A 230686-nucleotide genomic window follows, 5' to 3' on the forward strand; every position below is an offset into this window, starting at 1 on the left:
ATATTAAATTGGTATCTAAACGTGGCATTGAAGAAAACCCAGCCAGTTTTATAGAGTTTTTTAGAACAAGACCTAAGTCTAAATTAAGTTTAAGCTAAGCGTCATGAAAAAGAAGAAATATAAAATAGTAGTGCTTGCGGATTTAAAAAAATCTGTAGATCCTGCTTTAAAAAGCGCTGTAAGTCTTGCAAAAATGATTGATGGCGAAATAAGCTTTTTTTATGTTAAAAACGCTGCCAAGGTGGTAGAAAGAGATAATCAACTATCTGCAATGCGTAGTATAAACCACGATTATACGGCAACGAATAAGAAAATAAAAAAGATGGTTGAATCTGTTTCTAGTGAGTTTCAGGTTCCTGTAAACTATTCCTTTGTTTTTGGTAATGTAAAGCATGAAATAGATGATTATATTAAAGAAGTAAACCCCGATATTATTGTTTTAGGAAAGAAAAAGTCAAATGCTTTGAATTTTGTTGGCGATAATATTACCAAATTTGTTTTAAAGAAATATAATGGCCTTATTTTTATAGCAGATGCAAACAACACCTTAACACCTAACAGTAAAATATCTTTAGGGGTACTAAATAAGATGGAAACATTTCTTAATGATAGCTTAACTGAAAATTTATTGGCATATACTCAAAAGCCAATAAAATCATTTAAAATCGTAGAGAAATCTGATGTATTGGATGGAACTAATAGTTCTTCAGAAATCAACACTATAAATTATGTGTTTGAACAAAACGATAATTCTATTAATAACCTATCAAACTACATAACAAAAAACAATATTAATTTGTTATGTTTAGATAGAATGAAGAATGGCAAATACCAATCAAGCTCAGAAAAAAAAGACATTCAAACCATTATAAATAAACTGAATGTTTCCCTTTTACTATCAGGCAACAACAATTATTCATTACAACAATAACGATTTATATAAATTATAAAAGTAAAATATTATGAAAGCACACACAAGAGAAACGCAGGCAACCATGACGCCACAAAAGTCGTTACAATATTTAAAAGAAGGAAACCTAAGATTTCAAAATAATTTAAAAGCAAACCGTAACTTATTAGAGCAAGTTAACGATACTAGCGAAGGCCAATTTCCATTCGCAACTATTTTAAGTTGTATTGATTCTAGAGTTTCGGCTGAATTGGTTTTCGACCAAGGTTTAGGCGATATTTTCAGTGTTCGTATAGCTGGAAACTTTATAAATGAAGACATTCTAGGAAGTATGGAATTTGCCAGTAAACTAGCGGGCACTAAGCTAATAGTTGTTTTAGGACATACCAGCTGTGGCGCTATTAAAGGTGCTTGTGACGATGCGAAACTTGGTAATTTAACTACCATGTTAGGCAAAATAAAACCTGCTGTAGAAGCTGTTGCAGAACCAGCAGACAAAAGCCAAAGAAATTCTAAAAACCTAGAATTTGTAGACAACGTTGCAGAAAAAAATGTACGCATTGCTATTGAAAACATTAGAAAACAAAGCCCTATTTTAAAAGAAATGGAAGACAACAATGAAATTGATATTGTTGGAGCTATGTATGACATCAATACAGGTGCTGTAACATTTTTTGAATAAACGACGATATAAAAATATTATGAAGAAGAAGATAAGTATGGTGGCACTAACATTAGCGTTGGTGCTGCCTAACTTTATTAGCGCACAAGACAGTAATTTTGGCAATTGGCTTATATACATTGGAAATAAACAAGTAAATTCCAAATGGAATATTCATAATGAAATTCAATACCGAAATTACAATGCTATTGGCGATTTAGAACAATTACTTTTAAGAACCGGTTTGGGTTATACCTTCAATGAAGGCAAAAATAATGTTTTATTGGGCTACGGTTTTATACTGTCCGAAAATTATATAGGAGATACCGATGATAAAATAAGTGTAAATGAGCATCGAATTTTTCAGCAATTCACATCTAAACAAGCTATAGGAAGCGTTACATTAAACCATCGTTACCGTTTTGAACAACGTTTTGTTGAAGAAGATTTTAAAATGCGTTTTCGTTACTTTTTAGGATTAAATATTCCTTTTACAGAAACCGGTAAATGTTATTTTTCAGCATATAATGAACTATTTATAAATACCGAAAGCGCTATTTTCGATAGAAATAGGGTTTTTGGTGGTGTTGGTTATCATTTGAATAAAAATATTAAACTAGAAGCTGGTTACATGAATCAGTTTTTTGAAACCTCAGGCAGAGATCAATTCAATTTAATTGCGTTTGTAAACTTCTAAAAACAAGCAATTTTAAAAGACTCCAATACTTTTTTATATAATAGTTTCTTTCTTGATTTTAAATAATTAACTTAGAAATCTTAATACTAAACTATATATGAAAAACCTGTTTTCAAACTTAAAAGGAGATGCCTTTGGAGGTATTACCGCTGGTATTGTTGCATTACCATTAGCTCTAGCATTCGGGGTTTCATCTGGTCTGGGTCCAAGCGCAGGACTGTATGGGGCCATTTTTCTAAGTTTCTTTGCTGCACTTTTTGGTGGTACAAACACACAAATTTCGGGTCCAACAGCACCTATGACGGCTGTTAGTATGGTCGTTATTGCAGGTATTATTGCCATAAACGATGGCGATGTTGAAAAAGCATTTCCCGCCATACTTACCGTATTCTTATTGTCTGGCTTAATGCAAATTGGATTAGGGCTTTTGGGGTTTGGTAAATACATAAAATACATTCCTTACCCAGTAGTTTCTGGTTTTATGACGGCCATTGGGGTTATTATACTAATCACACAAATTTTACCTTCCATTGGTTACTATCCAAAAGAAGACATGGAATATGTAAACACGTTTAAACCACAAGCCGAAGAATTAATTCTTGAAAACATTTTAAAAGAGGAAGCTGGCGAAGGCATTTTAGTGTTAGAAAACTTTAAAGAAACGGTAACAAGAGCAGAAAACATTACTGAAGACGTTATTTTAAAAGAATCTAAAACCCTTGCAAAAAATGATGCTTCCGGTGTTTTAGGCACCCTAAAAGTTTTTCCAAGAGCCATTCAAAGTATTAATTGGTTAGAATTAATTTTAGCGCTTTCAACCATTTTTATCATCTACGGATTTAAACGTATTACAACAAAAATACCAAGTACCTTGGTTGCTTTGGTGGTGGTATCGGGTGTTGCCATCGCTTTTGGATTAAATTATAGACCCATTGAAGAAATTCCTAGTGGCATTCCCATTCCACATTTAGAAGTTTTTACAAATTTTAGTATTGCTAGTATCACTCCTTATATTTTTACCGCATTAACATTGGCTTTATTAGGTGCTATCGATTCATTATTAACAAGTGTTGTTGCCGATAATATGACCAAAACGAAACACAAACCCAACAAAGAACTGGTTGGCCAAGGTATTGGGAACAGTATTGGCGCGCTTTTTGGCGGTATCCCCGGTGCAGGTGCAACTATTAGAACGGTTGTAAATATCAACTCTGGAGGAAAAACAAAACTTTCTGGTATGATAGCAGGTATCATGCTACTTATTATCTTATTAGGTCTAGGACCCATTGCATCAAGAATTCCAGCAGCTGTTTTAGCTGGTATATTAATTACCGTTGGGATAGGAGTTATGGACTATAAAGGACTTAAAGCCATACCAAGTTTACCAAAAGATTCTAAAATTGGCCCTTTAAAAATAAGTTCAGAAGTTATTATCATGCTTGTTGTTTTACTGCTTTCTACCTTCTGGAACTTAGTGTACGCCGTAGGAATCGGGCTTATAATTGCTTCTTTGATGTTTATGAAAAAAATTGGCGATTTAACTGCCGAACGTTCAGATGTGAAATCTTTAAAAGAAGAAGCTTGGGCTGATGAATTTGGTTTTCCCGAACAATTAAAAGAAAAAGTATTTATCAAGCATATTAAAGGCCCTTTGTTTTTTGGCTCAACTAACGAGTTTCAAAGTTTGGCGGCCCAAATTCCAAACTCTGCCTCTATGGTTATTATTCGATTGGACCGTATGCAGTATATGGACCAATCTGGGCTATATGCCATGGAAGATGTACTACAAGAGCTAAACAAAAACAAAATCACCGCTTTATTTGTTGATTTACTAGATCAACCAAAATACATGATGGAACGTATTGACATTATTCCAGATTTAATGCCACGAGAACATATTTTTGAAACCTTTAATGAGTGTATTAACTGGATAAAAACTCAAAAAAATTAAAAGCAATAAAAAATGCGAACCGTTCTGTTCGCATTTTTTTTAATGTTTATAATTAAGTCTTTTGTCTCAACTCTAAAATCTCTTGTCTTTTTTATTGTGCATCACGTATAAATTCTTCACACTTTTCAACCATGTTTTTACTACCGCAAATAAAAGGCACACGTTGGTGCAACTCGGTAGGTTTAATGTCTAAAATCCTTGTAGAACCATCACTGGCTTTTCCGTTAGCTTGTTCTGCTAAAAACGCCATAGGGTTGCATTCGTACAATAGGCGTAGCTTACCATTTGAAGTTAATGAATTTTTAGGATACAGGTAAATACCGCCTTTTATCATATTTCTATGAAAATCGGACACCAAAGACCCAATATATCTAGATGTGTACGGTCTATCACCTTCTTCCTTTTGGCAATATTTGATATAATTTTTAACACCTTGCGGAAAATGAATATAATTCCCTTCGTTAACAGAGTAAATATGTCCGTCTTCTGGAAACTGCATATTGGGATGCGATAAATAAAACGAACCGATGGCAGGATTCAAAGTAAATCCATTAACACCAGCTCCAGTAGTATAAACGAGCATGGTAGACGTACCGTAAACCACATAGCCCGCTGCCACTTGCTGACTCCCTTTTTGTAGAAAATCGTCAATAGTAACAGGTGTTCCTACAGGCGTAATACGTCTGTAAATTGAAAAAATTGTTCCAACAGACACATTAACATCAATATTGGAAGAACCATCTAACGGATCTATTAATACAATATATTTGTTTTGATGATTTTCATCTTGACTGTTAATGGCAATAAAATCGTCTTCTTCTTCACTGGCAATACCACAAACTATATTTCTATTGGTAAGGGTTTGAATAAACTTTTCATTAGCATATACATCAAGTTTTTGTTGGTCTTCACCCTGTATATTGGTGTCGCCTGCAGCTCCAATAATATCTACCAAGCCTGCTTTGTTAACTTCATGATTTACTACTTTAGCGGCTAGCCTAATGGAGTTAATAAGGCTAGATAATTCCCCTGAAGAATATTTAAAAGACGCTTGATTTTCAATGATAAACTCTCCTAAGGTTTGCATTTTTTGAGCCATAAATTTGCTTTTTAGTACTACAAATATCTGCTATTTTTTAATGAACTACAACGTTTTCGCCAAAGATTAATCTTTGAAATAGTCAACTTTAAGTTATCTTTGAAATAATTAAAAAATATTATGAGTTTCACAATTAGAAAAGCTAAAAAAGAGGATATGTCACAAGTTTTGGCGCTTATAAATCAATTGGCTGTGTTTGAAAAAGAGCCAGAAGCAGTAATAATAACTGTTGAAGATTTACAAAAAGATGGTTTTGGCGATCACCCCGCTTTTATATGTTTTGTTGCCGAAGTGAACAAAAAAGTAGAAGGCACTGCCATCGTTTTTCATAGGTTTTCTACATGGAAAGGCAAAATTTTACACCTAGAAGATTTGATTGTTAACGAAACCATGCGCGGTATGGGCTTGGGTACTGCCCTTTTAGATGAAGTTGTAAAATACGGGCACAGTTTGGGTGTTAAGCGTATTAACTGGGAAGTATTAAATTGGAACAAACCCGCCATTACCTTATACGAGAAAAAAGGAGCCCATATTTTACACGATTGGAATGTAGTTCATTTAAACGAACAAGGTATTAAAAACTATATAGCAAATCTATAAAATGCAAATATTTAAATTTGGTGGCGCATCGGTTAAAGATGCCAACGGTGTTAAAAATGTTGCGGCATTACTTCAAAAAGTAGGTTATAAAAATACCTTAATTGTAGTTTCTGCAATGGGAAAAACAACCAATGCTTTAGAACTTGTAATTAAAAATTATTTTGAGAATAAAACCGAATTACAAAGCTCGCTTCAAGAAGTAAAAAAATACCATAATGAAATTCTCTTAGATTTATTTGATCCCGATAGCTATCAGGACGAAAAGCATCAAGTTTTTAAAAAAGTAACGTCGTTTTTTAATGAACTTAACCAGTTTTTAGAAACCAATAAATCGCCCGATTATAATTTTGTTTATGATCAAATTATAGGTTATGGCGAATTAATTTCAACCCTTATTGTTAGCGAATATTTAAATTTTATTGGTCTAAGGAACAATTGGATAGACGTTCGAGAGCATATTAAAACCGATACTTATTACCGAAGTGCCAATATCAATTGGGAGGAAACCCAACAACGCATTTCATCAAATTTCAACAAAACCGTATTAAATATTACCCAAGGGTTTTTAGGAAGCGACCCTAATAATTTCACCACCACATTGGGCAGAGAAGGAAGCGATTATACCGCAGCTATTTATGCCTATTGCCTAAATGCTGATAGCGTAACTATTTGGAAAGATGTGCCAGGAGTGTTGAATGCTGACCCTCGCTATTTTGAAAACGCTCAATTGCTAAACAAAATAAGCTACCGCGAAGCTATTGAGTTGGCTTTTTATGGCGCTTCGGTTATACATCCAAAAACGTTGCAACCTCTTCAAGGCAAAGAAATTCCGCTGTATGTAAAGTCATTTTTAAACCCTGAAGCACCAGGAACACGCATAGGGAAAAACATTACGTTAGAACCCATGGTGCCTTGTTTCATCGTTAAGAAAAATCAAGTTTTAATCTCATTATCCTCTTTGGATTTTTCATATATAGTAGAAGAAAACATTAGCGAAATATTTAATTTACTACATTTATATAAAATGAAGGTAGATGTTATTCAAAATTCGGCCATTAGTTTTTCGGTTTGTGTAGATAATATTTATGATAATCTTGACAAGTTATTGCACCATTTAAAAGCAAAATTTAAAGTAACTTGCCACGAAAACGTGTCTCTTTACACCATTAGGCATTACAACCAAAACGCAATTAACCAAATTGAAGAAGGTAAAACCGTGTTATTAAAACAATTAACGCAAGAAACTGTTCAAGTAGTAAGTAAATAAACAATTTAGTACATTTACAGTCATGACCAAACAACAAGATTCAGGATTAGTCTCAGCTAAAGAAGTGGCTAAAGTAATAAACGTGGACAACTATGGCTTTATAGGAACGTTTATTGGCTGGCTACTTATGAAAGTGTTAAAAATATCTACCTTAAATAAATTTTACAACCGCAACAAACACCTAGAGGGCGTTGAATTTTTAGATAAAATTTTAGACGAATTTCAAATTAAATTCGAAATTCCGGAAGAAGATTTAAAACGACTTCCTAAAGATGGAGCCTATATTACCGTGTCCAACCATCCGCTAGGAGGTATTGATGGTATCTTGCTTTTGAAATTAATGTTGGAACAACGAAACGATTTTAAGATAATTGCCAATTTTTTATTGCACCGCATCGAGCCTATGGCACCTTACATTATGCCGGTAAATCCGTTTGAAGATAGAAAAGATGTAAAATCTAGCCTTGTTGGATTTAAAAATTCCATTCTTCATTTACGGGAAGGTCGCCCATTAGGTATTTTTCCGGCAGGTGAAGTTTCAACTTACAGAGATGGAAAATTAGTAGTTGATAGGCCTTGGGAAGCATCGGCAATGAAGCTGGTGAAAAAGGCCGAAGTACCCGTTGTACCCATTTATTTTCATGCCAAAAACAGCAGACTGTTTTACAAATTGTCAAAAATTAGCGATACGCTTAGAACCGCTAAATTGCCTTCAGAGGTTTTAACACAAAAACGACGCACCATAAAGGTTAGAATAGGGAAACCCATTTCGGTTGAAGACCAAAAAGAACACACATCGCTTGAAGATTTTTCAGAATTTTTAAGACGAAAAACCTATATGCTTTCCAATGCATTTGAAGAAAAATCGAAAATACTAGACAACATTCAGGCTACTTTAAAAACACCCAAAGCTCCAAAGCTTATTGTTACACCTGTTGATACAGCACTAATGATTAGCGAGGTAGAAGCTTTGCGTAAAGACGATTCTAGGCTGTTGCAAAGTAAAAATTACGAAGTATTTTTAGCAGAGGCGTCTAAAGTGCCTAACATTTTAAGGGAAATTGGACGTTTGCGAGAAATCACTTTTAGGGAAGTTGGTGAAGGCACCAATGAAGCTATTGATTTGGATGCTTTTGACAATTACTACCACCATATGTTTTTATGGGATAACGAGCAAAACTTGCTAGCAGGAGCTTATAGAATGGGCTTGGGGTCTAAAATTTTTGCCGAATATGGCATCAATGGTTTTTATTTACAAGACCTTTTTAGGTTTGAACCAGAATTACATAAAATGATGAGCCAGTCTATAGAAATGGGTCGCGCATTCATCATTAAAGAATACCAACAAAAACCAATGCCTTTATTTTTACTTTGGAAAGGTATTGTGCATACCACATTACGTTACCCAGAACATAAGTTTTTAATTGGTGGTGTAAGCATCAGTAACCAGTTTTCAAACTTCTCAAAATCGTTGATGATTGAGTTTATGAAATCGCATTATTATGACCCTTATTTAGCGCAGTATGTACATCCTAAAAAGGAATTTAAAGTAAAACTGAAAGACGCCGATAAAGATTTTGTTTTTGATGAAACCGAGGCCGACTTAAATAAGTTTGATAGAATCATTGATGAAATAGAACCAGGAGCATTACGCTTGCCTGTACTTCTAAAAAAATACATCAAACAAAATGCACGCCTTATGGCTTTTAATGTAGACCCATTGTTCAACAATTCGGTTGATGGCTTGATGTACATTAAAATTGCAGACTTACCAGAAAGCACTGTTCGCCCAGTAATGGAAGAATTTCAGGCAGAATTGGAGCGCAAGTTGATGGAGAATAATGGAGATTAACGTCATTACGAGGGAAGTATGACCGAAGTAATCTCTCCAATTAAATTTCAATATACTTTAGATAACCAATAAACAGAGTGTTTTGTCATTTTCTACAGCAATGACGCAAAAAAAACCTATTTCAATAAAAGTAATGTTTTACCGTACATTAGTTACGGGAAATCCATAAAACGAAAATTCTTAAAAAGAATGTAAGAATAACTTGTGTAATATGTTTTTTTTTTTTTCATATTTGTATTGTCCAAAAGCTTATTCTTTGTTTAGTCTATGCAAAAAAGATGTTGAGGGCATTAAAGAGTACTTTTTAACTAGCGCTAGTTTTTTTATTTACTCCCTAAGTAATATTTAGCAGCGTAATAATACAGTTTTTAGACGGCTGTATTGTATTAATAGACTAACCATAGACCCAACCATATAGACCATTTTATAGACTGCATAGACAAAAAACGTGTATGTTAATTGTGTGCAGTAAACATTATTAAACTTAATGCTAATAAGCATTAAACCAAATAATTATTGCAAATTTTTAACCTATTTAATATTAACAACAAATGAAAACATTAACATTATTTTTCTTAATTGTATTTACAACCGTATTGACTGTTAACGCCCAAATAACCGAAGGTAATTGGATGGTTGGGGGTGATGCTAGTTTCTATAATTCTAAAATAAAAGGAGAAAATGAAGAATCCTTAGGTTCTTCAAATGGAATAAGGCTTTACCCTAATATTGGTTATTTTTTTATAGATCAATTTGCAGGAGGTTTAAACGCTAATTTTAATTACGGTAAACCCAGCGGCGGTCTCTCAAATGTAGGTTTTGGGTTAGGACCTTTTGTTAGATATTACTTCTTAAATCCTGAAAAAAGAATAAATGTTTTTGCAGATGCAAACTACAATTATTATTATTCAAAAACCAAAGGTTTTCCCGTTAGTAATGGAAGTAATTATAGGTTTAAAGCGGGTCCTGTTATTTATTTCAATAGTAGTGTAGGATTAGAACTTACTTTAGACTATAGTTCCACAAAATTTGATACTTATACTTCAAATGATTTTAGATTTGCTTTAGGTCTACAAATACATTTAGAAAAATGATGATTTTAATGCTTTTATAAAAACTAAAATTTATAAAATGAAAATTAAATTTATTCTAGTATTTACACTTATTTTTATGTGTAAATCTTATTCTCAAGTTGTAACCACTATAACAAATATATTGGTTAATAACCAAACTACCGTTTCTAATTGTAATTTAATAGATTTCGGCACGAATTCAAACAATAGTCTAACAATTTATTTTAAATTAACAAAACCTTCAAACCAAGCCGTTGGTAATTGTGATTTGGATATTCTATTAAAATATAATACTGGTTCTTACGGCAACTCAAGAGCAAATATTATTCTTCAATCGGGTGGTTGGATTAACAATAATACTGAATTTATTGGGCAAATTACAGCAAATATATCCGCAAGTGAAATTCAACTTACAGGTAGTAGTATTTATATTGAATGTAAAACTTCTTCGGGCGTAAAATCACAAAGTTGCGAATATCCTCTAACAAAAACGCCAACACCAGAGTTTAAGATACTTCCTGGAAGCTCAAATATTAGCTGTGGAAATACAAGCATAATTACTTTTTCGGTTTATAATGTTAATAACTCTCAAGGTACAAAAACATATAGTTGGTATGTAGGTAATGGCTGGAGTTTACCAGATGGTACACCTGTAAGTGGTACATTAACAGATACAAGTAGTACTATCCTATTGAAACCTGCTTCGCAAACTATTTTGCCCTCTACCGTGTTCCTTACAGTTACATTAAATGGAGTTGAATATTATGATTCTTCTCCTGTTATACGCTCTCCTGTTTCACAAACCATTACAGCCATATCTGGTGCATCTACATTATGTAGTGGTAGTACAAATTACAATTTTGGTACTGAAAATGTATTAACGGGGCAAACGGTTACTTGGAGTTTATCTAACAGTACAGTTGCTACTCTAAGCAATGCTTCAAATACGGGGGTTACACTAAACTTAATTGGCAATGGTGGGGTTACACTAACAGCTACCATAGCTGACGCCTGTGGGCAATCTTATAGTAAAACCAAAAACTTGTTTGGAGGCGCTCCACCAGCTATTGCTGTAACTAGAGGTACTGCACAATCTGAGTATTGCGATATTAAATACCATTATGTACCATTTATTATAAATAAACCAATAGGAGCATCTTTAAGCTTTCCTTTTTTATATCCAAATGCAACTTATAGTTCGGTATCTAACGGTAATGATGAATACACCTATACTTTTGCATTTTTAAAAGGATTTAGCGGTTATTTTAATATGTATGCAGAGCTTACAAATAGCTGCGGTTCTTCAACTTATGAAAGTGAAGGCGATTTTTATATACAAAGTTGTAGTGAGATTCAATCTATGGCGAGTTCTAATAAATCAACTCTTGACACCATTTTTAAAATTTATCCAAACCCTTCTAACGATGTGGTGTATTTAGATTTGGTTGACGCTAACAATGTTCCAGAAAAAAATGCTGAAATAAGTGCTTCTTTATATGATATGCTAGGTTTTGAAAAAGAAAAGGTTAAAATTAAAGACAATAAAGCGGTTATTGATGTGAGTGCATTACCTTCTGGATTATATGTTTTAAGACTAAATATTAATGGTGAAACGGAAACACATTTAATTTCGATAAAATAAAAAAGCATCACAAAAAAAGCAGTTTTAGAAAATCTATCTAAAACTACTTTTTTTTATTTTTATAATTTAGTTTGCTTAAAAACTACGCTTCAATCAACACATTAAACAGCTTTTAAACACTACCTAAACAACATAATGATGCCTCCTAAGGCAGTAACAATAAACACAAACCTTCGGTAATTAACATTCGAAATAAGTTTTACAATATAAGCTCCTAAGAAAAAACCAAGAATGACTGCTGGAATTAATACCGAATTTAAAACCAAGGTTTCTGCACTTACGGTATTCCAAACGAATATATGAAAGGGCAGTTTGAATACGTTGATGATAAAAAACAACCAAGCGGCAGTACCAATAAATTCGTTTTTAGGCATACGCATGGCAAGAAAATAAATATCGGAAATAGGGCCTGCTAAATTACCAACCATAGTGGTAAAACCAGCCATAAAACCTGCTGAATTTGAAAACCATTTATTGGTTGGTACCGTAGTAGATTTTCTGTTCTCCATATAAAACATAATGAATACAGACCCAATGATGATGACTGCCATAATGCGTTTAAAAACAGCTTCAGAAATGTCATTTCCAATCCAAACCCCAACTAAAACCCCTATTACCATTGAGGGGAGTAGTTTTTTAATATACTGCCACTGCGCATGTTTGTTATAATAAACAACTGCAAAAATATCGGCAAAAATTAACATGGGCAGTAATATACCCGTTGATGCTTTTTCGCCAAAAACAAAAGCCAGTATTACAACAATAATAATGCCTATGCCTTTTATACCCGATTTTGATAAGCCCAATAAAAAAACCGCAAAACAAATAGCAGCCCATTGTAAAACAGTAAGATGAAAAGATTGAAGAATGTCTAAATATGTCAAAGCTTGGTGTATGGTTTTTTGGTTTTTGGAATTTCAGTGTTGATACTTTTTACAAAAAAGCAGTATCTATAGGTTCCCAAAGTTCTATTTTATTGCCGTCGTTATCTAAAATCCAGCCAAATTTACCATAATCGTAGGTTTCCATATCACCAACTATTGTTACGCCTTCATCTTTTAAAACTTTTAGTAATGCTTCTAAATTTTCAACCCTATAATTGAACATAAAGTCCTTTTTTGAAGGCTCAAAGTATTTGGTGTCTTCAGCAAATGGACTCCATTGAGTAGAGCAGTCTTTACCATCTTTATCTTTCCACCAAAAAGTAGAACCGTAATCATCGGTATTAAAACCCAAATGTTTTTGGTACCAGTCTTTAGTCGCTTTTGGGTCTTTTGTTTTGAAAAACAATCCGCCAATACCTGTTACTCTTTTTTTCATTTTAGTAATGTGTCTATTGAAAAATTAAACGTGTTGATCTACAAGAATGGCATTCCCATCAGGATCTAAAACCACAAAACTTGCCGGTCCAGAAGTGGTTTCGTCTGCTTCACTTTCTAGTTTTACTCCTTTTTGTTTGAGTTGTTTTTGAATATCCCGAACATCATCAAAAGTAGCGAGTTTGGTAGCATTTTCATCCCAACCAGGATTAAAAGTTAGTATGTTGTTTTCAAACATTCCTTGAAACAGTCCTACCAAGGCATTGCCATTTTTCATTATAAGGTAGTTCTTGTCTAAATCGCCAGCAAACTGTGAAAACCCTAAGTTTTCATAAAATTGTTTAGATGCCTTAATGTCTTTAACGCTAAGGCTTATTGAAAAGGCTCCTAATTTCATATCGTAGTTTTTTATAAATTACTTTTTAATATTCTTTTCATAAATGTTTATCCATGCTTCGGTGGTCATTTTTGACGCCAACTCTCCAATAAGTTCATACGGAATATCGTCTATATATTTAAACCTAATACAGCTTTTTCCCATATCGAGTTTACGCTTGCAATGCTTGGGGTATTCGGTAACAAACCAATCGTACAACTCTTTGATGGCATACACACCCATATGGTAAACGTTTATAGAGTTTTTTTGCGAAGCAAAACTCATAAAGGGCAAGGGCAATTCTGGTGTGCAATGATATCCAGCGGGATAGACGGCATGTGGTACTACATAACCAATCATACCATAGCTCATGGTTTCTTCGAATCCTTTTGGTAGATTTTTATTGATGATATTACGTAGCTTTTTTATAGGCTCTTTTCGGTCTTCAGGAAGTTGACTAATATAATCTTCAGGAGAAATTGCTTGGTATTGCATGAGCTTAACTTTAGAATTCTAAAGTTAAGAAAATTTTGCTTTAATCTTATCGACAATGGTTTGCGCCAATTTTTCTTTGCTTTCAACCGTCCAACCAGCTACGTGTGGGGTCAGTAATACGTTTTCTGAAGCTATTAAATATTGAAAAGGCTCTGGCATAATTGAAGTGAACATATCTTCAAACGATGCTTTTTCGTATTCCAAAACATCCAATCCCGCGCCAAGGATTTTACCCGATTTTAATGCTGAAACCAAATCTTGAGTCACTACACTTTTACCACGTGCCGTATTGATGAACCAAAACGGTTTTTTTAATTGATTAATAAAATTGGCATTAATCATGTTCAACGTTAAGGGGGTTTGTGGCGTGTGTAAACTTACAACGTCCACCTTTTCCTGAAATTCATTTAACGCTACTTGTTTTGCGTTGGCATCGCCTACGCCATCTTTAATATCATAACACAACACCTCTACATCAAAACCTCTTAATTTTTTTGCAAAGGCTTTTCCCATATGGCCATAACCTATAATGCCTACGGTACGTCCATCGAGTTCGACTCCTCGGTTGGCTTCGCGCTGCCATTTGCCATTTCTAACTTCTTGGTCAGCTTTATTTAGTTTATTGAATAGAGAAAGCAGCATACCTAAAGCATGTTCGCCTACTGCATTGCGGTTGCCTTCGGGTGCTGCAATAAGTTCGATACCTTTTGAAATGGCATAATCACAATCTATATTTTCTAATCCTGCGCCTACACGCCCGATGAATTTTAAATGGGTTGCGGCATCTAAAAATTGCCTATCGATGGAAAAACGGCTTCTTAAAACGATCCCATCATAATTTTTAATTTTGGCTTCGATTTCTTGTTTTGAAGATGTGTAATCTTCATGATTGGTGAAACCTAAATTGTTTAATTGATTGATTAGAAGTTCGTGATTGGTATCTAGGTGGAGGATTTTCATGGTTTTTACCTTAAAAACAGAAGTTTGGTTGTTTAATAAATCAAATGTAATTATTATGGGATGCTGAAACAAGTTCAGCATGACGTTTTTTAGCTGATAACCGCGTTAGGGATTGCAGTGAAAAGCCCACAGCGAGGTACGAGCGAGGACTTGCAACCTTTCGACTGCGCTCAAGATAAACTTCAGCACGACCCGATAGGGTAACGCCCAAATTATTTAAAAACCGAGTATTAATTTGGCTATTAAAAAGTACATTAAAATACCAAAGACATCGTTGCTGGTGGTGATGAAAGGTCCTGTGGCTACGGCGGCATCGATACCGCGTTTGTCTAAAAATATGGGGATGAACGTGCCTATTAATGCTGCCATAATGATAACGGAAATTAGGGCGACACAAATGGTTAGCGACTCTAAATAGGTTGTTTTAAATATAAAATGGCTGATGATTAATACGATGCATGCTATGGCGAGACCGTTTACCAAACCTAACAAAAATTCTTTAAGAAGGCGGTTTAAAATGCTGCCATCTATGGAATCGTTGGCTAAACCTTGTACCACGATAGCCGATGATTGTACCCCTACGTTTCCTGCGGTTGCTTGTATGAGTGGAATGAACATTAACAGTGCTGGGAATTTTAACATGGCATCGCTAAACCCGTTGATGATGCTTGCTGCCCCAATACCGCCAAACATACCTATTAAAAGCCATGGTAAACGGGCCTTGGTGAGTTCCCAAATGTTATCATCGGCCTCTACATCGGCGGTAATACCTGCGGCTAATTGATAATCTTTTTCCGCTTCTTCTTTCATCACATCAACGATATCGTCGATGGTGATTCTTCCTAAAAGTATATGGTTATCGTCAACTACTGGAATGGCTTCCAAATCGTATTTTTGCATGACTTTGGCAACGTCTTCGGCATCATCGTGCACGTTTACATAATCGACACTCGAATTGGATATTTCTGCAATTTTTTGGTCGCTTTTAGCAACAATAAGGTCTTTTAATGAAAGACGACCTACGAGTTTATTTTTCTTATCGACTACGTAAATGGAATGTACGCGGGTTACTTCTTTGGCTTGCCCACGTATACGACGTAAACAACCGGCAACGGTCCAGGTTTCGTAAACTTTAACCAACTCTTTTGCCATAAGTCCGCCCGCCGTATCTTCATCATAAGCCAATAATTCTTCAATTTCGGCTTTGTGCTCTTCATCCTCAATATGTGATATAACTTCACGTTTACGGGATTCGGGAAGTTCTGAAATGATATCAGCAGCATCATCGGTATCCAATTCACCAATTTCGTCGGCAATTTCTTTTGAAGACAGATTTCTTAATACTTTTTCTCGATTGTCCTCATCGAGCTCCATTAAAATGTCGGCAGTGGTTTCCGAGTCTAGAAGTTTGATGATATAGATGGCTTCATCTAAATCTAATTCATCTAAAATTTCGGCAATATCGGCGTAGTGAAAGTCTTTTAAAAGCTTTTGAAGTGCTTTATCATTGTTTTGTTCAATGAGACTTTCTACCTGATTGATTAAATCATCGGTTAATTCAAATTGTATGTTTTCTATTTCTTCAGACAAAATGCGATGTTTACAGGTCTTTTTCAATTAACTGCGTAAGTTCTATAAACTGCTGCACACTTAATTGTTCCGGACGTTTGTCAAATATACTATCTTCTCTTAAATTATCGCTTAAATTGAATGTTTTTAAACTGTTACGAATTGTTTTTCTGCGTTGCTGAAAGGCTGTTTTTACTACTTTGAAGAATAAAGCATCATCGCATGGTAACGAATAATCTGCTTTTCGGGTAAGGCGCAACACGCCCGATTCTACTTTTGGTGGCGGATTGAATACCGATGGCGGCACCGTAAATAAATATTCGGCATCATAATAAGCCTGTGCCAATACCGATAGAATACCATAAACTTTACTACCTTCTTTAGAGCAAATGCGTTCGGCAACTTCTTTTTGAAACATACCTGAAAACTCGGGAATCTGGTCGCGCATGTCCAAGGTTTTAAAAACGATTTGTGTTGAAATATTATATGGAAAATTGCCAATAATAGCAAAGGGTTCGCCTTTAAACACTTGGTTTAAATCGTACTTTAAAAAGTCTTTTTCAATTATTCTGGATGCCAGATTTAAGTAATTGGCTTTTAAATAGTCTACCGATTCCGTATCAATTTCAATAACGTGTGTGGTGATGTCTTTTTTAAGTAAATATTTGGTAAGCACCCCCATACCCGGACCAATTTCCAAAACGGTTTTATAGTTTTTTAAAGTAAGGGTATCGGCAATTTTTTGAGCAATCATCTCATCATTTAAAAAATGTTGCCCTAAATGCTTTTTTGCTTTTACTTGATGTTGGTTTGGGGTATTTGCCACGAAATCACGTATGTTTTATTAATTGAAAGCTAGAAATACGAAGATATGAAAGTTTTGCTCGCAAAGGCGCAAAGACTTGAGTTATATTCTTTTGAAGAATGCTGAATTGAGAATGGTTATTTAAAATTTACCGTGTACTCGTCTAGTATTTGAAGTTCGGTTCTAAAGGATAGTACTTTATCAGCAAATTTTTTGAGTCCTTCGCTTCGTAGTTTTTCGGCATCTTCTCTATAATAAGCATCCAATGCTTCTCTAGAATAGGTACGGTATTGTACAGAATAGGTAACGCCTCCCATATCTTCCTCTACCAAAACTCTGGTAAGGGTTGCTTTTTCAAATTTTCCGGTGGCCAATACTTGCGGAATGTGTTCTTTTATCCATGCTAACCATTCGTCGTGTATAGATTCGTCTATGTTTGATGTTACGTTGTATATTATCATGTTTTGTTGTTTAATCGTTTGTTGTTTAGCTGTTGGGGCTGAATTTTCTAAAAATCTAACTTATCTAACAATCTAATCTGTCTAAAATCTAATTAATAGCATCACCACGTAAAGCTCGATATCGTTTTCTGGCTTCTACAAAATAAATACTATCGGCATGATTAAAAATGATTTTTTCGTATAAACTTTTAGCCTTTTCGGGTTGATTGGATTGGTAGTCATAAAGTTCAGCAAGATGAAAATAAGCATCGTCTACTAAAATACCATCGGCATAATTTTCAATAATAGTTTCATAGTTTGCTTCGGCCTTTTCAAATTGTGCCTTTTCTTCAAATAATTGTGCTTGTTTAAATAAGGCTTGTGGTATGATGGGTTCGGTTTTATGTTCGTTTAAAATTTTATCCAGCAAGGTTATAGATTCGTCAGTTCTATTTTGAAAAGACAACAAATCGGCTTTTGCGTAAAGTTTTAAAGCCGTTTGAGTGGAATCTTCATATTTATTATCGGAAATAAGCAATTTTAAATCTAAAGCATCATTAGCTATAAGTTGCGATGTTGATGCTTTTAAGACCTTAAGCTGCGATTCTGCCCATTTAAAATCGCCTTTGTAGTAGCTGGCTTTGGCTACCTTATAACGTGCTTCTTGGGAAATAGTACTGTTTTTTGAATTGCGTTGAATTTGTGTGTAGTAGATTAAAGCATCATTAAATTTTTCTTGCAATACTAAAATATCTCCCAATTCTAATTTTACTTCGGCTTGTTGCAAATCATTTAGTGGCAATTCCAAAGTTTTTTCTAAAAAAGAAGCTGCTTTTCTTGGCTCATTTTTGTTGAATGCCAGAAAATGTGCGTAGGCTATTTGAAGTTTTAAGGTTTGGGAAAACGTACCGAACTTATTAAACAACTCTTGGTATTTGGCATCAATCGTACTATAATTTTCTTTGGTACTTTGCTTTGTTTCTAACTGAATTAAATGGTGGTGCGCCTCTATCAAAATATCCAAATCTTGGGCTGTGGTTGTAATAAATGTGTAAATTTCTTTGGCAGTTTCCAGTTCATTTTTACTAAATGCAATATCGGCAAGTTCTTCTATTCTAAGCAAACTTTCGGGTTGCCTGCTAAAAATTGCTTTCTCTTGGGCAAATGCTTTTTTAAAATCGTTTTGCTGAATAAATAACCAACTTAACAACTCATTCCAAAAAACATGGGGCTCTTGCTGAACTTTTTTAAGTAGAATTTTTCGGAATATTATATTGTTTTCATTCTGGCTGTCTTCACTTATAAAATCACTTATAGCACGTTTTATATTGCCTAAACTAATTGGATTGGACTGCGCAAAATCAACATAGCTTGTAAACATTTTTTCAATATTTCCTTGCTCGCCATACAACTGTGCTAACTGCAAATCAAAATTATATTTTGGCTCTGCTGCCTTGGCTTTTTCATAAGCTACAATCGCTTCATTTACTAACGAATGGCTTTGAAAACTTCTTGTAATAGAAAACACATTGGTAGGGTTCTCATCAATACTTGTTATTGCTTTTTGGTATTGAACGTTAGCGTTTTCTAAATCGTTTTTTAATTGATAATTATAGCCTAATTCTACCACAAATGATGGGTAATTATAACGTTCCATAACTTTTAGCAAAAACGATTCTGCTTCGTTATATTGTTCTAATTCTTGATATGAACTTATTATTTGAAAAACGTAATTTATGTTTGGCGATACAACATATAGCTTTTTATATTCAAATAATGCCTTTTCAAAGTCGCCATTTTTATAGTACTCTCTAGCAATTCCATCGTCTTGCGAGAACAATTGGGCAGTAAATAGAAAGCATAAAACAAATAGAATTCTCATGTTGTAAATATAACAAATACGCGGAGTAGCTACTGCTAATATAATTATAAAAAATGCCCGAATAAAAATTCGGGCACTAACCAACCAAAATAAAAGTTCCATTAACTACCGTTAATATAAAAAACGATGTAATACTGATTGGGGACAGTCTTTATATAAAGAATTAAATCCCTATTTGCTTACAATAGCAGTAACTTTGCTTTCGGATTTTGAGATTTCAAAATCTGAAAACAATACTTTGCCTGCGAAAAAAATTAATGTAATTAAGATTACTAAGCGTTTAATATTTTTCATGGTTAGAAGGTTTAATAGATTTGGTGCCTCTAACTTCTAAAATATTTTTAGATATGCAAAAGAATTACAAATAAAATCGTTAAAAAACGTTAATATATTGCATTTTGTCGATTATTTAAAATAAAAAATACAAAATTGTAGGTTTTTATCTCTTTTTGTCTGAATGATATTTTTGTTTAATCTATAATTTTAAAACCCGTATAGGCTTGTAAAACTTCAGGAATTACAATACCATCTTTGGTTTGGTAGTTTTCTAAAATACCTGCCAAAACACGAGGTAATGCTAACGAACTTCCGTTTAAGGTGTGTGCCAATTCGTTTTTACCTTCGCTGTTTTTAAAACGCAATTTTAAACGGTTTGCTTGAAAGGTTTCAAAGTTTGAAACTGAAGATATTTCCAACCATCTATCTTGTGCTGTAGAGAATACTTCAAAATCGTAGGTTAACGCCGAAGTAAAGCCCAAATCGCCACCACAAAGTCTTAATATTCTATAAGGTAATTTTAATTCTTGTAAAATGGTTTTTACATGCTCCACCATGCCATCTAACGCTTCGTATGATTTACTAGGGTGTTCTACACGCAAAATCTCTACTTTATCGAATTGGTGCAATCTATTTAATCCGCGTACATGTGCACCGTAACTTCCAGCTTCACGACGGAAACATGGTGTATAACCAGTAATGCCAATTGGCAGCTCGCTTTCATTCAAAACCACATCTCTAAAAATGTTGGTTCCTGGTACCTCAGCGGTTGGAATTAAATATAAATTATCTTCGGTTACATGGTACATTTGCCCTTCTTTATCTGGCAATTGCCCCGTACCAAAACCAGACGCTTCGTTCACCAAATGTGGTAATTGGTATTCTGTATAACCTGCTGCAGTGTTTTTATCTAGAAAATATGCGATTAATGCACGCTGTAATCTGGCGCCTTTGCCTTTATACACAGGAAAACCGGCACCAGTGATTTTATTTCCTAATTCAAAATCGATAATATCGTACTTTTTTGCCAATTCCCAATGCGGAAATGCGCCTTCGTGCAATACAGGAATATCGCCTTCTTTATAAACTTCTAAATTATCGGTATCCGAATTTCCGTTAGGGACCACCTCATTAGGAACATTAGGAATTTTATACAGTAATTGATTTAGCTCCTCTGTTTTATTATTAAGCGCGTCGTTTAATTCTTTTGAAACTTCTTTTAACTGACTTGTTTTCTCTTTTAAAAGATTCGCTTTTTCAGCTTCGCCCGATTTGTACAAATTTCCTATTTCTTTTGAAAGCGCGTTCGATTCTGCCAAAGTATTATCCAACTCGGTTTGAATGCGGCGTCTTTCTTCATCAAACGAAATAACATCATTGATCATTTGAGTAGCATCGATGTTTCGTTTTGCTAATCGGGTTATTACTAAATCTTTGTTTTCTCTAATAAAAGGGACTTGTAACATGTCTTAAAAATTTAAGCGACAAATTTAATGAATTGCGAACATATTTGCTGTTCTTTTGAATGTAAAATCAACGTTAATTAAAATGTGATTTTATATAGCTAAGCGATACTTCTTTGTCTTTTAATAATTGCTCTTTTAAAGCCTCAACCGATTCGAATTTTTGTTCGTCGCGAAGCCTGTGCAATAAATCTATTTGAATGGTTTTATTATAAATATTTCTGTTGAAATTGAAAAAGTGCACTTCAATAGTTTCCACTTGCCCTTCAACGGTAGGGTTGAAACCTATATTCATCATACCAAATACAACCTCGTTATTTATAACAGAACGCACTATATAAGCACCGTGTTTTGGAATTAATTTATAATCTTCATCTATTTGGATGTTGGCTGTTGGGTAATCTATTTGTCTGCCCAACGCTTTACCTTTTACCACGTTGCCAGTTAGCATAAACGGATAACCTAAAAACGCATTGGCTTTATCAATATCGCCGTCTTCCAATGCTTTTCTAATTTTTGTAGAACTTACAGATACATCGTTAATATCTTGGGCCGAAATTTCTTCAACTTCAAAACCGTATAAATCACCAAACTTTTTTAAATCGTTAATATCGGCGTTTCTATTTCTACCAAACCTGTGGTCGTAACCAATAATTACTTTTTTAGCATTAAGTTTATCAACTAAAATTTTCCTTACAAAATCTTCTGCCGAAAGTCTGGAAAACGCTTTTGTAAACTTTTTAATAAGTAAATAATCTAAACCCAAGGCTTCTAAAATAGCGCCACGTTCGTTAATGGTATTAATTAATTTTATGTTTGAATCTTTTTGCAACACCATACGTGGGTGCGGAAAAAAAGTAAGGATAACAGATTTTAAATTGGTTTGCTTGCCAATATTAATTAAACGCTTCACTATTTTTTGATGCCCCACGTGAACACCATCAAAAGTACCTATGGTAACAATGGTCGGCTCCATAGATTTATATGCGTTGATATTTTTAATTTTGCTCATAACAAGCGTTTAATTGCTACTTTAATGAAAATAAGTTAGATTTGTTAATCGTTTTTAGTAAAAACAACTCCAAATAAATTTTTTATGAAATCGCCATTAACAAACGTTTTAAAAAAAACACCAGTAAACAAAAGGCGATATCATATACCTTTGAAAAACCGTAATTTCTACTTATGAAGGCAAAACTACATTATGTTTTATCAATAGCAATGTTTTTGTTTATCTTTTCGGTGTCTTCCCAAAATTCTTCATGGGAAAAAGTTGAAAGTATTCAAAATTCTAAAATAATTTCAAAATTAAATTTAAATAAAAATAATATTCATGTTTTTAAACTTAATGTTCCATCTCTAAAAGAATCATTATCGGGTACACTTTCTAGAAATTCTAAAGTAAAACAAAAGGCAACTATAATTTCCGTTCCTGGTGAGGAAGACAAACTAGAAACCTTTAAAATATATGAAGCGTCTGTTTTTTCCGCAGATTTAGCGGTTAAATACCCAGACATAAAATCGTATGTTGGTGTAAGTTTGGATAATTCTGGGACACGTTTGCGTATGAGTATATCGCCACAAGGAGCGCAAACCATGATTACTTATTTAGATAAACCTAGTGTTTTTATGCAGCCTACTTCAAAAGGTTCAAACGAATATGTTCAGTATTCTAAAAAAGACAAAAACAAAACAGCTTTTATATGTAGTACCATTGATGAACTGAATGAAAACTTTAACAAAAGTACTAGTTTAACTTCAAAAATTGCCATTAACGAAGGAGGCGCCAACAACAAAACCCTTCAAAAATTTAGAATCGCTATTTCAACCACTGCGGAATATACTGCGTATCACAACGATGGTATTCCTGGAAATGGTGATGCCGTTGCCGATGCCTTAGCAGCTATTAACGCCACTTTGAGCAGAGTAAACGAAATATTTGAGACCGATATGGCCGTTACTTTTGAACTTGTAAATGCTACCCAATTAATTTACACAAATGCAGCAACAGACCCCTATTCCAACGCCAATATTGGTGCTGACGAAGATAATTTTGATAACGCAAATGGTTGGAGCCTTCAACTACAAAACAATTTAACCAACACTATTGGAAATGCTGCCTATGATATTGGGCATTTATTTGGTGCAACAGGAGGTGGCGGTAATGCCGGTTGTATTGGTTGTGTATGTGTTAATGACACACCAAGTACTACAGACCATAAAAAAGGAAGTGCATTCACATCGCCTTCAAATGGAATTCCTGAAGGAGATACGTTTGACTTGGACTTTGTAATTCATGAAATTGGACATCAAATGGGTGCCAACCATACTTGGGCGTATGAAAGTGAAGGTACTGGTGTTAATTCCGAACCTGGAAGTGGAAGTACAATTATGGCATATGCTGGAATTACTGGTGAAGATAATGTACAAACCAATAGCGACGCTTATTTTCATTATCACAGCATCAAACAAATATTGAATAATTTAAGTGGTAAAACCTGCCAAACCACCGAAGCAATTACCAACAACCCACCCATAGCAAATGCTGGTAATGATTATAACATTCCTGCTGGAACTGCATATATTTTAAAAGGTAGTGCTACCGATGCTGACGGAGGCGATAATCTCACTTACTGTTGGGAACAAATAGATAGTGGTACCGTAAATTATTTGAATTTTGGACCCGAATTAGCCTCTGGATCGATGAATAGATCGTTGCCGCCATCAAGTGCTTCTGATAGATATATTCCTAAATTCAGTAGTGTTTTAGCTGGAAATACCACACAAACAAACCCAACTTTGGGTAGTGACTGGGAAACGGTTTCAACCGTTGGAAGAACTTTAAATTGGGCTTTAACGGTTAGAGATAGAAACCCCGCAAGTGCCAGTGGAGGACAAAGTAGTTACGATACCATGAAAATAACGGTAGAGAATGTAACACCATTTACAGTTTCAAACCCTGTTTCATGGGCACAAGGAAGCACTGTTTCTATCAATTGGGTTGTTGGGCAAACGGGAAATGCCACTATTAATTGCCAAAATGTAAATATCAAATTATCAACCAATGGTGGTTTAACCTTTCCCATAACCATAGCATCAAACACACCTAACGATGGTTCACATACTTACACAGTACCATCTATTCCTAATACAAGTACTGCACGGTTGTTAGTTGAAGCGGCCGATAACATTTTCTATGACGTTTCTAATTTTGATTTTTCAATTTCTCCAGAACAAGATTTCTTTATGGTTGAAGAAACTCTAGACCCTATTGGATGTGCTGAAACTACTGCTACATTTCATTTTAATTATGTAACCGCAAATGGTTTTTCTGAAACCACCGTTTTTAATGCCTCAGGAAACCCTAGTGGTTCTTCTGTAACTTTTTCCCCTACCAGCTTAAATACCTCGGGAATGGTTACCATGACCATTAGCGATTTAGGAGGCGTTCCGATTGACGATTACAGTATTACCATTATAGGAACTGCATCAACAAAAACCAAAAACAAAGTAGTTCATTTTCCTTTTAATAATGGGCATTGTGCATCGGTTGCCAACACCCAATACGAAACAAGTATAACCAGAATACAATTTAACAGCATAAATAATACATCTGCAAAACCATCGGGTTATAGTAATTACAAAAGTATTTCCACCGATGTTAATAGAAATAGCTCTTATAATTTAACAGTTAATGTGAATACCGATGGTGATTATACCGTTGCAACTAAAGTTTGGATAGATTGGAACCAAAACTGTAGTTTTAATGATGCGGGTGAAGAATACATTTTAGGTGATGCCACTAATGTTACAAATGGAACAACAGGTAATTCGCCACGATCTATAACTGTGCCATTGGCGGCTCTTTTAGGAAATACCATCATGCGGATTTCTACCAAATTTAAAGATGATGGACAACCAACTGCTTGCGAAAACGGTTTTGATGGTGAAGTTGAAGACTATACCTTAAATATTACACCTACATTGACTATTGAAGAGTTTGGTTTCGAGAATTTTATAGTGTTTCCAAACCCAAATAAAGGTGCGTTTAGTATTCAATTAAATGGCTCGTTGGAACGCAGTATTCATGTGGCTGTTTTTGATATGAGAGGGCGACATATTTATGAAAAGGAATTCCCGAATGTTGGTGGCGACTTCCGTCAGGAATTACAATTAAATAAGGTGCAATCTGGTATGTATTTATTGATTGTGAGTGATGGCGTTAGGAAATCTACTAGGAAAATTGTTATTGAATAAAAATTAGGTTTCGACTGCGCTCAACCTGACAACTAATTATTTTCCATTAAAAGTGTTCATGGTTATATTGATGCCCGCCAACCCAAAGGATTTTATAAGCTCTACGGATTTATCTAAGCGTTCTTTTAGTTTATCGTTTTCTTCATCAGTCCATTCTCCCAAAACATAATCTACTTGTTGCCCTTTATTGAACGTGTCGCTTATACCAAATCTAAATCGGTTATAGGCTACGGTGTTTAGTTTTAGTTGGGTATCTTTTAGACCATTGTGCCCGCCATCGCTTCCCTTGGTTTTTACGCGAATGCTTCCAAAAGGGAGGTTTAAATCGTCTGTAATTACTAATAAATTTTCTAAGGGAATGTTTTCTTTTGATAACCAATATACTATGGCTTTTCCACTTAAGTTCATGTAGGTACTTGGTTTTAGGAAAATGAAGGTGCGCCCTTTTAGTTTATAGGTGGCAACATCGCCCAATTTTTGAGTTTCGAAGGTTAAATTTTCTTGGGTCGCAAAATGGTCCAATATTTTGAAGCCTATGTTGTGGCGGGTGTTGGCATATTCTGCGCCTATGTTTCCTAATCCTACTATTAAGTACTTTTTCATGGTATCTTGTTCGTCTTGTGGGCTTTTCTTTTTAATTAGGTTTAATAGAAATTGCCACATGATGTTTTTTGATTTTTAAAATTTTTAGCAAAAATACATTTTTGTTTTCTAAAACTTTGGATTTGCTTTGTTATTGGCTGATGCGTGCGTTAGGGATTGAGCAATTGTTGGAGCGCCTCGCAGAGCGCGACTTGCGAAAGCCCGACCCTCGTGGTAACGCCCAAATGATTATTGGTGTAAAAATAAAAAAGCATCCTGAATTAATCAGAATGCTTTTAATATTTAATCTAGAATATTATTTATTCTTGAGTAGCTTCGGCAGCTGGTGCAGCTTCTGCTCCTTCTGCTGTTGCTCCTTCTACTTCTTCGTCGTCGTCATCTTCAACAATTGCAGCTCTAGAACGTCTAACAAGACATACTACTGTATTGTCTGGGTGCAAGAATTTGTATGCGTCGTTTTCTAAAGTTGTAATATAAAGTTTGCTTCCAATTTTAAGTGGTGTGATGTCTGCCTCGATAAAATCTGGCAAGTTTGCTGGTAACGCTTTAACACGTAAGCTACGACGGTTTTTACGTAAAACACCACCGTTTTTAACTCCACGAGAGTTTCCAACAAATACTACTGGAATATCCATAGCAATTTCTTTGTCTTCGAATAACTGATAGAAATCGATATGTAAAATTCTATCGGTTACTGGGTGAAATTGAATGTCTTGTAGAATGGCGTTGAATTTGTCGCCATTTTCTAAAGCAATCACAACTGTGTGCGCATTAGGAGTGTATACAAGATTTGAGAACGCTAATTCTTCTGCACTAAAATGAACTGGCTTATCTCCTCCGTATAATACGCAAGGAACCTGACCAGCATTACGTAAGGCTTTTGTTGCTTTTTTGCCCACGCTTTCTCTTTGAGATCCGTTGATTGTAATTGATTTCATTTTTAATATATATAGTTAATAATTATTCTTTTTTATTGTAAGCTTTTCTGGGCTTACATCACAAATTTTGAGCTTATAGATTTGTTGTTGTGTACTTTTTCCATAACCTGTGCAAATAAATCGGCACAACTTAACACTTTAATTTTATCGCTTAAAGGTTTAACTGGTATAGAATCGGTTACTATAAGTTCTTCTAATTTTGAATTGTTTAGGTTATCGTATGCTTTTCCAGACAATATTGGGTGTGTACAAATGGCTCTTACACTTAGAGCACCGCGTTCCATCATTAAATCGGCTGCTTTGGTTAATGTGCCAGCGGTATCAACCATATCGTCAACCAAAACCACATTTTTTCCGGTAACATCGCCAATTAATTCCATATGAGAAATAATGTTGGCTTTAGCACGCTGCTTATAACATATTACCACATCACTTCCTAATGCTTTTGAATAAGCGTAGGCTCTTTTAGAACCTCCCATGTCGGGTGATGCAATGGTTAAATTGTCTAAATTCAAGCTTTGTAAATAAGGCAAAAAGATGGTTGATGCAAACAGGTGGTCTACAGGTTTTTCAAAAAAGCCTTGTATTTGGTCTGCATGCAAATCCATAGTGATAATACGTGTAGCACCAGCTGCTTCCAACATTTTTGCTACTAATTTAGCTGCAATGGGTACTCTTGGTTTATCTTTTCTATCTTGTCTTGCCCATCCAAAATAAGGTAATACAGCTGTAATGTGTCTAGCCGAAGCACGTTTTGCAGCATCAATCATTAACAACATTTCCATTAAATTCTCTGGTCCAGGATTGGTAGATCCGATGATGAAAATACGCGTGCCTCTAATTGATTCTTCGTAGGATGGTTGGAATTCACCATCGCTATAAGTAGAGGTAATTACATTACCTAATTCTACTCCAAATGACTTTGCAATTTTCTCTCCAAGTACTTTACTTTGGGTACATGCAAAAATTTTGGCTTCGGTAATCACTATTGGCATAGTTAACTTGTTGTTTTATAGCGCAAAAGCACGCCCTTATTTTAAACGAGGTGCAAATTTATACATTTATTTTAACCTAAAAAGTATATTGGCCAGTATTTTTATGAATAATTTGGAAAAATTATATATTTTTGCTGCGCTATTGAAGCTCAAGTGGCGGAATTGGTAGACGCGCCGGATTCAAAATCCGGTTCTTCGGAGTGCGGGTTCGATTCCCGCCTTGAGTACTTGTAAAAACCGTAAATACGTGATAATAAACGTTTTACGGTTTTTTTGTTTAGTTTTATGCCGAAATTTTGCCGAATAAATCTTTAATTTTTTATAAAAATGGAATCACAAAAAGAACTACACAAAAGACTTGAAGCAATACTTAAAAAAGTAGAAGAAGAACTAAAGACAACAAAAAAACAGCTGAAGGAAGAAAAAAAAAGATTATTTCTGGCAAAAGAGAGACTTTTACAATTTAGAAAAAGCACACATTGATGAAACTTTCGGTTTGATTTTGATAAAACAGCGAGCGATTTATTAAATTTGGTTTACATTATAATAAAAACTCAAATTTGGTTATTGCCTACGCTCTTTACCCATTCTGAAAAGCCAAAAGAGCTACAATCTTTCCACGCTCCGAGGGCGATAATAATTAGAACAGTTTATATATTGAAAAACGAGATAGTTGGAAATTAAATATTATCTTGGCTGGATAATTTTAGACGGACATGAACCGAATAAAGGAAGTACTCGAGGAGAAAGGAATTAAGCAGACTTGGTTGGCTGAAAAACTTGGTAAGAGTTACAATATGGTGAACGGATATGTCCAGAATAGACAGCAACCAAGACTGGAAGTGCTTTATGAAATCGCAAAAATATTGGACGTTAATCCAAAGGATTTATTGAAAGAAGATTTGAATGACTAAGGAATATCAAATAGAAGAAAATCTAATTGAATGGCTGAAAGAGCTGAAATATACCTATCGACCTGATATTGTTGACAGGAAATCTCTTGAGCAGAACTTCAAAACCAAATTTGAAGCACTCAACCGAGTGAGATTATCGGATAGCGAATTTTTACGCTTACGAGAAGAAATCATTGAACCAGATGTTTTTACAGCTTCTAAAAAACTTAGAGAAAGACAGTATTTTCAAAGAGAAGATGGTACCCCGTTGCATTATACTTTGGTAAACATCAAAGAGTGGTGTAAAAATGATTTTGAAGTCATAAATCAATTACGCATTAATACAGAGAGTAGTCATCATAGGTACGACATCATTCTTCTTATAAATGGTTTGCCAATTGTTCAAATTGAACTGAAGAAGCTTGATGTTTCACATCGTAAAGCCATGCAACAAATTGTGGATTACAAAAATGATCCTGGTAATGGCTATACCAATACCTTAATGTGTTATATGCAATTGTTCATTGTAAGCAATGGCTCAAGAACCATATACTTCTCAAACAATAAAAACCAGCATTTTCAATTCAATGCAGACGAACAATTCTTGCCTGTTTATGAATTAGCAGATGTTGAAAACAAAAAAATTAATAATCTCAATCATTTTACTGAAAAGTTCCTTACAAAGTGCACACTTGGAGAAATGATTAGCAAGTACATGGTTTTGGTAGAAAGCGAACAGAAATTGCTCGTGATGAGACCTTACCAAGTGTATGCGGTGAAAGCGATTGTTGATTGTATTAAAGATAATCGAGGAAACGGTTATATCTGGCACACCACAGGCAGCGGTAAAACCCTTACTTCATTTAAAGCTTCTACACTATTAAAAGACAATCCAGATATTGAAAAATGTTTGTTTGTTGTTGACAGAAAAGACCTGGACCGACAAACCCGTGAGGAGTTCAATAAATTTCAAGAAGGTAGTGTTGAAGAAAACACCAATACAGAAACTTTGGTAAGACGATTACTTTCTACCGACTATGCGGACAAAGTAATTGTTACCACTATTCAAAAGTTAGGTTTGGCTTTAGATGGTACTTACAAGAAAAACTACAAAGAGCGATTGGAACCATTGAGCGACAAGCGCATGGTTTTCATTTTTGATGAGTGTCACCGTTCTCAGTTTGGTGAAAACCATAAAGCCATAAAAGAGTTCTTTCCTAATGCACAATTGTTTGGGTTTACGGGCACGCCCATTTTTGAAGAAAACTCGACACAGAAAATTAGGGAAGACCAATACGAAACTTATAAAACCACCGAAAGCATTTTTGAAAAGCAGTTACACGCTTATACCATTACGCATGCCATAGACGATAGAAACGTGTTGAAATTTCATATTGACTATTTTAAAGGTGAAGGAACGGTAAATGCTAAACCCGGAGAAGCCATAGCGCAACAAGCCGTTGCAGCAGCTATTATTGACAAGCATAATGCAGCTACCAATCAACGCAAATTCAATGCGGTTTTGGCAACTGCCTCTATCAATAATGCCATTGAATACTTCCGTTTGTTCAAAGCCATTCAAGAGCGAAAGAAAGCTGAAGATGAAGATTATGTTCCGCTTAATATTGCTTGCGTATTTTCTCCACCCGCTCAGTTAATTGCACAAAATGGCGACCAACAAAGCCAAAAAAATGCAGCTGACATCAAGCAACTTCAGGAAGATTTAGCACAGGAGAAAGAAGATAACAAGCAAAATCCTGAAGAGAAAAAACAAGCCTTGATGGAAATTATTGGGCATTACAATAAACAATTTGGCACCAATCACGACATCAACAATTTTGATATCTATTATCAAGATATTCAAAGACGGATCAAAGACCAGAAATTCACCAATAAGGACTATCCGCACAAAAACAAGATTGATATTACCATAGTGGTAGATATGTTGCTCACTGGTTTTGATTCCAAATACTTAAATACGCTGTATGTGGACAAAAACCTGAAATATCACGGATTAATTCAGGCATTTTCACGAACCAATCGGGTATTGAACGATACTAAACCTTATGGCAATGTGCTCGATTTCCGTTCACAACAAGAAGCTGTAAACCAAGCTATAACTCTCTTCTCAGGTGAAGATGGAAGTAAAGCCAAAGAAATTTGGATGGTAGATCCTGCTCCAGTGGTGATTGACCAATACCAAAAGGCAGTGCAGGCTTTAGGCGATTTTATGAAAGAACACAACTTAGCTAACGAACCACAAGAAGTTTACAACCTGCGTGGTGACGCTGCAAAGATTGCTTTCGTAAAAAACTTTAAGGAAGTGCAACGCTTAAAAACCCAACTCGACCAATACACCGATTTGGATGAGCTGCAGAAAGAATCCATTGAAGCTATTCTACCAAAAGACAACTTGCAAGAGTTTAGAAGCTCGTACTTAGAAACCGCCAAGCAACTGCGGGAAATACAGCAAAAAGAAGGAGAAGATGCACCCGAAGACATTCAGCAGCTAGATTTTGAGTTTGTACTATTTGCTTCTGCTGTGATTGATTACGATTACATCATGAGCTTGATTGCCGATAGTACACAGCAAAAACCTTCTAAGCAAAAAATGTCTAAATCTCAGGTAATTAGTTTGCTTAAATCCAACTCCAACCTGATGGAAGAAGAGGAAGACTTGACAGACTATATCAACAGTTTGGACTGGGAAAGCGGAAAAGATGTAGAAGCCCTGCGCCAAGGCTATGAAACCTTTAGAGTGGAGAAATACGACAAAGAGCTGGCGAAGATTGCCAACGATCATAGCTTGCAAACCGCAGCCTTAAAAACCTTTGTGGAGCAGATTATGAACCGAATGATTTTCGATGGAGAAAAACTCACCGACCTTATGGAACCTTTGGAATTGGGTTGGAAACAACGCAGTAAAGCAGAAATAGCCTTGATGAAGGATTTGGCACCCCAATTAAAAAAACTGGCCCAAGGGCGCGAAATTTCAGGATTAGCAGCTTATGAGTAATGAGAAAAAACTAATACCCGAATTGCGTTTTCCTGAGTTTAACGGTAAGCCAACATGGGAAGAAAAAAAATTATCTAAGGTCCTTTTTGAGCATGGTCAGAAAAGTGAGGGAAATGAAGAAATCTTCTCTGTATCCGTTCACAAAGGTGTAATTAATCAAATTGAACACTTAGGAAGGCGTTTTGCTGCTTCAAATACTGATAACTACAAAAGGGTCCTGCCAGGTGATGTAATATATACTAAAAGCCCTACAGGGGAATTTCCGTACGGTATTATTAAACAAAGTCAGATTTCAAATCCTGTAATTGTATCTCCACTATATGCGGTTTTTACTCCAGAAACTATTTGGTTAGGTTTAATTCTTGATGCTTATTTCGAATATCCTCAAAGAACAATTAATTACTTGTCTTCTATAATTCAGAAAGGAGCAAAGAATACTATAAATATTAGAAATGATGTTTTTCTTTCGAAATCTTTAATTCTCCCTAGTGACAGGAAAGAGCAAAAAAAAATAGCCAATTGCCTTTCTAGTTTAGATCAGCTGATAGCCGCCCATAATGATAAATTGGGCGCCCTCAAAGACCACAAAAAAGGCTTGATGCAAAACCTTTTCCCTCAAGAAGGTGAAACCGTTCCTAAATTTCGTTTTAAGGAGTTTGAGAAAGATGGGGAGTGGGAACCTAAACCTATTGAGGAAGTATTTTCAATATTTCAGGGATATGCCTTTTCAAGCAAAGACAGCGTTTCTAGTGGAACTAGATGGTTAAAAATAGCAGATGTGGGTATTCAAGAAATGAAGCATGATACTCCATCGTATTTGCCAGAGACTTATAAAGATGAATATCAAAGATTCTTACTAAAAAAAGGAGATTACGTTTTAGCCCTTACTCGTCCAATTCTAAGTATGAAATTAAAAATTGCTCGCGTGGACGAAACCTACCATAATTCATTACTAAACCAGCGTGTTGGTAAATTGGTAACTTCAAACGTTAACAGTTTTGTTTATTACCTAATACAAACTTCAAGTATTGTTGAAAGTATAAGCAGAAACATTGCTGGAAATGAGCCTCCAAATCTATCCTTTCAGCAAATTTCAGATATCGTAGTTTTCATTCCAAAAGAAAAAACTGAACAGCAAAAAATCGCTTCTTGTTTTTCTACTTTAGATGAATTAATCAGCGCCCAAACAGAGAAAATCGAACAATTGCAACAGCACAAAAAAGGCTTGATGCAGGGCTTGTTTCCAAAAATTGAGAGTTAAGAAATGAGTACAGTTACAGAAATAGCACAAGAATTAAAAGATACGAAGGAGAATATCATTCTTATTTACGCCTTCAATGCAACAGGAAAAACAAGGCTTTCGGTTGAGTATAAAAACTTGACAAAAAATCCAAAGGATGGACAACACATTGGTGTTTATTACAATGCTTTTAGTGAAGATTTATTTGTTTGGGATAATGACAATGATAACGGAGAACAAAATATAAAACTCGACATTAAACCCAGTACATTAAACCGCCTACATGGTTCAATTACGGAAGAAGATGTAGAAAAGAAACTCTTGCCATACAGAAGGAAATATAATTTCTTTTTTAACCCGAATAAAGACTTTGAAAAAGGTTATGACTCAATAACTTTTTACAGAAATGATGATACAGCGACACCTATAAAAATATCGAGAGGTGAAGAGCGAATTTTTGTGTGGTGTTTCTTTTTGGCTTTATTGGAAGTCGAAGGTTGGGCAGATACGCAAAGTGCCCATTGTTTTATTGACGACCCTGTTTCAAGTTTAGACGACCACAACATTTATGTGACGGCATACACTGTGTTTGATTTAATTGAAAGAGAGTTTGAGAAACGAAAAATCATTATCACCTCACACCATTTTGGTTTTCTTACGATTTTATCGGACATGCTTGGTAAGGGTGAAAAAGCAAGCAAATTTAGAAACCGTAATAATTCAAAAAAGTACAAGGAATTTATTCTAGAAGGCAACAGTGATAATTTATCCTTGATTAAGACCAAGAATGGTGTTTTTCTATACCATCTGAGATTAATCCAAATCTTAAATCAAGCTGCCGAATCTAAAGAGGTTTACACATATCATTTCTCTTTATTAAGACAAGTGTTGGAGAATATTGCATCATTCCTTGGAGTTGGTCAATTCAGTTATGTATTGGAACAAATAGGCATAACTGATAAAGAGCGGGTTGCCTTTATTGTAAATGCACTTTCGCATTTAAATGTGTATTACCAACAAGTAGATATACCTGTGCCAGACAACTTAGAATTATTTAATGAGGTACTAAGTCGGCTTATGGACAAATATGGATTTCTAATCCCTAAAGACTAAAAGAATTATGACACAAAAAGAACAACATAAAAAACTGGGCGATACCCTTTGGGGCATTGCAAACGATTTGAGAGGAGCAATGAATGCGGATGATTTCCGAGATTACATGTTATCGTTTTTGTTTTTACGCTACCTCTCGCACAACTACGAAGAATCGGCCAAAAAGGAACTTGGGAAAGACTATCCAGAAGATACACCACCTGATGTAATGTCTAAAATTAAAGCAAATGCACCCTTGCAAATTTGGTATTCCGAAAATGAAGAAGATGTACCCGAATTTGAAAAACAAATGCGTAGAAAGGTACATTACGTTATCAAACCAGACCATCTATGGAGCAATATTTCAGAATTGGCTCGTACCCAAAACGGTGAGTTATTAGTCACGTTAGAAGAAGGGTTCCGATATATAGAAAATGAATCGTTTGACAACTCCTTTCAAGGGCTATTTTCAGAAATCAACCTGAACTCTGAAAAGCTCGGAAAAACACCTGCCGAAAGAAACAAGAAGCTTTGCAACATCATCCAGAAGATTGCAGAAGGCATTGCCGATTTCTCAACCGATACCGATACGCTTGGAGATGCCTATGAGTATTTAATTGGTCAGTTTGCGGCAGGTTCAGGAAAAAAAGCAGGTGAGTTTTATACTCCTCAAGAGATTTCGACCATTCTTTCGAAAATCGTAACTCTTGATAGCCAAGACCCGTCAACCGGACCGAAAATAAAATTGGATAAAGTATTAGATTTTACCTGTGGTTCCGGCTCACTTTTACTTAATGTGAAAACCCAACTAAAAGAGCAAACTGAAGGCAAAGGCACCATTGGCAAAATTTACGGACAAGAGAACAACATCACCACCTACAACTTGGCAAGAATGAACATGCTTTTACACGGCATGAAGGACACGGAATTTGAAATATATCATGGTGATACCTTAAAAAATCAGTGGGATATTTTGAATGAAATGAACCCCTCCAAGAAAACTGAATTTGATGCGATAGTTGCCAATCCACCCTTCAGTTTACGCTGGGAACCGAATGATACCATGGCAGAAGATTTTCGTTTCAAAAGTTATGGTTTAGCTCCTAAATCAGCAGCTGATTTTGCTTTCTTGTTACATGGCTTTCATTTTTTAGGTAAAGAAGGAACAATGGCTATTATTTTGCCGCATGGGGTTTTATTCCGTGGTGGTGCAGAAGAACGAATTCGTGAAAAGCTATTGAAAGATAACAATATTGATACAGTAATTGGCTTGCCTTCCAACCTATTCTATTCAACAGGTATTCCTGTTTGTATTTTGGTCCTAAAAAAATGTAAAAAAGATGATGACGTTCTATTTATTAATGCAGCTGAGCACTTTGCAAAAGGAAAACGACAAAACACGCTGGCGAAAAAAAACATTGCAAGCATTGTAGAAACTTACAAGTATAGAAAGGAGACAGAACGCTATTCTCGTAAAGTCTCAATGGAAGAGATTAAAAAGAATGGCTACAACCTGAACATTTCAAGGTATGTAAGTACGGCAGAAGATGAAGTACAAATTGACTTAGATGCTGTAAATGAAAAGCTGACTTCTATAAACGAACAAATTGAAATTAAGACTAAGGAGCATAACGAATATTTGAAACAATTGAAGTTGAAAACAATATAAACGGAAAGAAATGCCAACGCTTCAAAGCCACAGACATTGCCAAGCAGCTCTTGGCAGCCACACAATCCAAAGCTTATCAAATGACCCGTCCTAAAATAAGGCTACATAATTTTAAACATTATGTGTAAAAATGACAAAGCAATCAGACGGTATTAAGAATCTTTCAAACTGAAAATTTTAAACGAAATCACAACGGGTAATCTAAACACAAGAACCTATTAGGAAAACTTTATGGTATTGCACCCACACCAAATAAATTTGTGGGTTTGGGTGTGGGTAATAATTCAGGTGGATTAAATTGCCGAAAACCCGTGGGTGCTGGTTGGGTGGTGTGTTGGTGTTTTTTGGTGTGCTTGTATGGTGTTTTTAGGTGGGTTTTGGTAAAAATGTGTGGTACATTTGGATTGAATTGCACATAACCTGGTAAAACCCGTTGGTGTAATTATGTGGTGTTTTTATGTGCATTGTGGAGTAATGTGTGGAAAAAAACCGTTGGTGTAACTGCTGGTTGGTATGTTGTTGATGCGGTTTTGGTGTTTTTTTTGTACAGCTTACCCTAGATTAAGCACAAATTCATATCATATCACAAAACACCCAAAATACCACCCAAACAAAATTTGTGGTTTTAGTATGGTTTATACTTTGTTTTTCACCAAGTAAGTGAAAAGCCTTTAGAAAGATATTTAGATGAATATAGTGCACGTTTTAATACACGTAATTTGACAAGTCAACAAAGATTTGAAAAGTTTTTAGTAGATAGTGAAAGTGTTTTAACTTATAAGAGGCTTACGAGAATATAATTTTAACCAAGAGCCTCTAAATTGAAATACATGAGTCTAGTATCGGATTTTTTATCTTTATTTGAAAGAAACTTAAACCCATTTTTCTTGTAAAAATTTACAGAATCTTTGTATGCATCAACCGTAATAAATTTACATCCTGTTTTGTTTTTATCTGTAAAACTATTTTTTGTGTAATCTAAAATTATTTTACCAAGCCCTTTATTTTGATTTTCTTTATGAATAGCCAATCTGCCAATCTTAACAGCTGGATAACTTTTATGTTTTGATTTATCAATTGGCATATAAACACCTATTCTGCTACAAAACTTTTCTAAATTATTATCTAAATCTCTATGAGAAATTTTATCATTTATATAATTAAAATATCCAATAGTTTTTACACCATCGTGAATGAGATAAGTAACTGCAAGTAATTGATTTGTGTAGTTTATAGCATCATCAAAAAGAAAGCCGTTCAAGTCTGTATCATTACAGTCAAACGGCAAAATAATAGTATCAGACTTTAGTCTGATAAATTTATAATCACTAAGCTCCAACTTCAAATATACTTTTTAAAGCTTCGTAGTTTTCTTTTAATTCTCTCTTTTCTTCAATAGATATTTTCTCAACTTTATTGTTTTCTTCAATAAATTTTGCAGCATCATTACCATAAAGAAAAGGGGTTTCCTTAATTGGTTTTGCCATAATATAAGATTTTTAAAGGTTTTTAATGTATTTTTTGATTACGATTGTGTATTGCCACCTAGATAATTCTTACACAATGCAATAGTACAATAAGCGCACCGAATAATTGCAATAAAGTAAGAATAAACCTATGCAAATATATTAATTTAGACGTAATAAAAATAAGGTTTTTAATAGATTATATTTATAATGACATCTAGATTAATCATAAGTTCTTTCTATTATATATACGTACAGATGGTTATTTAGTTACTGATAATTAAAACTTTAACATAAAGTTTAACTAAATTTGTTATTATGAACAAACAAAAAGACAAAACCTAAAGAAAAGGCTTTAAAGATAAACACGTCGTTAGATGATGTATTAAAGGTATCGATACCCGAACCTAAAAAGAAAGAGAAGTAGATATACTTTGCTCTTTGATAAGTTAAGACCTATCTAGCAAGATGCTTGTATTTGGGTTAGTGCTGAATTAGTTGTGGTCGATGAATTGTATTAGGTACTTATATTCCAAAAAAAACGCTGTTCTGCGTTTCTGAATTTCTTATTCTTTCCTTGTGGCTAATTGTATATAGATGCCAATATTTATATATAAACAAAAACTATTTGTACTAATAACTATCTTCTGTTTCTTTAGGTAAAAAGTCTTCATTGATTTTAAATCTAAGAATATCGAATGGGATGCTTCTAGTATAATTAGGTGTAACGATAACTTCATCTTCATCACGCTCTATAAACGCAATTGTCTCAGATTTTTTCATTATAGCACTGCCTAAATGTCCAGTTGGTTTATCAGTCCCATGATTTTTGTGTAAAATTGTACATAAATGTGCATTGCTAACGGAAGTCCACTTCATCATACTTTGAACAATTTTATTAGACACATCTAAATCATTGACTGTTTCCAATATATCAGCTGCACCGTCTATTGTTATTAATCCAATATTATTTTTGTATTCACTTTCCATCATAATCCATTCAATAAACTGAAATCTATTTTTAGCTTCTTCCTCTCGCAAACCAAAAGGAATAAATAAATTATAATTACTACCAACCATTTCGCAAACTCTTTTAGCTACTTTTTGAGTATGAAATGTTGACTGCTCTGTATCTACATCTATAACAAATTTGTCTTTTGTATCATGCCCTTTTAAAGAAGGAAAATAGTTGTTAGATTTTCCTCCTATATAGCTTGCTATTATTGCTGATTTTAAAAAAGTTTTATATGACTTTGAAGGGCCGACCAAACAACTGAAATTTCCATAAGTGCCAAATGGTATGGGATAATAGTTATTCTTATATCTATATTCACCAAGGCTTAATGCAATTGGTTCAGGTTTTAATTTGGCATTAATATCTATGCGATATTTGTCATGCATTTTTTTAAAATCAATAGGACTAAGTTCATTAGCCAAATCTGGAGTTTTTTCAATCGGTTTTAACATCGTAATATATATTTAAGAAATTATTTATTTGAGCAAATAGAATCTCTCTAACAAGATCTTCTTCCCAAGTTTTAAGAAAAAGTTTCTTTTCATTTTCTTTATCTTTTAAAGCTTCAGATAATGCTTCTGTTTCTTTAACCTTAATTTCTTGTGGGATAGTTGCAGGATGATCTTTTCTAAACTTTAAACTATCAAACAAATTTTCTTGTTCAATGTCATTTAATTTATCTGTAAATTTTTGAATATGTACAATTAAAGGTTGCTCTAAAAGCTTGTGAAGTTCCTTTGTAGGTATATCGTCGTAAACATTGGATTTATATTTTTCTATAAATTGACTGTAAGTATGGATATAAAGTTTAGCAAATAATTCCTGTCTATTAATCTGTTCCTTTTCCTTTTGGATAACATAATTAATAATTCTATTGAGGGCATCAATATCGATCTGATTTGCTTTCCATCCATTACCTAAAATTCTCCATTTAATTCTATTAACCGCTTTTTCAATATTCATATCCCTCCAATTTTAACGTTTTTTTTAACCGAATCTAACTTGTTGTTTTTTTCTTGAGAATTTAACCAATTAACAAAATGTTTTATAAAATCATCATAGGTATTGTGTGGCTCTTTTGAATATGTTTTTAATGACAAAACAAAATCTTCTACAAGCTTTTTTAATGATCCTTTTTGTAATTTGTATTTACTATATATTGAATTTCTCCACTGTTCATTTTCTTCTATCATTTTTGAATAACTGGCATAAACATCATCATCAACTCTTTTGATGTTGTTTAGTTTATTTTTTGTTTTACTTATCTCTTCCTTAACCCCTGCATAAGCCTTGTCATTATCCTCTTCCCAAACCTCTGGAAATTTAGAAAAGCTTTTTATTTCATAATTTACATTTGGAGACCCGTTTTTTGTTTTAAAATCTATTAACCCTGCATTTTTTAAGTTTTTACGAGCCATAACTAGAGTCTTAAATGAAACATCTAAAAAAGCTTCAATTTTTTTATTGTTATGACTAAATGATTTTTTCCAATTACAGGAATTGTTAACATGAAGTAGATAAAAATAAAGTGCAATCTCTTTAGATTTGAAACTATCAGTTAGAGCGTGTTTCCAAAAAGAATTTATTTGTTCAATGTAGTTTAATCTAGGTTTCATATTTAAGTATTAGTTATAATGAAACCCACTTCTAAAAAGAATTTTATATATTCTTTAAAGAATGTTAAACGATTATATTTCTTATCTTGCATTGTATTTTGTTTTTACGTGGTGTTTTAAACAATATAAAACCCAATTACACTACCAATGTAATTGGGTTTATTTATGTTAGAATTTGTTCATCTGTTTTAAAGCAAGTAGAATTTCGCTTTTTTTATACCTTACTTTTGTGCCAATGCGGTAGGCAGGAATTATATCGTCTTTAGTGTATTTCCAAAGGGTAACCAGACTAATAGATAGCATTTCTGCTACATCTTCCCTGGTTAATAAAACTTCATCATCTTTTGAAGTATTATTTTGTTTATTTAATATATCTTGGAAGCCTTTTAGAATTTCAGGAATGAATTTCGAAGATTCTGTGTTTTCTATTTGAAGAATTTGTTTTACCATTATTTCCTTATTTTTTGTTTCTATAAGGCAAACTTAATGGTGATTAATGGCTTTTAAATAATTGGGTATACCCAAAACACAACCCAAGTCTAAAAAAAAGCTTCAATTTTATCAAAGGCTTTTCTTATTTTTTTCTGGTCATTATCATACTTTTTATTATGGATAATATCTTTCTCTGATTTTATGTTTTCAGATTTAATAGGAGTTGTGCGATAAAAGGATCCGATTGCTTTACGTAAATTTGACATATCGTTTTCACATATTTCATTAAGTTTTCTGGCATATTCAGAAATATTCTCTAATAAATCATCATGTTTGAAGTTATCTAATTCAATTAACCATTCTAACGTTTTTAATTGTAACTCTCTATTGGGGTTCTTTTCTCCAGTCATATTGTTTAAATGGTTTAATTTTTCTTGAATATCAAGAGAACAAAACACTTGTGGGTTATCCCTTAATTTATTTATGTAACACACGTGTTCAAGAGGTGTAAGCCTTGTTTTTTGAAACTGTTCACATTTTAACAACTCATCTTTTAAAAACTCTATATGACAATAATAATCTTTAATTACCATGAAATCAACTGCGGACAGATAAGAATTGATATAGATTTTACCACCAGGAGAACACAAATGAGTTATAACATCCATTTTCAAAATAAAGTCACTATTTGGTTGTTTTAAAGTATTCTGAGTATTATAATAATCATAAATATATTTAAAGAATTCTTGTTTGTTAAATCCCTTGGTGAAAACAAGTCCTAAAGATGTATCAGAGATACAGAATTTTGAAAATAATTTAACCGTCTCTTTTAAGTAACCCTTAATAACTTCTATTTTAGATTTATTGTCAGTTACTGCCATTAATCCGAATTGATAGTCATCAATTAATTCAATACCTATGTATGTTTGGGGATATGGGTCGTCAATGATCCCTTTTAAAACAACACTATGAATTTCATTTAAAACGTCAGGATTAATATAAAGGCCAGGTAATTTAGCAATTTCATTATCGTGTTTATTAATTAAATAATCATCCTCAAAATCCTCTTTAAAATAATCATCTATATAAAAACCAACCAAATGGGTTTTAAAAGCACCACTTTTTAATAATAAATCAACCTTCTCATAAATTGATTTATTGTAATAATTTCCAAGTCCAATTTTGTTATAGAATTCCATTCTAATTTCCTTTTTTATTTTGTTTCTCCCAATATTCACTTAACTTTTTAATATGCTCCTCATTAGAGGCCTTAACGTATTGAATAAATTGTTTTGTTGATTTGTGGCCCGTAGCGGCCATTATAGTTGCGTTATCAAATCCTGCTAAAAATAAATTTGTTGCAAAGCTTCTACGGCAACAATGGCTAGTAATTAACTCATGCTTAGGGTAAACATCTAATGTTTTCTTTTTTTCTCCTTCCTTAATACCAGAACCATAAGTAGGAGTGTTAATTTTGGCTTCTTTACATACTTCTTTGATGTATTTATTGAATTTTTGGTCTGAAATACTTTGAGGAAATCCGCCTTGGCGCTTATCTAGAATTTTTTGAAACTGTGGGTGTATTGGTATGGTAAGGTTTTGTTCTGTTTTTAGAGTTGTTATATTTATGACGTTACCCAAAATATTTTCCTTTTTAATTCTTAAAAAATCTGAAACTCTTAAACCTGTTCTTAACCCGATAATAAATAAATCTCGAACATTATCAAGCCGTTCAGATTTACTAAAATCATGATTAAAAATTTTATTTATTTCTTCTTCGTTAAGATAAGTGTCGAATGTTTCGTTTTTAGGTGCGCTAAAATTGCTGCTTTTATATTGTGGGTTTATAGCGTAACCATCAAATTCAATTTCCCTGCAAAATGTCTTAATGCGTGAAATAATATTGCCTATTGAATTATTGTTGAGATTATCAATGTTTCGACAATAGTGAATGAATTCTTGATGAAAATCAAGGTCTATATCTTCAAACCGATACTTCCTTTTTTGATGTTTTTCAAACGATTTTAACTTATTTAAAGTAGTTGTGTAATTTTTAACTGATCTGGCTTTAATCTGCTTGCCTTTATGTAGTCTTTCTGGAGCTTCTTTAACAAATTTTTCAACCCAAGGCACTAAATATGCTTTATACTCTTCATCTCCTTCAACTCTTCCAAAAAAATCGGAAACACAGTCTTTTAACCAGGTGCCAGAAATGTGTTTTTTATTACTGTAATCTTTATTGTATTTATCTATAACAAATAATTCTAAGTTGTTTAATTTATCATTTATATAATCAACATTAGTGGTTGTTGCCTTTATTTTTAATCGCTGCTTACTTTCTGACCAGTCATTACATAAAACACTTATGCCTGTACGGGTTTTTTGATCGATTCGCTTACTATCCCAAAAACGCACATAAATACTTAAATATTTTTTTTTACCTTTAACTATAAAGTATTTTAAATTCACCTTAAAATATTTTGCCGATTTATTGCCGAAAAATACTTAATTTTATTTAATTTACCTTAATCTTGTTTAATAAATATTTACTTGTTTTTATTAACAAGTGCTTAAAAACAAAGGGGTTAAAGCGGTTTTAAAGACTTAGTAAAAAAAGCTAATTAACGGTGGTGATTTCCGCCTTGAGTACAAAAGCCTTATCAAAATTTTGATAAGGCTTTTTTTATTTTGTGTCATCTATTCCATCATCTCTATTAAAAAGGGACTTAAAACAATTACAACTTCCTGTTTTCCCAAAAATATGATAAAGACCTAACTAATGCCCCGTTTCATGTGTAACAACTCCATAAAATATATGGCTTTCTACCTAAAGTATAACTCATAAGCCTAATGGCTTTTATCTTGTATTATTTTTTGCCAACCTAAATAAGCACCAAAAGCTATATCATCATTAAGATTAGGTGTGTATCGTTTAATCATTTCTGGAGGTAATTTTGGAAGCGCTTCTAAGTTATCCCAAAGTTTCACCCCTAATCCTGATATTAAAGCAGCTCCCCAAGCCGAAACATCGGTTATTCCCATGTTTGTAATGGGGGTTTTTAATAAATCGGACATAAATTGCATTAAAAATCCATTGGCAGTTATACCTCCATTTACTTTCAATTCTTTTAAGGAAGTATTAGTTTCAACTTCAATGGAATGTATAACATCTTTAACTTGAAAAGCTATGGATTCTAAAGCAGCACGAACAAAATGCGCTTTGGTTGTTCCAAAAGTAAGCCCGTGTATAGACGCTTTCCAATCTTTTTGCCAATAAGGGGCTCCCATACCACTAAAAGCAGGGATTAAATAAACTCCTTCATTTGTTTCTAAAGATGTTGCTAATGGTTCAATGTCATTGTGAGATGAAAACGTGTTCAGTTGATTTTTTAACCATTCCAATGTAGATCCACAGCTTACAATCACACCTTCTAGCGCATAGTTAACCTGTCCATCTATACTCCAGCCAATAGTGGTTAACATGCCATTTTCAACATGTTTTGATAGGTTTTCTGTATTCCAAAGAATAGAAGAGCCTGTTCCTAAGGTTGCTTTCGCCATACCATTTGAAAAGCATTCTTCACCAAAAAATGCCGCTTGCGAGTCACCAATAATTCCAGTAATAGGAAGCGGTTTATTGAAAGCGCCTTCAAATATTGAATCGCCAAAATAGTCAGACGAAAAGGTAACTTCAGGTAGGTTTATATTTTCAATTTTGAATGCTTTTAAAAGATTAGCGTCCCAAACTAAATTGTAGATGTTGAAAAACAAGGTTCGTGAAGCATTTGTATATTCTGTTTTATAACTTTTACCTCCCGTTAATTTGAAAAGTAACCAAGTATCCACAGTTCCAAAAAAAGCATTTCCAGAATCAATAGCCTCTTTTACTTTAGTATTATTCTCATATAACCAAGTCACTTTGGTGGCCGAAAAGTAGGGATCAATAGTTAATCCAGTACTTTTATTTATATCAGATTCTAAGTTTTTTTCTTTTAAACGTTCGCAAACTTCAACAGAACGTTTGCATTGCCAAACTACCGCATTGTGTAAAGGATTTCCATTTTTATCCCAAAGCACAAAGGTTTCTCTTTGGTTTGAAATACCACAAGACACAATATTTTGTTCTTCACCAGGAAATTGCTCATTAAACTTTGAAACACAATTGTTAACGGCATTTATAACCGATTGGTAAATTTCATTGGGGTCTTGTTCAACAAAACTAGGGGTTGGATAATATGATTTTAATGGTTCGGTAGTTTTAATAACCACTTTACCAAATTCATCAAAAATTATGGCTTTGGTTCCACTTGTTCCTTGGTCTATTGATAAAATATATGACTTTGACATTGTATTTTTTACTTTGAAACTTTTAATAATTAATCTTCATTTGGATGATTTAATCTATCCATAATTACGGCAACTAAAATAACCAAACCTTTTATGATTTGTTGCCAAAAAGGAGATACGTTTAGTAATACCAAACCACTATTTAATACACCAATAATAAGCGCTCCTTGAACAGTTCCCATAATGGAACCGCGACCGCCAGATAGTGAAGTACCACCAATTACTACAGCAGCGATAGAATCCAATTCGTAACTCATACCTGCATTAGGTTGGGCAGAATCTAAACGAGAGGTTAATATAATACCACCAACAGCAGCTAAAATACCCGCAATGGCGTATACCCAAATTTTCACTTTATTGATGTTGATACCCGATAATCTGGCAGCACTTTCGTTACCACCAATAGCATAAATATGCCTACCGAATTTTGTCTTGTTTGTTAAAATAACGGCTATAATTACAACAATAACAGTAATCCAAACAGGCATAGGGATACCTAAAAACCATCCCGTACCTATAAATGCAAAATTATCGCCTAAACCTGTTATAGGAAATCCGCCAGTCCAAAGCATGGTTGCGCCTCTTGCAATGGTAAGCATGGCTAAAGTGGCTACAAAAGGAGGGACCTTAAACCGCGTTATCATCCAACCATTGAACACTCCCAGAATACCACCAATGGTGAAGCCTGCAAGTATAGCACCAAATACCGTAAAGCCAACATATATGTTCATAGAAGGTATTTCTAGACCATGTTTTAAAAGACCCGCAGTTACAGCACCACTAAAGGCTAGTATGGAACCTACTGATAGATCGATGCCTTTTGTTAAGATCACTAAGGTCATACCAACAGAAATACATACGTTGATGGAAATTTGTCTGGCAATATTCCACCCGTTTTCTAAAGTGAAAAATTTATCTGACAAAACAGTTAGCACAATACATAACACTAAAAGCGCTATGATGGATTGAAACTTTACTAAAGTAGATTTAACATCTGTCATTGTCGTGGTAGTCTTTATTTAGTTGGTTTTATTGCGTTTCTATAATGTGGCAGCTTGCATAATAGCCTCTTCGTTAGCGGTTTTTTGATTGAACTCTCCAGATATTTTTGAATTACTTAAAACTAAAATTCGGTCTGAAATAGCCATAATTTCTGGTAATTCAGATGAAACAACAACAATACCCAATCCATCTTTTGCCAAATTATTAATGAGATGATAAATTTCGTTTTTAGCATTCACATCAATACCTCTTGTAGGTTCATCTAAAAACAACACTTTTGGATTGGTTGCTAACCATTTGGATAAGACAACTTTTTGTTGATTACCGCCGCTTAAATTTTTGGATAGTTGGTTTTCTGAAGGTGTTTTAATTTTAAGGGATTCGATATATTTTTTAGAAAGTAAAGTTTCTAGTTTTTTGTTTAAGAAACCATGTTTTACAACATTGTCTACAATTGCCATACTAATGTTTTTACTTATTTCCATTTGTAGCACTAAACCGTCTTCTTTACGGTCTTCAGGAACCAAACCCATACCGTGTTTAATGGCATCCATAACCGATTTTATTTTGACTTCTTCGTTTTCAATAAAAACAGTTCCAGTCATAAGTTTTGGATGTAAACCAAAAAGTGTTTCCAATAGTTCTGTTCTACCGGCGCCCATTAACCCGAACAAACCTAAAACTTCACCTTTTTTTACACTAAAATTGATGTCTTTTATAAGGTATCTCGATTTGTTGTCAACTTTTGGAAGGCAAATGTTTTCTATTCTAAGAACTTCGTCTCCAAATTCCACAGTATCTTTTTGATACATGTTTTTGATATCTCTACCAACCATTAAGCGGATGAGGTCTTCTTTTTTAGCTCCAGTTACATTTTCGATGGTGCCAACAGTTTTTCCATCACGTAGTCCTATAAAACGGTCTGCTATTACAAACAGTTCATCTAACTTGTGCGAAATGTATAAAATGGAAACATTGTCTTTTTTAAGCGATGCAATAATTTTAAACAACACTTCAACCTCACTATCAGAAATGGCAGATGTTGGTTCGTCCATGATAACTACTTTGGCTTCTTCTAAAAGTGCTTTGGCAATTTCAATAAGTTGTTGTTCTCCTACTCTCAGCTCAGAAACTAATGTTTTAGGGTTTAAGTTGCAATCTAATCTGGTTAATAGTTCTTTGGTTTTTTTTATCATTTGTTTGGAGTCTAAAATTCCAAACGAATTATGAATTTCTCTTCCCAAAAAAATATTTTCAGCAATGCTTAAATAGGGTATTAAGTTTAATTCTTGATGAATAATAGCAATCCCTTTTTGCATGGCTTCTTTAGGGTTGTTAAAATTCACCACTTCATTATTCAAAAGTAGTTTACCCTCGTATTCAGGATACACACCCGAAAGAATTTTCATTAAGGTAGATTTTCCTGCGCCATTTTCGCCAACTATAACATTTACTTTTCCTGTATGCACGTCGAGATTCACATGATCCAATGCGGTAACGCCTCCAAATCTTTTGGTGATATTTTGGGCTTGCAGTAAGATGTTTGGTTGGTTTTCCAAAATTTTAATTATTAAGTTTTAAAATAAGTGGAATGACTCTTAATTCTTTTAAATTGGGGCTTTTGATATTTACTTTCACTGCACCTTTAAAGTATAAGGCGTACCCCTCTTTTACTGTTTCTAGAAATGATGGAATGATGGTTTCTCTAACAATATTGTTTAGTTCAACTGAAATATTGTTGTAATCCATGGTGTTTTGGTAATCGCCAATGTTTGCTATTTTAGCACCTTCGCGGATAGCATTTCCAAAAATAAAATCGGTTGCTATTCTTATGTGTTGTTCGTTGTTTTCGGTAAGTGAAACAACCACATCTTCTTCTTCAATACTTAAAACGGTAGCATTTCCTTCAGTTATAAAATAATAATCGTTGCTTATTCCCAATTTGTTTCCGTTTGCTTCAGAATATTTTTTTACATCTTTTGAAATGTCATTTAGAAAATCAGAAGTGTTTAAGGCAGGAAGTGTTTCTGTTTTAGAGCTTATAAATTGACTTGCAAAGGATTTGGCATTAAAAACGGCATCGCTTTTACCTTGTTTTACTTCGTCTAAAGCTTTTATGTAGAAAGAATTGTAAAGTGAAATACCTATAATTGCTGCAAAAATGATGTATTTAATTGCTTTCTTCATTAGTATGACTGTTTAATTTTCTGAATCAATTACACCAAAATCATTAACGTTTTCTTGGGTAACAACTTCCACTTGAAGCGGTGTTTTTACACTAAAATCTCTTTTGCCCTTTATGTATTCATCGGCTAATTCAGCAGCAGTTTGTGCCATCCTTTTTGGCGATTGCATCACAGTTGCCTTAATTTTTTTGTTTTTAATGGCACTCATAACGTCGTCAGATCCATCAAAACCAAAAACCATTACTTTATCAGCTTTACCTGAGGCTACCAAAGCTTGGTAAGCACCCATAGCCATAGCATCGTTACCACAAAAAACAGCATCAATATCGGGGTTGGATTGCATAACAGATTCTAAAACTTCCATAGCTTTACTTCTATCGAAATCGGCACTTTGTTGTGCTACCATTTTTAAATCGGGAAAATGGTCTACCACACTATGGAATCCTTTCGAACGGTTCCAGGTGTTGTTATCACCAACCAAACCTAATAACTCCACATACTTTCCTTTTTTGTTTAATTGACGAACAAAATATTCTCCTAATTCAACACAGCCTGAAAAACTGTCTGAAATTATTTGAGAAGTTGCAGCATCTAAAGAATTTACTTCTCGGTCCATGCAAAAAGTGGGTACACCAGCTTGTTTAGCTCTTTTAACGTTTGAAACAGAGCCTTCAGAATCTGTTGGGTTGAATAATACAGCACTGTAACCAGCAGCAATTAAATTTTCGAAATGTTCAGCTTCTTTAGATGTGTTATTTTGAGAATCGAATATAGTAGCTTCATAGCCTAATTCTCTAGCGCGTTGAGCAGCAGATTCACCCAAAACAATAAACCATGGGTTGTTTAATGTTGAAATAACAACGGCTATTTTTTTTGGAGCGTCATCATTCTTGTTAGCACAATTATAAAAAGTTACTGCTATAAAAACCAACATGATTTTTTTTATTGCAAATGAATTTACGAATTTAAACATGTGTGGCTTAGTTTAGTTGGTAGCAGTTTATTTGTTAATTAGTTCAATACAGGTTTTACATATACCATCTTTGGAAATGCCATAATGATTGAAAATTTCAACTTGTGAACCTGTAACAGTATATTCATCTGGAATACCCATAATTTTAAATGGATTTCTCATGCCTTTTTGGAATAAATATGAAGCGCAAGCTTCACCCAATCCACCATTAACCATGTGTTCTTCAACCGTAACAATCGGCCTGCCATTTGCAGCTAACTCTTCTAACAATTTAACATCTAAAGGTTTTATGGTATGCATGCTTACCACGGTGGCTTTTACCCCATGTTCATCTTCTAGTTTTTTAGCAGCTAACCAAGCAGGATAAACGGTTTCGCCAGTTGCAATAATTGCTAAATCGTTACCTTCTCTTACTACGCGACCTTTTCCAAATTCAAAAGACGTATTACTTTCATCTAAAAAAGGCATGGCTTTTTTGCCATAGCGCATATAAATTGGTTTTTTGGTTTTAGCAGCTAAACGTACCGCTTGCTCGGTTTCAAAATTGTCTGCTGGTGCTACAATGATGATGTTGTTTATAGCACGAAGTACAGCAAAGTCGTGTAAACTATGATGAGTGGTTCCAAGCGCACCATAACTAATACCGGCACTAATACCAACCAAAGTTACAGGGTTGTCTGAATAACAAACATCATTTTTTATTTGCTCTAAAGCACGCGCACTTAAAAAACATGCAGGAGATACTGCAAATATTTTTTTACCTGCTGAAGCTAAACCTGCGGCTACGCCAACTAAATTTTGTTCTGCAATACCTACTTCAACTATTTGGTTAGGATATTTTTGACCAAATGGCACCAGTTTTCCTGAGCCACGAGAATCACTTGTTACCGCTATAATATTTCTATCGGTTTCAGCTAAGGCTTGCATGGTTTCAGAAAAAACATCCTGATTAGCTTTCCCCATTTTTAAATCTTTTTCCTCTATTTTATCTAATTCCATAATGCTTTAGATTAATGCTTCCGCTTCGTTTAACTCTGATACCGCTAGTTCGTATTGCTCTGGAGCTGGGACACCATGGTGCCATTTTATTACGCCTTCCATATAGCTAATACCTTTTCCTTTTATGGTGTGAGCGATGATGAAATTTGGTTTTCCTGCTTCTATTGGACCACTATTTAATGCTTCTTCAAGAGCTTCAAGATCATGTCCGTCTACTTCCTTAACTGCCCAACCAAAAGCTTCCAATTTTTCCCGAACAGAATCCGTATTCATAACTTCACTGTTGCTGCCCGTAATTTGTTGTTTGTTATTATCAAGAATAGCATATAAATTATCTAATTTGTAATGGGCTGCTGATAAGAATGCTTCCCAGTTTGAGCCTTCAGGTAATTCGCCATCGCCTAAAAGTGTATATACACGATGTGGTTTATTGTCTAATTTTGCAGCGATGGCTTCACCTACGCAAATAGGCAATCCATGACCTAAAGCCCCCGTATTTTGTTCAACACCATGCACTTTTTTTGTGGGGTGACCAATATAATGTGATTGATATTGGCAAAGGGTTTCTAAATCTGATTCTGGAAAAAACCCTCGATCTGCTAAGGTTACAAAAAGTGCTTCTACACAATGTCCTTTACTTTGAATGTACCTATCGCGATTTGGATTTTTAAAATCGTTAGGGTCAACATTTAAAACGCGATTGTATAGTACGTTTAAAGTGTCTACACACGATAAACTGCCTCCAGTATGACCAGCTTTTGCCTTATATATGTACTTGAGAAGATTTTTTCTCAGTTGTACAGATTTTAATTTTAATTCTTTGTTTGTCATTTCTTCTTAATTTGCATAAAGAATAATCGATTAACCTTTATGATTATAAATATCCCAGCCCATGTAGTTTCCTAAGGCTTCTTCAAGAATAGCACCTGTTTTAGAAGCATTCATAACCACGTGATGCTCAAAACCATTTCTACATACATGGTTCATTAAACCTTGAAGGTTTCCGATTTTAGCAACGGCTCTGTTTCCAAAAGTTTTTAAAGGGTCGTCTGTTAATTCGCCTTCACCTATATAAGCTTTAATAATGCCTTTTGGGTCATCGGTACTTATTCTTCCGTATGTTAATGGCATGGCGGGAGTTCTTCCATCTAAAGCTCCATATGTGTTTTCAACACCTACAGAAGTTCCTAAAATAGGTGCGTTGCTTATTTCGATATCTGGCAAGAATGATTTTGCCCAGTTTCCGCAGTGGAATAATACACATTTCTCCGGGTCATCAGCATAATTATTGTTCCAATCTACCAATGCGCTTGGTGAGCCTGATGCCAATTGCATAGCGTACATACTTAATGTTCCTGTAACATCAACTTCACAGGCCGATGGTAACATGTTTTCAGACATGATACTCATACTTGTACAGACGTTGCATCCAAAATTTTGTTGTAACGAGGTCCAACATTGAATGGCGGTGGCGTCTAATTCGTATTCATCAACATATTCTTTTAATACAACATCAAGTTTTGCCATTTGAATCATAGCATCATTAGGTGTTTTTCCTTTAGGTGCGTATGCGTTTATTTTTTCTATATGTTGTTTAACAGAAGCGTCATCTTTGGTAAGCTTATTTGCTTTTCCTAAAATTTCAGATAAATCGGCAGTAACAACGGTGATGCCATTTCTTTGTAATATTTTTTCAGAATAACGCACGGTGTTAAAAGCGCCCGGTCTGGCACCAATAGCTCCAATTCTAATGTTTCTTAATCCTTTAACCACGCGACAAACTGCTAAGAAATCTTTTAAGTCCTTTTGAAAAACAGCATCTGTTGGATGCGAAACGTGTTGAGTTGTTAAAGAATATTTTATACCGTATTGATATAAGTTATTACATACCGATATTTTACCACACCAAGAATCGCGACGATTTACCACATTCATTTTTGATAATTCATCTGGATAGGCCTGTATTAAAACAGGTATGTTTAGGTTTGCTAATTTTAACGTATCTGCAACACCTCTTTCATCTCCAAAATTTGGTAAAAGCACAAGGATTCCTGCTAGTTCTTCACGATGTTTTTTGAAAAGCTCTGCGCATTTTTGAGAATCTTTATAAGTTTCCACGCCACCAAGTTTCGTGTCTGTTGTTTCTAATAAAATAGGTTTCAAATTTAGTTTTGAAAACACTTCAATAATTTCAGTTCTAGCTTTTTCAACTAAACTATCAGGAAAAAAATCACGATTTCCTATTATTATTCCTATACTTAATGCTGATTTTGACATATTATTTATTGTAAGATTGAAGCTAATATTGTTATATTGTTAATTAAAATGTGTTATTTTCAAGCGATGGTCAATTTTATAAAGTGTTTTACGCTATGATTACTTCTATTTCATGTTCTTTAAAAACTTCTTTGTCTTTTTCTTGCATACCAGAATCTGTTATAATGTAATCAATTAACGACAAAGCCCCTAAGCTAGCTAGTGCACTTTTACCAAACTTTGTACTATCTGCTACCAGATAGGTGATGTCTGCAGCGTTTATCATAGCTTTTTTTACAACTAAATCGCTAATACTAGGATAGGTTAAGCCCGATTTTAAAGAGATACCTGCTGTTGCTAAAAATAATTTCTGAACATTAAGTCCTTTAAAAAAGTCGGCAGCTTTTTCACCTGTTAATGATAATGTTGGAGGTTTAAATTCACCTCCAGTCATTATAACTTCAATGCCAGATTCGGTACCTAACATTAAAGCAATGTTCAAAGCGTTTGTTATTACTGTTAAATTTTTATAGCCAATGAGCTTTTTTGCAATTTCGGTTGTAGTACTTCCGGAATCAAGTATGATGGTATCTCCGCTTTCAATAAACTCAAGGCATTTTAAGGCAATAGTTTCCTTTAATTGTAAATTTTCTTGATGCACTAAAGAAAAGTTTTTTACATGGTCTTCCATGTTTTTAAGAAATGCACCACCATGCTCCCTAACGATAAGCCCCTGTTTTTCTAACTTCTCTAAATCCTGCCTTACCGTTACCTCTGTAACTTTAAAAATTCTAGCTAGATCAATTACTTTAGCTGAACCGTCTTCTTGCAGAAGTTCTACTATTTTTTCTCGTCGTTTGTTTGGTAATATAGACATATGTTGCGTTGTTATACTAAAAGCAAATAAACGAAAATAATCGCAAATAAGAGAAAATTTTATGTTAAAATAATTAAAGCTTTATTCAATTTTTTGTACCTTACATTTGCTGTAAGCTGATACTTAATCTGGACTTGCAACAAAAAATCAGACAATTTTTTAAGACTTATTGCCATGTTTTTAGATTGATAAATCTATTTCACAAGGTGTTTTCATAGCCCATGAATAGTGATATTATGTTCTTTTGTAGCATAAAAAACAAAAAATATTAATATTGGATGTCGCAACACTCTTCTCTGTTTTTCCTTTGATAGTTTCATCAGGATAAAACGCTTGACCGATAGGAGAATTTACTACCGAAACGACATATGCCTTTTCATGTGTGTAAAAAAATTGATGGTTTTATCCTAAACCAATGTTATTTGCTTTGTTTGCTAGCTTCTGATTTTCCTTCAGAAATCCTCGTCTTGATGGTTAAGTATGAAATTTTTCTTATATTCTAACTAGATAAATAATGGCTTGAACTGGACTTGGAAGCCCATAAAAAACTATTTCTTTTCCAGCATATCGGGAGTTGCTACCGTTCTAAACCCAATGTGTTCTGCAGAAGAATCCATACTTGTTCCCATTCTAGAAGATACTCTATAACTGGCACAATAGGAATCGCTACATAAAAACGATCCGCCTTTTATTATTTTTTCCTGTAAATACGGATTGTTAGGGTTGTATGCTTTATCAGCACCTTTTGGGTTGATGGTTGTTTTTTTAGTTGAAGCTACCTCGTCATAATAATTTAAATTGTACCAATCGGAAGTGAACTCCCAAACATTGCCTGCCATATCGTACAAACCAAAGTTGTTGGGTGGGTACGATTTTACAGGTGCCGTTCTTTCAAAACCATCTTCCAGTGTATTGTAAACAGGAAATTCGCCTTCCCAACTATTTGCTTTTTTTGATAGTTTATCACGTTCATCACCCCAGAAAAATATGGTGTTGTTTTTGTTGCCTCTGGCGGCAAATTCCCATTCGGCTTCGGTGGGCAAACGCCTTCCTGCCCACTTGCAATAGGCTTGCGCATCTTCGTAGGCAATATGTACTACAGGGTGGTTTTCTTTGCCTTTTATGTCGGTGTCTGGCCCGCTTGGATGTTTCCAGTTTACTCCAATTACCCAGCGCCACCATTGTGAAAAATCGTATAAATTAGGCACAGACTCTTTGGTTTTTTTAAACATTAATGACCCGGGTTGCATGATGGAATCGTGAGGTTTTGGTGTACCTTCAGGCAATTGCTTTTTCATTTCTTCCCAATCTATTTCGCGTTCTGCTATGGTAACATACCCTGTTTCTTTTACAAATTTTGAAAACTGTGCGTTGGTTACTTCGGTTATATCCATAAAAAACCCATCAACGGTTACCGAGTGTTGTGGTTTTTCGTATTTCATAGCCATTTTATCTTGTGGTACAGCGCCTTGTAGAAAAGTGCCACCGGGTATCCAAACCATACCTGCGGGTGGATTCTTGATTAGGCTATCGCTTACTTCTGTTTTATGGGTTGTTTGAGACAAAACTTCAGGCTCTGTATTTTTGTTTTTGCATGCCAATACCACAAAAAAACTAATAGCTGTTATAATTATTTGGGTTCTGTGTTTCATTAATCTGCTTTAAAAAGGTAATGTATAGTTACAAAAGTATTTATTAATTGCGTTAAAAACTACTTTATAGATTTAAACTGCATTTTTTAACATAAAACCAAGTATGCTGATGGGTGCGTTAGGGATTACTCATCCATTCTATTTTTAGATCAAGGAAATCGTGAATGCTCTGCATTTGAAGCGGCATCCTTTTTTGAGGCACGAAAAAAAGATATAGCATAAAACCCGACCCTTGTGGTAACGCCCAAATTTTTGTTGTAATTTGCCTAACGGAAAATAGGTATTTTCTATCCCTTTGGTTTTAATTACCTTTGCATACTTTAATACATACGTTTATGATATATTCAATGACAGGTTATGGAAAATCTGTTTTGCAATTACCCACCAAAAAAGTGACCATTGAGCTGAAATCGCTTAATAGCAAAAGTTTAGATTTGAATGCTAGAATGCCTTCTATTTATAGAGAAAAGGAGCTTGCTATTAGAAAATTGCTTGCCGATGCCCTAGAGCGTGGTAAGATTGATTTTTCTATTTATGTGGAAGCTACGGCTGAAGATACCTCAACACAAATTAACACACCGGTTGTAAAACAATATATTGAGCAATTACGAGGTGTGGTTGATGGCGATGAAATTGAATTGCTTAAAATGGCGGTTCGTTTTCCGGATGCTTTGAACACCGTGCGTGAAGAAATTGACGAAAACGAGTGGGAATTGATAGCTGTTGAAATTAACAATGCCATTGAAGATTTAAATAATCACCGTTTAAATGAAGGTAAAGTTTTGGAACAGGATTTTAATAAACGTGTGGCTATTATTGATGATTTGCTGGAGCAAGTTGTTGCCATGGACCCCGACCGCATTGTTGGCGTGCGTGAGCGCTTGCTGAAAGGTGTTGAAGAACTTAAAGACAAATACGACGAAAACCGTTTTGAACAGGAATTGGTATATTACATTGAAAAATTTGATATTACCGAAGAAAAGGTACGTTTAAAAAACCATTTGAATTATTTTATTGAATCTATAAACTCCAAAGATTCCAACGGAAAGAAACTTGGGTTTATAAGTCAGGAAATGGGACGCGAAATAAACACCATTGGTTCTAAAAGTAATTATGCACCTATGCAACAACTGGTGGTTCAAATGAAAGATGAACTGGAAAAAATTAAAGAACAATTATTGAACGTGCTTTAAAAGCTTTATGCTATACGCCATATGCTTCAGGCCCGCATTTAGCTTACAACCTATAGCTTAAGGCATAAAGCCAAAATAAAATATTAGTGACAGAACAAAACACCACAAAAAAAGGAAAGCTTATTGTGTTTTCGGCACCATCGGGATCGGGAAAAACAACTATTGTTAGGCATTTATTAGGCTTAAAAGATTTAAACTTAGAATTCTCCATTTCGGCAACTTCTAGGGAAAAACGCGGTACTGAAGTAGATGGGAAAGACTACTACTTTTTATCGTTGGAAGCTTTTAAAAAAAATATAAAAAACGATGCTTTTTTAGAATGGGAAGAAGTGTACCGCGATAATTTTTACGGCACTTTAAAAACCGAAGTGGAGCGCATTTGGGCCATGGGCAAAAACGTTATTTTTGATATTGATGTATCGGGTGGGCTGCGTATTAAACGTAAATTCCCTAAAGAAACCTTGGCTATTTTTGTAAAACCACCAAGTATAGACGAGTTGAAAATCCGACTTAAAAATCGTAAAACGGAAACGGAAGATAAAATAAATATGCGTGTATCAAAAGCATCAGCAGAATTAGCAACAGCACCTTTATTCGACGTTATAGTAGTAAACGATGATTTAGAAAAAGCTTTTGCTGAAGCCGAAAAATTGGTAAGTGATTTTGTAAATTCTTAAATTTTTCCTCAATGAAAATCGGTTTGTATTTTGGCTCTTTCAACCCCATACATATTGGGCATTTAGTTATTGCCAACCATATTGCCGAGTACAGCGATTTAAATGAAGTTTGGTTTGTGGTAACACCACACAACCCGTTTAAAAAGAAAAGCAGTTTGCTGGATAATTTCCAGCGTTTGGAAATGGTGTATCGCGCCACTAAAGACTACTCCAAACTAAAACCTTGCGATATTGAATTCAATTTACCGCAACCCAATTACACCATAAACACCCTTGTTTATTTACAGGAAAAATACCCCGATTACGAGTTTTCTTTAATTATGGGTGAAGACAACTTAAAGAGTTTCCACAAGTGGAAAAACTACGAGGTTATTTTAGAAAACCACCATATTTATGTGTATCCACGTGCCTTGGATGAAAAAATTGAAACCCAGTTTGATGGGCACGCAAAAATTCACCATATCGATGCGCCAATTATGGAACTTTCTTCAACCCATATTCGCAACGCCATAAAAGCAAATAAAAACATTAAACCCATGCTACCTGAACATGTTTGGGAGTATTTGGATGAGATGAATTTTTATAGGTAAAAACTGCTTATTCTTTCGAAAAATTTCTAAATTAGTTTAATGAAAATTCGAATAATAATATTCTCTTTTATCTATCTTTCTATATTAGAAGTCACTGCCCAAAATACAGCCAAAAATGAAATTGATTTGATTGGTCAATGGCAATTTGTTAAAATGGTTGATGGTAACAATAAAAAATTAAATCCATTTGCTAAGTCTGCTAATTATAATCCAAAATTTAAAAGGTTATTTCCCGATATGGTTTTCAATAGAAATGGAATAATGATAATTGATCCTGAACACAGAAAACCCCTCAAAGCTAATTGGAATTGGATTTCTGATTCTAAAATTGAAATTATTGAAATATTAGCTAAAGATTCTGATAGGTTTAAATTCCCTAATAGGTTTGTGAATAACAAAAAAGAGATAGAGTCAGATGAAAAAGGAAATTATATATTACGAGATACACTTCAAATCGAATGGATTAAAAAAAACAAAATTAAAGTTTATAAAGGAAAAACTTTTTTTGAAATTTATAAAAAAAATAAAGACTATTTATAACATAGTTTAAAATAATTACCTAACCACAAAAACATAATACTAAACTTTTTTAAAAAACGAAACCGCCCAAAAAACAAATCTTTGAACGGTTTCCAAACTAAATAACTAATCTTATAATTAGCTTATGGTATCTATGTTATTACCAAGGTTGCGGTAATTTATTTTTTCGTTCGGGTTTGTGCCATTTAGGTATTCTTCAACATTGGTATATCCATCACCATCAGTATCAAGAGCGCCATCTGCTGCGTTTTTAGGGTTAAGTTTATGTTTAGTTTCCCATTCATCGGGCATACCATCGCCATCTGTATCAACAGGCACTGAAGTAGGCACGTAAGTTAATTCAGGATAACCCCCAACTTCCGAAATATCTTTAATAATACCTGTCTCGGTCATTGGTTTTCCTGTGCGCACCATTTCGGTAACTCGCTTATCTACAGCATCTCGTTTTGGTAATGTAGCACCAGCTTTTGCTAGTACCGATTCAAAAGCAACCTCAGCAGTATCATGAGGCGCCACTGGCCATCCTACAAATGGTGTATTTACGCGTGCAATTTCCTCTGGACCACGCATACCTGCCCAATTGTTATTAATAAGTTCTTCATTTCCATCCATTATATTTCCTGCAACATACCATTTGCCCGGTCTGCTTTTAGCCTTTGGGTACCACTCGCCTTCAGCCCATGCGCTTCCTGGCGAATACATACTACGTTGTTCTATTCGTGCAAAAACAGCACGCATGTTTTCATTGGTCGCTGGTCCCGGTTTATAATAATTGTTGATGACGTTTATTTGAGAACTTTCGTCGCCACCATCCATAGTGCGATGGCGCCAATTGTAAATTACATTGTTACGGAAATCAAAATCGCCAGACATACCTATTGATGGATTTCTAGCTGTATTGCAAGCAAAAAGGTTGTGATGAAATGTAGATGGATTGCCACCCCAAGTACCACCAAAAGCATGACCTTTGGCATCGAGTGCTTCACTAGAAATTGTCCATTGAATAGTAATATTTTGTGCTGGGTCTTTAATTTCAGTACTACCGTCAAGCGAAGGTCTCATGTGGCGATATAGCGAAATGTTTTCGTCCATTCCCCAACTTGTAGAACAATGGTCGATGATGATGTGATGATCTGGATTTCCACCAATATTATCATCTCCTTGTCCACCTATTGGCACACCACGGCGTACACGAATATGACGTACAATAACATTGTGTGTGTTAATATTGAATGTCCCTGCTATACAAATACCATCACCAGGTGCCGACTGACCAGCAATGGTGATATCTGGATGATTGATATTTAGGTCGCTTTCTGTTTTAATTGTACCCGCTACGCGGAACACAACAATACGAGGACCTTTTGCTTCAAGGGCTGCTCGTAAACTACCCTCGCCACTATCGTTAAGATTTGTTACTGCCATAACCTTACCGCCTCGTCCACCTGTTGTAAACATACCGCCTCCCCATGCTCCAGGAAATGCAGGAATTACACCTTCTGGTAATCTGGGTGGATGTGGAGGAATCTGACCAGGCTCAGGTTGTTCTGTAGAAACACTCGTGTTTTGTGCATTTAAGTTCAAGACTGTGCTAAGAAGCACAAAAATAAACAGACTTGTACGCACTATTTTATGGATTTTTATCATACTTGTAATTATTTAATTATTTGTAAAGTTCAAGATTACCTTAAAAGGAGGTTGCTAATATTGTTATTATAATCATAACTAACTGCTTTTTTTGAACGGCGACCGATTATATTAAACCTTTTAAACAGGTTAACTCGCCATTTCCAAAAAAAGAAACCGCCCAAAGAATAAATCTTTAAACGGTTTCTAAACTAAATAACCAACCAAACTTTTATTAAACCCTTGTGTTTTCTCTTGGGTTTTCTACTTTATCTTTTCTGTACTTACGCATTTTTTCCGTAGTTACAGTTTTTCCTTTTGTATCTGTTGTTTTCATAAATTGTATATAACCTTTACCAACAAACTCATACGCTGTTCCCGATGCTGGGTGATACAATTCTATCTTTCCATCATTTATAACGCTCAATTCGAAATATTCATTGTCGAAATAATCATAATCTAATGTTAAAGTTTTAAGCTTGTTATTTCCGGTTACATTTCCAACACCGTATAACCCTGTATAATCCCAATAAAGATTATTCACGCTTGTACCGTTTGCATCTTGCGAACTTCTAAACTCCGAATCGTTTCCACCAGATAAAAACTGTAAATAATTTTCATTATCAAATTCATTTATAGCACCGTAATTACTGGTATATACTTTTTCCCAAGCATTGTATTCTTGCAAGAAATAATGGATGTTATCGTAAAACACAAAATCATAATCGAAATTGCTACGTTGGTAGCCATCTAAAAAATATGAGGTATCGTTATTTGGGTTGTAAAGCTCGATGGTGTTATTATCAATTTGGTAAATATCAAAAGTTTCATAACCATCAATAACATGGTAAACATCTAAAATCATATCATAAGCATCATACGTTCCTACTTGTATTCCAAAACCGTTACCTGTATCACCAAGACCAACAATATTGTTGTTTGCGTAAACACTACCATTTCTAAACGACATGGTAAAGGCTTTTTGTAAAAACGGGGTATCACCGTAGCCTTTGGTAGCATTAATGTCTACATACCACAATTCGTAAGATCCTAATAATTGGTTTAAAGATATTTGTGGGGTATTATCGTAATCGTCTACAATTACCTCGTGGTAACACGAAGTAAACAAGGTTGCTGTTAAGGCAAATGCTAAAAGTAATTTTATAGTCTTCATAATCAAACATTTTTGGGTTTATACTTTAAAGGTTTTCAAAACGCGTGCCAAAAATTTTTTAGTCACAGTTTACAGTAGCAGCCTCAGTGTTCTATTTCTGTCCTTAAACATCCGTCTCCCATCTATATTCTATCTTCTCTATTCTTGTTTCTTTTATATCCGTCTCTTTCACGACACAGATAAATATTTTATGTATTTTTGAAGTATTAAACAACAAAACTATATATGAACAAACCTTTAAAATATGCGGTTTTTGGCGCAGGGAGTTGGGCAACGGCCATTGTAAAAATGCTTTGCGAAAATTTAGATGAAGTTGGCTGGTACATGCGCAGTGTTTATACCAAAGAACATTTGTTAAGAGAGTACCACAACCCCAATTATTTAAGTTCGGTTGAGTTTCATATAGAACAATTAAAGCTTAGTAATGATATCAATGAAATTGCCGACTATGCCGATGTGCTCATTTTCGTAATTCCTTCTGCTTTTATTTATAGTGAATTACAAAAAATGAATGTGGATATTTCCAATAAAATTATAGTTTCGGCAGTAAAAGGGATTATACCTGAAACCGGTTTGTTGGTTGGCGAACATTTTCATGAACATTACAAAACACTTTATGAAGACATTGCTGTAATTGCGGGCCCTTGCCATTCGGAAGAAGTTGCTTTAGAGCGTTTATCGTACTTAACCATTTCATGTTCCGATGCAAAAAAAGCACAAAAAATAGCCGATGCTTTATCTAGCGATTATATAAAAACTAAAATTAGCGACGATATTATTGGTGTAGAATATGCCGTAATGCTTAAAAACATATACGCCATTGCTGCTGGAATTGCACATGGTTTGGGCTATGGTGATAATTTCCAAAGTGTGCTAATGAGTAACTCCATTCGTGAAATGAAACGTTTTATTAAGAAAATGCACAAAATGAAACGTAACATTAATAATTCGGCGTATTTGGGCGATTTATTGGTAACAGGCTATTCGGTATTTTCAAGAAACCGTATGTTTGGAAACATGATTGGTAAAGGTTATACTGTAAAATCGGCACAAATGGAAATGAGCATGGTAGCCGAAGGATATTACGCTACCAAAAGCGCCCATTTACTTAATGAAAAGAACAAAAGCAAAACCAAATTGCCTATTATAAACGCAGTTTATGATATTTTATACGAAGGTAAAGACCCTAAAAAAACCTTTAAAAAGTTGACTGAGAAGTTGGATTAATGATAAACAATTCCTTCCCTTGTTGAGGGATGGTGGATTTGATTTCACTTAAAGAAATCAATGATGGAAGGGGTAAACCATGAAACAAAGCATTCACAATTTAAAATATCTTGAAGAACGCAGAAAAGAACTTCGAAAGCGTTTAACATCAGCCGAAGCAACACTTTGGAAACAACTTCAAAAAAGTCAATTAAATGGCAGGAAGTTTAGAAGGCAACATAGTATCAAAAACTATATTGTTGATTTTTATTGCCCAAGTGAAAAACTCATCATTGAGTTAGATGGTGCGTATCATTTCGATTTTGCACAACAACAATACGACTTGGAGCGAACTACTCAACTAGAAACTTTAGGTTTTAAAGTCATTCGTTTTGAAAATAAGTTAATATTTGAAAATCTACCCGAAGTTTTGAATGAGATTGTTAACAATTTCAAACCTTTTGAATAACCACCTCGTCTTCTATTTCGAAGTGTCGAAATAGAAGCCACTCCTCCTTTTGAAGGAGGAGAATTCCCTTTTCATTTAACTAAAAAGCTTATCTGTAATTAATTCCTTCCCTTAATAAGGGAAGGTGGATTTGATTTCCCTTAAAGAAATCAAAGACGGAAGGGTTTATTTTACCAAAACACCCTTAGCTTCCATTAAAGGAATAGCTTGTAACGCTTTTAAGTTGATGGTATTCTTTCTAAATAAAAAAGTTTTATCAAACATTTTGTTTCCTTCAAAAAACGATACTTTAAAGGTGTTATTCAATGCAAATAATTCTTCTTGCATCAACTCTATTTTAGCATAACTTTTTTTTGGAAGTACATCCAATTTTTTTCTAAAAGTAGAGGTTATTTTCTCATCGGAATAACCAGAAGCAACAATCAAAACCATTTCTAAATCAATGGCTTTATCGTTTATTATGTAAGCGTTCCAATCTTGGGTTTTATAAATATCATTATACTCGTTTACAATGGCAACGTAAACGCCTTCAACTTTTGGGATTTCGATATCTTTTTTCATTAGAAAACATGTCTTTTAAAAAACAAAATTAATAGTATTTATAATACAAAATTAATCTCGTTTAGTTTGCAAGTTAAGAATAATAGATTAAGTTAGTTGTATTAAAAAAACATACTATGCAAAAAATTACTTTAACAATTTTATCATTTATTATGGCTATTAGCTTAAATGCACAAATTACGTTAACAAGTGCAACTAGTTCTCCTCAAATTGGGGACACATTTGATTATATATCCATACCTAATTATACTTTTGATGTGAGTCAAAGTGGAGCAAACCAAACTTGGGATTTTTCTTCTGCCACTGGTTCAACGGCAGTAACTAATTATGTTGACTTAACAAGTGCTTTGGAACCATCTACATTTCCTCAGGCAAATACTGTGGCTCTTACTGCAAACCCTAATGCAGAAACTTATTTCTCCAACTCAACCTCTGGGCAAACGATAGAAGGTTTTTATTCACCTGGATTACTCCGAGAAATTTACACAGATAAAAGAGAGTTTATTAAATACCCTATTACTTACAATGATATCTTTAATGAAACATTCTCAGGAACAAGTGAAAATATTGCTGCGGGACAAACTTATATTAGAACTGGAACTACTGAAATTTCAGCTGATGGATATGGCACACTAATATTACCTTATACAACCGTTAATAATGTTCTTAGGATTAAGATAACTAATACATACTCTGATACATTTATGGGATTTCCAATTGGCCCATATAACGATGTTATTTTAGTTTGGTATAATGCCACAACCAAAACGGCTATAGCCAGTACTTCGAATTCATTTTACAATGGGTCTCTCTTATCATCCTATGCCACATATTTAGACCAATCAGATTTAGTACTTACTACAAATAATTCTGAATGGGACAAAAATCAAGTTTCCGTTTTTCCTAACCCAGCAAATGACTACGTTTATATAAAAAATAAAACAGACAAAGCTTTACCAATTGAAATTTATGATGCTCAATGCCGAATAATTAAAACCTTAGATATTAAAAAAGGTGAAAACGAGATAAATATTTCAAGCTTAAACTCTGGTATATATATTATCAAATTTTTTTACAACTCATATTTTCATACACAAAAAATGGTAGTTAAATAAAAATAACCCTAGTGAAATGCTCAGCTAGATTAAACATTTCACTAGGAGTTATAAAAGTTACTTCCAACCACCACCAAGTGCTTCGTATAAATTAACAACTGTTAGCAATTGCTGTAATTTGCTATCAATAACGTTCAATTCGGCAGTTAAAGCACTTTGTCTGGCGGTCAACAAATCTAAATAATTGGCATACCCGTTATTTAAAAGGGTTTCCGAATTGCTTTCCGCTTGCCTTAAAGCTTCTACTTCTTTTTGTCTGTAAGTAAACTTTCTGGTTTCAGCATTGTAAGCAAACAGGGCATTTGATACTTCATTACCTGCTACCAAAAGCGACTTTTTAAATTTTAAAAGCGCTTGTTCTTGTTGTGCTTTTGCGACTTCGTACTGCGTTTTAATTTTTCGTTGATTGAATATAGGTTGTGCCAACCCACCAACTAAATTGGCAAATAAGGAATTGGCGTTAAAAAACGTATCAAAATCCAAACTTTGTAAACCAGCAGAAGCGGTTAATGTTAACGATGGATAAAAGTTACTACGCGCTACATTGCTTAATTCAAACGATTGGATAAGCCCAAATTCCGCAGCCATTACATCGGGCCGGTTACTTAACAAGGTTGCTGGCACACCAAGTTTCATGTTGGTTTCAATGGCTTGTACATCTAAACTGTTACGTTCAAAATTTCGAGGCGATACCCCTAACAAAATACTTAAGGCGTTTTCAGTTTTAAAAATAGCCGTTTCCAAATCTACTTCCAATGCTTTGGCATTGTTGTATTGTGCAATGTTTTGATCGACCGCCACTTGGGTTACCTGTCCTGCCTCTTTTAAAGCTTGAATGGTTTCTACACCTTTTTCGCGCGTTGCTATCGTTTCTTTTGTGATTGCCAATTGTGCATCCAACGCCAATAATTGATAGTATGTAGAAGCTATACCAGAAACCAATTGCGTTTTCACGGCTTGGTGTGCTGCCACTGTTTGCAAATAGCTGGCTTGATATGCTCGCTTGTTGCTTCTAATTTTTCCCCAAATATCGGCTTCCCAAGATAAGTTGGCAGCTAGTTCGTAGGAGTCAATCCGTGGAAAAGCGCTACCAAACTGGCTGTTTTCAGAATTTTCTTGATGTGTATATTTGGCACTTCCGTTTAACGTTGGAAAATAACCCGCTTTTCCTTGTTTTAAATAAGATTCGGTAGCTACTATTTGTTGAATAGCAATGCGAACATCCATGTTATTTTGAAGCCCTTCTTCAATATATTGGTTCAAATAAGGGTCTGTAAACAAGGTTTTCCACGATACATCTGCCATCGATACACTATCGGTTGGCAAATTATCGGTTCTGTATAAATTTTGGGTTTCTACCAACTCGGGTTGTTTATATTCTTTCGCAACAAAACAGCTTTGTAATGTTACCGAAACCACCACCAAAAGTATGGTTTTATTAAACAAGGTATGTTTTATAATAGATATCATAAGCTTTAATCTTCAATAGTTTGTATTGCTGGTTTACTTGAAACTTTTTCTTGTAACCACTGAAATAATATAAAAAGGATAGGAATTACAAACACCCCTAAAATAGTACCAATAAGCATCCCACCGGCAGCACCAGTACCAATCGAGTTGTTTCCTTCTGCTCCTACACCTTTGGCCAACACAAGAGGCATCAACCCTAAAATGAAGGCGAACGAGGTCATTAAAATAGGGCGTAAACGTGCTTTGGCTCCATGGATAGCGGCATTCACGATACTTTCTCCGCTTTTTCGTCTTTGAAGTGCAAACTCTACAATTAATATGGCATTTTTAGCGAGCAAGCCAATAAGCATGATTAAGGCAATTTGGAAATATATATTGTTTTCCAAACCGAAAATCTTTGTGCTTATGTAAGCTCCAAATACACCAAATGGAATGGAGAATACCACGGCTAAAGGCAATAAATAACTTTCGTATTGGGCACTTAACAAAAAGTACACAAACAGAATACTTAATATAAAAATGAAGGTGGTTTGGTTTCCGGCATTTACTTCTTCACGGGTTAAACCAGAATAAGCCACGGTATAATTACTTGGGAGTTTTGCAACCTCTTCTTCAATAACCCTAATAGCATCACCGGTACTAAACCCATCGTTGGTAGCACCTGTGATTGTGGTAGAGTTGAACAAATTGAAACGGGTTACCGATTGCGGACCATACACACGTTTTAAATTAACAAACTGAGTAATGGGTGTCATTTCCCCAGTATCCGTTCTTACATACATGCTATTCAAATCACTTTCATTGGCTCTATCTTCTGGCAACGATTGGATGTAAACCCTAAACTGTTTTCCAAAACGCGAGAAATCCGAAGCATAAACACCTCCAATATACCCTTGTAGCGTGGAGAATATACTATTAATTGGTACGCCTTTTTCTTTTGCTAAAGGCACATTAATTTCCATTTCGTATTGTGGATAATTCGTATTGAAAGAAGACGTGGCATATTTAATCTCTGGATGTGCCATAAGCGCCATAGAGAATTCCTTATTCACTTTGTCCAAATCGGTAAATTCACCGCCAAATTTATCCAACAAATTCACTTCAAACCCAGCAGAGTTACCAAAACCACGGATACTTGGAGGTGAAAAGAAAATAATATTAGCTTCGGGAATAGAAGCGGCCATACCAAATAATTTACCTGTAATAGCTTGTACTGAAAGTGATTCGTCTCCACGTTCACTCCAATCTTCAAGTTTTATAATTCCAAAACCATAATTACTACCAGAACCACTAATTAAACTTCTACCTTTAATAAAGTTTACCGCAGCTATACCTTCAATACCGTTAATCTTGTCGTACAGGCTTTTGGCTACAGCATTTGTTCTGTCTAATGATGCACCTGCAGGTAATTCTATATTGGCAAAAATGATGCCTCTATCTTCGTTAGGCACAAATCCTGTTGGTGTTGTTTTTGAAGCGTAGAAAATACCCGCCACTGCTAAAACCAATAATAATACAGGCACCCATTTTCTTTTGTATAAAAACTGAAGTGATTTTCCGTATTTATCTACCGTGGCATTAAACCCACGATTGAATAGTGTGTAAAAACGCTGTATCGGATTTTTACCTTTAAGGTCTTCATCATCTTTATGGGTTTTTAACAATAAAGCACATAAGGCAGGACTTAAAGTTAAAGCGTTTACTGCCGAAATAAGAATGGCAATAATAAGCGTAACACCAAACTGTTCATAAAATACACCTGTAGGCCCTGTTACAAAGGTTACAGGAATAAATACTGCCGCCATTACCAATGTAATAGACACAATGGCTCCCGATATTTCGGTCATTGCTGTTAACGTTGCCGTTTTGGGGTTCTTTTCACCTTGGTCCATCTTGGAGTGAACCGCCTCTACCACCACAATAGCATCATCTACCACAATACCAATGGCAAGTACTAATGCAAATAGCGTTAAAAGGTTGATGGAATACCCAAAAATATTAAGGAAAAAGAATGTACCTATAATGGAAACCGGAACTGCTATTGCCGGAATTAATGTAGAACGGAAATCTTGCAAAAAGATAAACACCACTAAAAACACCAGTAAAAAAGCTTCTAACAACGTGCTAATTACCTTATCGATAGATGCGTTTAGGAATAAGCTGGTATCATAAGGCACGAAAATATTCAACCCATTTGGAAGGTCTTTCTTTACCGTTTCTAAAGTGACCTTAATGTTTTCTATAATTTCCTGTGCATTCGATCCTTTCGTTTGAAAAATTCCCATAAATACCGCTGGACGCCCTAAACTCATGGCATTTGCCGAATAGGACTGTGCATCCAATTCAATAGTTGCCACATCCTTTAAACGTAAAAATTCACCATTACCTAATGCTTTTATAACAATATCCCCATACTGTTTTTCCTCTTTAAAACGTCCACTATACGTTAAAGTATATGAGAAAGCTTCTCCATTATTTTCACCCAAAGAACCAGCGGCGGCTTCCAAATTTTGCTCTGCCAAAGCTGCTGTAATATCTGAAGGTATTAAATTATAAGCTGCTAATTTTTCCGGTTGCAACCAAATACGCATCGCATAATCTTGTTGCGAGAATACACTAACATCGCCCACACCACTAATACGTTGTATGGCTGGAATCACGTTTATTTTTAAGTAATTCTGAATAAATGTAGCATCATAATCTTCACTTTCCGAATACATGGAAATAAACATCAACGCACTTGTTTCCTGTTTTTTAGTGGTAACTCCTGTTCGAATTACCTCTTGAGGCAGCAACGGATTTGCTCTTGCCACACGATTTTGAACGTTAACGGCAGCAATATCTGCATCCATTTCCTGATTAAAATAAACCGTTATAGAGGCGGTACCATTATTTGAAGCTGTTGAAGTTATATACGTCATACCTTCTACACCATTTATTTGCTCTTCAATAGGAATGATAACACTCTCTAACACCGTTTCAGCATTAGCACCAGGATAAGATGCTGACACCTGAATTGTTGGTGGTGCAATATCAGGGTATTCCTCTATAGGTAAACTTGATATACTGATGATACCGAGTACAACTATGATAATAGATATTACTGTTGAAAGTACGGGTCTTTCAATAAATGTTTTTAACATAACGAATACGTTTTGGGATTGTTAGTTTTTGAATAAAATAGCTACGGGTTTCATGGCTTCATCTAAAGAAGTGTTCTGTGGCGCTATGACCATACCATCTCTCAACTTACCTACACCAGATACCACAATTTTATCGTTCGTATCTATGCCCGATTCTACAACATATACATTATCTACAGTAGCTTTCACTTTAATAATAGACGTTTCAACTTTATTGCCTTCGCCTAATTTAAACAGCATGATATTTCCTTGTTGCTCAAAGGTTGCTTGTTTTGGAACCACTATAGCATGCTCGTAAACAATAGGAATTTGGATTTTTCCACTGTTACCATTGGTAATTAACTGGTTTGGGTTATCAAAAATAGCCCTGATGCTTACCGTTCCTGTATTTGGGTTAATTTGTCCCGAACTGGTTTGTATTTTCCCCTTTTCTGTATACATATTTCCGTTAGCCAGTATCAGGTTAACGGTTGGAAAATTAGCTAGCTTTTCTTCTAAGTTATTGCCTGCGGTATGTTGCAAGAAGTCTAAATACTGAGTTTCATTCAAACTAAAAAAAGCATATACTTGTTTTATGTCGCTAACAGTTGTAAGTGGTATATCATCACCTGAACTTACTAATGAGCCTTCTCTAAATTTAATTGCGCCCACATAACCATCAACCGGACTTTTTACCGTGGCATAATCTATACTGGCGGCAATGCTGCTGTAGTTTGCCTTTGCTTGGGCTAAATTTGCTTTTGCGGTTTCTAACTGTACGGGACTAATAATGTTTTTTTCTACTAAAGGGATTAACTTATCCACCTCAACTTGAGCCACATTAATACGTGCTTTTGCTGCACCTGCATCTTGACTTAACGATTGGGTTTCTAACTTAAATAATACCTGCCCTTTACGTACTTTTTCACCTTCATCTACCAATACTTTTTGAATGTAGCCTGAAATTTTTGCTCTTACTTCACTATTTACAACACCTTCAATGGTTGTTGGATATTCTTGGTATCCTGTTACTGTTTTATGCTGAATTTGAGCTACCGGAAAAGATGCTGGTGGTGCTTGTGCAGCTTGCTGTTCTTTATTACCGCAACTTGATAACACGAAAGTTAAACATATAGTTGCAATGGAATATAGATTGATTCTTTTCATGTTACTTAGTTATATTATGATTCTTTTCTATTATTTTCTTTCTTAATTTCAATATTGATTTTGTGGCTTCATCTAAAAATTGAATGTAATCGTCGTGAAATTCTAAATCGAATTTCGATTCTGCATCAGGATTTACCGAATTCTTTTTTTCTTTATATTCTTTAATTTCCACATGAAGCTCTTTTTGGCTGCACCAAGTTTCAACCATATCATCAATACCTTGTATAATAACATCTTGATTCATTATGAAATACTTTTTACGGTCGCCTAACTTTGTGAAATAGACAATTTTTTTTAAATCTTGTAAATGATTCAAGTGTGTTGAAATGGTACTTTTACTTGCACAAAGCTTTGAGACTAAATCCTCAAATGTAGTTCCTGCTTTTCCTGTTAATATAATATACGACATAATACGAGCTGCCACAGGAGCCAATTGATCTTTACTCTCAATAAGAACACCTAGTTTTTCAACCAGAGCTTTCTTTTTACTACATATATTCTCTTCCATCATTAAAAATTTTATGCAAATATAATTTAGGTTCGGTTTTTTCCGAACTAAACGAAGTTAAATAATTGTTAAATAAAAAAGAGGCTGTCTTAAAAGTGTATTAAGTTATATTTGTCAGGTTGAGCTTGTCGAAACCGATATTGATTATCAGTATGTTGAAATATTTCGACAAGCTCAATATGACATAGAACTACACTTTTAAGACAACCTCAAAAATCGTTTAAAATGAGTGGGTTATAGGGCAGATTTAAACTGCTCTAAAAACCTAACATCATTCTCACTTAATAAGCGGATATCACTAACTTGGTGAAGCAACATGGCAATACGGTCTATACCAACACCAAAAGCAAAACCAGAATATTCTTTGGAGTCTATTTTGCAGTTTTCTAAAACATTAGGATCTACCATACCGCAGCCACCAATTTCCAACCAACCGGTTCCTTTGGTAATACGGTAATCCGATTCGGTTTCCAAGCCCCAATACACATCAATCTCTGCACTTGGTTCTGTAAATGGGAAGTATGATGGACGCAAACGTATTTTAGATTTCCCAAACATTTGGGTGGTAAAATATTGAAGCGTTTGTTTTAAATCGGCAAAACTTACATCTTTATCAATATACAAACCTTCCAATTGGTGGAAAAAACAATGCGACCGTGCCGAAATAGCTTCGTTACGATACACACGACCCGGTGAAATGGTACGGATAGGCGGTTGGTTATTTTCCATATAACGCACTTGTACCGAACTGGTATGGGTACGCAATAAAATATCAGGATTTGTTTGAATGAAAAAAGTATCCTGCATATCGCGTGCCGGATGGTATTCTGGCAAGTTTAATGCGGTAAAATTATGCCAATCGTCTTCAATTTCAGGGCCTTCACTTACATTAAAACCAATGTTTGAAAAGATATCTATAATTTGATTTTTCACGATAGAAATTGGGTGGCGCGCTCCTATTTGGATGGCATCCCCTGGGCGTGATAAATCGCCATAAACACCTTTTACCTCTTCTTTACTTTCAAGTTCTTCTTTTAAGGCGTTTACTTTATCTTCGGCAGTTTTTTTAAGGGTATTTATTACTTGCCCAAATTCCCTTTTTTGGTCGTTGGCTACGTTTTTAAACTCAGAAAAAAAATCGTTAAGCAATCCTTTTTTTCCTAAGTATTTAATTCTGAAAGCTTCTACTTCCTCTTTGGTTTGTGCTTTAAAAGCATCGGCTTCGGCAATAAGTTCTTTTATCTTGTCTATCATGATTCGTTCAAAATGATGGCAAATTTAATCAAAATATCGTCATTACGAGGCGAAAACCACCAAGTAATCTTTTAAAATATAAACAGATTACTATGGCAAATACAAACCCATGGGCGGTTTTTAGCAATTGGAATGGCTTAAAAGTTTTGGAAACGTAAATAGAGCGTAGTATTAATAATTAAAATTTTAGCGTATTTTTTTTACATAAATTAATTTTATATTTACAGGATAACTGAAGCAATAAACTTTTCATATTCTGACTTATTTGTGGGATATGAGTGATGGAGCTTATTATATAACGAGTTAGCTGTAATTTGAACCAACTTTATGGTAGATAAAAAGGATATCGAAAAATTAATTGTTCAGAACAAAAAAAGTACTCTGAAAAATCATTGGAACGATGCGTTTTTTTACAACACGACAAAATATAGTGGAGAAATTAAACCAAATGAACTTCTCATTTGGCGTTCATCACACTTTTTAAGAGGGGCTTATCCGATTTTTCGTTTGACTTTTGACCAAAATGGCAAACTGAACGGTATAAAAACAGAAAAAAATCCCTATTACAAACTTCAGAAGAAAATATCAATCGTGTTGCTTATTGTGTTTGATTTAATTTTAATATTTACCACTGAATTTAAGCCTGCCTTTTTTGGAATAATCGGAATTTCTTTATTGGGATTTTTTTTCTATTTACTATTCTTTAATGTAACAAAGTACGAGACAAAAATTTTGACTGAAGAACTTAAAGAAGCCATAGAAAAAATAGAAAAGGAAAATAAGCCTGAATTCGAAAACATTCCGAAAATGGAATTAAAAAAAGAAAATATTAAAGAATGGACTTTTACAAAAATTTTGACAAGGCTTCTACTCTATCCTTTTTGCTTCTTTATTTTATGGATTTGTATAGATGGATTTTTGGATGATGGAATGACATTGCACCGAATAATTGGAATAATTATAGCCTTAACTTATATAGTTGTTGACATACTAATGGTTATTGGAAAAAATAAAAAACTACAGCTAAGGCGTATATAACAAATAAAAAGTTAAAATGTTTCTGAAAACCAATAATATACAGCCTTCAAAATAAAAACAGAATCTCTATATCTTTTCCATTAACAAAACGGATAGAACTTGATAATGGTTAACAGATTGCCACGTCCTGCGTCCACGCCATGACGTAAAAAACTACTGGATATACTCGGTTTCTAAAAAGTAATTTACAATGGCTTCTTTCATTAAAACACTTTGCTCGCCTGCTTTTAGATGCGGCAAGGTTTCAATGGTTTTGTAATGTGGCCAACCTTCGGCATCCACAAAATCGAGCTCGTAATAGCCATAGGGCGCCAAAAGTTTGCAAATGGCAATGTGCATTAAATCGAGTTTGTGGTCTTTTTTAAACTCACGGTCAAACTGCCCAAGCTCTTGCACGCCTATTAAATAAATAATGGCATCGAGGTCCAGTTTATCGCCATCGGCAAATTGATTGGATAGTTTCCTTACTACCAATTCCCAACGTTCTTTTAATTGTTCGTCTCTAGACATTTATTGAGTTGAAAAGTTTAAAGTTTTAAAAGTTCAAAGTTAGCAAACTTCTAGGTTCTTGCGGATAGTTATGCTTAAAATTGAAAAAAATTGTAGGTTTGTTAAAACGGATTACATATGGTGGCTTTGGATGTTGTTTTATTGGCCTTTTTGGTACTTGGATTTGTAAGAGGCTTTTGGCGTGGTTTTTTTGTTGAAATTGCATCGTTATTGGCTTTGGTAGCGGGTGTTTATGGCGCATTTCATTTTAGTGCCTATGCCTCGGAATTTTTAAGGGAAAAAGTAGATTGGAATGAAAACACCATTAACATTGTAGCTTTTTTTGGTACGCTGATACTTATTGTTTTGGCCATTGCCTTGGCTGGAAAAGCACTAACAAAAATTGCCGATTTTGCCGCTTTGGGATTGTTTAACAAACTTTTGGGAGCCCTTTTTGGTGGGCTGAAAATAGCCGTTATTTTAAGCGCGGTGCTTATCGTTTTTGAAAAGATGAACCGCCCTGTTCCTTTTACAGAAGAAGCAGATAAGGAAGTTTCGGTTTTATATACGCCCGTAAAATCTATCATTCCTTTGATTTTCCCCAACATAATAGTGAATGGAAAACCTATTGGTGATGATTTGGAAGAAGAGGAAGCTGAAATAAATCTGCAAAGTGCATTGCTTTATTCGAAGGAATAAGAAATTAATCTAAATGATAAATCTCTCGGATACTTTCAAGGATATTTTCAAAATCTATTTTTAAATCTATCAATTCCCCTGTATGAACATCGAACACCCAACCGTGTACTTTTAATCCGCGTTCTCTGGCTGCTTTTTGTACCGCTGCTGTTTTAATGAGGTTTACACATTGCTCTTGAACGTTAAGTTCCACAAGACGTTCGTACTTTTTTTCTTCATCGGAAATAGCATTCAACTCGGTTTTATGGATACGGTACACATCACGTATGTTGCGCAACCATGGGTTTAGAATACCTAAATCGGCCGATTGCATTGCCGCTTTTACGCCGCCGCAAGCATAGTGCCCACAAACCACCACATGTTTTACTTTTAGGTGTACCACCGCATATTCTACAACAGACATAGCGTTTAAATCGGTTCCTGAAACCATATTGGCTATGTTACGGTGTACAAAAACGTCACCAGGGCCTAAACCCATCAATTCTTCGGCAGTGACGCGACTATCGGAACAACCAATAAATAACAATTCTGGACTTTGTCCTTCACCTAAATTTTCAAAGTATTTAGCATCAGTTGCCAATTTATCTTTAATCCATTGCTTATTGTTCGTAAAGACTCTATCTAGGTTCATATTATATGGTTATTTGTTAAAGATACATCAATAATCAAAGTGCTTTGATGTCTTCCGCAGAAATCCAACCCGTTTTACCATCTTGAAGCTTTATTTTTTTCCAATTATTTACCGTATCCAAAACCTGTACTTTGGTACCTTCGTGCAGTCTGAATGATTCTTCGCTTCTATTGTTTGGGGCATTTTTCACCAAACTTTCTTTTGCAAATACAATGGCTGGCTTGTCCTTTTTATCTAAGTTGTATTTATGGAAAGCAAACAACAAAGCAACACACATGATGGCCAAAGCCGTTAAACTGCCTAAAAAAGCAAGCCGTTTTCTTAATGAAGAATAGGCAAAATAGTAGACCAAAAACAAAATAACGAAACAAAACACAAAAGCTATGGCGGTTTTAGCCCACCCATCAAAAGTCATGCTATTGGTAACATTGTTCAAAATTTTTGATAAGCCTGCTTCTGGAACCACATCTATAGCATCAATGGTCATGTTTTGTGCAAAAGCTAGGTTGTTTTTTATATCCTCGTCGTTAGGCGACAACTGCAAAGCCTTTTCGTAATAATAAATACTTGGTGCTATATTGTTTAACTTGTAATGTGCATTTGCTAAATTGAAATACAGTTCTGCCGAATGGTTTTTAGCATCTAGAATGCTTTTGTACTTATCTATAGCTTCGCCATATTTCCCTTCGTTATACAAGGCGTTTGCCTGTTCAAAAACAGCTTGGTTTTGGGCAAATACTACAAAACTGAACAAAAACGATAGTATGTAGAGTAACTTTTTCATCTTAACGTGCTTGTTTATCTATTAATGAAATAGTTTTAGCTGCTTTTTCATAATCTTCTTGCATGGTTACAATATCTATGGGGGTGTAACGTGCTAACTCGCAGCTTTCCAAAATACTAAAGAAATCTTTAACCACACCTGCGTCTACTTGCTTTTCAATAAGTAAGGTATCTATACGCTCTTTACTTAATTCGTAGGTTTCAATATGTAATTTCGCCTTTAAATAATTATGCAGTGCTTTTTCCAAAGCAATGTAAAAGGCTTCTTTTTTACCAAGTGATTTTTTGGCACTGCTCAAGTATTTTCTAGCTAGTTTATCGGCTTTTCTTATTTTATTTCCATACACATCGGCATCTCTTGTTGCCTTTTTGTTTCTTATAACAATCGCTAACGGAATGGCTAAAAAAGGCAATAGCAACAAACTCCAAAAGGTGGTTGTTTTAAAAAAAGTGGTACTGTGTACACTTTCAAAATTGGTGCTTGTTTTAATATATGCAAACTGGTCTTTGTTTAAAACCACAGGTTGTTTTCCATTATTAGCTACCGCTCCATTATTAGCGTTCGCATTGTTAATAGGACCGTCCAACACATCTAAAACAATTTCCTCAGAAGATAATCGTTTATAGGTTTCGGTTTTTAAATCGAAATACGAAAAGGAAATACTTGGTATGGGATACTTGCCTTTAAATTGGGGTACAATGGTATAACTATCGGAAATACCGCCTTGCATGCCCGCTAAGGTTGTATTAACTTCTTCTTTATGTTCGGGTTCATAAACTTCCAATGAACTTGGTAGCGTTACTTTAGGGAGTTTAAAAAGTTTTAAGTTCCCGCTTCCTTTAACAGCTACTTTTAATTGCAACGATTCGGATGCGCTTAATTCCTTTTTTGAAGGTATTACATCAAAAGTAAAATTACCTACGGCTCCAGAAAAATCTAAAGGTTTCCCTTGTTCTGGCAATGGTTTTACGGTAATGGTATTATTGCCCGCCGAAACCACTTTGTTGGTACGCGTCATTAAAACGCTTCCAAAAATATCGCGTCTATTGGTTGGCACGCGTAAAGCAATGTCTAAACTCAAAGGCTCTATTTCAAGCTTTCCGGTTTTTTGAGGATACAAAACCACTTTCTTTAAAACCAAAAAGCGGTAATCTTCCCCTTTAAAAGTTCCGTTTTGTACTTTTTGACCTTGCGTATCTATATTTTGGCTCCAAAAATCGTTATAGCGTGGGCTATCCATTTCATTCCAGTTATCTACCGCTATGTTTGGAGATACGTACAATTTGTAAACTACCGTAATGGCTTCATTTAAGTAGGGATTGGTTTTTGAAATTTCAGCAATTAAATGAATACCTTCTGAAGCTATATAATCTGGATTATTGGGGTCTTTAGGCACTTCTACAGCTGCCGTAACTTCAATGTTAATAGGCACTGTTTTATACGTTTCGCCCCCAATATTAATAGTTGCTTGTGCAATGGTGAAATTTCCGCGGCTTTTAGGAGCTAAAAAATAGCTATAGGTTTTTTTGAAACTTCTAACCCCATTGATCCATGAATTGCTAACCGATTGATTGGGGCCACCAACGACGTTGAAATTGGAAAAATCGGGCGGATTGAAATTATCGCCATCTTGATTCATTTCAAAATCGATACGTAAACGCTCATTTACCCCAAGTTTTTGTTTGCTTACTTTGGCATCAAACTTAACTTGCGCTGAAGCTATACTTGTAACAAGTAAAATTAGTAGTAGGTATGTGTGTTTTATAAGTTTCATAATGATTTACGATTTTGGAAGTACGATTTACGATTTTGAAGATGTATAAATCAAAATTCGTAATTCATAATTCGTAATTCGTTTTACCAATCTTTTTCTGTTTTTACTTTTATTCCTTTTTGCTTTTCGGCATTTACTTTTTCTTGAACTTTTTGTTCTTGATTGTTCATGGCTTCTAGCAGACTTTTAACCTGTTGAGGCGACATTTGCCCTGGACGTGGTTGCTGGGGCTGTTGTTTCTCATCTCCTTTTCCTTTATCATCCTTTTCATCTTTAGGCTTTCCTTTATCATCTTTTTTATCATCACCCTCTTTTTGGTCTTGATCGCCTTGATCTTTTTGGTCTTGCTCTTTTTTATCGTCGCCTTCCTTCTTGTCCTGATCCTTTTTATCTTTATTGTCCTTGTCGTCTTTCTTATCGTCTTGATTGTCTTTTTGTTGTTCAGCACATATTTTAGCTAAACCCAAATTGTAACGCGTTTCTTCATCGGTTGGATCGTTTCTCAAAGCATTTTTGTAAGCTTCAACCGCTTCTTGGCATTTTTTGTTTTCCATAAGCACATTGCCTATGTTGTGGTAAGCTTTATGTTTTTCTTCTTTTGAAGTTGCTATTTTAGCCGCTTGATCCAATCGGTACAATGCTTCTTCTAAATTTCCTTTTTTTATGTAAGAACTCCCCAAATTATAAATACCCGCAACGCTTGTAGCTTGCTCTGAAATGGCCTTTCTATATTCCTTTTCAGCTGAAACAAAATCCTTTTCATTAATTAAATTATTGGCCTCATACACATAATTATTTGCTTTTTTAGCCGCCAATAAAGCTTCCTTGTCTTTCTCTTGCGAAAAGGAAAAGGTTGCGGTTAATGTTATTAAAATTAAAATTATATGCTTCATTTTATCATTCTTTAATCAACTTATAAATATATAAAACCTAACAACTGCTTCTAGTTAAAGGTTTTATAAAATACGTTTGAATTATTTACGCTTTTTGATTTACGAAACACTCCTATGTAAAAATCGTAATTCATAATTCGTAATTCTTCATTATGTTTACAGGTTTTCGTTAAATAAATTCAATTTTTTCAACCAAGCAGTTTTACGGTCCAATAAGAAAATATCGAGCAACAAAAAGAGAACAGCAAAAGCTAAAAACCACTGAAATTGGTCTTTAAAATCGGCATATTCCTTCGTTTCAAATTCTTTCTTATCCATTCCGTTTAAAATATCACCTATTTTTTTAACTACATCGTTTGTATTTCTTCCATTCAAATATACGCCATTGGCTTCGGCTGCAATAGTTTTAAGGGTTTCTTCATCCAAACGGGTAATAACCGTTTCGCCTTGGCTATCTTTTTTGTAATTCAATACGATCCCATTTTGTTTTTCTGGGATGGGACCTCCCTTTACATCGCCAACACCAATTGTAAAAATTCTAATACCTGCTTCCTTGGCTTCTTCGGCTACTGCCGCCGCTTCCTCGCTATGATCTTCACCATCTGAAATGATTATGAGAATACGATTGGTTTGCTCTTCATCATCAAAATAAGTGGTGGCTAATTTAATAGCTTCGTTTATGGCGGTTCCTTGTGATGATAACATATCGGTATTCATGCTTTGAAGGAACATTTTTGCCGAACCATAATCGGTTGTAATGGGCAACTGCGGAAATGCTTTAGCAGCATAAGCGATGATCCCTACACGGTCGCTAGCCAAATTGTTGAGAATTTGAGTTACCAATTGTTTTGCTTTGTCTAACCTGTTTGGGGCAATATCTTCGGCCAACATACTTTTTGATACATCGACAGCAAACACAATATCAACACCTTCACGCTTTATGGTTTCCAATTTCGTGCCAATTTTTGGGTTTACCAAGGCTATTGCTAAACAGGCAAATGCCAAACTAAGCACCACTAACTTTAAAACCGATTTGAACAACGACGTATTGGGGCTTAATTTTTTAAGCAATGTTTTGTCGGCAAATTTGCGTTGGGCACGGTGTTTCCAAAATTGAAGCACCAAAAAGAATAGGATGATTACTGGAATAACTCCTAATGCCCAAAACCATATTTTTTCGTCTAATTGATACATAAATTTCTAAATTCCAATATTTTAAACTCCAAATTCCAAGAGTTCAAATTGTTTATTTGTTTTTTGTGGATTTGTTTATTTTATAAATACAAATTCACAAAATTTTTAATAAAAGTAGGTCTCGACTGCGCTCGACCTGACATTTCAGTTTCTATACAAAACTTCTAAAAAGCGTGTTTCTAAGTAAAAACTCAATTAATAAAAATAAGCCCGCTAACAATACCAAAGGACGGTATTTTTCTTCGTAATTGTAATATTTAAACTCTTCAACATCTGTTTTTTCAAGTTTATTTATTTCGTTATATATTTCCTCAAGCTTTTTGTTGTTGGTGGCTCTAAAATATAAACCACCTGTAACTTTTGCTATATCTTTAAGTAAGGCTTCATCAATTTCAACGGGGACGCGTGCGTATTGAAATTGCCCATTTCTTGGATCTAAAGCTACGGGCGATAAGGCCATTCCGTTTGTTCCTAAACCAATGGTGTAGGTTTTAATGCCATATTCAACAGCCAATTCACTAGCAATTTTTGGGTCTATAAAACCTGTGTTGTTTACCCCATCAGTCAATAAAATTATAACTTTACTTTTCGCTTTACTGTCTTTTAAACGGTTTACTGCTGTTGCCAACCCCATACCAATAGCCGTTCCGCCTTCTATAATAGTGTTGTATTTGATGTCTTTTAAGGAACGCAATACAATCGATTTATCGCTGGTAACAGGTGTTCTTGTATAGCTTTCACCTGCGTATTCCACCAAACCTATTCTGTCGTTTGGTCTGCCTTTAATAAATTCTGCCGCAACGTTTTTTAAGGCTTCCAATCGGTTTGGAGATAAATCTTTAGCCAACATACTCGCCGAAACATCAATAGCCATTACGATATCAATACCTCTTGTTGTTTTGGTTCTTGAAGACACATCTACCGTTTGTGGTCGTGCCAATGCTGTAATTAGTAATGCCAAAGCCAATAAACGCAGTATAAACAAACCGTGTTTTAATTTTGGCAATACCGAATTGGTAAGTTTAAACCCTTTTATGCTAGATATTCTAAGTTCGGCCGTTTGTTTTTTGTGCTTAAAAATATACCACACAATAGCCAAAGGCAAAATTAGAAGTGCCCAAAACCATTGTTTATTTAAAAAATCGATGCCTTCAAACATTATTCTTCTGCTTTTTTAAGTTCAACTGAATTTAAAATACGCGCTATCATTTGGTCTGCATACTCATCATCCAAAGGATAGGATAAAATAATTTGCTGCAACACATTTTCTGATGTAAACTGCAACAACACATAATTTCCTTCTTGAACTTTCTGGGTTATTGGGTTTTTAACTTTTAATGTACCATAGGTTTTCAACCCTTCTGCGCCATTTGGTGTTATAAACTTATCTCTTAAAACCACAATATCTTGCGCACCTTGAGCTTCAATGCCTTTCAGACTTTGCTCTGATACTTTTTCTAAATCAATTTTATTTTCACCTAAATTTTTATAGGAGGTTGTAGTAACCATAACACTGAACATATCTAACAAGGTTCCGTACATAAAGGCCGTTTGTGTTACTTGGGCTTTCATTTCATCGGGCAACGGAAGCTCTACACGTGTTAGCACTTTAGGTGTTGAAATGGTAACTGGTGGAAAACCGTATTCGCTGGTTACCCATTCGCCTTCTAAAAGTTCTACGCTATCGTGCCCAATAATGGTATCTTTTACATAGTTGAAACCATATTTTAAACCAAAACCAACAAATGTTGCCATTAATAGAAACACACCAATTACAACGGTAACAATAACTTTTTTACGTTTCTTTTTGCGCTCTAACTCCTCGCGATATTTTTCATCCAAAAGTTTTTCTTCCTCGGTGGGTTCTGGAAGTGCTTCTTTTACATGGTCTATTTCAATATCAATGGTTTTTCTATCTATTTTGGCAAGTTCTACATCAACCGCAGATTTTGCGAATTTTACCAAATCGGCACGTTTTAAGATGCTTTCTAAGTTTCTAATATCTTCTTTACTTAGCTCTATTTGGTTGCTTTCTTTAAGGATGTTAAGTCGGGTAATCAACTCATCCGTGGTACTTTCCAAAGCCTTATCATAGACTTTTTCATCTAGATATTTTCTAATAATGAAGGTAAGCTCCGAATAATATTCTTTTATAGATTCGGTTTCCAAATAATGACTTTCATCAAGCTTTCTTAAGGCTAATTTTGCTCTGTCGTAAGGAGGTAATAAGGCTATTTGTTCTGCTTCGGTTAATGGTTTTTTTCGCCAAATTAACCAATACATTAAAAACCCGATAACGCCAACTATTAAAAGCGTCAACAATAAATATTTCCACCAATCGCTGCCCTTTTTATCAACCTCAATGATGGGTTTTATATCGTAAAGTCCTTGTTTTGTAGTATCAACAACCACATTATTAACCTCAACTTTTAAAGAATCGGTAAAAAATGTTTTATCGCCAACAATTATTTTTTGCCTTGGAATGGTGTATTTACCTGAATCGAATTGGGTTAATCCATACTTTTTTATCAGGTTGTAAGTATCGTTCTTTTTGATGGTATCAATGGCGTACGATTCAAGCATTTCTAAAGGCGAAAATGTTTGCCCTTCGGGGAAAACTACCAAGCTATTTGGTTTGCTTTCCACTTCAATTTTATAGGTAATTTGTTGTCCTATTTTGATTTTTGTGGAATCGATTGACGATTTTACCTGTGCGTTTAAGACACCAGACGATAGAATCAAGAAGAAAGAAAAAAAGACCAATGAGAGATGCCTGTTGACCATGGCTTTCATATTCGTAATTCGTAATTCGTAATTCATAATTTGTTTATCCTCTTCTTTTAAAATACCCCAACATTTTTTTTACATAACTCTCGTCCACACGGCAATCGATGGTCCCTGCTCCCGATTTTGTAAAACTCTCTCTGTAATAATCTACTTTTTCTTGGTAGAATTTAGCGTAATTTAAACGCACTTTTTTTGATGATGTGTTAACCAACATATACTCCCCCGATTCTTCATCTTGCATTTGAACCACACCCAAATTTGGTATGTCTTCTTCACGTTTATCGTATACTCGAATACCTGTTACATCGTGTTTTCCAGAAACAATTTTCATGGTTTGTTTGTAATCATCCGCAATAAAATCAGATAGTACAAACACGATGGCTTTCTTTTTCATAACGTTTTGCATGAATTTTAAAGCTTCGGCTAAATTGGTTTGTTTGCTTTCTGGTTCAAACTCAATCAATTCTCTAATGATGCGCAATACGTGGGAGCGTCCTTTTTTTGGCGGGATGTAAAGCTCCACTTTATCTGAAAATAATATCAACCCTATTTTATCATTATTCTGGGTTGCCGAAAACGCCAAAGTAGCGGCAATTTCAGTAACCACTTCATTTTTAAATTGGGTATCGGTACCAAACATTTCAGAGCCCGAAACATCTACCATAAGCATCATGGTAAGTTCGCGTTCCTCTTCAAAAACTTTTACAAAAGGTTCATTGTAACGTGCTGTAACGTTCCAATCGATATTTCTAACATCATCACCAAATTGGTACTGGCGAACTTCGCTAAAAGTCATACCACGTCCTTTAAAGGTGGAATGGTATTCCCCTCCAAAAATATGATCGGACAAACGGCGTGTCTTAATCTCTATTTTCCGTACTTTTTTTAGTAATTCTTTAGTATCCATTTTTCAATTGTCTATTGAATATTTTTTATTGATTAATTTTCACTTAATAATCAATTGTCAATTATCAATTGTCAATTTTAAGGTACTTCTATTTCGTTTACTATTTTGTTGATGATGTCTACCGACGTTACATTCTCAGCTTCAGCTTCGTATGTAATGCCAATTCTGTGTCTTAACACATCATAAACTACGGCACGTACATCTTCAGGAATTACATAACCACGACGTTTAATAAAAGCATAACATTTTGCTGCAGTAGCTAAATTGATACTTCCACGAGGTGATGCTCCAAACGAAATAAGTGGTTTTAAATCGGCAAGTTTATATTTTTCTGGGTAACGCGTAGCGAAAATAATATCAAGAATGTATTTTTCAATTTTCTCGTCCATGTACACATCACGAACTGCTACCTGCGCTTTTAAAATTTGTTCTACGGAAACTACGGGGTTTACTTTATCCCAAGTACCTTTCATGTTAGCGCGCATAATCAGTTGCTCTTCAGCAATTTTTGGGTAGTCTATCACTGTTTTAAGCATGAAACGGTCTACTTGCGCTTCTGGTAATGGATAAGTTCCTTCTTGCTCCACAGGATTTTGGGTTGCCATTACTAGAAATGGTTTATCTAACTTAAAGGTTTCATCTCCAATGGTTACTTGTTTTTCCTGCATCGCCTCAAGTAATGCCGATTGCACTTTTGCAGGTGCACGGTTAATCTCATCTGCCAATACGAAGTTAGCAAAAATAGGTCCCTTCTTGATGGAGAAGTCGTTAACCTTCATGTTATAAATTAAAGTACCTGTTACATCGGCAGGTAATAAATCGGGGGTAAACTGTATTCTGCTAAAACTACCATGAACCGCCTGTGCCAAGGTATTAATGGCCAAGGTTTTTGCCAATCCGGGAACACCTTCAAGCAAAATATGTCCTTGCCCTAGCAAACCAATAAGCAAACGTTCAACCATATGCTTTTGCCCTACTATGACTTTGTTCATCTCTAGCATCAGTAAATCAACAAAAGCACTTTCCTTTTCAATTTTTTCGTTAATTGTCTTAATATCAATAGTACCTGTTTCTTCCATCATTTATATTTTTTTTAACGCCCGAATATACTAAGCTTATTTGAGCAGTGCAAATTGTTAAAATTTTTCTTTGAACGCTGTTAAATATTGGTTAAAATAATTGGGACACAGCGTTAATACTAGGTTAAAATAAAAAGAGCATCACTTTTGGTGATGCTCTTTTACAAAAAAAAATTAAAATTTTATTCTGCTACCAGCGTAACTGCGGTTAATGCTGTTTCTGAATCTGCCACTACAACCGCCTCAATATTTTGTGAAACAAATCCAGCAGCAGCAATAGTTACCGTATAGGTTCCTACTGGTACGTTCTCAAATAGGAATTCCCCACTTGCATTAGAATCCATTGTTGCTACAACATCTTCGGTGCCACTTACTTTAATGGTTACGGTTACTACAATATCATTTGTTACATCACCACTAATAGAACCTGGCTTTAATTGTAATTCTATAGGATTTGCAATAGTTGTTATCTCACCATTTGTAACCACTACACCTGTAGCACTTCCTCCTGCATAATCAGAAGCCTCATCTAAAGGCGTAACCATAACTTCATAAGTTCCTGCAGGAACTCCCCATAATGCAAAAGCACCATTCTCATCTGTATTTGCTGAAATAATAAAATCATCATCAGTTTCAGGCGTCCCTTTATCATCTACTAAAACAGAGGCCATAGATGGCACATCTGTTGGGCTTACCGTGCCTTGAATAATACCCGAACTAACTTCTGCACTGGCGTAAAGTACTGGTTTTAATATAATATTACTAGAATTTCCAGCCATAACGATCGATTTTTGCACATCAAAATCTAAAACAAAATCATAAGTAAATCCTTCTTCTAAAACCGTGTTTATTTTCACCTTCAAACCAGATTGTTGCGCACTTGGTGTTTTAAGCTCGTATTCAGCATCACCTGTTTCACCTTCTATAACAATGGTATTTCCATCGCCCAATACCAAACGCATTTGGCTTAATGTACCAGCAGGTATTGGAAAACGATCTACCAAAACTTTACTAAATCCTCCTGTAAAATCTAATAAATTAACCGTTCCACCTTCTGCATTTAGAGATATCCATCCACTATCAGAGTCTGAATCGTCATCCATTTTTACCATTACATCAACAATCTCAACATTAACGGCTTTATAATCGCCAGGTGCATCCACAAGTCTTACTGATATGGTTGGATTCGATTTGTCAATACTATTAGAATCTGAATCTGTACAAGAGAACACTAACGCTAATACTAATAAAGAAAATAAGAGTTTTAATTTTTTTAAAGTTTTCATAATTATGATGTTTTTTTGAATTTATATTACAAGTTATATACGTCCGTTTATACAGTTTTGGTTTAAATTTTCTAAAATTTTAATTTAAAAACCCATAAAGCATTGATAATCAATTATAAAATACAATTAAAATGTAAAAATAAAATATTAAGTATGTTTTAAGTATTTTTATATACGAATTACAAAAAAACATATACAACCTGTAATGGCTAGTAATAAATAAAATAACGTATGGCAAAAACAGCCTTAATAACGGGTGCTACAAGTGGCATAGGACATGCCACAGCTTACGAATTTGCAAAACAAGGCATAAATTTAGTTTTATGTGGAAGACGGTTAGAGCGACTACACACGATACAAGAAGCACTCAGTAAGCTCACTAATGTTCACATCTTAAATTTTGATGTTAGAGATAAAACCGAAACTTTTAAAGCCATTGAATCGTTACCCGAAAACTTTAAACAGATAGATATTTTAATAAACAATGCTGGAAACGCCCATGGTTTAGACCCGATAAACGAGGGTAGTATTGATGATTGGGATGCCATGATGGATATAAACGTAAAAGGTTTGCTATATGTAAGCAAAGCCATTATACCGCAAATGACCAAACGTAAATCGGGACATATTATTAATATTGGTTCATCGGCAGGAAAAGAAGTGTATCCAAAAGGCAATGTATATTGTGGAAGCAAACATGCAGTGTTAGCTATTACAGAAGGAATGCGTATGGATTTGAATCCTTATGGTATAAAAGTAGGTGCTATAAGTCCAGGATTGGTTGAAACCGAATTTTCGCAAGTGCGTTTTAAGGGTGATAAAATTGCCGATACCGTTTACAAAGGTTTTAAAGCACTGCAAGCTGAAGATGTTGCTGAAGTTATCTATTTCGTTGTATCACGTCCTGCCCATGTAAACATTGCCGATACACTAATTTTTCCAACGGCTCAGGCAAATAGTGTTACAATAAATAAAGAATTTTAAACTAAAAAATTCCCGCCTATGCGGGAATGACAAGAGATGATCAACAAACGCCTACTTATAAAAAACCTATTATCGCATAACGATGAAAATAGCTTTTACGACAAAAAGCGTAAAATTGATATTAGTTTTAAAGAAGGAAAAGGAAAGTTTTTAAAACATATTTGTGCACTTTCAAACAGTAATCCTAAAAACAACTCGTACATAGTTATTGGTGTTGAAGATAGTGACAATGATATTGTTGGCGTCGATTTTTTTGATGATAGCAAAATACAAAACCTCATCAATGCTTATTTAACAAATCCTCCTATTGTTCAATACGAAAACATTCCGTTCCCGCACTTACCAGACCATAAAGTAGTGGGTTTAGTAACCATTCGACCTACTGGAAAACTAACTTCTTTAAGAAAGAACATTTGGAAATATTACGGTGGCTCGGTGTTTTTTAGAGATGGCAGCATGAGCATGCCTAAAGTATTTGATATTGAAATTAAAGATGTTAATTCCAAAATTGTAGAGTCTATTGAAAACAACTCACAAAATAACATAGAACACACCTTAAATGGGGTTTTCGATTTTTTAAAAAAAAGGAAAGACTACAACCCGCAATACAAAGTTTTTAAAGAATATTTTGTGGTTTGTTGGGCTGGACAAAAAAAAACAATTAAAAATGAAACTTTCTTTTCAAGAGTTGATATTGAATTGATAAACGAACAAGTACGCTTATTTTTTTCGGCTTTAGATGAAGTCGCCATTTTTATTGATGAAGATTCGTTTAAAATTATTGAATATGTGAATTTGGGTTTTCAAAATTCTAACAAATATTATCAGTTAGAAGAAACGGTTATCAGTTTTGAAAACAATGCGAATTATAATATTGAAACCAAGCTTTTGTTTGAACCACCACAATACGATAAAAAAGTATTGCATCACATTTATAATACCACAAATGCCCTATTAGAAAAGCTAAAAAAAGGACTTCCTTTTACGAAAAATGAAGAAACAGATTTAAAAAACTTACCTGTTACCTACTTAATTTGTTACTTAAATTTATTTCATGAAGCTATTGATAAACTTAATGAAGCAAAACCCTATTTAAGAGCTTATAGTGATGAGTTATACCACCTTTACAAGGAGTCTATGCGTGTTTTAAGAAAGGTAAAATACAGTTAATCGGATTTTACAATAACTTAACCGTAAATTAACTTTGGTGCTTTTTTTCTCACGAAATAAAACTTATATTTGTTATGCTATTAATCTTTTCAAAGATATAAACCTTGTTTCTCCCGATATAGTTTCGGCATTGAGGCAAGGTTTTTTATTAGATAAAATTCATCTGGTTAAACGACCTTTTTAGAATTTTGTTATCATCTACTTCCAACCATTTGTTTAATACCGTAGCATAAATAGTTCTAAAATCTATTTCAAATTTTAAATCGCCGTTATCGTCTAAATCACTTAAACTCGCCATGTTGTTATAAACGCCTTGCTTTTTCAAATCATCGCCAATTACAAACACATTGTTTGCTGTTCCATGGTCGGTTCCAACACTCGCATTTTGATTTACACGACGTCCAAATTCCGAAAACGTTAGCAACAAGGTATCTTTAAACGTGTTGTTTGCTTTTAAATCTTCAACAAAAGCCTCAACAGATTTGGCATAAATGTTTAAAAGTCTTTTTTGGGTATTTAACTGATTTACATGCGTATCAAATCCGCTTAACGATGTGTAAAACACTTTGGTTTCCAGACCAGAGTTGATAAACTGCGCCGTTGTTTTAAGTTGGTTTCCAAATTTGTTATTTGGATACTCTTTTTTTGAAGTAACCGTTTTACTGGTTTCGTAAATATATTTTGCAGATGACTGTGCTTCAATCATGGTTTTATACAAGTATCCCAAATTATGTTCGCTTAAATGGGCATCGTTTTGGTGTTTCCCTAGGTTTTTAAAATAAGGATCTCGCGAAAGATTAAACAAACTTTCAGCATCTTGTGTGGCAATGCCATTTATGTTTTCGCCTTTTAAAGCTAATGATAATGTGTCGTCTACCTCAACAACATTATATGGCTGTTTGCCATAATTATCTAAATAACGTCCTAACCAACCTGTTTGCGAAAATTTGTTGGAATCGGTTGCTGTTTGCCAAATATCCATCGACCTGAAATGTGAACGCACCGGATTTGGATATCCTACGTTGTTGATGATGGATAAATAGCCATTATCGTATAATCTTTTTAAAGGCGTTAAACTACTATGCAACCCCAATTCATCATTTAGATTTATAACCTCGTTTTTTGGAATCCCTAAAGTGGGGCGTTCTTTATAATACAAATCGTTTCTAAAAGGAATGACCGTATTTAACCCATCGTTTCCGCCAGATAATTGAATAATGACCAAACGTTTATACCCCAAACTGCTGCTTGCAACTTGCTCAAAAGCTTTTACAAAACTAGGCACGAAAAATAAGCTACTAGCTAAAGACGACTGTTTTAAAAATTTTCTTCTGTCCATAATTAACACATTTGGTATTCTGGCAACGACATAAGTTGTATACCATACTCTTTTTTAGACACCTTCTTTAATGAGTTTAAATAACTACTTGCTTCAGGGTTTAATTCGCTTAACAAAATATAATCTTGCAAGTCTTTTACATCTACCGCTTTGAAATTTTTATTGAAGGTTTCCCAATCATGCTGTATTTTGAATTTTCTTCCGTAGGTATTCTTGAATGCTGATTTTTTTATCGACATCATATCGTCAGATTCGCCCAATTCAGTTTTAGAAATATAGGCATCGTTTAAAAGAATGGATGGTAATTTTAAACGCAGCACAATGGTGTTGCTATCTATCCAGCTTTTTCCGCCTTTCCAACCTGCTACATTAGGCGGGTCCAATAAGGTTTGACCTAATTGCTTTTGAATGTATAAAAGTTGTCTTGGATTGTTGAATTGCACAGGAACCAATACATTCAACCCCACTAAAAACTCTATGGGCGATTTTATTTTTGTTCCAATATTTTCAGGGTTGTAAAACCAATTGGAACTAAACACAAAACGCATCAACGTTTCAATATTATAATCTTTATAAAATACATCAGCCATTTGTTTTATATATGCTTCGTTTAAAACATCATTTACAAAATAGCGGTATATTTTTTCGCAAATAAATTTAGCACATTGCTTTTGTTCTAAAATAATGTTGATGATATCCTCTCCATTAAAATTGCCTGTTCTTCCAAAAAATATTTTGTTGGAAGCATCATGGGTATAGCGCCTAAAAACAAAATCTCCATTAAAGTTATGGCTATAACCCGTAAAAGCTTTAGCGCTTTCTTTAATATCATTTTCGGTATAATGGCCTTCACCTAAAGTGAACAATTCCATAAGTTCGCGCGCAAAATTTTCGTTGGGTTTTTGCTTTTTGTTTTGCTTCGTATTTAAATACTTTGTCATGGCAGCTTCTTTTGAAACGGCGTTTACAAAATCTTTAAAATTGCCCAAAGCATGTTGGCGTAACATATTGTTAAACTGCTGAATGTACACCACGTTATTATCTTCGCAAACAAAAACATTTGCCCAAAACAATGTCATTTTTTCTCGTAAAAGTTCTGAGGGATTGATGAGTCGGTTTACCCAAGCTACATTTAGATCTATCGTTTTTTCGCGACTTAATTGTTGAAGCGTTTTTTGATTTTCTGAAGATATTTTGGTTTCTCCACTTAAGATACTATCTATTTCAGCAGTATCTATTTTTAAAGGTGTTACTTTTTTCGAGTTTTCGAAAAGATTATCAAGAACTTCTTCCTTTTTCTTTTTAGCTAAAGCTTGCAATTGATTTGGTAAAATACCAAAACCCGCGCGCCAATATAGATGTTGTATATGATTGACTTTCATAAGAAAACAAATAAATTTATATAACCCTTTAGACTTGAATAGTTTATAAAGGTTTAATTACTAAGAATATTATATAAAATCGGATTTATTCTCCTCTGTATTGCTGTTTCAACTACAAATCAAACTTAATACCTTGTGCCAAAGGTAATTCTGTTGTGTAGTTAATAGTATTTGTTTGACGACGCATATATACTTTCCAAGCATCACTACCAGATTCACGACCGCCACCTGTTTCCTTTTCACCTCCAAAAGCACCACCAATTTCAGCCCCTGAAGTTCCTATATTCACGTTGGCAATACCACAATCGGAGCCAGAAACCGATAGAAAACGCTCTGCTTCACGTAAATTGTTGGTCATAATAGCCGAAGACAATCCTTGAGCAACATTGTTCTGAATTTCAATGGCATTTTCAACGTCACCCGTATATTTTAACAAATATAGAACTGGCGCAAAGGTTTCTTGCTGCACAATTTTAAATTCGGGTTTCGCTTCGGCAATGGCTGGTTTTACGTAACAGCCACTTTCGTAACCTGTTCCACTCAATACGCCCCCTTCAACAATAACAGTTCCGCCTTCTTCAACCACTTTTGTTAAGGCATTTTGATACATATTTACAGCATCTGTATCAATCAATGGTCCCACATGGTTTTTTTCATCCAGAGGATTACCTATTCGAAGTTGTTTGTACGCATCGGTAACTGCCGTTTTCACCTTATCATAAATAGACTCATGAATAATTAACCTGCGAGTTGAAGTACAACGTTGTCCGCACGTACCAACAGCACCAAAAACAGCACCTATAACCGTCATTTTTATATCGGCATCGGGCGTTACAATTATGGCATTGTTTCCGCCTAATTCTAATAGACTTTTACCTAAACGACCTGCAACAGCTTGCGCCACCATTTTACCCATTCTGGTAGAACCTGTTGCTGAAATTAATGGAATTCGGGTGTCTTTCGTCATAAATTCACCTACTTGATAATCGCCATTTATTAAGCACGAAATACCTTCGGGCAAGTTATTTGCTTTAAAAACCTCGGCAGCTATGTTTTGGCAAGCGATCCCACAAAGTGGTGTTTTTTCGCTGGGTTTCCAAACGGTAACATCGCCACAAACCCAAGCCAATGCGGTATTCCACGCCCAAACAGCTACTGGAAAATTAAATGCTGAAATAATACCAACAACACCCAATGGATGGTATTGCTCGTACATGCGGTGTCCTGGACGCTCTGAATGCATAGTCAACCCATGAAGCTGGCGCGATAAACCAACGGAAAAATCGCAAATATCTATCATTTCTTGAACCTCTCCCAATCCTTCTTGGTACGATTTCCCCATTTCATAAGAAACCAGTTTTCCTAAAGCTTCCTTTTTTTCTCGGAGTTTATCACCAAACTGACGCACAATTTCTCCACGTTGAGGAGCAGGCATCAACCTCCAAGCTTTAAAAGCCTTGGTAGCTGCATCCATTACTTTTTCATAATCTTCTTTTGTAGTGGTGGCTACTTTTCCAATTAATTGACCATCAACCGGTGAATAGGATTCTAAAAAATCGCCTGATGAAAAATTATTGGAACCCGTTGAAGTTCCTTCATTTATATCTTTAACACCTAATAGGTTTAATGCTTTTTCAATTCCGAAATTTGCAGAAATTGCACTCATATATATTGAATATTTACGAATTATTTAGTAAAAAGTAAAGGTACTAATATATAATCACTTTTTTTTTAAATTGACTAACCTCATAAAAAAGTAACTTTAAGAACAATTTAACGTTCAAATAAAATCTTATTTCATAAAATCTCCTGTACTTTAATTAACAAGAAACAACCTACGCTTTCTTTTCGTAAATTTCATCGTTCAAAAAAATCATCATCCTATGTTGTTCAAAAAACTTTTCACTTTCGCAATCTTAATCGCCTTAGTGGTATCCTGTAAAAAGAAAGAAGTTGAAACCGATAATTTATTCAAGTTTAGAGAGTATATAAGTTATACAACATCTGGGTTGGTATCGGTTGCAGATCCTATCGAAATTAATTTGGCGAAGGAAGTTGATGGCTGGGAAATGGGCAAAGAATTAACCGAAAACCTTGTTACCATTACGCCCCATGTTCAAGGGAAATTAACTGTTGTAAATAACCACACATTACTTTTTGTTCCCGATGAACATTTAGAACCCTCTACCGAACATACTGTAAGTGTAAAACTAATCGACATTTACAAAGACATTAAAAAAGATTATGAAACCTATACTTTTCAATTTAAAACCATTACGCCAAATTTCAATATTGTTACCTATAATTTGCAATCTTACAGTAAAAATTGGCAGTATTTAGAAGCTGTCTTGCGTTCGGCAGATATTATTTCTATTGAAGATGCGAAAAATATAGTAGAAGCTTTTCAAGGCGAAAAAAAGTTATCTATTGCATTTAACGAAGCCAACAATCAAGCTAGGGTATTTGAATTTAAAATTGATAGTATTAACCGTAAAATTGATGATAGTGAAGTTTTAGTAAAATGGAACGGAAAAGCTATAAAAGCAGATAATAAAGGCGAAAATAAAGTGCTTATTCCTGGAATTAACAACTTTACGATTGTGAATGTGGATGTTATTCAAGTTCCGGAACAGTATCTTTCCATCAATTTTTCCGACCCCTTAAAAACACAACAAAATTTTGATGGATTGGTAACACTTCAAACCGCAAAAAATCCGAAATATGTGGTGGATGGGAATGTGCTAAAAGTATATCCAGAATCTAAATTAGTTGGAAATATTCAAGTGGACGTTTTTCAAGGCATTTCAAATACCGATGGATTCAAACTTAAAAAACCTTTTTCTGAAACTATTGCTTTTGAAGAACTAAAACCACAAGTACGGTTAATAGGTAATGGTACTATTTTACCAAACTCACAAGAACTAAAATTTAATTTTGAAGCGGTAAATTTAAAAGCGGTTGATGTTCGAATTATTAAAATTTTTAAAGATAATGTGCTTCAATTTTTGCAGGATAATGAGTTAAGTAATGGTGAATCCTATAATATTAGACAAGTCGGTCGACGTATTGCAAAACAAACCATTCAACTTCAAACACCAGCAGAAAACACTGGGAAATGGAAAGCTTATAGTATTGATTTATCTAAATTTTTTAATGCTGATGCTGGTGCCATTTATCGAATTGAATTAAGTTTTAACAAAAGTTACTCACTGTATAATTGTGATGCAAACGCACCAACACCAAATACGGAAGATGATGAATATGAAGAATATTATGAAGATGAGCATTACGAAAACAATCTTACAGAAAGCACACCTGAGGAAGATGAATTACGTGAAGAAGCCTATTGGGACAACCTGACTTACAGATACAAAAATTACAGCTATAATTGGCGAGAAGAAAACAACCCTTGTCATAATGCTTACTACAACGAATCTAAAATTGTCTCGCAAAATCTATTGGCATCCAATTTAGGTGTTATTGCAAAACAAGGCTCCAATAACTCTTATTATTTTGCTGTTACCAACATTTTAACTACGGAACCAGAAGCAAATGTCTCGGTAAAACTATATAACTTTCAACAGCAAGAAATAGCTAGTACGTTAACAGATAATGAAGGTTTAACCCTTGTTGATTTAGACAAAAATGCTGCTTTCTCCATTGTTTCAAAAGGAAAGAATACGACTTATATAAAACTTGCCGATGGCAACTCACTATCGCTAAGTAAATTTGATGTGTCTGGTAATAAATTACAACGCGGACTTAAAGGCTACATTTATGGTGAGCGTGGGGTTTGGCGACCTGGTGACACACTGCATTTAACCTTTATGTTAAACGATTTTACCAATCCACTACCAAAAGGGCATCCTGTTAAAATGGAAATTACAGATTCCAACGGCAAATTGGTTTATAAAAATGTAACATCATACAACGTAAATAATTTCTACAAATTTACGGTTCCAACAACTTCGGAAGATAAAACAGGAAATTACAATGCTAAGGTTTCAGTTGGTGGCGCAACGTTTTATAAAGGTTTAAAAATTGAAACGGTTAAACCTAACCGCTTAAAAATTAAAGTAGATTTTGAAAACGACATCCTTACAAATAAAGAGCCTTTGAAAGGAACTTTAGGTGTGAAATGGCTTCATGGCGCACCTGGAAAAAACTTAAAAGCAGAAATTAAAGCAAAATTCAGTAGTTCTAGTACCGCGTTCAAAAATTATAAAGATTATATTTTTAATGATCCAACACGACAATTTAACACGGAAGAAATCAATGTTTTTGAAGGTGTTGTAGATGCCGAAGGTTTGGCAAAAATAAATAATAAGCTAGAAATTGGAAAAAATGCTCCAGGCATGTTAAACGTACAGTTTTTGGTACGTGCTTTTGAAAACGGTGGCGATTTTTCAATGGATGCGTTTACCAAACAATATGCTCCTTACGAGTCGTTTGTAGGTTTACGCGCCCCAAAAGGAAATGCTTATGGTTCATTTTTTACAGACGAAAATCAAACCTTTGATGTGGCTGTGGTAGATGCCAACGGTAAACCCATAAAACGCAATAACCTTGAAGTTAAAGTATATAAAGTGGAATGGCGCTGGTGGTGGAATTCATCATACGACAACCTGTCTACTTACGTATCTAGCTCGTATCATAAACCTTTTTTAAACACAAAAATTAACACCGATGCTAATGGAAAATCACAATTAAATATCAAAATTCCAGACAACCAACGCGGTAGGTATCTCATTAGAATTGTAGACCCCGTAAGCGGTCATGCTACAGGGCAAACTGCCTATTTTTATAAAAATTGGTATACCCCAGCTGGTGATAAAGAAGCTGCTAAAATGTTAGTCTTTTCTGCAGACAAAGAAAATTATAACGTAGGTGAAACGGCTAAAATTAAATTCAAATCGGGTAGTGAAGGTCGTGCTTTGGTTAGTATTGAAAATGGTACTGAAGTGTTAGATTATAAATGGGTGAAAACAAAACAAGGAGAAACTACCGTTGAAATCCCTATCACTTCTGAAATGACACCCAATGTATTTATCAATATTTCATTATTGCAGCCACATGCTATAACAGCCAACGATTTACCAATTCGTTTATATGGCGTAATTCCTATTATGGTTGAAGACCCAAGTACTAAACTGGAACCTCAACTAAAAATGCCTAATACGCTACAACCTGAACAAGAATTTCAAGTACAAGTTTCAGAAAAAAACAAAAAAGCCATGACCTACACACTAGCCGTTGTGGAAGAAGGTTTGCTTGATTTAACACGTTTTAAAACACCAAATGCTTGGGATGAATTTTATGCACGTGAAGCTTTGGGTGTAAAAACTTGGGATGTTTTTGATGATGTTATTGGCGCTTATAGCGGAAGTGTCGATCAGGTTTTTGCCATTGGTGGTGATGGAAGTGCCGCAGCAGGAAAAAACAAAAAGGCAAACAGATTTAAACCTGTTGTTACCTATTTAGGGCCTTTTTCATTAAAAGCAGGCGAAACAAAATCACATAAAATTAAGCTTCCAAATTATATTGGCGCAGTTAGAACGATGGTGGTTGCAGGAAACCATAAAACCAAAGCGTATGGAAACACAGAAAAATCGGTGGAAGTTAAAAAACCTTTAATGGTATTGGCTACGCTTCCTCGGAAATTAAGTCCTGGAGAAAAAGTAACGCTTCCAGTAACCGTTTTTGCTATGGAATCTAAAGTGAAATACGTCAACATCAGTCTCAAATTAAGTCATGGTATTTCTATAGTCGGAGAAAAAACCAAGAATCTATCATTTGCTAGACCTGATGAACAAATGACATATTTTGAATTAGACGTTAGTAAAGCAAAAGGGATCAATACCATTGAAGTAATCGCAACAGGGAACGGAGAAAAATCCACTTACAAAGTGGAGTTGGATGTTATAAATCCAAACCCGATAACTTCTATTCCTATTGATAAAACGTTGGAAGCAAATGAATCGCAGTCTTTAGATTTTTCAACCTTTGGAGTAACAGGTACAAATAGGGCAACCGTTGAGTTTTCAACCATGCCACCTATGGATTTTTCGCGGCGTTTACAATACCTCATTCAATATCCTCATGGGTGTGTAGAACAAACCACATCCAGTGTGTTTCCACAATTATTCTTAAGTGATATTTTCGATTTAACGTACGATAAAAAGAAACAGATTGAAAGTAATATAAAAAATGGCATCATCCAATTAGGGCATTTTCAACAAACAAATGGCGGTTTAAGTTATTGGGTTGGAGAAAATACTGGCGACGATTGGGGCACCAGTTATGCAGGTCATTTTATGATTGAGGCAGAGAAAAAAGGCTATGTACTACCATTAACCTTTAAAAATAATTGGCTAAAATACCAAAAACAAGCCGCTAGAGATTGGCGACCAAGTTATAGAACCTATAATTCCGATTTAGCCCAAGCTTACAGATTATACACTTTGGCACTCGCAGGAAATGCAGATTTAGCAGCTATGAATCGTTTACGAGAGTTTACTGAAATTTCCAACGAAGCTAAATGGCGTTTAGCAGCGGCTTATGCATTGGCTGGTCAAAAAGAAGCGAGTACCAGTATTTCAAAAACAGCTAATATTAATTTCTTGCCGCCAAAATATAATTATTATACCTATGGTTCTGTCGATAGAAATCGAGCTATGGCTTTAGAAACCATGGTTCTCACCAAAAATTCTAAAACAAGAGAATTGGCACAATACATCGCTAAAGATTTATCAAGTAACCGATGGATGAGCACACAAACCACGGCTTATAGTTTACTAGCCATGGCAAAAATGGTGAACGCTAATGGCGGAAAGGCATTACATATAAGCTATACCATTAACGGGAAAACCGAAACCATAAACTCTAAAAGTGCCATTGCCCAGCGCGATTTAAAAGTATTAGATGGAGCAAACACCATGTCTATAAAAAATAATAAAGACAATATAGTGTATGTGCGTATTTTAAACTCTGGAAAATTACCTTTAGGTGAAGAAATTACAGAACAACGTGGTTTAAGCATTTCTGTAGCTTACAAAGATTTAAAAGGCAATAAAATGGATGTGTCGAAACTGCAACAAGGACAAGATTTTGTAGCAACCGTTAGCATTAGTAACATGAAAAATGAAAGTGTACAAAATGTGGCACTAACCGAAATTTTTCCTTCTGGATGGGATATTGTAAACACCCGTTTTACAGACTTTGGAGAAGCTACTACAAGTCAAGCGCGCTATACCGATATTAAGGATGACCGTGTAAATTTCTATTTCGATTTGCCCGAAAAAGGAAAACACAGCACCAAAACTTTTAATGTGATGTTGAATGCATCGTATTTAGGAACGTATTATTTACCAGGAATTCAAGCCGAAGCCATGTATGATAATGAGTATTTAGTAAGAACAAAAGGGCAGTGGGTTACTGTTGAAAAATAAATTATGACAAAAGATTTCAAACCTTATTACGCCGTTATTTTTACTTCAACCCAAAATAAAAGCATAGAGTGTTATTCTGAAATGGCAACAAAAATGGAAGATTTAGCTAAAAAACAAAACGGTTATTTAGGAATGGATAGTGCCAGAAACGAGGTTGGTATTACCGTGAGTTATTGGGAAAGTCTTGAAGCTATAAAAAATTGGAAACAACAAACAGAGCATCTTGAGGCACAACAAAAAGGGCGACAAGATTGGTATAGCTGGTACAACGTGCGAATTTGTAAAGTAGAACGGGAATATGAGTTTAATAAATAACCGTCATTACGAAGAAAGGATGACTGAAGTAATCTTTTAAATTGAACAGATTGCTTCGCTTCACTCGCAACGACGTTTCACATCAAAGCTTGAAACTAATAAGCCATATAAAACGTCACAAAATAAAATCGATACTTATCGGTTCGCTTTTAATTGCATATTATTTCAGTTTACCCAAACAACTTTTTAAAGACCCAACTGCTACGGTAATTACAAGTAACAACAATGAACTTTTAGGGGCTCAAATTGCTAAAGATGGCCAATGGCGATTTCCTCAAAACGATCGTGTTCCAGAAAAATTTAAAACCTGTATCATTCAGTTTGAAGATGAATATTTTTATAAACACCCAGGTTTTAATCCTATTTCCATTTTTAAAGCATTACGCGATAACCTTAAATCGAATACTATAAAACGAGGCGGGAGCACCATAACGCAACAGGTAATTCGTCTGTCAAGAAAAGGACAAGAACGTACCTATTTTGAAAAAGGCATCGAAATTATTCTTGCTACAAGATTAGAATTTAGAGCATCAAAAAACCAAATTCTTTCTTACTACAGTAGCAATGCCCCATTTGGTAGTAATGTGGTTGGTTTGGATGCCGCTTCGTGGCGGTATTTTAATAGAAATCCCTCCGAGTTATCTTGGGCAGAAAGTGCTACACTTGCCGTTTTACCAAATGCACCAAGCCTCATTTATCCAGGAAAAAACCAAGAACGCTTAATAAAAAAAAGAAATTTACTGCTTAAAAAACTTTTAGAAAATGAAGTCATCGATTCATTGACTTACAATTTATCAATTGCTGAAAATTTACCTCAAAAGCCCTATCCATTACCACAAACAGCACCTCATTTATTGCAAAAAGTGGCACAATTACATTCGGGTAAACGCGTACAAACCAGTATTGATAATCGTTTGCAAGACCGTGTTAACTATATTGTAAAAACCCATTACAACCAATTAAGTCAAAATGGAATTTACAATGCCGCTGTATTGGTTTTAGATGTAAAAACCAGAAAGGTAATGGCTTATGTTGGTAATACGCCAACAGACAAAGCTCATCAAAAAGATGTTGATGTTATCGATAAACCAAGAAGTACAGGAAGCATCTTAAAACCATTTTTGTATACAGCCATGTTGGATGCTGGTGATATTTTACCTCATACCTTAGTCGCCGATGTGCCCACACAATTTGGAAGTTACAACCCAGAAAATTATAACAAAACGTATGACGGTGCCGTACCCGCAAGTCGTGCATTATCACGCTCGTTAAATGTACCTTCAGTACGTATGCTTCAAGAATTTGGGTTAGACCATTTTTATCATTACCTAAAAGCTCTTCAGCTTAAAAATTTAAAATATAATGCGAATCACTATGGCTTGTCACTAATACTTGGTGGGGCCGAAAGCAACCTTTGGGATTTATGTAAAAGCTATGCAGCATTATCTTCAACCTTAAATCATTTTTCTGAAACCTCCAGTGAATATTATAGTAATGAGTTTTGTGACCCAACCTTTTTAGCTTCGGAAACTGTTAACTTCGGAAAGAAAACTTCCGATAAAACGCTGTTTGATGCCGCTTCCATTTATTTAACTTATGAAAGTTTAAAAGAAGTGAATAGACCAGAAGGCGATGAAAGTTGGGAATTTTTTGATGGATCTAAACAAATTGCTTGGAAAACTGGTACCAGTTTTGGCTTTCGAGATGCTTGGGCAATAGGAACTACAAAAGATTATGTAGTAGGTGTTTGGGTAGGTAATGCCGATGGCGAAGGCAGACCCGGATTGGTGGGTGTACAAGCAGCAGCTCCTATTTTATTTGATGTATTTGATTTATTACCAAAAAGCAACTGGTTTTCTAAACCTTTTGATGAAATGCAGGAGGTATCCATCTGCAAAAAAAGCGGTTTTAGAGCCTCTCAAAATTGTGATGAGATTGAAGAAAAATTTATTCAGCTAAGCGGGTTAAAAACCAAACCTTGTCCGTTTCATGTTTTGGTTCATATAGATGCTTCTGAAACTTATCAAGTTAACTCCTCTTGTGAAGACCTTAGTAACATTAAAAATAAGTCGTGGTTTGTGTTACCTCCTTTAATGGCTTATTATTATAAAGCTAAAAACCCATTTTACAAACCATTACCAAAATTTAGAAGTGATTGTTTGGGTGATAACACTATTACCATGGAATTTATCTATCCTGAGGAAAACAACACTATTTTTTTACCGAAAGATTTTGATGAAAAACCAAACGATTTAATACTCAAGATAGCCCATTCAAAACCAGATGCAACCCTATTTTGGTACTTAAATGAAACATTTATTGGAAGCACTAAAGATATTCATGAATTGGCTATTATACCTAAAGAAGGCAAACACCTTATTACCGTTGTAGATGAATTTGGAAATGAAGCAAAAAGAAGTATTACTATTACAAAATAATTTATAACTTTATGTAAATCAAACAACTGGAATCCCGTTGTTTTCACTAAATGCTTCTTCAAAACCGTTATCGCGTGATACATTCCAAAAAACGACTTCTAAATCTGTACTTTCTATAGCTTCTGGAAAATGAATTTTAAAACTTCGACCTAACCAAATAATTGATAAAATGGCTGCTAGTATTAAATTGAACTTTCTTTTAGTAAGAAAGATTGATCGCAGTAAAACAATGGCAATAATTATTGGTAAAGTGAAGGTGTAATACCTTAAAAAATCGAGAAAACTGCGTTCTTTTAGCACAAAATAAAGACCAAAAGACCTGTAATTATTACAACATTTACAATCCAATAAAGAATTTTTAAGATTTTAAGCACTACCTAAGCGCAAAACCTTTTGCTGCCCACCACGGATGCACTTCTATAACCAAACGCCCTGCCTTTACCATAGGGTCGGCATTGGCTAAACTATCGGCCATTTTAAGCGTGGGCACATTGTAAATGGTAATACCTCTAATATCACCATTATCTCCAAAAGGGCCAGAAATATCGGCATACCCTAACTCGTACATTTTACTTAAATGTGCCAAATGCTCTTCTTGAAGTAACTTAGCTTCTTCTTCGTTTTGTGTACGAATGGATCCGTTTTTTAAAAAAGCCATAAAATATTGCTGCATTAAAATGGTGTCTTTTGTTTTTTCATCTACATACTCAAAGGTTTTAAAGCCTTTTGCCTCAAGTGCCTTTTTGATTTCTTTTACCGATTTTTTAGCAGATTTTTCAACAGCTTCTAATTCTATGGTATCATTAATTGTTTCTTCAATTACGCTATTATCTGTTTTCTTTTCTGAGTTTTTACACGATGCCATTGTCAATATTGACAAACAGAATATTAAAAAATTTTTCATCTTTTCTCTTTTTATAATTTACGTTACCATGTTTTAAATGGTTTTTTACTTAACTGCGAATTGTAATATTTAATATCTCCAGTAACTTCTTTACCTAACCAATCTGGTTTAAAAAAAGCTTCATCTTCTGTGTTTAGTTCAACTTCAGCTATAACCAATCCATCATTTTCACCATAAAATTCATCAACTTCAAAAACATGGTTTCCTACTTTTATTTCATAACGGGTTTTATCAATAACTACTGGTTCACAAAGTTTTAAAAGGGCTTCAGCTTCATATTTAGTAATTTCTTTTTCCCATTCAAAACGAGATAAACCATCTTTAGTAGATGCACCTTTTACAGTTATAAAACCAACGTTGTTTTTTAATCTAATTCGTACCGTTCGTTCTTTATGTGTATTTAAAAACCCTTGTGTAATTCTACTGCTTTTAAAAGCTTCCGTTTTATAGCTATTCGAAATTACTAAAAATTTGCGTTCAATTTCTATCATTAAAGATCTTAACTGTTTTTAATTGATTTATGCGTTAAATGTGCCAATAAAAAATGGCATTTAATGCCTAAATTTACATTATGTTGAGCGATTTACCAATTCGAAAAATTATTCATGTTGATATGGATGCATTTTATGCTTCTGTAGAACAAATGGATAATCCTGAACTTAAAGGAAAGCCTATTGCTGTTGGTGGTAGTGAGAAACGTGGAGTCATTAGCGCAGCAAGTTACGAAGCTAGAAAGTTTGGAGTAAAAAGCGCCATGGCTGGAAATTTGGCTGTAAAACTATGTCCGGAACTTATTTTTGTTCGACCACATTTTGAACGTTACGCTGAAATTTCAAAAAAAATAAGGAAAATATTTTATGATTATACCGATTTGGTGGAACCGCTGTCTTTAGATGAAGCTTATTTAGATGTTACCAACAATAAAAAAGGCAACCCAAGCGCTTCCTTAATTGCGAAAGAAATTAGAGAACGTATTTTTAATGAAGTGGGCTTAACCGCTTCGGCAGGTATTTCCATTAATAAATTTGTGGCAAAAGTAGCCAGCGATTACAACAAACCCAACGGACAAAAAACCGTAAACCCTGAAGAAGTTATTGAATTTTTAGAGCAACTTGATATTCGTAAATTTTATGGTGTTGGTAAAGTAACTGCTGAAAAAATGTATCAATTAGGCATTTTTACCGGAAAAGATTTGAAGCTAAAATCGATTGATTTTTTAGATAACCATTTTGGAAAATCTGGCAAATACTACTATTATGTGGTGCGAGGTATTCATACTAGTGAAGTTAAACCAAACCGAATTAGAAAAAGCTTAGCTGCCGAACGTACCTTTAGCGAAAATTTATCAAGCGAAGTATTTATGCTTGAAAAATTGAAACACATTGCCGAGGAGGTGTCAAAACGACTTATTAAAAGCAAGGTTTCAGGAAAAACGGTCACTTTAAAAATAAAGTATAGCGATTTCACCTTGCAAACTCGAAGCAAAACATTGCACTACTTTATTAGTGATAAGTCGTTAATTTTAGAAACCGCCAAAGACTTATTATACCAAGAAAAATTGAGCAATTCTGTACGGTTACTCGGTATTTCCATGTCTAACCTAAATACCGAAACAAAAAAAGCCCCTGAACAAAAAAGTGTGAGTGTTCAATTGAAGTTTGAGTTTTAGTTTCAAAAAAAGGCACAAAAAAAGCGTTATACATATAAAATGAATAACGCTTAAATATTTTATCAATATAAGATTTTAGTTTGAAATCTCTCTTACTCTCAAGGTGTTAACCATCCCTTTTTCTGCAATTGGCATGGAGGCTAAACTAATTACCATATCACCTTTTTTAACGAAACCGTGTGCTTTAGCCATTCTATTAATATCTACAACAGTATCGTCGGTTGATACAAATCGGTCATAAAAGAATGCGTGAACACCCCAAAGTAAGCTTAACTGTGTTAAAATACGTTTGTTTGGTGTAAATACTAAAATATAACATGATGGTCTCCAAGCAGAAATTTGGAATGCTGTATACCCGCTATTAGTTAATGTTGAAATAGCTTTGGCATCAATTTCATTTGCCATAATAGCAGCATGGTAACAAATAGATTTAGTTATATAACGATTGGTACGAATATGAGGAGGTAGCTGCGGTACTTTAATTAATGGTGAATCTTCAACATTTTTTAAAATACTTGCCATTTGTCTGATAACCTCTACGGGATAACTGCCAACCGAGGTTTCACCTGAAAGCATAACCGCATCGGCACCATCCATAACAGAATTGGCAACATCATTTACTTCAGCACGCGTTGGTGTTAAGCTGGTAATCATAGTTTCCATCATTTGGGTTGCTATAATTACAGGTATTCTCGCTTTTTTAGCTCTTAACACTAATTGCTTTTGAATAAGTGGTACTTCTTCAGCAGGAACTTCTACTCCTAAATCGCCACGAGCAACCATTAAACCATCACAATGTGCTACAATGGCATCAATATTTTTTACAGCTTCTGGTTTTTCAATTTTAGCTATAATTGGAATTTTATGTTCACTGTGCTTTTCTATTAAATCGCGTAATTGCATTAAATCTTCAGCATGACGCACAAAGGATAATGCCATCCAATCCACGTCTTGACTTATTGCAAATATGGCATCTTCAATATCCTTTTCGGTTAATGCTGGTTGTGAAATATTTGTATTGGGTAAGTTTACCCCTTTTTTAGATTTTAATGGGCCTCCTTGAATAACTTTTGCTTTTACTTCAGTTTCTCCGTTGGTTGAAACCACTTCAAAAATTAATTTTCCATCATCTAAAAGGATACGTTCACCTGGTTTAGCATCTTGTGGAAATCTATCGTAAGTCATGTAAACACGCTCTTTCGTGCCTTCAAATCGTTTTCCTGTTGCAAATATTATTTCATCACCTGGGCTCACTTCTACTTCTTCTTTCATAACGCCTACACGAAGTTTAGGCCCTTGTAAATCGGCTAATATTGAAGCATTAAAGCCAAATTCTTCATTTAGTTCACGTATCATTTTAATACGCTCTGCTACATCTTTATAATCGGCATGTGAAAAGTTAATTCTGAATACATTAGCACCTTCTTCAAGCATTCCTTTTAACACTTCTTTGGTACTTGTAGCTGGACCTAATGTGGCTACTATTTTGGTTTTTTTTGTTAATGACATTAGCTAAAAATTAAATTGTCTTTGGATTTTAATTGATTAATATCAACACTAAAGGCTGTTACAATCTGATCTATTTTTAAAATAGCATTTAAAATATTTTTTTCTTTGTTCAAATTAAACTCATTATCTATTTTTAAAAAATAGTTAACTGCCCTATGTTCTGGTATTAAATATATGGTTTGGGTTATTTTTTCTTCTGTATTAAATAATGAATTGAAATTATCTTGTTTATAAGTTTCTGTTTTACAAATGTTTGAAACCAAACTCCATGTTGTAAGTTGTTTTTCATCCTCCCATTCGAAAATTGAATATGTGGCTTTGTTGGCACTATAATCTAAATCGGATACTTTTCGAGTAAGGTTTGTACCTAAATGTTTATTTAGAAGATATGCTAAACGGTAATCTTCAATGGTGCAATGAATTGCTATTAAAGTACAATCCACTTCATCAAAAACGTCATCCAGAATAAGTTTGTGTACAGCCATAACTATATTAAACATTGTAAATATAGTATTTAAAACTATTCTATTGTAAAAGTTATGTGAATCTTAACAAGTAAAACAACTAAAACGTTATAGTTAATTGCTCTAGTTAAAACGCCTTAAATCATTTTAGACATTTTATTTTGAAAGACGAAAAAAGCACGTTTTGAAGCTTTTTCTTCTGCCTTTTTCTTGGAAGTAGCTCTTGCTTTAGCAACAACTTTATTGTCTATAGATAGTTTTACCGAAAAATGCCTAACCTCATCATTTCCAGTATCTTCATAAACGTTATAGCCAAATGTTCGTTTTTCTTTTTGGCACCACTCAATAAGTAAACTTTTATAGCTTATCACTTTACCCTCTAAAGTTTCAATATCTACATACGGTGTTATAACACGCTTGTAAATAAATTTTTCGCAATACTTATAGCCTTTATCTAAAAATATGGCGCCTACCAAAGCTTCAAACAAATTACCATGAATATTGTCTCCAAACTGTCCGGGAGGTATTTTGCTTTCTACTAAACTTATTAGGTTTAATTCTTTTCCAAGCTCGTTTAAATGCTCTCTGCTTACTACTTTAGAACGCATTTTGGTTAAATAACCTTCATCACCAGCAGGTACTTCAAGATATAAATGTGAAGCAATAACGGCACTTAACATGGCATCTCCTAAAAATTCCAACCGCTCATAATTAATAGCATGACCTTTGCTATCTCTTATGTTCATGGAACGGTGCGTGAATGCCTTTTTGTAGAATTTAATATCTTTTGGCTTAAAATCGAGAATTTTAGTTAATTCCATAAAAAAATTCCCGTTGCGTTTAAAACGGGAATTTAATATGTTACGAATGTTTCTCATTCGGGATTTAGTCTAATTTTTTGAATAATACACAAGCGTTATGTCCGCCAAATCCAAATGTATTACTCATTGCTACTTTAATATTGCGCTTTTGAGCCTTGTTTAAAGTTAAATTTAATTCCGGATCAATGTTTTCGTCTACCGTAGTGTGGTTAATAGTTGGTGGAATAATTCCATGTTCCATAGCCAATATAGCCGAAATAGCTTCAATAGCTCCAGCAGCACCTAATAGATGCCCGGTCATTGATTTTGTTGAATTAATATTTATATGCTTTGCATGACTACCGAAAATTTCTGAAATTGCTTTTAATTCTGCAACATCTCCTAATGGTGTAGAAGTTCCATGTGTATTAATATGGTCTACATCTTCTGGTTTTAGGCCTGCATTTTCTAGGCAATTTCTCATTACGGCAACAACGCCTCTTCCTTCCGGATGTGGTGCTGTCATATGGTAAGCATCAGAAGATAATCCTCCGCCAACAAACTCAGCATAAATTTTTGCTCCTCTTGCTTTTGCATACTCATATTCTTCTAAAATAAGTGCACCTGCACCTTCGCCAAGTACAAAACCATCTCTGGTAGCATCAAAAGGTCTTGATGCTGTTTCTGGGCTTTCATTTCTAGTTGAAAGTGCATGCATTGCGTTAAAACCACCCATACCAGCAATAGTAACTGCAGCTTCACTTCCTCCTGTTACAACTACATCGCAATGTCCTAAACGAATAGAGTTTAATGCATCGAACATAGCGTTTGCAGAAGAAGCACAAGCAGAAACCGTTGTGTAGTTTGGACCCATAAATCCATATTTAATGGAAATATTTCCTGGCGCAATGTCGGCAATCATTTTAGGAATAAAAAACGGATTAAATCTTGGTGTGCCGTCACCTTTCGCAAAGTTTAAAACTTCTTCTTGAAACGTTTCTAAACCTCCAATACCTGCTCCCCATATAACTCCAACTCGCAATTTGTTAATGGTATCTAAATCTAGCTTAGCATCGGCAATTGCTTCATCAGCGGCTACCATAGCGTATTGCGTAAACTTATCCATTCTGCTTGCCAGTTTTCTATCTATAAAATCGGTAGCATTAAAGTTTTTTAATTCGCAAGCGAATTTTGTTTTAAACTTTTCGGTATCGTAATAGGTTATAGGCGCAGCGCCGCTTTTACCACTTATCAAGCCTTCCCAATATTCTTCTTTGGTATTGCCAATAGGTGTTAAAGCCCCTAATCCTGTGACTACAACTCGTTTTAATTCCATAAATGTTTTTTGCTTATTTTGCAGCTTCTATATAAGAGATAGCTTGACCAACTGTTGCTATATTTTCAGCTTGATCATCTGGAATTTGAATATCGAATTCTTTTTCGAATTCCATAATTAATTCTACAGTGTCTAAAGAGTCTGCTCCTAAATCGTTTGTGAAGCTCGCTTCAGTTACAACTTCGTTCTCATCAACTCCTAATTTGTCTACGATAATCGCTTTTACTCTTGATGCAATGTCTGACATAATCTTTTAATTTTAAGTTTTAATTAAGTCGCAAAAATAAAAAACTTTATTTTTAAAACACATCTTTACTACAAAAATGTGATTGTAATTTAGTAAATAAGTTTCAAGTATTTTATTTTAACTCCTAAATTGTTAATATTTATTCTTTTTTTTGTTCGAACAAGTTAACATTATCATTTGTAAAATGAAATAAAATTTGAAAATTTTGCCAAGGATTCTAAGTTAAATTTGCTTGTTGCAACTAAAATATCTAAAAAAATAAAAGTAATAGATGAAACGTATTGTAATTTTTGCGTCCGGAAGTGGTACTAATGCTGAAAATTTAATCAAGTTTTTTCAAAACAGCAATTATGCGTCTGTTGTTCAGGTTCTTACTAACAATCCTCATGCCAAAGTTTTAGACCGCTGCAAAACACTTGGTGTTAGCGCATTGTCTTTCAACAAAATAGCACTTACAAAAACCAACGATGTTCTTAATATTTTAAAGGCCTCAAAACCCGATTTAATTGTTTTGGCAGGATTTTTATGGAAATTCCCTGAATTTATTTTAAATGAATTCCCAAATAAAGTAATAAACGTACACCCTGCACTCTTACCAAATTATGGCGGAAAAGGCATGTACGGTATGCACGTTCATGAAGCTATTGTGGCAAATAAGGAAACCGAAACCGGCATTACCATACATTATGTAAATGAAAATTATGATGAAGGTGCTATTATTTTTCAGGCAAAATGTATGGTGAGTGATACCGATACCGCAGAAGATGTTGCTGCTAAAATTCATGAATTGGAAATGGCCCATTTTCCAAAGGTTGTTGATGAATTGTTATTAAAGAGTTAGATATCAAAATGAAAAAAATATTTCACTGTACTTTAATCATAATTCTTATAATAAGTTGTGAAAAACAAGTAAGTATAAACCAAAAATATTCTGATTTCCAAATTGATTTAACTGATTTAGAGAAAAGAAATTTATACGGTAAAGTACAAGAATATACTTTATATATAACTCATTTTAATGAAAGCGGAAAACCCCAAGCTGAAAACCCCAAACTAATTAATAAAGAAATTTTTACGGAATTTGGTTCAATACAGTTTTTGGAAGATTATGATATAAACGGTGAAATAAAAAGATCAGAAGCCTATTTCTATGACAAAAATAATAAATTAACAAAAACCATTACCAAGATAGGACCAACCACATCTGTTGATCTATTTAAAAGAGATTCAATAAATAAAACCGAAACCAGAAGACTATTTGTAAATGACATAGAGATGGTAAAGGATATTAGAATATATGGTAAAAACGATAAAATTATTAAGGAAATAGAAATAAGAGCAGTAAATGGAGATACTGTAGTTAGAAATTATAATTATAAATTTGATTCAAATAATAATATTATTCGTTATGACTTTGATACAAATAATATTGATAAAAAAAACACACGTGAATACAAATATGATGAAAACGGGAACATGATTCAAAAGATATACTATGATGCCAAGAATATAAGAAAAATAAATAGTGAATATAAAAACAATATACTAACTAAAATCAAGGAATATAAAGTTTCCTCAGACTCTACAGAAACATTGGCATATATTAAAGAATATGACAAAGATTATAATGTAACAAGCATAAACGTATTTAAAGATTCAAAATTATATAGAGAAACGAAAATAGAATATGTCTTTGATAAATTTGGAAATTGGATTGAAAAAAAGACTTATACGAAGAGAAATTATAGAGGTTCAAATAGTTTTCATTTGGCAACTCTTGCTACCCGTAAAATAAAATATTGGGAATAAATACGAGACATGAAGTCTTAAAAGAGTTTTCACATTTTGAAATAATTTTTGAAATTCATGAGTAAAAAAAAGAAAAAATATTATACCGTTTGGAAAGGCCACAAAACAGGGGTTTTTGAAACTTGGAATGATTGTAAAGCACAAATAACTAATTTTGAAGGTGCTCAATACAAATCGTTTGAAAGTTTTGATGCTGCTAAAGAAGCTCTAAAAGGTAATTATTTTAACTATGTTGGAAAAAAAGCCGGTTTTAAAAGTGAATTATCTGTAGAACAACTAAAAAAAATAGGGTTACCAAATTACAATTCCATTTCAGTTGATGCAGCTTCCAGCGGAAACCCGGGTATTATGGAATACCGTGGTGTAGAAACCAAAAGCAAAAAACAACTTTTTATTCAAGGGCCTTTTGAAGAGGGTACCAATAACATAGGGGAGTTCTTAGCCATTGTGCATGGTTTGGCATTGCTTAAAAAAAACAATAGCGATCGTATTTTATATACCGATAGTAAAACTGCTATAAGTTGGGTAAAAAAGAAACGCTGCAATACCAAGTTAGAACGAAACGAAAAAAATAAAGCCCTTTTTGAATTGGTTGACAGAGCTGAAAATTGGCTGAAAACAAATACCTATACCACCGTTATCGTAAAATGGGAAACCAAAGCTTGGGGTGAAATTCCTGCTGATTTTGGGCGAAAATAACAGATTTTCTTGCAGCTGTTTAAAACGATACTATTCACAAAAATATTCTTGCCTTAGTATTTAAAAGGCTTATATTTGCACAAAATTATCACACGGCTTTTATGAGCAAATTAGTAATTGTTGGCACCGTAGCTTTTGATGCTATAGAAACGCCTTTCGGTAAAACCGATAAAATTCTTGGTGGTGCTGCAACATTTATTGGTTTAGCCGCTTCACATTTTAACATTGATGCTGTTGCAGTCTCTATTGTGGGTGGCGATTTTCCTCAAAAATATTTAGACCTTTTATCTAATAAAAATATAGATATTTCGGGTATTGAAATTGTTAAAGAAGGAAAAACATTCTTTTGGAGTGGTCGTTACCATAATGACATGAATTCTAGGGACACACTGGTTACCGAGCTAAACACCCTTGCCGATTTTAACCCCGTAGTTCCTGAAAATTATCGTGATGCAGAAATTGTGATGTTAGGAAATCTACATCCTATCGTCCAATCCAGTGTCTTGGACCAAATGGTTAATAAACCAAAATTGGTTATTTTAGATACAATGAATTTTTGGATGGATAGTGCGCTTGAAGATTTACACAACGTTATGAAGCGTGTTGATGTTATTACTATAAACGATGAAGAAGCTAGACAACTTACTGGAGAATACTCTTTGTTAGTGGCTGCTAGAAAAATTCATAATATGGGGCCTAAATATGTGGTGATTAAAAAAGGTGAACATGGTGCGTTATTGTTTCATAATGATGAAGTGTTTTACGCTCCAGCCCTACCTTTAGAAGAAGTATTTGACCCAACAGGAGCAGGTGATACCTTTGCCGGAGGATTTGCAGGCTATATTGCCAAAACAGGTGATACATCCTTTGAGAACATGAAGAATGCCGTGATTTTTGGGTCGACACTAGCATCGTTTTGTGTTGAAAAATTTGGAACCGAACGTATGGAAAATTTAAAAAGTGAAGAAATACATAAACGATTGTTACAATTTAAGCAATTAACACAATTCAATATAAAATTAGCATAAACCAACGCGCTCAAAATAGAGCGCGTTTTTAATTTAAGTAATAATTTATCATTTCCGCAACAGCGAAAATCTTTAAAAAATGAGTGATTCAATAAAACACGAATGTGGTATAGCCGTTTTAAGACTTTTAAAACCGCTTGAATTTTATAAAGAAAAATATGGCACTGCTTTTTATGGGGTAAACAAAATGTACCTTATGATGGAAAAGCAACACAACCGCGGGCAAGACGGTGCTGGTTTTGCAAGTATTAAATTAGACACAAAACCAGGTGAACGCTACATTAGCCGTGTGCGTTCTATTGCACAACAGCCCATTCAAGATATATTTGCTCAAATAAACGACCGTGTTAATAAAGAGTTTATAGCACATCCAGAATATGCCGATGATGTAGCACTACAAAAAAAGCACATTCCATATATTGGCGAAGTGTTTTTAGGACACGTGCGTTACGGAACTTTTGGGAAAAACAGTGTGGAAAGTGTACACCCGTTTTTAAGACAAAACAATTGGATGCACCGAAATTTAATTATGGCTGGAAACTTTAACATGACCAATGTTAAAGAGCTATTTGCAAACCTTATTAGGTTAGGGCAACACCCAAAAGAGTATACTGATACCATTACCATTATGGAAAAAATTGGTCACTTTCTAGATGATGCCGTTAGCAAAATTTACAAAGACGTAAAAAAAGAAGGCTATAATAAAAATGAAGCGTCTCCATTAATAGCCGAACGATTAAACGTAGCGAAAATTTTAAGAAAAGCTGCCAAAAACTGGGATGGCGGTTATGCTATGGCAGGACTTATTGGCCACGGCGATTCGTTTGTATTAAGAGATCCTGCTGGGATACGACCTACTTATTACTATAAAGATGATGAAATTGTAGTTATTGCTTCAGAGCGTCCGGTTATTCAAACCGTATTCAACGTAAAGTTTGAAGACGTACAAGAATTGGAACCAGGGCACGCCATTATTACCAAAAAGTCTGGGAAGGTTGTAATTAAGAAAATATTAGAACCTTTAGAACGCAAAGCATGTTCATTTGAACGTATTTATTTCTCTAGAGGTAGTGATGCCGAAATTTACCAAGAACGCAAAATGCTTGGTAAATTATTAATGCCAAAGGTTTTGGAAGCTATTGACAACGACACAAAAAATACGGTGTTTTCATACATTCCAAATACAGCCGAAACATCGTTTTTTGGTATGATAGAAACGGCTGAAGCTGCATTGAACAAAAAGAAAACCGCCGCTATTTTAAAAGGACAGCGCTCACTATCTGCCGAAAAAGTAACCGATGTGCTTTCAGAACGTATTCGAGTAGAAAAAATAGCCATTAAAGACGTTAAACTTAGAACTTTTATTACTGAAGACAGTAGTAGAGACGATTTGGTGGCGCACGTTTACGATGTAACCTATGGTGTTATCAAACCAAATGATAATTTGGTGATTATAGACGATAGTATTGTACGTGGCACCACTTTAAAGAAAAGTATTTTAAAAATTCTAGATCGTTTAAATCCAAAGAAGATTGTGGTTGTTTCATCGGCACCACAAATTCGTTATCCAGATTGTTATGGTATTGATATGGCAAATCTTGAAAGTTTAGTTGCTTTTAGAGCTGCTTTGGAATTATTGAAAGAAGCCAATAAATATCATATTGTAAAAGAAGTTTACGATAAGTGCATAGAGCAAACGGAATTGGAAGATGTTTATGTACAAAACTTTGTAAAAGAGATTTACGATCCCTTTACAGATGAACAAATCTCTGATAAAATTGGAGAACTTTTAAGTCCAGACAATATAAAGGCTGAAGTTAAAATTATTTTCCAGTCGGTTGAGAATTTACATAAAGCATGCCCTGAGCATTTGGGCGATTGGTATTTTACAGGAAATTACCCAACCGTTGGTGGCAATAGAGTTGTAAACCGTGCTTTTATTAATTTTTACGAAGGCAACAAAGAACGTGCTTATTAATTACAAGGTAATCAATTAATCACCTTTAATCTTAAGAAAAACACATTTTATCTAAAAAAAATGCCGTTTATCTAAAAAATAATCAGGTTATCTAAAATACGCCTAAATTAGACTCACCATAACATAAGTAGGTTAAGTTCATGGTAGATTTGGGGCAAAAAAAGGTGAACTTCTGTTCGCCTTTTTTTATGTGTTTTAGTTTCCTAATACACTCTTTATCTTTGCTTTCTATTAAATCGGATTAATCTCGCTTAAGCCAAAATATAAGCCGTTTAACTAGAATATTTTACACAACGCTCAATACGTTATATATTTGACCCACCATAACATAAGTAGGTTAAGTTCATGGTAGATTTGGGGCAAAAAGGTGGACATCTCTGTTCACCTTTTTCATTTTATACATTTCCCGTAAAAACGAGTATTTCTTTTTTGTTATCTATCTCCATCTTAAAACAGATAAAAACTCCTTTAGCTAATGTTCTAAAAAAATTATCTTTACAGGATAACAGTAACAAAAAACTTACTATATTTTGACTTATATTTTCGGAATATGAGTAATAAAGGTTAGTATACAATACGTTGTGTGTAATTTGAAATATAAATTATGATATTTGATTTAGCTCCTCAAATTAGAGGTTATTTAACACCTGCAGACCTATTAATTAGCGTAGGAACTTTCCATTTCTCAACCGAAAAAAGTCAATTATTAAATGGTGGAAATATTTTTAATATTCAAGGAGAAGGTTTCACTTTCAACTTAAGCATACAAAATTTAAGTCTAGTCGTTCAACGTAATGAAACTGTTTCAATTTTAACTCTTGAAAAAATTCCAGAAAAAACAAGGCTAGTAATTTTTGTAATGTGGTCTTACTCAAAATTAACACTTATCTGTAAATACGGAAATAAAGAAGAAGATGAAGTAAAATCAGTAGTTCCAAACAGTCCGATAGCTCCTCCTAACAACCTTTTAAAATGGACTAGACTCAATAATTTAATTCCAACAAAAGAATATGAAAGTGCTGAAGAGTTCAGAACAAAAATCCATTCTTGTCTAACAACAATTAATGACAAAATTGAGGAAAGTGGTGGATTTTATCCATTTTGGAACATCATCTATAAAAAAGGCAAAATAATCAATAGACATCCAAAAAACGAAATAGAAGTTCAACCAGTTGTGCAATGTTTATTATCTGACCAAATGTTGGCTTCTTCAATCGAGATAATTCCTGAATTTAAAGGAGGTGTTGGGAATTTAGACTTCCTGTTTATCGGTCAAGTTAAAAATCGTGGAGCAGTTTATTTTTGTGCAGAATTTAAAAATGCTCATTCCGAGAAAATTTATGACGGATTAACCAAACAACTTCCGGCATACATTAAAAATAAAAAAGCCGATTACGGGGCTTATTGTATATTAAATTATTTTGGAGAATGGTTAAAACCATCTGACAAAACCGATAACATCGAATTTGAAATTAAAAAAACACGACTATCTATGGAAAAACCATTTGTAGATATGATTAGAATATTCAACTTTAATCTTTCTAAACTAATTTCAGCAAGTAAAATATAAAAACTACACACAACATGCGTATACAACAAATAAAATTTAAACCAACATCCATTCAAACCTTCAAATTCTAAAGTTTGAAAATAATAAATTAACTTCAAATTAATGATTGCTTTACGCAAATATGTGCGTTAGGGATTGCAGCGACATCCTTTTGTTTTTTTAATTAATAAGAAAGTCACTTTTTGAGAAGCAAAATATTTAAAAATAGATTCCTGCCTTCGCAGGAATGACAAAAAACAAAAGATATAGCGAAAAGCCCGACCCATTTGGGTAACGCCATAAAAAAAAAGCAAGCCCAATTATGAACTTGCTTTTAGTTCAATATGTAAAGCTATGTTATTTCGCTTCTGCGTAACGTTTTTCTACTTCGTTCCAGTTAATAACGTTAAAAAACGCATTGATGTAATCTGGACGACGGTTTTGGTAGTTTAAGTAATAGGCGTGTTCCCAAACATCCAATCCTAAAATTGGCGTACCTCCACAGCCTACCCCTGGCATTAACGGATTGTCTTGGTTTGGCGACGAGCAAACTTCTACTTTACCACCCTTTTGAACGCATAACCAGGCCCATCCTGAACCAAAACGGGTTGCTGCTGCTTTTGCAAATGCATCTTTAAAAGCATCTACCGATCCATAAGCTGCTATAATAGCATCTTTTAATTCGCCAGATAAATAGCCTTTTCCTTCTGGATTCATCACATTCCAAAATAAGGAGTGGTTGTAAAAACCGCCGCCGTTATTTCTTACTGCAGTATTGTTCATATCAAGATTTGCAAGAATATCTTCAATAGATTTTCCATCTAAATCGGTTCCTGAAATTGCATTATTTAAATTGGTAGTATATCCTTGATGATGTTTTGTGTGGTGTATCTCCATTGTACGAGCGTCTATATGAGGCTCTAAAGCATCATAAGCATATCCTAATTCCGGTAATTCGAAAGCCATAATTTTTTGTTTTTATTATTAGTATTTATTTTCTTTTTCAAATTTACGGATAAAACACATCAATTAAAAATAATTAATTGTTATCAAACCATTGATAGTTTTTATCTTGTATCCAAAATTTTAAAATTCATGCCGCAAAACCATCCTTTTACTATATATAACGCCTCTGCGGGTAGTGGCAAAACCTTTACCTTGGTTAAAGAATATTTAAAAATTTTATTTCAATCGAGCAATCCAAACCAATATAGGTACATTCTTGCTATTACTTTTACCAATAAAGCGGTGGCCGAAATGAAAGAGCGTATTATTGAGGTGCTTAAAACGTTTTCGGATATTGAAATTTTAGAAAACCCTGACAGTATGTTTGCCATTATGTGTGAAGAGTTGCAAATGCAGCCAAACGAGCTTCACCAAAAAGCTAAAAAACTATTAAACAACATTATACATAATTATGCTGCGTTTGATATTTCGACCATTGATGGCTTTACCCATAGAATTATAAGAACTTTTGCTTACGATTTAAAATTGCCTTTGAATTTTGAAGTGGAATTGGACCAAGAATCCCTTTTGAATGAAGCCGTGGACAGTTTAATTGCAAAGGCAGGAACAGACAAAATGCTTACCAATGTGTTGGTTGATTTTGCTATTGAAAAAGCCGATGATGATAAAAGTTGGGATGTATCGTTCGATTTTAACAAAATAGCTAAACTGTTGGTTAATGAAAACGATGTGCCTTTTATTGAAACTTTAAAGGACAAAACTTTGGACGATTTTTTAGCTTTGAAAAGTTTGTTGACCAAAGAAATAAAATCGACCGAAACCTCTATTGTTGAAACCTCCCAAAGTGTATTGAATTTAATTGAAGAATGCGGATTGGAATTTAACGATTTCTCTGGAAGCTATTTGCCAAAACATTTTCAAAAACTAGCTGATAAAAATTTTGATGCTTCATTTGGTACCAAATGGCAAGAAAATTTAGAAAGCAGCACCTTATTCCCAAAACGTGTAAGCCAAAATATTGCTGCTACCATTGAGGAAATTCAACCACAAATAGCCTCCGCTTTTAATTTAAGTAAACAAGCTGTTTTCCATCTTAAATTTTTAAAGGCTTTTTATAGAAACATCACGCCGCTATCGGTTTTAAACGCCATTAATAATGAGCTAACCGAACTTAAGTTAGATCAAAATAAAATGCTTATTTCAGAATTCAATAGCATCATCAGTAAAGAAATAAGCAACCAACCTACACCGTTTATTTACGAACGTATTGGTGAAAAATTCAATCATTTTTTCATTGATGAGTTTCAAGATACATCAACCATGCAATGGCAAAATTTAATTCCGTTACTGGATAATTCGCTGGCTTCAGATAAAGGAACCGCCATGTTGGTAGGCGATGCTAAACAAGCTATTTACCGTTGGCGCGGAGGAAAAGCGGAACAGTTTATTAATCTTTTTTATAAAAAAGCCAATCCGTTTCCAATTCTTGAACAAAAAGTAAAGGACTTAAAGTTTAATTTCAGGAGTTTTAAAGAGGTTGTTACGTTCAACAATGGCTTTTTTAATTATTTGTCCAATCAGGTTTTCAACAATGAAACTTATAAAAATCTTTACGAAAACGCACATCAAAACATTAGTAAACAAGAAGATGGCTATGTGGAGCTATCATTTTTAGATATTGAAAAAGATGATGATAGAGACGCATTATTTTGTGAAAACACTTTAAAAACCATTGAGCGTTGCTTAGAAAACAACTTTACCCTAGACGCTATTTGTGTTTTAGTTAGAAAGAAAAAAGAAGGTGTTGCCATTGCCAATTATTTAAGTCAACACCACATACCCATTGTGTCTTCTGAAACCTTGTTAATAAATAATGCACCCGAAGTACAATTTATAAATAATTTGTTGGGGTTGTTAATTCAGCCTAAAAACAACGAACTGAAAATTGCCGTTTTAGATTATTTGGCTACTTCATTCAGTATTGAAAATAAGCACGATTTTTTCAGTAGCCATTTGCCTTTATCATTAACACAGCTTTTCAAAAGTTTTGAAGCACATCATGTGTTCATCAACAACCAAAATTTATTGCAACTTCCGCTTTACGATTTAGCTGAAACCATTGTGAGAAGTTTTAATTTAGTTAAAACATCCAACGCTTACATTCAGTTTTATCTAGATGTTGTTTTGGATTTTTCACAGAAAAAAGGTTCTGATATTTCAGGGTTTTTAGATTATTTCAACAAGAAAAAAGACAATTTAAGTATTGTATCGCCCAAAGGACAAAATGCGGTTCAAATTATGACGATACACAAATCGAAAGGCTTGGAGTTTCCAGTGGTTATTTTTCCGTATGCCGATTTGGATATTTACCGAGAATTGGAGCCCAAAGAATGGTTTCCTATAAATAAAGATGTTTATAACGGCTTCTCGCATACTTTACTGAATTTCAATAAAGATTTTGAGAATTTTGGTGATGCTGGTTTGGAAATTTTCAACAACCACAAATCTGAACAAGAGTTGGACAACATCAACTTATTATATGTAGCACTTACCCGAGCGGTGGAGCAACTTTATATTATTACGACCAAAGACATTTCAACAAAAGGCGAAGTAAATAGCAAAAAATATTCAGGGTTGTTTATAAATTATTTAGAACATTTAGGTGTTTGGAACGATTCGCAAACTGTTTATACCTTCGGAAGCATCAAAAAAACGTCGAAAGCTAAAAAAGCTTCAACAAATACCACCATTCAAAACGAATTTATATCCACTGCCAAGGAAACACATCATATAAAAGTGGTAACAAAATCGGGCATGCTTTGGGACACTACCCAAGAAGAAGCTATTGAAAAAGGAAACCTGCTTCACAGCATCATGTCTAAAATCAATACCAAAGATGATATTGATTTTGTAATGAGTGATTATCTAAACACCGATGCCATTAATACCGAACAAGCAGAAAAATTAAAAAAGTTGGTGGTTCAAATAGTAGACCATCCAAAACTTGATACTTTTTACACGTCGAGCAACACCATTTATAACGAGCGTGATATTATTACCAAAGAAGGCATTATTTTAAGACCAGATAGAGTGGTTATAAACACTGAAAATGAAGCGGTCATTATTGATTATAAAACAGGTTTTGAAGATAAAAAACATGCACAGCAATTACAATCTTACCAAGATGTTTTGCAAGAGATGAACATAAGTGTTAAAAAGAAGATTCTTGTCTATATAAATAGTGATATTTCAGTAAAAGAAGTATAACTTTGCTAAAAACGCAAAATTATGTACGGAAAACTAAAAAATCATCTTCAATTAGAACTTCAAGACATAAAAAACAACGGACTTTATAAAGAAGAACGGATTATAACTTCTGCTCAAGGTGCAGAAATAACTTTAAATACGGGCGAAACCGTTTTAAACTTTTGTGCCAACAATTATTTAGGATTATCGTCGCACCCCGATGTGATTCAAGCCGCTAAAGATGCCATGGATACACATGGTTTTGGCATGAGTTCGGTTCGGTTTATTTGCGGTACTCAAGATATTCATAAGGAACTCGAACAAAAAATAGCTGATTTTTACCAAACCGAAGACACCATTTTATACGCTGCAGCTTTTGATGCCAATGGCGGTGTTTTTGAACCTTTATTAGGTGCTGAAGATGCCATTATTTCCGACTCCTTAAACCACGCTTCCATTATTGACGGTGTACGCTTATGCAAAGCTGCACGCTACCGCTACGAAAACAGCAATATGGAAGATTTAGAAAACCAACTTATTGCTGCCAATAAAAATGGGGCTCGATTTAAAATCATAGTAACAGATGGTGTGTTTTCTATGGATGGTATAGTAGCACCTCTTGATAAAATTTGCGATTTAGCCGACACATACGATGCATTGGTAATGATAGATGAATGTCATGCTGCCGGTTTTATAGGTAAAACAGGTAGAGGAACTCTTGAAGAAAAGGGCGTTTTAAATAAAATAGACATTATAACAGGCACTTTAGGAAAAGCCTTGGGTGGCGCTATGGGTGGTTACACTACGGGTAAAAAAGAAATCATTGAGATGCTTCGTCAGCGTTCGCGCCCTTATTTGTTTTCAAATTCCTTGGCACCTGCTATTGTTGGAGCTTCAATTAAAGTTTTTGATATGCTTGCCCACGACACCAAATTGCGCGATACTTTAGAATGGAACACCAACTACTTCAAAAAAGGAATGAAAAATGCCGGTTTTGACATTATAGATGGTGATTCTGCCATTGTTCCAATTATGCTTTATGACGCCAAATTATCTCAAACCATGGCAAATATGCTTTTAAAGGAAGGAATTTATGTTATTGGCTTCTTTTTTCCTGTAGTTCCGAAAGAAAAAGCAAGAATTCGCGTACAATTATCAGCTGCGCACACAAAAGTGCATTTAGATAAGGCTATTCTTGCATTCACTAAAGTTGGTAAATTAATGGATATTATATAAAACAAATCTGAAATTGTGTAAAATCATTCTGAAATAGAAATAAATAAGCGAATTTTTCATTTTTTTTATATATTTATCTTTGTTAATAAAATTTAACAACTTACTTTTGTTTACAATTAACACTTAAAAATTAAACTTTTGAATATGAAAAATCTTAGCAGATTATTGTTCGCTATGTTGCTTGTACTTGGTTATAGCAACGCTAATGCGCAAGACAAAAACAACCCATGGCAAATTACCATTGGTGCAAACGCAGTTGATTTCTACCCTACTGGAGACGGAGCCCCTCTTAGTGAAACCTTTTTTGATGAATTTGTTAATGTGGATGACCACTGGAACATCTTACCATCTTTATCAACTATCTCAGTATCTAAATACTTAGGTGATGGTTTCTCATTAGGAGTTGCTGGATCATTAAATAAAATTGACAAATGGGGAGATTCTTCAGTAGATGACTTATCTTACTATGGTGTTGATGGTACTGTTAAATATAACTTTTTACAAGGTACAACTATCGATCCTTATTTAGGTGTTGGTGGTGGTTACACTTGGGTTGACGAAATTGGTGCTGGTACCTTAAACGGAACTGTTGGTTTCAACGTTTGGTTTAGTGACAATGTTGGTTTAACCCTACAATCTTCTTACAAACACGCATTCGAAGATTACTTACAAACTCATTTCCAACATACTGCTGGTATTTCTATCAAGTTTGGTGGTACTGATACTGATGGTGATGGTATTTTTGATAAAGATGATGCTTGTCCAGATGTAGCTGGTATTGCAGCTTTCAACGGATGTCCTGATACTGACGGTGACGGTATAGAAGATAGCAAAGATTCTTGTCCTAACGAAGCTGGTACAGCTGAATTAAACGGATGTCCTGATACTGACGGTGATGGTGTTGCTGATAAAGATGATAAATGTCCTTCTGTTGCTGGTTTAAAAGCTTTATCTGGTTGTCCAGATGCTGACGGTGACGGTGTAACTGATGCTGACGATAAATGTCCTACTACTGCTGGTCCTGCTGCAAACCAAGGATGTCCTTGGCCAGATACAGACGGTGACGGTGTATTAGATAAAGATGATAAATGTCCTTCTGTAAAAGGTACTGTTGCTAACAATGGTTGTCCTGAAGTTTCAGAAGAAGTTCAAAAAACTTTAAATGCTTACGCTAAAACGATTTTATTTGATACTGGTAAATCTACCATCAAAAAACAATCTGAAGTTGTATTAGCTGATATCATCAAAATTCTTAAAGAGTACCCTAATTCTAAATTTACAGTTGAAGGGCACACTGACAGCGTTGGTAGTGATAAATTAAACCAAGAGCTTTCAGAAGCTAGAGCACTTTCAGTTAAAGATTACTTAACTAAAAATGGTATTGATCAATTCAGACTTTCTTCTAAAGGTTACGGTGAGTCTAATCCAATCGATACTAACAATACTTCTAAAGGTAGAGCTAACAACAGACGTGTTGAAATTAACTTAGCTAAATAATACTTTTAAAGTAGAAAATAAATAAGTTTAAAACGCTTCGGATATCCGAAGCGTTTTTTATTTTTATACAATGACAACTTTTATTTTTGATGTTCTAAACGATTTAAAAAACCAGAACAAAAACCTTTCCGAATTAACGTTTGTTTTACCTAGTAAAAGGGCTGGACTTTTTTTAAAGCATCAACTACATAAAGTTAGCAATCAAACTATTTTTTCGCCTACCATTATTAGTATTGAAGAGTTTGTTGAAGAACTGTCTCAACTTCAAACCATATCAAATACTGAATTGTTGTTTGAGTTTTATAATACTTACACCCAAATAACAAAAAAAGAAGAAACGGATACATTTGAAGTATTTTCCAAATGGGCACAAATTTTACTTCAGGATTTTAATGAAATTGATAGGTATCTTATTCCTCAAAAAAACATTTTCAATTATTTAAGTGCTATAAAAGACATTGAAAATCATCATTGGTCACTTGAAGAAAATCAAACGGAATTCATAAAAAAATATTTGTCCTTTTGGAACAAGTTACACACCTATTATTCCCATTTTACAAGGCAACTTATAGGTAAAAAAATAGGCTATCAAGGTTTAATTTACAGAGCAGCGGTTGAAAACTTAAAAAGCTACATTCAAAACAATAATAAAAAACAACATGTTTTTCTAGGTTTTAATGCACTTAACACTTGTGAAGAAACCATCATTCAAGAATTACTTCAAAATAATTTAGCAAAAGTTTATTGGGATATTGATGCTACTTTTTTTAACAGTGCAAACCACGATGCCGCTTTGTTTACAAGGCAACACGAAAAAAACTGGACTTACTTTAAGAACAATCCGTTTCAATGGATTACAACTAATTATTCAAAAGAAAAGCATATTTCAACGTTTGGAATTCCTAAAAATATTGGGCAAGCAAAGTACATTGGGTCGTTGCTAAAAAATTTGCAAAACCAAAATGCAAGCTTACAAAATACTGCTGTGGTTTTAGGCGATGAAAACTTACTAATTCCCGTTCTTAATGCGCTTCCAGAAAATATTGATGCCTTAAATATAACCATGGGTTTTCCGTTAAAGTCTATACCTTTGGCAACTTTATTTGAATCGCTTTTTTATATACACAAAACACCTTCAAACATTTTTTACTATAAAGATGTGGTTAACATAATTTCACATCAATTTATAAGACCGCTTTTGTTTGTTGAAAATATAGATTATGCTTCAAAAATAATTGAAACCATTGATGCCAATAATATTATTTACGTTAGTGCACAGCGTTTAAAAGAAATAGCGCCAAAATCGGTTAGCGTTATCGATATATTATTTTCAAACTGGGATAAAACCATCGATTTAGCACTAAATAATTGCTTTCAGCTCATCTTAAGTATTAAAAACCATTTGGATGAAAATAAAGCGTATCAATTACTTTCCTTAGAGTATTTATTCCGTTTTAATGAATTGTTCAATGAATTGTCGCGCTTAAATTCAAAATACCAACACATCAAAGATATTTCAGCACTATTTAGCATTTATAAAGAATTAATAAGTTCTGAAACTTTAGATTTTCAAGGGGAACCTTTACAGGGTTTGCAAATTATGGGGATGTTGGAATCGCGGGTTTTAGATTTTGAAACGGTTATTATTTCATCTGTAAACGAAGGTGTTCTTCCTTCTGGGAAAAGCAACAATTCATTTATTCCTTTCGATGTAAAATTGGAAAACGAACTTCCTACCTACAAAGAAAAGGATGCGGTTTATACCTATCACTTTTACCGATTGTTACAACGTGCCAAAAAAATCTACATTTTATACAATACCGAAGCTGATGTACTAACTGGCGGTGAAAAAAGCAGGTTTATAACCCAATTAGATCTAGAGGACATCCATAAAATAAACCATCAAATTATAGCGCCTCAAGTGCCTGTTATTGAAGCTTCTTTACAAACAATTGAAAAAAACGACAAACTTTTAGAAGCACTTATTGATGTTTCAAACAAAGGGTTTTCACCTTCATCTTTAACCTCTTATATTAGAAATCCTATCGATTTTTATTATCAGAAAATTTTAAAAATAAAAGAGCATGATGATGTTGAAGAAACCGTTGCTGCCAACACTTTAGGAACTGTAGTGCACAATACGCTTGAAGATTTTTATAAACCTTTAATGGGTATGTTTATAACTTCAGAAATCATTAAAAATTTAAAAGCTCAAATTGAAGAAAAAGTAAGCTTTCACTTTAAAAATGAATATAAGGAAGGTGATATTACCAAAGGTAAAAACCTGATAGTTTTTGAAATAGCCAAACGCTATGTATCCAATTTTTTAGATTTGGAAATTCAGGATTTAAACGCCGGAAATCAAATAAAAATAGTGGCTATTGAAGCGAATAATGAAGTTTTGGTCAATTTTCCTGAGCTTGATTTTCCTGTAAAACTTGTTGGAAAAGTTGATAGGGTTGATGAATATAATGGCACCCTCAGAATTATTGATTATAAAACTGGACGCGTAGACCAATCTCACATTGAAATTGTTGATTGGGAAGCTATCACAACCGATTATAAAAAATACAGCAAGTCTTTTCAAGTGCTAACGTATGCTTATATGATGTATTTAATGGGGCATATAAAATTGCCTGTTGAAGCTGGTATTATTTCGTTTAAAAACTTAAATGCGGGTGTTTTAAAATTTGCCAAAAAAGACAAATCGGGTAATGGTGCTAAAAAAGACTTCTTGATTACTAAAGAAACTATCGCTAATTTTGAAGTTGAACTAAAAAAGCTCATTTTAGAAATCTGTAATCCCAATATTCCATTCATCGAAAAAGACGTCTAAAAATGCTAACACAACAACATATTGTAATTAACGGAAAACACAAAAAACCCATTGTCATGGATGCTACCTATCCTGAAAATAAAACAAATTTACCCGTTATTATATTTTGCCATGGTTACAAAGGTTTTAAAGATTGGGGCGCTTGGAATTTAATGGCAAAACAATTTGCTGAAGTATCATATTGCTTTATAAAATTCAACTTTTCCCATAATGGCGGTACGGTTGAGCAACCCATAGATTTTCCTGATTTAGAAGCTTTTGGAAACAATAATTACACAAAGGAAGTAGACGATTTAGAATCGGTTATAGATTGGGTTTTTAATAACGATGATATAAAAGCCATTACAGACCCAAACAACCTATCATTAATAGGCCATAGCCGAGGTGGTGGCATTACGCTTATAAAAGCTGAAGAAGATAGCAGAATTAAAAGCATTGTTAGTTTAGCTAGCGTATCTGATTATGCCAGTAGAATGGACGCGCTTAGCGATTTAGAATCTTGGAAACAAAACGGCGTAACCTATATTGTAAACGGTAGAACCCATCAGGAAATGCCGCATTATTATCAGTTTTATGAAGATTTTATAGCTAATGAAGAACGCTTAACTATAAAACGTGCCGTTTCAAACTTAAAAATACCACATCTTATTATTCATGGAAATGATGACACCAGTGTTTTAATAGATGAAGCCAAAAATCTCCACCAATGGAACCCCAATAGTGAATTAAAAATTATTGATGGCGCTAATCACGTTTTTGGGGCGAGCCATCCTTGGGAAAAAGAAGATTTACCCATTCATTTAAAAGCTGTTGTAAAAAAGTGTCTTACTTTTTTAATGAAATAAACAAAAAACATTTATCTAGAAGTATCCTATAATTAAATACAATTGTGTATTTTTACAAGTGTGCATGAAACACTTATTTATGAAAACCAACATTATTCTATTTATTTATAGTCTGCTTTTAGTTGCTTGTAATAGTGAAAAAGCCATTACAGTATTTGAAAGCCCCGATAAAAACATTCAGTTAGAATTCAATTTAAACAAAAACAAAATACCCTTTTACAAAGTATTTTATAACAATAAAACGGTTATAGACTCTTCACAACTTGGAATTATTAGAGAAGATGCTAACTTTTATAACAACTTAAAAATTGTAACTATTTCACAACCTAAATTGGTTTCAGATTCCTATACCATGTTACAAGGAAAAAGAAAAAACATTGCTTATACAGCCAATCAATATATAGTAGAGCTGCAAAATGAAGAAGGAAATCTAATTAACATCATTTTTCAATTATCAAATGATGGTATTGCGTTTAGATATCAATTTCCTGAATCATCAAACGATGTAAAATATATTGTTGAAGAAAAAACAACCTATAATTTTAATGAAAACACCAAAGCTTGGTTACAACCCATGTCTAAAGCTAAAACGGGTTGGGAAAGCACAAACCCATCGTATGAAGAACACTATCAAATGGACGTTCCTGTAGCTACTAAATCAGCTATTGGTGAAGGTTGGGTTTATCCTGCACTTTTTAATACGGACGATACTTGGGTTTTAATTTCTGAAACTGCTTTAAACGAAAATTACTGCGGGAGCAGATTAAAATATAGCGATTCTGCAAGCGCATTACAGGTAACTTTTCCTCAAAAGGAAGAAATTTTTCCTAACGGCGCATTAAATCCTGAATCAAAATTACCTTGGTTTACACCTTGGCGTATCATTACGATTGGCTCATTAAAAACCATAACAGAAAGCACTTTAGGCACCGATTTAGCTGATAAAGCTATTGATATAGACACCTCATTTATTAAAAGCGGATTAAGCTCTTGGAGTTGGGTGTTGTTAAAAGACAATTTTACAACTTTTGAAACGTCCATTAAGTTTATTGATTATGCTTCAGAAATGCATTGGCCTTATTGCTTAATTGATGCCGATTGGGACACAAAAATTGGTTATGAAAAAATTAAAGAACTCGCTGATTATGCAAAAACCAAAAATGTGAAATTAATTCTTTGGTATAATTCTTCTGGTTCTTGGAATACCACACCTTACCATCCAAAAGGTAAATTACTTACCCATAAAGACAGAGTTGAAGAGTTTAAAAAACTTGAAAACATAGGTATTGCAGGATTAAAAGTTGATTTCTTTGGTGGTGACGGACAATCTATGATCGCTTATTATCATGGCATCCTAAAAGATGCAGCAGCACATAAATTAACAGTTAATTTTCATGGTGCCACACTACCTAGAGGTTGGCAACGTACTTACACTCATTTATTAACCACAGAAGCCATAAAAGGCGAAGAGTTTATAACTTTCACTCAAGAAACTGCCGATTTTCAACCAAGCCATTGTGCCATGTTACCATTTACCCGCAATGTGTTTGACCCAATGGATTTTACACCTATGGTATTAGATTCTATTCCAAATATTACAAGAAAAACAACTGCTGCTTTTGAATTGGCACTTCCAGTTTTATTTTTATCGGGGATACAACACATTGCAGAAATTCCTGAAGGAATGGCAAAACAACCTCAATTTGTTATTGATTTTTTAAAGGACATTCCAACCAATTGGGACGATTCTAAATTTATTGAAGGCTTTCCTGGAAAGCATGCTATTATAGCTAGAAAAAAAGGTGATACGTGGTTTATTGTTGGTATTAATGGTGATAACGAACCAAAACATTTTGATATCGACTTATCTTTTGTGAATAAAAAAGAAGGATTTATTATTTTTGAAGATACTAATGAATTCAAACAGAAAACCATAAAAGCAACCGATAAGTTAACGGTAACCATGCAAGCACACGATGGCTTTGTAATGAAGTTTTAACCTTATAAAAGCAAAAACCCAGTAAATAACTTTTACTGGGTTTTTGCTTTTAAAACTATAAGAAATACTATTTAACTGAAAACTTAAATGATGTTTTAGACTTATACGTTTCTCCTGGACTTAAAACCACCGAAGGAAAATCTTTTTGGTTAGGTGAATCTGGATAGTGTTGCGTTTCTAAACAGAAGCCAGTTCTATGAGCATAAGTACCTCCTTGTTTATTTGGTAATGTGCCATCTAAAAAGTTGCCTGTATATAATTGAATCCCCGGTTCATCTGAATAAATTTCAAGTAATCTGCCACTTTCTTTCTCGTAAGCAGACGCAGAAAGTCTAACACCTTCATTTTGGTTGTTTAAAACCCAACAATGGTCGTAACCTAAACCTCTGGTTAATTGTTCATTTTTAACACCAATATCTTTTCCTATGGCTTTAGCTATTCTAAAATCGAATGGCGTATTGGTTACATCTTTAAGTTCGCCTGTTGGAATTAAAGTAGCATCAACTGGTACAAATTTATCAGCGTTTATTGCAATTTCATGGTCTAAAATAGGTTTAGAAAAATCGGCTGACAAATTAAAATAAGAATGTTGTGTTAAGTTAACAATGGTTTTTTTATCGGTAGTTGCTTCATAATCAACCAACAATTCATTATCGTTTGTAAGTGTATATGTTACTGTGGTTTTTAAATTTCCTGGGTAACCTTCTTCTAAATCTTTACTTAAATAAGTAAGTATAATTGATGCTGTAGAATCTGTTGAAGCTTCAGCAGCTGTCCAAACTACTTTATCAAATCCTTTTACACCGCCGTGTAAGTGGTTAGAACCATCGTTTGTTGCCAAAGTATATTCTGTACCATCAATTGAAAATTTGCCTTTAGCAATTCTGTTGCCATATCTACCAATTAAAGCACCAAAATAAGGTGTTGCTTTTTCGTATTCCGCTAAGGTATTATAACCTAAAACAATATCTTGGTAACTGTTGTTTTTATCTGGAGCTGTCCATTTTGTAATAATGCCTCCATAGGTTATAATATCTATTTCCATACCCTTTTCATTCTTTAAAGTGTATTTATCTACAGCAATACTATCGGCTGTTGTACCATACGCTTCTTTTGAAATGGTTACTAGGTTTACTTTTTCAGGAACAACCTCAACCTCTTTTTTCTTTTCGTTTTTACATTGTACACTTAAAAAAGCAATACTTAGCAAGGAAAGAACATAAATACTTTTCTTTAATCTATTCATAATTAGTGGTGATTTTTAATTGGTAATTTTTAACTTTTACTTCAATGTTTTACTAAAATCAAACAGTGTAACTATAACACTTATAAGTTTAACGCTTAAAAGTATTAAAAAAATAGAACTTATATTAAGTTAAATTTTAAAATAACGAAGCTATTTGGTTGTAAATCTACCACCGCTTTTTTTCCTTTTAATTTAAAGGCTGATGTTTTCGGACTAATTTTATTTGGCATTTCAAACGAATTTACGTCTATCAAGTTATCACTAGTTAAAACTGTAATTGTTCCTTTAGAGCTTACTTTTTTTCCTAATAAATTTACTGTAACATCTTGTGCGCTACTAGATGTATTTACAAGTTTGATAATAAGTTCTTTTTTATCTGAATCTTTAGCTGCGGTAGCATATAAATTGCTCTGACCAGTTACAGGTTTTCCATCTAAAGTAATTGAAAGCAAATCGGTACCCTTGTTGATGGCATACATTTTTTGAACCTGATAATTTGCTGTCCCATACGATTCTAAATTGTTGAACCAAATCATATCTGGTGTCCATTGCCAACCTTCTTCATGTGCCATAAGTGGTGCATACGATGTTAAATGTACTACTTCGGCATTACGCTCTAAGCCCGTCATAAATGCAGCCTCAGATAGTGCACATTCCCAATTATTTTTATTTAATGGGCTTGCAATGGCAACACTTTGTGCTGCATATTCACCTGCAAATACTTTAGGTCCATTTCGATCGTAACTATCGTAACGTGTAGCGTTTTCTCTAAACCATTGTGGCGGTTTGTAATAATGCTCATCAACTATTTCTGTTTGTAGTTTTTTAAGTTCTTCCCATCCGTAATCAAAATAATCACCCTCTGGAAAAGGACCACTTCCCGATACAATAATCATTTTTGGATATTTCTCTTTTATTGCCTTTGTAAAAACCTTGTAGCGTTCAATATAGTCTGCTCCCCATTGTTCGTTGCCTATACCAATGTACTTTAAATTAAATGGCTTTGGATGTCCCATTTCATTTCTAATTTTTCCCCAGTGGGTATCAATAGAACCGTTTGCAAATTCAATTAAATCTAAAGCATCTTGAATATAAGGGTCTAATTCTTCCATAGGCACTAATTCACCTGTGTTAAACTGGCATGCCATTCCACAACTTAAAATTGGCAATGCCTCAGCACCTATGTCCTCAGACAACAAAAAATACTCAAAAAAGCCTAATCCAAAACTTTGAAAGTAATCGGGAGTTAATCTATGGTCAAACTCCGTATTCCATCTGTTTATTAAAATTTCTCTGTCTTCAACTGCACCAACCGTTTTTTTCCATTGGTAGCGTTGTTCTAAAGTTCTACCTTCTACTATACAACCACCTGGAAAACGTAAAAAACCTGGGTTCATATCATTGAGAAGCTGTACCAAATCTTTACGCAATCCGTTTTTTCTACCTTTCCAAGTATCAACAGGAAATAAGGAAATCATATCTAAATCAATTTCACCTGTGCCTTCAAAAGTAATTTTTAACTGTGCTTTTGCTTCGGTTTTAATTGCTTTAATTTCGGCTGAATATTCTTTCCAAACAGGCGAAGTTGGCGCTATTTTAGTTTCACCTAAAACCTGACCTGACTTATCTATAAACTGAAAAGTAATGGTTTTTATATCACCACTTGGTTTGGCTGCTGAAACATATAAATTATAACTAGCATCCTTTTTAATTCCCATACCTCGGAACCCTTCGTTTATAAGCTCATAACCTTTATCGTTATTTACTTTAACTCTAATGTAATTCTTATTAGTTGGGTTTCCCGTATAATTTACCGCCGAAGCAATACCGGAATTTGAATTAAATGAATGACGATCGCTTTTGGGTTGAAGCCATCCCATAAATGGATTATCAAACTCAAAGGATCTGTTTTTAATCATTTCGGCATACAAACCACCATCGGCAGCAAAATTGATATCTTCAAAAAAGATACCGTACATGGTTGGTTGTATAGGCGCTATGGTTTTGCTTAAATCAACCGAAAGTTCTTGTTGTGCTACACTATTATTTACCAGTAAAACGGTAATTAAAAAGGCCAATAAGCCTTGCTTAGTTAAGGTTTTTAATTTCATTTTTATTAGTTTTGTTTATATTTTATTCTATAATTTTATTAATCGAACGCCATAAATTCCTGCGGTTACTGAATTTTTTTCTGCTTCAAAACGTACTGTTAGTGTTTCTGAATTATTAGCAACTGTTTCTGGCAAGTTATAATCTACATCAAAAAAAGTGTCGCCTTTTTCACCCATAAACTCAGGGTTTGCAATAACAACGCCATTAACAAGTATCTTAAATTTTCGCCCTGCGTCTTTACCAAAATAGGTAACTCGCAACGCTTTATTTCTTGCTTCCTTGTTTTTAAAATTGTAACTAAACCAACCAGTTGCATCACGCCAATGGCGGTTTTGGTTTAATCCACTATTTGAGTTTTCATGTTTTATACCATGGTCGGATTCTGGTTGTTGTTCTCCTGGAGCTACATAATCAAGTGTTATAGTTTGCAGGTATAATTCTGCCTTTTGCTTTTCTTCAATAGCTGCTTGCGCTTTGGCTAAGTCTTCTGGTGTTTCAGTTTTAAAATAAATAGCATAGCGTTTTTCATGAATTTTATAAAAAGGTTCTAAAACAAGGTTTTTATACTTCTCAGGATACAATAAACCAGCAGCAGAAAACTTAAGTGGCTCGTTTGGAACCGGTTTTATTTTATTTAAAATATCCTGCAAATTTTCTATAAGAAACATTGGAGCTTCTGTAGCAGGCAAAAATTTACCAGATGCAATATGACCACCTCTACTATCATCTGCAAATAAACCATCCTGATTTTCATTATTGATAGCTAAAGCAAGTACTATTGGTCCGTATTTAATAGAAACATATCCTGATTGATCTGGAATGTTTTCTAAACTTAAATGCATTGGAAGCTTCATTTCTACACGATCGTTATCTTTCCATTTTCTAGTAAGTGAAATAAAAGTGCCCGATGTTGCTTCAACTTTTTGAAGCTTTCCGTTTACATATACTTTTAATTCTCCACTTTTAACCCATTGTGGGTATCGAACTTTTACGGTTGCAGTTGTTCTCTTTTTACATTGCCATATTAGGGTTGTTGAAGCTTCTTCTGGAAAATTGGTTTTCTGGGTAATGATAGCATTTTTTTCATCCCATGTTACTGTTGAAGGAATGAATAAATTTACATAAAGTGCATTGTCCTTTTTAGCATAGATTAACTCGTTATATTTAGTATGATTTTCCATGCCCGAACCAACACAACACCAAAAACTGGTTTCTGGTTGCGAGTAAACACGGTAATGACCTGAACGCATGGGTGTAAAATATACAAAACCGCCTTTGGGGTTTTGAGAAGCCAGAATATGGTTGTATAACCCCCGTTCGTAAAAATCAATATAATCTGCATTTCCTGAATCTTCAAACAATAGTTTGCTTAGTTTAAGCATATTGTACGTGTTACAAGTTTCTGGACCTTGCTCGCTACTTAAAACCGAACTAAAATTATCGATTGGGTTAAAATGTTCTCTTACACTGTTTCCACCTATACTTAATGACCTTTTTTTAGTAACATTATCATAAAAGTTTAAAGCGGCATCATGGTATTTTTTATTGTGTTCCAATTGCGCAATTCTTTCAAAACCAATAAATTTTGGAATTTGCGTATTAGCATGCATACCTGTTAAAACATCTTCATTGGCTGCTAATAGATTTAAAAGTGTCCATTGGGAAAAGCGCTTAGCCAATTCTAAATAACGAGCATCGTTTGTGATAGCATAAACATCGGCGAAAACTTCATTCAATCCACCATGTTCAGAACGTAACATGTCTTGTACTTGAGCATCATTTAGATTTTCCGTAATGTGGATAAACCAGTTAGTTAATTCGATTAGCATGGTTTTAGCTTCAGCTTTTTGTGCGTAAACCCAAGCATCTTTTAATCCTGCAAAGGTTTTGTGGATATTATAAAGTGGCACCCATTTATTATTTAAGCTAAAACTACCTGCTTTTATGTTTCCTTGGTGAATTTCATTCCATAATGTTTCGCTTTCAGGAATACCTCCAATATAACCATTGCCATTAGCTATTTGAACACGTTTTAATTCTGATAAAACATATGCGATTAGGTCTTCCGCTTTTTTATCTTTTGAAGAAGCATAATACATGGATAGTGCCGAAAGATAATGCCCTAATGTATGCCCATCCAATCCTGTGTTTTCCCAATTGGTATAAGAAACTGCTTTGGCTTTTAAGCCTGCTTCACGCAAAAATGGCGCTAATAAACGGTCTGGATTCAATTGCTTAATATATTCAAAATCGGTTTCGGCAGCTTGTTTGAAAACACCTGAAGTAACTGAAACTTCATCTAAAGCAAATAAATTTACTTGCTGTTGTGAAGTAGCCACAAATGACACAAACAGAGTTAAACAAACAACTATATATCGCATCCTAATCGAGTACATTATCTTTTAAACTTGGCCAACCTTCAGTATCCCAAGAAAGTTCTGAAATTTTAAGTTTTGGCGAACCGTTATCATTCGCATCATACGCATGAAAAATAATATAATCTTTTCCATCAAACGTATAGGTGCTGTTATGTCCTGCGCCATACCAGTTTTTATTTCCTTCTATAATTAGCGTGCCACCACCGTTATTTAAGGCGATTCCGTTTTTATCAAGATAAGGTCCTGTAGCTGATTTTGAACGACCTACAACCACTTTATACGTGCTATTTTCGCCTCTGCAACATAAATCCCAAGAAAGGAACTGGTAAAACCATTCGCCTTTTTTAAAAATAAAAGGCGCTTCTAGAGCAGCATCACCAGGGTCTGAATCTTCCAAATCAAAACTACGTTCTCTTCGTGCTATGGTATGCCATTCTTGAGGTTCTGCAAGTGTTTTTAAATCTTCTGATAGCTTTACCATTTTAAGTCCGTCCCAGAAAGAACCAAAAGATAGCCACGGTGTGTTATTTTCGTCAAAAATTAAATTCGGGTCTATGGCATTCCATAAATCTCGGTTTGGCACCGATTGAATTACAATACCCTGATCTTCCCACTTATAGTTTTCATCATTAGGGTTTAATGTTTTGTTAGTGGTTAAACCTATTGCTGATGTGTTTTTAGCAAATGCAGAAACTGAATAATATAAATAATACGTATTATTATGAAATGAAATATCTGGTGCCCAAATGTGGTTTTTAAAATCAGGTACAACAGCATCTGCCCAAATTGGTTTTTCAGGAAAAATGGCGGGCTCTGGTTTCCATGTTTTTAAATCGGTTGAACTAAAACTACTTATACCTCTGCCTGTGCAATATAAATAATAAGTACTGCCATGTTTAATGGCAACCGGATCGTGAACACGAATGTCTTGAGCGTATACTATCGATTCAACTAAAATAAATGCTACAATGCTTAATTTTTTAAATATTCCCATAAATTTATTTTTGAATGCCTTCTGATGTCATAACAACCCTTTTCATTGTGCCATCTTCGTTATAATAAAGTCGATCTACACAAACCGAACGTCTAAAACTTCCACCATGGGTTGGAATGCTTCCGTTATGGTAAATAAAATAATCTTTCCCTTTAAACTCTATAATAGCTTGATGGTTGGTATTACTATTTCCTGCAACTTCGTTTAAAATACCTTTAAACTCCCATGGCCCTTTTATTGATTTGCTCATGGCGTAAGCAATTTTTTCTGGAAATTGAAAAGCATATGATAAATAATACCAATCACCTTTTTTATGAATCCATGGTGCTTCGGTAAAATATGGTAAATCAACGGTCATTATGGGGCCATCTAATTCTACCATGTTGTCTTTTAACTTAGCATATTTGCACACGGTATTACCCCAAAACAGATAAGCTTGACCATCATTATCAATCCACACAGTTGGATCGATATCATCCCAACTAATTTTAGTTTGATTGGTCATATCATTAGTAATTAAAGCTTTTCCTAAAGCATCTGTAAATGGCCCTGTTGGACTATCTGAAACTGCAACACCTATTGCTTTTCCATGAATGCTTCCGTGCTCAACGGTTACGTACCAATAAAATTTTCCGTCTTTTTCAATAACTTGTGAAGCCCAAGCGCTACCAGAAGCCCATTTAAAATCGGTTGGTTTTAGTGGTACTGGATGTTCTTTCCAGTGAATCATATCTGAAGACGAATACACCAACCATTCGTGCATTCTGTAGCTATTAACGTCATCTGGTGCTTGATCGTGACCTGCATATAAATACACTTTATTGTTATAAACAATAGCAGCAGCATCAGCTGTGTATTTATCGGTTATAATTGGGTTGTTAAATTTTGAAACTATTTCTTCAGCCTTTGATAATGGAGTTTCAGCCTGTTTAGAAGATTTGCACGATATAGCTAATAATGCTAAAAGAATGATTAAAAATGAATTTTTCAATTTAATTTAGTTTAATAAATATTATATTTTCTTCCCCCAAAAAGGCAAACCTCCTGCTGTAAGCCCAGAATAGGTTATAGTTACTTTTCTGGTTGAAGCCTCCCAGTCCCAAGCATCATTTATCTTACATTTAACTCCGTTAATGGTTAATGTTTTATTAGCACTATCGTACGACCAAGTTCCTGTTATACTGCCACTTACTTTTTTATCGGTTGTTAAATATATAGTTGATGCACTTTGAATGGTTTTATACTGGTACTTCATTTCAATATGCTCCCAAGTTCCAACAAAAGAAGCTTCAGTAATCTCTGTTGAAGGCACCCCTGCATAGCGCTCTGGCGCCACTACAGGCCAGCCATCTTCAGTCCATTGAATTTCACGAACATGTCCCATCATAACTGCATTGGATACATTTATACCTGGAACATTTTCTGGTAAACGTGCTTGAGAAGCATAAAACCATTTTTTTGTGTCTGGATTTTGAAAAACCGAACAATGCGAAAACCCAACCCAACCTGTATGATTTTTGAAGGCATAAGGGTGTGTTAGCATTGGGAAACATTCTGACCCTGCTGAAACATTGGCGCCATTAATCCCTAAATAAGGTCCAGTAATATTTCTTGATCTAGCTACTCTTGTGTTGTAAGCCACCGATAATTCATCATAAGCTAAAAATAAGTAATAATAATCTGTTTCTGGGTTATAAATTATTTCAGGGCCCTCACTTGCTTGCCATCTACTATTACCTCTTTTTGCTATGGTAACTCCATAGTCTTCTAAAACATTTAATTTATCTGGTTTTCCCGTATCGGGATTAAGCTTCAAAGCGGCAATTCCAGAATGCCAAGATCCATAAATTAAATACTGCTCGCCTTCTTTTGTTACAATCATAGTTGGGTCTATGGCATTATATTTAAAATAGCCACTCCAATCATTACCACTTGTTCTGGTATACGTTTCTAGACCATCGGCCACGGAACATACCACCATACCTTTATCTACCCAAATATTTGAAGCTAAATCGGTAGATTCTGCTAACCCTATAAATGCACGTTCTGTCCAAGAGGTATTAGAATTTGTACCAACTATAGGGTCTGTAACTACAATGCTGTAATACATTCTATAGATATTCCCTACTTTCTTTACATAGGGTGCCCAATAACCATAACTTGGATTTTCAATAGGTGGTAAAGCAGGATTCATTCGAGCTCTTTTATTATTTAAAGAATCTTTAACCCAAGCAGGAGCTGAAGTCATAGAACTTCCTAAATATTCCCAATTAATCAAGTCTTTAGAGCGTCTATGATGAAAATGACCATGACCCTCGTGAGCATTTCCATAAGAGGCATCTGTTTGATACATGTAATAATAGTCACCACTTTTCTCAACTGTTGGATCGTGTACATTGGCTAAATTCCATTGCGAGCGTGAATTCCAAGAGCCTATGGGTGTGTAATTATCGGGGTATGTTGGGCCATTAAAGGCAACTGGTTGTTCATATCCACACTCCACCGAGTTTTCAATATTACTTGTAGTAGAGCCACCCTTTCCATCTGCATATGTAATGATTTGAGTCGTACCAGAACAGTCTTTACTTAGTACAGTTCCTGCTTTTGGTTGATCCATTCCATCATCTTTAGAACAACTAGCTACAATATACACCAACAACAAGGTTGCCAACTTAGTTCCTATTTTAAGATTTTTCATTTTTATCTTTATTTACCTTCCATCATCACAACTGAAAATGGTGGAATTGTTATTTCTAGTTTTCCTTTTTTATTTTCAAAAGTTTTAAAAACAGCAGGCTTAATTTTATTAGGGGTATCAAAGGTGTTATGGTCTTGTAATTTTGACGAAGTTAAAATGGTTCCAGAGAAGTTTTTAACTCCTAACTTTGTAATGTCAATTTCTATTTTATTTTCTTTTTTTGAATCAATATTTACCAATGAGATATGAACCAATCCGTCTTTATCTGTAGAAGCCGAAGCCGAAATTGCAGGAAGTAACTCGCTATTAAATGTATATAAAGGTGATTCAAATGTTAACGGTAATAACTTAGCGTCGTGATGCGCTGTGTACATTTTCATAACATGATATGTTGGCGTTAATAGCATTTTTTCACCTTCAGTTAAAATTACTGCCTGTAAAACATTTACTGTTTGTGCTAAATTTGCCATTTTTACTCTAGCACTATGGTTATTAAAAATATTTAATGTAGTACCTGCTATCATAGCATCACGCATGGTGTTTTGCTGATATAAGAAACCTGGATTTGTTCCCTCTTCAACATCATACCAACCGCCCCATTCATCAACAATAAGGGCTATTTTGTTTTTTGGATCATATTTATCCATAATATCCGAATGCTTGGTAACCAATTCTTCCATTTTAAGTGCTGTTTGCATGGTTGAAAAATATTGAGCTTCATCAAACTTAGTTGAAGACCCCTTGTCATTCCATGTTACAAATGAATAGGAATGAAGCGCAACACCTTCAATTAAATTTTTTGGAATATCGCGCATTAAAACTTCTGTCCAATGGTAATCGGCAACATTGGCTCCTGAAGCTATTCTAAACATTTTGTCACTGTTAGTCCAATCGGTCATAAATGTGGCGTACTGTCTATATAAATTAGCATAGTACTCTGGAGTCATATTACCGCCGCATCCCCACATTTCATTACCAACACCCCAAAAAGAAACATTCCACGGTTTATCTCGACCATTTTCTTTTCTAAGTTCTGCCATCGGACTTCCTCCTTTATGGCTTACATATTCTATATATTCTGTAAATTCTTGTACTGTGCTACTGCCAACATTGGCAGCCAAATACGGTTCCGTTTCTAACACTTCACAAAGGTTCAAGAAATCGTGCGTACCAAAGCTATTGTCTTCAGTTACACCGCCCCACCATCTGTTTACCATAGATGGTCTGTTTTCTTTAGGTCCAATTCCATCTTTCCAATGATAGGTATCTGCAAAACAACCACCAGGCCAACGTAAATTTGGTATTTTTAATTCCTTTAAAGCATCGATAATATCGTTTCTTACTCCATTTGTATTTGGAATTTTACTATCCTCTCCCACATAAATACCATCATAAATACAGCGTCCCAAATGTTCTGCAAAATGGCCATAAATATGTTTGCTAATTATAGGAGCCTCTTGGTCTATTTTAATAGAAACTATTGTGGTATTTTCTTGAGCAAAAACACTACTGCTAGTAATACACGCTATTACAGATAAACTTAAAATGACCGATTTGATTTTTACCATATTTGTAACCATACTTTTTTATTTTATTGATTGTGTTATCTTCTTCTTTAATTTTAATAAGTGTTTTTTATACACTTACAAATAAATCAAAAAAATTCTTGATATCAAAGAATTAAGTTGTTTTTAAAATAATGTACTATATTATAAACTTAATTTTTAATTACATATGGCAAGCTGTTAGCTTGCCATATGAATAAAAACTAACTCAAAAAGACAAACTAATAACCATCATTTTGATCATTAACCAATGGATTATTATCCATTTCGGACTGAGGAATTGGAAAATATTCTCTACCTGAAGCATATGTATTAAACTCTGCATCTCTTGATTTTAACCACTCTAATTTAGTTTGATCTTGTAACCACCCCCATCTTCTGATATCATCAAATCGGTGGCCTTCAAGAGCAAATTCTAACATTCTTTCATGAGCGATCTGCTCACGCATTTGTTCCTTTGACATATTTGGTTTAGTTACCGCTAAATCTGGTAAATTAACACGGTCTCTTACTTCTTGAATATAAGTATATGCCTGAGATGTAGCTCCTGTTTCGTTTAATGCTTCAGCATACATTAATAAAACATCTGCATAACGCATAATACGCTCGTTAATACCAGAACGCCAATCGAACTCATCGGGTTGTGTTCCATCAGAATTTTGGTATTTTCTACAAAACAAATCATTTAAATCATTAGCATTTGCTCCATAAACCGTTGCGAAATCTTGTCCGTAAAGCATCATGCCTCCTGGTTTATTATAAAACATTGTGGCATCTAACCTTGGATCTACTTCATTGGTAACTGTTTTTTCTATAAGGAAATCGTTATACAAGGCAAATGTAGGTTGTACGTCTGTCCAACCAAAAGCACGAGGCCCGTAAGTAATAGCTCTTGCAGATGTTTGTCCCCATCCTGGTGTAGGGTTAGAACCCCAACTTAAATCTACCCCACCTGCATCTCTGCTAAATTGTATTTCAAATATAGATTCTGAATTGTTTTCGTTATCAACAGTAAAGTTGTCTCGGTAATTTGCAACTAATGAATATACATTTAAATCAATAACCTTTTTAAAGGTATCTCTTGCATTTGGAAAATCTTTGGTAAACAAATATGCTTTTCCTAAATAAGCCAAAGCAGCGCCTTTTGTAGCTCTACCAACATCACCTTGATCTAATCCAGAAACATTGTTATAGTTTAATGGTAACAAATCTGCTGCTGTTTTCATATCGTCAATTATTTGAACCCAGCCTTCGGCTTCTGTTTTTTGCTCGTGAATTAAAGTTGAATTATCAAGCGGTACCGGAACATTTTTAAAGAAATTAACTAAATGAAAAAGGTATAAGCCCCGTAAAAAATGTGCTTGACCTAGTACTCTATTTTTCAATTCTGAATCTTCAAATTCTACACCTTCAGCATATTGAAAAACTTGATTTGCTCTAAAAATACCCTGGTAAAAATCTCTATATGCCCAACCATATATAGCATCATCTGCTAAACTAGAGTTAAAGCGACCTACATTTGCCATTGCAACCCATGGACTATTACTTCTTGCTTCATCTCCTTTTAAGTCAAGCATTAAAGGCGTGCTACGCATATAGGTGCCATCAATATGCATACTTCCATAAATGGCATTTGTGCCTTTTAAGAAGTCCTCATCTGTTTTCCAAAATGATCCTTCTGTGTTTAAATTAGGGTCTACTTGAATTAATTCATCATCTTTTACACAGCTCGACAACGTAAGCAGTATTAGGGTGAACATTCCTAAATAATTATATTTTATTATATTTTTCATGATATTTTTTTAAATATTAAAATTTAACGTCTACTCCAATTGAAAATGTTCTTGGATTTGGGAATGAACCAAATTCAAAACCTCTTGAGAATAATCCATCACTTATAAAATCTGGATCATATCCTTTATATCCACTAAGAACTAGTAGATTCTGACCAGCCAAATACACTCTTAATTTTTCTATTACTTTAACATTTTCCATAGGTACATTATATCCTACTTGTAAATTTTGTAGTTTAATGTAATCGCCACTTTCAATAAATCTATCTGATCCTCTTGCGTTTACATTAGATTCTAATTGATCTGGACGAGGAATATTCGTGTTTGTATTTGTAGGAGTCCAATAGTTTAACATATCTGTATGATGATTTAATAAACCACCAATCATTAAAGAATTATAGGTGCCGTTATATATTTTGTTTCCTGCATTTCCTTGCCAAAACATAGAAAAATCAAAATCTTTATAGCTGGCGCTAAAATTTAAACCATAACTTATTTTAGGGATTGTAGTGCCTTGAAAAGTTCTATCTTCATCTGAAATCATGCCATCTGCCTGGTCTGGAATTCCATCACCATCTGTATCTATTGTTAACTGGTCTACAAATCGAACATCGCCTGGTTGCGCTCCTGGTTGTAGTGCGTGTGCTGCGACCTCTTCTGCACTATTAAACAGCCCATCGGTTTCGTAAGCATACAATTCACCAATAGATCTGCCTACTTCTGTTCTAGAATTAACACCAGGGATTGGTAAATCATTTTCACCAATTCTTAGCACTTCATTTTTTAAAGTCCCTAAGTTCGCAGCAATATTATATTTAAACTCATGATCGCTATTATCATAGGATAAAGCAAACTCAAAACCTATATTTTGAACATCTGCTGCATTTTTTACTACGGCAACCGTCCAGTTATCAATAGTTCCAGATGATAATGGAAGCGGCACATTTGCTAAAATATCAGATGATGTTTTTTTATAGTATTCTGCAGAAAATTGAAGTTTGTTATCAAACATTCCTAACTCGATAGCAACATTTGTAGTTTCGGTATCTTCCCATTTTAAACCTGGATCTTTTGCTGAAACAACCGTTGTACCAGGCGCTAACTCATTTCCAAACACATAATTAGCAAAAGGATTTACAGTAGCTGTATATGCATATGGCCCCACAGTATTATTACCTAACACACCGTAACCCCCTCTGATTTTCATGGTGTTTAACCAATCTGGAAGATTTATAAACCTCTCGTTATGTACTTTCCAGGCTCCAGAGAATGAGTAATAATTACCCGTGTTATTCATTTCATCGAATAATGATGTTTTGTCTTGTCTAAAATTGGCCGTTAATAAATATCTATCATCATAGCTATAGTTAAGTCTGCTTAAATAGGATTTTCCAGTTACCGTACTTTCATACTCCTCAGCTCTAGAATCATAGGCATAATTTAATTGACTAATTGCATTATCATCAAAACCAACTCCTCTAGAAAAATGTCTGTTAAAAGTGGTTTTTTCTTGAACCATACCTGCCAATAAATCTATTTTATGTTTATTAATTTCTAGGTTATAGGTTAATAAATTATCTAAAATAGTTCTTGTGCTATTTCCGCTTGTTACATCTAAAGAAGCTTCGTCGTTGGTAGTAATATAATACCACCCTAAGTCGCTTGGTGGAATAAATAACCTATCATTAAAGTCTAAAACATCAGCACTAGCTCTTAATTTATATTTTAATCCTTTTAAAATTTCTAATTCGCCCCAAATATTTCCAATAAATCTATTTCGTTTATTAGTGTTTTCTAACAAATTGTTGTAACCAATAACATTTAAGGTAATAGCTCTTTGGTCTACATTATCTGCACCACCATAACCACCCAATCTGTTTGGATCGTATACAGGCATTGTTGGAATAGCTTGTAATAAATAAATAATAGAAGACTCACCTGTGTTGTATTCATTAAAGTTTCCTTTGTTAGAACTGGTATAACCCAATTTAGAACCGTAGGTAAATTTACCTTTTGTACCACCTAGATTTAAAGTTGTAGAATAACGTTCGTAATCTTGAGGCACATCCATATAGCTGCTATTCTTAAAATAATCTACATTTAAATTATAATTAAGACTTTCTGCACCTCCCGAAAATGATACAGAGTGATTTTCAATAGTCCCCGTTTTAAATGCAGCCTTTTGCCAATCTGTATCATAATTTTGATATTTAGAATAAGCTGGATTTGTAACATCGTTGGCAGGTAAAATTGTTTGCCCAGAATTTATATAAGCAGCATTTGTTATATCAATATAACCAGCTCTGTCTGTTACAGAAATGGTATTTCCAACCGATTGGAAACCATAAACACTTTTATAGTTAACACTAACACTGCCGGTTTTACCCTTTTTGGTAGTAATTATTATAACACCATTTGCACCTCTAACACCATAAATTGCGGCTGCCGATGCGTCTTTTAATACTTGCATAGATTCTATATCTCCAGTAGCAAAATCGTATGGACTGTCTACAATCATTCCATCTACAACAAAAAGCGGATTGTTGTTTGAAAAGGAAGAAATACCTCTAATTTTAATATTTACAAACCCCCCAGGTTCTCCACCCGACTGCACGGTTACTCCTGGAACTTGACCCTGAAGCATTTTTGCAACATCATTTGTTACTATTTTTTTAGCTTCGTCTACATCAACAACACTCACAGAACCTGTTAAATCTGATTTTCGTTGCGTACCATAACCCACTACAACAACCTCATCTAAAGCTGAAGCGTTTTCACGTAGTACAATATCGATTTTTGTTTGACCCCCTAAGGCAACTTCTCTGGTTAAATAACCTAAGTAGGAAACTACTAAAATGGCATTTTTACTTGCAACTTTTAAAGAAAAGTTACCATCAAAATTAGACTGAGCGCCATTTTTAGTGCCCTTTTCAATAATATTTGCCCCAGGTAAAGGAAAACCAGAACTGTCTACAACAGTACCAGATATTTGAATGCCTTGTTGAGTTTCATCAACAGGGTCAACAGTGTTTTCTTTAATTACAATAGTATTGTTTTTAGATAATTTAAAATTCAGGTTGCTTCCTGAAAGGCTTTGGTTTAGTAATTTTTGAATTTCAATCTCTCCTTTTGTTAACTGAATTTTTGGAGCATTTTTAAACAAATTACTTGGGTAAATAAAACGATAATTTGTTTGTTCTTTTATTATTTTGAACACCTTGTCTACGGTAACCGTTTGGTCTTGATCAATGACCACCTTTTCTTGAGAAAATGTGTTTTCAGCAGTGAAACTGAATACGGTTGTACACAATAAGAAGAAGAATGTTCTCATAATAAATAGTAGTAGCCGTTTTCGAGTAAGAGAACGGGCCTCAATTAAGTTAATTTTCATAATTTAGCATTAAGATTAGTTAGACATTAGTTTAATTAATTTAGTTAGGAGGGACGAAGTTAGATACCGCTAAATGTCAAAACTTCGCTCCCTTTTTTTATTTCAATGTTATTGTTTTGTTCTTTATTTCATAATTATTGATAATTCCAAAGTTTTTAATGGTAGCTAAAATATCTTCTATATTTTGGTCTTTACCCAAAACTCCAGTAAAGGCTTCGTTTTCTATTTTTTCATTATTAAATATTACATCCATATTATACCATCTAGATAATACCTTCATAATCTCTTTTAATGGTTTGTTCTCAAAACTAAAAACACCTTGTCTCCATGAAACTTCATTGTACACATCTACATTTACTACCAATAAGGCATTCGTGTTCAAATTAAAATTTGACTGTTGGGTTGGACTCAATTTTTGTTTTTTTCCTTTAAAGTCTAACTCTACCTTACCTTCAACTAAAGTGGTGTAAATATTAGTTTCGTCTGAATAGGCTTTAATATTGAACTCTGTTCCTATGACCTCAACCTCTTGGTTTTGGTTTATTACTTTAAATTTTGATCCGTTATGCTTCACACTGGGTGATACATCAAAATAAGCCTCTCCATAAACAAGTTCCACATTTCGAGTTTCTCCTTTAATAAAAGACACCGGATATTTAAGTTGGGTTTCTGAGTTTAACCATACTTTTGTGCCGTCCGATAATTCAACAATAAACTGACCGCCTCTTGGAATGGTTATATAATTGTATGTTAGTTTTTTAGAATTGTTTTTTGAATTATATATAATTTTTTCGCCATTGCTTTTAAAGTTAACAGCTTCATAATCATTCCCTTTTTCCAATGCTATAATGGTACCGTCTTCTAAAGTTAAGGTAGCCTTATCTGTGCCTGTCTTTATATTATTATTTACTATTATTGGCATGCACTCATTAGAGTTGTTAAAAAGTGTTCCTCTAAAAAAATAAGTAGATGCTAATAATCCTATTACGGCTGCGGCAGCAGTATATTTCCAATATAAAAATCGTACTGATGGTTTTGTAAGATTACTTTTTACTTTTTTCCAATCTTCCTTTTTTTTAATTTGATTTGCTAGGTTAAGACGCTCTTTTATTAAAGTTTCCTCGGTAAGGTTCTTCAATATATACGCCTTATCAGCATCATTAAAAATATCGGAAGCTTCTAAATCTGTAGGTTTCTCGTCCTTCAATAACGAAGAAGCAAGTTTTTTAGATAGTATAATGATTTTATTAAAAACAGACATGGGATGTATGGTTAATTAACTTAAAAATATGCTTATTTAACCTTAAGACGACAGAATGTTAAGATAGGGTTAAAAAAAAGTTAAAAAAAAATTTATTTATAATAAAAAACAAGCACTAATCAGCTAAATCAAAAACGAAAGCTATAAGAATGAAGTAATCTTTTAAAATAGACCTTAGCTTTTTATACGCTATTTTTTTTTGAGCTTTAACGGTATTTATTGAAATGCCCAATTCGGTAGCTATTTCGGGGTTTGTAAAATTATTAATGCTTAACCTTATAATTTGCGCGCACTTTTTAGGTAATGTTTTTATAGCCTTTTCAATAGCACTGTGGGTTTCTAAAATCACAACCTCCCTTAAATAAAAAGGCTCTGTTTCAATGTCTGGAATTTTTAAGGAAGACAGTTTTTCGGTCGATTTAACGCGTTTACTCTTAATATAATCTAGCGATTTATTTTTTACCGAAGTGTACAAATATGATTTAATGTTTTCCTCGCTACGAAACTCAATACTATCTTCCCAAATTTTAATAAAAACTATTTGAACAATGTCTTTTGATGCTTCAATATCGTTTAGATATTTATTAGCGAATAAACACAACAAGGTATATAAAGAGTCAAATGTTTTTTTGTACTCTTTTAATGTAAGCTGATGTGGTTCGCAATTAGTATTCAAAGTTGTTGAATTAAAATCAATAATTTGCCTCTCTATCTCAACTTATACTATTCTTAATAAGCTTTAGTACTTTTGAAGGAATTTTAGGGCTGCCCATTTAATTGTAACTAACAGACCCATTTAATTTACATAGTTAACTTAAAAAAACAACATAACCAAGTGTATTTTTATAAATGTTATTTATACACTTATTTATTTCAAGTAAAATTAAAAAATTGAACAATACAAATAAGAAACCAACTGAATCAATGTTCCTATGTGTTTTAAATACCAAGAGGATGAATAAAATTTTTCTTCAAAAAACACTTAAAAATAACTTTAACCCAAATTTAAAAGGTTTTCAACAAAGGTGGATGGACTTGCAACAAAACTTGCACATGCTATTACATATTAAATTTAGATTCTAAAACTGTTTTAGAACTTCCACTACAACAAAGTTGATTGACATTTAGCATATTAATATACAAGCATTACATTACCACTAATAATGTACAGGATCTTGGGTACATGGACAATTGCTAATACCTTGTAAAAACTCCAACCCAATGGTAATAACATGGGTTCCGGAATTAAAACCTGAGAGCTCGTTCATGGTAACTTGATAGGCATATCCAAAATAGAAAATATTCTTTTTAAATCCAGCCATGGGGCCAATATTTAAAGGCTTAAAAAATTGGTCGTTTAAGTAACGGTATGATATGCCTGCCCAGTAATAATCTTCATCTCTATTGTACTTTCTGAACTTAAAATTCACGTCGGTACTAGAGCGCCTATCGCTACTGAACATTTGATAATATATAGACGGTTCAAATTCCAATCCGCTTTTTTTAGGACCTTTAAATGTGTAACCAGAATATATTTGGTAGTTTAAAAGCATGCTTGGTTCTGAAACACGAATATCTTCATCAATATTTTTTTCAAGGATGTTGTTGGCATTGAAACTGGCAAAGAAGCCTTTGTTTCTATACAGCACACCTACATCAAAATTGTTGTTTGTAGTACGCCTGTCATCAGTTATATTTGAAGGTATTGGGACACCGGTATTTTCATTATAACTTTGGAAATTATTAACATCTATTCTGAAATTATTAATGTTATATGAAATCCCAAATGACAAATACTGCTTAGAATAGTAATCTAAAGTAAGATGATGGGCAAAAGAAAATTTAGCACCCGTTTGAATGGTGTTTCCATTTTTATCATTGTAAAAGGATAAACCAACACCAGATCGATTTGCTATTCTAAAATCAGCATAAACCGATTGATTATCGGGCGCATCTTTAATACCCACCCATTGTGTTAAACCGTTAGCTCTTATCTTTAAATTATCGCCTATACCTGCATATGTTGGTGAAACAACAAAATTATTATCGGCTAGATATTGTGTAAAAACAGGTAAATTCAACTCTTGCCCATAGCTACGTGCCATGATAAAAAGTAGAAGGTATATGATTGACTTATGCATATTTATGTTTTTTATGTAGTAATTAAACCTTCCCATTATCTGTAAAGTGTAAAATGTCCGACAAACTCCTTATCATACTTTTTGTCGTTTAGCTTAACAACATACCAATAATCACCCGTAGGTAGTTCAATACCGTTGTATTTACCATCCCATTTAGCATTCACATTTAAAGTAGCTACCTTACGTCCATATCTATCGAAAATATTGACTTTTAAGTTTCTATACTGAGAAGCACAACCAGGACCCCATTGATCTAAATCACCATCATTATTTGGAGTGAAATAATTTGGGATACATAAATCAACAAACTCAAAATACTGGGTAGCAGTTGCAAAACAACCATAACTATCTGTTACCGTAACGGTATAAGTACCCGATTCATAAATTAAGAACGTATTGGTGCTTCCGTAAGATTCACCATTAAGAGTGAATTCATAATCACCCGAACCGCCTGTTGCTGTAGCAACAATTTCGTTTAATGTACCACCAGTAGGCATATCAATTGTTAATGCCAATGGAGTGTATGGTTCAATGTCAAAAGGCAGTGTTGGTTTCTCACATCCATTTGTATGTCTTACCGTAATAATATGATTGGTTCCCGCAGGCACATCTGAAAATATATTACTGTTTTGATAGGTTCCTCCATCTAATGAATAATCCAAATCGTTTAAATCTAAAGTGCTCGCATCGACTGTTACGGTAACCGTATTAGTTGATATGTTATTTTCACATCCAAATACCACTTCTACTTCGGGCTCGATTAATACCGATTCTGGGAACGTGATATTCCATTCAGACTCACAACCAAATGCATCGCGAATATACACAATATGATCGCCACCCGCTAAATTTGTAAAATCGAACTGGGTTTGAGTTGCCGTTCCTGTTGTGTAAACACCATTAATATCATCTAAACTAACACTGTATGGCATATTGCCACCAGAAATATCTATACTGAATTCACCATCCAGATCGCCTGAACATGCTTCTGGGAAAATTGAATTGGGCACAATAGTAAGTACAACTGGGTCAGGTTCAACAATTGTGACATCATACAATTGATAGCATCCCAATTCATCTTGCACGATGATTTGATAGTCACCAGGTGCTAGATTATCAAATACAGGATCATCAAAGAATTGATTCATTTGCGGGGATATGGCATACTTAATAATACCTGTTCCGCCCGATGCTGAAATTTCCACCATTCCATCATTACTCCCATTACAAACAATATCTGTTATAGTCAATTGAGCCGTTAATGGTAAACTAGGCTCTGTAATTATTACCGATAAAGAGGTTGCATCACAATCAATACTAGTCACTTGAACCTGATATGTTCCAATAGGAAGCTCTGTAAATACCCCAGGGCTATTTTGAACAGCTCCTGGAATGTCTGTTCCTGAACCATCTTGTAAAGTATAGACATAACTTCCAAGTCCACCTTGAGCCGTGGCCACGATAACTCCTGTGGCATCTCCAGCACAATTGATGGTTGCATTAGTTGTATCTAAATTAACCACTAGTGGTTGAAGCGGATCTATGGTTATCTCATTAGAAACACTAGCAGTACAAGCATTAGCATCTCTCACATAATATGAATACGTTCCAGGTGTTACTGAAAATGTAACATTGGAAGTAAATGTTCCCATAACATTAGTAAATGATGCATCATCACTGTATTGGTAAACTCCTGTTCCTCCCGTAGCACTTAATGTTAAGGTTGCATCTGTAAAACAGGTTTGAGTACTCGCTTTAACTAAAGCAGCCTCTATTTGTGTTGGTTCTGCAATAACAACATCCGTGGTTGTAAAGGCACAGTTATAACCATCTGTTACCGTCACATTATAAGTTCCTGCTCCTAAACCACTGAAAACCGGTGATACTTGTGGGCCTGATGAACTAACTGTTGGAGCAGTCATATTAAGGGTATAGGTATAGTTACTTTGTTGGCCACCCGTTACATTACTAACTGTTATTGTCGCATTTTTATCACCAAAGCAAGACAATAAATTAGTACTTGGCGTAGCAATTGCATCTATTGGTAACGGATTTGTTAAAACAACATTTACTGTTGCCACACAACCCTTACTATCTATAACGCTAACTGTATAATCACCAGCCGTTAGTCCTGTGAAATTAAATTCTGAACTATAGGCTGATATTACTGTTCCGCTAGTTAAAGCTAATTGATATTCATAAGTTCCAGGCCAGCCACCTGTTGCACTTGCTGAAATTGTTCCATCATTATTACCACTCACACATGTTATTTCCGTATGGGTTTCAGCAATGCTTAAAGCAGCCGTTGGTGCTGTAATAGTAAAGTTTTTAGTTACTGTACAGAACGGTGTATTTATTAGAGTGGCAATTATAGAATATGTTCCTGAAGCTAAACCATTAATTGTAATTGGACCTGCATCAGCTGTTGATCCAGTTTGTACAGGATTTACTAAATCAGTTACATTGTAAATTTGATAATTAAACGGACCTGACTCATCTGTCGGTATTGGAGTTCTATCAATAAATGTAACATTAACCGAGCCATTGTTATCAGCAAAACAAGTCACATCAATAACAGAATCGATAGTAAGATCGAACGTATTAGGATTATTTACATAATGTGCGGTTTGAAGGCTACATCCTGTATCTAAATTTGTAACCGTAATAATATAATTCCCTATTGGCAATGCTGTAAAAACACCTGTATTATTTGTTTGGGTAGGTAAAATGGCTGCAAAATCTTCTAATGTATATTCTAAATTAGGCGTGCCCCCTGTACTTGTTACTAAAACAGTTATATCTTCATCATTCGTACATGTAATGGCATTGTCAATGGCTATATCTAAACTTTCTAATTTTATATATGGTTCAATGGTAGCTGTTGTAGTTCCTAAACAACCCTTATTGTCATATACATTAATAATATATGAACCTCCTAAGAAGTCCAGTTCGGTATACACATTATTTGGACCAAACTGCACAGTAGTTCCGCCTCTAATAAACTCATAGTTAGTATATGTTCCCGAACCACCTGTTACACCAGATACTGTAATAGAAGCAAAATTTGTTGTATTGGTGCCTGCTGTACAAGCATAGTCTACTACTGTTGGTGCAGGAACGGTTATTATATTTGGTTCTCCTACAACCACATCTTCAGTAGCAACACAATTTCTTCCTGAGGTCACTTGAACCGTATAAGTTCCTGCTGCCAATCCTGTAAACACATTTGAAGTTTGTGGAGCAACCGCAATAGGTGCTATAATCTCGTAAGTATAAATTGGGTTATCATTGCTAGCATCTAAGTTTACTGTTATAGCTCCATCACTACTTCCATTACAACTTACATCTATCGGTGTTGTTGTAAAAGTAACTGGTGTTGCTGCATCTAATGTTACATCGATATCTTTTGTACATAGTGTTACTGTATCGGTAATAGTAACTGTGTAAGTTCCTGATGGTACTCCTGAAATTACATTTCCTGAAACTAATCCTACAACAGGACTAATTGAATATGCATAACTTCCTGAACCTCCTGCACCTGTTACAGTAATAACACCATCATTATCAAAACAACTTGGTAACGCAGTTACTGAAGCAGAAAGATCTAAAGCAGGATAAATTGTTATAGATGTTCCGCTAACGTTAGTACAACCATTTCCATCTCTAACTGTTACAAAATAAGTTCCAGGAGTTGAAACTGTAAAGGTAGGACTCGATTGGAACCCATTACCTATGGAGTAGGTAAACGGTGCAATTCCAGTTGTGCCAGTTACTGTAAACGTATAAGGGTCACCTGTTAAATTACATTGATTTGAAGCAAGTGTTGGGACAGTTACTGTTGGTAATGGATCTGTAGCTATAACAACATCTATTTGGTCTGTACATCCATTACTATCCATAACCCAAACATCCCAATCTAAACTAGTTGCTGGATCTAAAATTGCAGAAGATCTACTAGTATAATTTGATATAGAAGGAACAGAACCATTAACAACAAAAGCATATTGATAAGGTGATGTTCCGCCATTTGCAGTTACAGTTACTTGTGCTCCAAAGTTACAATTCGCATTAGTATTTGAAGCTTCAACAAGTGTCAATAATGCAGGTTCGTTTACAGTTACTGTAACTATATCTGTACAACCAGTTGTTTCATCTGTTACAATTATAGTTTGATCACCAATTGACAATCCTGTTAAATTAATTGTATTTGATGTTTGTCCTGTAATTGCAGAACTTCCATTAATTGTATAACTATAGGTTGAACCAAAATTAGATACTGTAAATTCTACCGCTCCATCTGTTCCACCATTACAATTAACATCGCTTACTAATAATCCTGACACAGTAATATTTGTTACTGGAACTACCGTGAAAGATTCTGTATAATAACATCCATTAGCATCCGTAACAGTAAACACATAAGTATCTGGAGCTAAACCTGTAAACACATTTGATGCTTGTGGACCAACAGTAATAGGTGAAATAATTTCATATGATAATGGAGCAACACCATTTGTTGCTGTTAATGTAACATCACTAGTTACTGCTAAACAAGTCACTGGCGTAGAAACAAAATCTAAGTCAGTTGGCTCATCTAAAGCTGGCACAAGAACATCAATAGGCGTTACTATAATACATCCATTGGCATCTTTTACATATGCAGTAACTGTTCCTGAAGCATATGTAGAATACGTATTTATAGATGTGTAATTTACTCCACCATTAAAACTATAAGTATATGGAGCCGTTCCACCACTTCCTGTAATGGTTATAATAGCTGGTTGTGTTGCGTTTCCTGAACCACAAGTAAGTCCCTGAGTTAAATCACCAGTTCCGCCAACTACCGTAGGCTCTGTAATAGTAACTTGGGTTGCTGCTGAATCACAATTTTTACTGTCTCTTACAATAACATCATAGGTGCCTTGTGATAAACCAGTAAATACATTTGATGATTGGAAGTTTGCACCGTTATCAATACTGTATTGATATGGGACAATTCCATCTGCCGCAGTAATAACAATACTGCCATCAGCTCCCCCATTACAACTTACATTCGTTTGTGTATATGTAAATGTTGGTGTTGTTTTTGGGGTTACAGTAATAACATTAGAGAAAGCCTGACAACCTTGATCATCCGTCACCCTAAATTGATAGGTTCCATCTAAAATTGCTATATAAGGTGTGCTTGCTGGTCCATAGACACCACCATTAAAACTAACTTCATATGTATTATAAACTCCTGTTCCACCACTTGCTGTTAAAGTAATACTTGCATCAACCAAACATGTTAAATCTTGGGTTAAATCTACATCTAGTAATAATGGAGGTTGAACTACATAAGAATCTGATGCAATACATCCATTGGCATCTTTTACACTTACTGTATAAGTTCCAGCTGAATTAATTGTAAACGTAGGACTAGACTGATAAGCTCCACCAATACTATAAGTTAATGGGCTAATTGCAACTCCTGTTCCTTCTACTAATGTAATAGTAAAAGGTGTTCCATCAAAACATTGAGAAGCAACAGGATTAATTGTTGGTTCTGGATCTTTTATTAAACTTACGGGATCAAGTTTTATACAACCGTAAGCATCCTTAACATAAACAATATAATCTCCAGCTGAAGCTGTAAACGTATTGGATGAAACCCAACCTGCGTCTGTTGCTGTTGGTGCTGGGTCTGTAGATAATAATAGTTGATACGTATATGGTGCAGTACCATTACTTGCAATAGCAGTAATAACACCTAACTCGTTACAATTTTCGTTTCTAGAAACTGATGCAGAAATAGTTAAATCGATAGTAGATTCTTTAATTTCAAAAATTGCTGATGCCGACTTACAACCATTATAAGATCCTGTTCCATTTTCTGTAAATACAATATAATATTGACCTGCTGATAAGGTACCTGGAGATGGTGCAGTAATTGTTTCTGGTGTACCAAAAGTAACAGGCACATTAACTGATGCTCCAAGTGATATATTATTATAGGCGGTGAAAATTTCATAATCAACAGAAGTTGTTGTGCTATCAAAACCATCAATAGTAAATGTTACACTTCCATCATTTTCACCTAAACAAGTAATATTATTTGGAATAACTGATGACGTTAAAGTAGAGGCTGGAGCAATTGGTGAATCTGCTGACTTAACAAAATAACAATCAGTACTAAGATCATGTACAACAAATGTATAAACAACTCCAGGAGTTAAATTAGTAAATGTTTTAATACTTCCACCTGGCACATCTGGTCCAACAAAAGTAGATGTATATGGAGCTGAATTAAATTCTAAAATTCCAAACTCATAATTACCACTTCCTACCGCTGAAATAGCTTCAACAGAAGCAGTTCCACCATTAATACAATCAGAAGATACCGTAGTAACATCTATTGATAAATCTGAAGGAGGAGATGCCATTATTATTTGTTTTGTTAAACTACAACCATTAACATCAATAACATTAATTGTATAGATTCCAAAATTTATAATATTAAAAGTATGGTCTTCATTTGATGTTGCTGAATATGGATTGCCAGCAATTAAATCACCAAAATTATTTGTGATATAATATGTAAATGGCGCTGTTCCTCCTGTAACATTTTCTATGGTAATAGAACCTAAACTAGATCCTCCTAAAGCACTACAAGTTATATCAACATTAGCCAAATCAAAATCTATAACATTTGGCTCACCTATTGCAATTGTTTCAGTATCAGTACAACCTCTTGCATCTGTAACTGTAATAGTATAATTGCCAGCAGCCAAACCAGAAGTTTGTGTTCCATAATCTGTACCCGTTGTATCATTATGAACATTTATTACAAATGGTGGAAATCCAAAGTTTGTATCAATATTTACGTTTATTGCTGCTGTTTCTTCTCCATTACATAAAATATCTTGTACTGGAGAAACACTTAAAATCACAGGATTTACAGTATATGTAACTGTAATCACATTGGTTTGTTGAGTACATCCATTTGCATCTGTAATTTCAAACTGATAATCTCCAGCTACAGATGTTAAAAATGTAAATGTAGACCCACTTACTGTTGCAGTTCCGCTACCTTGAATAGTTGATATTGTATAAGGTGCATTGCCTCCAGAAATTGTTCCATCAATTGTTGCTTCAGCTGGAGCATAACACGTTAAATCCTTTGTTAAATCAGCACTTACCATAATGGGCGCAAAAACATCTGTTTGTGTCGCACTAGTTGCGGTACAACCATTACCGTCTTTTATCGTTATTGTAAAACTTCCTGCAGCATTTACTGTAAATGTTGGACTTGTTTGATAAGATGCTCCACCATTTATACTATATGACAATGGTGCCACACCAGTTCCTGAAACGGTAAAAGTAAATCCTGAAGTAGACGTACACTGGTTAGATACCGTTGGAGCTGTTACTGTTGGTAATGGATCTTGTATTACTGTAACTGTTGTAATTGAAATACATCCATTAGCATCTTTTACATACACATCCCAAATTAAATCTACTGCAGAATTAGTATCTACGGTTATTACATTATTACTACTATAATCAAAAGCAGTAGGTGCAGTTGCACCTGATATAACAGCTGCATAAGTATAATTAGGTGTCCCTCCTGATACTATTGCTGTAATTTGAGAATTAAAATTATTACAATGCACATTAGTTGCTGTTGCTGTTAAACTTATAGGATTTGCTGGTTCTGATATAGTAATAGTTTCATTAGCACTACAACCTGTTGTTGTGTCTGTTACCACAATTGTATAAGATCCAGCTGTTAAACCTGATAAATTAATTGGTGATGTTCCTGCAATTGAAGCTCCACTATTTATGGTATAGGTAAAACCTGTTGAATCATAAACTGTAAATTGAATTGCTCCGGTAGTATCACCATTACACAAAACATCACTTAATTTTAACCCTGTTACTGCAATTGGAGTAACTGGATTTACATTGTATGATTCTGTATAATAACATCCATTAGCATCAGTCACTCTAAAAATATAAGTTCCTGGTGTTAATCCTGTAAATATATTTGAAGTTTGTTTTCCAATTACTATTGGAGATGGAGCTATAGTTTCATATTGTAGCGGTCCTACTCCGTTTGTAGCTGTCAAAGTTACTGTTGATGATGTTGCTAAACAAGTAATATCTGTAGCAGCAAAATCTAAATCTGTTGGTGGATCTAATCTAAATATTGTTAAAGAACCACTATTAGTACATCCGTTAGCATCTTGAACGGAATACGTAATTACTTGGTCCGTTCCATTATCATTTACTGTTAAGGTATTTGTTGAACTATAGCCAGAACCGTTAAAACTATATAAATATGGAGCTGTTCCAGTTGTTGGCACATCAATAGTTACAATTGCAGATTGTGCTGTATTACTAGCGCTACACATAAATGCTGTTGCATTTGCAGAGACAACCAATGCTGTTGGTTCTGTTAAAGTTACAGTTCCATTAAAAATACATTCGTTAGCATCTTGAACCTGGTAAGGATATGTACCAGCAGCTAATCCTGTATATAATGATGTTGTTGTAAAAGTGCTTCCATTAAAACTAAACATATAAGGCCCAACTCCACTAGCAGGGATTATTTGTACAGAACCGTTAGAGTCTCCATTACAACTAGGATTAACCGTTGTAGTAGTTGCGGTTGGATTTATTATTGGACTGATTGTTATTACATTTGATACAATCTGACATCCATTAGCATCTGTTACTTGAAACTGATAGTCTCCATCAACAGAAGTTGTTAATGTAAATGAATTTCCTGTTAAATTAATTGTTCCCGTTCCTTGAATTAAAGTCACCGTATATGGTGAATAACCATCTGAAATAGTTCCAGTAATTACTGCATCTGGGTTAGATGTACAATCCAGTTCTTTAACTAAAGTTACATCTACACTTACTTGTGTCGCTATAGTTTCTGCTGGCAATATAACTTCACAACCATAAGCATCTCTTACAGTTATAACATAAGAACCTGGTGTTAAATTAGTAAAGATTGGGTTTGATTGAAATGCACTTCCATTAATACTGTACTCATAAGGTGTTTGCCCTCCTGAAGCAGAAACTTCAAGTGTAGCTCCATTGACAGCATCATAACAATAGTCTGCATTAATTATTGATGCTGTTGGTGGATTTGGATTTTGCAAGCTAATTGTAGTTGTAGCTGTACAACCATTAGCATCTGTAGCTCTTATTGTATAATCTCCTGCTGATACATTGGTTAATATACCATTGCTAGGAAAATTAGCTACTAAATTTAACGATGTATCCAGTAATTCATAAGCATATGCCGGAGAACCTCCTGTTGCCGTTACCGTAACAGTAGAACCATCCAAACAAGTTACTGGTGTTCCTGAAGCAGTTACACCCAACACTGTAGGTGCTGTAATATCTTGATTAAATGTTAAACTACACGTATCTACAGCGTCTTCATAACGTACTATAACAGTATAGCTACTGGCAGCCAATCCTGTTATAGTATATGGAGATGTCATCTGTGTATTCCAAGTCGCTCCATTATCTATAGAGTATTGAAATCCTTTTGAAGGGTCAAAATTTTGAGCAGATATAGTAATGGTTCCATCTGCTCCCCCATTACAACCAATATCTGTAGCTGTAATATCAGCTGTAAAAGCATTCCCAGAACCTACTATAAAAGGAAAGTCTACTTGTTCTATACAGGTTTTAGGGAGTTGGTATACTTCAATATCATCTACAGCAAAATCAATTCCATTTACTTGTGCTATTTCTAACCTTAAAACAAAATCTAAAGTTGTATTGTTTCCTGGGTTAATCGTTTTGTTAAACTCTACCCAACCATTCGTTTTTGGTATACCTCCAGTAGATTCTGAAGATAAAGCTGCACCATTAACATCCTGTAATTCTACAGTAAGTGAAGCATCAGGTTGGGTGTTTCCTACTTTTAACAGATTAGTAGCAAAAAAGCGTACTTGAATAGGTTGATTTGGAATAATATCTACAATATGTTTTCTATAAACTACGGCATTATTTGGTATTGCAAATCCTGCATCAACTGCTAGAAACCTACCAGGAATACTACCAGAAGTATGATCGACAGGACTCCACCAACCATCATAAGGATTATTTCTAAGTTCATTAGTAACAGTATATTCTCCATTCCCAAAAAGTTTATCTCCATTACATTTTGTTGCTTCCACTTGTCTTTCAAAACAAAAATTAGGATTAATTCCTGGTGATGTCACATCGCCTCCACTACCAAAATCCTCAAACAATAAATTACTATATGTTGGTACTGTTTCCAGTTTATAGGTAACACTTATGGTATGGGACCCTTGAGATACATCTAAAAACGTTTTAGGGTCAGCGGTATTGGTATTCTCTACACCATCTAACAAATAGCCATAGGTATAGGTATTACTTCCAGAATTTGTTACGGTCACTGTTGCATTGGCTGTCCCATCACAATTAAAATCAGGATCTGAAACATCTATAGTTGGTGCAACTGGTTCAGGGTCTAATACAATTCCTGGCATAGCATAGATACAACCATTGGCATCCCTTATGTATAAAGTATAAGTTCCTGGAGCAACATACGCTTCATTTGTTGTTACCCATGTTGCCTGATTATCAAAACTATATTCATACGGTGGGGTACCTCCTTGTGGATTTGTAATTCGTACTTTACCCTCTCCTGAAGGTCCACAGCCAGCTAATTCTGAAACGCCACCTGAAGCTGTTACAGCTGAGTCAGGTTGTGTTATGGTAATGTCTTGAACAGAACTAAAACACTCAATACCATTTAATGAATATTTAATACTTGTTGAATATGTTCCTGCACCAAGGTTTGAGAACGTTGGGTTAGGACTGTAAGTAACCCCATTATCAATACTATAGGTTATAGCATAACCATTTGCATTGGTTACATTAAATTGAATTTCTCCAAAGTTATCACCATAACATAATATATCCGTAGAACTCAAGCTGTAAGTTGGCGCTGGTATACCTTCGATATATTGACTGGTTGTTGTACTACAGTTATTGGAATCTACAACTAAAATTGTGTAATTACCCGAAGAAGGTGCAATTATTATAGGACTATCTTGAGAATCGGTAGAACCATTTACATAATACAAATAGGGAGGCGTCCCTCCATTAGGGTAGACGGTTATTTCACCATCAGTACAAGTTAATGGTCTTGTAACAGCAGAAGTTGCGGTTAATACTGGTGGATTGATGATTTCTAAATCATCACTAAAAGTACATCCATCATCAGTTGATACAGTATAGGTATAGATTCCTGGATTAAGGTTTGGAAACGTATAATCACTTGCCAATATTGGACCAACACTATTGACTAGTGTTCCTCCTTGGGAAATGCTATAGTAATACTGTGGAAGTGCATCATTCGATGCTAGTTTAATACTTCCTTTGTCACCATTACAATTTGGTTGGGTAACAAATGTTGTAACGGTAAAATCGCGTTGTCTAACATAAACACTAGGAGTCTGAAAGATACAAGGATTTGTATCTACTCCTACTTGTCTGATATAAATTATATAATATCCAGGTGTATTGATAGTAAAAACATTACTGCTTTGGTAATTTGTTCCATCAACACTATACTCATAACCACTAGGTACACCTCCTACAGTAATTTCTCCAGGAGTGGTACAAATAATATCTTTGGCTGTTGCGGTTGGATTTAATAAATTTTGGTATACATTAAAATAAAAGATACTAAAACATCCTCCTGGATAATTAATTACTATCCTAAATTGACCAGACTCGGTTGCTGTATAATTTGGTCCGGTTGCAACTTGATTCCAAGTACAATCAGGACTTTCATTGGCACAATCGTCAATTGTCAATGCGGAACAACTTCCCTCATCTAATTTTTGCCAAATAATAGAAACCGCATCACTAATCCCTGTGGTAATTGCTCTTGTATCATTGATTCCACATAAGAAAATATAGGGCAGCTGTTTCCCATCGTTAGGACAAATAACCACCTTATCTGCATAAGGTATCACCGGATTGGTAATGGTGCTCCCATAGGGAATAACCGTTATCTTTTCTTGGATGGATATACATGTTGAAGAAGTTGTGTTGTTCACATAATATGTTCCCGTATTAGTAGCTGTATAAGTTTGCCCTGTTCCAATAACAGGCGTTCCTGTTGGACTAGTTGACCAAGAATAGCTATCATAACCATCTGCAGCTTTTAAAAGTACACTAGGTCCACAAAGCACTTCATTTTTTTCAAAACTACAATTTGAAATATCTACCAAAAAGTTAGTAGAACCTGGTACACCTAAACATTCCGTTGTAGCGAAACTACCTTCATCTTGAATAACAGTAGGATTGATAACGCCTCTATAGGTTGCGAAAGCTTGGTTCATAATTTCATTTGAACACGCTTGACTTAAATCGTAGCAATTAGGCACCACTTGAACTGCAATACGTATTACAAACCTCGGATCGTTAACTTCTACCGAAGCATCGGGAATATTAAATATTAGTGTTCTTGTAACAGGATCATATGATTGTAAAGTCGCTCCACCCGCATTAGTTAAATCAATATCTGTTGAAGGATCAAAGACAATATTATCTGGAAGCACATCTTTTATAGTAAATTGGGTAACATTATCGTTACCAACACTTTGATAACTTATTTCATAAAACAAATTTTGTCCTAAGTTAACATCATCACCATCAATATCGTTTCCAGATGTATCAAGTACAACTTTGGTAAGGTCTATATCTGGGGCAATAATATCTACGGCAAAAGCACTAAAAAAAGCAAATATAGGGTCTGCTTGCCCTAGTGGTACCTGTAAACGAAAATCGGCTGATGTGACATTATTATTTATATAAGAAGGATTTGCTTTTATTATTTCTAAAAATCCTGTGTCATATCCTAGAGTATTTTCACTCATTGGATTTCTTGGGTGAGATACTCCATTCGTGTTTTCTATTATGGATCTGAAAAAATTATTTGCTGGTTTTCTTAATGGCGTTAAAACCTCTTTTCCATTAATTTCTAGCTTAGACTTTTGAGTTTTATCTCCTTCTAGAACACCATAGGCAAACTGCAAGTCTATATTACCTGCGGGTGGTGTTCTAAAGCCTGTAACTGGTATTACTAATTGTTGCCCATTAAAAAGATGACTAAAACCATCAAATAAGGTAAACGATTTGGTATGCAATTCTGGATCTTCATATATAACTATAAGTGACCACCCTGCACTTAAACCTGTAGAGTTATTAAATCCTTGACTAGATACAATATCAGCAACTGTATAAGTGCCTTCTATATCAGATAAACCCGATATGATATTTGTGATGTCGGCATAACAAGCGTAAGGCGTGTTACCAGGCTCATTATTAAATGACACAATGGGACTTACTATAGCGTCATAGATAATTTCACCACCAATATTAACATATGTTGAATTACCTGGTAATTTTAGTTTTATGTTAGTTATATTGGCTCTACTTTCTCCACTTTTAAGCATAGCACTCCAATATAGTCCTGCGTAAGCTACACGATAACATGTGGTCGCGCTCCCATCTTTATGATCTGATAATATAAGATCGGCACTGCTCGAACTAAATGTTGAAGCGTCTCCATCAATATCAACATACTGCATATTGATACTTTGATTAACTGAAACATTATCATTAACAGGCAGATTGTCTTTACTAAGAATATTGTTTCCAATTACAAGCATACTTCCTCTGACATCAACCTTTTCCCTTACGGTAAAAGGTTTGTAAGTTTGAGCATAAGAGTAAAAATTTAATAATAATACAACAATAAATGCTGATTTAATATAAGTAGTTTTATTCATTATAATTACATTTAAGGCCTTCTTTACATTCTGAGATTTTCTGAATTAAATTAGAGTTATTAAAACATGTTCTATTTTAATCACAAATGCTATGCAATACTAATTTTACATTTTGCAATAAAACATTTGTTACTACCAGCTGTAACATTCAATTATAACTGATACTCAAAAATAGTCATAAATCCGATAAATGTACTTTTTTTTCGATTAAATGCAAAATAATTTTATTATATTATGTTTTTTCTTTCATTTTTTATTAAAAACATATTGTTTCAGTAACATATAAGAGACAAGATTTACACATGGAACATTAAAAACAATGGACTTCCAATAAAAAGTACAAAGCTGATAAAGTAATTATAAAACATATCTTCATGATACTTTATATTCTTCTCACTTAAGGAAGTTCCTAAAAAGTAAGGACTTATTTTTGAAGAATTATGGGGCTCTTTATAAATCTATATTATGGTTCGTTCACCCAATGTTGAACCTAAACAAAAAAGACCTTCAATTTCTTGAAAGCCTTTCTATCACTGTAGAGAAGATGGCTATTGAACTTTTTATAATCCAATATATCCCAACATATAAAAAATCTACTTTTAATCTTAATTTGTGCTTAACAATATAATTTATTATATCTTTAAGTTATAAGAATGCATAACATAATTGTCAACTATACTGTCAACTGATAATTCCTCATACTTTTTATTTAAAAGAACATAAAAAGGTCATTAGCACGCTTATTTTTTTATCCTACTTTATGATTTTAATAAAAACCCATAATTATATTAATAAGGGTTAATAAAATTATCTATATCCGACCGCATCAATACTGGATTTGCCCCTTCACTTTGTGCAACCATGGCACCAACGGCACATGCAAAATCTACGGCTTCTTGTGGGTTCACTTTATTTAGTAATTGACTTATCAAAGAACCTAAAAACGAATCACCTGCACCAACCGTATCAATTACTTTAATTAGGTATCCGCTGTTATAATAAAATTTATCATCATACAGTAAAACAGCACCATGATGTCCTTTTGTAACGCAGATATGTTTAGTATTTGTTTTTTTAGCAATGTACCTAATATTCTGTTCCATAGAACGGTATTTAGAATCTAAATAGCCGCTAACCTCATACAACTCATCATCATTAAACTTTATAAAATCGGCCTCGTTCATTAATTTAATCAAAAGCTCTTTGGTGTAATATGGAGGTCTTAAATTTAAATCGAAAATTTTGTATTTGGCAAGTTCTATGAGTTTGAATAAGGTGTTTCTTGAACTTTCATCTCTTGCTGCAAGACTGCCAAAAACAAACGCATCAGAGTTTTTAACAGCACACTTATTTATTTCTGTTAACCTTATTTTATCCCAAGCTCTTGGGTATTTAATATCATAAGAAGCTGACCCCTTTTCGTTCAGCATTACTTTTACTTTTCCTGTTTTGTATTCATTATGTACTTGAATACAACTGGGGTCAATGCCAACATCCTTAATATAATTTAGCAATTTAGCCCCATTTTCTCCTTGTCCAATGGCACTAATCATGGTTACATCATTACCTAATGCTTGTAATCTATTGGCAACATTTAAAGGTGCACCACCTATTTTTTTATGTGTGGGAAACACATCCCACAGCACTTCTCCAAAACATGTTATTTTTGACATCTTATATTTTTTTTTACAAAATCCCTTAAAAATTAAGGAATTAAAATTATTTTGTTCATTTACATTATTCACCAGTTCAATCCTGCATTTTCAAATCCCAAAGATCTAATGTCTTTACCTTGACTTTCCCAAAGTTTGAGAACAATTGAATTTCCACGCTGGAAGGATCAGGATAAATTTTACTAGAAATCACAGTTTCACCATCATTGGCAAAAACCTCAACAGAACAATTATCTACAAAAATGTGAAGCTTTAAGTTATCATTTCTATTTTTTAAAGGGCCTTCGTTTTTTTGTGGAAACAGGGAAATAAAATCATCTAATCCGCTATCGCTTCTATCAACATAGAGTTTCTCGTCACTTGTTTTATAACCAATCACTGTTTGTTGATTATTACCAACCCCTATTTTTATTCCAAATTCAAGTGCATTTATATTTTCAAAATCAACTATCAATTCAAAGGCGTTTTTTGAAGGCTTGATTTTTTTTGGTTTCCATATACCTTCAAACGTATTATCACTTACTTTCAAATGTTTTTGTCTTAATACTTCCAATTCTTTAATTGGTTTTTGCATCAACCGAACACCTTCTGGAAATGTCTTTAACGCAACGCTACGCGGAACAGACTGAATTCCTCTAACAGGTTCTAATCCACCATATCTCCAACTACCCATCCAGCCAGTCCAAATGATTCTATTCTCATTCTCGGCATAATTATTCCATGCTCTCACAGCAAAAAAATCTGGACCATAATCGATCCAAAACGCTTTCTCCCTCTGTTTAATTAATGCAAGGTCATTGCATAACATAAAATGATCGGCAAGTATGGCTCCATTAGTTGATTTATCTACGATTTCTATTTTTGCTTCTTTGGATTTATATTCTGAAACATCCCAACCCACCCATTGAAGACCACCAGAATTATTACCTGTTTGTGATCTAACAATGGCATCATTAATTAATAAATTAACACTTAAATCATTTGGATTATGATTTCCGCCAACAAGAAAGTTTATATGGTCTTTGGTAATTTTAAATAATGGTGACGTGATTTTTCCAATTGACCTTGATCTATCATGATGACTATTGGCAAAAAACATTCCTTCTTTTCCCATAACGGCTCCTTGACGGAACAATGCTTGATTGGATGGCGACTCAATAAATGCGTTTCCTTCCATAGTCCAGTTATAATGACCATGTTCAAAATCAAAAAGAACTTCACCAGATGGTTTGTAGTCATCTTTTTTTAAATCTAAGGCAAATTCCGGATCTATTGTAAATTTTGTTCCATCAAAATCACCTATAAAATATTGTCCGGTCAATGGTTGCACACTAATGGACAGCACCCATTTTATATTATTGGGGTCATTATCTACCTGAAGTGGGAACAAATCGGCACATTCCCAAACACCCTCAACAGCTCCATAAGGTCCAAAATCGCTCAAAAATTCCCAATCAATTAAATTGGACGAACTAAAGAATTTTATTTTAGGTACATCTGCCCATCCAATAACCATGATCCACTTTTTAGTGGGTTCGTACCAAAACACTTTTGGGTCTCTAAATTCCCTTGAATTTATATCTAGAATGGGGAACTTTTTATACCGTGTCCAAGTTTTGGTAGTATCATTGCTATAAGCAAGACCAATTACCTGATTTCCCCAAGGCTCACTATCATTATGCCAGAAAGAAATTAATGGCGAGTTTCCATTTATTCCTAAACCACTGGTATTTTCTTTATCAACTACAATAGTACCAGATCCACCTAAGCGATTGTTGTTTCTTAAAGAATCCCTTACTTGCTTGGAAATGGCTGGATCATACACTTTTCGTCGTAACAAGCCTGCTTCAGTTATTTTCCAATTAACAAAATCACTACTGACAGCACTCCCCCAATTATTATAATACAAGCCATTGTAATAAAATAAACCTGTAGGATCACCACTTGGATAATAGTGGTAAGACGGATTATACTGCTCTTTGTTGCTCTGTCCAAAACCGTAGATTGACATTAATATTAAAGCACTAAGAGCTGTTTTTTGGATAACGTTTTTCATGATTTAACTTTTTCTATTTTGATGATTCCACATATTCCCAATCGATAGAATTCATTGGCCAGATTTGAATTTTTCTCACCTTTTTATCATCATCAAACCCCATTAACTCAATATGCTTTGCATCGGTTTCTGTAAAATAAATGCGATCGGTAATGGACACTTCATTATTTATATAAATTTCAATCATTGATTTATCTAAATAAATATGAAGTTTGATGTCATCAATAATTGAAAGAGGTGCTTTAAGCGGTGTAAATTTTCGTTCTGGATTATCCTGTATTTTATCAAAAACCACTGCATTTGTTGTTGGGTCATAATAAATCATCGCTTGAGGATTTCCAGAACTAGATTTTCTAACAACAATTCCTTTCTTCTCCTTTCCTGCTTTAAATTCTAACTTGATTTCAAGTTGATCACCAGTTACATCTTTTAAATTGCTTTCTAATTTTGAAATTCTGCAATTATCACAGTTTATAATAGATTTTCCTCTTAGAGAATTAAGCTCCTTTATTGGTGAAAACTTAAGTTTATTGTTCTTACCTAACCATAAGTTTATCGGCAAACCTGCATTATGTGCCCAACCCATATTATAGGTATCAACCTTTCCAAACTTTCCTTGGGCTATTGAAAAAACAATAGATCTATTGGTTTTTGGATCAATAAGACCGCTTTGTCCGGTAAACCCAAAATCCCCATAATCTAACAGTGAAGGTTCTTCATGGTCTGGAATAAACTTTTTTGTTTCCTTGTCAAAAGTTCCAACCCAATAGAAGACTTCTACATCTGCAGCATCTCTAAGTGGTAATACCATAAAAACATATTTATCTGTATTTTTTCCATCTTTTGTTGGTAAAGGAAGGAAAACAGGTAACTCCCATACACCACCTAAATACGGATATTTTTTTATATCTGTTTGATAAAAAGGATGAAGATAATTCCAGTTTTTAGCATCATTAGAATCAAATAGTACTGCTGTTCCTCCCTTTTCAGCAATACCACTTCCAACAATCATGTAATATTTGGTATCTATTTTAAAAACAAAAGGGTCTCTAAATTCGTTATGCAAATATTCGGATGGTTTATCTATTATAATTTCTGATTTTTCCCAAATGACCAAATTTTTGTCTCTTTTGTCTTTAGGAAATGCTATTGATGTATATTGATTTTCTGATTTTGCATCATTTGCAGCCGTATAAAAAAGCATTGGTGTATCGTTAGGCCCTATATAAGCCGATCCAGACCATATCCCATCAGGGGTAATACTTCCTCTTTCTGGAGCCAAAGCTATATCTACATGTTTCCAATTAACCATATCATTACTTACCCAATGCCCCCAATGGATTTGTCCCCAATATGGACCGAAGGGATTATGCTGATAAAAAAGGTGATATTTACCATTATAATATAAAGGAGCGTGGGGTTCGTTCATCCAATGTGCAGGAGCAATGGCATGATAATTAGGCCTAAAATCGTCATCAAATTTTGTATAATCTAATCTTAAATATTTAGTAATGTCTTGTTCTATGCGCGAATCGATATCAATCCCTATCTTATCAGAAACATTTAAGGGCTTTATAGAAATGTCATCAATAATCCCACTAATCATATTGAATTTGAATTTTTCACCAAATCCACTGGCATCTGAATTTCTACCTATTGTCAAAACATAATCATCACTCCTAAACTGTTTATCAATCAGTAAACTATCTAATGCTTCATTCAACAGATCTTTTCCGTTTAATGAGACTTTTAAAGTTTGTGTATCTTGTGTCACCTGAACAAAATTCCATTTATTTTTTTGTAGAAATAATTGATTGTTCATGGAGCGTTTTTCATCATTTCCAATACCATATTGAATGACTAATTGACCATGTTTAAGCAAACCTACTTTAAATCCTACTGAATCTTTTTTAGAAGCAAAATCTAAAATAGCTGCTAATTTATTATCTATGGCATTATCAAAAGCTCTTGGGGCTATCCAGAAACTTATATTAAATGTCTTAGGAATCTTAATGCCTTCTATCTCCATGTACGTAGAATAGCCATCAAAAAGAAGTGATCCTCCAGAACCAATTGGTTTCCAGAGATAATGTGGAATTTCATATTTTAAACTATATGGTGCATTGTATAGATGTGCTTGGTGGTTCTTTTGAAATTCCTTCCACCAATTTTCACCGTCAAAATTAATGTCAAGATTTTGTGCTTGAAATGAAACACCTATCAAAATCAAAAACACTGAGATTTTATATGAAATATTCATCCTTAATTTAATTTTGTTTATTTAATTTTTGCTGAAATAAGGTACAGCTCGCTTACAATAAGACCTTACTGAAATATATGTCTAACTGCTTAATTTTTATACAAGAAAAGGCTCTTTTTAAACCATGACCATGAAGTTAAAAAAAGAACAGGCACTGAGCCTGTTCTTCAAACTAAACTAACTATTTACTACTCAAATAATCAATACTATTTTTATAAATTTTTTGAACGTTACTTAAATATGGGTTATTACGGGCATCGTTCATACTCCATTCCATACCTCCAATGCCAATCGTAATCATATACCCTTTAAATCTATCCCATGGATTCCAAACAATAATTCCTGCGGCTCCTTCGGCAGCTATGGTATGATCCCATATTGATATAGGTTCTGCATTATAAATTGAATTAAAATTAGCATATTTTGGTACAGCTATTGAACCTAAATCCCACAATGCATTGTGGTCTTCTTTATAACCAGCATTAATAACATCTACAAAATTATTTGCATTTCTAGGAACACCATTTGAAATAATGTTTGCAACCGTAGAATTTGTAAAACCAATTCCCCAAATATCCGGGTTATTGCCTCCGGCTCCAGTACCGATTATAGTTCTTAAACCAGAAGTATCTCTGCCTAATTCCTCAACTAATCCAGTTCCAAGTAAACCAGCAACTATTTTACCGCCTTGAACAAAGAATTTAGAAAGCACATTTAAGTTAGCTAACAAAGCAGCTGGTTGCGCTGACGAACCTACATTATCATACACATATACAATAACATTTACACCTTCTAAAGCATCATCAGATAATCCATCATAAGAAATATAAACAAAGTCACTACCATAGGTAGCTTGTGTCCATTCTGCCGCTGCCTTAACGTCATCATCTGCGATATCAGCTATGGTTACTCCATCTCCTAAAAAAGCGATTTTTGACGGCAATAGTGTTGCTTTAATGGTATAAATGCGTTCACTAACACCATTGCTAACGGTTACATTTATAGGGTTTGATAAATCTAGCGTTGATCCACTTTCTGGAGTTATACTAACACCCTCTGGAGCAGTTGCTTCAAACAGAACAGAAGATAAATTTGTATTTCCTACTAAACTTACGTTTATCGTTCCAGCTAAATGGTTAATTTCTGCATTTTTGCCATTGATTGCAACCTCTTCAACTATATCAAGAACTGATGGTCCATCCATATAATTTTCTCTATCATCGCATGATTGTAGCCCTATAAAAAGGACCACAATCGCGAATATGTTTTTTATAATTACCTTATTCATAATTATTAGTTTTTAATTATTTAAGTAGTCAATAATATTAGAAGTAAGCAATTCTATATTACCTTGATAATCGTTTATTCTGCCATCGTTAGAATTAAATTCATACCCAATAATTGTGTTTTCAAGAGAAATGATTCGACCAGCAAAACCTGTTCCTATATTTGAGTCAAAATTTGCTTCAACAGCACCATTGGTTGGCAAAAATTCTACGGCACCGTATCCAAATCCATCTCCAATCCAACGTAAAGTTCCTAGTTTTACAGCATTTACTGTTTGCTCAAATAATAAAACGGCATCTTGACCACAACATCCAGGAGATAAAATACCATCCATATGCTGGTGCCATATTAATCTTGCTTCACGAGTTCCCGCATTATATAAAGGAAGTTCTCCATCTCCATTAAATGTTAAACCATTGAAAATTGGATGTGTTCTACGATTTCCTGAGTTGTTAGCATCTCTTACGCCTAATCCCCAAACATCATCTGCTGGTCTATTTGTATCCACACATCCTCCTGCGCCCGAACAGCCAAATTCTGTGTAACGGTAGTTACCTAAACCACGAGGTTGTGAATAATCTGCAGGCATGCGTCCTAACACATGAATAAATGACGTAGGATCTCCAGCTAAGAACAAGTTTCCTCCATTTTTATACCAATTTGTTAAAGCCATTGCTTGAGCAGCTCCAGGTTGTAATTCTGCTGGCAATAATGTCATCACATTAGTGTCTGTTGCAAAATATTGCGTCCCGCTAGTAAGTGGTGTTAAATAATATAACATAACCACATTCGTATTAGCAAGAGCAGTTTCAGTTACATTTGCTATTTTGATGTATGCGAAATCATTAGGATATTGTGCTCTTAAATATTCGGCAGCAGATTTAGCATCATCATCCGCCAAAGTATTGATACAATCTGCTTCTCCTAAAAACACTACTTTTTGGGTTGAATTAGCGGCAGTTGCTGTTACTTGATATTCTTTTGTTAAGCCTTCTAGATTTGTAACGGTATATTTAACAGATCCATTACTAAAATTTTGAGCCACTCCAGAAGCAGGTGAAACTGTTAATTCATCATCAATAGTAATAACAGGTGCTATAGAAGTTAAATCTGAACCAGCTGGTAATATTAAAGAAATAGTAGATGCATCATTATTTATAATTCCAGTTACGGCACAAACATCCTCAGACGTAGCAAATGAATTTATAATTGGCGCTGCTAATTGTGTTACGGTTACAAAATAAGACTTACCCGTAAAACCATCGTTAGATGTAATGGTATATTTAACTGGAGAAGTGAAATCTTGTGCTACCCCAGATGCTGGGTTCGAAGTTGTTCCTCCCGGAATGGTGTACTGAGGTGATAAAGCTTTAATATTTTCTTGACTACCAACAGTTACAGCTATAGTGCCGTTAGCCTGATCAATAACTCCTACATTTTCTCCTATAGAGAAGGTCATAATCATAGGATCTCCAAAGGCAGCTATGGTAGCAGTATATTCCCTTGAAACGCCGTTATTACTTACTGTAAAAATTACAGGTCCAGCAGAAAAATCTACAGTGCTACCTGAGGCAGGATCAATGGTTGCTCCGTCTGGCAAAGTGGTGTTTACTATAACATTACTAATATCTGTACCAGCAGGTAATGTAGCTGTAATGGTACCAGTTGTATGGTTTATGGCTGCAGTTTGCCCATCTACTTCAAAAGATCTTATTATAGAATACGTATAGTCTGGAACTAAATCTTGAAATTTAATATCGTCATCACAACCTTGTGTAAATGTGAATATTAATCCTAAAAAAAGGAAAGGTATTAGCTTAATAATTTTAGATATATTTTTCATCTTTATAATTTTAGATAGTTTTTTTAATTTTAATAGTTTTTAATTTTAATAACCCGCACGTTGTTTATAAACGCCTCCCGTTGCATCAATTTCTATTTGTGGTATTGGAAGATATTCGTCTCTACCAGCAGTAAAAGATGCACCGCTATAGTAGCTTCTTTTTCCACTTTCGGTTAACATATAATTATTAATCCAGTTGGCTGCTATCCCCCATCTAACCAAATCATAGAAGTGATGTCCTTCATTATTAAGCTCTAAACGTCTTTCCATACGTAACGCTTTTGTTGCATAGGCTTTAGAAACACCTGTTGTGGGATATAATTCTATCGAATAATTGGCGGCATTCATTGATGGATTATTAAAATCATAAACATAAGGTGAGTTTTTAGCTCTATTACGAATTTCATTTATGATGGTCATTCCAGTTTCGGTATCATTCAATTCAATTGAAGCTTCTGCTTTCCATAGCATCACATCACTTATTTTGATAATTGGCCAATCAAGCGCCCCTTTAGCCCAAGGAAATCCTCCTGAAGCTCTTAAATCAGAATTAGGATCGATTTGATTTTTCTTTCTTACATAGACACCGTAAGTTGCAATATCTCTACTCCAATTGTTTTGCATTGGCATTCCTGCCCATTGTTTCCATGTAATTCCTGGACGCCCAATTGCATGATCTAATCTTGGATCTACAGGAGTTGTTATATCTGTTGGACTTAAATCAGCGGCATTATAAGTGTCCAATAAAGGCAAACCGCTACCATCTACTTTAAAAGCATTAACAATATTCTGACTTGGTTTATCAAAATCGTCTCCATTCAAATACGGGTGGTTTATATCATCAGATGGTGAATCAGGAGAATTCAGTAAATTACCAAAATCAAGGTTTCCAAATTCTGAACCATCATTGATCGAATATTGAATTGCAAAAACATTTTCTGGATTTCCATAACCAGGCGTTGAGTATAATTTTTCCAAATCATCAACCAATCTATATGGCCCAGCAATAACCTTATCAGCATTCGTAATAACATCAGCCCATTGTCCTTGAAATAATTTTGCTTTAGCTAAAAATGCATAAGCAACCAGTTTATTAACTCTACCTAATTCTGGTTGTGTATTTGGCAACACATCAATTGCATCATTTAAATCACTTTCAATTTTACCCCACAAAAAGCCGGTATCAAATGAATTTTCAAGTTTTGGAACGTCTGCTACAGGTGTTTTTTCATCTATATAAACAAAAGACCCAAAGTTCTTCATCAACTCAAAATAGAAATGAGCTCTTAGCACTTTTAATTCAGCTATTCTTAAATCTTTGTTAGCAAAATCTGGGTTATTATTTAAAGCTATTATAGCACTATTTACACGAGCAATTGCAAAATAACCAGCTCTCCATAAATTATATACATTTTCTGAGGATGCAAATACCTGATGAATTTCTAAGGCGTGCATACCTCCACCAGGATTATCTCCAACTCCACCGCCACCTTTATAAGCATCTCCGCTTCTTATGTCAGAAAAACACCAGTTAGAAGGTGCATGGTCAAATGGCCAGTTATCTCTAAATTCACCGGTATTAAATCTGTAATCCAAAGTACTATAAGCACTTACTACTAATTGCTCTAAGTCTAAATTATCTTCAGAAATTACATTTTCCGGACTTACATCCAAAAAATCTTCCGAACATGATGTAATGCCTAACACTACAATCGCTACTGTTATTATTAATTTAATTTTTCTCATGTCTTTAAAATTGTAAGTTAAACCCTAAACTAAATGTTTTTGTATGTGGATAAACTGCCATTCCAGCAATTCCAATACCTGTTCTACTTAATCCAGGAACTTCATAATCAAAGCCTGTAAATGAAGTGATATTTATCAAATTCTCTGCTTGCAAATAAACTTTAGCAGACTTTAAGCCTATTTTATTAAGCCCTTCTGAGTTTATATTATATGCAACATTTACACTTTTAAGTCTGAAAAATGAACCATCTTCAATAAAGTATGTAGATGCTCTTTTTTGATCATTCGTATCAGAAGTACTTAATGCTGGGATCGTAGAATTAGCATTACTTGGGGACCAAGCGTCTAGCGTATTTAAACCGTGATTAAACCCAAAATATGGAAAATCTAAAAGTTCTCTTTGGGCATTGTACATATCATTACCTTGACGACCATCAAAAAACAATCCGAAGTCCCAATTTTTATAGGTAGCAGATAAATTAATACCATATATAAAATCTGGATGAGGATTACCTATTATAGTTCTATCGTCTTGGTTTACAACACCATCTCCATTAATATCTCGATAGCGAATGTTTCCTAGCGCTTTACCTGTTTGTTCAGCATGTACCGCTACTTCTTCTGGAGTTCTAAAAATACCATCAGCAATATATCCAAAGTAAGATCCTATTGGATGGCCTACACCCGTATATGATACACCTTGAAGTATAAAATTATCAGAATTATTTAATGCCGTAACTTCATTTTTATAAGCTGAATACGTTAAATCAATTCCAAACTTAAAATCGTTTTTCATTTTAGAAGAATACCCTAAAACAATATCAATTCCTTTATTTACCATATCTCCTGCATTAAAAAATAATGTTCCTCCTGCTTCACCTAAAACAGATGGTTGCACCGTTTGAAGTAATAAATCGGATGTTGTTTTTTCATATACATCCACCACAAAATTGATACGGTTATCGAACAAACTGGCATCTAAACCTATATTTGTTTGATACGATTGTTCCCATTTTAAATCAGGGTTTCCAACTTGGTTAGGAGACACCCCTAAATCTATAGGTCCTGTGCCACCGCCTGACAAATCATAATTACTATTTTCTAAAGCAATGTTATAAATAGAATATTGTGCATATTCCAAAATATCAGCATTTCCATTTCCACCCCAAGACCCTCTTAATTTTAAATTATTGATAGTTTTGGATTCCTTCATGAAATTTTCATTACTTATCGTCCAACCTACAGAGGCTGTAGGGAATATACCGTATCGGTTATTTTTACCAAAACGTGAACTACCATCGCGACGAACACTAGCAGATGCGTAATATTTATCGGCATAATCATAAGATACTTTACCAAACATGGACTCTCTTTTGCTATCTGGACCGATACCATAAGCATCTAAAATAGATTCGTCTGCTATGATGTCATATTGATCTATTTTTTCAAAGTCAACATTTGTTCCCTGAAGCACTTGTATTCTTGAAAATTTATTTTGCTGTTCTTTTCTAAAAGTTTCATGACCAACAAAAGCGCTTAATGAATGGGCTCCAAATTCTTTATTATAAGAAAGTAGATTTGTGAAAATGTAAGTATCAGATGCGTTTCTATTTCTAGCAAATCGCTCATAATTTTCACCATCTTGGATAAATATATTTCCTAGAATACTACCATTTTGATTGAAAGAGGCTGTCTGTTCATCAAACTTAAAACGGTTAAAGTCGAAATTAAACTTGGTGCTAAATTTCAAACCATCAATGATTTCTAAATCTGCATAAACATTACCGAAGGTTCTCCATGTTTTTTCAACATTATTTTTATTGATATCTAAAATAGCCAAAGGGTTCCATTTATCTTGCAAACCAGCACCAGTTGGCCCACCCCAAGTTCCATCTTCAGCATAAACCGGAATTAATGGGTTTTGCAATAAAGCATCTTCCATAGAATTTGCCTTTACTTCTCCAAAATTAGCTACCGTTAAATTTTCACCAATGGTAAGCTTTTCCTTAAATAAATTTATACTTGAATTTAATCTTAAAGTACCTCGCTCGTAATATGTGTTTCTTATAATACCATCATCTTTGGCATAGCCCAGACCTGTAAATAATTTCCAATTATTTTTTGCAACGGCATACCCGAAATCTGTTGTGGTAGAAATTGAGTTTTTAGTAATAACATCTACCCAATTGGTATTAGAAACTCTTAAATTATTGTTAGCATCTAAAAATTCTGGTAAAGGCGTTCCCGGTGTGTAAACAAAGTTTCCTGCTACCACTGGCACACCGCCATTTGCTCTATACCTTACATCTAGCCAATCTTGAGATCCTAAAACACTGAAATCTTCTCTAATGGTATTTAAGGTTATTCGAGAATCTAAAGTAATTTTACTTGTACCGCTTTTTGCCTGTTTAGTTGTTACGATTATTACACCTCTAGCAGCTTCAGTTCCATAAATACCAGCAGAAGCTGCATCTTTTAGTACTTGTATACTTTCTATATCGTTAGGATTTAAACCAGATGGCGTGCTTGTTTGTACACCATCAATGACCCATAAAGGACCTGTACCACCAAACACCGATGTTAAACCACGAATGGATATTTGTGTGTCATTACCCCCAGGAACACCTGATGATGTTAAACTTAAACCTGGTACTTTTGATTGAAGTTTAGAAATAACGTTTGGTGTAGCAACAGCGTTAAGTTCATCAACAGAAACGATGGTTATAGCCCCTGTGATATCCTTTTTCTTTTCTGTAGAATATCCGACAACAACAACTGCATCTAATTGTGCAATGTCTTCCTGAAGCGCAATATTATAATTTGCACCACTAGCTACAGTTACTTTTACTTCTTTGTATCCTACATAGGAAACAACCAAAATATCTCCTTGTTTTACTTGCAACTGAAATTGTCCATCAAAGTCGGTTGCAGTTCCATTGCTTGTTCCTTGAACAATTACAGATACTCCTGGTAAGGCCATTCCATCAATTTCTGAAGTAATAGTTCCTTTTACCGTTGTATTCTGAGCAAATGTAATTGCAGAAAATAAAAACAAACAAATGATAGTGAATTGTTTCATAATAATTAAAAATTTATTCTTCATTTAGTTAATTTATTTAGGTATTGTTTATTCTATTTTATGCTGAATTAGCATCATCATAAATAACTGTTTTAACACTAAATCTAAATTTAGGAAAGGTTACAGTTAACTTCTTTTCGAGTTGTTTTTGTTTCATTAGTTCTTGTTTTAGTTAGTTATATTATATAAAGTAACATCTGCAGTGGCGGTACCACCGGTAGCGAATAAATCAACTCCTGTGGCATTGGCAAATGTTGGAAAAAAGCGTCCTGTAAAATGAGACTTATTGTTAACGAATACTTCGAGAACAGAGCCATCAATAAAAACTCTAACATTAATAATGCTACCCGGAGTTATGGCATAAGCCCCTTTTCTTACATCTCTTCTTACTTGTGTGTTTAATGAAGAATTTGAAGCATCTACGATCCATTCTTGGGTTGTCATATTATATGATACTTTATAAAATTCTTCGTTGTTAGGTGTTTTGCCAAAAATAAATCCAATAACATTAACGGTTCCCGTGTTAATGGTAGCTTCCATTTCAAAGTGGCGACTGTTGAAATTATTAAGATAATTTGAACCACCATCTGTAATAGAAAGCGCATTAAAACTTGTTGCATTTCCGCGCAAACTATTTAAATTAGGGTGTGGTTTTATTATAACATCGTTGTTTACATCAAGCTCCCAAACTTGTGGTACACTGAATAAATTTGCCCAACCTTGTTGCTTTTGAAATTGCGCATTCACTTCATCAGGAATAATTCCAATAGCTGTTATTAGTCCATTTGTATCTTTGGTAACTGTCGGCGATAAAAATCCGTTAACGACTTCAAACTTTTTAGGTGTAGCAAAATCTGGTGTGAATTTTCCATTTTCAAACTGTCCAATCCAGTAAAACGTAACAGCAGGTGTGGCATCTGGAGTTTTTTGCACCAACAACATGTCTTTTCCGTTTGGGAATTCATATACTATTGGCATTTCCCAAAAGCCACCTTCACCATTCGCTTTATTACCTTGAAAAGCAATACCTCCATACGTCCAGTTATTAAAATTTGTACTGCTATAGTACACTACATTCCCTCCTGTTGATGAAACTCCACTGCCTATTATCATATGGTATTTTCCATCTTTAAACCATACATAAGGGTCACGAAAATCCATATTGACATCACTTGGCGCTCCAGCAATCACTGGATTATTTGGATTTTTAACCAACGTATTATAATTATCGGTTGAAGTTGCAGTACCTATACCAGCTTTAATTCCGTTAACACCCGTATAAACTACAGCTGGTGTGCCATCTTGCAATATAATCGCATCTCCGGACCAAATCCCAAAATTATCCCAACCTGGAGTAGGCCAAAGCACAGCGTTTTGTTCGTCCCAATTCACTAAATCTGTACTTGTAAAATGACCCCAATTTTGTTGTGATATTCCCAAGAACACTTCATTTTTTTGGTAGAACATATGGTATTTATTCCCTTGATAAATTAAACCATATGACTCATTTGCCCAACCATAATCTGGAATGGCATGATACGTAGGGCGGTTACTATCAGCAGAATAATCAATATTGAATGAATAACTAACATTACTAGGTGGTGTATAATTGGCTTTGATTTTATTTACATTTTCTTGGGTAGCTTCACCTGCATAAATTTTAATTTCATCTAAGGCACCAGAAAAATAGTCAACATCGTAAATGCCCATTTTTTCGCCCATCGTATTTTTACCAATACTAACCTCTGTAGTTGTTGTAGGCCATGAAATAGTTCCTGTAGCTACATTAGTGGTTTTAATAGCAGTTCCATTTAGATAAATTATTATATACTTTTTTTGAGGTGTTAAACCCACAACAATATGATTCCACTTATCTCTATCAATACTTTCGTTAGTTACTTGTTCGTAAAAAGTATTATTCACATTATATTGAACTACAATTTGACCGAACTTGTTTATACCAACCATAAAACCTGTGTTGGTACTTGGTGTTGTTAAAGCCAACATAGCGCCGTTACCAATTGGATATGCTTTAGGTGATGCCCACAAAGACACCGTAAGATTTGAATTTGGAATTAAACTTGATGGCAATGTGCCTTTCACATTATTTGAAAGTCCATCGAAAAAAAGTGCGTTTCCTTGAACACCTGTCATTCTATTTATACCACTTCCTAAAATATCAAAACTGTTTCCAGTAGAAGTTTCAGTGGTAACGGAACCAGTTGATTCATTAAGTTTAAATTCAAAAACACCCCTCAAATCATTGGAAGGCATAGGATCAGGATTTGGATCTGGATTGTCATCACTTTTACTACATGACAAGGCAACAAAAAATGCTAATATTATCGTGCAAAACATAAAACCTGATTTAATAAAATATTTACTCAATCGCATTTTCAATTTCTTTTAAATTAAAATTTTCAATTTTTAAATCCGTATTCGGAAGTATTTCAAAATGCGTGTAGTTCTCATTTGGAAAAATTTGATTGGTCATCACAAATTCTCCATTATTCAAAAAGATTTCTGCAGATGATGCATCTAAAACTATTTTAATAGAAAGCGCATCTTTAGTACCTATATTCATAGTTTGAAAAGCAGTTTTTAAATAGTTTTCACTAAAATCAACTTGCCCTGAATGGGTCCTGTCGGTTGTGAATAAGCCATTAGCTTTATTATAAGCCAGTATATACTTTTCTCCTTCGTTATTAGAAAATACAATTTGTAAAGAGTCTTTTATTTCAGCATCAAAACTGATTTCGCTATGCTGTAAATTTTCAAAACTGATTTTATGAGGAAAATCTCCTGAAATTTCATTTTTTGCAACACTTTGAGTCATTGCATCAAAACCATCTATTGGTTTACTTTTTAGGAAGTATTGATTGTTTTGTTTATAAACTGATAATTCTCTAGGAAGTGTCATCGCACTTCGCCATTTTTCGGTTGGTGTAACGGTCGCATAATTCCAATTACTCATCCATCCTATAAAGATTCTCTTATTGTCTGGTGTGTTATTAAAGGTTACACCTGCATAATTATCAGTGCCGTAATCAATCCATTGACTTTCTTTTTGATTAGTAGTAAATGTCGTGCCATCATAATCGCCAACAAAATATCTAGTACCCGAACCTCCATTTGGAGCACTTTCCCCACCATGGCTGATAATTAAAACCCATTTTTGCTCATTGCTCCCTTCTACAGGTAACTTAAATAAATCGGGGCATTCCCATACTCCTAGAGGTGGATTATCATTAAATCTGAACTCGCTAATTTTACTCCAATCTTTTATGTTTGGCGATTCATAAATTTGAACATGATCTTTGGCCACCAATACTAATTGCCATTTCGATTTTTCTTCATTCCAAAAAACTTTGGGATCTCTAAAATCTTTAATTCCAGGGTTTTTAATTACAGGATTATGTTCATATTTCGTCCAAGTTTCGCCTTCATCATTACTATAAGCAATACCTTGGGTTTGATAATTAATTTTACCTTCTTTTTCTTTAACTGGATCATGGTAGGTAAAAATAGCGACCATCGCATCTTTACCAAATCCTGCCGTGTTGTTTTTATCAATTACCGCACTTCCCGAAAAAATATACCCTAAACTATCTGGGTATAAAGCAACAGGTCTGTGCTCCCAATGTAAAAGGTCTTTACTTTTGGCATGCCCCCAATGCATAGGACCCCAAACGGTACTGTCTGGATAATATTGATAAAACAAATGATAGTAACCTTTATAATAAACCAATCCATTAGGATCGTTCATCCAATTTGCCTTAGGTGTAAAATGGAAATTTGGTCTAAATTTCTCAACAAGAACATCTTTTTGTTCCACTAAGGCTTCATCTACATTTTGTGAAGATTGTTTACACCCCAACGCACATATTAAACCCGCTATCAGTAATATTGAAAAATGCTTTTTCATACTCTTATTTTGTTCTTTCTTTTATTAACTTATTGCTCAACTCTTCTAGAGACACGCCTTTTGTTTCTGGCATCATAAAAATCACAAATAGTAACTGCAGTACCATCATTATGGCAAAAATCAAGAATACCATGCCTGCTCCAATGGTTGAAAATAATATGGGAACCAAAGAAGGCACAACTGCTGCCAGCACCCAATGCACTGAACTACCAAATGATTGCCCAAAGCCTCTTAAATGGTTAGGGAAAATTTCTGAAATAAATACCCATATCACAGTTCCTTGCCCTATAGCATGTGATGCTATGAACATGAACAGTAATATGGGTACAATGCTACCTTCCCAACTAAAAAAGAAGGCAGCTGAAACTAGACTCAATGAAATTATATAACCAAATGAACATATGTACATTAATTGTTTTCTTCCTAATCTGTCTATTAGAATAATTCCTAACAGTGTAAAAAGCATATTGGTAACACCTATCCCAATACTGCTCAATAAAGCTGTACTCTCACCAAGTCCTGCTTCTTCAAAAATTCTTGGAGCATAATATAATAGCGCATTTATACCTGATAGCTGATTGAAAAATGCTATCAAAAAAGCTAGAATTAATGGGAATCTGTATTTTTTAAGGAATATATTTTCGTTAGGTACGGTGTTTTCCATTTCATCCTTAATCTCTAACATGAGCTTTTCTGGATCTTGATCTGGATTAATAATTTTAAGAACCCCTATAGCTTCACTATTTCTAAATTTGGTAAGCAACCAACGTGGGCTTTTTGGAATTGTTAAAGCAAATACTGTGTAAATAGCAGCAGGAAAAGCTTCCACACCTATCATCCAACGCCAAGCGTTTTCGCCCACATTATTTAATAAGTAATTTGATAAAAAAGCTATAAGAATACCAAACACAATGTTGAACTGGTATAAACCAACAAGTTTCCCTCTGTCCTTAGCCGGAGCAATTTCAGAGATATATGCCGGAGCCGCAATAGTTGAAGCTCCTACGCCTAAGCCTCCAATAAATCTAAAAATAGCAAATGTCCAAGGGTCATTTGCTAAACCAGAACCAATGGCTGAAATGGTATATAGTACACCTATCCATATTAAGGTGTTTTTTCTTCCTAATTTATTGGTAGGAATACCTCCAAAAAATGCCCCTACGACTGTGCCCCATAATGCCATGCCTATCACAACAATGCCATGGAACATATCAGATGAGTCCCATAATAATTGTAGCTTTTTTTCAGCGCCCGATATAACTACGGTGTCAAATCCAAATAAGAAACCTGCTAATGCTGCAGTAATAGACCAGATTAATATCTTTCTGTTCATGTGGTGGTGTATTTAGTTTAGTGTTCACAATGTACATTGAAAGTGCTTATCTGTATTTTAGATTTGTATCAAATGAATATGAAATTGTTAAGTCATTGTTAAATAACAAATAACTATTTGATTTACAATGCTTTAAAAATATTTATTGTTGTTGTTAAAAAATACAACTTTCAATATTGTTACATTTTTGTTTAAAATTGTAACACCAAACAAGCACATTCATTTGCTAAATTGACAAAAAGAAGGCCGTTTAATTAAGTACCTGAGTAAAAATTGGATGTAAAATAAAAAATCAGTCAAATAATTGACCAATATTTTATGAAAATACCAATTAAAAGAAGTGCTTTTTGTTCGAACTTACTCTTCTCTAAACTCTTTTGGTGATTTTTTAAATTTCACTTTAAAACTGGTGGAAAAATAATTGGGAGAAGAAAAACCGGTAGCGTAGGCAATTTCAGAAATTGTTAATTGTGTTTCTTGAAGCAAGTATTTCGCTTTTTCAAGACGAATATTTTGAATGTAATCACTAACATTTACACCTATAATGGCTTTCATTTTTCTGTACAATTGAATTCGGGATATATTCAAATTGTTTGCTAAATTTTCAACAGAAAATTTTGAATTATCAATGTTGTCATGAATTATTTTATTGACTTTAGAAATAAACTCTTGTTCTAAAGAACCAAAATTACTGATATCATCTAGAGTATGAACATTGTTTACAAAATAATAGCGAAGTTTTTCTCTATTATAGATCAGCGTTTTTATGGATTGTGATAAAATTGCAAAACTAAAGGGCTTGGTTAAGAATAAATCTGCTCCAACTTCCAGACTTTTAATATAAGATTCTTTATTGTTTAATGCTGTTAGAATGATGGTTGGAATATGAGACGTTCTTAAATCTTTCTTTAAAATTTCACAAATTTCGAAGCCACTTTTATCTGGCAAGCTAATATCGCATAAAATAATATCGGGGATTATCTCAATAGCCTTTTCAATACCATCCGTTCCATCTGATACATGCACACTATATTCTGAAGACAATTTACCTTTTAAATATTTTATCAAATCAGGATTATCTTCAATGATTAAAACGGAATAATGTTCATTATCATTTAGAACCAATTGTTCGCCAAAAGCATCGTCTTCGTACTCTAAATTAGAATGTATAATGGAACTATCAATAATATCTGGCTCATAAACTATTTCATCAGAATTTAAATGAACATTATCCTTGTAAAGCGTGATTATAAATTCTGTACCATGTTTAGAATTAACTTCAATGGTACCTTTATGCATTTCGATAAATTCTTTTGAGAGGTGCAACCCGATACCTGAACTTGCCTTATTATTATTAGACCCCTGAAAAAAGGCTTGAAACACATTATCCATTTCTTTTTTAGGGATGCCTATACCAGAATCTTTAAAATGAATTTTCACAAAATTGCTTTCAGCTTCATCAATAATATCTATTGAAATTGCACCGTTATTAGGCGTGAATTTAAACGCATTGGATAGTAGGTTAAAATACACTTTATCCATTAAATTTCTATCTAAAAAAATAAATAAATCTGGGTTATTAGTGTTTATAGTAAAACTGATATTCCGTTTTTGGGCTTCACGCTCAAAATCTTTAAAAATTAATTTAGAAAATTGGTACAAATTTGTTTTAGAAGCTTTTAGTATAAATTTACGGTCTTCTATTTTTCTGAAATCAAGCAACTGATTAATTAATCGAAGTAAACGTTTTGAGTTGTTATAGATTAAACCAACTTCATTCAATAGTTTATTATCTCGTATTACTTTGTTTTCAGTCAACGATTCGGTTGAAGATAAAATAAGTGTAATTGGGGTTTTAAATTCATGTGACAATCCAGTAAAAAAATTAACCCTGGCTTCATTACTAATCTTAACTTCTTCAGCTATCTTTTTAATTTGATTTCTTTGGATTGTGATTTTTTGGTTTCGTAGCTCAAGCTCTCGTTTTTTCTTTCTAAGTTTATTGCTAGAATAAATAATATAAGATGCTAACAAAACGCTAGTAATTAGCAGGCCCAATACCAGTTTTAAAATATTTGATTGGGTAGAATATGTTTTTTCCTGCTGTTTAATTCGTTCTTGCTGTTTTTCAATATTATTTTGGGTTTCATCAATTTTGTCAAATTGATTTTTCATGATATCTGCATTGTGTATATCAATAACTGTTGTAGTCAACAGATTTGATTTAGAAATTTTTTCACCCTTTACAATTCTCTCAGCCAATTTAATAGCTTCAGACCCGCCTGTCGGATATAAAATTGACGCTTTTAGAATTCCTTTTCTAACTAAATCAATACCTCCATTTTCTATATTAAGGCCATCTACCCCTATAAAATTAATATTGTCTATTCCTTTTTTTCTGGCAATTTGCCAAGATTCAAATGCTAAAAGATCATTAAAAGCATAGAAGTAATCGACCCGCACATTTTTAAGCGAATCAAGCACTCTTGATAATATTTTTTCATGTTCTTTAGGAGTTGTATAGTCAATACTTGCTACTACTCTTATATTTGTTAAACTATCTACAACTTCATAAAAACCTTTACTGCGCTCAACTGAAGGTGAAGCATTGTCGCCAACTTTAAGTTCAATTACGTTAGTTGTCGTTTTTGAGGCAGAAGCAATAAAATTTCCAGCATTTCTACCTACTTCTAAATTATCGGCCCCTACATAAGTCGTATATTTCTCTGAATTTATCTTTCTGTCAATTAAAATTACAGGGATGCCCTTATCAAATGCTTCTGAAATGACTGGTACCAATTTGTCTGATAGCATAGGAGAAACAATAATAACATCATAATTTCCTGAAATCATTGTCCTAATCTGTTCTATTTGTAGTTCAAGATTGTTATTAGCTTCAAAAATTTTAAGTTCAAATTCTGGTGATAGTGACGCTTGAACCTGCATTGAATGGTTCATAGATTCACGCCACGGATGATCACTTATACATTGTGAGAAACCAATTTTGTATTTTTTGGCTTTAGATGTATTTGAACATCCAAAAATTAAAACCATTAGAATAAATGACTTTAATATATATAATACGTTAGCTTTATGCATTTCTTAAATTATGGTAAGTTTCTCGAAGGTAAAAAATATTTAGGAAAATGAATCTCTTATAAATACTTTGTTTAAAAATATTGCATAGACATTTATTATCAAACTAATAGAATATCAACGCTTATTTTTTAATAACTTGACAAATTATTATATAAAACATAAACAGTAAAGAAATTATAATAAGAATAAATCAAAAGTTCGGCACAAAAAAAGGCTTAATAAGGATAATCCCTTGAAAGCCTTTCTATCACTGTGGAGAAGATGGGAACGGGTTAAACAAAATAATACAACTTCAGTTAACCCTTTAAAAACCTGTTAAATCATAATGAAATCAATACTTAACAAGGTTTTGTTAATATCTTTTTATTGATTTAGATTGTAGTAAATTGAATAAATTTTAAATTTACCGTACAGTAATCGTACAGATTTTAATCATGGCCTCAGTTAATTTTCTTTATAGATCGGTAAAAACCGAAGCTCCATTACAGTTAAGACTTTTATTTAGATATGAAGACATTGATTATGTTTTCGCAGCTAAAACTAAGTTATTAATAACTAAGGAGTATTGGGACAAACAGCACAAATTGAAAAAACCAAAGGATATAGAAATTCTTAACAGGCAATTTGAAATTAAAACAGAATTGAAAAATATTGAAAGTTATTTTTTAAATTCATTTCATAGTACGCATCCCAAATTAATTACTAAAGAATGGGTGGAAAAGGTAATGGAGTTGTATTACAATCCAAAGGGTTTAGATAAGTCCATACCTGAAACTTTGATAGGTTACATTAAATATTTTGTTAAGCAAAAGGAAAAAGAAGTTGCTTCCGCATCCATTAAAAAGTTTAACGTAATTAAGCATAAGCTACAAAGACTGGAATCTTATTATAATACAACATTACTAGTTGAAGATGTAGATGAAAGTTTTAAAAACAGGTTTGTCGAATTTTGTAAAATGGAAAATTACGCCATAAATACCATACAAAGAGAATTAGGTTTGATAAAAACCTTTTGTAAACACGCCAGAGCAAACGGTATTAAGGTTAGCAATCAAATGGACACTTTGAAGGTTCAAAAAGAAAAAGTAAGTCATATATTTTTGTCTTTTAAAGAATTGGAGTCCATTAACAAAACAGAATTAAAACACGATTACCTAAAAAACGCTAGAGATTGGTTAATTATAAGTTGTTATTTAGGTCAACGTATCTCTGACTTCATGCGGTTTAGAAAAAATATGATTAGGGAAGAAAATGGCAAGTATTTGTTAGAGTTTACGCAAAAGAAAACTAAAAAGGTAATGACCATTCCAATTCACCCCAAAGTGTTAGAAATATTAAGTAAGAATGGCGGTGATTTCCCAAGACAAATTTCTCATAAATGCTATAATGAATACATTAAACTTGTTTGTAAAAAAGCAAAAATCAAAGAAAAAGTTAAAGGTAGAAAACAGGATAATATTTCAGAAGATGATGCGGTAAAACAAATAAGAAATGTTGAAAAAGAATATAAGAAATGGGAGCTAGTGACTTCGCACATTGGACGTCGTTCGTTCGCTACCAATTTTTATGGTCAAATACCCACCAATTTTTTAATATATGTTACCGGACACAGTACGGAGTCCATGTTTTTAAGCTACATAGGAAAAAGCAATAAAGATATAGCTCTAGAATTAACCAAATATTTCTGATATGACAAAAGCCGATTATATCACCAAGTTATTTGATGCATTCATTGATAACGAAAATTTTTACGAACAAAGTGTTTTGAGAATAATGCATTTCGCTAAAAAAGAATTTATGATAACCAATTATGAGTTCTTGACTAGATCTGTTGAATTAGTTAATACCTGTATTAACAAGTCTGAAGAAAATCATGTTATTTTATTAAAGGACATATTACCTAAGATAAAACGTTATAATGAAACTAAAAATTCAAAAGAATATACCAAAGATGATTTACGATATTTTGATGAGATAATTAAAATGAGTAAATCGGAACCTAACTTCTCTTATCCTAGTGAAGTTACCTCCATTCATAGCTCAAATACGAACACAACTATTACTATTAGCAAACTAAATGCAATTAAGCATACCTTGAAAAAAATTTATAATCAAGTTTTGCTCTTAAAAGGAGATAAAAATCTCGATTATGAAGAAACGTTATTTTTGATAGAAGGGTTCAATACATCTGTGTTTAAAAGTAAGTTGGCTTCTTTGCTGTTCGAACGTTATGTAAAAGAATTTAAAGACAACAATAAAAAACAAGCCATATTTAGTTTTTTTTATGACACGATGAATAGATTAGGGTTAATACATTGCTCAGCACCTATTTTTATAAAAGAACTTGATAAGTATGCAATAGTTTTAGATAGGATAGATTCAAATCAATGCTATAGTCCCTCAAACCCAAAAGCAACAGAATTCAAGTATATATATAAAGATATATTTGGTTGTTTTCCAGATATTTAATTTTGTATACGTAAAAACATGTTTTTTAAAACACGAATTCCTGTTTAAAAACACACAATTTCCTGTTAAACAAAAACCTGTGTTATTTTCAATTTTACACCATAATTAAAAAAAAACAATTATGGTAAACAAATCGATCCTATTATCGGAAATGACACCAGAGCAACTAAGGGACTTAGTGGACTCAAGTGTAAGAGGTCAACTAATTGACTTCAAAAAATCATTAGCAAATCTTCAAGCTAACGATGAATTATTATCTAGAGAAGAGGCATGTGCCTTTTTGAAAATCGATCCAAGTACTTTATGGCATTGGACAAACAAAGGCAAAGTAATGGCCTTTGGTATTGGTAACAGACGCTATTATAAGCGTTCTCAATTATTGGAATGTATTAAGCCTTTAATGAAATAAGCTATGACAAAGCAAGAAATTAGACGAGAGTTGTCCATATGTTTTCTTCAAGGTTTAAGGAACGAAATGGCTAAAAATCCAGAATTGCAAGCGGTTTGTTTTGTGGTAAAATTAAAGCCAGAACCCGACTATTCCAAATGTAGTAATGTAGTGATTAACTTTTTTCAAAATCAATAGCTCATGGACTACATAAGAATAGGTACAGAATATTACAAACTGTCAAATATGCCGCTGTTAAGTGGTGACACCTGTAATGTACTTCTAAAATGGAAAAAGGGAGAAATAATACAGGATGAAGGAAAAGAGGTTTTGAGCAAAATTCCAAAATATGATGGATTTTGCTCAATTCCTTCCAACACAAACTACCAGGAGAGTGTTAATGGGTTTTATAATAAATTTGAAAAGGTTGAACATCAATTTGAAGCAGGTGAGTTTCTAAAAACGGATATGTTTTTAAAACATATTTTCGGGAATCATTATGAACTTGGGTTAGACTATTTAACAATTTTATGGCAGCAACCTACCGAAATTTTACCCATTTTATGTTTAGTTAGTCAAGCTAGAAACACTGGGAAAACTACTTTTTTGTATTGGTTGAAGTTAATTTTTCAGGGGAACATGACCATTAATAAAAATGAGGATTTTCGCAGCCAATTTAATTCAGATTGGTCGAACAAAGAAATTATAGCGGTTGATGAAGCTTTGTTAGATAAAAAGGAAGATAGCGAACGCATCAAAAACTTATCTACAGCTAGATCTTATAAAACGGAAGCGAAAGGTATTGACAAAAAGGAATCTGGTTTTTTTGGCAAGTTCATATTGTGCTCAAACAATATTGATAATTTCATATTAGTTGATGAAGATGAAATTAGATATTGGGTACTTGATGTCCCACAATTTAATTCGGAAAACCCCAATTTGTTAGATGAATTAAAAGTTGAGCTGCCGCATTTTATGTTTTACTTAAATCAGCGGCAGATTGTAACTCCCAGAACAACCCGAATGTGGTTTACTAAAGAACAAATTCACACAAAGGCACTATTGCGTTTAGTCAAGGGAAATAGAACATATTTAAACAGGGAGATTGAAGAAATTATAATTGATGATTTTATAAAATTTGAAGTTGAAGTTTTGCAGTATTCATTAGGTGACCTAGTAGAAAAACTGTCGAAAAATAATATTCGGGCAACAAGCGCAAATATTCGTAAATGTTTGAATGATAAATTTCAATTGGAAAGCACAAACAGCACCTACATCAAATACCATTTAGCGAATATGCCGAGCGGTGGGTTAATAGTAGAAGAAACCAAATGTAAAGGACGATATTATACTTTTTTAAAAGAGAATTTTATTTTAAGCGCAGTTTAGTGTTGATTTGTTGTTGGTTCGTTCATGTCTTTGAATTATGTGGCTTTGGACGTAAACCACGAGTCAACAACAAATCAACAAATTTTTACCTATTTTCTTGTTGCTCCTTTGTTGAAAGGTTGCATCTCTTAAACACCCTGTAAAATATACGGATTGCAGGTTTTATCAACAAATCAACACATGTTTCACAAATTATTTAACCCTAGACCAAATATCTAAATATCTAAACAAAAAGGTTGTTGTAAATCGTGGTAGCACCCAAAACCCAAATAATATTGCACAACAAGTTTAAACTTACTCAAAAAGTTGGTTTTTATGATTCAAAGTGATACAAACACCAACACCCAAAACCCAGTAGGTTGGTGCACAACGGGTAAATTACCACAGATAACTCGTTTAAAAAATTACATGGTATTAGCTACACAGCTATACCACCAACCCACACCAATTAATATACAATGGGTTTGTACATAACTGTTCGCTTGTATTTTAATATGGTTTTACTTAATTAAATACCACATACCACACCAAAAACTTGTGGGTGTGCGCGCGGTTTTTAATGTTTATACACGAACACCCCAATAATTTGGCATTGTTTTACAACACCAACACCCAAACCCAAAAAAAATGTGGGTGTGCTTTTTTAGGTTTAAGTTATTCTGATAACGTAGTTTTTCGGTTTATATATATTACACGGCACACCCAAACCCAAAATCTGTTATTAAGTTATTTGTTAAAAATTACAAACCGTAAGTAAAGTTTTATATTTTTATGGGCGTCGAGATTTAAAAATAACCGTTTTAATCCATCCGCATTACGGATATTAACTATTTTTATCCTCTATAAATTTTTAAAGTAAACAATGGCCCAAAACAAACTCACATTAAGTACCCTAGAAAGCTGGCTTTGGGATTCAGCAAACATATTAAGAGGCAGCATAGACTCCTCCGATTTTAAAAACTACATTTTCGGCTTGCTGTTCTTAAAGCGTTCCAACGATGTGTTTGAAGAAGAAGTAGAAAACATTATGAAACGCGAAGGCTTTACTAGAGAAGACGCCGAAGACGCAACCTATTTCCAACTGCCCAAAGAAGCCCGATGGAACAGCATAAAAACCCATACGGAAAATATTGGTATTGCGCTCGATAAGGCCTTTGCAGCCATAGAGCAGGCAAACACCAGTTTAGAAGGGGTTATGACCGCCACTAAGTTTGGCGATAAAGAAAAACTATCCGATGAGCTGCTGCAACGCCTATTGCGCCACTTCAACCAACACTCGTTGCGTAACGACCATTTAGAGTCTAACGACCTATTGGGCGATGCCTACGAATACCTTATTAAAATGTTTGCCGATGATGCCGGTAAAAAAGGAGGCGAGTTCTACACCCCACGCGGGGTGGTGCAGCTTATCGTACAGCTTATAAAACCCGAACCCAAACAAAAGGTGTACGACCCCACCTGTGGGTCGGGGGGTATGCTTATAGAATCTGCCCGATACATTGCCCAACAACCCAACGGTAAAGTGGGCAATAACGTAAACGTGTCCTTATACGGGCAAGAAAAAAACCTGGGCACTTGGGCCATTGGCAAACTAAACATGTTGCTGCACAACTTTATGGATGCCGATATACGCAAAGGCGACACCCTAACCGCACCACAGCACAAAAACGACCAAAACGAACTAACGCTTTTTGACCGCGTTATTGCCAACCCACCCTTTTCTATGGATGGGTGGTGGACGCCCGCCGAAAACGCCATAGAGGTAAAGCTCGATAAAAACGGTAAAGAAAAGAAAGTAACCCCCAATTATACCAAAGTGGTAAGCGACCCCTATGGGCGTTTCCAGTATGGCATACCGCCACGTGGTTATGCCGATTTAGCTTTTTTACAGCACATGGTAGCCGTATTAAAACAAGATGGTAAGGCAGGGGTGGTACTGCCACATGGTACCCTGTTTAGAAGCGGTACCGAAGGCGCCATACGCCAAGGCCTCTTGGAAGCCGATTTGGTTGAGGGCATTGTAGGCTTGCCAAGTGCCCTGTTTTACAACACGGGAATACCAGCCAGCATCTGGATAATTAACAAAAACAAAACCGAAGCCCAAAAAGGCAAGGTTATTATTATAGATGCCAGTAACGACTATAAAGAAGGCAAAAACCAAAACGAACTGGAAGCAACACACATAAACCGCATAGTAACCGCCTATGATGGCGCTACCAATGTAGATAAATACATGCGTGTGGTAGATGTAAAGGAATTGGCCGAAAACGATTATAACCTAAACATTTCCCGTTTTATTGATACCAGCGAACCCGAACCCGAAATAGATATTAAAGCGGTGCACCAGAAACTGGAAACCTTGGAACAAAAGGAAGCCGACATTGATAAAAAATTAGCTGAATTTTTAAAGGAGTTGGGGGTATGAATGGAAATATAAACACTTGGAAAGAATTAAAAATTGAGGATTTAGGAAAAGTTGTATCTGGAGGAACTCCAAAAACTAACAACCCAAACTTTTGGGATGGTGATATAAATTGGGTTACCCCTACCGATGTAACTTCGTTAAATGGTAAAAAGTACATTTATTCAACTAAAAGAAAAATTTCAATTGAAGGTTTAAAAAATTCATCAGCTAACATGCTTCCAGTTGGTACTTTAATTGTTTGTACTAGAGCTACAATTGGTGCTTCTGTGGTTAATAAGGTGCCAATTTCAACTAATCAAGGTTTTAAGTCATTAATAACGAAGCCTGAAGTGTCCTCTGAATATATGTATTATTGGATGTCAAACAATAAAAACGAACTTATTAAACAGTCAAGTGGTAGTACTTTTCTAGAATTATCAACAACGTCTTTTAAAAGTTTAAGTGTATTACTACCATCCCTCCCAGAACAACAAAAAATAGCCGATATATTAAGCACCGTAGATGCTAAAATAGAGGTGATAGACCAACAAATTTCCGAAACCCAAGAACTTAAAAAAGGCTTGATGCAACGCCTGTTAACCAAAGGCATTGGGCACACCCAGTTTAAAGACTCCCCTTTGGGTAAGATTCCTGTGAGTTGGGAGGTGGTGAAGCTAGAGCAATTAGGTGATTTTTTTAAAGGGAAAGGAATATCTAAAGCAGAGATTCTAGAGAATGGTCAATATCCTTGTATTAGATATGGGGAGATTTATACTATTTATGACACAGTAATCAAGAAGTTTCAATCCTTCATCAACGAGGAATCAGCAAATAATAGTTTCCAATTTAATAGTGGCGATTTACTCTTTACAGGTTCTGGAGAAACAATTGAAGATATTGGAAAGTGCGTTACTTATATCGGAAGCCAAAAAGCTTTTGCCAGTGGTGATATAATTATTCATAGACCAGAGAAGGGCGATTCTAGATATTTATCATACTATATGAATAGTCAAATAATAAGAAGTCAAACCAAGAAAATGGGTCAAGGGAATTCTGTAGTCCATATTTACGTTAAACACTTATCTCAATTAGTGCTTTCATTTCCTCCAATTATAGAACAAGAGCGAATCGCAAAAATTCTTGGTTCGGTGGATGATAAACTAGAAGTTTTAGAAGAAAAGAAAACCCACTATCAAGAGTTAAAACAAGGTTTGATGCAACAATTGTTAACGGGCAATATTCGGGTTAAAACAGAGGTAGGCGTATGAGTGTAACAAGCCAAGATTTAGAAAGCTTTGAAGCAGCGTGCCAAAGTGATTTACACGAAATTAGAAAATCGTTAAACGCCTTTAATATATTTAACGTTTTGGGTATTCAATACCGCGAAATACGCCACAGCAATTTTCTAGGTTGGTTGTTTAGCCCCAACGAGTCGCACCAATTGGGCGATGTGTTTTTAAGGAGTTTGTTTAAGGTTATCAATCAGGTTGGGTTGTTTACGCCAGAAGAATATAAGGTTTTTTCAGATTTCAATGTTTCAAAAACAGAGGTTTACCGAGAAGAAATTCATAACATAGACATTCTAATAGTTAATAAAGAACATGGTTTTGTAATAACCATAGAAAATAAAATACATGCCAATTACTCCATTGACCAGTTATCAAAATATCATAATTACGTTGTAGATAATTATACCGAATTTGGGAAACATATATTTTTAACGCTCACACCTACACGAAGCGAAAGCCATAAAGGGTTTATTGCTGGTGAAAATTATACCAACATAAATTACCAACACATTATCGACCTGATAGAAGCTAATAGACTAGATATAGATAAAGCCCTTCCAACCGTAAGAGAAAGCATTAACCAATACAAAGCCATGGTAGAAAAAGATATTACACACACCAGTAAAGAAGTGTTATTGGCAAAAGAAATATACAAAAAGTATAAAAAGGAAATAGATTTTATTGTTAAGAATCAGGAAAATTTTGCTTTGTACCGCGATAGTATGTACAACTATATTAAAAACGGAGGTATTGAAGGTTTTGAGGTAAGCCATGAATTATATAAACAAGATTGTGTTTTTTTATTGCCAAAAAATGATAAATTAAAAGAATTGTTTCACTTTTCTGAAGCAAAATCAAGAGGTGGGGATTATATTTTTAGCTTGGTGTTAGAATTGGAAAAAGATGCCGTTTGGTTAAAGTTTGGCTTCGGAAAAATAAACGATTGTGATAATAAAAAGCATATTGAATTGATTAGAACCACGCAGTTTGACGCCATGAAAAAGTTTGAGTGTTTTAAAACGCCACAGTTTAATATCAATTTTCATAATGATACTGCTACTTCTAGTTACCCTGCAATTTGTGGCGTACCCTTGTTTAATGATGATGAATACTTCGAATCTAAATTAGATGTTTTGGAATTGTTGCAAGACCGATTTACTTTTATCAATAACCAGCTTATCCAACCTTGGGTACAAGAATGTTTAGCTAAATTATAAAAGCATGAGCCAATCGCCAGAATACAAATACAGCGAGCTGCCAGCAATTACTTTATTGCAAACGCTGGGGTATCAATATTATGATGCCTCTAAACACGACGAGCGCAGTAATAACACCGAAGTCATTTTAAAGGATAGGTTATTGGCTGCCATAAAAAAAATAAACCCTTGGCTTAACGATAACAACCTAAACAAAGCCTTTACCCAAATAACCAGTGTAAACGGTGCATCCTTAATGGAAATAAACCAAAACATTTGGGAGCTTATAAAAGGCGGTACCTTTACCGTAAAACAGGTTATTAACGGGGTAGAGGAATTTAAAGCGGTTCATTTTATAGACTATCTAACCCCAAATAACAATGATTTTTTGGTGGTAAATCAAATAAAATACCACGGTAGGTACCAAAACTCGGTACCCGATTTGGTGGTGTATATCAATGGCTTGCCCATAGGTGTTATAGAATGTAAATCGCCCACAGCACCCACGGCATGGGATTCGGCTTATAACGATTTAAAATATTACCAAGAAAACTCACCAAAACTGTTTCACTACAACCAAATATGCGCCGGTATATGGCAAGTAGGTGGTAGGTATGGTGCCATCAATGCCCCAAAACAATTTTATTCGGTGTTTAAAACCAGTAAAGACGATACCGATATTTTAGACTTGGCAAAAACCGAGCAAGATAAATTACTCCTGGCCTTATTTAAAAAGGAACGGGTGCTGGACATTATCAGGCATTTTGTACTGTTTGAACTGGATGAGGGCGTAACCATAAAAAAACTACCGCGTTACCAACAAATACGTGCCACCAACAAAACCATTACTAGGTTGCAAGCGGGTGAAGGCGGTGTGGTGTGGCACACCCAAGGCTCGGGTAAATCGTTAACCATGGCCTATGTAGCTAGAAAACTGCAAGCCCCCGAATACGGTTTTAACAACCCCACGGTTATGATTATGACCGATAGAAAGGATTTGGATAGGCAAATTACCACCACTTTGCAAAATGTGGGTTTTAAAAACGTAAACCAAGCATCATCGGTGGTGCATTTAGATAAATTACTGCGTAACGATTACGGGGGTATTATTACCACCACCATACAAAAGTTTCAGGAAACCGATAAAGAAGCCACCGCCAGTACCGACCAAACCGAAATGGAAGAACGTGGTGATGTGATGATTGAAAAACACCTAAAGGAAAAGACCCTTGTAAAAATTACCAAAGAACTTCAAAAAGGAAAGTGGGTAGAGGTGGAACGGGTGGAAATTCAATTGGAAGAATTATCTAAAAAAGAAAACCTCTATATTTTAGTCGATGAGGCTCACCGTAGCCATTACGGGTTTTTAGCATCGTTTATGCGTACCGTATTGCCCAATGCCAAGTTTGTGGCTTTTACGGGAACACCCATTTCAAAAGAAGATAAATCGACTCTAGGCGAGTTTTACGGGGGCGATTATATTGATGTATATACCATAAAAGAAGCCGTTGCCGATGGTGCCACGGTTGAGTTGCTGTACGACGAAGGCATTGCCAAACTGGATGTTAAAAAAGAGGCACTGGACAAGGAGTTTGAAGAAAAGTTTGGAGACTATTCCGCAGAGAAAAAAGATAAACTAAAAAGTGATGCCTTACGCAAATACCAATTGAGTAAAGGGCGTATAAACGACATTGTAAAACATATTGTAGACCATTTTAGGGATAAAATATACCCAGATGGGCATAAAGCCATGATTGTATGCAGTGGTCGCCCACATGCTTTAAGATACCAAGAAGCCTTGCAACGGTTGAAAGACCAAGGCTATCATGCGTTTGAATCGAAAGTGGTGATGAGCATGGGGTCGCCAAAATCGGACCCCATTGCCAAGGAATACTATGAAACTTTAGAGTGGAATAGAAAGCACCCACAAGATAAAAAGCCCATACACCTAGTTGCACCCGAAGCCATTAAAGAGGTAACCGATAGTTTTAAATTGCCTTTTGGAGATGAAGCAGACACGGAGAAATCGGGCAAAAAGAAGTATGATAATACCGCCTTTATAATTGTGTCCGATATGTTGCTTACGGGGTGGGATGCCCCTATAGCCTCCTGTTTGTATTTAGATAAACCCTTAAAGGAACACAACCTGTTGCAAGCCATTGCTAGGGTAAACCGCAGCAGAAAAGGAAAAGCAGCGGGCTATATTGTAGACTATAATGGTATTACCGCCTATTTAATACAGGCATTGGAAATCTTTTCGGGTGATATCCGTCCAGACGATATTTTAAAGAACATCAACGAAGAGTTGCCCAAGTTGGAAATGAACCACACCAAGTTGGTCGATTTTTTTAAACCCTTACGCATTGATAGGCATTACAACCGCAACGACTATATGGATGCCGCGGTTAGGTTTATAGAACCCATCAACAAACGCGATGATTTTAAAACGCTTTTAAAGGATTTTAATAAATCGCTTAACATCGTATTGCCCAATACCAAGGCGATGAAATACCAAGGGGATTTTAAGCTTTTCAATGAAATAAAACTAAGAGCTAGAAACGCCTTTCCGGATGATGAAGAACTGAAGATTACCAAAGACGAAAGTAACATGCTGCAAGGTATGATAGATGCGCACTTAATAGCCCAAGGCGTAGAAAACCTATTGGAAGAGCCCATTTCCATTATAGACAAGGATAAGTTTAAGGAGGAAATCATGAACGCATCGCCAGCTACCAAAGAGTTGAAAATGCGCAACAATTTAAAACACACCATAAAAGTAGGTTTAGATAAAAACCCCGATTTTTACAAACCCTTGGCGCAACGTTTGGATGAACTATTGAAGTTAAAAGCCGAAGAGCGCATCACGCAATTGGAACTGTTAAAAGCCTATGCCGACATGCAAGATAAAATCATAGAGCAACAAAAAGAAGGCGAAGCAAAAGGCTTTAAAACAGAACGCCAACGGGCAGTTTACGATGCTATGAAAGTGTTGTTTGCTGAAGATGCCGAAGATGCCACCAAAACCATATTCGACCTGATAGCAGGAGAGTTGAACATTGTGGGTTGGCAAGCAAAAGGACAGGTAAAAAAGGATATAGAAAATAAGATGCGCCGCTATTTAACCACTGCCAAAATAGAACGGGAAGCTGCCAAAGAAAAAGCAAAAGAATTGGTAGAGGTACTTATAAAAAACAAAGATGCCTAAAGTACAGTACGGAGATAAGGTTATAGAATATACATTCCTTCAAAAAGAAGGGCTAAAATCGCATTACATCAGTGTACAAAAAGATACGGGGGTGGTGCTAAAGGGCAGCCCTGTACCATTGGAAAAAGAACAGGCGTTTATACTTAAAAAAGCCCGATGGATATTGGAAAAAATGGAATTGGTTGAAGCCATAGGTTATGACGATATTGTAACAGGGTCTAGAATACCCTACTTAGGGAAAAAGTACTATGTAGAGGTATTTGTAAAGCAGGATTTAGACGAAGTAACTATAGATTTTACGGAATCGAAATTCAAAGTATTGGTGCCCAAAGACCAAAACATCCAAGACACTTTAAAAGGAGCATTCGAAGACTTTTTTAGAGCCAAAGCCCAAGAGAAAATAATGCCTAGGGTTAAAAAATGGGCAAAAAAAACAGGTTTGGACTTTAAAGATGTAAAGATTAGAAAATTAGAAAAACGCTGGGGAAGTTGCACACCCACCAACAGCATTTTAATAAATATAGATGCCATTAAATTGCCTTTTAGTTTAATTGATTATCTCATAGTACACGAACTAGTACACACCAAAGTAAAAAGCCACTCCAAAGAATTTTGGGCAGAACTTTCCAAACACATACCAAACTGGAAAGAACTGGACGATAAAATGTATGGGATGAAGTTGTAGCAATATTATTATATTGAAATTACCATAGCTAATTTAACCTATTTGCTATGGCCACAAAAAGCATGAAATAATTTTATAAGAAAAACAGATAATGTGTAAAGTGTCGGATAAAATAAAGTTTTGTACTTGTGTAGATGAAAAAGTAGATATTGAAGAACTGAACCATTATTGGGTTTTGCATAGGTATAATAAAAATAAAGATTTGATTGTAGTAGGTATGCCAACACTTCCACAAATGTTCAACCCTATGTTTGATATTAATGAAGAGCTGCTGCTTAATACTTTAAATTCTGCGGATGCTTTCGATAAAAACCTCGATTTAAAACCTGGTGATCGGCTAGAAGTAGTATTATGTAACCATGGTAGATCAAACGAAGTAACATTGTATTTTAATTTTAAATATACAGGCAAAAAATGGAAACCCATAGAAGCCGATGCTTTTGAATTAATGAATCGGTTTGATGCGGTACAGCAAGGTGAGGTAAAAGAAAAAGAATAGTAAATATTAATTCAAGCGCTCCGATATATGTTTTATATCGGGCCATATAATAATAATTTTAGGCAATGATATATTTATGTAACCCAAAAGATTGAGTTTTTTATATACAGGTTTATAGAAAAACCTAATCTTCTTTTTTTGGAGATTTAACAAGCTTCTTTAAAGTTTCTAAAAAACCCTGTTCTTTATCCTCTTTATTTATTTTAACATCCTCTTTGGGTCTTAGAGGGTCTTTATTCTTTTTATTCATACCTTTAATTCTTTATCACATACTCCCGTATAAAATTCAAATATATACGAATCATTGTGGTTAAAATATTTAGGTTCTATATAAACCATATTGATGCCACATTCTCTACCTATTCTGTACATTCCTTTATCAAAACACAAAACTACATCTACTTTCTTATATAATGCACAACCAAGAATCATTAAATCTTTAGTTAAAATCTCCCTGTTCACTTTAGAATTTAATTCTCCCCATTTTGACAATGAGTCTTTTTGATAATTTACCCCTAACTTATCTATAAACTCGATATTGTATAAATCTGCAACATCTTCATCAAAATCAACTATCTCTATATTGTCAGCGTTTAGAGCTTGTACAATTAATTTAGTTTTATTAACTCCATTTGGTTGACTTGAATCTATTATTTCTGCAATAGAAATAGAAGATACATATATTTGTCTTTTTTCTGTTTTTTTATCGGTAATTTGTGCTTCTGTATCAGCCAAGTATTCCATTAACTTGTTTGCAAATTCGTTAATCTCTTTACCATATTTTTTATAGCTGATAACTTTTACTATTACTGTTGTATCAACAAGAATTTTTTTCCAAGATGTCGTTATTCCCATATAATTATGTCTTATTCAAATACAAAATTTAAGCCAGATAAATCAATTTCATTCAAATTATAAGGAAACTTTAATTCCGATTTTTGTCTGTAACTAATTAATTCCGCGCTTAAAATTCTATCACTATCAAGTGATTTTTTCAATCTTACTTTTGCTCTTATTTTACTTTTTCTATAATAAGTAGCTAATTCTTCATGCTGCAAAGGATTTATGAATATTTTGAAATTTTTAGTATCTGATAAATAAATATGTAGGTGCTTTGGGTTTAATTCTTTATCTCCAATAAGTGTGATATAGCCTTCAAAACTTTTATTTGAATAGTAATAATCTACAGTTCTTTCGCTAAATCCGTGGGGTATTGTTAAAACGGAAATACCTGCTGAATTTAAAATTTCAAGATACCAATCAGGCTTTATAACCTTTACTATTGACTTTTTATATCTTAGTTTTTCATTAGTTAATTCAACATTATTTTTCTCTAAAATATCTTTATTTAAGTCAATAAATCGTTCTTCTAAAACCTCATTAGGAGTTGTAAATCCACATTTATAACAATTGTCAGTAATTTGGGATAATACAATATTATCAGTCTTATTAGCGGAAATAGCAGAATATAAAGATTTTAATATTTCCGCTAAATCATCAATTGATACAGCGTTAGTAAAGTCTATATTTTTTTCTTTGCTATCAAATTTTAAATAAAAACTATGCATTTTTAATCAAGTCTTTATAAGTTAGTTTTTGAGTTGCATTTGCTATACAAACATCAAATTTAGAACCATCTGTCATTTTTCTATTATTGTATCTGAAAGTATATTCATTTACATATTTAGACAAATGCTTATCGCTTACATGATGATAAATACCATCAATTCCTCTTTTTAATAACGACCAAAAATTTTCTATGTTATTTGTGTGTACTGCACCATCAACATATTGATTTGCAGAGTGTTTAATAAATTGGTGGTCGTAATTGTTAGCTAATATACGATAACTTTTCCATTCGTCTGTGTATATTTTACTACCCTTAACAATTTTATTCTCTATTATAGGTCTTAATGTTTTGCTTGTGGTATCGGACACAGGAATAGCATAAACCTTGCCATCACGCTCTAAAATACCAAGCACAGGAGTTTTAGTTTTTGCGCTTCTGCCTTGTGTTCCTTTTGTTCTCTTATTCATATGTTTATTTTTTTCAAGTCCTCCCATCCATGTTTCGTCTATTTCAACAACGTTGCTAAACGCTTCTTTAGTAGGTTCAAATGAAGTTCTAATACGTTGCAACATAAACCATGCGCTTTTTTGAGTAACTTTTATGTCTTTCGCTAATTGATGTGAAGAAATCCCCTTTTTTATGCGCAGTGATTAAATATATAGCCACAAACCATTTTCTTAATTCTATTCTACTGTCTTCAAAAATAGTTCCAACACGAACACTAAATTGTTTTCTACATTTATTGCATTTCCAATTCTTGCCACCAGTTTTTAAACGATATGCTTTATCACTTGCACAGTAAGGACATTGCGCAGAACCGTTCCATTTAACTTTAGCTAAATAGTCTATACATTTTTCTTCCGTATTGAAGTAATCAAGCAATTCAAATAAACTATCGAAATCCCTAATATTCACTGTTTTAGCACATATAAATTATCTTTTTAAGATATTTAAATTTACAATATTTATTCTTAACATACAAATATACCATGTTATTTTTGTATATTTGTTTTATGAAAACATATCAAGAAAGGCAAGAGGCTAAGAAGTATTACGTTTTATTAGAGAATAAAGATGTTTTAGGGGTTTTTGGAAGTTTAAAAAGCGTTTGCGAATACATCGGGGATAAATTCCCAAGTTATTGGACTTTAGTTAGAAAAAAAACTGATAAATTTGAATACGGAAATTATTCACTACAAATTGTAAAACCAAAATAAAAAATAATGACATTTATAGAAATCGTTGACTTAGGAGGAACTGTGCACTCAATAAATACAGCACATATTATTGAAGTATCACAATTTGAAAAAAATGAAACCAATATCATATTATCAAACGGTAATGTAATATACACTTCTTTATCAAAGTTTGATGTAGTAAAAAAAGCAACAGGATTAAATATTTAATTTGGGTTACATAAATATATCATTGCCTAATTTTAATATAATGGATCAACTTTATTCATTAGAAAAAATTTTACAATTATAGGTTTAACTGGTAAAACAGGTGCTGGCTGTACACAAAAAGCTAAAGCGCTGTCTAATAAAGATTTTGTAATAACCTTAGATCCTTTATATAAAGATGAAACTTCGGATATTGACCAGCTGAAACTGTATGTTTGTGTAAAGTACCTGACAAATGAAAATATTTCTTCAAACATTTTCGCACGGTTTCGGTATGAACCACAACATTGAATATAGACAATTTTATATCTTAATAATTTAAAATTAAGTAGATTCTTTCCAAGAAAAAAGAATCTTACAAATTGTCGTTTTATAAATTACTCATTAGAATACGTTTTGTTTAAAAGAAAGGATTTAATCGTACAATAATCATACAATTTACGAAAACAAAAAACCCTAACTAATTGACAATCAATCATTAGGGTTTATTTTAAGTGGAGAAGATGGGATTCGAACCCACGACCTCTTGACTGCCAGTCAAGCACTCTAGCCAACTGAGCTACATCCCCGACTAGTTATTTTAATTCACTTAGCACTAAAACGGGCAAGTTACTGTTAAAATCTTTTTTGTAAATCTGGTTTTTTTCCCACTTCTTCATGAAAAAACCTCTTTTACGTCTTACAACACAAAGCATATCTGGGTCATGCGTTTTATAATGCTCTAAAACACCATGATATGTTGTTGGGTTTTCAGAATAGGTTACATCTGAAACTATAGTTTTTAATTCGTTATTTAAATCAAAATCGCCTTCATTATAATACGGTGTTTTTACCAAAAGTAAATTTACTACCGCTTTAAAATTATCTTTTACAGCTTTAAGTGGACTAAGCACACCTTCATTTTTGATGATAGCCGATTTTACAGCCATCAAAATAGTTTCAATAGGCTTAAAAACATAACCTTCTGGTATTATTACCGTTGGAATGGTGGTTTGCTTTATAATTTTCCCGGAAGTTCTTCCTAAAAACACCTCTTCATCTTCCGAATAAATTCTTGGTTCAATTAAAATCAAATCAATATTTGCTGCTTTACAAGCCAACTCAATGGTATCAATAAACTTTCCTTTAAGCGCTCTTACTACAACCTCAACATTTTTTGTATCCACTTTAGAAACCAAATCGTTTAAGTAATTAAGCGTATCTTCTTCTAAAATATGATCAATTTTTATCATGGTACCTGCCTTTGTGTAAACATTATATACTTGAACTACATAAAGTTTAGCTCCAAACGCTTGGGCAAAATCTACAGCATATTGCAAATTACTCAATGCATTTTGCGAAGCTCCAACGGGTACTAAAATATTTTTCATGCTGTAATTAATTTAATGCAAAAGTAATTAATTAAATGAATTGCATAAAATTCTGCACAAATATAGACGAAATTAAGCTGTAATTTTAAATTAATTTATAATAAAACATCCTTTCCATTACAGTGAATTTATATGACAAATATTTTTACATTTGTGCTTTAAATTCAACAACTATGGATATTTTAAGTTTTATAAGTGGTAACGGTTTATTTCTGGTTTTAGCCCTTGTATTAATCATTGTTTATTTTGTAAACCGAAGAAAAAGACGCTAACTAACGCGTTTTTAACCATCCGGTTATACTTAAACGTTCGGTGTTTACGGGTTTTACTTCGTGCTCTATAATTTGACTTTCAAAAATAACCACGCGCCCAGGAAACGGATAAATAACCTTTTCAACTTCCTCGCCATTTTCGTTTAAATAGAGCACCAATTCACCGCCATTTTCGGGCAACCAACCATCTTCATTCAAATAACAAACAAAGGATAATTTGCGTCTGTCGTCATTCTGGAACGTATCAATATGCCTTTTATAAAAAGTATCTTTCGGGTAAATGGCGTAATGAAACTCTTTGTGCAAAATACCCAAAAAGCAAGTTCTGTTTAAGTAGCTAACCAAATCGTTAATCTTCTTAAAAAACAAAGCTTCGGCGGCATTCACATGACTTTCGTCCATCCATAAAATAACGTCGCCCCTAATCGATTTTACAATGGTTTCATTCAACCTATTTCCAATAGCCGCTTTTTTAAAACTGTGTTCTTCATGTTTCTCTTGAATCGATTGCCTTAAAACCGCAACTTCTTCAGCAGTAAAAAAATTCTCAACAATACTAAATTGTTCCGTTCCAATGTCTGTAATTATTTGTTCATACAGCGAATTTTCAACAAAATCAATAGCTTCAAAAAGATGATTCATAAGTATTTAGCGATAAATCTCTTATCCAGATTGAACAAAAGCGCGCAAATGTAATCTAAAAACAAATTGCTTTTACAAAACAACTATCTTTGTACTTTAAATTTTTCACAAATGAGCTTTATTCGCATCACAAAACAATTTTCTTTCGAAACCGGACACGCCCTTTACGGGTACGATGGCAAGTGCAAAAACGTACACGGACACAGCTACAAACTATCGGTTACCGTTATTGGAAAACCCATTGCCGACACCAACAACGTAAAATATGGCATGGTAATAGATTTTGGCGATTTGAAAAAAATAGTGAAAGAAGACATTGTAAACGTGTTCGACCACGCCACCGTTTTCAACAAAAACACACCACACGTAGAGCTTGCCAAAGAATTGGAAGACAGAGGACACAACGTACTATTAGTTGATTACCAACCAACTAGCGAAATGATGGTCATCGATTTTGCAAAAAAAATAAAGCGCCGTTTACCCGAAAACATCGAATTGCACTCCTTAAAACTTCAAGAAACCGACAGCTCCTTTGCAGAATGGTTTGCGTACGACAATATTTAGGGCGTTCCCCTATCGGGTCGGGCTATACATTACAATCTTTTTAAACGTCTTTGCGAGGACAAAGGACGAAGCAATCTGCTGAACCATTACTCAGCCAAAACTTAAGTATTTTTCAAATTTAAAAAGGATTTTCATTTCTATCCCTGACGCGCCCATCAGCTACTTGCAGTAATAAAACAAATATTCCTGCATTAGTGGCATAATCACCCAGAATCTTCATTATTTTTACGCCATAACAATAAGATTCCTGCCTTCGCAGGAATTATTTATATTTACCGCATGAATATTCCAGAAGGAAAAAAAATATATTTCGCCTCCGATAACCATTTAGGAGCACCAACCATAGAAGCTTCTCGCCCGCGCGAAAAAAAGTTTGTGGCTTGGTTAGACAGCGTTAAGCACGATGCTGCAGCTATATTTTTAGTGGGCGACCTATTCGACTTTTGGTTTGAATACAAAACCGTAGTACCAAAAGGCTTTACAAGAACTTTAGGCAAACTTGCCGAAATTACAGATTCTGGAATTCCTGTTTACTTTTTTGTGGGCAACCACGATTTATGGATGAATGGTTATTTTCAAGACGAATTGAACATTCCTGTTTACCATAAACCAAAAGAATTCACCTTTAACAACAAAACCTTTTTTATTGGTCATGGCGATGGTTTAGGTCCGCACGATAAAGGTTATAAACGTATGAAAAAGGTGTTTACCAATCCGTTTTTTAAATGGGTTTTTAGGTGGACACATCCAGATATTGGCGTAAAAATAGCCCAATACCTATCGGTAAAAAACAAATTGATTTCAGGTGATGATGATGCTAAATTTCTTGGTGAAGAAAAGGAATGGTTGGTGCAATACTCCAAAGAGAAACTAAAAAACAAACACCGCGATTATTTTATTTTTGGCCACCGTCATTTGCCTATGGAAATCAACCTAAATGAGACGTCAAAATACATCAACCTTGGCGATTGGATTTCTTATTATACTTACGGGGTTTTTGATGGAGAAAATTTTGAGCTGAAAAAGTTTTAATCTTTATTATGTTCTTCCAAATCCTTTGTTAAGTCCAGTTTTCTAAACGTTGGCGATACAATACCTGTAGTAATAACGGTAATCAACGTCATGGTTCCTCCAAAAACAACCGCAGTAACTGTACCCATAAGTTTAGCGGTAACGCCACTTTCAAAAGCACCCAATTCGTTAGAAGACCCCACAAACATAGAATTTACCGATGATACACGCCCACGCATATGATCTGGGGTTTTTAACTGTAAAATAGTTTGACGGATAACCATAGAAACGCCATCGGTCATTCCACTAAAAAACAAGGCCACTACCGATACCCAGAATATAGACGACAACCCGAACACGATAATACACACCCCAAAACCAAAAATAGCCACCAATAATTTCATACCGGCATTTTTACTAATGGGTATGTAAGCCGTAACCAACATGGTTAAAAAAGCTCCTACCGCAGGTGCTGCACGCAATACGCCAAAACCTTCACTGCCCACTTTTAAAATATCTTGTGCAAAAACGGGCAAAAGCGCAATGGCACCACCAAATAATACGGCCACCATATCTAAGGTCATAGCCCCTAAAATGGCTTTTGTTTTAAATACAAACCGTACGCCTTCTTTTAAACTTTCAATAACGGGTTCGCCAATTTTCGGATTTAAAATAGGTTTTCGTTTTATCTGTAAAAGAATGATGAATGACAAAAGTACCAGTCCAAAAATGATGCAAAGCGACCAATGCACACCAATCCAACCAATAAAAAAACCGCCAAAAGCTGGCCCTAAAACCGAAGCCATTTGCCATGTAGAACTGTTCCAAGTAGCAGCATTAGGATAGGCTTTTTTAGGCACGATTAAAGCTACTAAAGAGAAAATAGTGGGGCCGAAAAACGAACGTAAGAATCCACCAAAAAACACCAAAGCATAAATGCTGTACAATATGCTTTTCGTTTCCCAATTACCAGTTACTTTGTCCCACGTTAATAAAAACAGCCCTAAACTAATTAAAGAAAAAGCTGCGATACAAAGTGCCAGTAGGTTTCGTTTTTCCTTTTGATCTACAATATGGCCCGCAAACAACGCCATGGTAAAAGCAGGAATTATTTCCATCAAGCCAATAACCCCCAGTGATAATGGGTCTTTTGTTAAGCTATACACTTCCCATTCTATAACAATAAATTGCATGGACCAGCCAAAAACAAGTACAAAACGCACCAGTAAAAATATATTGAATTCTTTAATACGTAAAGCGGCATATGGGTCGGTTTTTGCCATAGCTTACTATTCTTTAATATCTCGGAGTTTTAATTGTAGGCTAACATTCCCTTGCCATTCATTTTCATCAATGGAATAAACAGCCTTAAAAGTTTTTTTATTTGAGATTAAATCGAATTTATCGCCCATTCCAAAACCGATGGCTACCAAACTTTTGGATTGTGGTTGTGCAACGGTTATTCTTAAATGGGTTTTATCTTCTCCAACGCATTTTCCGTAGCCTGTATCAACCAAATTATCCGTCATAAAAACGGGCGTCATGTTATTAGGTCCAAAAGGGGCGAACTGTTTTAAAATCCTGTAGAATTTTGGGGTGATGTGTTCCAAATCAATCTTAACATCAATTTTAATTTCGGGTGTTAGAAGATTTCTATCGATAGTTTTAGAAACCTCATCTTCAAAAGCTTGCTTAAAAGCTTCATAATTTTCTTCTAAAAGCGTCAAACCCGCAGCGTATTTATGCCCTCCAAATTGTTCAATATGTTCGCTGCACGCTTCTAAAGCATTGTAAATATCAAAATCACGTACTGAACGTGCCGAAGCTGCCAACTTATCGCCACTTTTTGTAAATACCAATGTTGGTCTGTAATAGGTTTCGGTTAATCTAGAAGCCACAATGCCAATAACGCCTTTATGCCAATCTTCACCATAAACAACAGTAGTAAGGCGGTTCTGTTCTTTTTGTTCTTCAATTTGCTTAAGAGCTTCTTCTGTAACCTGTTTATCTGTTTCACGTCTGTCTAGATTATAATCGTTAATTTCTGAAGCATATTTCGTAGCCAAATCATTGTCTTCCTCAGTTAAAAGTCTAACTGCAAAATTACCGTGTTGCATTCTACCTGCAGCATTTATACGAGGCGCTACTACAAAAACCACATCGGTAATGGTTAATTCCGTTTTCTCAATTTGGTTTAAAATGGCTTTAATGCCTGGTCGTGGATTGCTGTTTATTACCATTAATCCAAAATAGGCCAGCACTCTATTTTCACCATCAATAGGAACAATATCTGCACCAATAGCAGTTGCCACCAAATCTAAATAGCCAATTAAATCATCGGCATTCAAACCATCTTTTTGGGCTAAGGCTTGTATCAATTTAAACCCCACACCACAACCACATAATTCTTTATAAGGGTAATTACAATCTTCCCTTTTAGGATCTAAAACAGCTGCGGCTTCTGGAATGGTATCGTCAGGCCTGTGGTGGTCGCAAATAATAAAATCAATCCCCAATTCTTTAGCATATGCCACCTTATCGACCGATTTTATACCACAATCTAAAGCAATTATAAGTGTAAAATTGTTTTCTAAAGCAAAATTGATGCCTTTATACGAAATACCATAACCCTCATCGTACCTATTAGGAATGTAGGTGTAAATTAAATTGTACTTAGATTTTAAATATGCGGACATTAATGCTACCGAGGTAGTACCATCTACATCATAATCGCCATACACCAGAATGTTTTCATTGTTAGCCATGGCCTTTTCAATTCTAGCCACCGCTTTATCCATATCTTTCATTAAGTATGGGTCGTGCAAATCGTCTAAACTTGGTCTAAAAAACTTTTTAGCATCTTCATACGTTTCAATACCACGTTGCGCTAATAATGTTGCCACCACTTCATCCACTTGAAGTGCTTTTTGAAGTGCCTCAATTTTTTTAGATTCGGGTTTGGGTTTTAGGGTCCAACGCATCTATCAGGTGGAAAGTTAAAGGTTAAAAAGCTTAAAGTTGATTTGAAACTTATTTTTTATGAAAATGCGTTTCTATGGTTAATTCTGCAAACTGGCGGAACATTTCCATAACACCACAATATTTTTCAACCGATAAATCGACTGCTTTTTGAAGTTTCTTTTCGCTTAAATTATCGCCAAAGAAATGAAAATGCATAGCTACTTTATCGTAATATTTAGGATGCTCCTCGGTAAGGTTGGCTTCAATATCTATCTTAAAATCGGCTACATCCAATTTCATTTTTTTAATAAGTGATGCTACATCCAAACCTGAGCAACCTGCCAACGCCGAAAGCATCAACGCTTTTGGTCTGTACCCTTCGCCATTACCATCATTTTCTGGTCCTGCATCTATAAACAAATTGTGTCCGGATGGGTTTGTGCTCTCAAATTTCATGTTCCCCAACCAAGTTGTTGTAATATGATTCGTCATTTCTTTTAAACTATTTTTATTACTTGTAAACGTCAAAAATACGTATTAATTACCCAAAAAAAACATTCAAAGGCATTTGTTGTACACTTATATATAAATCATAATTAATACACCAACGCACTGAAAATGTTTTATTAAAAAGCTTGTTTCTCATTTAAAATTAAAACACAAATAACTTTAACTGCTTCTATTAAAGTCTATTAAAGATTCTTTAAGTTTCGTTAAATCGGTTTTAGTGTGATTGGATGTTATAACGATTCTGCACATTGATTTTTTATAGGTTGGGTATTTAAAATGGGTTATCACCATGCCGATTTCAAATAAATGTTCAACTATTTTTTCATCTTCACAATAGATAACTGGATAGTTTTTATTGAATTTGAAATCGGCATTCAAATAGAATCCATCAAACAAAAACTCTAAATTAGTTTGCAACTTTTTTTGTTGCGCTTTAATTATTTGTTGTGAAAGCACAAAAGCTTCTAAATAGGCTGGACTGATGCTTGATGATGAAATAAAATCGGGTTCGTTTTTTAAAGCATCGATAAAAACTTTATCGGCAGCAACAATGCCTCCCGAAATGCCCAAGGCCTTTCCCAAAGACGACACCATAATTTTCCGTACCAGATTTTTATTCGAAATGGTGGTAAAAACACCTTCAAGAAAGTTCCCTACAATACCCAAACTATGCGACTCATCAACCACCAACGTTATTTTTTTGTTAGAAGGAATAGTATCTAAAAACTCAAAACTTGTGGGTGTTACTTCCAATCCTAAAAAAGCATCGACCGTAATAACGATGTTTTCAACGGTATGGTTCAGCAAATTTGGATGCAATTCACCATCTATAAATAAAGGTAAACTCTTAATTTGCAAAATGGCAGGATGTGTTTTTGGATAGTGGTAAAAGGCGTTGTCTGATTTTGATAAATATTCCACAACCAATTTGCCCGCCAATGTACCAGACGAACAGGTAACAGCAGCTTCCGCTTTAATTAATTTCGCAAATAAGTGTTCTGCTTCATTAAAAATAGCGAGTTTAATATTGGCATTTCTGGAACTCCCGTAGGCTGTACCCCATTTTTTTATTCCCGAAATAATATTCTTTTGAAAGTCTGGGTGCGTTGGCAACCCTAAATAGGCAGTACCCCCAAAGTATAAAAGCGGTTTGTCTTTTATAATTATTTCTCTATCAGGAAATGCATCAACAACCATAAAATCTAAATTAAAGAAACACCGGTTCCGTTTAAATTACTGTATTGTACCACACCATTTTCAATAGTCACCCCATTGGCAATGTCTTGAGCCAAGAGTAAAGCGCCATCCATATCTACATAATCTAAAAGTGGCAACACATGGGCAATGGCCGAAATGCCTACCGAGGATTCCGTCATGCAACCTACCATGGTTTTCATGTTGAGTTCTTTGGCGTGCACCAACATACGTTTAGCCGGTGTTAGTCCACCACATTTCACCAACTTTACGTTTATGCCATGAAAGTGGTTATAACATTTGGCAACATCAGCTTCTACTTGACAACTTTCATCTGCTATAACGGGCAATACCGATTTTTGATACACTTCTTTGTGCCCTTCCCAATCATCGGCTTTTAAAGGTTGTTCCAAAAATTCAACACCAAGTTCTCTTAAGGCTTTGGCGTTTTTAATGGTTTCTGCAACCGTCCAACCACAATTGGCATCAATTCTAAAAATGGCGTTTGTGTGTTTTCGTAATTCGGTAACAATTTTAATATCCTCTTTTGTGCCGAGTTTTATTTTATAAATTGGCCATGGTAACTCTTGCATTTTTGAAACCATTTTCTCAACAGAATCAATACCAATGGTATAGTTTGTTAGCGGGTTATTTGAAACATCATAACCCCAAAGTTCGTATAGTTTTTTGCCTTGTTTTCGCGCGTACAAATCGTTGTAAGCCAAATCTAAAGCACATAATGCGAACATATTATGTTTTAAATGTTGATGCATGTGTTTCCAGAATTCTTCGGGTGTCGATTGGGTGGCATTTTCAATAATGGGTTGCAACACTGTTAAATCGTCCGTCATTTTTTGAATGGTTACACCGTAGTACGGATTGGAAGTAGCTTCCCCAAAACCTGAAAAACCATCTGATTTTAGTTCTACAATTAATGTGGGTTGCTCATTATACGACTCTCTAGAAATTGAAAATGTATGTTTTAATTTTAAATTGAATGCCCTTAGAATAATTTCCATAAAAACCTTTGTATGATTGATGAAAGTTAATGAAATTATAGGAGTTGATGATATTTGTGATTGTTATTTTTTGCGACTGATGCACGAATAGTTTTATTAATGACCTTACCTGAAAGTGGAAAAGTATAATGTTAAATTAAACTTTTTACTCTTTCCTTCAACACCGGCAACACCTCAACCTCAAACCAAGGATTCTTTGTCAACCAAAACCGATTTCGTGGTGATGGATGTGGCAATGGCAAATACTTTGAATAGTCTTTAAAATTAGCAACCGTTTCGGTGAGTGTTTTCTTTACTTGCTTTCCTAAATAATAGTTTTGTGCATACGTGCCAATTAAAATAACCAACTCCACATTTGGCAAATGCTCCAACAAAGGTTTATGCCATTGTGGGGCACATTCGGGTCGTGGGGGTAAATCGCCCGTTTTTCCTTTTCCTGGATAACAAAAACCCATAGGCATGATGGCAAATTTTTTGGCATCGTAAAACTCTTTTTCGGTAACACCCAACCAGTTCCTTAATTGTTTACCGCTGGGATCGTTCCACGGAATGCCTGTTTTATGAACTTTGGTTCCGGGTGCTTGACCAATAATAACAATTTTAGCATCGGGATGCGCCACAACAATGGGGCGTGGACCTAAAGGCAAGTGTTTTTCGCAGATGGTACATTGTTTTATATGTAATAACAAGTCTTGCATCTGAAACAAAAAGCTATTTGAGTTTTAATGCTTCACCTTCAAAAGTCAAACCATCAAAACCTGTTTTCATAAAGTTTCTAATGTTTTGATGCCCTGTACCATTGGGGTCTTTTAAAACATCGTCAAAATAAAATTTCCCGAAACAGGCCAATGTTTCATCTTTTGTAAAACCTTGCAATTTGGCAAATGCAAACAATTTACAAGATCCTGAATTTTCACCGGCATTGTTCTGCAATTCGCCATTTTTAAAAGCGGTTGGCGTAAACTCGTAGTTTGATTCTATAACAGTCATGGTCTCAGAAAACTCAATGCTGTTTGGTGTGTTTTTTAATTTTTGTTTAAATACTTCTAAATTCATTCTAACTATATTCTATTTTTTCCCTCCAACCACAATAACTATTTCTCCTTTTGGTGGTTTGTTGGTATAATATGCTAATACTTCTTTGGCAGTGCCACGTATGGTTTCTTCATACAGTTTCGTTAATTCTCTAGATACCGACACCTCCCTATCTTCACCAAAATACTCACAAAAATGCCCCAAGGTTTTTACTAATTTATGCGGACTTTCATAAAAAATAATGGTTCTGGTTTCTTCGGCAAGTAATAATAAACGTGTTTGCCTTCCTTTTTTAACGGGCAAAAAGCCTTCAAACACAAACTTATCGTTTGGCAAGCCAGAGTTTACCAATGCGGGCACAAAAGCTGTGGCTCCGGGCAAACAATCTACTTCTATCTGGTTTTCTATACAGGCACGTGTGAGTAAAAATCCGGGGTCGGAAATGGCTGGTGTTCCTGCATCGCTTATTAATGCTACCGTGGTGCCGCTCTTTAGTTTTTGAATTAAATTTTCAACCGTTTTATGCTCATTATGCATATGGTGCGACTGCATATGGGTTGAAATTTCAAAATGTTTTAATAGTTTTCCTGAAGTTCGGGTATCTTCGGCAAGAATTAAATCAACTTCTTTTAAAACTTCAACAGCCCTAAACGTCATGTCTTTTAAATTTCCAATGGGTGTTGGTACAATGTATAGTTTGCTCATTAATTAAATCGGCTTTCTAAAATTTGGAAAAGGCGCTCTTCAAATTCTTCTTTGTTCACCCAATTGTTATAATCTGGTTTTACAATTTCTATAATAAATTGTTTGGCATTACTAAACGAATCGAAGGTACTTAATTGTGAGATAACGCGGTGGTAATCTTCACTTTTACCGTCAAATAAATGTTTTATAAAGGCAATTTTATCATTTAGGCCAATATTCAAACCACCGCTTTTCAACTTATCGTTTAATGATTTTTTTTCGTTTGAAATCCCATTTGTTCCTTTTATAACAGGATCAAAAACTGGGATATCTTTAAAACTGGACATAAAATCGTCTAAATCATTTTTTTTATGCTCCGGCTTCGTTGTGGCTTCTTCTAAAACTACATCTTCAGGTTCGTTAGGCATGTGAGCTACCATGTCTCTAATGGTTGAAATACCATGTTCCATAATATGGTCGTCTTCAACTTCATCCATATTGATATAAATCTTATCACCTACTTCAATATTGTCGCTTATTTTATTATTGAAAGCATTGTCCATTGTTTCAAAAAACGAACTGTTGCTTCCTATGGTTGGCACATCGTTTTCAAAATTTTCATGGGCAAATTTTAATACCGATAACTTTTCGAAAAGCTCCGATACCTCAGCATGCATTTTAACAACATCCTCTTTCCCTTTTAACTTAAGAATTCTGTGGGCAATACTTACCAATTCAGACTCTAACTTCTTCTTCATTGTTATAAATTTAAAATTATTGCTATTTAGGCTTTTGTTTTTTAATAAATTTACGCCACCTTTATACAAACGAATAATCGCTTTATTTAGTGTTAAAATTACGAAATGTTTCTTGAAAATACAGTAAATCATAAAGAACAATTTGGATGGATTGAAGTTATCTGTGGCTCCATGTTTTCAGGAAAGACCGAAGAACTTATCCGAAGGCTTAAACGCGCACAATTTGCCAGACAAAAAGTAGAAATTTTTAAGCCCTCTATTGATGTGCGTTATCATGAAGATATGGTTGTTTCGCACGATGCTAACGAAATTCGCTCCACACCCGTACCTGCAGCGGCAAACATTCCTATTTTGGCAGATGGTTGCGACGTTGTTGGTATTGATGAAGCCCAATTTTTTGATGATGAAATAGTACGTGTTTGCAACGATTTGGCCAACAAAGGCGTTCGTGTTATTGTTGCAGGATTGGATATGGATTTTAAAGGCAACCCCTTTGGCCCCATGCCCAATTTAATGGCCACCGCCGAATATGTTACCAAAGTGCATGCTGTTTGTACCCGAACTGGCAATTTAGCCCAATACAGTTATCGAAAAGCGAACAACGACAATTTAGTTATGCTCGGTGAAGTAGATGAATACGAACCTTTAAGTAGGGCCGCTTATTACAAAGCCATGACCCGTGATAAAGTAAGAAATATGAAGGTGAACGATGCCGAAGAAGTGACCCCAAAACCCAAAAACCCCGATGCCTAAAGCTCAAGAAACCGTACTTGAAATCGATTTAAAAGCGTTAAAGCATAATTTTGACCATTTAAAATCGAGACTGAATAGCAACACCAAATTTATGGCAGTAGTAAAAGCTTTTGCCTATGGAAGTGATGCTTGCGAACTTGCCAACTATTTACAAAATCAAGCTGTAGATTACTTTGCCGTGGCGTTTGTGCACGAAGGGGTAAAACTTAGGGAAGCGGGCATTACCAAACCCATTTTAGTACTGCACCCCCAAGCGGCTAATTTTAAAATATTGATTGATAATTGCCTAGAACCCAATTTATACAACGCTAAAATTTTAAATGAATTTATTGCCATCGCTTCCGCGGAAAAACTAAACCATTATCCAATCCATATCAAGTTCAATACAGGATTAAACAGATTAGGTTTTTCTGAAAATGAAGTAAATACGGTGGTTTCAAAAGTAAAAGAAACATCGGCTGTAAAAATACAATCGGTGTTTTCACATTTGGCAGCTAGCGAAGATTTAAACGAACGCGATTTTACTTTAAATCAAATAGAAAAATTTAAAAACATAACCGAAGCGCTCACCAAAGCTATGGGCTATAAACCATGGCTTCATATTTGCAATACCTCGGGCATTCTAAATTATCCCGAAGCGCATTTTGATATGGTTAGAAGCGGTATTGGTATGTATGGCTTTGGAAATTCTGAAAAAGAAAACAAAAACTTCAAGCCCATTGGCACCTTAAAAACCATTATTTCACAAATTCATGAGATAAACAAAGGGGAATCGGTAGGTTACAATCGTGCGTTTAAAACAGATGCTTTTTTAAGAACCGCAACGCTTCCTATTGGTCATGCCGATGGTATTGGAAGGCAATACGGAAAAGGGAAAGGCTATGTAATAATCAACAACCAAAAAGCCTACATTATTGGAAACGTGTGTATGGATATGATTATGGTTAACGTGACCGATATTGATTGTAAAGAAGGTGACGAAGTGATTGTTTTTGGATCAAACACGACTGCCGAAAATTTAGCCGAAACCGCCAATACCATTTCATACGAACTTATTACAGGTATTTCCCAACGTGTAAAACGTGTTTTCGTAGGCTACTAATATTTTTTTTCATGTGACTTTTTTGTTATCTTGGTATCTCATTAATTTAACCATTATATACCATTCATTATGCTAAAAGAGTTTAAAGAATTTGCAATGAAAGGCAACCTCGTAGACATTGCGGTTGCTTTTGTTATGGGTGCCGCTTTTAATAAAGTTGTTACTTCATTTACTGCTGGAATTGTATCACCTTTAATTGGTCTGATTTTCCAATCCGATTTCAACGATTTAAAATATGTAATAACACCAGGAGTTGCAGATGAAACTGGAGCAGTAACTGGAGAAATTGCAGTACTTTACGGTAGCTTCCTAACCAGTTTAATTGACTTCATTATTGTAGCGTTTGTAATGTTTATGCTTATTAAAGGTATTAACAAAATGAAAAAGAAAGAAGAACCTGCACCAGCACCTCCTGCAGGACCAACTCAAGAAGAGTTGTTAATACAAATAAGAGATTTGCTTAAAAAATAACAAAGTGTTAGATATATAACAACGTGTTATTTGTTGTTAAAAAGCCCTCGTTTTAAGAAAACAAGGGCTTTTTTTTGGGTTTAAAATAGAATTATTAATTAGTTTTGCCCCGTAAAATTATTGAAACTTTAAACTTAATTAAAATGAAAGTAGCTGTTGTTGGTGCCACTGGTATGGTAGGCGAAGTGATGTTGAAAGTTCTTGCAGAACGTAATTTCCCTGTAACTGAATTGCTTTTAGTAGCATCTGAACGTTCAGTTGGAAAAAAATTAACATATAACAATAAAGAATATACCGTAATTGGTTTAGCCGATGCTGTGGCTGCAAAACCGCAAATCGCTATTTTCTCGGCAGGTGGTGATACCTCTTTAGAGTGGGCACCAAAATTTGCAGAAGCTGGCACAACGGTGGTTGATAATTCTTCGGCTTGGAGAATGGATCCAACTAAAAAATTGGTAGTTCCAGAAATCAACGCAAACGAATTGACTAAAGATGATAAAATTATAGCAAACCCAAACTGCTCAACCATTCAAATGGTATTGGCTTTATCTGGGCTTCATAAAAAATATAAAATGAAGCGTGTGGTGGTTTCTACTTACCAATCGGTTTCTGGTACTGGTGTAAAAGCTGTAAAACAATTAGAAAATGAAATGGCCGGTATTGAAGGCGATATGGCATACCCTTACCCAATTAATAGAAACGTATTGCCTCATTGTGATGTGTTTTTAGAAAACGGTTACACCAAAGAAGAAATGAAACTGGCTAGAGAGCCTCAAAAAATATTTAACGACAAATCATTTTCGGTAACTGCTACGGCAGTGCGTGTTCCTACTTCTGGCGGACATTCAGAAGCTGTAAATGTTCAGTTTGAAAACGATTTTGATTTGGCTGAAGTTAGACAAATATTAAGCGAAACTCCTGGGGTTGTTTTACAAGATAACACAGCAACAAATAGTTATCCTATGCCTATGTTTGCACACGATAAAGACGAGGTTTTTGTAGGTCGTTTACGTAGGGATGAATCGCAACCAAACACCTTAAACATGTGGATTGTTGCCGATAATTTACGTAAAGGTGCTGCAACCAACACCATTCAAATTAGTGAATATTTAATTGCAAATAACTTAGTATAATTTTTGCTAAACCTTATATATAAAGCTTCTGTATTTAGATATAGAAGCTTTTTTCTTTTTGATTATTTTTGAAATAAAATCATTCATAATAAAATTTCAATCAAAAATTATTTTAGTATTTATCACATTAATATATTGTAAATTGAATTTTCGAATAATAATATAATACAAGTGAAATACCCTGTTACAAAAAAAGTTGATACGGTTGAATCCTATTTTGGAACCGCTTTAAAAGACCCCTACAGATGGTTGGAAGATGACCGTAGTAAAGAAACAGAAGCATGGGTTAAGGCACAGAATGTATGTACTTCAAACTATTTAAAACAAATTCCTTATATAGATTATTTGAAAAAACGCCTTAGTAAACTGTGGAATTACGAGAAAGTTGGTGCACCTTTTACTGAAGGCAACTACACCTATTTCTTTAAAAACGATGGCTTACAAAATCAAAATGTCGTTTACAGAAAAAAAGAAAATGGTGAAGATGAAGTATTTTTAAATCCGAATACATTTTCAGAAAAAGGCACAACTTCATTAGATACTTTAAGTTTTTCAAAAGATGGTAGTTTATTAGCATATTCCATTTCGGAAGGTGGCAGCGATTGGCGAAAAGTGATTGTTTTAAATACGGAAACTAAAGAACAAATTGAAGACGCCTTAATTGATATAAAATTCAGCCAGATTTCTTGGTATAAAAATGAAGGGTTTTATTATTCTAGTTATGATAAACCAAACGGGAGTGAGCTCTCTGCCAAAACCGACCAGCATAAAGTATTTTACCATAAGCTGGGAACACCTCAAAAAGAAGACTGTCTAATCTACGGTGGGAACCCTGAAGAAAAACACAGATACATTTATGCCCATGTTACGGAAGATCATCGGTATTTAATCCTCACACCTCGTATTTCCACATCGGGCAATAAATTGTTCATAAAAGATTTATCTGCCAAAACCAGCCCGTTAATTACGATTTTAAATCACACGGATAGCGATTCTTATATCATTGAAAATGAAGGCAGCAAACTGTTTATAGTAACCAACTTAAATGCCCCGAACAAAAAAATAGTATCTGTTGATGTATCAAATCCAACGCCTGAACATTGGGTAGATGTAATTCCCGAAACTGAATTTGTTTTAAGTCCATCCAAAGGCGGTGGTTATTTCTTTGCGAATTACATGGTAGATGCCATTTCTAAAGTAAAACAATTCGATTATCAAGGCAACCTCATTAAAGAAATTGACCTTCCTGGTTTAGGAACCGCTTCTGGGTTTAGTGGCAAAAAGGAAGATGACATTTTATATTATGCGTTTACCAATTACAATACGCCTTCAAACATTTATGAATTTAACCCCAAAACGGGTGAAACCGTATTATATTGGAAGCCTGAAATTGATTTTAATAGTGATGCCTACGAAAGCAATCAGGTATTTTACACTTCAAAAGATGGGACAAAAATCCCCATGATCATCACACATAAAAAAGGTTTAAAGCTTGATGGAAAAAACCCAACCATTCTTTACGGCTATGGCGGTTTCAACATTAGTTTAACGCCTGCATTTAGTATTGCAAACGTTGTCTGGATGGAACAAGGCGGTATTTTGGCCATACCAAATTTACGTGGTGGTGGCGAATATGGCAGGAAATGGCACGATGCAGGCATTAAAATGAAAAAGCAAAACGTATTTGACGATTTTATGGCTGCTGCGGAATACTTATTTAAAGAAAATTATACGGCATCAAACTATTTGGCGTTAAGAGGTGGCTCTAACGGAGGATTACTGGTAGGAGCTGTTATGACTCAACGCCCTCATTTAGCCAAAGTGGTGCTTCCTGCAGTGGGGGTTTTGGATATGTTGCGTTACCATACCTTTACAGCTGGAGCAGGTTGGGCTTACGATTATGGAACTGCCGAGGACAGTAAAGACATGTTTGAATATTTAAAAGCATATTCACCAGTGCACAATGTAAAATCTGGTGTTACATATCCTGCAACTTTAATAACCACGGGCGACCATGATGACCGTGTAGTACCGGCACATAGCTTTAAGTTTGCAGCCGAATTACAAAGTAAACAAACGGGCTCAAACCCAACTCTAATTAGAATTGAAACCGATGCGGGGCATGGTGCAGGAACCCCAGTAAATAAAACGATTGAACAGTATGCCGATATTTTTGGGTTTACATTGTTCAATATGGGGTTTGAAGAATTGCCCAATGATTGACGATTTACGAATTAAGAATTAATTGAACTTAGAACCTTTAACCATGGTAATAGTGATCGAGCAGACAAAAAGAAGGTATGCTACAAATAAACATCTCTTTCAAGGGATTTTGGTTTCCTATTATTCTCTTTATAAATAACTTTAACAGACCTTTCAGGTTTTAAAAACCTGAAAGGTCTCATACAACAAGATGCTTTAAAATAAAAATCATAATTTTGTCCGTTCGAGCGCAGTCGAGAACTAATTCAAGACCTCTCGACTGCGCTCGAGGAGACAACAAAAAAGTCAATGCTACAAGTAAACAACCTCACTTTTCAATATAAAAAACAACCTATTTTAAAGGCTATTAGTTTTTCTGTTAAAACAGGTGAACACTTCTCTATAATTGGTGAAAGCGGCTCGGGGAAAAGCACCCTTTTAAAATTACTTTACGGTACTTACGATTTAAATGAAGGCCAGATATTTTGGAACGACACCGAAATTTTAGGTCCGAAGCACAACTTAATTGTTGGCCCAAAATACATGAAATATGTAGCTCAAGAATTTGACTTAATGCCTTTTATTACAGTTGCTGAAAATATTGGCGCCTACCTTTCTAACTTTTATCCTGAAGAAAAGCAAGCTCGCATTGAAGAACTTTTAGATGTTATAGAATTAAGGCCTTATGCGAATATTAAAGTAAAAGAATTGAGTGGCGGCCAAAAACAACGTGTTGCCATTGCCAGGGCCATTGCCAAACAACCCGAGGTTTTATTGTTGGATGAACCTTTTAGCCATATTGATAATTTTAAAAAGCAATCGTTACGCCGTAGTTTATTCAAATATCTAAAGGACAAAAATATTACGTGTATAGTTGCTACCCATGATAAAGATGATGTGCTTTCCTTTTCAGACCATATGATGGTGTTACACGATGCTAAAATTATGGCAAAAGGCACACCACAAGAACTTTACAAAAACCCTAAAAATGAATTGATAGCGTCGTTTTTTGATGAATTCAACAACATTGAAAACTACGGAATCGTATATGCGAATCAATTAAAAGTGGTTGAAAATTCTAATTTAAAAGCCATTGTTAGAAGGTCTTATTATAAAGGAAATTACTATTTGATTGAAGCAGATTTAGATGGAAAAAGTATCTTTTTTGAGCATAATACCGCACTAAAAAGTGGTTTATCTATTTGCCTAAATATTTAATCTGAGGTGTTTTTTGTTCTTTACCACAGTATTTTCAAAAGATAATAGTCCTATTTTATTGATGATACGCTACATTATGGGCTAACGCACCACCGCAAACACTACAATTTCCAGCAGATCCAGATCCACCAGCACATCCTTTTGTACAAGTATAATGCCACACTCCAGCTGCATTTTGACTGGATTCGCCAGTAGTAGGTGCAAAAGGAGCTGTTGATGGTGCCGTATTAATTTTGCTATGATAAGCTTGATTATGTGCTAAAAGATTTCCGCAATTAGTACAATTAACAGCCGTTCCTGCGCCACCAGCGCAACCTTTACTACAGGTATAGTGCCAAACTCCAGCTGCATTTTGGGCTGATTCTAGGGCTTTATTCTGAGTTGTTGAATTTGGAGGGGTAGGCAAATTTATTATTTCCACTGGAGCTGCCTGCTCTTGCTTTTTTGATTTAGAATTGTCATTACAGGAATAAAATAAAATTACTAAACCGAATAAAAGTATTGTAAACGTCTTAAAATATTTCATATGAGGTATTTTCTTAAATTTCTAATTTAGTCTCGACTATGCTCTGTTTGTCTAATTACCTTGCCAAATAGCTAATTTAGTTAATATTATCTGAATAAAACATTCCTAAGTTGTCTTATCTGGGGATTTTTAAGTTGATTGCTAATTACTTAAGGTTGTTTCGAGTTTATCTAAAAATTTTATTGATTATAGAATAGTTTCAATCTTAAATGACTGCTCCCTAAAAACAACCTCTTCACTAACCGTTTTGCCCATTAGCAATTGCCCAATAGGGGTGTTAGGAGAAATAGCAAAAAACAATTCGTTTTCAACCTTTAATTCACCAGCACTTATGGCTATAAAATAGTTGCTTTTATTGGTGTAAACCACGCTTCCTAAACCAATAAATTCTGAGGTATTGGAACTGTTTATTTTTGATAAATTTTCCTTAATTTTTTGAATTTCCGCTAACTGATTTCCTGCTTTTTCGCGTTCTAACTGTAGCATGGCCCTTCCGGTTTCATGCTTATCGCCAGCACTACTTTTGGTTTCAGAAGTTAGAGATTCTTGAATTTCGGTTATGGTATTTTGAATGGTGTTAAACCTATTTTCAACAAAATCTACACATTGCTTATATAATGCTTCTTTAATTTTTAAAGTCGAAATCATGGATTATAGAATTTATCTATTTTAGAACTTTTATACTCTGAACTCTGAAACTTTGTAACTCTGAAACTCTGTAACTTTGAAAATTGATTTATTCGTAGTTTAAAGGCCCAAAAAAGCGCATTTGTTGGGTTATCCAGTTCTTTCTTCTTTGTATGTAATTGGTAGCAGGACTTGCCCTGTATCGTAACGGACTCGGTAAAATGGCAGCAATGGCAGCTGCTTCTTGTTGGCGTAAATTGGCAGCGGGTCTTTTAAACCAATGTTGGGCAGCAGCTTCGGCACCATAAATACCGTTACCCATTTCAATACTGTTTAAATAGACTTCCATAATACGTTCTTTAGACCAAATTAGTTCTATTAAAAACGTAAAATAGGCTTCCAAACCTTTGCGCAACCAACTGCGATGCGGCCATAAAAACACATTTTTTGCCGTTTGTTGGCTTATGGTACTGGCACCTCTAGTGCGTTTGCCTTTTTTGTTAAATTCAATGGCTTTTTCAATGGCTTTCATATCAAAACCATGATGGTTTAAAAAGTTTTGATCTTCACTACAAATAACAGCCAATTGCAAGTTTTTTGAAATGTTATCGATAGACTCCCAATCGTGTTTCCAAACAATGTCTTTGCCATCTATTTTCTGCTCAATAGTGCGTATTACCATGAGTGGTGTAACAGGCACGGGTACCCATTTATATATAATTACTAAGCCAATGGAAATGGCAAAAAACCAAAGGAGAATTTTAAATAAAAATCTAAATAATTTTCTAATCATACTATGCTATTAATTGTGCTAACTCTTGTCCTACCAAACTCCCTATGGCTATTCCCATACCACCAAGTTTTACGCCGCAATATACGTTATTGCCCAGTGGTTTTACAATAGTGTTTTTTGTATTTCCTAAACCCATAATACCGCTCCACCTGTGTTCAATTTCAAAAGGAATTTTTGGCAAAATTACAGTTTTTAAAATATTTTCTAAGGTGTTTTGAATTAATTCGGTTTGGGCAAATTCGGTTGTTGTTTCCCCTTTAAAATCAAGGTTTCTACCACCTCCAAACAAAATCCGGTTATCTATATTTCTGAAATAATAATATCCTTTATCTAAATGAAAGGTGCCTTTAATATGAAGGCCTTTAATAGGTTTGGTAATTAAAACCTGTGCCCGAGCTGGTTTTACATCTTCATTAATAAGTTGTGATGCAAATCCGTTAGTAGCGATACATAATTTTGAGGTTGAAAATTCGTGTGAACTTGTCTTTACTTTTACTGAATTGTTATCTTCTGAAAAACTTTCAACAGCTATATTGTTTAATATTTTTATGCCTTTTGATTGAACCTTTTGCAACAATGCCTCCATCATACTGCCCGTATCTATTTGTCCTTCAAACGGATTAAATATATAGGTTTCTTTAATGTTTTTAAAATGAAAACTATTAGGTTTCGTGCTGAAAACCTCTTTTTTAAATAAAGGTTGCAATAAATTGTTAAGGTATTCCTTTTGGGAGAGACAGGTTTCTAATAAATCATCTTCTTGAAGAAACAATTCATACCCCCCATAGTTTTTATAGTTTATAGCTTGATCACCTAAGGTTTCCCTTAGTAGCTGCAACCCATCCACGCGTTTTTTTACTAGATTGAAAACGTCTTGCTCGGCATGTGATTTTAAATCTTCCAGTATTTCGCTTAAACTTCCAAAACAGGCGAATCCTGCATTTTTGGTGCTAGCACCTTGTGGCAACATGCCTTTTTCCAATACTAAAATTTTAGCTTTTGGATGCTGTTCTTTTAAGTGTAAGGCGCAACTTAAACCTACAATACCACTTCCAACTATAGTAACATCTATGTTGGTAAACCATGATTTTATTTCCCAATAGGATAGGCTCATGTGGGTTTGCTGTTGTTGGTTATTGGTAAAAATAGTGAATTTGCTGTTAGGTTGTTGTGTTAAGGATGGAAGCGGCATCCTTTTGGTTTTTTATGTAACTGAAACTAGCTTGAGGATAGATATAGTTTTCAAATAATGGATTCCTGCCTTCCTAGGAAAGACAAAAACCAAAAGATATAGTGTACAGCCTGACTTTTGCTTTTCCCTAAAAAAAGCAAAAGGAACACCAAAAAAAAACTCCGAAATTGCTTTCGGAGTCTTTATTTATTATTCTTCTACGGGTTTTTGCATAACAAAATCTTCCATGAACTTGGTGGTGTAATTTCCAGCTAAATAATCTGGATGGTCCATCAATTGTCTGTGGAAAGGAATGGTTGTTTTTACCCCTTCAATTACGAATTCATCTAAAGCACGCTTCATTTTATTGATAGCTTCTTCTCTGGTTTGCGCTGTTGTAATCAACTTAGCAATCATAGAATCGTAATTTGGCGGAATGGTATATCCTGCGTACACGTGTGTATCTAAACGCACCCCATGGCCTCCAGGAGCATGCAACGTTGTAATGGTTCCTGGTGATGGACGAAAGCCATTGTAAGGATCTTCAGCATTGATACGACACTCGATGGAATGTAATTTAGGTAAATAGTTTTTACCTGAAATTGGCACCCCTGCAGCCACTAATATTTGTTCGCGAATTAAATCGAAATCGATAACCTGCTCTGTAATGGGGTGCTCTACTTGAATACGGGTATTCATCTCCATAAAGTAGAAATTACGGTGCTTATCTACCAAAAACTCGATGGTTCCTGCACCTTCGTACTTAATGTATTCAGCAGCTTTTACAGCAGCTTTCCCCATTTTTTCGCGAAGTTCATCGGTCATAAATGGCGAAGGAGTTTCTTCGGTCAGTTTTTGATGGCGACGTTGAACAGAACAATCTCTTTCAGATAAATGACATGCTTTTCCTGTAGAATCGCCTACAATTTGAATTTCAATATGTCGTGGTTCTTCAATAAGTTTTTCCATGTACATATCGTCGTTTCCAAAAGCCGCTTTACTTTCTTGACGAGCAGAATCCCAAGCATCTCTAAGATTTTCTGGTTTAAAAACCCCGCGCATACCTTTACCTCCACCACCGGCAGAAGCTTTAAGCATGACAGGATAGCCCGTTTCCTTAGCTATTTTTTCACACTCTTCAAAAGATTTTATAACACCTTCACTACCTGGTACACATGGCACGCCGGCAGCTTTCATGGTTGCTTTGGCATTGGCTTTGTCGCCCATTCTATCAATCATTTCTGGAGACGCACCAATAAATTTTATTCCGTGCTCTTCACAAATTTTTGAAAATTTAGCGTTTTCAGATAAAAATCCATAACCTGGATGTATTGCATCTGCATTGGTTATTTCTGCAGCAGCGATAATATTGGACATTTTTAAATAAGACAATGCACTTGAGGCAGGCCCTATACAAACAGCTTCATCAGCAAACTTGACGTGTAAACTTTCAGCATCAGCCGTAGAGTATACAGCCACGGTTTTTATGCCCATTTCTTTACAGGTTCTAATAACACGAAGTGCTATTTCCCCTCTGTTGGCAATCAATATTTTTTTAAACATAACTTTCTGAATTAAAAATTACAAATTCCAATCGCCAAATTCCAAATATTGGATTTTGAGATTTGTGTATTGGAATTTTTAATAGGTTATGATGGGTCTACTAAAAATAATGGTTGGTCGAATTCTACAGGAGAAGAATCGTCAACTAAAATTTTAACAACTTTTCCTGAAACTTCAGATTCAATTTCATTGAAAAGTTTCATAGCTTCTATAATACAAAGTACATCGCCTTCTGCAATGGTTTGTCCCACCTCAACAAATAATGGTTTGTCTGGAGATGGTTTTCTATAAAATGTTCCAATAATTGGAGATTTTATAGTAATGTATTTTGAGTTTTCTGCAGCAGGAGCAACAGCAGCAGGAACCTCTGTGGTGGCTTTTGTTTCTGCAACTGGCGCTTGCATTTGAGGAATTTGAGGAGCAACAGGTGCATAATGCACTGCTGTTGTTTCTTGATCTGACCCTGTTTTTATGGTGATTTTAATATCATCCATTTCTAATTTAACCTCACTTGCCCCTGATTTGGCAACAAACTTGATTAAGTTTTGAATTTCTTTAATATCCATAATTTCACTAATTAGTTAATGGTTAGTTTACTGAATTATATGCCCATTTTAAATAAATGGATCCCCAATTAAATCCGCCTCCAAAAGCGGCAAAAATTACATTATCTCCTTTTTTAAGTTGTGATTCGTAGTCGTTTAATAATAACGGTAATGTAGCTGATGTAGTATTACCGTACTTATGAATGTTGATCATCACTTTTGATTCATCTAATTCGATACGTTGGGCAGTAGCATCAATAATTCGCTTATTTGCTTGATGTGCTGCTAACCAATCTACATCTTGATTTGTTAAATTATTACGCTCTAAAATTTTAACAGCAGCATCGGCCATATTGAATACTGCATTTTTAAATACCGTTTTTCCTTCTTGAAAAGCGTACTGGCCACCTTGTTCAAGTACTTCGGGGGTTATCTTAAAAGAAGAACCTCCATAGGTAGCTTGTAAAAACTCTCTACCAGAGCCATCGCTTCTTAAGTACTCGTCTTTAAGCCCTAAACCTTCTTCATTAGGCTCAAACAAAACGGCTCCCGCGCCATCGCCAAAAATAATACAAGTGGCTCTATCTTTATAATTAATTATTGAAGACATTTTATCGGCTCCAATTAATAATACATTTTTGTAACGACCCGATTCTATATAGCTAGCCGCTACAGACATACCGTATAAAAAACTAGAACAAGCTGCATCCATATCGAATGAAAATGCGTTTACCGCACCTATTTCGGTTGCCGTAAAAGAAGCTGTTGAGGCTGCTTTCATATCTGGTGTTGCTGTTGCAACAATAACAAGTTCTATGGTCTTTGGGTCTATACCTTTTTTGTTAATAAGGTCTTGGGCTGCTTTTATAGCTAAGTAAGAAGTTCCTTTTCCTTCGTCTTTTAGGATTCGACGTTCTTTTATTCCTGTTCTAGAGGTTATCCATTCATCATTAGTATCAACCAATGTTTCAAGGATTTGATTGGTTAACACATATTCCGGCACATAGGCACCTACAGCGGTTATTGCTGCTGAGATTTTTCCCATAACTTTATAGTTAAATTGATCAAAAAATCATTAAAATTGAATAAAAACACGCAAAATTTCGTGAAAACTACTAAAATTCAACGAAACATTATGCAAATTACGTGTTTTTGTCCTTTAGAAAAAACTTATCACAAAAAAAACGCTCACATGTGAGCGTTTTAATATATGCATGCATAATATTTATGCTACGTTTTCTACAGCTTCTGAATTGTCAATTAATACTTGACCTCTGTAATATAATTTACCTTCATGCCAATGAGCTCTATGGTATAAGTGTGCCTCACCAGTTGTTGGACATGTAGCAATCTGTGGCGCAGTTGCTTTGTAATGTGTTCTTCTTTTATCTCTTCTTGTTTTCGAGATTTTTCTCTTAGGATGTGCCATTTTCTATGTTTATTTACCCGTTAATAGTTTCTTTAATGTATTCCAACGAGGATCGATATCCTCTTCAGTTTCTTTTTCTTCTTTAATTTTTGGACTTAATTCTTCTAATTTTTTAAGTATGTCCGAATCTAATGTTCCGTCTTCAACTCCAGGGTGTATACGTTTTATTGGTACTGCAAGTACAATGGTTTCGTATATATATTGTTGCATGTTAATTTCATATGTTCCGTGAGGCACGATAAGTATATCGGTGTCTTCATCGTTGTACTCATTTCCAAATTTAACAACCAAATCCAACTCATTTGAAATGGGTTGATTATAAGGTTCGTTTGTTAAATCGCAATTAACATTTACAAATCCTGAAATTTTGAAGTTTAATTCCAATAATGTTGTTTTCTTATCTAACATAAGATTTACATCAACGTTTACATCATTAAACTCTTCATACTCAAAATATTCAAAGAACGCATTCTCAATTTTATACTCAAAATGATGCTTTCCAATCTTTAATCCTACAAATGGGATTGTAAATTCCTTTAATGGCTTCATTCTCACATCTATTTTGAGCCTGCAAATATATAAATTTTTATTTAAGCAGCATTACTTATAAACATTTTTTTGTTTACATCTTTTGATTTGATTTTTTTAAGGGATTTAATGTAAGTTCCTCGTAATCAAACCTGTTTTTAAATATTTGGATGGCTGCAAATACCGCTTCTTGAAAAGAGTTCGAATCTGCCACTCCTTTTCCTGCAATTTCATAGGCTGTTCCGTGATCTGGCGATGTTCTAATTTTATTCAATCCTGCGGTAAAATTAACCCCTTGTCCAAAAGATAATGTTTTAAAAGGAATTAAACCTTGGTCGTGGTAAGTGGCCACAATGGCATCAAAATTTTTGTAATTATTGGAGCCAAAAAAGCTATCGGCTGCATAGGGACCAAAAACTAATTTTCCTTCTTCTTTTAATTTTTGAAGCGTAGGCCTTAAAATTGTATCATCTTCATTGCCAATTACACCATTATCACCAGTGTGCGGGTTAATTCCTAAAACCGCTATTTTTGGTCTTACAATTTTAAAATCTTTTAACAACGAGTTGTAAACGGCATTTATTTTTTTAATTATTAAATCTTCAGAAAGGTGCTCAACGATATCCTTAACTGGTACATGGTCGGTTAGTAAGCCAACTCTTAGCGAATCGGTTACCATAAACATAAGGCTTTCCCCCTCTAGTTGTTGTGCCAAATAATCCGTATGCCCTGGAAACTTAAATGCTTCAGATTGTATATTGTGTTTATTTATAGGTGCCGTAACCAGCACATCTACATGACCATCTTTGAGTGCTTTTGTTGCTGCTTGTAACGATTTTATCGCGTACTCTCCAATTTTAATATCTTCTTTACCAAATTCGATAGTTACAGGCTCATTCCAACAATTAAACACATTCATCTTACCAAAAACCAATTGATTTAAATTGTTTATGCTATTGAAATTGATTTCTGAATTAAAATGTGTTTTGAAAAAATTCATAACTTTCGACGATGCAAAAATTACTGGCGTACAGAATTCCAGCATTCTAGAATCTTCAAATGTTTTAAGGATTATCTCGCCTCCAATACCATTTAAATCCCCAATTGATATACCTACTATTATATTTTCCGATTTCTTCATTAAGAATGATAACTTTTGTTTGTAATTTTGATGTTGCAAATTTAGTTAAATAAACAAACCATATATATGTTTACCGGAATAATTGAAGATATAGGAGTCATTTCAAATTTAAAAACCGAATTAGACAATCTTCACATCACAGTAAAAAGCAGTATCACCCCTGAATTAAAAATAGACCAAAGTGTAGCACATAACGGTGTTTGCTTAACTGTTGTAAGTATTAATAATGATGAATATACCGTTACCGCAATACAAGAGACCTTAAAAAAAACCAATTTAAAAACACTTAAAACTGGTGATAAAGTAAACTTAGAACGTGCCATGAAATTAGGCGATAGACTTGATGGCCATATTGTACAAGGGCATGTAGACCAAACCGCCATTTGCACAGATATTAAAGAAGCCAATGGAAGTTGGATATTTACTTTTAGTTATGATTCTTCTCTTAACAATATTACTATTGAAAAAGGCTCGATTACCGTAAACGGAGCAAGTTTAACGGTTGTAAATTCTAAAAAGGACAGTTTTAGCGTGGCAATTATACCTTATACATATAATCACACCAATTTTAACATCTTTAAAAAAGGCACTGTTGTTAATTTAGAATTTGATGTTTTAGGGAAATATGTATCTAGACTATTAGAACTAGGAAAGTAAACTAACCGTTGTCTTTTTTAAATATCAGCTTTTTTACACCGTAAAATAGACCAACACAAATACCTGCCAATATACCTCCATCAATAGGTAAACCCACAGGTGGTGGTCCAGGTGGAGGTGGCCCTCCTTGGGCTACGCATACAAAACTTATTAATACAAATAAGATTGAGGCAAATATTCTTTTGTTTTGTATTATCATTGGGTACAAATGTATAAAAAAAAATAAGCAGGCAAAATAATTGCACAATTAAAACATCTGCGAAACGCAAAAATAATCGACAAGATGCGGTTATTTGTTGTTTTGACTTAAAGTATTTAAAAACGATACTACTTCTATAAAAAGTATCTAAATACAAAAAAATAATCCCTCATTTTTTTTATCAACGTGACAAATATATATAAAATAGTACAGAAACTAAATTTAAAAAAGCCTGATTTTCATTGGTTTTTAAATAATTACATCTTTTGAATAGATAAAACCGAAATTGAAGTTTTGCTTTATGAAAAGTACTTATATGATTTACCAATATTTCCAATAAAAAAGCCAGTTATAAAATTATAACTGGCTTTTCAAATTTCAATTAAGTATTCTAATTTTTAATTATTTTAGATACTTGTGAGCCTTCTTCCGAATCGACTTTTAACAAATAAACTCCCGACGGAATACTAGACATATTAATTATAGTTTTATTGCTTTTTATCTGTTCTTTCACAATTAGTCTTCCATCAAAGCCAAAAAGAGACATGGTTGTATTTGTTGATATTTTAGGTATGGATACAAAAACTTCATCATTAAGTACTGGGTTTGGATAGACCTTAACACCTAATAAATTATTTTCTTTAATACCTAAACTAATATCAACTTGATTTGAAGAAACTCCCAAACCTCCCATAGCATTAGCTGCTCTAACAGTATAAACACCCGTAGAAGCTCCTCCTGGAATTGTGTAACTATTACTAATTACAAAATCTACAAACACATTGTCTTTAAATACAGCCCATCCTAATACATAATCGTCATTATCCCAATTAAGTACTGAACCTGACCTTGAAATAACTGGTATAGATGCTTGTTCTGTAAATAATGTTGGTTGCCAAGTATCTGTTCCACTTAATACATTTTCAATAGTATAAGAATCTGCTTGTCCTTGGGTTAAAACTGGATTAAGCACCACTGTTCCTCCTCCGCCATTTGTGTAATTATAAGTAGTTCTTCTTCCTGATAAATCAATTGGTACGCCTGAGGATGTTAAACTGTTATACTCTGCATAAACGGATGGAGCAGCACCCCACTCAGACCAACCTTCATTTGCTGGCAGCACTTTCATAATAGTATTAATAAATACTGTTTTAGGACTACTCTGCCATGGACGTCCTAATTTATACGTTCCATTGGTAGACGGGAAACCATCTATAGTACAATCTCTAAATACATACCCCCAACTTGATGCCGTGGCTGCTGCTGTTACATGGTTGCCTGTACGATCTTCTAAATAAATATCACATTCATTAAAAAACACATCACCTCCACCAAATATAAAATCTACTGTACCATGAATTTCACTGTTTTCAAGATAAATCCTGTTACTTCCTGTATAAAAAGTATCTTGATTACTTAAAAGTTTAACATTTTTATAAATATTTCTATCCCCTTGATCTCTTAAAGCAACCGCTCTTCCTGTAAACGCGCCTTTACGATAATCCATTTTGTTTAAAAGGGTAATGTCCTGCATGTAAATATCCTTAGAATTTGTTTGGAAGTTTATAGTTGGCGTTGTACCAATACCTTCATTTGCTGCAAGAGGCTCATTAAAAAGCACCACTCCATCTGTACTTTGTCCAATAAAAGATACTTTAGGAATATTAATAAAAGTTTGCTGTGTAGCATCTCCTGTTGTATTTCCTAAATCATATTGACCGTTAGGGAAAAATATAAAGAATCTTTCTCCACTTGAAGAAGCAGCCTGAGCAGCAGCCAATGCCGCAGCGAAATCGCCATCAACACCCACTATAAAATCGTATGCTTTTTTTGTTACTGTTGGTTTATTAAGTGTTGTAAAAGTAATTGAAATAGCTTCTGTTTTTGTATTGTCTGCTAAATCTGACACAACATTTCCTGCCAATTCAAATGTGTATTGTGTATTATAATCTAACCCTGAATAATTAAATGAAATTGATTTGCCAAAAACAACAGGTGTTAAGTTTTTGCCATCAAGTGTAGCGGTTGTATTATCTGCTATTTTAACACGCTCATCAAAATTAAGCACTACTTTTCCAGTTGCTGATGCTCCAGATGCGTTATTAGCAGGCACAGAATTTACAAGAACTGGTGCGATACCATCGTTAAAAACAGCTTCTGTTCCAAAAACGTATATACCAGAAATGGTTGTACCATCATTCGTTGCGGTTGCCCCAATAATACTTGAATTATAATCTGGAATCCATCTAATATACACTGCAGATTGGTTATTGGCATCTGATGGTAACGTAAATACTCCGTCGTAATAGGTTTTAGCATTCACTAAATCTATAGTGCCTATTTGAGTAAAATTAGTACCATCTATTGAATATTCACATAATTGTTTTGAATACGCATTATAGTTATAAAGCATGGACGCTTTTACACTAATGTCTGTATAATCTGTAGCATTGAAACTAATTTGATAATAATATTTATCGGCAATAGGTTTCCAATTAACAGCAGCATTTCTACCTTCGTAACCTCCTGCTGGCGATGACTTGTCTAACCAACTACCTTGAGTCCCATCTGCTTGACGAAGTATTAAAGCCGAAGCATCGTTTACAACATCTGATGAAAAATCGGCAGGACGACCAGCGTTTCCTGCTTTATAAAAATCCCATCCAACAATATATTCCAAAGCATTATATTCCGCAGTAATAGATTTATTTCCATCCATTACAACGTTTAAAGTTGCATTTGTTTCACCACTGCCCCAATTTGAAAAATTAAGAATAGAGTTGTTACTAGCTGTTAGTGCTACATTTACCCCTTCTTCGTACATTCTTGAGTTACTAACCATCGTTCCTGCAGGAGAAATATCAACCATATAATCTGCTGCGCCTCCATTTACTGTTAGGTCTAAAGAATATGTATTTATTGTTGTGTAAACAGCTTTTAAATCTACATTACTATTTAATGTGAATGTATATGGGTTATTTGTTGAAACCTGTTGATTTGCTGCATCTGCCCAATGCGAAAATTGATAGCCAAAATTTCTGGTTGCTGTTAGAGTAATTTCGGTGCCTTCATCATGTACCGAGCCTACTGGGAAACTTGTAATGCTTCCACCATCTGTTGGCACATTAGATGTTGTAACCGTATAGGTTGTAACAGTAGCAACCGTTCCTGTTAAATTTCCAATAATTTGCACATCAGAAATACCTACATCTTTTCCACCTCCCAATGAATGAATGTAAATCTCTAAAGAACACAAACCATTTGAACTTGTAATAGCGGGTAAAGGTAAAGCAGTTAAATCTATATTGACATTATTAACACCGTCTGCACCTTGACGTGCTGGTTTTACATTAGCTTGAATTAATTTAGACGTTCCATCACTGGATTTCCAGTATAAATCAAAAAGACCCGAACCCGTTCCAAATCGTTGGCAATTAAATGCTATGGATGTAGGTAAAAAGTTTAACCCTGTAACGGGTGTAATATTAAAGCTTAAAAGATTCCCCACAGCATTACCTGTTGGCGTATTTGAACCTCCTGGATTTTTTATTGAAGTATATGTGATCCCTGGCTGTGCTGCTTCTGTTTTGCTACCATTATAATTAT

183 protein-coding genes and 2 tRNA genes (2 of these 185 cut by a window edge) are annotated in these 230686 nt (G+C 34.3%); 68 read left to right on the forward strand and 117 right to left on the reverse strand.

All coding sequences use genetic code 11. The features are described 5' to 3' along the window. The 5 genes from ACGK9U_RS00725 to ACGK9U_RS00745 all read left to right on the forward strand — a co-directional run. Positions 1-98, forward strand: the 3' end of a protein-coding gene (locus tag ACGK9U_RS00725) for a SulP family inorganic anion transporter (RefSeq protein WP_394464435.1). It extends 1495 nt beyond the left edge of the window; only the last 98 of its 1593 coding nucleotides appear in the window; its start codon lies beyond the left edge, outside the window; the stop codon is at positions 96-98. Between the two features lie 5 nt (positions 99-103). Then, on the forward strand, positions 104-931 hold the full coding sequence (locus tag ACGK9U_RS00730; protein ID WP_394464436.1) for a universal stress protein: 828 nt from the start codon (positions 104-106) through the stop codon (positions 929-931). A 31-nt stretch (positions 932-962) separates the two neighbouring features. Further along, complete coding sequence (locus ACGK9U_RS00735) at positions 963-1592, forward strand: carbonic anhydrase family protein (protein WP_394464437.1); 630 nt, start codon at positions 963-965, stop codon at positions 1590-1592. Positions 1593-1611: 19 nt separating this feature from the next. Next, positions 1612-2268 (forward strand): DUF2490 domain-containing protein, encoded by a 657-nt coding sequence (locus tag ACGK9U_RS00740; RefSeq protein WP_394464438.1) that lies wholly within the window; start codon positions 1612-1614, stop codon positions 2266-2268. Positions 2269-2365: 97 nt separating this feature from the next. Further along, the gene (locus ACGK9U_RS00745) at positions 2366-4219 is read left to right on the forward strand and encodes a SulP family inorganic anion transporter (protein ID WP_394464440.1); all 1854 of its coding nucleotides are present in this window, start codon (positions 2366-2368) and stop codon (positions 4217-4219) included. 91 nt (positions 4220-4310) lie between these two features. Here ACGK9U_RS00745 and fbp read toward each other — a convergent pair whose 3' ends face one another. Next, on the reverse strand, positions 4311-5318 hold the full coding sequence (gene fbp, locus ACGK9U_RS00750) for a class 1 fructose-bisphosphatase (RefSeq protein WP_394464441.1): 1008 nt from the start codon (positions 5316-5318) through the stop codon (positions 4311-4313). 120 nt (positions 5319-5438) lie between these two features. On the opposite strand from fbp, the gene ACGK9U_RS00755 reads away from it, so the two are divergent. The 5 genes from ACGK9U_RS00755 (at position 5439) to ACGK9U_RS00775 (ending at position 11752) form a co-directional block, all read left to right on the forward strand. Further along, positions 5439-5918, forward strand: coding sequence for a GNAT family N-acetyltransferase (locus tag ACGK9U_RS00755; protein WP_394464442.1), 480 nt, complete (start codon positions 5439-5441; stop codon positions 5916-5918). A 1-nt stretch (position 5919) separates the two neighbouring features. Further along, a complete protein-coding gene (locus tag ACGK9U_RS00760; protein WP_394464443.1) occupies positions 5920-7185 on the forward strand; it encodes an aspartate kinase in 1266 nt (421 codons plus the stop codon). Positions 7186-7207: 22 nt separating this feature from the next. Further along, positions 7208-9037 carry a GNAT family N-acyltransferase gene (locus ACGK9U_RS00765; RefSeq protein ID WP_394464444.1) on the forward strand — a complete coding sequence of 610 codons (1830 nt, stop codon included), beginning with the start codon at positions 7208-7210 and terminating at the stop codon, positions 9035-9037. Positions 9038-9588: 551 nt separating this feature from the next. Beyond that, positions 9589-10131 (forward strand): hypothetical protein, encoded by a 543-nt coding sequence (locus tag ACGK9U_RS00770; protein WP_394464445.1) that lies wholly within the window; start codon positions 9589-9591, stop codon positions 10129-10131. Between the two features lie 37 nt (positions 10132-10168). Continuing rightward, positions 10169-11752, forward strand: coding sequence for a T9SS type A sorting domain-containing protein (locus tag ACGK9U_RS00775; protein WP_394464446.1), 1584 nt, complete (start codon positions 10169-10171; stop codon positions 11750-11752). 119 nt (positions 11753-11871) lie between these two features. On the opposite strand, the gene ACGK9U_RS00780 is transcribed toward ACGK9U_RS00775, so the two are convergent. From ACGK9U_RS00780 to ACGK9U_RS00830, 11 genes are all read right to left on the reverse strand, one after another. Next, positions 11872-12636, reverse strand: a complete 765-nt coding sequence (locus ACGK9U_RS00780; protein WP_394464447.1) for a sulfite exporter TauE/SafE family protein — start codon at positions 12634-12636, stop codon at positions 11872-11874. 49 nt (positions 12637-12685) lie between these two features. Next, positions 12686-13072, reverse strand: a complete 387-nt coding sequence (locus ACGK9U_RS00785; RefSeq protein ID WP_394464448.1) for a VOC family protein — start codon at positions 13070-13072, stop codon at positions 12686-12688. Between the two features lie 24 nt (positions 13073-13096). Further along, positions 13097-13468 carry a VOC family protein gene (locus ACGK9U_RS00790; RefSeq protein ID WP_209655640.1) on the reverse strand — a complete coding sequence of 124 codons (372 nt, stop codon included), beginning with the start codon at positions 13466-13468 and terminating at the stop codon, positions 13097-13099. Positions 13469-13486: 18 nt separating this feature from the next. Beyond that, on the reverse strand, positions 13487-13942 hold the full coding sequence (locus ACGK9U_RS00795) for a DUF1801 domain-containing protein (protein ID WP_394464449.1): 456 nt from the start codon (positions 13940-13942) through the stop codon (positions 13487-13489). 24 nt (positions 13943-13966) lie between these two features. Beyond that, a complete protein-coding gene (locus ACGK9U_RS00800; RefSeq protein WP_394464450.1) occupies positions 13967-14902 on the reverse strand; it encodes a 2-hydroxyacid dehydrogenase in 936 nt (311 codons plus the stop codon). 216 nt (positions 14903-15118) lie between these two features. Further along, on the reverse strand, positions 15119-16492 hold the full coding sequence (gene mgtE / locus ACGK9U_RS00805; protein WP_394464451.1) for a magnesium transporter: 1374 nt from the start codon (positions 16490-16492) through the stop codon (positions 15119-15121). Positions 16493-16502: 10 nt separating this feature from the next. Next, positions 16503-17297: a 16S rRNA (adenine(1518)-N(6)/adenine(1519)-N(6))-dimethyltransferase RsmA gene (rsmA, locus tag ACGK9U_RS00810; RefSeq protein ID WP_394464452.1), complete on the reverse strand. Its 795-nt coding sequence runs from the start codon at positions 17295-17297 to the stop codon at positions 16503-16505. Between the two features lie 116 nt (positions 17298-17413). Further along, positions 17414-17737, reverse strand: coding sequence for a DUF4286 family protein (locus tag ACGK9U_RS00815; RefSeq protein WP_209652324.1), 324 nt, complete (start codon positions 17735-17737; stop codon positions 17414-17416). An 88-nt stretch (positions 17738-17825) separates the two neighbouring features. After that, positions 17826-19598 (reverse strand): tetratricopeptide repeat protein, encoded by a 1773-nt coding sequence (locus ACGK9U_RS00820; protein ID WP_394464453.1) that lies wholly within the window; start codon positions 19596-19598, stop codon positions 17826-17828. A 470-nt stretch (positions 19599-20068) separates the two neighbouring features. Further along, the gene (serS, locus tag ACGK9U_RS00825) at positions 20069-21340 is read right to left on the reverse strand and encodes a serine--tRNA ligase (RefSeq protein ID WP_394464454.1); all 1272 of its coding nucleotides are present in this window, start codon (positions 21338-21340) and stop codon (positions 20069-20071) included. Between the two features lie 73 nt (positions 21341-21413). Beyond that, positions 21414-22349 carry a bifunctional riboflavin kinase/FAD synthetase gene (locus ACGK9U_RS00830; RefSeq protein WP_394464455.1) on the reverse strand — a complete coding sequence of 312 codons (936 nt, stop codon included), beginning with the start codon at positions 22347-22349 and terminating at the stop codon, positions 21414-21416. Between the two features lie 173 nt (positions 22350-22522). On the opposite strand from ACGK9U_RS00830, the gene ACGK9U_RS00835 reads away from it, so the two are divergent. Further along, positions 22523-25594 carry a reprolysin-like metallopeptidase gene (locus ACGK9U_RS00835; protein ID WP_394464456.1) on the forward strand — a complete coding sequence of 1024 codons (3072 nt, stop codon included), beginning with the start codon at positions 22523-22525 and terminating at the stop codon, positions 25592-25594. Positions 25595-25630: 36 nt separating this feature from the next. Here ACGK9U_RS00835 and pth read toward each other — a convergent pair whose 3' ends face one another. The 3 genes from pth to ACGK9U_RS00850 all read right to left on the reverse strand — a co-directional run bounded on the left by pth (position 25631) and on the right by ACGK9U_RS00850 (position 28130). Then, complete coding sequence (gene pth, locus ACGK9U_RS00840; RefSeq protein ID WP_394464457.1) at positions 25631-26257, reverse strand: aminoacyl-tRNA hydrolase; 627 nt, start codon at positions 26255-26257, stop codon at positions 25631-25633. 239 nt (positions 26258-26496) lie between these two features. Beyond that, a complete protein-coding gene (locus ACGK9U_RS00845) occupies positions 26497-27135 on the reverse strand; it encodes a 50S ribosomal protein L25/general stress protein Ctc (protein WP_394464458.1) in 639 nt (212 codons plus the stop codon). Positions 27136-27188: 53 nt separating this feature from the next. Continuing rightward, on the reverse strand, positions 27189-28130 hold the full coding sequence (locus ACGK9U_RS00850) for a ribose-phosphate pyrophosphokinase (RefSeq protein WP_394464459.1): 942 nt from the start codon (positions 28128-28130) through the stop codon (positions 27189-27191). 147 nt (positions 28131-28277) lie between these two features. On the opposite strand from ACGK9U_RS00850, the gene ACGK9U_RS00855 reads away from it, so the two are divergent. The 7 genes from ACGK9U_RS00855 (at position 28278) to ACGK9U_RS00885 (ending at position 36040) form a co-directional block, all read left to right on the forward strand. Next, positions 28278-28357: transfer RNA gene (locus ACGK9U_RS00855), tRNA-Leu, on the forward strand. A gap of 100 nt (positions 28358-28457) precedes the next feature. Continuing rightward, positions 28458-28613, forward strand: coding sequence for a hypothetical protein (locus ACGK9U_RS00860; RefSeq protein ID WP_394464460.1), 156 nt, complete (start codon positions 28458-28460; stop codon positions 28611-28613). 233 nt (positions 28614-28846) lie between these two features. Further along, a complete protein-coding gene (locus ACGK9U_RS00865; protein ID WP_394464461.1) occupies positions 28847-29044 on the forward strand; it encodes a helix-turn-helix domain-containing protein in 198 nt (65 codons plus the stop codon). Next, a complete protein-coding gene (locus ACGK9U_RS00870; RefSeq protein WP_394464462.1) occupies positions 29037-32039 on the forward strand; it encodes a type I restriction endonuclease subunit R in 3003 nt (1000 codons plus the stop codon). The genes ACGK9U_RS00865 and ACGK9U_RS00870 overlap by 8 nt, the downstream gene beginning before the upstream one ends. Next, on the forward strand, positions 32032-33300 hold the full coding sequence (locus tag ACGK9U_RS00875; RefSeq protein WP_394464463.1) for a restriction endonuclease subunit S: 1269 nt from the start codon (positions 32032-32034) through the stop codon (positions 33298-33300). Before ACGK9U_RS00870 ends, ACGK9U_RS00875 begins: the two co-directional genes overlap by 8 nt. Positions 33301-33303: 3 nt before the next feature. Further along, entirely contained in the window at positions 33304-34392 is a 1089-nt protein-coding gene (locus tag ACGK9U_RS00880) for an AAA family ATPase (protein WP_394464464.1), read from the forward strand. Positions 34393-34399: 7 nt separating this feature from the next. Beyond that, positions 34400-36040 carry a type I restriction-modification system subunit M gene (locus tag ACGK9U_RS00885; RefSeq protein ID WP_394464465.1) on the forward strand — a complete coding sequence of 547 codons (1641 nt, stop codon included), beginning with the start codon at positions 34400-34402 and terminating at the stop codon, positions 36038-36040. An 802-nt stretch (positions 36041-36842) separates the two neighbouring features. On the opposite strand, the gene ACGK9U_RS00890 is transcribed toward ACGK9U_RS00885, so the two are convergent. The 18 genes from ACGK9U_RS00890 to ACGK9U_RS00975 form a co-directional block, all read right to left on the reverse strand. Further along, a complete protein-coding gene (locus ACGK9U_RS00890; protein WP_394464466.1) occupies positions 36843-37379 on the reverse strand; it encodes a GNAT family N-acetyltransferase in 537 nt (178 codons plus the stop codon). Continuing rightward, positions 37369-37527 carry a hypothetical protein gene (locus ACGK9U_RS00895; RefSeq protein ID WP_394464467.1) on the reverse strand — a complete coding sequence of 53 codons (159 nt, stop codon included), beginning with the start codon at positions 37525-37527 and terminating at the stop codon, positions 37369-37371. Before ACGK9U_RS00895 ends, ACGK9U_RS00890 begins: the two co-directional genes overlap by 11 nt. 612 nt (positions 37528-38139) lie before the next feature. Then, on the reverse strand, positions 38140-38973 hold the full coding sequence (locus ACGK9U_RS00900) for a hypothetical protein (protein WP_394464468.1): 834 nt from the start codon (positions 38971-38973) through the stop codon (positions 38140-38142). Then, positions 38957-39484, reverse strand: a complete 528-nt coding sequence (locus tag ACGK9U_RS00905) for a hypothetical protein (RefSeq protein ID WP_394464470.1) — start codon at positions 39482-39484, stop codon at positions 38957-38959. Before ACGK9U_RS00905 ends, ACGK9U_RS00900 begins: the two co-directional genes overlap by 17 nt. Beyond that, positions 39481-40137 (reverse strand): hypothetical protein, encoded by a 657-nt coding sequence (locus ACGK9U_RS00910; protein ID WP_394464471.1) that lies wholly within the window; start codon positions 40135-40137, stop codon positions 39481-39483. The genes ACGK9U_RS00905 and ACGK9U_RS00910 overlap by 4 nt, the downstream gene beginning before the upstream one ends. A 168-nt stretch (positions 40138-40305) precedes the next feature. Continuing rightward, a complete protein-coding gene (locus ACGK9U_RS00915) occupies positions 40306-40587 on the reverse strand; it encodes a helix-turn-helix domain-containing protein (protein ID WP_394464473.1) in 282 nt (93 codons plus the stop codon). A gap of 89 nt (positions 40588-40676) precedes the next feature. Further along, positions 40677-41768, reverse strand: a complete 1092-nt coding sequence (locus ACGK9U_RS00920; protein ID WP_394464474.1) for a hypothetical protein — start codon at positions 41766-41768, stop codon at positions 40677-40679. 1 nt (position 41769) lies between these two features. Continuing rightward, a complete protein-coding gene (locus ACGK9U_RS00925; protein WP_394464475.1) occupies positions 41770-43038 on the reverse strand; it encodes a tyrosine-type recombinase/integrase in 1269 nt (422 codons plus the stop codon). A gap of 378 nt (positions 43039-43416) precedes the next feature. Next, positions 43417-44916 (reverse strand): FGGY family carbohydrate kinase, encoded by a 1500-nt coding sequence (locus ACGK9U_RS00930; protein ID WP_394464476.1) that lies wholly within the window; start codon positions 44914-44916, stop codon positions 43417-43419. A 29-nt stretch (positions 44917-44945) separates the two neighbouring features. Then, on the reverse strand, positions 44946-45917 hold the full coding sequence (locus tag ACGK9U_RS00935) for an ABC transporter permease (RefSeq protein WP_394464477.1): 972 nt from the start codon (positions 45915-45917) through the stop codon (positions 44946-44948). Between the two features lie 39 nt (positions 45918-45956). Continuing rightward, the gene (locus tag ACGK9U_RS00940; protein ID WP_394464479.1) at positions 45957-47477 is read right to left on the reverse strand and encodes a sugar ABC transporter ATP-binding protein; all 1521 of its coding nucleotides are present in this window, start codon (positions 47475-47477) and stop codon (positions 45957-45959) included. A gap of 4 nt (positions 47478-47481) precedes the next feature. Next, complete coding sequence (locus ACGK9U_RS00945; protein WP_394464480.1) at positions 47482-48105, reverse strand: DUF2291 family protein; 624 nt, start codon at positions 48103-48105, stop codon at positions 47482-47484. Between the two features lie 12 nt (positions 48106-48117). Then, entirely contained in the window at positions 48118-49077 is a 960-nt protein-coding gene (locus tag ACGK9U_RS00950; protein WP_394464481.1) for a D-ribose ABC transporter substrate-binding protein, read from the reverse strand. A 27-nt stretch (positions 49078-49104) separates the two neighbouring features. Continuing rightward, positions 49105-50076, reverse strand: a complete 972-nt coding sequence (locus ACGK9U_RS00955) for a transketolase family protein (RefSeq protein WP_394464482.1) — start codon at positions 50074-50076, stop codon at positions 49105-49107. 6 nt (positions 50077-50082) lie between these two features. Then, positions 50083-50907 carry a transketolase gene (locus ACGK9U_RS00960; RefSeq protein WP_394464483.1) on the reverse strand — a complete coding sequence of 275 codons (825 nt, stop codon included), beginning with the start codon at positions 50905-50907 and terminating at the stop codon, positions 50083-50085. Between the two features lie 30 nt (positions 50908-50937). Beyond that, positions 50938-52353, reverse strand: coding sequence for an L-fucose/L-arabinose isomerase family protein (locus ACGK9U_RS00965; protein WP_394464484.1), 1416 nt, complete (start codon positions 52351-52353; stop codon positions 50938-50940). A gap of 88 nt (positions 52354-52441) precedes the next feature. Further along, a complete protein-coding gene (locus tag ACGK9U_RS00970) occupies positions 52442-53209 on the reverse strand; it encodes a DeoR/GlpR family DNA-binding transcription regulator (RefSeq protein WP_394464485.1) in 768 nt (255 codons plus the stop codon). 548 nt (positions 53210-53757) lie between these two features. Then, on the reverse strand, positions 53758-54861 hold the full coding sequence (locus ACGK9U_RS00975) for a formylglycine-generating enzyme family protein (RefSeq protein ID WP_394464486.1): 1104 nt from the start codon (positions 54859-54861) through the stop codon (positions 53758-53760). Positions 54862-55196: 335 nt separating this feature from the next. Here ACGK9U_RS00975 and ACGK9U_RS00980 point away from each other — a divergent pair, with 335 nt between their 5' ends. The 4 genes from ACGK9U_RS00980 (at position 55197) to ACGK9U_RS00995 (ending at position 57861) form a co-directional block, all read left to right on the forward strand. After that, entirely contained in the window at positions 55197-56054 is an 858-nt protein-coding gene (locus ACGK9U_RS00980) for a YicC/YloC family endoribonuclease (RefSeq protein WP_394464487.1), read from the forward strand. Between the two features lie 86 nt (positions 56055-56140). Beyond that, positions 56141-56731 carry a guanylate kinase gene (gene gmk, locus ACGK9U_RS00985; RefSeq protein ID WP_394464488.1) on the forward strand — a complete coding sequence of 197 codons (591 nt, stop codon included), beginning with the start codon at positions 56141-56143 and terminating at the stop codon, positions 56729-56731. Between the two features lie 11 nt (positions 56732-56742). Beyond that, a complete protein-coding gene (gene nadD / locus ACGK9U_RS00990; RefSeq protein WP_394464489.1) occupies positions 56743-57321 on the forward strand; it encodes a nicotinate (nicotinamide) nucleotide adenylyltransferase in 579 nt (192 codons plus the stop codon). A 39-nt stretch (positions 57322-57360) separates the two neighbouring features. Then, on the forward strand, positions 57361-57861 hold the full coding sequence (locus tag ACGK9U_RS00995) for a hypothetical protein (RefSeq protein ID WP_394464490.1): 501 nt from the start codon (positions 57361-57363) through the stop codon (positions 57859-57861). A gap of 117 nt (positions 57862-57978) precedes the next feature. Here ACGK9U_RS00995 and ACGK9U_RS01000 read toward each other — a convergent pair whose 3' ends face one another. Together ACGK9U_RS01000 and ACGK9U_RS01005 are read right to left on the reverse strand one after the other, a co-directional pair. Further along, on the reverse strand, positions 57979-59508 hold the full coding sequence (locus tag ACGK9U_RS01000; RefSeq protein WP_394464491.1) for a polysaccharide lyase: 1530 nt from the start codon (positions 59506-59508) through the stop codon (positions 57979-57981). Positions 59509-59722: 214 nt separating this feature from the next. Beyond that, positions 59723-60661: a nicotinic acid mononucleotide adenyltransferase gene (locus ACGK9U_RS01005; RefSeq protein WP_394464492.1), complete on the reverse strand. Its 939-nt coding sequence runs from the start codon at positions 60659-60661 to the stop codon at positions 59723-59725. A gap of 225 nt (positions 60662-60886) precedes the next feature. Between ACGK9U_RS01005 and ACGK9U_RS01010 the strand changes: the two genes are divergently transcribed. Both ACGK9U_RS01010 and ACGK9U_RS01015 read left to right on the forward strand, forming a co-directional pair. Next, positions 60887-61888, forward strand: a complete 1002-nt coding sequence (locus ACGK9U_RS01010) for an NAD(P)H-dependent glycerol-3-phosphate dehydrogenase (RefSeq protein ID WP_394464493.1) — start codon at positions 60887-60889, stop codon at positions 61886-61888. Between the two features lie 79 nt (positions 61889-61967). Then, entirely contained in the window at positions 61968-62336 is a 369-nt protein-coding gene (locus ACGK9U_RS01015) for an endonuclease domain-containing protein (RefSeq protein ID WP_394464494.1), read from the forward strand. Between the two features lie 165 nt (positions 62337-62501). Here the strand turns inward: ACGK9U_RS01015 and ACGK9U_RS01020 are convergent, their stop codons facing one another. Further along, positions 62502-62897, reverse strand: a complete 396-nt coding sequence (locus ACGK9U_RS01020; RefSeq protein ID WP_394464495.1) for a hypothetical protein — start codon at positions 62895-62897, stop codon at positions 62502-62504. A gap of 116 nt (positions 62898-63013) precedes the next feature. On the opposite strand from ACGK9U_RS01020, the gene ACGK9U_RS01025 reads away from it, so the two are divergent. After that, complete coding sequence (locus tag ACGK9U_RS01025) at positions 63014-64012, forward strand: T9SS type A sorting domain-containing protein (protein ID WP_394464496.1); 999 nt, start codon at positions 63014-63016, stop codon at positions 64010-64012. A 57-nt stretch (positions 64013-64069) separates the two neighbouring features. On the opposite strand, the gene ACGK9U_RS01030 is transcribed toward ACGK9U_RS01025, so the two are convergent. The 5 genes from ACGK9U_RS01030 to pheS all read right to left on the reverse strand — a co-directional run bounded on the left by ACGK9U_RS01030 (position 64070) and on the right by pheS (position 71533). After that, positions 64070-65482, reverse strand: coding sequence for an efflux transporter outer membrane subunit (locus ACGK9U_RS01030; RefSeq protein ID WP_394464497.1), 1413 nt, complete (start codon positions 65480-65482; stop codon positions 64070-64072). Between the two features lie 5 nt (positions 65483-65487). Further along, positions 65488-68625 (reverse strand): efflux RND transporter permease subunit, encoded by a 3138-nt coding sequence (locus ACGK9U_RS01035; RefSeq protein ID WP_394464498.1) that lies wholly within the window; start codon positions 68623-68625, stop codon positions 65488-65490. Between the two features lie 21 nt (positions 68626-68646). After that, complete coding sequence (locus tag ACGK9U_RS01040; RefSeq protein ID WP_394464499.1) at positions 68647-69771, reverse strand: efflux RND transporter periplasmic adaptor subunit; 1125 nt, start codon at positions 69769-69771, stop codon at positions 68647-68649. Between the two features lies 1 nt (position 69772). Beyond that, positions 69773-70279, reverse strand: coding sequence for a GbsR/MarR family transcriptional regulator (locus ACGK9U_RS01045; protein ID WP_394464848.1), 507 nt, complete (start codon positions 70277-70279; stop codon positions 69773-69775). 234 nt (positions 70280-70513) lie between these two features. Beyond that, a complete protein-coding gene (gene pheS, locus ACGK9U_RS01050) occupies positions 70514-71533 on the reverse strand; it encodes a phenylalanine--tRNA ligase subunit alpha (protein WP_394464500.1) in 1020 nt (339 codons plus the stop codon). Between the two features lie 327 nt (positions 71534-71860). Here pheS and ACGK9U_RS01055 point away from each other — a divergent pair, with 327 nt between their 5' ends. Further along, entirely contained in the window at positions 71861-72571 is a 711-nt protein-coding gene (locus ACGK9U_RS01055) for a hypothetical protein (protein WP_394464501.1), read from the forward strand. Between the two features lie 153 nt (positions 72572-72724). On the opposite strand, the gene ACGK9U_RS01060 is transcribed toward ACGK9U_RS01055, so the two are convergent. After that, positions 72725-73081 carry a hypothetical protein gene (locus tag ACGK9U_RS01060; protein WP_394464502.1) on the reverse strand — a complete coding sequence of 119 codons (357 nt, stop codon included), beginning with the start codon at positions 73079-73081 and terminating at the stop codon, positions 72725-72727. A gap of 117 nt (positions 73082-73198) precedes the next feature. Between ACGK9U_RS01060 and ACGK9U_RS01065 the strand changes: the two genes are divergently transcribed. Next, positions 73199-73759, forward strand: coding sequence for a CvpA family protein (locus ACGK9U_RS01065; protein WP_394464503.1), 561 nt, complete (start codon positions 73199-73201; stop codon positions 73757-73759). A 4-nt stretch (positions 73760-73763) separates the two neighbouring features. Here ACGK9U_RS01065 and ACGK9U_RS01070 read toward each other — a convergent pair whose 3' ends face one another. From ACGK9U_RS01070 to ACGK9U_RS01115, 10 genes are all read right to left on the reverse strand, one after another. Next, a complete protein-coding gene (locus tag ACGK9U_RS01070) occupies positions 73764-74390 on the reverse strand; it encodes a carbonic anhydrase (protein ID WP_394464504.1) in 627 nt (208 codons plus the stop codon). 34 nt (positions 74391-74424) lie between these two features. Further along, positions 74425-75174 carry a tetratricopeptide repeat protein gene (locus ACGK9U_RS01075; RefSeq protein ID WP_394464505.1) on the reverse strand — a complete coding sequence of 250 codons (750 nt, stop codon included), beginning with the start codon at positions 75172-75174 and terminating at the stop codon, positions 74425-74427. 1 nt (position 75175) lies between these two features. Then, positions 75176-76948 (reverse strand): BatD family protein, encoded by a 1773-nt coding sequence (locus ACGK9U_RS01080; protein WP_394464506.1) that lies wholly within the window; start codon positions 76946-76948, stop codon positions 75176-75178. An 83-nt stretch (positions 76949-77031) separates the two neighbouring features. Further along, on the reverse strand, positions 77032-77841 hold the full coding sequence (locus ACGK9U_RS01085; RefSeq protein ID WP_394464507.1) for a tetratricopeptide repeat protein: 810 nt from the start codon (positions 77839-77841) through the stop codon (positions 77032-77034). Between the two features lie 156 nt (positions 77842-77997). Then, positions 77998-79035: a VWA domain-containing protein gene (locus tag ACGK9U_RS01090; RefSeq protein ID WP_394464508.1), complete on the reverse strand. Its 1038-nt coding sequence runs from the start codon at positions 79033-79035 to the stop codon at positions 77998-78000. 151 nt (positions 79036-79186) lie between these two features. Further along, positions 79187-80194 (reverse strand): vWA domain-containing protein, encoded by a 1008-nt coding sequence (locus tag ACGK9U_RS01095; RefSeq protein ID WP_394464509.1) that lies wholly within the window; start codon positions 80192-80194, stop codon positions 79187-79189. Continuing rightward, positions 80194-81855 carry a BatD family protein gene (locus ACGK9U_RS01100; RefSeq protein WP_394464510.1) on the reverse strand — a complete coding sequence of 554 codons (1662 nt, stop codon included), beginning with the start codon at positions 81853-81855 and terminating at the stop codon, positions 80194-80196. The genes ACGK9U_RS01095 and ACGK9U_RS01100 overlap by 1 nt, the downstream gene beginning before the upstream one ends. Before the next feature lie 7 nt (positions 81856-81862). Continuing rightward, entirely contained in the window at positions 81863-82729 is an 867-nt protein-coding gene (locus ACGK9U_RS01105) for a DUF58 domain-containing protein (RefSeq protein ID WP_394464511.1), read from the reverse strand. A 77-nt stretch (positions 82730-82806) separates the two neighbouring features. Next, a complete protein-coding gene (locus ACGK9U_RS01110; protein WP_394464849.1) occupies positions 82807-83808 on the reverse strand; it encodes an AAA family ATPase in 1002 nt (333 codons plus the stop codon). Between the two features lie 182 nt (positions 83809-83990). After that, on the reverse strand, positions 83991-85094 hold the full coding sequence (locus ACGK9U_RS01115; protein WP_394464512.1) for a DUF4382 domain-containing protein: 1104 nt from the start codon (positions 85092-85094) through the stop codon (positions 83991-83993). Positions 85095-85325: 231 nt separating this feature from the next. On the opposite strand from ACGK9U_RS01115, the gene ACGK9U_RS01120 reads away from it, so the two are divergent. Together ACGK9U_RS01120 and ACGK9U_RS01125 are read left to right on the forward strand one after the other, a co-directional pair. Then, positions 85326-86078, forward strand: a complete 753-nt coding sequence (locus tag ACGK9U_RS01120) for an SDR family NAD(P)-dependent oxidoreductase (RefSeq protein ID WP_394464513.1) — start codon at positions 85326-85328, stop codon at positions 86076-86078. A 36-nt stretch (positions 86079-86114) separates the two neighbouring features. Further along, positions 86115-87248, forward strand: a complete 1134-nt coding sequence (locus ACGK9U_RS01125; protein WP_394464514.1) for an ATP-binding protein — start codon at positions 86115-86117, stop codon at positions 87246-87248. A gap of 148 nt (positions 87249-87396) precedes the next feature. Here the strand turns inward: ACGK9U_RS01125 and ACGK9U_RS01130 are convergent, their stop codons facing one another. The 3 genes from ACGK9U_RS01130 to ACGK9U_RS01140 form a co-directional block, all read right to left on the reverse strand. Further along, positions 87397-88587: a DUF1501 domain-containing protein gene (locus ACGK9U_RS01130; protein WP_394464515.1), complete on the reverse strand. Its 1191-nt coding sequence runs from the start codon at positions 88585-88587 to the stop codon at positions 87397-87399. 2 nt (positions 88588-88589) lie between these two features. Further along, the gene (locus tag ACGK9U_RS01135) at positions 88590-89969 is read right to left on the reverse strand and encodes a DUF1800 family protein (RefSeq protein WP_394464516.1); all 1380 of its coding nucleotides are present in this window, start codon (positions 89967-89969) and stop codon (positions 88590-88592) included. 112 nt (positions 89970-90081) lie between these two features. Further along, positions 90082-91635, reverse strand: a complete 1554-nt coding sequence (locus ACGK9U_RS01140; RefSeq protein ID WP_394464517.1) for an aldehyde dehydrogenase family protein — start codon at positions 91633-91635, stop codon at positions 90082-90084. A gap of 217 nt (positions 91636-91852) precedes the next feature. Here ACGK9U_RS01140 and ACGK9U_RS01145 point away from each other — a divergent pair, with 217 nt between their 5' ends. The 3 genes from ACGK9U_RS01145 (at position 91853) to pbpC (ending at position 100170) form a co-directional block, all read left to right on the forward strand. After that, positions 91853-97417 carry an alpha-2-macroglobulin gene (locus tag ACGK9U_RS01145; RefSeq protein WP_394464518.1) on the forward strand — a complete coding sequence of 1855 codons (5565 nt, stop codon included), beginning with the start codon at positions 91853-91855 and terminating at the stop codon, positions 97415-97417. A 3-nt stretch (positions 97418-97420) separates the two neighbouring features. Next, positions 97421-97732, forward strand: coding sequence for an antibiotic biosynthesis monooxygenase family protein (locus ACGK9U_RS01150; protein WP_394464519.1), 312 nt, complete (start codon positions 97421-97423; stop codon positions 97730-97732). Positions 97733-97821: 89 nt separating this feature from the next. Next, positions 97822-100170, forward strand: a complete 2349-nt coding sequence (gene pbpC, locus ACGK9U_RS01155) for a penicillin-binding protein 1C (RefSeq protein ID WP_394464520.1) — start codon at positions 97822-97824, stop codon at positions 100168-100170. An 18-nt stretch (positions 100171-100188) separates the two neighbouring features. Here the strand turns inward: pbpC and ACGK9U_RS01160 are convergent, their stop codons facing one another. The 3 genes from ACGK9U_RS01160 to ACGK9U_RS01170 are packed head-to-tail and all read right to left on the reverse strand — an operon-like array spanning position 100189 to position 101565. Next, a complete protein-coding gene (locus tag ACGK9U_RS01160) occupies positions 100189-100518 on the reverse strand; it encodes a hypothetical protein (protein ID WP_394464521.1) in 330 nt (109 codons plus the stop codon). A 25-nt stretch (positions 100519-100543) separates the two neighbouring features. After that, on the reverse strand, positions 100544-101074 hold the full coding sequence (locus ACGK9U_RS01165) for a YciI family protein (RefSeq protein WP_394464522.1): 531 nt from the start codon (positions 101072-101074) through the stop codon (positions 100544-100546). Positions 101075-101097: 23 nt separating this feature from the next. Next, positions 101098-101565: a CYTH domain-containing protein gene (locus ACGK9U_RS01170; RefSeq protein ID WP_394464523.1), complete on the reverse strand. Its 468-nt coding sequence runs from the start codon at positions 101563-101565 to the stop codon at positions 101098-101100. Between the two features lie 80 nt (positions 101566-101645). On the opposite strand from ACGK9U_RS01170, the gene dinB reads away from it, so the two are divergent. Next, positions 101646-102743, forward strand: coding sequence for a DNA polymerase IV (gene dinB, locus ACGK9U_RS01175; RefSeq protein ID WP_394464524.1), 1098 nt, complete (start codon positions 101646-101648; stop codon positions 102741-102743). A gap of 75 nt (positions 102744-102818) precedes the next feature. Here dinB and pyk read toward each other — a convergent pair whose 3' ends face one another. The 5 genes from pyk to ACGK9U_RS01200 all read right to left on the reverse strand — a co-directional run bounded on the left by pyk (position 102819) and on the right by ACGK9U_RS01200 (position 107099). After that, entirely contained in the window at positions 102819-104252 is a 1434-nt protein-coding gene (gene pyk, locus ACGK9U_RS01180) for a pyruvate kinase (RefSeq protein ID WP_394464525.1), read from the reverse strand. After that, on the reverse strand, positions 104252-104737 hold the full coding sequence (locus ACGK9U_RS01185) for an IPExxxVDY family protein (protein ID WP_394464526.1): 486 nt from the start codon (positions 104735-104737) through the stop codon (positions 104252-104254). The genes pyk and ACGK9U_RS01185 overlap by 1 nt, the downstream gene beginning before the upstream one ends. A gap of 116 nt (positions 104738-104853) precedes the next feature. After that, positions 104854-105594 carry a ribonuclease III gene (rnc, locus tag ACGK9U_RS01190; RefSeq protein WP_394464527.1) on the reverse strand — a complete coding sequence of 247 codons (741 nt, stop codon included), beginning with the start codon at positions 105592-105594 and terminating at the stop codon, positions 104854-104856. Positions 105595-105601: 7 nt separating this feature from the next. After that, complete coding sequence (gene fabF, locus ACGK9U_RS01195) at positions 105602-106852, reverse strand: beta-ketoacyl-ACP synthase II (RefSeq protein WP_394464528.1); 1251 nt, start codon at positions 106850-106852, stop codon at positions 105602-105604. A 13-nt stretch (positions 106853-106865) separates the two neighbouring features. Further along, a complete protein-coding gene (locus tag ACGK9U_RS01200) occupies positions 106866-107099 on the reverse strand; it encodes an acyl carrier protein (RefSeq protein ID WP_007647141.1) in 234 nt (77 codons plus the stop codon). A 271-nt stretch (positions 107100-107370) separates the two neighbouring features. On the opposite strand from ACGK9U_RS01200, the gene ACGK9U_RS01205 reads away from it, so the two are divergent. From ACGK9U_RS01205 to ACGK9U_RS01230, 6 genes are all read left to right on the forward strand, one after another. After that, positions 107371-107940 carry a phosphoribosylglycinamide formyltransferase gene (locus ACGK9U_RS01205; RefSeq protein ID WP_394464529.1) on the forward strand — a complete coding sequence of 190 codons (570 nt, stop codon included), beginning with the start codon at positions 107371-107373 and terminating at the stop codon, positions 107938-107940. Positions 107941-107948: 8 nt separating this feature from the next. After that, on the forward strand, positions 107949-108908 hold the full coding sequence (locus ACGK9U_RS01210; protein ID WP_394464530.1) for a hypothetical protein: 960 nt from the start codon (positions 107949-107951) through the stop codon (positions 108906-108908). Between the two features lie 57 nt (positions 108909-108965). After that, positions 108966-109607, forward strand: coding sequence for a viroplasmin family protein (locus tag ACGK9U_RS01215; RefSeq protein WP_394464531.1), 642 nt, complete (start codon positions 108966-108968; stop codon positions 109605-109607). A 101-nt stretch (positions 109608-109708) separates the two neighbouring features. Next, positions 109709-110635, forward strand: coding sequence for a PfkB family carbohydrate kinase (locus tag ACGK9U_RS01220; protein ID WP_394464532.1), 927 nt, complete (start codon positions 109709-109711; stop codon positions 110633-110635). Between the two features lie 79 nt (positions 110636-110714). Next, positions 110715-112613 carry an amidophosphoribosyltransferase gene (locus ACGK9U_RS01225; protein WP_394464533.1) on the forward strand — a complete coding sequence of 633 codons (1899 nt, stop codon included), beginning with the start codon at positions 110715-110717 and terminating at the stop codon, positions 112611-112613. A 604-nt stretch (positions 112614-113217) separates the two neighbouring features. After that, a complete protein-coding gene (locus ACGK9U_RS01230) occupies positions 113218-114183 on the forward strand; it encodes a hypothetical protein (protein WP_394464534.1) in 966 nt (321 codons plus the stop codon). A gap of 336 nt (positions 114184-114519) precedes the next feature. Here the strand turns inward: ACGK9U_RS01230 and ACGK9U_RS01235 are convergent, their stop codons facing one another. Next, positions 114520-115128, reverse strand: coding sequence for a superoxide dismutase (locus ACGK9U_RS01235; protein WP_394464535.1), 609 nt, complete (start codon positions 115126-115128; stop codon positions 114520-114522). 129 nt (positions 115129-115257) lie between these two features. Between ACGK9U_RS01235 and ACGK9U_RS01240 the strand changes: the two genes are divergently transcribed. The 6 genes from ACGK9U_RS01240 (at position 115258) to ACGK9U_RS01265 (ending at position 126787) form a co-directional block, all read left to right on the forward strand. Beyond that, positions 115258-118395: a UvrD-helicase domain-containing protein gene (locus ACGK9U_RS01240; RefSeq protein ID WP_394464536.1), complete on the forward strand. Its 3138-nt coding sequence runs from the start codon at positions 115258-115260 to the stop codon at positions 118393-118395. Between the two features lie 21 nt (positions 118396-118416). Further along, positions 118417-119610, forward strand: a complete 1194-nt coding sequence (gene kbl, locus ACGK9U_RS01245) for a glycine C-acetyltransferase (protein WP_394464537.1) — start codon at positions 118417-118419, stop codon at positions 119608-119610. A gap of 144 nt (positions 119611-119754) precedes the next feature. Further along, a complete protein-coding gene (locus ACGK9U_RS01250; protein ID WP_394464538.1) occupies positions 119755-121107 on the forward strand; it encodes an OmpA family protein in 1353 nt (450 codons plus the stop codon). A gap of 70 nt (positions 121108-121177) precedes the next feature. Further along, positions 121178-123943, forward strand: coding sequence for a PD-(D/E)XK nuclease family protein (locus tag ACGK9U_RS01255; RefSeq protein ID WP_394464539.1), 2766 nt, complete (start codon positions 121178-121180; stop codon positions 123941-123943). Positions 123944-123945: 2 nt separating this feature from the next. Next, positions 123946-124788, forward strand: a complete 843-nt coding sequence (locus ACGK9U_RS01260; protein ID WP_394464540.1) for an alpha/beta hydrolase family protein — start codon at positions 123946-123948, stop codon at positions 124786-124788. A gap of 64 nt (positions 124789-124852) precedes the next feature. Beyond that, the gene (locus tag ACGK9U_RS01265) at positions 124853-126787 is read left to right on the forward strand and encodes a glycoside hydrolase family 97 catalytic domain-containing protein (protein WP_394464541.1); all 1935 of its coding nucleotides are present in this window, start codon (positions 124853-124855) and stop codon (positions 126785-126787) included. A gap of 67 nt (positions 126788-126854) precedes the next feature. Here the strand turns inward: ACGK9U_RS01265 and ACGK9U_RS01270 are convergent, their stop codons facing one another. From ACGK9U_RS01270 to ACGK9U_RS01385, 24 genes are all read right to left on the reverse strand, one after another. Continuing rightward, on the reverse strand, positions 126855-128033 hold the full coding sequence (locus tag ACGK9U_RS01270; protein ID WP_394464542.1) for an aldose epimerase family protein: 1179 nt from the start codon (positions 128031-128033) through the stop codon (positions 126855-126857). 119 nt (positions 128034-128152) lie between these two features. Then, positions 128153-130144, reverse strand: coding sequence for an alpha-L-arabinofuranosidase C-terminal domain-containing protein (locus tag ACGK9U_RS01275; RefSeq protein WP_394464543.1), 1992 nt, complete (start codon positions 130142-130144; stop codon positions 128153-128155). A 27-nt stretch (positions 130145-130171) separates the two neighbouring features. Then, on the reverse strand, positions 130172-132484 hold the full coding sequence (locus ACGK9U_RS01280) for a beta-L-arabinofuranosidase domain-containing protein (protein WP_394464544.1): 2313 nt from the start codon (positions 132482-132484) through the stop codon (positions 130172-130174). A gap of 43 nt (positions 132485-132527) precedes the next feature. Further along, on the reverse strand, positions 132528-133517 hold the full coding sequence (locus ACGK9U_RS01285) for an arabinan endo-1,5-alpha-L-arabinosidase (protein ID WP_394464545.1): 990 nt from the start codon (positions 133515-133517) through the stop codon (positions 132528-132530). A gap of 4 nt (positions 133518-133521) precedes the next feature. Next, the gene (locus tag ACGK9U_RS01290; RefSeq protein WP_394464546.1) at positions 133522-134508 is read right to left on the reverse strand and encodes a glycoside hydrolase family 43 protein; all 987 of its coding nucleotides are present in this window, start codon (positions 134506-134508) and stop codon (positions 133522-133524) included. 21 nt (positions 134509-134529) lie between these two features. Beyond that, on the reverse strand, positions 134530-136215 hold the full coding sequence (locus tag ACGK9U_RS01295; protein ID WP_394464547.1) for an arabinan endo-1,5-alpha-L-arabinosidase: 1686 nt from the start codon (positions 136213-136215) through the stop codon (positions 134530-134532). A gap of 8 nt (positions 136216-136223) precedes the next feature. Continuing rightward, positions 136224-137795 carry an alpha-N-arabinofuranosidase gene (locus ACGK9U_RS01300; RefSeq protein WP_394464548.1) on the reverse strand — a complete coding sequence of 524 codons (1572 nt, stop codon included), beginning with the start codon at positions 137793-137795 and terminating at the stop codon, positions 136224-136226. Between the two features lie 206 nt (positions 137796-138001). Continuing rightward, complete coding sequence (locus ACGK9U_RS01305) at positions 138002-139573, reverse strand: RagB/SusD family nutrient uptake outer membrane protein (protein ID WP_394464549.1); 1572 nt, start codon at positions 139571-139573, stop codon at positions 138002-138004. Between the two features lie 16 nt (positions 139574-139589). Then, positions 139590-142904: a SusC/RagA family TonB-linked outer membrane protein gene (locus ACGK9U_RS01310; protein ID WP_394464550.1), complete on the reverse strand. Its 3315-nt coding sequence runs from the start codon at positions 142902-142904 to the stop codon at positions 139590-139592. A gap of 157 nt (positions 142905-143061) precedes the next feature. Next, positions 143062-144225 (reverse strand): FecR family protein, encoded by a 1164-nt coding sequence (locus ACGK9U_RS01315; protein ID WP_394464551.1) that lies wholly within the window; start codon positions 144223-144225, stop codon positions 143062-143064. 115 nt (positions 144226-144340) lie between these two features. Next, positions 144341-144901: an RNA polymerase sigma-70 factor gene (locus tag ACGK9U_RS01320; RefSeq protein ID WP_394464552.1), complete on the reverse strand. Its 561-nt coding sequence runs from the start codon at positions 144899-144901 to the stop codon at positions 144341-144343. 481 nt (positions 144902-145382) lie between these two features. After that, positions 145383-146366, reverse strand: a complete 984-nt coding sequence (locus tag ACGK9U_RS01325) for a type IX secretion system membrane protein PorP/SprF (RefSeq protein ID WP_394464553.1) — start codon at positions 146364-146366, stop codon at positions 145383-145385. Between the two features lie 35 nt (positions 146367-146401). Next, on the reverse strand, positions 146402-160204 hold the full coding sequence (locus tag ACGK9U_RS01330; RefSeq protein ID WP_394464554.1) for a T9SS type B sorting domain-containing protein: 13803 nt from the start codon (positions 160202-160204) through the stop codon (positions 146402-146404). Positions 160205-160992: 788 nt separating this feature from the next. Continuing rightward, positions 160993-161877, reverse strand: a complete 885-nt coding sequence (locus ACGK9U_RS01335; RefSeq protein ID WP_394464555.1) for a carbohydrate kinase family protein — start codon at positions 161875-161877, stop codon at positions 160993-160995. Between the two features lie 76 nt (positions 161878-161953). After that, positions 161954-163933 carry a glycoside hydrolase family 32 protein gene (locus ACGK9U_RS01340; protein WP_394464556.1) on the reverse strand — a complete coding sequence of 660 codons (1980 nt, stop codon included), beginning with the start codon at positions 163931-163933 and terminating at the stop codon, positions 161954-161956. Between the two features lie 13 nt (positions 163934-163946). Then, positions 163947-166193: a GH32 C-terminal domain-containing protein gene (locus tag ACGK9U_RS01345; protein WP_394464557.1), complete on the reverse strand. Its 2247-nt coding sequence runs from the start codon at positions 166191-166193 to the stop codon at positions 163947-163949. Positions 166194-166374: 181 nt separating this feature from the next. Next, positions 166375-167481: a DUF4960 domain-containing protein gene (locus tag ACGK9U_RS01350; protein ID WP_394464558.1), complete on the reverse strand. Its 1107-nt coding sequence runs from the start codon at positions 167479-167481 to the stop codon at positions 166375-166377. 12 nt (positions 167482-167493) lie between these two features. Continuing rightward, a complete protein-coding gene (locus ACGK9U_RS01355) occupies positions 167494-169323 on the reverse strand; it encodes a DUF5018 domain-containing protein (protein WP_394464559.1) in 1830 nt (609 codons plus the stop codon). Between the two features lie 45 nt (positions 169324-169368). Beyond that, the gene (locus ACGK9U_RS01360; RefSeq protein ID WP_394464560.1) at positions 169369-171069 is read right to left on the reverse strand and encodes a RagB/SusD family nutrient uptake outer membrane protein; all 1701 of its coding nucleotides are present in this window, start codon (positions 171067-171069) and stop codon (positions 169369-169371) included. A 4-nt stretch (positions 171070-171073) separates the two neighbouring features. After that, entirely contained in the window at positions 171074-174148 is a 3075-nt protein-coding gene (locus ACGK9U_RS01365) for a SusC/RagA family TonB-linked outer membrane protein (RefSeq protein WP_394464561.1), read from the reverse strand. Between the two features lie 168 nt (positions 174149-174316). Further along, positions 174317-176506, reverse strand: a complete 2190-nt coding sequence (locus ACGK9U_RS01370; protein ID WP_394464562.1) for a GH32 C-terminal domain-containing protein — start codon at positions 176504-176506, stop codon at positions 174317-174319. Positions 176507-176528: 22 nt separating this feature from the next. Further along, positions 176529-178073, reverse strand: coding sequence for a glycoside hydrolase family 32 protein (locus ACGK9U_RS01375; RefSeq protein WP_394464563.1), 1545 nt, complete (start codon positions 178071-178073; stop codon positions 176529-176531). 4 nt (positions 178074-178077) lie between these two features. Next, positions 178078-179406, reverse strand: a complete 1329-nt coding sequence (locus ACGK9U_RS01380; protein ID WP_394464564.1) for a sugar porter family MFS transporter — start codon at positions 179404-179406, stop codon at positions 178078-178080. Positions 179407-179763: 357 nt separating this feature from the next. Continuing rightward, positions 179764-182460, reverse strand: coding sequence for a substrate-binding domain-containing protein (locus ACGK9U_RS01385; RefSeq protein WP_394464565.1), 2697 nt, complete (start codon positions 182458-182460; stop codon positions 179764-179766). 479 nt (positions 182461-182939) lie between these two features. Here ACGK9U_RS01385 and ACGK9U_RS01390 point away from each other — a divergent pair, with 479 nt between their 5' ends. The 12 genes from ACGK9U_RS01390 to ACGK9U_RS01445 all read left to right on the forward strand — a co-directional run bounded on the left by ACGK9U_RS01390 (position 182940) and on the right by ACGK9U_RS01445 (position 196029). Continuing rightward, a complete protein-coding gene (locus tag ACGK9U_RS01390; protein WP_394464566.1) occupies positions 182940-184193 on the forward strand; it encodes a phage integrase SAM-like domain-containing protein in 1254 nt (417 codons plus the stop codon). A 1-nt stretch (position 184194) separates the two neighbouring features. Further along, a complete protein-coding gene (locus ACGK9U_RS01395) occupies positions 184195-184974 on the forward strand; it encodes a hypothetical protein (protein ID WP_394464567.1) in 780 nt (259 codons plus the stop codon). A gap of 121 nt (positions 184975-185095) precedes the next feature. Further along, entirely contained in the window at positions 185096-185383 is a 288-nt protein-coding gene (locus tag ACGK9U_RS01400) for a helix-turn-helix domain-containing protein (protein WP_394464568.1), read from the forward strand. 3 nt (positions 185384-185386) lie between these two features. Further along, on the forward strand, positions 185387-185560 hold the full coding sequence (locus tag ACGK9U_RS01405; RefSeq protein ID WP_394464569.1) for a hypothetical protein: 174 nt from the start codon (positions 185387-185389) through the stop codon (positions 185558-185560). A gap of 3 nt (positions 185561-185563) precedes the next feature. After that, positions 185564-186751, forward strand: coding sequence for a primase-helicase family protein (locus ACGK9U_RS01410; protein ID WP_394464570.1), 1188 nt, complete (start codon positions 185564-185566; stop codon positions 186749-186751). Between the two features lie 315 nt (positions 186752-187066). Next, positions 187067-187225: a hypothetical protein gene (locus tag ACGK9U_RS01415; protein WP_394464571.1), complete on the forward strand. Its 159-nt coding sequence runs from the start codon at positions 187067-187069 to the stop codon at positions 187223-187225. Positions 187226-187613: 388 nt separating this feature from the next. Next, positions 187614-189176, forward strand: a complete 1563-nt coding sequence (locus ACGK9U_RS01420; RefSeq protein WP_394464573.1) for an N-6 DNA methylase — start codon at positions 187614-187616, stop codon at positions 189174-189176. After that, positions 189173-190423: a restriction endonuclease subunit S gene (locus tag ACGK9U_RS01425; RefSeq protein ID WP_394464574.1), complete on the forward strand. Its 1251-nt coding sequence runs from the start codon at positions 189173-189175 to the stop codon at positions 190421-190423. Before ACGK9U_RS01420 ends, ACGK9U_RS01425 begins: the two co-directional genes overlap by 4 nt. Further along, positions 190420-191661 carry a PD-(D/E)XK nuclease family protein gene (locus ACGK9U_RS01430; protein WP_394464576.1) on the forward strand — a complete coding sequence of 414 codons (1242 nt, stop codon included), beginning with the start codon at positions 190420-190422 and terminating at the stop codon, positions 191659-191661. Before ACGK9U_RS01425 ends, ACGK9U_RS01430 begins: the two co-directional genes overlap by 4 nt. A 4-nt stretch (positions 191662-191665) precedes the next feature. Beyond that, entirely contained in the window at positions 191666-194845 is a 3180-nt protein-coding gene (locus ACGK9U_RS01435) for a type I restriction endonuclease subunit R (RefSeq protein WP_394464578.1), read from the forward strand. Then, positions 194838-195530 (forward strand): M48 family metallopeptidase, encoded by a 693-nt coding sequence (locus ACGK9U_RS01440; protein WP_394464580.1) that lies wholly within the window; start codon positions 194838-194840, stop codon positions 195528-195530. Before ACGK9U_RS01435 ends, ACGK9U_RS01440 begins: the two co-directional genes overlap by 8 nt. A 91-nt stretch (positions 195531-195621) precedes the next feature. Next, entirely contained in the window at positions 195622-196029 is a 408-nt protein-coding gene (locus ACGK9U_RS01445) for a hypothetical protein (protein ID WP_394464581.1), read from the forward strand. A gap of 124 nt (positions 196030-196153) precedes the next feature. Here ACGK9U_RS01445 and ACGK9U_RS01450 read toward each other — a convergent pair whose 3' ends face one another. From ACGK9U_RS01450 to ACGK9U_RS01470, 5 genes are read right to left on the reverse strand one after another with little or no spacing between them, the layout of a single operon-like run. Continuing rightward, positions 196154-196279 (reverse strand): hypothetical protein, encoded by a 126-nt coding sequence (locus tag ACGK9U_RS01450; RefSeq protein ID WP_394464582.1) that lies wholly within the window; start codon positions 196277-196279, stop codon positions 196154-196156. Beyond that, a complete protein-coding gene (locus ACGK9U_RS01455) occupies positions 196276-196884 on the reverse strand; it encodes a PIN domain-containing protein (protein WP_394464583.1) in 609 nt (202 codons plus the stop codon). The genes ACGK9U_RS01450 and ACGK9U_RS01455 overlap by 4 nt, the downstream gene beginning before the upstream one ends. An 11-nt stretch (positions 196885-196895) precedes the next feature. Next, positions 196896-197597 (reverse strand): hypothetical protein, encoded by a 702-nt coding sequence (locus tag ACGK9U_RS01460; protein WP_394464584.1) that lies wholly within the window; start codon positions 197595-197597, stop codon positions 196896-196898. After that, positions 197590-198246, reverse strand: coding sequence for an IS1595 family transposase (locus ACGK9U_RS01465; protein WP_394464850.1), 657 nt, complete (start codon positions 198244-198246; stop codon positions 197590-197592). Before ACGK9U_RS01465 ends, ACGK9U_RS01460 begins: the two co-directional genes overlap by 8 nt. After that, positions 198155-198514, reverse strand: coding sequence for a transposase (locus ACGK9U_RS01470; RefSeq protein ID WP_394464585.1), 360 nt, complete (start codon positions 198512-198514; stop codon positions 198155-198157). The genes ACGK9U_RS01465 and ACGK9U_RS01470 overlap by 92 nt, the downstream gene beginning before the upstream one ends. A 98-nt stretch (positions 198515-198612) precedes the next feature. Here ACGK9U_RS01470 and ACGK9U_RS01475 point away from each other — a divergent pair, with 98 nt between their 5' ends. Continuing rightward, positions 198613-198816 (forward strand): hypothetical protein, encoded by a 204-nt coding sequence (locus ACGK9U_RS01475; RefSeq protein ID WP_394464586.1) that lies wholly within the window; start codon positions 198613-198615, stop codon positions 198814-198816. 6 nt (positions 198817-198822) lie between these two features. Beyond that, positions 198823-199005: a hypothetical protein gene (locus tag ACGK9U_RS01480; protein ID WP_394464587.1), complete on the forward strand. Its 183-nt coding sequence runs from the start codon at positions 198823-198825 to the stop codon at positions 199003-199005. A gap of 492 nt (positions 199006-199497) precedes the next feature. Here ACGK9U_RS01480 and ACGK9U_RS01485 read toward each other — a convergent pair. From ACGK9U_RS01485 to ACGK9U_RS01495, 3 genes are all read right to left on the reverse strand, one after another. Further along, a tRNA-Ala gene (locus tag ACGK9U_RS01485) sits at positions 199498-199571 on the reverse strand. 6 nt (positions 199572-199577) lie between these two features. Next, positions 199578-200372: a universal stress protein gene (locus ACGK9U_RS01490; RefSeq protein WP_394464588.1), complete on the reverse strand. Its 795-nt coding sequence runs from the start codon at positions 200370-200372 to the stop codon at positions 199578-199580. Between the two features lie 272 nt (positions 200373-200644). Continuing rightward, a complete protein-coding gene (locus ACGK9U_RS01495; protein ID WP_394464589.1) occupies positions 200645-201286 on the reverse strand; it encodes a 2OG-Fe(II) oxygenase in 642 nt (213 codons plus the stop codon). 111 nt (positions 201287-201397) lie between these two features. Between ACGK9U_RS01495 and ACGK9U_RS01500 the strand changes: the two genes are divergently transcribed. After that, positions 201398-201850, forward strand: a complete 453-nt coding sequence (locus tag ACGK9U_RS01500) for a 6-carboxytetrahydropterin synthase (protein ID WP_209656222.1) — start codon at positions 201398-201400, stop codon at positions 201848-201850. A 279-nt stretch (positions 201851-202129) separates the two neighbouring features. Next, entirely contained in the window at positions 202130-202882 is a 753-nt protein-coding gene (locus ACGK9U_RS01505; protein ID WP_394464590.1) for a UDP-2,3-diacylglucosamine diphosphatase, read from the forward strand. Here ACGK9U_RS01505 and ACGK9U_RS01510 read toward each other — a convergent pair. The 9 genes from ACGK9U_RS01510 to ACGK9U_RS01550 form a co-directional block, all read right to left on the reverse strand. Then, complete coding sequence (locus tag ACGK9U_RS01510) at positions 202879-204144, reverse strand: MFS transporter (protein WP_394464591.1); 1266 nt, start codon at positions 204142-204144, stop codon at positions 202879-202881. The two genes, ACGK9U_RS01505 and ACGK9U_RS01510, sit on opposite strands and share 4 nt — an antisense overlap. Before the next feature lie 6 nt (positions 204145-204150). Further along, positions 204151-205842: a single-stranded-DNA-specific exonuclease RecJ gene (gene recJ, locus ACGK9U_RS01515; RefSeq protein ID WP_394464592.1), complete on the reverse strand. Its 1692-nt coding sequence runs from the start codon at positions 205840-205842 to the stop codon at positions 204151-204153. Between the two features lie 49 nt (positions 205843-205891). Continuing rightward, positions 205892-206314, reverse strand: coding sequence for an OsmC family protein (locus ACGK9U_RS01520; RefSeq protein WP_394464851.1), 423 nt, complete (start codon positions 206312-206314; stop codon positions 205892-205894). Between the two features lie 177 nt (positions 206315-206491). After that, positions 206492-207529, reverse strand: coding sequence for an aminotransferase class I/II-fold pyridoxal phosphate-dependent enzyme (locus tag ACGK9U_RS01525; protein WP_394464593.1), 1038 nt, complete (start codon positions 207527-207529; stop codon positions 206492-206494). A gap of 5 nt (positions 207530-207534) precedes the next feature. Then, entirely contained in the window at positions 207535-208545 is a 1011-nt protein-coding gene (locus ACGK9U_RS01530) for a dipeptide epimerase (RefSeq protein WP_394464594.1), read from the reverse strand. 131 nt (positions 208546-208676) lie between these two features. Continuing rightward, a complete protein-coding gene (locus ACGK9U_RS01535; protein WP_394464595.1) occupies positions 208677-209243 on the reverse strand; it encodes a uracil-DNA glycosylase family protein in 567 nt (188 codons plus the stop codon). A 13-nt stretch (positions 209244-209256) separates the two neighbouring features. Further along, complete coding sequence (locus tag ACGK9U_RS01540) at positions 209257-209601, reverse strand: HopJ type III effector protein (RefSeq protein WP_394464596.1); 345 nt, start codon at positions 209599-209601, stop codon at positions 209257-209259. Between the two features lie 12 nt (positions 209602-209613). Continuing rightward, positions 209614-210285 carry a 16S rRNA (cytidine(1402)-2'-O)-methyltransferase gene (gene rsmI / locus ACGK9U_RS01545; protein ID WP_394464597.1) on the reverse strand — a complete coding sequence of 224 codons (672 nt, stop codon included), beginning with the start codon at positions 210283-210285 and terminating at the stop codon, positions 209614-209616. Continuing rightward, on the reverse strand, positions 210285-211022 hold the full coding sequence (locus tag ACGK9U_RS01550) for a hypothetical protein (RefSeq protein ID WP_394464598.1): 738 nt from the start codon (positions 211020-211022) through the stop codon (positions 210285-210287). Before ACGK9U_RS01550 ends, rsmI begins: the two co-directional genes overlap by 1 nt. A gap of 105 nt (positions 211023-211127) precedes the next feature. On the opposite strand from ACGK9U_RS01550, the gene ACGK9U_RS01555 reads away from it, so the two are divergent. From ACGK9U_RS01555 to ACGK9U_RS01580, 6 genes are all read left to right on the forward strand, one after another. Further along, entirely contained in the window at positions 211128-211775 is a 648-nt protein-coding gene (locus tag ACGK9U_RS01555; RefSeq protein WP_394464599.1) for a thymidine kinase, read from the forward strand. Next, positions 211768-212877 carry an alanine racemase gene (alr, locus tag ACGK9U_RS01560; protein WP_394464600.1) on the forward strand — a complete coding sequence of 370 codons (1110 nt, stop codon included), beginning with the start codon at positions 211768-211770 and terminating at the stop codon, positions 212875-212877. The genes ACGK9U_RS01555 and alr overlap by 8 nt, the downstream gene beginning before the upstream one ends. 69 nt (positions 212878-212946) lie before the next feature. Beyond that, positions 212947-213348, forward strand: a complete 402-nt coding sequence (gene mscL, locus ACGK9U_RS01565) for a large conductance mechanosensitive channel protein MscL (RefSeq protein ID WP_394464601.1) — start codon at positions 212947-212949, stop codon at positions 213346-213348. A 143-nt stretch (positions 213349-213491) separates the two neighbouring features. Continuing rightward, entirely contained in the window at positions 213492-214481 is a 990-nt protein-coding gene (locus ACGK9U_RS01570) for an aspartate-semialdehyde dehydrogenase (protein WP_394464602.1), read from the forward strand. A gap of 165 nt (positions 214482-214646) precedes the next feature. Next, the gene (locus ACGK9U_RS01575) at positions 214647-216704 is read left to right on the forward strand and encodes a prolyl oligopeptidase family protein (protein WP_394464852.1); all 2058 of its coding nucleotides are present in this window, start codon (positions 214647-214649) and stop codon (positions 216702-216704) included. Positions 216705-216992: 288 nt separating this feature from the next. Continuing rightward, positions 216993-217901: an ABC transporter ATP-binding protein gene (locus tag ACGK9U_RS01580; RefSeq protein ID WP_394464603.1), complete on the forward strand. Its 909-nt coding sequence runs from the start codon at positions 216993-216995 to the stop codon at positions 217899-217901. Between the two features lie 55 nt (positions 217902-217956). Here ACGK9U_RS01580 and ACGK9U_RS01585 read toward each other — a convergent pair whose 3' ends face one another. The 10 genes from ACGK9U_RS01585 to pdxA all read right to left on the reverse strand — a co-directional run bounded on the left by ACGK9U_RS01585 (position 217957) and on the right by pdxA (position 226224). Next, the gene (locus ACGK9U_RS01585) at positions 217957-218427 is read right to left on the reverse strand and encodes a hypothetical protein (RefSeq protein WP_394464604.1); all 471 of its coding nucleotides are present in this window, start codon (positions 218425-218427) and stop codon (positions 217957-217959) included. Between the two features lie 186 nt (positions 218428-218613). Beyond that, positions 218614-219075, reverse strand: coding sequence for a 3-oxoacyl-ACP synthase (locus ACGK9U_RS01590; RefSeq protein ID WP_394464605.1), 462 nt, complete (start codon positions 219073-219075; stop codon positions 218614-218616). An 88-nt stretch (positions 219076-219163) separates the two neighbouring features. Next, entirely contained in the window at positions 219164-219847 is a 684-nt protein-coding gene (gene mtgA, locus ACGK9U_RS01595) for a monofunctional biosynthetic peptidoglycan transglycosylase (RefSeq protein WP_394464606.1), read from the reverse strand. Between the two features lies 1 nt (position 219848). Then, positions 219849-220961 (reverse strand): NAD(P)/FAD-dependent oxidoreductase, encoded by a 1113-nt coding sequence (locus ACGK9U_RS01600; RefSeq protein WP_394464853.1) that lies wholly within the window; start codon positions 220959-220961, stop codon positions 219849-219851. Between the two features lie 267 nt (positions 220962-221228). Continuing rightward, positions 221229-222581 (reverse strand): acetyl-CoA carboxylase biotin carboxylase subunit, encoded by a 1353-nt coding sequence (accC, locus tag ACGK9U_RS01605; protein ID WP_394464608.1) that lies wholly within the window; start codon positions 222579-222581, stop codon positions 221229-221231. 86 nt (positions 222582-222667) lie between these two features. Continuing rightward, on the reverse strand, positions 222668-223147 hold the full coding sequence (gene accB, locus ACGK9U_RS01610) for an acetyl-CoA carboxylase biotin carboxyl carrier protein (protein WP_394464609.1): 480 nt from the start codon (positions 223145-223147) through the stop codon (positions 222668-222670). 22 nt (positions 223148-223169) lie between these two features. Next, positions 223170-224171 (reverse strand): beta-ketoacyl-ACP synthase III, encoded by a 1002-nt coding sequence (locus ACGK9U_RS01615; protein WP_394464611.1) that lies wholly within the window; start codon positions 224169-224171, stop codon positions 223170-223172. Positions 224172-224351: 180 nt separating this feature from the next. Next, positions 224352-224555: a 50S ribosomal protein L32 gene (rpmF, locus tag ACGK9U_RS01620; RefSeq protein ID WP_069829108.1), complete on the reverse strand. Its 204-nt coding sequence runs from the start codon at positions 224553-224555 to the stop codon at positions 224352-224354. A 9-nt stretch (positions 224556-224564) separates the two neighbouring features. Next, entirely contained in the window at positions 224565-225104 is a 540-nt protein-coding gene (locus ACGK9U_RS01625) for a YceD family protein (protein ID WP_394464612.1), read from the reverse strand. A 73-nt stretch (positions 225105-225177) separates the two neighbouring features. Continuing rightward, a complete protein-coding gene (pdxA, locus tag ACGK9U_RS01630; RefSeq protein WP_394464613.1) occupies positions 225178-226224 on the reverse strand; it encodes a 4-hydroxythreonine-4-phosphate dehydrogenase PdxA in 1047 nt (348 codons plus the stop codon). A 66-nt stretch (positions 226225-226290) separates the two neighbouring features. Between pdxA and ACGK9U_RS01635 the strand changes: the two genes are divergently transcribed. Beyond that, on the forward strand, positions 226291-226881 hold the full coding sequence (locus ACGK9U_RS01635) for a riboflavin synthase (protein ID WP_394464614.1): 591 nt from the start codon (positions 226291-226293) through the stop codon (positions 226879-226881). A gap of 1 nt (position 226882) precedes the next feature. Here the strand turns inward: ACGK9U_RS01635 and ACGK9U_RS01640 are convergent, their stop codons facing one another. Both ACGK9U_RS01640 and ACGK9U_RS01645 read right to left on the reverse strand, forming a co-directional pair. Next, a complete protein-coding gene (locus ACGK9U_RS01640; RefSeq protein ID WP_394464615.1) occupies positions 226883-227080 on the reverse strand; it encodes a PID-CTERM protein-sorting domain-containing protein in 198 nt (65 codons plus the stop codon). Positions 227081-227471: 391 nt separating this feature from the next. After that, positions 227472-230686 carry the 3' portion of a pectinesterase family protein gene (locus ACGK9U_RS01645; protein WP_394464616.1) on the reverse strand. Its footprint extends 220 nt past the window's final position, so 3215 of the gene's 3435 nt are visible here — the last part of the coding sequence; its start codon lies off the right edge, out of view; the stop codon is at positions 227472-227474.

It is taken from the genome of Mariniflexile sp. HNIBRBA6329 (genome assembly GCF_043558645.1).
Classification (GTDB): Bacteria; Bacteroidota; Bacteroidia; order Flavobacteriales; family Flavobacteriaceae; genus Mariniflexile.

Coding starts and splice junctions, on each gene's coding strand:
- ACGK9U_RS01315 (WP_394464551.1), bottom strand. CDS start 144,225: ATGTCTGTTTTTAATAAAATCATTATACTATCTAAAAAACTTGCTTCT.
- ACGK9U_RS01410 (WP_394464570.1), top strand. CDS start 185,564: ATGGACTACATAAGAATAGGTACAGAATATTACAAACTGTCAAATATG.
- ACGK9U_RS01240 (WP_394464536.1), top strand. CDS start 115,258: ATGCCGCAAAACCATCCTTTTACTATATATAACGCCTCTGCGGGTAGT.
- ACGK9U_RS01300 (WP_394464548.1), bottom strand. CDS start 137,795: ATGGTTACAAATATGGTAAAAATCAAATCGGTCATTTTAAGTTTATCT.
- ACGK9U_RS01390 (WP_394464566.1), top strand. CDS start 182,940: ATGGCCTCAGTTAATTTTCTTTATAGATCGGTAAAAACCGAAGCTCCA.
- ACGK9U_RS00945 (WP_394464480.1), bottom strand. CDS start 48,105: ATGAAGAAAGCAATTAAATACATCATTTTTGCAGCAATTATAGGTATT.
- ACGK9U_RS00820 (WP_394464453.1), bottom strand. CDS start 19,598: ATGAGAATTCTATTTGTTTTATGCTTTCTATTTACTGCCCAATTGTTC.
- ACGK9U_RS00900 (WP_394464468.1), bottom strand. CDS start 38,973: ATGTTAAAACCGATTGAAAAAACTCCAGATTTGGCTAATGAACTTAGT.
- ACGK9U_RS01110 (WP_394464849.1), bottom strand. CDS start 83,808: ATGGAAGAAACAGGTACTATTGATATTAAGACAATTAACGAAAAAATT.
- ACGK9U_RS00910 (WP_394464471.1), bottom strand. CDS start 40,137: ATGAAACCTAGATTAAACTACATTGAACAAATAAATTCTTTTTGGAAA.
- ACGK9U_RS00760 (WP_394464443.1), top strand. CDS start 5,920: ATGCAAATATTTAAATTTGGTGGCGCATCGGTTAAAGATGCCAACGGT.
- ACGK9U_RS01020 (WP_394464495.1), bottom strand. CDS start 62,897: ATGAAAAAAGATATCGAAATCCCAAAAGTTGAAGGCGTTTACGTTGCC.
- ACGK9U_RS01600 (WP_394464853.1), bottom strand. CDS start 220,961: ATGAGCCTATCCTATTGGGAAATAAAATCATGGTTTACCAACATAGAT.
- ACGK9U_RS00980 (WP_394464487.1), top strand. CDS start 55,197: ATGATATATTCAATGACAGGTTATGGAAAATCTGTTTTGCAATTACCC.
- ACGK9U_RS01380 (WP_394464564.1), bottom strand. CDS start 179,406: ATGAACAGAAAGATATTAATCTGGTCTATTACTGCAGCATTAGCAGGT.
- ACGK9U_RS01370 (WP_394464562.1), bottom strand. CDS start 176,506: ATGTTTTGCACGATAATATTAGCATTTTTTGTTGCCTTGTCATGTAGT.
- ACGK9U_RS01455 (WP_394464583.1), bottom strand. CDS start 196,884: ATGGGAATAACGACATCTTGGAAAAAAATTCTTGTTGATACAACAGTA.
- ACGK9U_RS01490 (WP_394464588.1), bottom strand. CDS start 200,372: ATGAAAAATATTTTAGTACCCGTTGGAGCTTCGCAAAATGCATTGAGT.
- ACGK9U_RS01520 (WP_394464851.1), bottom strand. CDS start 206,314: ATGACGAATCATATTACAACAACTTGGTTGGGGAACATGAAATTTGAG.
- ACGK9U_RS01500 (WP_209656222.1), top strand. CDS start 201,398: ATGAGCTTTATTCGCATCACAAAACAATTTTCTTTCGAAACCGGACAC.
- ACGK9U_RS00755 (WP_394464442.1), top strand. CDS start 5,439: ATGAGTTTCACAATTAGAAAAGCTAAAAAAGAGGATATGTCACAAGTT.
- ACGK9U_RS01640 (WP_394464615.1), bottom strand. CDS start 227,080: ATGATAATACAAAACAAAAGAATATTTGCCTCAATCTTATTTGTATTA.
- rpmF (WP_069829108.1), bottom strand. CDS start 224,555: ATGGCACATCCTAAGAGAAAAATCTCGAAAACAAGAAGAGATAAAAGA.
- ACGK9U_RS01075 (WP_394464505.1), bottom strand. CDS start 75,174: ATGAAAAAGTTACTCTACATACTATCGTTTTTGTTCAGTTTTGTAGTA.
- ACGK9U_RS01335 (WP_394464555.1), bottom strand. CDS start 161,877: ATGTCAAAAATAACATGTTTTGGAGAAGTGCTGTGGGATGTGTTTCCC.
- ACGK9U_RS01040 (WP_394464499.1), bottom strand. CDS start 69,771: ATGAAAAGAATCAATCTATATTCCATTGCAACTATATGTTTAACTTTC.
- rnc (WP_394464527.1), bottom strand. CDS start 105,594: ATGAGAAACATTCGTAACATATTAAATTCCCGTTTTAAACGCAACGGG.
- ACGK9U_RS01555 (WP_394464599.1), top strand. CDS start 211,128: ATGTTTCTTGAAAATACAGTAAATCATAAAGAACAATTTGGATGGATT.
- ACGK9U_RS00885 (WP_394464465.1), top strand. CDS start 34,400: ATGACACAAAAAGAACAACATAAAAAACTGGGCGATACCCTTTGGGGC.
- ACGK9U_RS01230 (WP_394464534.1), top strand. CDS start 113,218: ATGATATTTGATTTAGCTCCTCAAATTAGAGGTTATTTAACACCTGCA.
- ACGK9U_RS01165 (WP_394464522.1), bottom strand. CDS start 101,074: ATGAAAAATTTTTTAATATTCTGTTTGTCAATATTGACAATGGCATCG.
- ACGK9U_RS00775 (WP_394464446.1), top strand. CDS start 10,169: ATGAAAATTAAATTTATTCTAGTATTTACACTTATTTTTATGTGTAAA.
- ACGK9U_RS01570 (WP_394464602.1), top strand. CDS start 213,492: ATGAAAGTAGCTGTTGTTGGTGCCACTGGTATGGTAGGCGAAGTGATG.
- ACGK9U_RS01350 (WP_394464558.1), bottom strand. CDS start 167,481: ATGAATAAGGTAATTATAAAAAACATATTCGCGATTGTGGTCCTTTTT.
- ACGK9U_RS01415 (WP_394464571.1), top strand. CDS start 187,067: ATGATTCAAAGTGATACAAACACCAACACCCAAAACCCAGTAGGTTGG.
- ACGK9U_RS01580 (WP_394464603.1), top strand. CDS start 216,993: ATGCTACAAGTAAACAACCTCACTTTTCAATATAAAAAACAACCTATT.
- ACGK9U_RS00740 (WP_394464438.1), top strand. CDS start 1,612: ATGAAGAAGAAGATAAGTATGGTGGCACTAACATTAGCGTTGGTGCTG.
- ACGK9U_RS01120 (WP_394464513.1), top strand. CDS start 85,326: ATGGCAAAAACAGCCTTAATAACGGGTGCTACAAGTGGCATAGGACAT.
- ACGK9U_RS00800 (WP_394464450.1), bottom strand. CDS start 14,902: ATGAAAATCCTCCACCTAGATACCAATCACGAACTTCTAATCAATCAA.
- ACGK9U_RS01420 (WP_394464573.1), top strand. CDS start 187,614: ATGGCCCAAAACAAACTCACATTAAGTACCCTAGAAAGCTGGCTTTGG.
- ACGK9U_RS01375 (WP_394464563.1), bottom strand. CDS start 178,073: ATGAAAAAGCATTTTTCAATATTACTGATAGCGGGTTTAATATGTGCG.
- ACGK9U_RS00745 (WP_394464440.1), top strand. CDS start 2,366: ATGAAAAACCTGTTTTCAAACTTAAAAGGAGATGCCTTTGGAGGTATT.
- ACGK9U_RS00730 (WP_394464436.1), top strand. CDS start 104: ATGAAAAAGAAGAAATATAAAATAGTAGTGCTTGCGGATTTAAAAAAA.
- ACGK9U_RS01475 (WP_394464586.1), top strand. CDS start 198,613: ATGAAAACATATCAAGAAAGGCAAGAGGCTAAGAAGTATTACGTTTTA.
- ACGK9U_RS00875 (WP_394464463.1), top strand. CDS start 32,032: ATGAGTAATGAGAAAAAACTAATACCCGAATTGCGTTTTCCTGAGTTT.
- ACGK9U_RS01135 (WP_394464516.1), bottom strand. CDS start 89,969: ATGAAAGTCAATCATATACAACATCTATATTGGCGCGCGGGTTTTGGT.
- mscL (WP_394464601.1), top strand. CDS start 212,947: ATGCTAAAAGAGTTTAAAGAATTTGCAATGAAAGGCAACCTCGTAGAC.
- ACGK9U_RS01210 (WP_394464530.1), top strand. CDS start 107,949: ATGAAAAAAATATTTCACTGTACTTTAATCATAATTCTTATAATAAGT.
- ACGK9U_RS00960 (WP_394464483.1), bottom strand. CDS start 50,907: ATGACAAACAAAGAATTAAAATTAAAATCTGTACAACTGAGAAAAAAT.
- ACGK9U_RS00860 (WP_394464460.1), top strand. CDS start 28,458: ATGGAATCACAAAAAGAACTACACAAAAGACTTGAAGCAATACTTAAA.
- ACGK9U_RS01185 (WP_394464526.1), bottom strand. CDS start 104,737: ATGGCTGTACACAAACTTATTCTGGATGACGTTTTTGATGAAGTGGAT.
- ACGK9U_RS01365 (WP_394464561.1), bottom strand. CDS start 174,148: ATGAAACAATTCACTATCATTTGTTTGTTTTTATTTTCTGCAATTACA.
- ACGK9U_RS01435 (WP_394464578.1), top strand. CDS start 191,666: ATGAGCCAATCGCCAGAATACAAATACAGCGAGCTGCCAGCAATTACT.
- ACGK9U_RS01000 (WP_394464491.1), bottom strand. CDS start 59,508: ATGATAAAAATCCATAAAATAGTGCGTACAAGTCTGTTTATTTTTGTG.
- ACGK9U_RS01400 (WP_394464568.1), top strand. CDS start 185,096: ATGGTAAACAAATCGATCCTATTATCGGAAATGACACCAGAGCAACTA.
- ACGK9U_RS01505 (WP_394464590.1), top strand. CDS start 202,130: ATGAATATTCCAGAAGGAAAAAAAATATATTTCGCCTCCGATAACCAT.
- ACGK9U_RS01340 (WP_394464556.1), bottom strand. CDS start 163,933: ATGAAAAACGTTATCCAAAAAACAGCTCTTAGTGCTTTAATATTAATG.
- ACGK9U_RS01030 (WP_394464497.1), bottom strand. CDS start 65,482: ATGATATCTATTATAAAACATACCTTGTTTAATAAAACCATACTTTTG.
- ACGK9U_RS01060 (WP_394464502.1), bottom strand. CDS start 73,081: ATGTCTAGAGACGAACAATTAAAAGAACGTTGGGAATTGGTAGTAAGG.
- dinB (WP_394464524.1), top strand. CDS start 101,646: ATGTTGAGCGATTTACCAATTCGAAAAATTATTCATGTTGATATGGAT.
- ACGK9U_RS00795 (WP_394464449.1), bottom strand. CDS start 13,942: ATGCAATACCAAGCAATTTCTCCTGAAGATTATATTAGTCAACTTCCT.
- ACGK9U_RS00970 (WP_394464485.1), bottom strand. CDS start 53,209: ATGTCTATATTACCAAACAAACGACGAGAAAAAATAGTAGAACTTCTG.
- ACGK9U_RS01330 (WP_394464554.1), bottom strand. CDS start 160,204: ATGAATAAAACTACTTATATTAAATCAGCATTTATTGTTGTATTATTA.
- accC (WP_394464608.1), bottom strand. CDS start 222,581: ATGTTTAAAAAAATATTGATTGCCAACAGAGGGGAAATAGCACTTCGT.
- ACGK9U_RS01145 (WP_394464518.1), top strand. CDS start 91,853: ATGTTGTTCAAAAAACTTTTCACTTTCGCAATCTTAATCGCCTTAGTG.
- ACGK9U_RS01295 (WP_394464547.1), bottom strand. CDS start 136,215: ATGAAAAATCTTAAAATAGGAACTAAGTTGGCAACCTTGTTGTTGGTG.
- ACGK9U_RS01100 (WP_394464510.1), bottom strand. CDS start 81,855: ATGAATTACGAATTACGAATTACGAATATGAAAGCCATGGTCAACAGG.
- ACGK9U_RS01085 (WP_394464507.1), bottom strand. CDS start 77,841: ATGAAGCATATAATTTTAATTTTAATAACATTAACCGCAACCTTTTCC.
- ACGK9U_RS01530 (WP_394464594.1), bottom strand. CDS start 208,545: ATGGAAATTATTCTAAGGGCATTCAATTTAAAATTAAAACATACATTT.
- ACGK9U_RS00935 (WP_394464477.1), bottom strand. CDS start 45,917: ATGACAGATGTTAAATCTACTTTAGTAAAGTTTCAATCCATCATAGCG.
- ACGK9U_RS01265 (WP_394464541.1), top strand. CDS start 124,853: ATGAAACACTTATTTATGAAAACCAACATTATTCTATTTATTTATAGT.
- ACGK9U_RS01255 (WP_394464539.1), top strand. CDS start 121,178: ATGACAACTTTTATTTTTGATGTTCTAAACGATTTAAAAAACCAGAAC.
- ACGK9U_RS01635 (WP_394464614.1), top strand. CDS start 226,291: ATGTTTACCGGAATAATTGAAGATATAGGAGTCATTTCAAATTTAAAA.
- ACGK9U_RS00850 (WP_394464459.1), bottom strand. CDS start 28,130: ATGCCAATAGTGATTACCGAAGCCAAAATTTTTGCATGTACCCAAAGT.
- pth (WP_394464457.1), bottom strand. CDS start 26,257: ATGTGGCAATTTCTATTAAACCTAATTAAAAAGAAAAGCCCACAAGAC.
- ACGK9U_RS00845 (WP_394464458.1), bottom strand. CDS start 27,135: ATGAAATCAATTACAATCAACGGATCTCAAAGAGAAAGCGTGGGCAAA.
- recJ (WP_394464592.1), bottom strand. CDS start 205,842: ATGCGTTGGACCCTAAAACCCAAACCCGAATCTAAAAAAATTGAGGCA.
- ACGK9U_RS01345 (WP_394464557.1), bottom strand. CDS start 166,193: ATGAATATTTCATATAAAATCTCAGTGTTTTTGATTTTGATAGGTGTT.
- mtgA (WP_394464606.1), bottom strand. CDS start 219,847: ATGATTAGAAAATTATTTAGATTTTTATTTAAAATTCTCCTTTGGTTT.
- ACGK9U_RS01170 (WP_394464523.1), bottom strand. CDS start 101,565: ATGATAGAAATTGAACGCAAATTTTTAGTAATTTCGAATAGCTATAAA.
- ACGK9U_RS01430 (WP_394464576.1), top strand. CDS start 190,420: ATGAGTGTAACAAGCCAAGATTTAGAAAGCTTTGAAGCAGCGTGCCAA.
- ACGK9U_RS01275 (WP_394464543.1), bottom strand. CDS start 130,144: ATGAAATTAAAAACCTTAACTAAGCAAGGCTTATTGGCCTTTTTAATT.
- ACGK9U_RS01140 (WP_394464517.1), bottom strand. CDS start 91,635: ATGAGTGCAATTTCTGCAAATTTCGGAATTGAAAAAGCATTAAACCTA.
- ACGK9U_RS01080 (WP_394464506.1), bottom strand. CDS start 76,948: ATGAAACTTATAAAACACACATACCTACTACTAATTTTACTTGTTACA.
- ACGK9U_RS01215 (WP_394464531.1), top strand. CDS start 108,966: ATGAGTAAAAAAAAGAAAAAATATTATACCGTTTGGAAAGGCCACAAA.
- ACGK9U_RS01460 (WP_394464584.1), bottom strand. CDS start 197,597: ATGCATAGTTTTTATTTAAAATTTGATAGCAAAGAAAAAAATATAGAC.
- ACGK9U_RS01355 (WP_394464559.1), bottom strand. CDS start 169,323: ATGAAAAATATATCTAAAATTATTAAGCTAATACCTTTCCTTTTTTTA.
- fabF (WP_394464528.1), bottom strand. CDS start 106,852: ATGGAATTAAAACGAGTTGTAGTCACAGGATTAGGGGCTTTAACACCT.
- ACGK9U_RS01070 (WP_394464504.1), bottom strand. CDS start 74,390: ATGAACCTAGATAGAGTCTTTACGAACAATAAGCAATGGATTAAAGAT.
- ACGK9U_RS00965 (WP_394464484.1), bottom strand. CDS start 52,353: ATGTCAAAATCAGCATTAAGTATAGGAATAATAATAGGAAATCGTGAT.
- pdxA (WP_394464613.1), bottom strand. CDS start 226,224: ATGAAGAAATCGGAAAATATAATAGTAGGTATATCAATTGGGGATTTA.
- ACGK9U_RS01105 (WP_394464511.1), bottom strand. CDS start 82,729: ATGGATACTAAAGAATTACTAAAAAAAGTACGGAAAATAGAGATTAAG.
- ACGK9U_RS01125 (WP_394464514.1), top strand. CDS start 86,115: ATGATCAACAAACGCCTACTTATAAAAAACCTATTATCGCATAACGAT.
- ACGK9U_RS00870 (WP_394464462.1), top strand. CDS start 29,037: ATGACTAAGGAATATCAAATAGAAGAAAATCTAATTGAATGGCTGAAA.
- pheS (WP_394464500.1), bottom strand. CDS start 71,533: ATGATAGACAAGATAAAAGAACTTATTGCCGAAGCCGATGCTTTTAAA.
- ACGK9U_RS01585 (WP_394464604.1), bottom strand. CDS start 218,427: ATGAAATATTTTAAGACGTTTACAATACTTTTATTCGGTTTAGTAATT.
- alr (WP_394464600.1), top strand. CDS start 211,768: ATGCCTAAAGCTCAAGAAACCGTACTTGAAATCGATTTAAAAGCGTTA.
- ACGK9U_RS00995 (WP_394464490.1), top strand. CDS start 57,361: ATGAAAATTCGAATAATAATATTCTCTTTTATCTATCTTTCTATATTA.
- ACGK9U_RS01015 (WP_394464494.1), top strand. CDS start 61,968: ATGAAACAAAGCATTCACAATTTAAAATATCTTGAAGAACGCAGAAAA.
- ACGK9U_RS00865 (WP_394464461.1), top strand. CDS start 28,847: ATGAACCGAATAAAGGAAGTACTCGAGGAGAAAGGAATTAAGCAGACT.
- ACGK9U_RS01495 (WP_394464589.1), bottom strand. CDS start 201,286: ATGAATCATCTTTTTGAAGCTATTGATTTTGTTGAAAATTCGCTGTAT.
- ACGK9U_RS00815 (WP_209652324.1), bottom strand. CDS start 17,737: ATGATAATATACAACGTAACATCAAACATAGACGAATCTATACACGAC.
- ACGK9U_RS01025 (WP_394464496.1), top strand. CDS start 63,014: ATGCAAAAAATTACTTTAACAATTTTATCATTTATTATGGCTATTAGC.
- ACGK9U_RS01360 (WP_394464560.1), bottom strand. CDS start 171,069: ATGAGAAAAATTAAATTAATAATAACAGTAGCGATTGTAGTGTTAGGC.
- ACGK9U_RS01090 (WP_394464508.1), bottom strand. CDS start 79,035: ATGTATCAATTAGACGAAAAAATATGGTTTTGGGCATTAGGAGTTATT.
- ACGK9U_RS01010 (WP_394464493.1), top strand. CDS start 60,887: ATGAACAAACCTTTAAAATATGCGGTTTTTGGCGCAGGGAGTTGGGCA.
- ACGK9U_RS00785 (WP_394464448.1), bottom strand. CDS start 13,072: ATGAAAAAAAGAGTAACAGGTATTGGCGGATTGTTTTTCAAAACAAAA.
- ACGK9U_RS01395 (WP_394464567.1), top strand. CDS start 184,195: ATGACAAAAGCCGATTATATCACCAAGTTATTTGATGCATTCATTGAT.
- ACGK9U_RS01540 (WP_394464596.1), bottom strand. CDS start 209,601: ATGAATTTAGAAGTATTTAAACAAAAATTAAAAAACACACCAAACAGC.
- ACGK9U_RS01045 (WP_394464848.1), bottom strand. CDS start 70,279: ATGGAAGAGAATATATGTAGTAAAAAGAAAGCTCTGGTTGAAAAACTA.
- ACGK9U_RS01550 (WP_394464598.1), bottom strand. CDS start 211,022: ATGAAGAAGAAGTTAGAGTCTGAATTGGTAAGTATTGCCCACAGAATT.
- ACGK9U_RS01095 (WP_394464509.1), bottom strand. CDS start 80,194: ATGTTTGAAGGCATCGATTTTTTAAATAAACAATGGTTTTGGGCACTT.
- ACGK9U_RS01445 (WP_394464581.1), top strand. CDS start 195,622: ATGTGTAAAGTGTCGGATAAAATAAAGTTTTGTACTTGTGTAGATGAA.
- ACGK9U_RS01590 (WP_394464605.1), bottom strand. CDS start 219,075: ATGATTTCGACTTTAAAAATTAAAGAAGCATTATATAAGCAATGTGTA.
- ACGK9U_RS01405 (WP_394464569.1), top strand. CDS start 185,387: ATGACAAAGCAAGAAATTAGACGAGAGTTGTCCATATGTTTTCTTCAA.
- ACGK9U_RS00735 (WP_394464437.1), top strand. CDS start 963: ATGAAAGCACACACAAGAGAAACGCAGGCAACCATGACGCCACAAAAG.
- ACGK9U_RS01535 (WP_394464595.1), bottom strand. CDS start 209,243: ATGCAAGACTTGTTATTACATATAAAACAATGTACCATCTGCGAAAAA.
- ACGK9U_RS01625 (WP_394464612.1), bottom strand. CDS start 225,104: ATGAAGCCATTAAAGGAATTTACAATCCCATTTGTAGGATTAAAGATT.
- ACGK9U_RS01525 (WP_394464593.1), bottom strand. CDS start 207,529: ATGGTTGTTGATGCATTTCCTGATAGAGAAATAATTATAAAAGACAAA.
- ACGK9U_RS00835 (WP_394464456.1), top strand. CDS start 22,523: ATGAAGGCAAAACTACATTATGTTTTATCAATAGCAATGTTTTTGTTT.
- ACGK9U_RS00950 (WP_394464481.1), bottom strand. CDS start 49,077: ATGTTTAAATTCGTAAATTCATTTGCAATAAAAAAAATCATGTTGGTT.
- ACGK9U_RS00880 (WP_394464464.1), top strand. CDS start 33,304: ATGAGTACAGTTACAGAAATAGCACAAGAATTAAAAGATACGAAGGAG.
- rsmI (WP_394464597.1), bottom strand. CDS start 210,285: ATGAGCAAACTATACATTGTACCAACACCCATTGGAAATTTAAAAGAC.
- ACGK9U_RS01065 (WP_394464503.1), top strand. CDS start 73,199: ATGGTGGCTTTGGATGTTGTTTTATTGGCCTTTTTGGTACTTGGATTT.
- ACGK9U_RS01305 (WP_394464549.1), bottom strand. CDS start 139,573: ATGAAAAATATAATAAAATATAATTATTTAGGAATGTTCACCCTAATA.
- nadD (WP_394464489.1), top strand. CDS start 56,743: ATGAAAATCGGTTTGTATTTTGGCTCTTTCAACCCCATACATATTGGG.
- ACGK9U_RS00975 (WP_394464486.1), bottom strand. CDS start 54,861: ATGAAACACAGAACCCAAATAATTATAACAGCTATTAGTTTTTTTGTG.
- kbl (WP_394464537.1), top strand. CDS start 118,417: ATGTACGGAAAACTAAAAAATCATCTTCAATTAGAACTTCAAGACATA.
- ACGK9U_RS00895 (WP_394464467.1), bottom strand. CDS start 37,527: ATGGCAAAACCAATTAAGGAAACCCCTTTTCTTTATGGTAATGATGCT.
- ACGK9U_RS01035 (WP_394464498.1), bottom strand. CDS start 68,625: ATGTTAAAAACATTTATTGAAAGACCCGTACTTTCAACAGTAATATCT.
- ACGK9U_RS01205 (WP_394464529.1), top strand. CDS start 107,371: ATGAAACGTATTGTAATTTTTGCGTCCGGAAGTGGTACTAATGCTGAA.
- ACGK9U_RS01285 (WP_394464545.1), bottom strand. CDS start 133,517: ATGGGAATATTTAAAAAATTAAGCATTGTAGCATTTATTTTAGTTGAA.
- ACGK9U_RS01480 (WP_394464587.1), top strand. CDS start 198,823: ATGACATTTATAGAAATCGTTGACTTAGGAGGAACTGTGCACTCAATA.
- ACGK9U_RS01250 (WP_394464538.1), top strand. CDS start 119,755: ATGAAAAATCTTAGCAGATTATTGTTCGCTATGTTGCTTGTACTTGGT.
- ACGK9U_RS01440 (WP_394464580.1), top strand. CDS start 194,838: ATGCCTAAAGTACAGTACGGAGATAAGGTTATAGAATATACATTCCTT.
- ACGK9U_RS01225 (WP_394464533.1), top strand. CDS start 110,715: ATGAGTGATTCAATAAAACACGAATGTGGTATAGCCGTTTTAAGACTT.
- ACGK9U_RS01150 (WP_394464519.1), top strand. CDS start 97,421: ATGACAAAAGATTTCAAACCTTATTACGCCGTTATTTTTACTTCAACC.
- ACGK9U_RS00905 (WP_394464470.1), bottom strand. CDS start 39,484: ATGAATATTGAAAAAGCGGTTAATAGAATTAAATGGAGAATTTTAGGT.
- ACGK9U_RS00915 (WP_394464473.1), bottom strand. CDS start 40,587: ATGGTAAAACAAATTCTTCAAATAGAAAACACAGAATCTTCGAAATTC.
- ACGK9U_RS01425 (WP_394464574.1), top strand. CDS start 189,173: ATGAATGGAAATATAAACACTTGGAAAGAATTAAAAATTGAGGATTTA.
- ACGK9U_RS00770 (WP_394464445.1), top strand. CDS start 9,589: ATGAAAACATTAACATTATTTTTCTTAATTGTATTTACAACCGTATTG.
- ACGK9U_RS00765 (WP_394464444.1), top strand. CDS start 7,208: ATGACCAAACAACAAGATTCAGGATTAGTCTCAGCTAAAGAAGTGGCT.
- ACGK9U_RS01615 (WP_394464611.1), bottom strand. CDS start 224,171: ATGGGAAAAATCTCAGCAGCAATAACCGCTGTAGGTGCCTATGTGCCG.
- ACGK9U_RS01385 (WP_394464565.1), bottom strand. CDS start 182,460: ATGGTTTTAATTTTTGGATGTTCAAATACATCTAAAGCCAAAAAATAC.
- ACGK9U_RS01055 (WP_394464501.1), top strand. CDS start 71,861: ATGGTAGATAAAAAGGATATCGAAAAATTAATTGTTCAGAACAAAAAA.
- ACGK9U_RS00955 (WP_394464482.1), bottom strand. CDS start 50,076: ATGGAATTAGATAAAATAGAGGAAAAAGATTTAAAAATGGGGAAAGCT.
- ACGK9U_RS01510 (WP_394464591.1), bottom strand. CDS start 204,144: ATGGCAAAAACCGACCCATATGCCGCTTTACGTATTAAAGAATTCAAT.
- ACGK9U_RS01220 (WP_394464532.1), top strand. CDS start 109,709: ATGAGCAAATTAGTAATTGTTGGCACCGTAGCTTTTGATGCTATAGAA.
- serS (WP_394464454.1), bottom strand. CDS start 21,340: ATGTTACAAGTCCCTTTTATTAGAGAAAACAAAGATTTAGTAATAACC.
- ACGK9U_RS01450 (WP_394464582.1), bottom strand. CDS start 196,279: ATGAATAAAAAGAATAAAGACCCTCTAAGACCCAAAGAGGATGTTAAA.
- ACGK9U_RS01005 (WP_394464492.1), bottom strand. CDS start 60,661: ATGAAGACTATAAAATTACTTTTAGCATTTGCCTTAACAGCAACCTTG.
- ACGK9U_RS01235 (WP_394464535.1), bottom strand. CDS start 115,128: ATGGCTTTCGAATTACCGGAATTAGGATATGCTTATGATGCTTTAGAG.
- ACGK9U_RS01260 (WP_394464540.1), top strand. CDS start 123,946: ATGCTAACACAACAACATATTGTAATTAACGGAAAACACAAAAAACCC.
- pyk (WP_394464525.1), bottom strand. CDS start 104,252: ATGTCATTAACAAAAAAAACCAAAATAGTAGCCACATTAGGTCCAGCT.
- ACGK9U_RS01130 (WP_394464515.1), bottom strand. CDS start 88,587: ATGGACAGAAGAAAATTTTTAAAACAGTCGTCTTTAGCTAGTAGCTTA.
- ACGK9U_RS00930 (WP_394464476.1), bottom strand. CDS start 44,916: ATGTCAAAGTCATATATTTTATCAATAGACCAAGGAACAAGTGGAACC.
- ACGK9U_RS01270 (WP_394464542.1), bottom strand. CDS start 128,033: ATGAATAGATTAAAGAAAAGTATTTATGTTCTTTCCTTGCTAAGTATT.
- ACGK9U_RS01310 (WP_394464550.1), bottom strand. CDS start 142,904: ATGAGAACATTCTTCTTCTTATTGTGTACAACCGTATTCAGTTTCACT.
- fbp (WP_394464441.1), bottom strand. CDS start 5,318: ATGGCTCAAAAAATGCAAACCTTAGGAGAGTTTATCATTGAAAATCAA.
- ACGK9U_RS00830 (WP_394464455.1), bottom strand. CDS start 22,349: ATGAGCAAAATTAAAAATATCAACGCATATAAATCTATGGAGCCGACC.
- ACGK9U_RS01115 (WP_394464512.1), bottom strand. CDS start 85,094: ATGAAAACTTTAAAAAAATTAAAACTCTTATTTTCTTTATTAGTATTA.
- accB (WP_394464609.1), bottom strand. CDS start 223,147: ATGGATATTAAAGAAATTCAAAACTTAATCAAGTTTGTTGCCAAATCA.
- ACGK9U_RS00920 (WP_394464474.1), bottom strand. CDS start 41,768: ATGGAATTCTATAACAAAATTGGACTTGGAAATTATTACAATAAATCA.
- ACGK9U_RS01200 (WP_007647141.1), bottom strand. CDS start 107,099: ATGTCAGACATTGCATCAAGAGTAAAAGCGATTATCGTAGACAAATTA.
- ACGK9U_RS00790 (WP_209655640.1), bottom strand. CDS start 13,468: ATGAAATTAGGAGCCTTTTCAATAAGCCTTAGCGTTAAAGACATTAAG.
- ACGK9U_RS01325 (WP_394464553.1), bottom strand. CDS start 146,366: ATGCATAAGTCAATCATATACCTTCTACTTTTTATCATGGCACGTAGC.